The 228,840-nt window shown below is 74.3% G+C and carries 214 protein-coding genes, 4 pseudogenes and 2 riboswitches (1 of these 220 running past the window's edge); of the genes and pseudogenes, 121 read left to right on the top strand and 97 right to left on the bottom strand.

The window, feature by feature from the left end:
• Nucleotides 1–1,202, top strand: partial view of an FAD-dependent oxidoreductase gene (locus ACN260_RS11785; protein WP_422756002.1) — the 3' portion only. It extends 352 nt beyond the left edge of the window; only the last 1,202 of its 1,554 coding nucleotides appear in the window; its start codon lies beyond the left edge, outside the window; it ends in the stop codon at nt 1,200–1,202.
• 377 nt (nt 1,203–1,579) lie between these two features.
• Here the strand turns inward: ACN260_RS11785 and ACN260_RS11790 are convergent, their stop codons facing one another.
• The 3 genes from ACN260_RS11790 to ACN260_RS11800 form a co-directional block, all read right to left on the bottom strand.
• Nucleotides 1,580–2,650: a carboxymuconolactone decarboxylase family protein gene (locus tag ACN260_RS11790; RefSeq protein WP_422756003.1), complete on the bottom strand. Its 1,071-nt coding sequence runs from the start codon at nt 2,648–2,650 to the stop codon at nt 1,580–1,582.
• Between the two features lie 61 nt (nt 2,651–2,711).
• Complete coding sequence (locus ACN260_RS11795; protein ID WP_422756004.1) at nt 2,712–4,349, bottom strand: FAD-dependent oxidoreductase; 1,638 nt, start codon at nt 4,347–4,349, stop codon at nt 2,712–2,714.
• Nucleotides 4,346–4,915, bottom strand: coding sequence for a DUF5987 family protein (locus tag ACN260_RS11800; RefSeq protein ID WP_422756005.1), 570 nt, complete (start codon nt 4,913–4,915; stop codon nt 4,346–4,348). Before ACN260_RS11800 ends, ACN260_RS11795 begins: the two co-directional genes overlap by 4 nt.
• Nucleotides 4,916–5,313: 398 nt before the next feature.
• Between ACN260_RS11800 and ACN260_RS11805 the strand changes: the two genes are divergently transcribed.
• Nucleotides 5,314–6,309: a DUF1702 family protein gene (locus tag ACN260_RS11805; RefSeq protein ID WP_422756006.1), complete on the top strand. Its 996-nt coding sequence runs from the start codon at nt 5,314–5,316 to the stop codon at nt 6,307–6,309.
• A gap of 58 nt (nt 6,310–6,367) precedes the next feature.
• Here the strand turns inward: ACN260_RS11805 and ACN260_RS11810 are convergent, their stop codons facing one another.
• The gene (locus ACN260_RS11810) at nt 6,368–7,114 is read right to left on the bottom strand and encodes a TIGR03084 family metal-binding protein (RefSeq protein WP_422756687.1); all 747 of its coding nucleotides are present in this window, start codon (nt 7,112–7,114) and stop codon (nt 6,368–6,370) included.
• A 465-nt stretch (nt 7,115–7,579) separates the two neighbouring features.
• Between ACN260_RS11810 and ACN260_RS11815 the strand changes: the two genes are divergently transcribed.
• From ACN260_RS11815 to ACN260_RS11855, 9 genes are all read left to right on the top strand, one after another.
• Nucleotides 7,580–8,635 (top strand): carboxymuconolactone decarboxylase family protein, encoded by a 1,056-nt coding sequence (locus ACN260_RS11815; RefSeq protein ID WP_422756007.1) that lies wholly within the window; start codon nt 7,580–7,582, stop codon nt 8,633–8,635.
• 135 nt (nt 8,636–8,770) lie between these two features.
• Nucleotides 8,771–9,745 carry a DUF1702 family protein gene (locus tag ACN260_RS11820; RefSeq protein WP_422756008.1) on the top strand — a complete coding sequence of 325 codons (975 nt, stop codon included), beginning with the start codon at nt 8,771–8,773 and terminating at the stop codon, nt 9,743–9,745.
• A gap of 140 nt (nt 9,746–9,885) precedes the next feature.
• Nucleotides 9,886–15,645, top strand: coding sequence for an SDR family NAD(P)-dependent oxidoreductase (locus tag ACN260_RS11825; RefSeq protein ID WP_422756009.1), 5,760 nt, complete (start codon nt 9,886–9,888; stop codon nt 15,643–15,645).
• Between the two features lie 2 nt (nt 15,646–15,647).
• Nucleotides 15,648–16,091, top strand: a complete 444-nt coding sequence (locus ACN260_RS11830) for an acyl-CoA thioesterase (protein ID WP_091242950.1) — start codon at nt 15,648–15,650, stop codon at nt 16,089–16,091.
• A 22-nt stretch (nt 16,092–16,113) separates the two neighbouring features.
• Nucleotides 16,114–16,644, top strand: a complete 531-nt coding sequence (locus tag ACN260_RS11835; RefSeq protein WP_422756688.1) for a flavin reductase family protein — start codon at nt 16,114–16,116, stop codon at nt 16,642–16,644.
• Nucleotides 16,641–17,999, top strand: a complete 1,359-nt coding sequence (locus ACN260_RS11840) for a cytochrome P450 (RefSeq protein WP_422756010.1) — start codon at nt 16,641–16,643, stop codon at nt 17,997–17,999. The genes ACN260_RS11835 and ACN260_RS11840 overlap by 4 nt, the downstream gene beginning before the upstream one ends.
• Nucleotides 18,000–18,377: 378 nt before the next feature.
• Nucleotides 18,378–19,016 carry a MerR family transcriptional regulator gene (locus tag ACN260_RS11845; protein ID WP_422756011.1) on the top strand — a complete coding sequence of 213 codons (639 nt, stop codon included), beginning with the start codon at nt 18,378–18,380 and terminating at the stop codon, nt 19,014–19,016.
• Between the two features lie 142 nt (nt 19,017–19,158).
• Nucleotides 19,159–19,740, top strand: coding sequence for a hypothetical protein (locus tag ACN260_RS11850; RefSeq protein WP_422756012.1), 582 nt, complete (start codon nt 19,159–19,161; stop codon nt 19,738–19,740).
• Nucleotides 19,737–20,327 carry a copper resistance CopC family protein gene (locus tag ACN260_RS11855; protein WP_422756013.1) on the top strand — a complete coding sequence of 197 codons (591 nt, stop codon included), beginning with the start codon at nt 19,737–19,739 and terminating at the stop codon, nt 20,325–20,327. Before ACN260_RS11850 ends, ACN260_RS11855 begins: the two co-directional genes overlap by 4 nt.
• A gap of 186 nt (nt 20,328–20,513) precedes the next feature.
• Here ACN260_RS11855 and ACN260_RS11860 read toward each other — a convergent pair whose 3' ends face one another.
• Entirely contained in the window at nt 20,514–21,299 is a 786-nt protein-coding gene (locus tag ACN260_RS11860; protein WP_422756014.1) for a helix-turn-helix domain-containing protein, read from the bottom strand.
• A gap of 838 nt (nt 21,300–22,137) precedes the next feature.
• Here ACN260_RS11860 and ACN260_RS11865 point away from each other — a divergent pair.
• Together ACN260_RS11865 and ACN260_RS11870 are read left to right on the top strand one after the other, a co-directional pair.
• Complete coding sequence (locus tag ACN260_RS11865; protein WP_422756015.1) at nt 22,138–24,045, top strand: CRTAC1 family protein; 1,908 nt, start codon at nt 22,138–22,140, stop codon at nt 24,043–24,045.
• The gene (locus tag ACN260_RS11870; protein WP_422756016.1) at nt 24,042–25,079 is read left to right on the top strand and encodes an enediyne biosynthesis protein; all 1,038 of its coding nucleotides are present in this window, start codon (nt 24,042–24,044) and stop codon (nt 25,077–25,079) included. The genes ACN260_RS11865 and ACN260_RS11870 overlap by 4 nt, the downstream gene beginning before the upstream one ends.
• 147 nt (nt 25,080–25,226) lie before the next feature.
• Here the strand turns inward: ACN260_RS11870 and ACN260_RS11875 are convergent, their stop codons facing one another.
• Entirely contained in the window at nt 25,227–25,901 is a 675-nt protein-coding gene (locus ACN260_RS11875; protein WP_422756017.1) for a helix-turn-helix transcriptional regulator, read from the bottom strand.
• A gap of 530 nt (nt 25,902–26,431) precedes the next feature.
• Between ACN260_RS11875 and ACN260_RS11880 the strand changes: the two genes are divergently transcribed.
• Nucleotides 26,432–26,611, top strand: coding sequence for a hypothetical protein (locus ACN260_RS11880; RefSeq protein ID WP_422756018.1), 180 nt, complete (start codon nt 26,432–26,434; stop codon nt 26,609–26,611).
• Between the two features lie 80 nt (nt 26,612–26,691).
• Entirely contained in the window at nt 26,692–27,567 is an 876-nt protein-coding gene (rfbA, locus tag ACN260_RS11885; RefSeq protein ID WP_422756019.1) for a glucose-1-phosphate thymidylyltransferase RfbA, read from the top strand.
• A 61-nt stretch (nt 27,568–27,628) separates the two neighbouring features.
• Here the strand turns inward: rfbA and ACN260_RS11890 are convergent, their stop codons facing one another.
• The 10 genes and pseudogenes from ACN260_RS11890 to ACN260_RS11935 all read right to left on the bottom strand — a co-directional run bounded on the left by ACN260_RS11890 (nt 27,629) and on the right by ACN260_RS11935 (nt 36,113).
• Nucleotides 27,629–28,657, bottom strand: a complete 1,029-nt coding sequence (locus ACN260_RS11890) for a sensor histidine kinase (RefSeq protein WP_422756020.1) — start codon at nt 28,655–28,657, stop codon at nt 27,629–27,631.
• A complete protein-coding gene (locus tag ACN260_RS11895; protein WP_422756021.1) occupies nt 28,650–29,345 on the bottom strand; it encodes a response regulator transcription factor in 696 nt (231 codons plus the stop codon). Before ACN260_RS11895 ends, ACN260_RS11890 begins: the two co-directional genes overlap by 8 nt.
• A 91-nt stretch (nt 29,346–29,436) precedes the next feature.
• Nucleotides 29,437–30,177, bottom strand: coding sequence for a zf-HC2 domain-containing protein (locus tag ACN260_RS11900; RefSeq protein ID WP_422756022.1), 741 nt, complete (start codon nt 30,175–30,177; stop codon nt 29,437–29,439).
• A gap of 14 nt (nt 30,178–30,191) precedes the next feature.
• A complete protein-coding gene (locus tag ACN260_RS11905; protein ID WP_422756023.1) occupies nt 30,192–30,986 on the bottom strand; it encodes a RibD family protein in 795 nt (264 codons plus the stop codon).
• Between the two features lies 1 nt (nt 30,987).
• A complete protein-coding gene (locus tag ACN260_RS11910) occupies nt 30,988–31,644 on the bottom strand; it encodes a GTP cyclohydrolase II (protein ID WP_422756024.1) in 657 nt (218 codons plus the stop codon).
• Nucleotides 31,645–31,758: 114 nt separating this feature from the next.
• Nucleotides 31,759–32,685 (bottom strand): annotated as a pseudogene (locus ACN260_RS11915) (lysylphosphatidylglycerol synthase domain-containing protein); the annotation flags it as partial.
• A 55-nt stretch (nt 32,686–32,740) separates the two neighbouring features.
• Nucleotides 32,741–33,697 (bottom strand): class I SAM-dependent methyltransferase, encoded by a 957-nt coding sequence (locus ACN260_RS11920; protein WP_422756025.1) that lies wholly within the window; start codon nt 33,695–33,697, stop codon nt 32,741–32,743.
• The gene (locus ACN260_RS11925; RefSeq protein ID WP_422756026.1) at nt 33,694–34,728 is read right to left on the bottom strand and encodes a glycosyltransferase family 4 protein; all 1,035 of its coding nucleotides are present in this window, start codon (nt 34,726–34,728) and stop codon (nt 33,694–33,696) included. The genes ACN260_RS11920 and ACN260_RS11925 overlap by 4 nt, the downstream gene beginning before the upstream one ends.
• A gap of 3 nt (nt 34,729–34,731) precedes the next feature.
• Nucleotides 34,732–35,130, bottom strand: coding sequence for a 6-pyruvoyl trahydropterin synthase family protein (locus ACN260_RS11930; protein WP_422756027.1), 399 nt, complete (start codon nt 35,128–35,130; stop codon nt 34,732–34,734).
• The gene (locus ACN260_RS11935) at nt 35,118–36,113 is read right to left on the bottom strand and encodes a zinc-dependent alcohol dehydrogenase (RefSeq protein ID WP_422756028.1); all 996 of its coding nucleotides are present in this window, start codon (nt 36,111–36,113) and stop codon (nt 35,118–35,120) included. Before ACN260_RS11935 ends, ACN260_RS11930 begins: the two co-directional genes overlap by 13 nt.
• A gap of 95 nt (nt 36,114–36,208) precedes the next feature.
• On the opposite strand from ACN260_RS11935, the gene ACN260_RS11940 reads away from it, so the two are divergent.
• Together ACN260_RS11940 and ACN260_RS11945 are read left to right on the top strand one after the other, a co-directional pair.
• On the top strand, nt 36,209–37,042 hold the full coding sequence (locus tag ACN260_RS11940) for a CDP-alcohol phosphatidyltransferase family protein (protein WP_422756029.1): 834 nt from the start codon (nt 36,209–36,211) through the stop codon (nt 37,040–37,042).
• 183 nt (nt 37,043–37,225) lie between these two features.
• A pseudogene (locus ACN260_RS11945) lies at nt 37,226–38,875 on the top strand (sulfatase-like hydrolase/transferase); the annotation flags it as partial.
• A 34-nt stretch (nt 38,876–38,909) separates the two neighbouring features.
• Here ACN260_RS11945 and ACN260_RS11950 read toward each other — a convergent pair.
• From ACN260_RS11950 to ACN260_RS11965, 4 genes are all read right to left on the bottom strand, one after another.
• The gene (locus ACN260_RS11950; protein WP_422756030.1) at nt 38,910–39,197 is read right to left on the bottom strand and encodes a BON domain-containing protein; all 288 of its coding nucleotides are present in this window, start codon (nt 39,195–39,197) and stop codon (nt 38,910–38,912) included.
• A complete protein-coding gene (locus tag ACN260_RS11955; RefSeq protein ID WP_422756031.1) occupies nt 39,191–39,799 on the bottom strand; it encodes an STAS domain-containing protein in 609 nt (202 codons plus the stop codon). Before ACN260_RS11955 ends, ACN260_RS11950 begins: the two co-directional genes overlap by 7 nt.
• A 105-nt stretch (nt 39,800–39,904) precedes the next feature.
• Nucleotides 39,905–40,174 carry a GlsB/YeaQ/YmgE family stress response membrane protein gene (locus ACN260_RS11960; protein ID WP_422756032.1) on the bottom strand — a complete coding sequence of 90 codons (270 nt, stop codon included), beginning with the start codon at nt 40,172–40,174 and terminating at the stop codon, nt 39,905–39,907.
• The gene (locus tag ACN260_RS11965; RefSeq protein ID WP_422756033.1) at nt 40,171–40,569 is read right to left on the bottom strand and encodes an STAS domain-containing protein; all 399 of its coding nucleotides are present in this window, start codon (nt 40,567–40,569) and stop codon (nt 40,171–40,173) included. Before ACN260_RS11965 ends, ACN260_RS11960 begins: the two co-directional genes overlap by 4 nt.
• Before the next feature lie 150 nt (nt 40,570–40,719).
• Here ACN260_RS11965 and ACN260_RS11970 point away from each other — a divergent pair, with 150 nt between their 5' ends.
• From ACN260_RS11970 to ACN260_RS11980, 3 genes are read left to right on the top strand one after another with little or no spacing between them, the layout of a single operon-like run.
• Nucleotides 40,720–41,403, top strand: coding sequence for a response regulator transcription factor (locus ACN260_RS11970; protein WP_422756034.1), 684 nt, complete (start codon nt 40,720–40,722; stop codon nt 41,401–41,403).
• Nucleotides 41,400–42,755 (top strand): sensor histidine kinase, encoded by a 1,356-nt coding sequence (locus ACN260_RS11975; RefSeq protein ID WP_422756035.1) that lies wholly within the window; start codon nt 41,400–41,402, stop codon nt 42,753–42,755. The genes ACN260_RS11970 and ACN260_RS11975 overlap by 4 nt, the downstream gene beginning before the upstream one ends.
• Nucleotides 42,752–43,306, top strand: a complete 555-nt coding sequence (locus ACN260_RS11980) for a GerMN domain-containing protein (RefSeq protein WP_422756036.1) — start codon at nt 42,752–42,754, stop codon at nt 43,304–43,306. Before ACN260_RS11975 ends, ACN260_RS11980 begins: the two co-directional genes overlap by 4 nt.
• On the opposite strand, the gene ACN260_RS11985 is transcribed toward ACN260_RS11980, so the two are convergent.
• The 3 genes from ACN260_RS11985 to ACN260_RS11995 are packed head-to-tail and all read right to left on the bottom strand — an operon-like array spanning nt 43,279 to nt 46,155.
• Nucleotides 43,279–44,067, bottom strand: coding sequence for an ABC transporter ATP-binding protein (locus ACN260_RS11985; protein ID WP_420117209.1), 789 nt, complete (start codon nt 44,065–44,067; stop codon nt 43,279–43,281). The two genes, ACN260_RS11980 and ACN260_RS11985, sit on opposite strands and share 28 nt — an antisense overlap.
• 37 nt (nt 44,068–44,104) lie before the next feature.
• The gene (locus ACN260_RS11990; protein WP_422756689.1) at nt 44,105–45,130 is read right to left on the bottom strand and encodes a FecCD family ABC transporter permease; all 1,026 of its coding nucleotides are present in this window, start codon (nt 45,128–45,130) and stop codon (nt 44,105–44,107) included.
• 35 nt (nt 45,131–45,165) lie between these two features.
• Complete coding sequence (locus tag ACN260_RS11995; protein WP_422756690.1) at nt 45,166–46,155, bottom strand: FecCD family ABC transporter permease; 990 nt, start codon at nt 46,153–46,155, stop codon at nt 45,166–45,168.
• Between the two features lie 156 nt (nt 46,156–46,311).
• Between ACN260_RS11995 and ACN260_RS12000 the strand changes: the two genes are divergently transcribed.
• The gene (locus ACN260_RS12000; RefSeq protein WP_422756037.1) at nt 46,312–47,346 is read left to right on the top strand and encodes an ABC transporter substrate-binding protein; all 1,035 of its coding nucleotides are present in this window, start codon (nt 46,312–46,314) and stop codon (nt 47,344–47,346) included.
• 129 nt (nt 47,347–47,475) lie between these two features.
• Here the strand turns inward: ACN260_RS12000 and ACN260_RS12005 are convergent, their stop codons facing one another.
• Nucleotides 47,476–47,775, bottom strand: coding sequence for a hypothetical protein (locus ACN260_RS12005; RefSeq protein ID WP_422756038.1), 300 nt, complete (start codon nt 47,773–47,775; stop codon nt 47,476–47,478).
• Nucleotides 47,776–47,981: 206 nt separating this feature from the next.
• Between ACN260_RS12005 and ACN260_RS12010 the strand changes: the two genes are divergently transcribed.
• A complete protein-coding gene (locus ACN260_RS12010; protein WP_422756039.1) occupies nt 47,982–48,821 on the top strand; it encodes an ATP-grasp domain-containing protein in 840 nt (279 codons plus the stop codon).
• Here the strand turns inward: ACN260_RS12010 and ACN260_RS12015 are convergent.
• The 4 genes from ACN260_RS12015 to pgi all read right to left on the bottom strand — a co-directional run bounded on the left by ACN260_RS12015 (nt 48,761) and on the right by pgi (nt 52,915).
• On the bottom strand, nt 48,761–49,501 hold the full coding sequence (locus ACN260_RS12015; protein WP_422756040.1) for a lysoplasmalogenase: 741 nt from the start codon (nt 49,499–49,501) through the stop codon (nt 48,761–48,763). The two genes, ACN260_RS12010 and ACN260_RS12015, sit on opposite strands and share 61 nt — an antisense overlap.
• A complete protein-coding gene (locus tag ACN260_RS12020) occupies nt 49,498–50,325 on the bottom strand; it encodes a sterol desaturase family protein (RefSeq protein ID WP_422756041.1) in 828 nt (275 codons plus the stop codon). Before ACN260_RS12020 ends, ACN260_RS12015 begins: the two co-directional genes overlap by 4 nt.
• Before the next feature lie 98 nt (nt 50,326–50,423).
• Nucleotides 50,424–51,125 (bottom strand): FadR/GntR family transcriptional regulator, encoded by a 702-nt coding sequence (locus tag ACN260_RS12025; RefSeq protein ID WP_422756042.1) that lies wholly within the window; start codon nt 51,123–51,125, stop codon nt 50,424–50,426.
• A gap of 152 nt (nt 51,126–51,277) precedes the next feature.
• Nucleotides 51,278–52,915, bottom strand: coding sequence for a glucose-6-phosphate isomerase (gene pgi / locus ACN260_RS12030; RefSeq protein ID WP_422756043.1), 1,638 nt, complete (start codon nt 52,913–52,915; stop codon nt 51,278–51,280).
• 234 nt (nt 52,916–53,149) lie between these two features.
• Here pgi and ACN260_RS12035 point away from each other — a divergent pair, with 234 nt between their 5' ends.
• Together ACN260_RS12035 and ACN260_RS12040 are read left to right on the top strand one after the other, a co-directional pair.
• A complete protein-coding gene (locus tag ACN260_RS12035; protein ID WP_422756044.1) occupies nt 53,150–55,102 on the top strand; it encodes an ABC transporter ATP-binding protein in 1,953 nt (650 codons plus the stop codon).
• 223 nt (nt 55,103–55,325) lie between these two features.
• Entirely contained in the window at nt 55,326–56,699 is a 1,374-nt protein-coding gene (locus tag ACN260_RS12040; protein ID WP_422756045.1) for an endo-1,4-beta-xylanase, read from the top strand.
• Nucleotides 56,700–56,787: 88 nt separating this feature from the next.
• Here the strand turns inward: ACN260_RS12040 and ACN260_RS12045 are convergent, their stop codons facing one another.
• The 6 genes from ACN260_RS12045 to ACN260_RS12070 all read right to left on the bottom strand — a co-directional run bounded on the left by ACN260_RS12045 (nt 56,788) and on the right by ACN260_RS12070 (nt 62,807).
• Nucleotides 56,788–58,053, bottom strand: a complete 1,266-nt coding sequence (locus tag ACN260_RS12045; RefSeq protein ID WP_422756046.1) for a molybdopterin-dependent oxidoreductase — start codon at nt 58,051–58,053, stop codon at nt 56,788–56,790.
• 96 nt (nt 58,054–58,149) lie between these two features.
• A complete protein-coding gene (locus ACN260_RS12050) occupies nt 58,150–58,782 on the bottom strand; it encodes a hypothetical protein (RefSeq protein WP_422756047.1) in 633 nt (210 codons plus the stop codon).
• Nucleotides 58,779–60,197: a selenium-binding family protein gene (locus ACN260_RS12055; RefSeq protein ID WP_422756048.1), complete on the bottom strand. Its 1,419-nt coding sequence runs from the start codon at nt 60,195–60,197 to the stop codon at nt 58,779–58,781. Before ACN260_RS12055 ends, ACN260_RS12050 begins: the two co-directional genes overlap by 4 nt.
• A gap of 14 nt (nt 60,198–60,211) precedes the next feature.
• Nucleotides 60,212–61,033 carry an ABC transporter ATP-binding protein gene (locus ACN260_RS12060; protein ID WP_422756049.1) on the bottom strand — a complete coding sequence of 274 codons (822 nt, stop codon included), beginning with the start codon at nt 61,031–61,033 and terminating at the stop codon, nt 60,212–60,214.
• Nucleotides 61,006–61,839 (bottom strand): ABC transporter permease, encoded by an 834-nt coding sequence (locus tag ACN260_RS12065; RefSeq protein ID WP_422756050.1) that lies wholly within the window; start codon nt 61,837–61,839, stop codon nt 61,006–61,008. The genes ACN260_RS12060 and ACN260_RS12065 overlap by 28 nt, the downstream gene beginning before the upstream one ends.
• Entirely contained in the window at nt 61,836–62,807 is a 972-nt protein-coding gene (locus ACN260_RS12070) for an aliphatic sulfonate ABC transporter substrate-binding protein (protein WP_422756051.1), read from the bottom strand. The genes ACN260_RS12065 and ACN260_RS12070 overlap by 4 nt, the downstream gene beginning before the upstream one ends.
• Before the next feature lie 129 nt (nt 62,808–62,936).
• Between ACN260_RS12070 and ACN260_RS12075 the strand changes: the two genes are divergently transcribed.
• Nucleotides 62,937–64,097, top strand: a complete 1,161-nt coding sequence (locus tag ACN260_RS12075; protein WP_422756052.1) for an LLM class flavin-dependent oxidoreductase — start codon at nt 62,937–62,939, stop codon at nt 64,095–64,097.
• Between the two features lie 65 nt (nt 64,098–64,162).
• Here the strand turns inward: ACN260_RS12075 and ACN260_RS12080 are convergent, their stop codons facing one another.
• The 7 genes from ACN260_RS12080 to ACN260_RS12110 all read right to left on the bottom strand — a co-directional run bounded on the left by ACN260_RS12080 (nt 64,163) and on the right by ACN260_RS12110 (nt 69,356).
• The gene (locus ACN260_RS12080; RefSeq protein ID WP_422756053.1) at nt 64,163–64,672 is read right to left on the bottom strand and encodes an NUDIX domain-containing protein; all 510 of its coding nucleotides are present in this window, start codon (nt 64,670–64,672) and stop codon (nt 64,163–64,165) included.
• A gap of 34 nt (nt 64,673–64,706) precedes the next feature.
• Nucleotides 64,707–65,303: an NADAR family protein gene (locus ACN260_RS12085; RefSeq protein ID WP_422756054.1), complete on the bottom strand. Its 597-nt coding sequence runs from the start codon at nt 65,301–65,303 to the stop codon at nt 64,707–64,709.
• 70 nt (nt 65,304–65,373) lie between these two features.
• Nucleotides 65,374–66,015: an SRPBCC family protein gene (locus ACN260_RS12090; protein ID WP_422756055.1), complete on the bottom strand. Its 642-nt coding sequence runs from the start codon at nt 66,013–66,015 to the stop codon at nt 65,374–65,376.
• Nucleotides 66,012–66,383: an ArsR/SmtB family transcription factor gene (locus tag ACN260_RS12095; RefSeq protein ID WP_204922997.1), complete on the bottom strand. Its 372-nt coding sequence runs from the start codon at nt 66,381–66,383 to the stop codon at nt 66,012–66,014. The genes ACN260_RS12090 and ACN260_RS12095 overlap by 4 nt, the downstream gene beginning before the upstream one ends.
• A 36-nt stretch (nt 66,384–66,419) precedes the next feature.
• Entirely contained in the window at nt 66,420–67,115 is a 696-nt protein-coding gene (locus ACN260_RS12100; RefSeq protein ID WP_422756056.1) for a peptidoglycan recognition protein family protein, read from the bottom strand.
• Nucleotides 67,116–67,148: 33 nt separating this feature from the next.
• Entirely contained in the window at nt 67,149–67,880 is a 732-nt protein-coding gene (locus tag ACN260_RS12105; protein WP_422756057.1) for a lysozyme, read from the bottom strand.
• Nucleotides 67,881–68,036: 156 nt separating this feature from the next.
• A complete protein-coding gene (locus ACN260_RS12110) occupies nt 68,037–69,356 on the bottom strand; it encodes a flavin monoamine oxidase family protein (protein WP_422756058.1) in 1,320 nt (439 codons plus the stop codon).
• A gap of 336 nt (nt 69,357–69,692) precedes the next feature.
• Here ACN260_RS12110 and ACN260_RS12115 point away from each other — a divergent pair, with 336 nt between their 5' ends.
• Nucleotides 69,693–70,655 (top strand): endonuclease domain-containing protein, encoded by a 963-nt coding sequence (locus ACN260_RS12115; protein WP_422756059.1) that lies wholly within the window; start codon nt 69,693–69,695, stop codon nt 70,653–70,655.
• A gap of 290 nt (nt 70,656–70,945) precedes the next feature.
• Here ACN260_RS12115 and ACN260_RS12120 read toward each other — a convergent pair whose 3' ends face one another.
• Nucleotides 70,946–71,329, bottom strand: coding sequence for a MarR family winged helix-turn-helix transcriptional regulator (locus tag ACN260_RS12120; RefSeq protein ID WP_422756691.1), 384 nt, complete (start codon nt 71,327–71,329; stop codon nt 70,946–70,948).
• Between the two features lie 174 nt (nt 71,330–71,503).
• Here ACN260_RS12120 and ACN260_RS12125 point away from each other — a divergent pair, with 174 nt between their 5' ends.
• Nucleotides 71,504–73,306, top strand: a complete 1,803-nt coding sequence (locus ACN260_RS12125) for an ABC transporter ATP-binding protein (RefSeq protein ID WP_422756060.1) — start codon at nt 71,504–71,506, stop codon at nt 73,304–73,306.
• 77 nt (nt 73,307–73,383) lie between these two features.
• Nucleotides 73,384–74,085: a VOC family protein gene (locus ACN260_RS12130; protein ID WP_422756061.1), complete on the top strand. Its 702-nt coding sequence runs from the start codon at nt 73,384–73,386 to the stop codon at nt 74,083–74,085.
• A 42-nt stretch (nt 74,086–74,127) separates the two neighbouring features.
• On the opposite strand, the gene ACN260_RS12135 is transcribed toward ACN260_RS12130, so the two are convergent.
• Nucleotides 74,128–74,526, bottom strand: a complete 399-nt coding sequence (locus ACN260_RS12135) for a hypothetical protein (protein WP_422756062.1) — start codon at nt 74,524–74,526, stop codon at nt 74,128–74,130.
• Nucleotides 74,523–74,801, bottom strand: coding sequence for a DivIVA domain-containing protein (locus ACN260_RS12140; RefSeq protein ID WP_422756063.1), 279 nt, complete (start codon nt 74,799–74,801; stop codon nt 74,523–74,525). Before ACN260_RS12140 ends, ACN260_RS12135 begins: the two co-directional genes overlap by 4 nt.
• A gap of 311 nt (nt 74,802–75,112) precedes the next feature.
• On the opposite strand from ACN260_RS12140, the gene ACN260_RS12145 reads away from it, so the two are divergent.
• From ACN260_RS12145 to ACN260_RS12175, 7 genes are all read left to right on the top strand, one after another.
• Nucleotides 75,113–75,352 (top strand): winged helix-turn-helix domain-containing protein, encoded by a 240-nt coding sequence (locus tag ACN260_RS12145; protein WP_422756064.1) that lies wholly within the window; start codon nt 75,113–75,115, stop codon nt 75,350–75,352.
• Between the two features lie 504 nt (nt 75,353–75,856).
• Entirely contained in the window at nt 75,857–76,711 is an 855-nt protein-coding gene (locus ACN260_RS12150; RefSeq protein WP_422756065.1) for a hypothetical protein, read from the top strand.
• A 130-nt stretch (nt 76,712–76,841) separates the two neighbouring features.
• Nucleotides 76,842–77,774 carry an HNH endonuclease gene (locus tag ACN260_RS12155; RefSeq protein ID WP_422756066.1) on the top strand — a complete coding sequence of 311 codons (933 nt, stop codon included), beginning with the start codon at nt 76,842–76,844 and terminating at the stop codon, nt 77,772–77,774.
• A gap of 55 nt (nt 77,775–77,829) precedes the next feature.
• Entirely contained in the window at nt 77,830–78,243 is a 414-nt protein-coding gene (locus ACN260_RS12160; RefSeq protein WP_422756067.1) for a hypothetical protein, read from the top strand.
• Between the two features lie 163 nt (nt 78,244–78,406).
• A complete protein-coding gene (locus ACN260_RS12165; protein WP_422756068.1) occupies nt 78,407–79,672 on the top strand; it encodes a cellulose-binding domain-containing protein in 1,266 nt (421 codons plus the stop codon).
• 217 nt (nt 79,673–79,889) lie between these two features.
• On the top strand, nt 79,890–80,357 hold the full coding sequence (locus tag ACN260_RS12170; protein ID WP_422756069.1) for a ribonuclease domain-containing protein: 468 nt from the start codon (nt 79,890–79,892) through the stop codon (nt 80,355–80,357).
• Nucleotides 80,358–80,418: 61 nt separating this feature from the next.
• Nucleotides 80,419–80,859, top strand: a complete 441-nt coding sequence (locus ACN260_RS12175) for a barstar family protein (RefSeq protein ID WP_422756070.1) — start codon at nt 80,419–80,421, stop codon at nt 80,857–80,859.
• A 98-nt stretch (nt 80,860–80,957) separates the two neighbouring features.
• Here ACN260_RS12175 and ACN260_RS12180 read toward each other — a convergent pair whose 3' ends face one another.
• From ACN260_RS12180 to ACN260_RS12190, 3 genes are all read right to left on the bottom strand, one after another.
• Nucleotides 80,958–81,674: an HD domain-containing protein gene (locus ACN260_RS12180; protein ID WP_422756071.1), complete on the bottom strand. Its 717-nt coding sequence runs from the start codon at nt 81,672–81,674 to the stop codon at nt 80,958–80,960.
• Nucleotides 81,675–81,734: 60 nt separating this feature from the next.
• Nucleotides 81,735–82,211, bottom strand: a complete 477-nt coding sequence (locus tag ACN260_RS12185; RefSeq protein ID WP_422756072.1) for an ATP-binding protein — start codon at nt 82,209–82,211, stop codon at nt 81,735–81,737.
• Between the two features lie 118 nt (nt 82,212–82,329).
• Nucleotides 82,330–82,620 carry a helix-turn-helix domain-containing protein gene (locus tag ACN260_RS12190; protein ID WP_357930007.1) on the bottom strand — a complete coding sequence of 97 codons (291 nt, stop codon included), beginning with the start codon at nt 82,618–82,620 and terminating at the stop codon, nt 82,330–82,332.
• Between the two features lie 66 nt (nt 82,621–82,686).
• Between ACN260_RS12190 and map the strand changes: the two genes are divergently transcribed.
• Nucleotides 82,687–83,457, top strand: coding sequence for a type I methionyl aminopeptidase (gene map / locus ACN260_RS12195; RefSeq protein WP_422756073.1), 771 nt, complete (start codon nt 82,687–82,689; stop codon nt 83,455–83,457).
• A 45-nt stretch (nt 83,458–83,502) separates the two neighbouring features.
• On the opposite strand, the gene ACN260_RS12200 is transcribed toward map, so the two are convergent.
• The 6 genes from ACN260_RS12200 to ACN260_RS12225 all read right to left on the bottom strand — a co-directional run bounded on the left by ACN260_RS12200 (nt 83,503) and on the right by ACN260_RS12225 (nt 91,787).
• Complete coding sequence (locus ACN260_RS12200; protein ID WP_422756074.1) at nt 83,503–84,858, bottom strand: pectate lyase family protein; 1,356 nt, start codon at nt 84,856–84,858, stop codon at nt 83,503–83,505.
• A gap of 33 nt (nt 84,859–84,891) precedes the next feature.
• Nucleotides 84,892–86,172: a Gfo/Idh/MocA family protein gene (locus ACN260_RS12205; protein ID WP_422756075.1), complete on the bottom strand. Its 1,281-nt coding sequence runs from the start codon at nt 86,170–86,172 to the stop codon at nt 84,892–84,894.
• Nucleotides 86,169–87,659 (bottom strand): mannitol dehydrogenase family protein, encoded by a 1,491-nt coding sequence (locus ACN260_RS12210; protein WP_422756076.1) that lies wholly within the window; start codon nt 87,657–87,659, stop codon nt 86,169–86,171. The genes ACN260_RS12205 and ACN260_RS12210 overlap by 4 nt, the downstream gene beginning before the upstream one ends.
• Nucleotides 87,650–88,954, bottom strand: coding sequence for an enolase C-terminal domain-like protein (locus tag ACN260_RS12215; RefSeq protein WP_422756077.1), 1,305 nt, complete (start codon nt 88,952–88,954; stop codon nt 87,650–87,652). Before ACN260_RS12215 ends, ACN260_RS12210 begins: the two co-directional genes overlap by 10 nt.
• On the bottom strand, nt 88,951–90,375 hold the full coding sequence (gene uxaC, locus ACN260_RS12220) for a glucuronate isomerase (protein ID WP_422756078.1): 1,425 nt from the start codon (nt 90,373–90,375) through the stop codon (nt 88,951–88,953). The genes ACN260_RS12215 and uxaC overlap by 4 nt, the downstream gene beginning before the upstream one ends.
• An 83-nt stretch (nt 90,376–90,458) precedes the next feature.
• Entirely contained in the window at nt 90,459–91,787 is a 1,329-nt protein-coding gene (locus tag ACN260_RS12225) for a Gfo/Idh/MocA family protein (RefSeq protein ID WP_422756079.1), read from the bottom strand.
• 238 nt (nt 91,788–92,025) lie between these two features.
• Between ACN260_RS12225 and ACN260_RS12230 the strand changes: the two genes are divergently transcribed.
• Genes ACN260_RS12230 through ACN260_RS12265 form a run of 8 tightly spaced genes read left to right on the top strand, consistent with a single transcriptional unit; the run spans nt 92,026 to nt 99,601 of the window.
• Nucleotides 92,026–93,144 carry a LacI family DNA-binding transcriptional regulator gene (locus tag ACN260_RS12230; protein ID WP_421482409.1) on the top strand — a complete coding sequence of 373 codons (1,119 nt, stop codon included), beginning with the start codon at nt 92,026–92,028 and terminating at the stop codon, nt 93,142–93,144.
• 16 nt (nt 93,145–93,160) lie between these two features.
• Nucleotides 93,161–94,501, top strand: a complete 1,341-nt coding sequence (locus tag ACN260_RS12235) for an ABC transporter substrate-binding protein (protein WP_422756080.1) — start codon at nt 93,161–93,163, stop codon at nt 94,499–94,501.
• 35 nt (nt 94,502–94,536) lie between these two features.
• Nucleotides 94,537–95,514 carry a carbohydrate ABC transporter permease gene (locus ACN260_RS12240; RefSeq protein ID WP_422756081.1) on the top strand — a complete coding sequence of 326 codons (978 nt, stop codon included), beginning with the start codon at nt 94,537–94,539 and terminating at the stop codon, nt 95,512–95,514.
• The gene (locus ACN260_RS12245) at nt 95,514–96,392 is read left to right on the top strand and encodes a carbohydrate ABC transporter permease (RefSeq protein ID WP_422756082.1); all 879 of its coding nucleotides are present in this window, start codon (nt 95,514–95,516) and stop codon (nt 96,390–96,392) included. Before ACN260_RS12240 ends, ACN260_RS12245 begins: the two co-directional genes overlap by 1 nt.
• On the top strand, nt 96,389–97,021 hold the full coding sequence (locus tag ACN260_RS12250) for a hypothetical protein (RefSeq protein ID WP_422756083.1): 633 nt from the start codon (nt 96,389–96,391) through the stop codon (nt 97,019–97,021). Before ACN260_RS12245 ends, ACN260_RS12250 begins: the two co-directional genes overlap by 4 nt.
• Nucleotides 97,018–97,962: a PmoA family protein gene (locus tag ACN260_RS12255; protein WP_422756084.1), complete on the top strand. Its 945-nt coding sequence runs from the start codon at nt 97,018–97,020 to the stop codon at nt 97,960–97,962. The genes ACN260_RS12250 and ACN260_RS12255 overlap by 4 nt, the downstream gene beginning before the upstream one ends.
• A complete protein-coding gene (locus ACN260_RS12260; protein ID WP_422756085.1) occupies nt 97,959–98,996 on the top strand; it encodes a sugar kinase in 1,038 nt (345 codons plus the stop codon). The genes ACN260_RS12255 and ACN260_RS12260 overlap by 4 nt, the downstream gene beginning before the upstream one ends.
• Nucleotides 98,993–99,601 carry a bifunctional 4-hydroxy-2-oxoglutarate aldolase/2-dehydro-3-deoxy-phosphogluconate aldolase gene (locus tag ACN260_RS12265; protein WP_357930049.1) on the top strand — a complete coding sequence of 203 codons (609 nt, stop codon included), beginning with the start codon at nt 98,993–98,995 and terminating at the stop codon, nt 99,599–99,601. The genes ACN260_RS12260 and ACN260_RS12265 overlap by 4 nt, the downstream gene beginning before the upstream one ends.
• A 55-nt stretch (nt 99,602–99,656) precedes the next feature.
• Here the strand turns inward: ACN260_RS12265 and ACN260_RS12270 are convergent, their stop codons facing one another.
• The gene (locus tag ACN260_RS12270) at nt 99,657–100,673 is read right to left on the bottom strand and encodes a LacI family DNA-binding transcriptional regulator (RefSeq protein ID WP_422756692.1); all 1,017 of its coding nucleotides are present in this window, start codon (nt 100,671–100,673) and stop codon (nt 99,657–99,659) included.
• A 155-nt stretch (nt 100,674–100,828) separates the two neighbouring features.
• On the opposite strand from ACN260_RS12270, the gene ACN260_RS12275 reads away from it, so the two are divergent.
• The 3 genes from ACN260_RS12275 to ACN260_RS12285 all read left to right on the top strand — a co-directional run bounded on the left by ACN260_RS12275 (nt 100,829) and on the right by ACN260_RS12285 (nt 103,994).
• On the top strand, nt 100,829–101,980 hold the full coding sequence (locus ACN260_RS12275) for a Gfo/Idh/MocA family protein (RefSeq protein ID WP_422756086.1): 1,152 nt from the start codon (nt 100,829–100,831) through the stop codon (nt 101,978–101,980).
• Nucleotides 101,977–103,128 (top strand): dihydrodipicolinate synthase family protein, encoded by a 1,152-nt coding sequence (locus ACN260_RS12280; protein WP_422756087.1) that lies wholly within the window; start codon nt 101,977–101,979, stop codon nt 103,126–103,128. Before ACN260_RS12275 ends, ACN260_RS12280 begins: the two co-directional genes overlap by 4 nt.
• Nucleotides 103,129–103,196: 68 nt before the next feature.
• Nucleotides 103,197–103,994 carry a sugar phosphate isomerase/epimerase family protein gene (locus tag ACN260_RS12285; RefSeq protein ID WP_422756693.1) on the top strand — a complete coding sequence of 266 codons (798 nt, stop codon included), beginning with the start codon at nt 103,197–103,199 and terminating at the stop codon, nt 103,992–103,994.
• A 136-nt stretch (nt 103,995–104,130) separates the two neighbouring features.
• Here ACN260_RS12285 and ACN260_RS12290 read toward each other — a convergent pair whose 3' ends face one another.
• The 16 genes from ACN260_RS12290 to ACN260_RS12365 are packed head-to-tail and all read right to left on the bottom strand — an operon-like array spanning nt 104,131 to nt 118,437.
• Nucleotides 104,131–104,889, bottom strand: coding sequence for a hypothetical protein (locus ACN260_RS12290; RefSeq protein ID WP_422756088.1), 759 nt, complete (start codon nt 104,887–104,889; stop codon nt 104,131–104,133).
• A gap of 57 nt (nt 104,890–104,946) precedes the next feature.
• Nucleotides 104,947–105,411, bottom strand: coding sequence for a hypothetical protein (locus tag ACN260_RS12295; protein ID WP_422756089.1), 465 nt, complete (start codon nt 105,409–105,411; stop codon nt 104,947–104,949).
• Nucleotides 105,408–106,340, bottom strand: a complete 933-nt coding sequence (locus tag ACN260_RS12300; RefSeq protein ID WP_422756090.1) for a hypothetical protein — start codon at nt 106,338–106,340, stop codon at nt 105,408–105,410. Before ACN260_RS12300 ends, ACN260_RS12295 begins: the two co-directional genes overlap by 4 nt.
• Complete coding sequence (locus tag ACN260_RS12305) at nt 106,337–106,969, bottom strand: phage tail protein (protein WP_422756091.1); 633 nt, start codon at nt 106,967–106,969, stop codon at nt 106,337–106,339. Before ACN260_RS12305 ends, ACN260_RS12300 begins: the two co-directional genes overlap by 4 nt.
• Nucleotides 106,950–109,619: a putative baseplate assembly protein gene (locus ACN260_RS12310; protein ID WP_422756092.1), complete on the bottom strand. Its 2,670-nt coding sequence runs from the start codon at nt 109,617–109,619 to the stop codon at nt 106,950–106,952. The genes ACN260_RS12305 and ACN260_RS12310 overlap by 20 nt, the downstream gene beginning before the upstream one ends.
• Nucleotides 109,616–110,095: a GPW/gp25 family protein gene (locus ACN260_RS12315; protein ID WP_422756093.1), complete on the bottom strand. Its 480-nt coding sequence runs from the start codon at nt 110,093–110,095 to the stop codon at nt 109,616–109,618. Before ACN260_RS12315 ends, ACN260_RS12310 begins: the two co-directional genes overlap by 4 nt.
• Complete coding sequence (locus ACN260_RS12320) at nt 110,092–110,430, bottom strand: hypothetical protein (RefSeq protein WP_088647668.1); 339 nt, start codon at nt 110,428–110,430, stop codon at nt 110,092–110,094. The genes ACN260_RS12315 and ACN260_RS12320 overlap by 4 nt, the downstream gene beginning before the upstream one ends.
• On the bottom strand, nt 110,430–112,016 hold the full coding sequence (locus tag ACN260_RS12325; protein WP_422756094.1) for a phage baseplate assembly protein V: 1,587 nt from the start codon (nt 112,014–112,016) through the stop codon (nt 110,430–110,432). The genes ACN260_RS12320 and ACN260_RS12325 overlap by 1 nt, the downstream gene beginning before the upstream one ends.
• Complete coding sequence (locus ACN260_RS12330; RefSeq protein WP_422756095.1) at nt 112,013–112,804, bottom strand: hypothetical protein; 792 nt, start codon at nt 112,802–112,804, stop codon at nt 112,013–112,015. The genes ACN260_RS12325 and ACN260_RS12330 overlap by 4 nt, the downstream gene beginning before the upstream one ends.
• Nucleotides 112,804–114,282, bottom strand: a complete 1,479-nt coding sequence (locus ACN260_RS12335) for a hypothetical protein (RefSeq protein WP_422756096.1) — start codon at nt 114,280–114,282, stop codon at nt 112,804–112,806. The genes ACN260_RS12330 and ACN260_RS12335 overlap by 1 nt, the downstream gene beginning before the upstream one ends.
• On the bottom strand, nt 114,257–114,739 hold the full coding sequence (locus ACN260_RS12340) for a phage tail protein (RefSeq protein ID WP_204960571.1): 483 nt from the start codon (nt 114,737–114,739) through the stop codon (nt 114,257–114,259). The genes ACN260_RS12335 and ACN260_RS12340 overlap by 26 nt, the downstream gene beginning before the upstream one ends.
• A 1-nt stretch (nt 114,740) precedes the next feature.
• Nucleotides 114,741–115,973 (bottom strand): phage tail sheath family protein, encoded by a 1,233-nt coding sequence (locus ACN260_RS12345; protein ID WP_422756097.1) that lies wholly within the window; start codon nt 115,971–115,973, stop codon nt 114,741–114,743.
• A gap of 28 nt (nt 115,974–116,001) precedes the next feature.
• Nucleotides 116,002–116,694 carry a carboxypeptidase regulatory-like domain-containing protein gene (locus tag ACN260_RS12350; RefSeq protein ID WP_422756098.1) on the bottom strand — a complete coding sequence of 231 codons (693 nt, stop codon included), beginning with the start codon at nt 116,692–116,694 and terminating at the stop codon, nt 116,002–116,004.
• On the bottom strand, nt 116,691–117,299 hold the full coding sequence (locus ACN260_RS12355) for a glycine zipper family protein (protein WP_422756099.1): 609 nt from the start codon (nt 117,297–117,299) through the stop codon (nt 116,691–116,693). Before ACN260_RS12355 ends, ACN260_RS12350 begins: the two co-directional genes overlap by 4 nt.
• An 11-nt stretch (nt 117,300–117,310) precedes the next feature.
• A complete protein-coding gene (locus tag ACN260_RS12360) occupies nt 117,311–117,655 on the bottom strand; it encodes a hypothetical protein (RefSeq protein ID WP_421482384.1) in 345 nt (114 codons plus the stop codon).
• Nucleotides 117,652–118,437: an LppM family (lipo)protein gene (locus tag ACN260_RS12365; RefSeq protein WP_422756100.1), complete on the bottom strand. Its 786-nt coding sequence runs from the start codon at nt 118,435–118,437 to the stop codon at nt 117,652–117,654. Before ACN260_RS12365 ends, ACN260_RS12360 begins: the two co-directional genes overlap by 4 nt.
• Before the next feature lie 247 nt (nt 118,438–118,684).
• Here ACN260_RS12365 and ACN260_RS12370 point away from each other — a divergent pair, with 247 nt between their 5' ends.
• The 5 genes from ACN260_RS12370 to ACN260_RS12390 all read left to right on the top strand — a co-directional run bounded on the left by ACN260_RS12370 (nt 118,685) and on the right by ACN260_RS12390 (nt 124,302).
• Complete coding sequence (locus tag ACN260_RS12370; RefSeq protein WP_422756101.1) at nt 118,685–119,812, top strand: 3-oxoacyl-ACP synthase III family protein; 1,128 nt, start codon at nt 118,685–118,687, stop codon at nt 119,810–119,812.
• Nucleotides 119,809–121,164 carry an aspartate aminotransferase family protein gene (locus ACN260_RS12375; RefSeq protein WP_422756102.1) on the top strand — a complete coding sequence of 452 codons (1,356 nt, stop codon included), beginning with the start codon at nt 119,809–119,811 and terminating at the stop codon, nt 121,162–121,164. Before ACN260_RS12370 ends, ACN260_RS12375 begins: the two co-directional genes overlap by 4 nt.
• 12 nt (nt 121,165–121,176) lie before the next feature.
• Nucleotides 121,177–122,346 carry an acyl-CoA dehydrogenase family protein gene (locus ACN260_RS12380; RefSeq protein ID WP_422756103.1) on the top strand — a complete coding sequence of 390 codons (1,170 nt, stop codon included), beginning with the start codon at nt 121,177–121,179 and terminating at the stop codon, nt 122,344–122,346.
• Nucleotides 122,343–122,816, top strand: a complete 474-nt coding sequence (locus tag ACN260_RS12385; RefSeq protein ID WP_422756104.1) for a thioesterase family protein — start codon at nt 122,343–122,345, stop codon at nt 122,814–122,816. The genes ACN260_RS12380 and ACN260_RS12385 overlap by 4 nt, the downstream gene beginning before the upstream one ends.
• 274 nt (nt 122,817–123,090) lie before the next feature.
• Entirely contained in the window at nt 123,091–124,302 is a 1,212-nt protein-coding gene (locus ACN260_RS12390) for an MFS transporter (protein WP_422756105.1), read from the top strand.
• Between the two features lie 4 nt (nt 124,303–124,306).
• Here ACN260_RS12390 and ACN260_RS12395 read toward each other — a convergent pair whose 3' ends face one another.
• Nucleotides 124,307–125,110 (bottom strand): AfsR/SARP family transcriptional regulator, encoded by an 804-nt coding sequence (locus tag ACN260_RS12395; protein ID WP_422756106.1) that lies wholly within the window; start codon nt 125,108–125,110, stop codon nt 124,307–124,309.
• 213 nt (nt 125,111–125,323) lie between these two features.
• On the opposite strand from ACN260_RS12395, the gene ACN260_RS12400 reads away from it, so the two are divergent.
• The 15 genes and pseudogenes from ACN260_RS12400 to ACN260_RS12470 all read left to right on the top strand — a co-directional run.
• Nucleotides 125,324–126,565 (top strand): MFS transporter, encoded by a 1,242-nt coding sequence (locus ACN260_RS12400; RefSeq protein ID WP_422756107.1) that lies wholly within the window; start codon nt 125,324–125,326, stop codon nt 126,563–126,565.
• Between the two features lie 73 nt (nt 126,566–126,638).
• On the top strand, nt 126,639–127,538 hold the full coding sequence (locus tag ACN260_RS12405; RefSeq protein ID WP_422756108.1) for an aldo/keto reductase: 900 nt from the start codon (nt 126,639–126,641) through the stop codon (nt 127,536–127,538).
• Nucleotides 127,539–127,628: 90 nt separating this feature from the next.
• Nucleotides 127,629–127,964: a hypothetical protein gene (locus tag ACN260_RS12410; RefSeq protein ID WP_422756109.1), complete on the top strand. Its 336-nt coding sequence runs from the start codon at nt 127,629–127,631 to the stop codon at nt 127,962–127,964.
• 622 nt (nt 127,965–128,586) lie between these two features.
• Nucleotides 128,587–128,716: riboswitch (cobalamin riboswitch) on the top strand.
• Nucleotides 128,717–129,025: 309 nt separating this feature from the next.
• A complete protein-coding gene (cobN, locus tag ACN260_RS12415; protein WP_422756110.1) occupies nt 129,026–132,733 on the top strand; it encodes a cobaltochelatase subunit CobN in 3,708 nt (1,235 codons plus the stop codon).
• Between the two features lie 47 nt (nt 132,734–132,780).
• A complete protein-coding gene (locus ACN260_RS12420) occupies nt 132,781–135,006 on the top strand; it encodes a VWA domain-containing protein (RefSeq protein ID WP_422756694.1) in 2,226 nt (741 codons plus the stop codon).
• Entirely contained in the window at nt 135,006–135,617 is a 612-nt protein-coding gene (gene cobO / locus ACN260_RS12425) for a cob(I)yrinic acid a,c-diamide adenosyltransferase (protein ID WP_357765240.1), read from the top strand. Before ACN260_RS12420 ends, cobO begins: the two co-directional genes overlap by 1 nt.
• Nucleotides 135,618–135,682: 65 nt before the next feature.
• Nucleotides 135,683–137,056 carry a cobyrinate a,c-diamide synthase gene (locus ACN260_RS12430; RefSeq protein WP_422756695.1) on the top strand — a complete coding sequence of 458 codons (1,374 nt, stop codon included), beginning with the start codon at nt 135,683–135,685 and terminating at the stop codon, nt 137,054–137,056.
• Between the two features lie 68 nt (nt 137,057–137,124).
• The gene (cobI, locus tag ACN260_RS12435; protein ID WP_422756696.1) at nt 137,125–137,859 is read left to right on the top strand and encodes a precorrin-2 C(20)-methyltransferase; all 735 of its coding nucleotides are present in this window, start codon (nt 137,125–137,127) and stop codon (nt 137,857–137,859) included.
• Nucleotides 137,856–138,683 (top strand): precorrin-4 C(11)-methyltransferase, encoded by an 828-nt coding sequence (cobM, locus tag ACN260_RS12440; RefSeq protein WP_422756111.1) that lies wholly within the window; start codon nt 137,856–137,858, stop codon nt 138,681–138,683. Before cobI ends, cobM begins: the two co-directional genes overlap by 4 nt.
• A complete protein-coding gene (locus tag ACN260_RS12445; RefSeq protein ID WP_422756112.1) occupies nt 138,680–139,831 on the top strand; it encodes a cobalt-precorrin-5B (C(1))-methyltransferase in 1,152 nt (383 codons plus the stop codon). The genes cobM and ACN260_RS12445 overlap by 4 nt, the downstream gene beginning before the upstream one ends.
• Nucleotides 139,828–141,165, top strand: a complete 1,338-nt coding sequence (gene cbiE / locus ACN260_RS12450) for a precorrin-6y C5,15-methyltransferase (decarboxylating) subunit CbiE (RefSeq protein WP_422756113.1) — start codon at nt 139,828–139,830, stop codon at nt 141,163–141,165. Before ACN260_RS12445 ends, cbiE begins: the two co-directional genes overlap by 4 nt.
• Entirely contained in the window at nt 141,162–142,925 is a 1,764-nt protein-coding gene (cobJ, locus tag ACN260_RS12455) for a precorrin-3B C(17)-methyltransferase (protein ID WP_422756114.1), read from the top strand. The genes cbiE and cobJ overlap by 4 nt, the downstream gene beginning before the upstream one ends.
• Entirely contained in the window at nt 142,922–143,152 is a 231-nt protein-coding gene (locus tag ACN260_RS12460; protein WP_422756115.1) for a 4Fe-4S binding protein, read from the top strand. The genes cobJ and ACN260_RS12460 overlap by 4 nt, the downstream gene beginning before the upstream one ends.
• A 46-nt stretch (nt 143,153–143,198) precedes the next feature.
• Nucleotides 143,199–143,792 carry a precorrin-8X methylmutase gene (locus tag ACN260_RS12465; protein ID WP_422756116.1) on the top strand — a complete coding sequence of 198 codons (594 nt, stop codon included), beginning with the start codon at nt 143,199–143,201 and terminating at the stop codon, nt 143,790–143,792.
• Nucleotides 143,789–144,673, top strand: a pseudogene (locus tag ACN260_RS12470) (sirohydrochlorin chelatase); the annotation flags it as partial. The gene ACN260_RS12465 and the pseudogene ACN260_RS12470, both read left to right, overlap by 4 nt.
• A 126-nt stretch (nt 144,674–144,799) precedes the next feature.
• On the opposite strand, the gene crcB reads toward ACN260_RS12470, so the two are convergent.
• Together crcB and ACN260_RS12480 are read right to left on the bottom strand one after the other, a co-directional pair.
• Nucleotides 144,800–145,162: a fluoride efflux transporter CrcB gene (gene crcB / locus ACN260_RS12475; RefSeq protein WP_422756117.1), complete on the bottom strand. Its 363-nt coding sequence runs from the start codon at nt 145,160–145,162 to the stop codon at nt 144,800–144,802.
• The gene (locus ACN260_RS12480) at nt 145,159–145,713 is read right to left on the bottom strand and encodes a FluC/FEX family fluoride channel (protein ID WP_422756118.1); all 555 of its coding nucleotides are present in this window, start codon (nt 145,711–145,713) and stop codon (nt 145,159–145,161) included. The genes crcB and ACN260_RS12480 overlap by 4 nt, the downstream gene beginning before the upstream one ends.
• Nucleotides 145,714–146,054: 341 nt before the next feature.
• Here ACN260_RS12480 and paaI point away from each other — a divergent pair, with 341 nt between their 5' ends.
• From paaI to ACN260_RS12510, 6 genes and pseudogenes are all read left to right on the top strand, one after another.
• Nucleotides 146,055–146,435 (top strand): hydroxyphenylacetyl-CoA thioesterase PaaI, encoded by a 381-nt coding sequence (gene paaI, locus ACN260_RS12485; RefSeq protein ID WP_422756697.1) that lies wholly within the window; start codon nt 146,055–146,057, stop codon nt 146,433–146,435.
• 206 nt (nt 146,436–146,641) lie between these two features.
• Nucleotides 146,642–148,177, top strand: a complete 1,536-nt coding sequence (locus ACN260_RS12490; RefSeq protein ID WP_422756119.1) for an ABC transporter substrate-binding protein — start codon at nt 146,642–146,644, stop codon at nt 148,175–148,177.
• Nucleotides 148,178–148,186: 9 nt separating this feature from the next.
• Nucleotides 148,187–149,131, top strand: a complete 945-nt coding sequence (locus tag ACN260_RS12495; protein ID WP_422756120.1) for an ABC transporter permease — start codon at nt 148,187–148,189, stop codon at nt 149,129–149,131.
• A 65-nt stretch (nt 149,132–149,196) separates the two neighbouring features.
• Complete coding sequence (locus tag ACN260_RS12500; protein ID WP_422756698.1) at nt 149,197–150,078, top strand: ABC transporter permease; 882 nt, start codon at nt 149,197–149,199, stop codon at nt 150,076–150,078.
• Nucleotides 150,075–151,085 (top strand): annotated as a pseudogene (locus ACN260_RS12505) (ABC transporter ATP-binding protein); the annotation flags it as partial. The gene ACN260_RS12500 and the pseudogene ACN260_RS12505, both read left to right, overlap by 4 nt.
• Before the next feature lie 68 nt (nt 151,086–151,153).
• The gene (locus ACN260_RS12510; protein WP_422756121.1) at nt 151,154–152,173 is read left to right on the top strand and encodes an ABC transporter ATP-binding protein; all 1,020 of its coding nucleotides are present in this window, start codon (nt 151,154–151,156) and stop codon (nt 152,171–152,173) included.
• Nucleotides 152,174–152,182: 9 nt separating this feature from the next.
• Here ACN260_RS12510 and ACN260_RS12515 read toward each other — a convergent pair whose 3' ends face one another.
• A complete protein-coding gene (locus ACN260_RS12515; protein ID WP_422756122.1) occupies nt 152,183–154,549 on the bottom strand; it encodes an AAA family ATPase in 2,367 nt (788 codons plus the stop codon).
• Nucleotides 154,550–154,744: 195 nt separating this feature from the next.
• Here ACN260_RS12515 and ACN260_RS12520 point away from each other — a divergent pair, with 195 nt between their 5' ends.
• The 5 genes from ACN260_RS12520 (at nt 154,745) to ACN260_RS12540 (ending at nt 162,097) form a co-directional block, all read left to right on the top strand.
• Nucleotides 154,745–157,738: a helix-turn-helix transcriptional regulator gene (locus ACN260_RS12520; protein WP_422756123.1), complete on the top strand. Its 2,994-nt coding sequence runs from the start codon at nt 154,745–154,747 to the stop codon at nt 157,736–157,738.
• 116 nt (nt 157,739–157,854) lie between these two features.
• Entirely contained in the window at nt 157,855–158,625 is a 771-nt protein-coding gene (locus ACN260_RS12525) for a DUF5995 family protein (protein WP_204922932.1), read from the top strand.
• Between the two features lie 74 nt (nt 158,626–158,699).
• Nucleotides 158,700–159,449, top strand: coding sequence for an aminoglycoside phosphotransferase family protein (locus tag ACN260_RS12530; protein WP_422756124.1), 750 nt, complete (start codon nt 158,700–158,702; stop codon nt 159,447–159,449).
• A 46-nt stretch (nt 159,450–159,495) separates the two neighbouring features.
• The gene (locus tag ACN260_RS12535) at nt 159,496–159,906 is read left to right on the top strand and encodes a hypothetical protein (RefSeq protein WP_422756125.1); all 411 of its coding nucleotides are present in this window, start codon (nt 159,496–159,498) and stop codon (nt 159,904–159,906) included.
• Between the two features lie 82 nt (nt 159,907–159,988).
• A complete protein-coding gene (locus ACN260_RS12540) occupies nt 159,989–162,097 on the top strand; it encodes an amino acid transporter (protein WP_422756126.1) in 2,109 nt (702 codons plus the stop codon).
• 245 nt (nt 162,098–162,342) lie between these two features.
• Here the strand turns inward: ACN260_RS12540 and ACN260_RS12545 are convergent, their stop codons facing one another.
• From ACN260_RS12545 to ACN260_RS12560, 4 genes are all read right to left on the bottom strand, one after another.
• Nucleotides 162,343–162,549, bottom strand: a complete 207-nt coding sequence (locus tag ACN260_RS12545; protein WP_145919792.1) for a hypothetical protein — start codon at nt 162,547–162,549, stop codon at nt 162,343–162,345.
• 197 nt (nt 162,550–162,746) lie between these two features.
• Complete coding sequence (locus ACN260_RS12550; protein ID WP_422756127.1) at nt 162,747–164,015, bottom strand: hypothetical protein; 1,269 nt, start codon at nt 164,013–164,015, stop codon at nt 162,747–162,749.
• Nucleotides 164,016–164,245: 230 nt separating this feature from the next.
• A complete protein-coding gene (locus tag ACN260_RS12555) occupies nt 164,246–164,593 on the bottom strand; it encodes a TcmI family type II polyketide cyclase (protein ID WP_422756128.1) in 348 nt (115 codons plus the stop codon).
• Nucleotides 164,590–165,474, bottom strand: a complete 885-nt coding sequence (locus tag ACN260_RS12560; protein WP_422756129.1) for an AfsR/SARP family transcriptional regulator — start codon at nt 165,472–165,474, stop codon at nt 164,590–164,592. Before ACN260_RS12560 ends, ACN260_RS12555 begins: the two co-directional genes overlap by 4 nt.
• A 358-nt stretch (nt 165,475–165,832) precedes the next feature.
• Between ACN260_RS12560 and ACN260_RS12565 the strand changes: the two genes are divergently transcribed.
• From ACN260_RS12565 to ACN260_RS12645, 17 genes are all read left to right on the top strand, one after another.
• Nucleotides 165,833–166,540, top strand: a complete 708-nt coding sequence (locus ACN260_RS12565; RefSeq protein ID WP_422756130.1) for an SRPBCC family protein — start codon at nt 165,833–165,835, stop codon at nt 166,538–166,540.
• Nucleotides 166,533–166,937: a cupin domain-containing protein gene (locus ACN260_RS12570; RefSeq protein WP_204922925.1), complete on the top strand. Its 405-nt coding sequence runs from the start codon at nt 166,533–166,535 to the stop codon at nt 166,935–166,937. The genes ACN260_RS12565 and ACN260_RS12570 overlap by 8 nt, the downstream gene beginning before the upstream one ends.
• Nucleotides 166,934–168,202, top strand: coding sequence for a beta-ketoacyl-[acyl-carrier-protein] synthase family protein (locus tag ACN260_RS12575; protein WP_422756131.1), 1,269 nt, complete (start codon nt 166,934–166,936; stop codon nt 168,200–168,202). The genes ACN260_RS12570 and ACN260_RS12575 overlap by 4 nt, the downstream gene beginning before the upstream one ends.
• Nucleotides 168,199–169,488, top strand: a complete 1,290-nt coding sequence (locus tag ACN260_RS12580; protein WP_422756132.1) for a beta-ketoacyl synthase N-terminal-like domain-containing protein — start codon at nt 168,199–168,201, stop codon at nt 169,486–169,488. The genes ACN260_RS12575 and ACN260_RS12580 overlap by 4 nt, the downstream gene beginning before the upstream one ends.
• Nucleotides 169,489–169,869: 381 nt before the next feature.
• Nucleotides 169,870–171,261 (top strand): class I adenylate-forming enzyme family protein, encoded by a 1,392-nt coding sequence (locus ACN260_RS12585; protein WP_422756699.1) that lies wholly within the window; start codon nt 169,870–169,872, stop codon nt 171,259–171,261.
• Nucleotides 171,262–171,422: 161 nt separating this feature from the next.
• Entirely contained in the window at nt 171,423–171,689 is a 267-nt protein-coding gene (locus ACN260_RS12590; RefSeq protein ID WP_088647751.1) for an acyl carrier protein, read from the top strand.
• Nucleotides 171,689–171,934 carry a hypothetical protein gene (locus ACN260_RS12595; RefSeq protein WP_088647750.1) on the top strand — a complete coding sequence of 82 codons (246 nt, stop codon included), beginning with the start codon at nt 171,689–171,691 and terminating at the stop codon, nt 171,932–171,934. Before ACN260_RS12590 ends, ACN260_RS12595 begins: the two co-directional genes overlap by 1 nt.
• Entirely contained in the window at nt 171,927–173,123 is a 1,197-nt protein-coding gene (locus ACN260_RS12600) for a beta-ketoacyl-[acyl-carrier-protein] synthase family protein (RefSeq protein WP_422756133.1), read from the top strand. Before ACN260_RS12595 ends, ACN260_RS12600 begins: the two co-directional genes overlap by 8 nt.
• A 26-nt stretch (nt 173,124–173,149) precedes the next feature.
• Nucleotides 173,150–173,677, top strand: a complete 528-nt coding sequence (locus ACN260_RS12605) for a beta-ketoacyl synthase chain length factor (protein ID WP_422756700.1) — start codon at nt 173,150–173,152, stop codon at nt 173,675–173,677.
• Nucleotides 173,674–175,290, top strand: a complete 1,617-nt coding sequence (locus ACN260_RS12610; protein ID WP_422756134.1) for a class I adenylate-forming enzyme family protein — start codon at nt 173,674–173,676, stop codon at nt 175,288–175,290. The genes ACN260_RS12605 and ACN260_RS12610 overlap by 4 nt, the downstream gene beginning before the upstream one ends.
• On the top strand, nt 175,287–176,546 hold the full coding sequence (locus ACN260_RS12615) for a beta-ketoacyl-[acyl-carrier-protein] synthase family protein (RefSeq protein ID WP_422756135.1): 1,260 nt from the start codon (nt 175,287–175,289) through the stop codon (nt 176,544–176,546). The genes ACN260_RS12610 and ACN260_RS12615 overlap by 4 nt, the downstream gene beginning before the upstream one ends.
• A gap of 70 nt (nt 176,547–176,616) precedes the next feature.
• Nucleotides 176,617–177,726, top strand: a complete 1,110-nt coding sequence (gene hppD / locus ACN260_RS12620) for a 4-hydroxyphenylpyruvate dioxygenase (protein WP_422756136.1) — start codon at nt 176,617–176,619, stop codon at nt 177,724–177,726.
• Nucleotides 177,723–178,646, top strand: a complete 924-nt coding sequence (locus tag ACN260_RS12625; RefSeq protein ID WP_422756137.1) for a phytanoyl-CoA dioxygenase family protein — start codon at nt 177,723–177,725, stop codon at nt 178,644–178,646. Before hppD ends, ACN260_RS12625 begins: the two co-directional genes overlap by 4 nt.
• A gap of 3 nt (nt 178,647–178,649) precedes the next feature.
• Nucleotides 178,650–179,447 (top strand): DUF3050 domain-containing protein, encoded by a 798-nt coding sequence (locus ACN260_RS12630; protein WP_088647713.1) that lies wholly within the window; start codon nt 178,650–178,652, stop codon nt 179,445–179,447.
• Nucleotides 179,444–180,412 carry a thiamine pyrophosphate-dependent dehydrogenase E1 component subunit alpha gene (locus ACN260_RS12635; RefSeq protein WP_422756138.1) on the top strand — a complete coding sequence of 323 codons (969 nt, stop codon included), beginning with the start codon at nt 179,444–179,446 and terminating at the stop codon, nt 180,410–180,412. Before ACN260_RS12630 ends, ACN260_RS12635 begins: the two co-directional genes overlap by 4 nt.
• A 1-nt stretch (nt 180,413) precedes the next feature.
• The gene (locus ACN260_RS12640) at nt 180,414–181,388 is read left to right on the top strand and encodes an alpha-ketoacid dehydrogenase subunit beta (RefSeq protein ID WP_422756139.1); all 975 of its coding nucleotides are present in this window, start codon (nt 180,414–180,416) and stop codon (nt 181,386–181,388) included.
• The gene (locus ACN260_RS12645; RefSeq protein WP_422756140.1) at nt 181,385–182,743 is read left to right on the top strand and encodes a hypothetical protein; all 1,359 of its coding nucleotides are present in this window, start codon (nt 181,385–181,387) and stop codon (nt 182,741–182,743) included. Before ACN260_RS12640 ends, ACN260_RS12645 begins: the two co-directional genes overlap by 4 nt.
• 303 nt (nt 182,744–183,046) lie before the next feature.
• Here ACN260_RS12645 and ACN260_RS12650 read toward each other — a convergent pair whose 3' ends face one another.
• Nucleotides 183,047–183,730 carry an SGNH/GDSL hydrolase family protein gene (locus tag ACN260_RS12650; RefSeq protein WP_422756141.1) on the bottom strand — a complete coding sequence of 228 codons (684 nt, stop codon included), beginning with the start codon at nt 183,728–183,730 and terminating at the stop codon, nt 183,047–183,049.
• 174 nt (nt 183,731–183,904) lie between these two features.
• On the opposite strand from ACN260_RS12650, the gene ACN260_RS12655 reads away from it, so the two are divergent.
• Both ACN260_RS12655 and ACN260_RS12660 read left to right on the top strand, forming a co-directional pair.
• Nucleotides 183,905–184,105: a hypothetical protein gene (locus ACN260_RS12655; RefSeq protein ID WP_422756142.1), complete on the top strand. Its 201-nt coding sequence runs from the start codon at nt 183,905–183,907 to the stop codon at nt 184,103–184,105.
• Nucleotides 184,106–184,125: 20 nt separating this feature from the next.
• Nucleotides 184,126–184,323, top strand: a complete 198-nt coding sequence (locus tag ACN260_RS12660; protein ID WP_422756143.1) for a dihydrofolate reductase family protein — start codon at nt 184,126–184,128, stop codon at nt 184,321–184,323.
• A gap of 144 nt (nt 184,324–184,467) precedes the next feature.
• Here the strand turns inward: ACN260_RS12660 and ACN260_RS12665 are convergent, their stop codons facing one another.
• Both ACN260_RS12665 and ACN260_RS12670 read right to left on the bottom strand, forming a co-directional pair.
• Nucleotides 184,468–185,676 (bottom strand): MFS transporter, encoded by a 1,209-nt coding sequence (locus ACN260_RS12665; RefSeq protein WP_422756701.1) that lies wholly within the window; start codon nt 185,674–185,676, stop codon nt 184,468–184,470.
• 254 nt (nt 185,677–185,930) lie between these two features.
• Complete coding sequence (locus ACN260_RS12670; RefSeq protein ID WP_422756144.1) at nt 185,931–187,484, bottom strand: class I adenylate-forming enzyme family protein; 1,554 nt, start codon at nt 187,482–187,484, stop codon at nt 185,931–185,933.
• A gap of 357 nt (nt 187,485–187,841) precedes the next feature.
• Here ACN260_RS12670 and ACN260_RS12675 point away from each other — a divergent pair, with 357 nt between their 5' ends.
• From ACN260_RS12675 to ACN260_RS12700, 6 genes are all read left to right on the top strand, one after another.
• Entirely contained in the window at nt 187,842–189,128 is a 1,287-nt protein-coding gene (locus ACN260_RS12675) for an SGNH/GDSL hydrolase family protein (protein ID WP_422756702.1), read from the top strand.
• Between the two features lie 61 nt (nt 189,129–189,189).
• On the top strand, nt 189,190–190,410 hold the full coding sequence (locus tag ACN260_RS12680) for a cytochrome P450 (RefSeq protein ID WP_422756703.1): 1,221 nt from the start codon (nt 189,190–189,192) through the stop codon (nt 190,408–190,410).
• Nucleotides 190,411–190,421: 11 nt separating this feature from the next.
• A complete protein-coding gene (locus tag ACN260_RS12685) occupies nt 190,422–191,408 on the top strand; it encodes an alpha/beta hydrolase (protein WP_422756145.1) in 987 nt (328 codons plus the stop codon).
• Nucleotides 191,405–192,508 (top strand): alpha-hydroxy acid oxidase, encoded by a 1,104-nt coding sequence (locus ACN260_RS12690; protein ID WP_422756146.1) that lies wholly within the window; start codon nt 191,405–191,407, stop codon nt 192,506–192,508. Before ACN260_RS12685 ends, ACN260_RS12690 begins: the two co-directional genes overlap by 4 nt.
• 4 nt (nt 192,509–192,512) lie before the next feature.
• Nucleotides 192,513–193,838, top strand: a complete 1,326-nt coding sequence (locus ACN260_RS12695; RefSeq protein ID WP_422756147.1) for a PLP-dependent aminotransferase family protein — start codon at nt 192,513–192,515, stop codon at nt 193,836–193,838.
• Nucleotides 193,839–193,958: 120 nt separating this feature from the next.
• Nucleotides 193,959–194,210: a hypothetical protein gene (locus ACN260_RS12700; protein WP_422756148.1), complete on the top strand. Its 252-nt coding sequence runs from the start codon at nt 193,959–193,961 to the stop codon at nt 194,208–194,210.
• 68 nt (nt 194,211–194,278) lie between these two features.
• Here the strand turns inward: ACN260_RS12700 and ACN260_RS12705 are convergent, their stop codons facing one another.
• Nucleotides 194,279–195,715 carry a glycine hydroxymethyltransferase gene (locus ACN260_RS12705; RefSeq protein WP_204922907.1) on the bottom strand — a complete coding sequence of 479 codons (1,437 nt, stop codon included), beginning with the start codon at nt 195,713–195,715 and terminating at the stop codon, nt 194,279–194,281.
• Between the two features lie 18 nt (nt 195,716–195,733).
• Nucleotides 195,734–195,823: riboswitch (ZMP/ZTP riboswitch) on the bottom strand.
• Between the two features lie 216 nt (nt 195,824–196,039).
• On the opposite strand from ACN260_RS12705, the gene ACN260_RS12710 reads away from it, so the two are divergent.
• Together ACN260_RS12710 and ACN260_RS12715 are read left to right on the top strand one after the other, a co-directional pair.
• A complete protein-coding gene (locus ACN260_RS12710) occupies nt 196,040–196,429 on the top strand; it encodes an SDR family NAD(P)-dependent oxidoreductase (RefSeq protein ID WP_422756149.1) in 390 nt (129 codons plus the stop codon).
• 61 nt (nt 196,430–196,490) lie between these two features.
• Nucleotides 196,491–197,360, top strand: coding sequence for a metallophosphoesterase family protein (locus ACN260_RS12715; RefSeq protein ID WP_422756150.1), 870 nt, complete (start codon nt 196,491–196,493; stop codon nt 197,358–197,360).
• A gap of 9 nt (nt 197,361–197,369) precedes the next feature.
• Here ACN260_RS12715 and ACN260_RS12720 read toward each other — a convergent pair whose 3' ends face one another.
• The 5 genes from ACN260_RS12720 to ACN260_RS12740 all read right to left on the bottom strand — a co-directional run bounded on the left by ACN260_RS12720 (nt 197,370) and on the right by ACN260_RS12740 (nt 200,306).
• Nucleotides 197,370–197,522, bottom strand: a complete 153-nt coding sequence (locus tag ACN260_RS12720) for a hypothetical protein (RefSeq protein ID WP_422756151.1) — start codon at nt 197,520–197,522, stop codon at nt 197,370–197,372.
• Nucleotides 197,486–197,797 (bottom strand): SDR family NAD(P)-dependent oxidoreductase, encoded by a 312-nt coding sequence (locus tag ACN260_RS12725; protein WP_422756152.1) that lies wholly within the window; start codon nt 197,795–197,797, stop codon nt 197,486–197,488. The genes ACN260_RS12720 and ACN260_RS12725 overlap by 37 nt, the downstream gene beginning before the upstream one ends.
• A 334-nt stretch (nt 197,798–198,131) precedes the next feature.
• The gene (locus ACN260_RS12730; RefSeq protein ID WP_422756153.1) at nt 198,132–198,632 is read right to left on the bottom strand and encodes a hemerythrin domain-containing protein; all 501 of its coding nucleotides are present in this window, start codon (nt 198,630–198,632) and stop codon (nt 198,132–198,134) included.
• Between the two features lie 89 nt (nt 198,633–198,721).
• Nucleotides 198,722–199,591 carry an NAD(P)H-hydrate dehydratase gene (locus ACN260_RS12735; RefSeq protein ID WP_422756154.1) on the bottom strand — a complete coding sequence of 290 codons (870 nt, stop codon included), beginning with the start codon at nt 199,589–199,591 and terminating at the stop codon, nt 198,722–198,724.
• Nucleotides 199,575–200,306 (bottom strand): histidine phosphatase family protein, encoded by a 732-nt coding sequence (locus ACN260_RS12740; RefSeq protein ID WP_422756155.1) that lies wholly within the window; start codon nt 200,304–200,306, stop codon nt 199,575–199,577. Before ACN260_RS12740 ends, ACN260_RS12735 begins: the two co-directional genes overlap by 17 nt.
• 223 nt (nt 200,307–200,529) lie before the next feature.
• On the opposite strand from ACN260_RS12740, the gene ACN260_RS12745 reads away from it, so the two are divergent.
• Nucleotides 200,530–201,075 (top strand): hypothetical protein, encoded by a 546-nt coding sequence (locus ACN260_RS12745; protein ID WP_422756156.1) that lies wholly within the window; start codon nt 200,530–200,532, stop codon nt 201,073–201,075.
• Between the two features lie 10 nt (nt 201,076–201,085).
• On the opposite strand, the gene ACN260_RS12750 is transcribed toward ACN260_RS12745, so the two are convergent.
• Nucleotides 201,086–201,706 (bottom strand): L-threonylcarbamoyladenylate synthase, encoded by a 621-nt coding sequence (locus ACN260_RS12750; protein ID WP_422756157.1) that lies wholly within the window; start codon nt 201,704–201,706, stop codon nt 201,086–201,088.
• 10 nt (nt 201,707–201,716) lie between these two features.
• Complete coding sequence (locus ACN260_RS12755; RefSeq protein WP_422756158.1) at nt 201,717–201,911, bottom strand: hypothetical protein; 195 nt, start codon at nt 201,909–201,911, stop codon at nt 201,717–201,719.
• A 162-nt stretch (nt 201,912–202,073) separates the two neighbouring features.
• On the opposite strand from ACN260_RS12755, the gene ACN260_RS12760 reads away from it, so the two are divergent.
• On the top strand, nt 202,074–202,286 hold the full coding sequence (locus tag ACN260_RS12760) for a helix-turn-helix transcriptional regulator (RefSeq protein WP_422756159.1): 213 nt from the start codon (nt 202,074–202,076) through the stop codon (nt 202,284–202,286).
• 39 nt (nt 202,287–202,325) lie between these two features.
• Nucleotides 202,326–203,297 (top strand): DNA polymerase domain-containing protein, encoded by a 972-nt coding sequence (locus tag ACN260_RS12765; RefSeq protein ID WP_422756160.1) that lies wholly within the window; start codon nt 202,326–202,328, stop codon nt 203,295–203,297.
• Between the two features lie 67 nt (nt 203,298–203,364).
• Here ACN260_RS12765 and ACN260_RS12770 read toward each other — a convergent pair whose 3' ends face one another.
• A complete protein-coding gene (locus ACN260_RS12770) occupies nt 203,365–203,871 on the bottom strand; it encodes an Lrp/AsnC family transcriptional regulator (RefSeq protein ID WP_422756161.1) in 507 nt (168 codons plus the stop codon).
• A gap of 72 nt (nt 203,872–203,943) precedes the next feature.
• Between ACN260_RS12770 and pdhA the strand changes: the two genes are divergently transcribed.
• The 6 genes from pdhA (at nt 203,944) to ACN260_RS12800 (ending at nt 211,549) form a co-directional block, all read left to right on the top strand.
• Complete coding sequence (gene pdhA, locus ACN260_RS12775; protein WP_422756704.1) at nt 203,944–205,143, top strand: pyruvate dehydrogenase (acetyl-transferring) E1 component subunit alpha; 1,200 nt, start codon at nt 203,944–203,946, stop codon at nt 205,141–205,143.
• Complete coding sequence (locus ACN260_RS12780) at nt 205,143–206,159, top strand: alpha-ketoacid dehydrogenase subunit beta (protein ID WP_422756162.1); 1,017 nt, start codon at nt 205,143–205,145, stop codon at nt 206,157–206,159. The genes pdhA and ACN260_RS12780 overlap by 1 nt, the downstream gene beginning before the upstream one ends.
• Nucleotides 206,156–207,646: a dihydrolipoamide acetyltransferase family protein gene (locus ACN260_RS12785; protein WP_422756163.1), complete on the top strand. Its 1,491-nt coding sequence runs from the start codon at nt 206,156–206,158 to the stop codon at nt 207,644–207,646. Before ACN260_RS12780 ends, ACN260_RS12785 begins: the two co-directional genes overlap by 4 nt.
• Before the next feature lie 235 nt (nt 207,647–207,881).
• Nucleotides 207,882–209,561, top strand: coding sequence for a right-handed parallel beta-helix repeat-containing protein (locus ACN260_RS12790; RefSeq protein ID WP_422756164.1), 1,680 nt, complete (start codon nt 207,882–207,884; stop codon nt 209,559–209,561).
• A 175-nt stretch (nt 209,562–209,736) separates the two neighbouring features.
• Nucleotides 209,737–211,014 (top strand): Ig-like domain-containing protein, encoded by a 1,278-nt coding sequence (locus ACN260_RS12795; protein ID WP_422756165.1) that lies wholly within the window; start codon nt 209,737–209,739, stop codon nt 211,012–211,014.
• A gap of 166 nt (nt 211,015–211,180) precedes the next feature.
• Nucleotides 211,181–211,549 carry an STAS domain-containing protein gene (locus ACN260_RS12800; RefSeq protein WP_422756166.1) on the top strand — a complete coding sequence of 123 codons (369 nt, stop codon included), beginning with the start codon at nt 211,181–211,183 and terminating at the stop codon, nt 211,547–211,549.
• A gap of 121 nt (nt 211,550–211,670) precedes the next feature.
• Here ACN260_RS12800 and ACN260_RS12805 read toward each other — a convergent pair whose 3' ends face one another.
• Nucleotides 211,671–212,054, bottom strand: a complete 384-nt coding sequence (locus ACN260_RS12805) for an FKBP-type peptidyl-prolyl cis-trans isomerase (protein ID WP_422756167.1) — start codon at nt 212,052–212,054, stop codon at nt 211,671–211,673.
• 223 nt (nt 212,055–212,277) lie between these two features.
• The gene (locus ACN260_RS12810; protein WP_422756168.1) at nt 212,278–212,844 is read right to left on the bottom strand and encodes a hypothetical protein; all 567 of its coding nucleotides are present in this window, start codon (nt 212,842–212,844) and stop codon (nt 212,278–212,280) included.
• A 225-nt stretch (nt 212,845–213,069) separates the two neighbouring features.
• On the opposite strand from ACN260_RS12810, the gene ACN260_RS12815 reads away from it, so the two are divergent.
• Nucleotides 213,070–213,759: a CBS domain-containing protein gene (locus ACN260_RS12815; protein WP_422756169.1), complete on the top strand. Its 690-nt coding sequence runs from the start codon at nt 213,070–213,072 to the stop codon at nt 213,757–213,759.
• A gap of 30 nt (nt 213,760–213,789) precedes the next feature.
• Here the strand turns inward: ACN260_RS12815 and ACN260_RS12820 are convergent, their stop codons facing one another.
• Together ACN260_RS12820 and ACN260_RS12825 are read right to left on the bottom strand one after the other, a co-directional pair.
• Nucleotides 213,790–214,506: a helical backbone metal receptor gene (locus ACN260_RS12820; RefSeq protein ID WP_422756170.1), complete on the bottom strand. Its 717-nt coding sequence runs from the start codon at nt 214,504–214,506 to the stop codon at nt 213,790–213,792.
• Between the two features lie 18 nt (nt 214,507–214,524).
• Nucleotides 214,525–215,634: a DICT sensory domain-containing protein gene (locus ACN260_RS12825; protein WP_422756171.1), complete on the bottom strand. Its 1,110-nt coding sequence runs from the start codon at nt 215,632–215,634 to the stop codon at nt 214,525–214,527.
• Between the two features lie 142 nt (nt 215,635–215,776).
• Between ACN260_RS12825 and ACN260_RS12830 the strand changes: the two genes are divergently transcribed.
• Both ACN260_RS12830 and ACN260_RS12835 read left to right on the top strand, forming a co-directional pair.
• A complete protein-coding gene (locus ACN260_RS12830) occupies nt 215,777–216,649 on the top strand; it encodes a hypothetical protein (protein WP_422756172.1) in 873 nt (290 codons plus the stop codon).
• Between the two features lie 321 nt (nt 216,650–216,970).
• Nucleotides 216,971–218,260, top strand: a complete 1,290-nt coding sequence (locus tag ACN260_RS12835) for a hypothetical protein (RefSeq protein ID WP_422756173.1) — start codon at nt 216,971–216,973, stop codon at nt 218,258–218,260.
• 213 nt (nt 218,261–218,473) lie between these two features.
• Here ACN260_RS12835 and ACN260_RS12840 read toward each other — a convergent pair whose 3' ends face one another.
• Nucleotides 218,474–218,821, bottom strand: coding sequence for a histone-like nucleoid-structuring protein Lsr2 (locus tag ACN260_RS12840; protein WP_422756174.1), 348 nt, complete (start codon nt 218,819–218,821; stop codon nt 218,474–218,476).
• A 243-nt stretch (nt 218,822–219,064) separates the two neighbouring features.
• Between ACN260_RS12840 and lon the strand changes: the two genes are divergently transcribed.
• Nucleotides 219,065–221,401, top strand: a complete 2,337-nt coding sequence (lon, locus tag ACN260_RS12845; RefSeq protein ID WP_422756175.1) for an endopeptidase La — start codon at nt 219,065–219,067, stop codon at nt 221,399–221,401.
• A gap of 233 nt (nt 221,402–221,634) precedes the next feature.
• Here lon and ACN260_RS12850 read toward each other — a convergent pair whose 3' ends face one another.
• The gene (locus ACN260_RS12850) at nt 221,635–223,353 is read right to left on the bottom strand and encodes a DEAD/DEAH box helicase (protein WP_422756176.1); all 1,719 of its coding nucleotides are present in this window, start codon (nt 223,351–223,353) and stop codon (nt 221,635–221,637) included.
• A gap of 98 nt (nt 223,354–223,451) precedes the next feature.
• Between ACN260_RS12850 and ACN260_RS12855 the strand changes: the two genes are divergently transcribed.
• From ACN260_RS12855 to ACN260_RS12865, 3 genes are all read left to right on the top strand, one after another.
• The gene (locus ACN260_RS12855) at nt 223,452–223,979 is read left to right on the top strand and encodes a 2'-5' RNA ligase family protein (RefSeq protein WP_422756177.1); all 528 of its coding nucleotides are present in this window, start codon (nt 223,452–223,454) and stop codon (nt 223,977–223,979) included.
• Between the two features lie 115 nt (nt 223,980–224,094).
• Nucleotides 224,095–226,368 carry a glycoside hydrolase family 9 protein gene (locus ACN260_RS12860; protein WP_422756178.1) on the top strand — a complete coding sequence of 758 codons (2,274 nt, stop codon included), beginning with the start codon at nt 224,095–224,097 and terminating at the stop codon, nt 226,366–226,368.
• A gap of 211 nt (nt 226,369–226,579) precedes the next feature.
• Nucleotides 226,580–227,536 (top strand): hypothetical protein, encoded by a 957-nt coding sequence (locus ACN260_RS12865; RefSeq protein ID WP_422756179.1) that lies wholly within the window; start codon nt 226,580–226,582, stop codon nt 227,534–227,536.
• Nucleotides 227,537–227,552: 16 nt separating this feature from the next.
• Here ACN260_RS12865 and ACN260_RS12870 read toward each other — a convergent pair whose 3' ends face one another.
• Entirely contained in the window at nt 227,553–228,779 is a 1,227-nt protein-coding gene (locus ACN260_RS12870) for an SLC13 family permease (protein ID WP_422756180.1), read from the bottom strand.
• Nucleotides 228,780–228,840 lie beyond the last annotated feature (61 nt).

A 228,840-nucleotide genomic window follows, 5' to 3' on the forward strand; every position in this document is an offset into this window, starting at 1 on the left:
GCGACTTCGGGCTGATGCGCTGGTACTTCAACGCCCGACCGATCGCCCGGACCGAGACCGGGCTGCTCTCCGTCGCCGGCAACCGGCCGGTGCTGGAGAACTACCTGAGGTCCCGGGTGGCCGGGCTGCCCAACGTGACCTACCGCCAGCACACCGACGTGCTGGGGCTGGTGGCCACCGCGGACCGGGACCGGGTCACCGGGGTCCGCATCCAGGAACGCGCGCCGGGCAGCCCCGAGGAGCAGCTCGACGCCGACCTGGTGGTCGACGCCACCGGCCGGGGGTCCCGGCTGCCCGTCTGGCTGGCCGAGCTGGGCTACGAACGGCCGGTCGAGGAGCGGATGACGATCGGGCTGGCGTACACCACCCGCACCTACCGGCGGCGGCCCGGCACCTTCGACGGGCCGGTCGCGATCAACCCGGTGGCCTCGCCCGAGCACCCCCGGGGGGCGTTCTTCGGGCAGACCGCCACCGGCGACTTCCGGCTCTCACTGACCGGCATCCTCGGCGACCACCCGCCGACCGACCCGGAGGGCTTCGAGGACTACGTCCGGACCCTGCCGGTGGCCGACATCCACCAGGCGGTCCGTGACGCGGACCCGACCGGCGACGCGGTGTCGTTCACCTTCCCGGCGAGCGTCTGGCGGCACTACGAGCGGCTGACCCGGTTCCCGGCCGGGCTGGCCGTGCTCGGCGACGCGGTGTGCAGCTTCAACCCGGTCTACGGGCAGGGGATGACCGCCGCGGCGATGCAGGTGACCGCCCTGCGCCGGTTCCTCGACCGGCAACCGGCCGTCGACGGCCGCTCCTACCTGCGGGACGTGGCCCGGCTGATGCGCCACCCGTGGCAGCTGTCCACCCGTACCGACCTGGACTTCCCCGGGGTGGGGCCGAAGTCGCTGCCGATCCGGCTGCACAACGCCTACCTGGTCCGCCTCCAGTACGCGATGACCAAGGACCCCGAGGTCACCCGGGCGTACATGCGGGTCGCCGGGCTGGTCGACCCGCCGCGCACGCTGTGGCGGCTGCCGCTGGTGCTCAGGGTGCTCCGGCTGGCCCGGGACATGCCGGCCACCTCGCCGGTCCCCGCCCCCGGGCCGGTCCCGGGGCCCGCGCCGGAGGCGTCGGAGCGTCCGCCGGCCGCCCGGGCGGGGGAGGAGCCGGCGGGCCCGGTGGACGCCGGGCAGCGGTCCGGGTCCTGACCGGCCGGGCCCGATTCCGGGCCCCGGGGACGGCAGCCGGAGCCGGCGCGGGAACCGGCTCCGGCTGCACCCCCCCCGGGGTCCCCGCCCCACCGCTGCGCGGGCAGGGCTGCCGGCGTGGCGGGGGTCGGCCGGCGGCGCGGCATCGACGCCCGCACCGCGCCCCCGTCGCGGTGCACCGGCCGGACCGGCCGGCGGGGGCGGTGTGCCGCGCAGGGCCCGCTCCGCCGCAGCGGCGACCGCACCCGCCGGGACGGAAAACGACGGCTCCGGGCCGGGGTCGGCGACACCGTGGTGCGGACCGAGGAACCCGCCAACGGCCGCTGTCGGAGTCCGACGCCCACGGACCGCAGGCACGGACGGGAACCGGTGCCGGGTCAGCCGGTCGGCTCCATCGCGTCCGGCACACCGGCCAGGGCGGGGCCGTAACGGCGGGCCGCCGTCAGGGCCGCCCAGGCGGTGACCGTGACCAGGGCGTCGTCGCCGGGATGGTGCGCCCGGAAGTCCGCCACCACGGCGTCGGTCACCTGGTAGGAGGCGAACGCCGTGAGCAGGGCGAGCCGTCCCGCCGGCCGCTCCGCCGGGGGCAGCACGGCGACCGCGTCGTCCACCCAGGGGCGGGCGCTGACACCGGTCGGGCCGTCCTGCGGATCGGCACAGCGGGCGACGACCAGCTCCCGTACCCCGGCGGGCACCACCTGCCGGCCGGCGTCCCCGATCGCGGCGTAGCCGCGCGCCATCGCCTCGGCGAGCACCGTCGGGCCCGCCCAGGCCAGGTCGGCCGGTGACGGGGCCCCGGGCAGCAGCGCCAACGCCGCCCCCGGCGGGCGGGGGCGGCGGGCCAGCGCGCCCATCACCCGGGCCGCCGTGCGGTGCACCACTCCCCGGGCCACCGGTGGGGCGGCGGGCAGCGGCGAGTCCTGGAGGAAGACGTTGACCATCCGGTTGAGATAGTGGAAGACCACCGCCACCCCGACCAGCTCCGGCAGTTGGTCCGGCGGCGTCGGTGGCGGCCCGGCCGGCCCGTGCGGGGAGGGCCGCCGCGCCCACCGCGACAGCGGACCCCACTCGCCGTCGTCGAGCCGGTCCACCGCCGGGCCGGCCCCGTCGAGGGTCGGCAGCAGTCCGACCAGGGCCGCCCCGTGCACGTCGACGCAGTACGGGCAGCGGTTCGCCACGGACACCGCCGCCGCCACCGTCTCCTTCGCCGCCCGCCCCGCCACCCCGGTGGCCACCAGGGTCTCCCGCAGCATCGCCCAGCTCGCGGCCAGCACCTGCGGCGCGGGGGAGTGCAGCGCCACCGGTGGGGCGAGCATGCCGAAGTCCTGCTCCACCTGGGCGTACACCCGGGCGACGAGGCCGTCCGCGCGGTGCGGGGCGACCGGGCTGACGTGCCGTACGTGGGCGAGGACGGTACGCCGGGTGGCGCGGGCCAACAGGGTCCCCACGGTCATCCCCTTCCAGGTCGGGGCGGTCCCCCGGCCGGATGCCGGGGGACCGTGGTCGGGGTCAGCGGGCCTGGAGCACGGCGCGCCGGCCGGCGGTCGCGCCGTCCGGCGCCGGAGCACCGTAGGTGACCGCGACCCCGCGTTCCCGGGCGGCCCGGACGATGCCCGGCACGGCCCGTTCCGCCAGCGCGCTGATCGTCAGGGCCGGGTTGACGGTCAGGGCGCCCGGCACCGCCGACCCGTCGGTGACGAAGATCCCCGGGTGGCCGCGCAGCTCGTGCCGGTCGTCCAGGGCGGAGGTCGCCGGGTCGTCACCGATCCGGCACGACGCCAGCGGGTGCACCGTGTACGCCCCCACCAGGTCGTTGGTCCACGGCATCACCTTCGCCAGGCCGTCGCGCTCGACGATGTCCTTGACGTCGGCGTCGGAGAGGTTCCAGCCCCGCCAGGTGTTCGCCGTGGGCTGGTAGCGCAGCGGGCCGTGCCCCAGCATCTGCTGGGAGAACCGGTGCGCGTTGCCGGTCTCCGGCGGCGGCCCGAACACGCCCTCGTTGTCGTCCTCGCTCATGGTGAAGACGGTCAGCCACGACTTGAAGTGCCGCATCAGCTCCTTCTTCTCCACCCCGAACCAGCTCGGGCCGGTCGCGTCGGGCACCTGGGCGAGGATGGTGCCCAGGCCGGGCGGGAAGTAGAGCTGCTCCAGCGAGTACCGCTCGTACTCGGGCAGGCTGGCGTCGAGCTTGTCCCAGCTGGCCACCGTCGGCCCCCGGCCGATCTGGTACGCCTCGTAGGCGATGCCGTCGCCCCGGTCCAGGCCCAGCACCTCGCGGACCCGGTCCTCGTCGAACACGGCGGTGTTGAGCCGTTCCCCGTTGCCGGAGAAGTAGCGGCCGACCGCCCTCGGCATCGGGCCCAGCGTCGCCTCGGACCGTTGCAGGATGACCGGGGTGGCCCCGGCGCCGGCCGCGACGATGACGATCTTCGCGTCGATGGTGCCCGTGTCGTGCAGGATGCGGTAGTCCTCGTCGTCGACGATGCGGTAGTGCACCCGGTAGCCGCCGTCGTCGGTGCGGGACAGGTGCTGCACCTCGTGCAGCGGCCGGATCGTCGCCCCGTGCGCCAACGCCGCCGGCAGGTAGTTCAGCAGCAGCGACCGCTTGGCGTCGAAGCGGCAGCCCGCCATCATCCAGTTGCAGTTGGTGCACTTGTCCAGGTCGATCGCCGACGGCACCGGGTTGGCCGTCCGGCCGGCATGGGCGCACGCCGCCGCCCACAACCCGCCCGGGTACGGCACCTGCTCCCAGCTCTGGCCGGTGACCGGCAACGCCTCGACCACCCGGTCGTACCACGGGTCCAGGGTGTCCCGGGTGATCGCCGCCGGCCACATCCGGCGGCCGATCGAGCCGTGCCGTTCGAAGACGAACCGGGGCGCCCGCGGCATGGTGGCGAAGTAGACGACGCTGCCGCCGCCCACGCAGTTGCCGCTGAGCACGCTCATCCCGTCCCCGACGACGAAGTCGAACGCCCGGGTGTACGACGATCCCAGCTCGAAGTCGTGGTCGAACTCCTGGCTGGACAGCCACGGGCCGCGTTCCAGGATCACCACCTTCGCGCCGCCGGCGGCCAGGTGGTAGGCGGTGATCGCGCCGCCGAAACCACTGCCGATGATCAGGACGTCGGTGCTCTCGGTGCTGCTCATGCCGGGCTCCCGGTGGGGGTCGTGTCGGGGTGCAGGGGGGCCAGGGGGCGGCCGTAGGAGTAGTTCGGGTAGCGCCACAGCCCGTCGGTGTCCGGCCGGTGGTAGCCGAGGTGCAGCAGGCCGGGATGCCCGTCGGCCAGCGCCGCCACGGTGGGCAGGTGCGCGGCGCTGTCGAAGGCCATGTTGCTGAACAGCGCCAGGCCCACCCACATCTGCTTCTCCGGGTGCTCCGGGTCGGTCAGCCGGCGGACCAGTTCGGTGCGGTGCTCGAACGGCAGGGCCACGAAGGCCGGCAGCGTCGGGTCCAGCGCGACGCCCTGCTCGGCGGCGTACTCCCCGGCGTGCATGTCGAGGGTGACGGCCAGCCCGTCGAGCGAGTCGGCCAGGCCGCCGGCCGGCAGCTCCAGCAGCTTCAGCGCCCCGGCGGCGACCGCGCCGCCACCGGGGGCGGCACCCGCCACGGCCCGGTCGTCCGGGCTTCGCTTCTCGCCCGGGACAATGGTATCGGCGAAGGCCTCGATGGTCATTGTCCGCGCTACGTCTGCGTCGGTGGTATCGGACTGCACGACGCCTCCTGTCCGGTGCGAAATTGTTCCGGGAGAAACTGCGGTAATGCGTTCACCGTGGATCGCGCGAATGTCCGTGCCGCCCGGTGGCGGAGGAATCCGGGCACCGTCGCTGCACGATTCCGTTGCCGCACATCGTGCACGCCCCGGGCCCGCCGAAACACCTTCCGAAGTGCGCTGGGCCCCCGCCGTGACCCCGGTCGCCGCCGGACGGCCGGCGGGGGTGGCCCGGCCGGCCGGCCGGTGGACGCACCTGCGCACGCCCGGAGAAGCGGGACGACCGCCGTGGCCCCGACGATGGGTGGACCCGTGACCGGCGTGCGCCCGCAGGTGCCCCGGCGGGTCCCCCGACCGTTGCCGACGGCACCGACCGTCCGGCGTCCCCCAGGGAGATGGCCATGCCGACCACCCTCGGTTCGCTCCGCAGGCTGCTGCTCACCCCGTCCCTGGCCGAGGTGACCTTCGCCCGGCGCGGTTTCCCCGTCGTCGAGTCGGCGGTGACCCGGCGGCTGGAGGCCATCCCGCAGACGGTGATCTGCGGTTTCGAGTGGGCGATCGACGCCCGCGACCAGTGGGAGGTGGAACGCCGGCTGGAACTGGTCGACGTCGAACTGCGCGGGTTCGCCTACGAGGGGGCCACGATGGCCTTCACGGTCCGCGACGCGATGGCCGGCGGGCGCGGCCACCGGACCCGGGACCTGCTGCGCGGGCGGGCCGAACGGCACACCTTTCTCACCTACATCGGGATCGGCTTCGCGATGGCCCGGCTGCCCCGTCCACTGTGGCGGCGGGTCCTGCCCGACCTGACCGGCATGCGGTACTACCCGACGATGAGCTGGCTGGCCGTCGACGGGTACGGCTTCGACCGGGCCTACTTCGACACCGACCAGTGGGTACGGCGGCAGTACCGCCCCGCCGCGTACCCCTGGCAGGGGCATCCCGACTACTTCGCCCGCGCCTGCGACCAGGGCGTCGGCCGGGCCCTGTGGTTCATCCACGGCGCCCAGCCGGACCAGGTGGCGACCGCCGTGGAGCGGTTCGACCGGTCCCGGCGTCCCGACCTGTGGAGCGGCGTCGGGCTGGCGGCCACCTTCGCCGGTGGCTGCGACGCGGCCGGCCTGGCCACGCTGGCCCGGCTCAGCGGCGTCGACCGCCCGCACCTCGGCCAGGGCGCGGTGTTCGCCGCGAAGGCCCGCGACTACTCGGGTCACATTCCCGGGCACACCGGGGTGGCGTTGCACGCCCTCGCCGGGATGAGCGTGGAGCACGCCTCCGTGCTGGCCGACGACGTCGCGGTGGACACCGCCGCCGGGCCGGACCTGCCGGCGTACGAGCTGTGGCGGGCCCGGGTGCGCGACCGGGTGCCGGCCGTCGACCCGGCGACGCCTGCCTGATCCGGTCTGCGGACAGCCGGCGGCCCCCGTCCCGGACCGGGACGGGGGCCGCCGGCCGTCACGCCGCGATGGTGTCGAACTGGCCGGGGGCACGGCCGGGACCGGCCGGACCCCGGTAGGCCTGCGCCAGGTCCAGCCAGCGGTCGGCCTCCGCCCCGACGGCGGTCAACGCCAGGTCGGCGCGGTGCCGGCGGCGGGTGACCAGCAGGCACAGGTCCGCCGCCGGGCCGGTGATCCGCTCGGTCGCGTCCGCCGGTCCGAACTCCCAGACCTCCCTGCCGGAGGGCGCGGTGATCTCGAACCGCAGCGCGACGTCGGGGGTGTCCAACCCCCGGGCCTGGTAGCCGAAGTCCCAGGTGCGCACGGCGAAGTCGACCAGGTGCCGCAGCCGGTCGGTGCGTTCGGGGCGGATCCCGAGCGTGTCGGCGATGTCCTGGCCGTGGCCGAACAGTTCCATCATGCCGGCGGCGGCCAGCACCGGCGCCGGCAGCGGCCGGACCAGCCAGGGCACCGTCTGCCCGGCCGGCACCGCGGCCAGGGCCTGCTCGGCGGTGGCCCGTTCCTCGCGCCACTTGGCCAGCAGCGCCGGCGGTGGCGCGGACAGGTACGGCGAGAGCGCGGTCCGCACGTTGCGGTTGAAGTCCGGCCCGAACTGCTGGGCGAGCGCGAGGAACCCCGCCGGGTCCGCCGCGGCCAGACCGGCCAGCCGGAAGGTCGCCGCCAGATGGGCGATCTGGTGGGCGATGGTCCACTCCGGCGCGGGGGTGTCCAGCGCCCACTGCGCCTCGTCGAGGCCGGCCACCATCCGGTCGACGGCGTCACCCTCCAGGGTCAGGTCGACGAAGACGTCGTTTCGTGCGCTCACGCGTCTGTCCTCTCGCTCGTCAGCAGGGGCGAGCGTGGCCCGGCGCGTCCGAGGGCGCCGGTTGCCACGCACGACGCCGATCCCGTCGCCGCCTGACGCGCGGGGCGGCCGGTGGCCGGGCCCACGTCGACGGCGTCACGTCAGCACCAGCAGCATGCGGGCCGGGCGCGGGCGCTGTCTTCTCTCGTCATGCGCTGGCGATCCACCGTCCTCGCCGCCGCCACGACGCGGGTAGGCGGCGATTGTGGACGCCCGCCGCCGGGGGCGCATCCGCGCCCATGCGCCGGGTTGCGCACCGTGGAAGAACCACCGGCGGGGCCGGCCGGCGCATGCTGACCACGATGGGCCCGGCCGTCGACGTCCGGCGAACCCCGGCAGGTAGGCGGGCCCGCCAGGGGAGAGGTCATGGTCGCCGCACGGGTCGCGTCCTCGGTGGTACGCCGGCAGGTCAGGTACGTCACGCCGGTGCCGGCCGGGACCGCCCGGGGGCTGGTGGCCGACGTCTACGCCCAGGCGGAGCGGGAGCAGAAGCTGGTGGTGCCGCCGGTGCTGCTGCACTCCCCGGCGCCGTCGGTGCTCGCCGCGTACTGGATGTTGCTGCGGGAGCCGCTCGTGGCGGGGCGGACGGTGGACCGCCGTACCAAGGAGGCGGTGGCCGCCGGGGTCTCGGTGGCGAACACCTGCCCGTACTGCGTGGACATGCACAGCATCAGCCTGTACGACCTGGCCACCGAGGACGACGCGGAGGCCGTCGCGGACGACCGGATCGTCGACCTGCGGGACCCGGCGGTCCGGGCGGTGACCGGCTGGGCCCGGCACGCCCACGCCACCGCGCCGGCCGCACCGTTCCCGGCGGCGCACGCCCCGGAGCTGGTCGGTGTGGTGGTCGCCTTCCACTACCTGGCCCGGGTGGTCAACGTGTTCCTGCCCGACCACCTGTTGCCGGCCGGGCTGACCGGGGCGGCCCGGCGTCGGTTCAAGCGGGCCGTCGGCCGGCTGCTGCGTCCCACCCTGCGCGGCGCGCCCCGGCCGGGACGGTCACTGGCGCTGCTGCCGGCGGCGACGCTGCCCGACGACGCCGGATGGGCCGCCGCCGACCCGGTGATCGCCGGTGCGGTGGCCCGCGCCTACCGGGCGTTCGACGCGGCCGGCGAGGAGGCGGTGCCGGCCCCGGTCCGGGCGCTGCTGCGCGAGCGGCTCGACCGGTGGGACGGGTCGTCACCCGGCCCCGGCCGGGGCTGGTACGACGACGCCTGCGCCGGGCTGCCCGGACCGGACCGGGCGGCGGGCCGGCTGGTGTTGCTGACCGCGTTCGCCTCCTACCGGGTCGACGACGAGGTGGTCGGGGCGTTCCGGCGGAGCGCGCCCACCGACCGGGCGCTGGTGCAGGCGGTCGCCTGGGCGGCGTACGCGGCGGCCCGGGAGGTCGGCCGGCGCTGCCTGCGCCCGGCCGCCCGGTGAACCCGCCGGCCAATTACCGGGCCCGTAGGTAATGCGCCGGTGGCGCACCTTAGAAGTAGACGATCTGTTTCGCCGCTGAAAACATAACTTCAGGAGGCATCCCTCCTGACGTGCGAGAAGATAGGGGGACGCCCGGTGTCGAATCTATTCCTGAGACTGCGGCGACGCATTATCACGCCATCGTCGACGGCGACCAAACTCGACGTTCGCGGTTTCCACCGAAAGAATCCGGCGGCCGTCGAACTGTTGGAAACCGTCGGCGAATCATTTCTGACCGGGTACGCCGCTGCCGCCGAGGCGCGCACCCCCGCCGACGCCGAGCCGGCGCTGGAGGCGGTGCGGCCGCAGTTCCGGGGCTTCGCCTACGAGGGGGCCGCGATGGCCCTCGCCGTGCTGGACGCCCTGCCCGGCGGCCGGTCGGACCGGGTCCGGACGTTCCTCGCCGGCCGGGGCGCCGACCACGTCTACATGGCCTACGTCGGGGTCGGCTGGGCGATGGCCCGGGTGCCCCGGTTCCGCTGGTCGAAGCTGCACGCCCCGGACCCGCTGCTGCGCTGGCTGGTGCTCGACGGCTACGGCTTCCACCAGGCCTACTTCCACACCCGCCGGTACGTGCACGAGCAGTACCGGGAGCCGGACTTCCCGTGGCCGGCCGACGGCCCCCGCTGGTACGCCCAACGCGCCATCGACCAGGGCATCGGCCGGGCGATGTGGTTCGTCGGCGGCACCGACGCCGGGGTGGTCGCCGACCTGATCGACCGGTTCCCGGCCGAGCGTCGCAGCGACCTGTACGGCGGCGCGGGCCTGGCGGCCACGTACGCCGGTGGCGTCGACGCCGACGAACTGCGCCTCTTCCTCGACCGGGCCGGCAACCACCGCGCCGAGGTCGCCCAGGGCAGCGCGTTCGCGGCCACCGCCCGGCTCACCGCCGGCCTGGAGACCCCGCACACCGCCCGGGCCACGGCGGTGCTGGCCGGCATCACCCCGGCGGAAGCGAACCGGATCTGCGACGAGCAGCGGCCGGCCGGCGGCGACAGCCCGCTGGAGCCCGGCTACGAGATCTGGCGTCGGGCCATCGCCGACGAACTCCGGGTACGCGGAAGGCACTGACCGGGACACCCTCCGTCCCCGTCCCCGTCCCGCCCCGCGCCGGTGGTCCCGGCGCAGCCTCCCTCCCCACACCTGCCCACGCCTCGGCAGGCGCCTCGCCACGCCCGTGGCGACCCGAACGGTAAGGAGATCGTGCCCGCATGACCAGGATCGCCATCGTTGGCATGGCGTGCCGATACCCGGACGCCACCTCGCCCCGAGAACTGTGGGAGAACGCCCTCGCCGGTCGCCGGGCCTTCCGCGCGCTGCCCGACGTCCGCATGCGGTTGGCGGACTACTGGGACGCGGAGCCGAGCGCCCCGGACCGGTTCTACGCCCGCACCGCCGCCGTCATCGAGGGGTACGAGTTCGACCGGCTCGCCTACAAGATCGCCGGCAGCACGTACCGCTCCACCGACCTCACCCACTGGCTCGCCCTGGACATGGCCGCCAAGGCGTTGGGCGACGCCGGTTTCCCGGCGGGGGAGGGGCTGCCGCGCGACCGCACCGGCGTGGTCGTGGGCAACACCCTCACCGGTGAGTTCGCCCGCGCCAACGTACTGCGGCTGCGCTGGCCGTTCGTCCGCCGTACGGTCGCCACCGCGCTGCAACAGCAGGGCTGGGAGGACGACCGGCTGGCGACCTTCCTCGACGAGTTGGAGGACCGTTACAAGGCGCCCTTCCCGGAGATCGACGAGGACACCCTCGCCGGTGGCCTGTCCAACACCATCGCCGGCCGGATCTGCAACTACTTCGACCTCAACGGCGGCGGGTACACCGTCGACGGCGCCTGCTCGTCGTCGTTGCTGTCGGTCGCCACCGCCTGCCGGGCCCTGCTCGACGGCGACCTCGACGTCGCGGTGGCCGGTGGGGTGGACCTGTCCATCGACCCGTTCGAGATCGTCGGGTTCGCCAAGACCGGCGCGTTGGCCCGCGACGAGATGCGGGTCTACGACCGGCACTCCAACGGCTTCTGGCCGGGGGAGGGGTGCGGGATGGTGGTGCTGATGCGCGAGGCCGACGCGCTCGCCGCCGGCCACCGCAGCTACGCCACCATCGCCGGCTGGGGCATCTCCTCCGACGGCAAGGGCGGCATCACCCGTCCCGAGGTCAACGGCTACCAGCTTGCCCTGCGCCGGGCGTACGAGCGGGCCGGGTTCGGCATCGAGTCGGTGCCGCTGTTCGAGGGGCACGGCACCGGCACGGCGGTCGGGGACGCCACCGAGCTGACCGCCCTGTCGCAGGCCCGCCGGGAAGCCGACCCGACCGCCCCGCCCGCCGTGATCAGCTCCATCAAGGGCATGATCGGGCACACCAAGGCGGCGGCCGGGGTGGCCGGCCTGATCAAGGCGGCGCTGGCCGTGCACCACCAGGTGCTGCCGCCCGCGCTCGGCTGCGTCGACCCGCACGAGCTGCTCACCCGCGACGACGCGACGTTGCGGGTGCTGCGGACGGCCGAACCGTGGCCGGACGACCAGCCGGTGCGCGCCGGCATCACCGCGATGGGCTTCGGCGGCATCAACACCCACGTGGTGCTGGACCGGGCCGGCACCGCCCGCCGGGTCGCCTTCGACACCCGCACCGCCCGGCTCGCCACCTCGGTGCAGGACGTGGAGCTGTTCCTGGTCGACGGCGCGTCCCGCGACGAGGTGCGCCGCCGGCTCCAGGAACTGCTCGACTACGTGCCGACCCTGGCCCAGGGGCAGCTCGCCGACGTGGCGGCCACCCTGCACGACCAGCTCGCCGACCGGCCGTACCGGGCCGCGGTGGTGGTGTCCTCACCGACCGACGCGCAGCAGCGGCTGCGGCGGCTCTGCGAGCTGCTCGACTCCGGCGAGACCCGGCTGGTCGACGGCGACGGCCGCAGCTTCCTCGGTCACGTCGGCGGCGCCGGCCGGATCGGCTACCTCTTCCCCGGCCAGGGCGCCGGCCGGGGCACCAGCGGCGGGGCGCTGCGCCGCCGGCTCACCGAGGTGGACCAGGTGTTCCGCCGGGCCGACCTGCCCGTCACCGGCGACATGGTGGCCACCGCGCTGGCCCAGCCGCGCATCGTCACCGGCTCCCGGGCCGGTCTGGCGGCCCTGGACCTGCTGGGGCTGGACGCGACCGTCGCGGTCGGGCACAGCCTCGGCGAGCTGTCCGCCCTGCACTGGGCCGGCGCGATGGACGACGACACCCTGCTGCGGGTGACCCGGGCGCGCGGCGCGACGATGACCGAACACAGCTCCTCCGGCGTGATGGCGAGCGTCAACGCCGGACCGGAGCGGGTCTCCGCGCTGCTGGCCGGCGTACCCGTGGTGATCGCCGGCTACAACGGGCCGGAACAGACGGTGGTGGCCGGCACCGAGGAGGCGGTCCGGGCCGCGCTCGACCTGGCCGCCGGGGCGGGTCTCGGCGCGTCCCTGCTGCGGGTCTCGCACGCCTTCCACTCCCCGCTGGTGGCACCCGCGGCGGACGCGTTCGCCGCGCACCTGACCCGGGAGTCCTTCGGTACGGTCCGGCGGCGGGTGGTCTCCACCGTGACCGGCGAGACCCTGCCCGCCGAGACGGACCTGCGGGCCCTGCTGCACCGCCAGATCACCGACCCGGTGCTGTTCGCGCAGGCGGTGGCGTTGGCCGCCAAGGACATCGACCTGTTCGTGGAGGTCGGGCCGGGTCGTATCCTCAGCGGCTTGGCCGGGGCGATCACCGACGTGCCGGCGGTGGCCCTGGACACCGACGACGAGTCGCTGCGCGGGCTGCTGCGGGTGGCCGCCGCCGCGTTCGTGGTGGGTGCCGCGCACGACTATCCGGCGCTGTTCGACGACCGGCTGCGCCGGCCGCTGGACATCGGGGCCGAGCAGCACTTCTTCGCCAGCCCCTGCGAGCAGGCCCCGCCGGTGGACCTGCCGGAGGCGACCCGCGCCGACCGGCCCGCCCCGGCCGACGCCGACGGGCCGGTCGACGGCGAGTCCACGGTGGAGATGCTGCGCCGGCTGGCTGCCGAGCGGGCCGAACTGCCGCTGACCATGGTGCACGGCGAGAGCCGGCTCCTGGACGACCTGCACCTCAGCTCGATCACCGTCGGGCAGATCATCAACGAGGCGTCCCGGCTGGTGAACGTGCCACCGGCGCAGGCCCCGACGAACTTCGCCACCGCCACCGTCGCGGAACTGGCGGTGGCGCTCGACGAGCTGTCCGCGACCGGCCGGGCCGGTGACCACGACCGGACGCCCGCCGTCACCGGCGCGGCGGCCTGGACCCGCGCCTTCGCCGTCGACGCCGAGCCGGCCGGGCCGCCGGTTCCGACCGGCGGTGGTGTCCCCGGCCGGTGGCAGGTCTTCGCCCCCGACGGGCACCCGCTGGCCGCCCCGCTGCGCCACGCCCTCGAACGGGCCGCCGTCGACTCCGGTGTGCTGGTGTGCCTGCCGTCCGAGTGCGCCGAGGAACACCTCGACCTGGCCCTGGCCGGCGCGAAGGAGGCCCTCGCCGGGCCGGCCGGAACCCGGTTCGTGCTGGTCCAGCGGGGCCGGGGCGCGACGGGGGTGGCCAAGACGCTGCGCCTGGAGGCCCCGCAGCTGCGGGTGACGGTGGTGGACACCCCGGCGGGGCCCGGGGCGGTCGACCGGGTCGTCGCCGAGGTCGGCGCGACCACCGGATACCAGGAGAGCCACTACGACGACGCCGGGGCACGGCGGCTGCCGGTGCTGCGGGCCCTGCCGGTACGCGCGGCGCGGACCGGCCCCGCCCTGGACGACACCGACGTACTGCTGGTCACCGGGGGCGGCAAGGGCATCACCGCCGAGTGCGCCTTGGCCGTGGCGCAGCGGACCGGTGCGGCGCTGGGCCTGCTCGGGCGTTCCGATCCGGCCGAGGACACCGAACTGGCGGACAACCTGCGCCGGATGACCGCCCACGGGGTACGGGTGCACTACGCCCGCGCCGACGTCACCGACGCCGCCCAGGTCGCCGACGCGGTCGCCGCGGTCCGGGCGGCGCTGGGCCCGGTGACCGCGGTGCTGCACGGCGCGGGCCGCAACGAGCCGGCCGCGCTGACCGCCCTGGACGCGGCGGCGCTGCGGCGGACCTTCGCCCCGAAGCTGGACGGCCTGCGCGCGGTGCTCGCCGCGGTCGACCCCGGGCAGCTGCGTCTGCTGGTCACCTTCGGCAGCATCATCGGCCGGGCCGGCCTGCGCGGCGAGGCGCACTACGCCACCGCCAACGACTGGCTGGCCGGGCTCACCGAGGAGACCGGCCGCCGGTTCCCGAACTGCCGGGCGCTCTGCCTGGAGTGGTCCGTCTGGTCCGGGGTGGGCATGGGCGAACGGCTGTCGGTGGTGGAGTCGCTGAGCCGGGAGGGGGTCGTCCCGATCAGCCCCGACCAGGGCGTCGACGTGCTGCTGCGGCTGCTCGACGACCCGGACGTGCCGCCGGTGGTGGTGGTCAGCGGTCGGGCCGAGGGGATGGACACCCTGCGCTACGACCGGCCGCCACTGCCGCTGCTGCGCTTCGTGGACAAGCCGCTGGCGTACTACCCGGGGGTGGAGCTGGTCTGTGAGGTGGAGCTGACCGCCGGCGCCGACCGGTACCTCGCCGACCACCTGCTCGACGGCAACCTGCTCTTCCCGGCGGTGTTCGGGATGGAGGCGATGACGCAGGTCGCGGTCGCGGTCACCGGCCGCTCCACGGTGCCGGTGGTCGAGCAGGTGGAGTTCCCCCGACCCATCGTGGTGCCGCCGGACGGCAGCACGGTCATCCGGGTGGCGGCCACCGTCACCGACGACGCCGTCGTCCAGGTGGCGATCCGCAGCGCCGAGACCGGGTACGCCACCGACCACTTCCGGGCCCGGCTGCGGTTCACCGACACCGCCGCCCCCGACGGCCCGCCCGGACGCACCGACCCGGGCCTGCCGCAGGTGCCGTTGGCACCCGAGCGGGACCTGTACGGCGAGTGGCTGTTCCAGGGCGGCCGGTTCCAGCGGCTGCGCCGGTTCCACCGGGCCGCCGCCCGGGACGTCGACGCCGAGGTGGCCGTCGGCGGCGGCGACGCCTGGTTCGCCGGCTTCCTCCCCGCCGACCTGCTGCTCGGCGACCCGGGCACCCGGGACGCGTTCATGCACGGCAACCAGGTCTGCGTACCGGACGCCACCCTGCTGCCGGTGGGCGTGGAGCGGATCTGGCCGGCCGGGGCGCGGATGTCCGGCACCGGCGCGGTGCGCTGCTGCGCCACCGAACGCAGCCGCGACGGCGACACCTACGTCTACGACATCGCGGTGCGCGACGGGTCCGGTGCGGTCGTCGAACGCTGGGAGGGCCTGCGGTTGCAGGCGGTCCGGCACCGGGGCGGGCGCGGACCGTGGCTGCCGGTGCTGCTCGGCTCGCACCTGGAGCGGGGGCTCGGCGACGTGCTCGGCGCGCGGGTCGCGGTCGCCGTGGAACCCGACGGCGCGCCGGACGTGCCGCGCCGGGAGCGGACCGCCGTCGCCGTCGGCCGCGCCCTCGGGGCCCGGCACGAGGTGCGCTACCGCCCGGACGGCCGGCCCGAGGTCGACGGCGACCGGGCCGTTTCGGCGGCGCACGGCGCGGGGGTGACCCTGGCCGTCGCGGCCACCGGGACGGTCGGCTGCGACGTCGAGCCGGTGGCCGAGCGGTCGACGGCGGACTGGGCGGGCCTGCTGGGCGTCCACGCCGGGCTGGCCGCGCTGATCACCGCGGACCGCGACGAGAGCGGGCACACCGCGGCGACCCGGGTGTGGGGCGCGGTGGAGTGCCTGCGCAAGGTCGGCCTGCCGGCGGACTCGCCGCTGACCCTGACGCCCGGCGGTCCCGACGGCTGGGTGGTCCTGGCCTCGGGTCCGCTGCGTGTCGCCACGTTCGCCACGAGCCTGGTGGACATCCCGCAACCGGTGGTGTTCACCGTGCTCACCGACGGGTGGAGTTGAGCATGGACAAGTACTTCGAGTACCCGCACACGGTCGGTTTCGAGGAGACCAACATCGTCGGGAACGTCTACTACGTCAACTACCTGCGCTGGCAGGGGCGCTGCCGGGAGATGTTCCTCAAGCAGCACGCCCCGGACGTGCTGGCCGACCTCCAGGACGACCTGAAGCTGTTCACCCTGAAGGTCGACTGCGAGTTCTTCGCCGAGATCACCGCGTTCGACGAGTTGTCGATCCGGATGCGCCTGGTCGACCTGGTGCAGACCCAGCTGGAGTTCAGCTTCGACTACGTACGCCTCGACCCGGGCGGCGGCGAGACGCTGGTCGCGCGGGGGCGGCAACGGGTGGCCTGCATGCGCGGGCCGAACAACCGGACCGCGCCGACCCGGGTGCCGGAGGCGCTGACCCGGGCGCTGGCGCCCTACACGGCCACTGTCCGGGCCCAGTGACGGCGAGGAGACCACCATGGACATGCCCCTTGGCGACGACGACCCGGCGGTCGACCCGGCAGCGCTGCGGCGGGCCTTCGCCGCCTTCGCCACCGGCGTCACCGTGGTCACCGTCGGGGGTCGTTCCCCGCACGGGATGACCGCGAACGCCTTCACCTCCGTGTCGCTGGACCCGCCGCTGCTGCTGGTCTGCGTGGACCGGGAGGCGGTCATGCACCGGCACCTGGTGGCCGCCGGCAGCTTCGCCGTGTCGGTGCTCGCCGCCGACCAGGAGCACGTGGCGCGGCACTTCGCCGACCGCCGCCGGCCGCTCGGGGCCGCCCAGTTCGACGTCGTCGACTGGCGGCCCGGCCGGTTGACCGGAGCGCCGCTGATCTCCGGAGCGCTGGCCTCCTTCGAGTGCGCCCTGTGGCGTGACTACGAGGGCGGCGACCACACCATCTTCGTCGGCCGGCTGCTGTCGGCCGAGAAACGTCACGAGGAGGACGCGGTGCTGTTCCTGCACGGCCGGTTCCGGCAGATCACCCCGATGCCGAGCGGGGTGGTCCGATGACCACCGTCGCGCCCCGGGTCGTCCCCCGGGGGCCGACCGGGGTGGCGATGCTCGGCACCCTGTGGAAGCTCGGCCGCGACCGGCTCGGGTTGATGCGCTCCGCCGCCGAGACGTACGGCGACGCGGTGCGGCTCGGCCCGGGGCGGGGGCTGCACTTCTTCAACCACCCCGACCACGCCAAGCACGTGCTGGCCGACAACAGCCAGAACTACCACAAGGGCATCGGGCTGATGCACGCCCGCCGGGCCCTCGGGGACGGGCTGCTGACCAGCGAGGGCGAGCTGTGGCGGGAGCAGCGTCGGGTGATCCAGCCGGTGTTCCAGGCCCGCCGCATCGCCGGGCAGGCCGGGATCGTCGCCGAGGAGGCCGGCCGGCTGGTCGACCGGCTGGAGACGTACGCCGGTGGCGAGCCGGTCGACATCCTGCGGGAGATGACCGGACTCACCCTGGGGGTGCTCGGGCGGACCCTGCTCGACGCCGACCTGAGCGGTTTCCGGTCCCTCGGGGCGGCCTTCGAGTCCATGCAGGACCAGGCGATGTTCGAGATGGCGTCGATGAACCTGGTGCCGATGTGGGTGCCGCTGCCGCAGCAGATGCGGTTCCGGCGGGCCCGCCGGGAGCTGGAGGGGATCGTCGACGAGCTGGCCGCCCGGCGGCGCTCCCGGCCGGGCCACGAGGACCACGACGACGCGTTGTCCCGGTTGCTGGCCTCAACCCGCCGGGAGACCGATCCCGCGGTGGGCCGGCGACGGCTGCGCGACGAGCTGACCACCCTGCTGCTGGCCGGGCACGAGACCACCGCCAGCACCCTCGGCTGGACCTTCCACCTGCTCGACCGGCACCCGCAGGTCTGGGACCGGGTGCGGGCCGAGGCGCTGGAGGTGCTGGGTGACCGGTCGCCGACCTACGAGGACCTGCCCCGGTTGACGTACACCTCGATGGTGCTCAGTGAGGCGATGCGCCTCTACCCTCCGGTGTGGATGCTGTCCCGGCGGGCGCAGGAGGCCGACGAGGTCGGCGGGTACGCGGTGCCCGCCGGCACCGACGTGCTGATCTGCCCGTACACCCTGCACCGGCACCGGGCCTACTGGGACGACCCGGACCGGTTCGACCCGGAGCGGTTCTCGCCGTCGGCGTCGGCCGACCGGCCGCGCTACGCGTACGTGCCGTTCGGGGCCGGGCCGCGGTTCTGCGTCGGCAACCATCTCGGGCTGATGGAGGCGGTCTTCGTGGTGGCCATGGTGAGCCGCCGGTTGCGGCTGCACACCCCGGCCGGGCACCGGGTGGTGCCGGAACCCATGCTGTCGCTGCGGATCCGCGGCGGCCTGCCGATGACGGTGCGGGCTCTGACGTGACCCCCGTGCCCCAGTCACGAAGCGCGGTTCAGCAACATCGAATAACCGGTGCGCAGGTCGCACTGGTTACTATTGCGCTGAGCAACTCTCAGGTTGCTCATCGTGCTGGGGGAGGTGCGATGAGTCCCGGATGCGCGGCGACCACCCCGGCCGGTACGGCCCGAGGTGCCCGCCCTGCCCATGGAGCCGCCGTCGTGCCGACGGGCGGTTCCGCCGCCGTCATCGCCGATGCGCCGACGGCCTTCACCCGCCGTGCTGCCCGGCGTCCGCTGTCCACGGCGGTGCCACCGCCGTTACGTTCGGGCCGGCCGCTGCCGGGCGGCGGCGCACCGCCGCGCACGGCGTCCGGCGGTGGCCACCGGGACCCTGGGGGGACGGATGCGCATCTCAGATCTGGCCAGGATCAGTGGTGTTCCACTTCCGACGATCAAGTTCTACATCCGGGAGCGCCTGCTGCCGCCGGGCCGTCCCACCGCACGCAACCAGGCTGAGTACGGCGAGGAACACCTCGCCCGGCTCCGGCTGATCCGGGTGCTGGCCGGCATCGGACGGCTGAGCCTGTCCTCGGTGCGCCGGGTGCTGGCCGCCCTCGACGACAAGGGACTGGCGTTGGGCGCGCAGTGCCGTGCCACGATCTGGGCGCTCTTCCCCGACCAGCCCGAGGACGACGACGCGCCGGACGTCGGGCCGGCCCGGGTCCAGGTCGACGCGTTCATCGACCGGCTCGGCTGGGAGGTCGACGTCGCCTCCCCGGGCCGCGACACCCTCGCCCACGTGCTGACCGCGTTGCAGCGGTTGGACGCCGACTGCGACATCGACGTGTTCAGCGAGCACGCCGAGAGCGCGGAGCGGATCGTGACGCACGAGTTCCAGCACGAGTCGGCGCACTCCGCCACCGCCATGGCGGTCTGGAACGTGCTGTCCGAAGTGGCCTTCGAGGCGATGCGTCGGATGGCCCAGGAGAGCCACCTGGCGCGCTGCTGCGCCGGTCCCGCCGAACGACCGGCGGGGGCCTGAGCGTCCCACCACAGTAGATGTTCGGCACGCTCGAAGACGACAACCACCGCGGCGGGTTCCAGCCTGGAGGGACGGCGTGCTGCCGTCCCCCGGCCCCGCTGTGGTGCCGGTGTCCGTCGACCGATGGGGGAGACCACCCGACATGTCGAACCAAGCCGTATCCCGCCAGCCCCGATCGGGCCCGCTCGGCCTGCTCAACGGCCCCTACCACCGGATGGCGCTGAACCTGTACATGCTCGTCGTGCTGGCGCACTGGGCCGAGCACCTCGCCCAGGCGTTCCAGATCTGGGTGCTGGGCTGGCCGGTGCCGCAGTCGCGCGGCGTGCTGGGGATGGCCGTGCCGTGGCTGGTCACCTCCGAGTGGCTGCACTACGGGTACGCCATCGTGATGCTCGTCGGGTTGGCGCTGCTGCGTCCCGGCTTCGTCGGCCGGGCCCGTACCTGGTGGACGGTGGCCCTGGTGATCCAGTTCTGGCACCACATCGAGCACCTGCTGCTGCTGCTCCAGGCGCAGACCGGGAACTTCCTGTTCGACCGTCCGGCGCCGACCAGCATCCTCCAGCTGCTCGTGCCCCGGGTGGAGCTGCACCTGTTCTACAACACGATCGTCTTCCTGCCGATGGTGGTCGCGATGTACCTGCACCTGCGACCGAACGCCGCCGAGCGGGCCACGATGGCCTGCACCTGCGCTCCCCGTTCGGTCAGGGCGCTCACGCCGGCATGACCACCGCCGGACAGGACGGCCGCCGCCGTGGCTTTCTCGGGCCGCGTACGGCGGCCGTCGTCGTGGTGCTGGTGACCGTGGCGACGGCGCTGTGGCTGCGTACGCCGGGCACCCCCGGGCCGGCCGCGACGGTCGACGCCGTGGTCGTGCCCGCGGACGGCAGCCGCCTGGCCACCGGGCCGACCGAGGTGCGGCTGCGGCTGCCGGGGACGCCGGACCCGGACGAGGCGCACGTGTCGTTGACCCCGGCGCAGGGCCCGCAGGTGGCCACCGGCGCATCCCGGCGCGACGGCTCCGAGCTGGTGGTGTCCGTGCCCGCCCTGCCGCAGGGCAGCTACACGGTCGCCTACCACGTGTGGCTCACCGACGGGCGGCAGAGCAGCGGACGCAGCGTGTTCGCCGTCGGCGCCGCCCCGCTGCTGCCGCCGGCGGACGTCACACCCGAAGCCGGGCACCAGCACGTCGGCACCGACCCCCTGGACGGTCTGCTGCTGGTGCTGGACCTGGGCCTGCTGGTCGCCCTGTCGGTGATCCTGCTGCGCCGCCCCCGGGTCGTCCCCGACCCGGAGGAGTCCCCGGAGCACTGACCCGCCTGGACGTGTTCCGGGCACCGACCCGCCGGCCGGTCCCGCCCGATCCCTCGGGGCGGGACCGGCCGGCCGGTGCGGTGGGCCGGGCCGCCGACCGGTCCGGTCGGGCGGCGGACACGACGATGCGGCGCACCCCACCCGCCGGTGGGATACGCCGCCGTCCACCCCGTGGTGTGAGCCGGGTCAGGCCGCCTCGACCCGGTAGCCGACCTGGTCGAGCGCCATGCGGCGGATGTCGAGCAACGCGAGCAGCACCGGCGGATCGATGGAACGGGCCGGCTTGAGGTGCATGTCGATCGCAGGGACCGCCTGGTCGCGGCGGACGATGATCGGCCCGTGCGAGCCGACGAAGATGTGGTCGGGGTCCAGGTCGTGGGCGTCGGTCGGTGACCCGTCCGGGCGTACCGACTGCACGAGCAGGTACCAGTGGCCCTCCGGCACCGTCTCCAACTCGAACGCGCCGGCGCCGTTGAGCACGGCGCACCGGACCGGACGCCCCTCGGGCAGCGGGTCGGGGAAGAGCCCGACGAAGACGAAACCGAGATCCTGCTGGTCGGGGCCGGCCACGGTGCCCCGCACGGTCGAGGTGCGCCCCCCCGAGGCACCCCGGGTCTCGTCCTGCGGAATGCGTGTGCTGAACCCCCGGTAGCGCCGGTAGGCGGTGGGGGACATGCCGACGCTGCGGGTGAACCGTGAGCTGAACGTGCCGACGCTGTTGTAGCCGACGCGGAGGCTGATGTCGGCGACGTTCAGGCTGGTGGAGACGAGCAGGTGCTTGGCCTCCTGGAGGCGGATGGCGGACAGGAAGCGACCGGGGGAGACGCCGGTGACCCGGCGGAAGATCCTTGAGAAGTGGAACTTGCTGAACATCGCGGCGCGGGCCATGTCGTCGATGGTGATCGGCTCGGCGATGTTGTCCCGCATCGTGACGATGGCTCGCTCCACCGCCCGTTCAATGACGTCTTCCACGGTCTCCCCCAGGGTGCTCGATTCGTCGGCCGTTGGCATCCCCGGGCACGGTTGTGGCGACTGCGTGCGTACGGTGTCTATGCCGGCTGATTGATGGAGCCTTTAGTCTCGATCAATGCATAAACGCGGATGCGGCCGTCGAAATTGCCTCTGGCCGTTGTGGCCGAGTTGATGCTAGCGCGACCAAAGATAGGCGGCAATGGACGGCGGTGGGGGTGACATGGATAGTTGGGCTATCGATCCCGCCCGTATTTGCCAGTGAAGATCCTCGCTATCCGTTGGGCGGCCCCCGGTGTCATCGGTGCAGCGTGCGGCCATTTTCCGGGCCGGGTGACGGTTGGTGACCGGGGTGGTGCGAGAGGATTCGTCCGATCTGGTGGGTCGGTCGGGCGTGCCCGGCTCCGCGGGTAACAAAACAGGCAAAAGGCATTAAGCAGCAGTTATAGCCATGGTCCCTGCCTGCATGAGTGAGGGTTCAGGAGAGCAAAGTCAGAGAACTTTGACGCATCGCGACCGCTGTCGGACGCGCTGTGATGGTGTGATCAATGTGCCGACGGCTGCGCCCGGGTGGTGGGAGAGCAAGCTATGAGAAGACTCCATTCGGCTTCTGGCTGACGATGTTCGTGGCCCCTGAAAGGGCTGCAGTCATCTGATGGGCGGCTTTTCGGTTGGTTATTCACCCCGCCGCGGAGGGTGGTAATCATCAGTATCTCCGCCCCGTTCGATGGCACTTCCGAGTGACCAGTCAACGGGCGAACGACGCGCCCACGAAAACGTAGGGGGACTGTTGCCGTCTCAATCTGCCGGCTTCCTTCGCCGCGCAACTCCCGCAGCCTTTGTGCTCGTTCTGCTGAGCATTCTGTTCGTCGTGGCACAGCGCCCGGAGGCGTCCGCGGCCGAGCGGTCGGAGCTGGCCGCGCGGTTCCAGTTCGCCGAACTACCCATCGCGCTGCCACCAGCACCCGTCACCCGTGCGGTCCGCGAGGTCAACCCGGAGTACGAGCACATCAGGTCCTGGGTCTCCTCGGTCGGCGCGGCGATCGCCCTCAACGACCTGGACGGCAACGGCGTGGCCGACGACCTGTGCCTCGTCGACACCCGCAGCGACACCGCCGTGGTGACCCCGGCGCCCGACAGCGGCGCCCGCTACCAGCCCTTCGTCCTCGATCCCCGGCCGCTGCCCACCGACACCACCATGGCGCCGATGGGCTGCGTGCCCGGCGACTACAACCTCGACGGACGCACCGACCTGCTGGTCTACTACTGGGGTCGGACCCCGGTGCTGTTCCTGCACCGGGCCAGCGCCACCGACCTGCGGCTGGGCAGCTACGCGCCGACCGAGCTGATCCCCACCCAACCCGGTCCGGGCAACCGCTACCAGGGCGCGCTGTGGAACACCAACGCGGTCGCCGTGGCGGATTTCGACGGTGACGGCCGCCCGGACATCGGGGTGTTCAACTACTTCCCCGACACCCAGGTGCTCGACCCGGACGGGCAGCCGAACGTCCAGATGAACGCGTCCATGTCGCACGCGCGCAACGCCGGCGGGGCGCACGTGCTGCGGTGGGACGCGGCCACCGGCGGTGACCAGCCCTCCATCCGGTACGTCGAGCAGAAGGCGGTTCCCGGTCCGGTCTCCACCGGCTGGACCCTCGGCGCGGGCTCCGCCGACATCGACGGCGACCTGCTGCCCGAGCTGTACCTGGCCAACGACTTCGGCCACGACCACCTGCTGCACAACGTCTCGACCCCGGGCCGGATCAGGTTCGCCCAGACCCAGGGCCGGCGGGGCGCGTTCACCCCGAAGTCGATGGTGCTCGGTCAGGACTCGTTCAAGGGCATGTCGATCGACTTCGGTGACCTCGACAACCGGGGCAGGTTCGACATGTTCGTCAGCAACATCACCAGCTCCTGGGGGCTGGAGGAGAGCAACTTCGTCTGGATGAACAACGCCGGCAGCCCGCAGGAGGCGCGGGCCAAGCTCACCCGCGGGGTGGCCCCGTACGACAACAAGGCGTCCAAGCTGAACATGGCCTGGACCGGCTGGGGCTGGGACGCCAAGATGGCCGACTTCGACAACAACGGCTCGCTGGAGGTGGTGCAGGCCGACGGGTTCGTCAAGGGCACCACCAGCCGGTGGGCCTGGCTCCAGGAGTTGGCGATGTCCAACGACCTGATGCTGCGCAACCCGGCGATGTGGCCGAAGGCGGAGCCGGGCGACGACATCGCCGGCAACGACAAGCTGGCGTTCTGGGTGCGGCAGGGCAAGACCTTCGTCAACATCAACGCCGAACTCGGCCTCGACGTGCCCATCCCGACCCGGGGTGTCGCGGTGGCCGACACCAACGCCGACGGGGCGCAGGAGTTCGCGGTCGCCCGTCAGTGGGGCCCGCCGGCCTTCTACCGCAACACCGGCTCGTCCCTGGGTGACTTCCTCGGGTTGCGCCTGCACCGGCCGGCGGTGGCCGGCACGGCCGGTGCCCTCACGCCCGCCTACGGCGCCCAGGTCAAGATCCGTACCGCCGACGGGCTCACCCAGATCGCCCAGCTCGACGGCGGCGGCGGCCACTCCGGCAAGCGCAGCTTCGACGTCTTCTTCGGGCTGGGTTCCGCCGGGGACCGTCCGGTCTCGGCCGAGGTGTGCTGGCGTGACCTGACCGGCGCGACCCACAAGCAGACCCTCTCGCTCACCTCCGGTTGGCACGATCTGATGCTGACCACCGACGCCCAGGAGATCACCCGATGACTGACGTCAGACAGGAAGACGTGACCGACGCCGCGGTGCGTACGGTCCCGGCCGGAGACCGGTCCGTCGACCCGGCGGCCCCGCCCACGGCCCGACCGGCGGTCCCCCGGGTGGACGCGAAGGACCCGCGCTACCTGGCGCTGCGCAACTTCGCGATGTCGATGTCGATCTTCAACATCATCGGCTACACCCTGCTCGGTTTCGAGCAGCCGTGGACCTGGCCGTTCTTCGCGCTGCTGGTGGGCTACACCGCCGAGATCGGGATCGAGATGGTGTCGGCGTGGGCCGGCAAGCGGCGACCCGCGTTCAGCGGCAACGGCGTCTGGGGGATGTACACCTTCCTGCTGCCCACCCACATCACCGCGCTGGCGGCGAACATGCTGCTCTACGCCAACGACCGGTTCTGGCCGGTGGCGTTCGCGGTGGTCGTCGCGATCGGGGCCAAGACCGCGTTGCGGGCACCGGTCAACGGCCGGATGCGGCACTTCATGAACCCCTCGAACTTCGGGATCACGGTGACGCTGTTGGCCTTCTCCTGGGTCAACATCGCGCCGCCCTACCAGTTCACCGAGAACGTGCCGGACGCGATCAGCATCATGGTCCCGCTGGTCATCATCACCGCCGGTACGGTGCTCAACGCCATGCTGACCCGCAAGGTGCTGCTGATCGTCGGCTGGCTCGGCGGGTTCGTCATCCAGGCGGTGGTCCGCGCGCTGGTGCTGGACGTGGCGATCTGGGCGGCGTTGGTGCCGATGACCGGGGTGGCCTTCGTCCTGTTCACCAACTACATGATCACCGACCCGGGCACGACGCCGTCGCGGGGCCGCAACCAGTTCATGTTCGGCTCCGCCGTGGCCGGGGTCTACGGGGTGCTGGTCGCGTTCAACGTGGTCTACACCCTGTTCTTCGCGGTCACCATCGTCTGTGCCGTGCGAGGCCTGATGTGGTGGGGCATCTGGTGGCGCGACCGCGCCCGCGAGCGTCGTCGGGGGTCGGTGCCGGTCAGTCCGGCGGCGCCGGCAATGGCTCGCTGATCCGGTCCGCGACCACGTGGGGCCGTCCCGTCGGGGCGGCCCCACGTCCGTGTCCGACGGATGTCGCGGGCGGGCCGCACCGGCTCCGGTGCCGGTCCCCGGCGCACCGGCGGTCGCCCGTCCCGGGCGCACCGGCACCGTCGCCGGTCAGCCGGTGCGCAGCAGTGACGGCAGACCGGCGGCGTGCACCACCGGCGGGTCGAAGGTGCGCATGGGGCGCAGGGTGAGGTCGGCCCGGACCGACCGGGACGGCACACCGACCGTCACCGGGCCGTGGTGCCCGACCAGCAGCGGGCGGGTGCCGGCGGCAGACCGGCGGCGGTGCACCGCGTGGGCCAGGACGAACCAGGTGCCCGGCGGCACCGGCCCCAGCAGGTACGGCCCGGGGCCGGGCAGCACCGTGGAGCTGACCGGTCTGCCCTGCTGGATGCGCTCCGGGAACAGCCCCACGAAGATCCAGTCGGGCGCCTCGCCGGGAAGCGTCCGGATCTGCCCGCGCACCGTCGGCCCGGTGGCGTCGCCCGGGTCGGGCCTGACCGGGCAGGGCAGCCGGTACGGGTCCTCCCGCCCCGGGCTGCGGCCGAGCCGGCGGAAGGTGGAGGGGGAGAGGCCGACGCTGCTGCTGAACCGGGCGCTGAACGTGCCGACACTGGTGTAGCCGACGTGGTGACTGATGTCGGTGACGCTCCACGAGGTGGCCAGCAACAGATGCTTGGCGCGCTGGAATCGGATCGCCGAGAGGAATCGACCCGGTGACACTCCGGTCACCCTATGGAACACCCGGCAGAAGTGGTACTTGCTCAGCAGGGCGGTTCGCGCCATTTCGTCCACGCTGAATTGCTTCCCCAGATTCTGGTGCATTTCGGCGATGACCCGCCGGACCGCCCTGCTGCTGTGGTCTTCCATCGTGCCCCCGGCGAGCGTAATGGTGGGTGCTGGTCTCCTACGACGTGAATCGCCTGTCTGGGCTGCGACGATGCAGCGTCGTTCCGGCTCCGCGACGTCCCCCGGGGCGGTGCCGACAACTGGTGGTTTGATGGCGTGAAAAGGGCTTTGTCGGTTTTGTCGAATCAGCTGACCTCAATGCTAGGGCACCCTCAATGCATGGTCAACGGCGCACAATCCGAATGGCGCTAACAGATGCCTTTTCCGGATGCGTACCCCTCGTCTAGCCGGTGATGATTGCGGCCATGGCCCGATGCGCCCGGGTCGGGGATTGATGTCGGAAAAGCGATACCCGGCGGTTCACCCGTCGCCGGACGTCGATTCGACCGTTGACCTGGGCAACGAGGAAGGTGCGCCCGGCCCACCGCCGGGGTCACGATGGGAGACGTCCCGGAATGGGGAACACGATGACCGACGACGCCGACGACGAGGCCCGCCCCGGGCCCGGTCGCCCCCGTACCACCCGGTCGGCCGGCACCGACCGTCCGCCGTCCGCCCTGGATGCCTGGGGACGGGCGAACCGGCGCGGGCAGTGCGACTGGTCCGAGCCGGACACCGAGCCGCACCTGATCCGGGGCCTCGACTGAACCGGCCCGAGCGCCACGGCGTCGACTGAACCGGCCCGAGTGCCCGCGGCGGCGTCGACGGTCGGAGGAGGGAAGGGCCCGTGAAGGGAATCGTCCTGGCGGGAGGGTCGGGCACCCGGCTGTACCCGATGACGGTGCCGGTGTCCAAGCAGCTCCTGCCCGTCGGCGACAAACCCATGATCTACTACCCGCTGTCCGTGCTCATGCTGGCCGGCATCCGGGACATCCTGGTCATCGCCAAACCGGCCGACCTGCCGCAGTTCCGGCTGCTGCTCGGCGACGGCTCCCGGCTCGGCCTGGCCTTCTCCTACGCCGCGCAACCCGAGCCGCGCGGCATAGCCGAGGCGTTCCTGATCGGCGCGGACCACGTCGGCGGCCACCCCAGCGCGCTGATCCTGGGCGACAACATCTTCCACGGCACCGCGTTCTCCCGGCTGCTGCGCGAGGAGACCGCGGCGGTCGACGGCTGCACCCTGTTCGGCTACCCGGTCCACGACCCGCAGCGCTACGGCGTCGGCGTCACCGGCCCCGACGGCACCCTGCTCGACATCCAGGAGAAGCCCGCCCAGCCGCACTCCAACCGGGCCGTCACCGGCCTGTACCTCTACGACCACGAGGTCGTCGACATCGTCAAGAACATCCGGCCGTCCCACCGGGGCGAACTGGAGATCACCGACGTCAACCGGGTGTACGTCGACCGGGGCCGGGCCCGCCTGGTCGACCTCGGGCGCGGGTTCGCCTGGATGGACGCCGGGACCCCGGAGTCGCTGCTGCAGGCCGGCGTCTACGTGCAGACCATGCAGGAACGGCAGGGCGTCCGGATCGCCTGCCTGGAGGAGACGGCACTGCGGATGGGTTACATCGATGCGGCGGCCTGCCACCGGCTCGGCGCCGCCATGGCCGGCTCCGACTACGGCCGCTACGTGATGGACATCGCCGAAGAGTTCGGCGCCTGACCCGCCGGACGCCGGCCCGCGCGGTCCGACCGCTCCACCGCGGGCCGGCCGCGCGACGCCCTCAGCCGGTGGCCAGCGGCAGCCGGACGACGAACCGGCAGCCCTCGGCGACGTTGTGCACGTCCACCCGCCCGCCGTGTGCCTCGACCAGCCCGCGCACGATGGCCAGCCCCAACCCGCCGGAGCCGGCCGGCGATCCGTTGCCCGGGTGCGGGGTACGCGCCGGCTCGCCGCGGAACGCCACGTCGAACAGCCGGGGCAGGTCGGCCTCCGGGATGCCGCCGCAGGTGTCGGCCACGGCCAGCCAGGCGACGTCGCCGTCGCGCCCGGCGTTGACCTGTACGGTGCCGTCGGCCGGCGTGTACCGCACCGCGTTGAGCAGCAGGTTGCCCACCACCCGGCTCAGCTCGGGTTCGCTGGCGGTCACCGTGGGCCATCCGGAGGCGGCGGACACCAGCCGGATGCGGCGGGCGGCGGCCAGCGGTGCGGCACCGGCCAGTGCGTCGGAGACCACGTCGCCCAGCGGCACCGCCGACAGCGACAGCCGCAGCGCCCCGGCGTTGATCCGGGACAGCTCGAACAGGTCGTCGACCAGCCGGGTCATCCGGTCGGTCTCCACCCGGATCCGGCGGTGGTACTCGTCGACCGTGTCCGGGTCGGCGACCACCCGGTCCTCCAGCGCCTCGGCCATCGCCCGCAGCCCTGCCAGCGGGGTCCGCAGGTCGTGCGAGACCCAGGCGACCAGGTCCCGCCGGCCCTTCTCGATCCGCCGCTCCCGGGCCCGCGCCTGGTCGGCCCAGACCGCCGCCGAGGCGAGCCGCCGGGCGAACAGCCAGCCGACCGCGAGGCTGACCAGCGCCGCCGCCGAGACGGTGATCAACACCACCTCCAGGTCGTGCGGGGAGAGGAACATCGCCTCGGCGATCACCGCGACCCCGGCCACCACCGCGCCCACCGTCATCGCCAGCAGCACCGTGACGTGCACGGTGATGGACCGGCCGCGCAGCAGCCGCAGCACCCCCGCGCCGAGCAGCCCCACCCCGCCGGCCGCGGCCAGCGCCGCCCCGAAGATCAGCGCCAGGTCAGTCATCGGCCGGCTCGTACCGGTAGCCGACCCCCCAGACCGTGACGATACGGCGCGGGTTGGCCGGATCGTCCTCGATCTTCTCCCGCAGCCGGCGTACGTGCACGGTCACCGTGGACTGGTCGCCGAACCGCCACCCCCAGACCCGTTCCAGCAGCTCGGCGCGGGACAGCGCCCGGGTGGGATGCTGCATCAGGTGGGCGAGCAGGTCGAACTCGCGCAGGGTCAGGGCCAGCTCCCGCCCGTGCAGCCGGGCCACCCGGGGGCCGGTCGCCACGGTCAACCCGCCGTCGTCGAGCACCTGCGCCGCCGCCGTGACCGGTTCACCGCCGGCCCGGCGCAGCACCGAACGGACCCGCAGCACCAGCTCCCGGGGGGAGAACGGCTTGCTGAGGTAGTCGTCCGCGCCCAGTTGCAGGCCGAGGATCCGGTCCGCCTCGTCGCCCCGTGCGGTCAACATCACGATGGGTACGCCGTCCGGCCGCTGCCGCAGCCGCCGGCACACCTCCAACCCGTCGAGCACCGGCAGCATCACGTCCAGGACCACCAGCTGCGGGGGAGCGGCGGCCACGGCGGCGAGCGCGGCGGCCCCGTCCCCGACGTGGTCCACCTGGTAGCCGGCGTGCTCCAGATAGCGGCACACCACGTCGCTGACCGTCCGGTCGTCGTCGACCACCAGCACCCGCTGCGCCACCGGCACCTCCCTCTCGTGCCGGCCAGCGTAGTCCCGCGCACCCCCGCCGCGACCCGCCGGAAACCTTGCCAGGTGCTTACGGTCGTACGGCTCAGGCCGCCCGACGGTCCCGGGCCTGCGCACCGTACGGCTGCGCCGTGACCGGGCGGGGCTCGTCGAGGTCGTCGAGCCGCAACCGCCACCGGGACCGGCCGGTACGCCGTCCCTGTGGCGGTCCGGCCGGACGTGGACCCAGCCGGTACAGCAGCACCGTGATCAGGTAGCCGCCGACCAGGAACCCGTGGCTGACCAGCCGGGGCACCGCCACCTGCGCGGTGACCAGGTCGTTGACCGACAGCAGGACCAGGGTGGCGACGAAGGCGCTGAGCATCGGCAGCAACCCGGCCGGCGGGGTACGCCGCAGCGCGACGAAGAGGAAGCCGGCACCCACCGCCACGTTCCACGCCGCCGACTCGTGCCACAGGTGCTGCCCGGCCGGGTGCAGGTGCTCGGCGCTGACGCCCTGACCCACCTGGGCCAGGCCGAGGGCGAGCTGGACCGCGCCGAGCAGGCCCAGCGCCACCCGCAACGCGGTGACCAGCCCACCTGGCCACCGCAGGCCACGCCGGGGGGTTGGCAGGGGCACGGCGGCGAGGATCGTCTCGGTCAGGTCGGGCGCGGGCGCCGTCACCACCCGGGTCCGGGCCCGCCGGGTCACCATCGCGGCGACCCCGTGCCAGGCGCGGCAGTCCGCGCAGCCGTCGAGGTGCGCCTGCACCGCCACCCGCTCCTCGGCGGTCTCCTCCCCGTCGAGCTGGGCCGACAGGATCTCCCGCCATGCTGCGCACCGCATCGGACGATTGTCGCTCATCCCGGCGCCCCGTCGGCGCAGCGTTCCGACAGGGCGTAGCGCATCAGCACCACGTCGCCGATCTGGCGTACCTCGGCGAGCCGGGCCCGCCGGCCCGGATGCCACGGGAACGCGCCGTCACCGACGAACCGGGGGGCCCGCCGGTCGCCGACGAAGAACGGGGCGACCACCAGGTGCAGCTCGTCGGCGAGGCCGGCGGTGAGGAACTGGGCGTGCACCGACGCGCCGCCCTCCACCATCAACCGCTGCACCCCCCGACCGGCCAGGTCGGCCAGCACCCGGGCCGGGTCCAACGGGTCACCCGCGTCGACCACGGTGGCCAGCCCGGACAGCAGCCCGGTGGTCCTGTCCACCGCCGGCCCGGCACAGTAGACGACCTTCTCGGCGTCCCCCACGGTGAAGAACCGGGCCTGCGGGTCCAGCAGCCCCCGGGCGGTCATCGTCACCTTCACCGGCGACGGCGGCAACCCGGCGGCCTGCCGGGCGGCCCGCAGCCGCGCCGAGCGGACCACCAGCCGGGGATCGTCGGCCCGGATCGTGCCCGCGCCGACCAGGATCGCGTCACAACCGGCCCGGACGGCGTCGATGCGCTCCATGTCCTCGGCGTTGGACAGCAGCAGCCGCTCCCCGGTGGCGTCGTCGATGTAGCCGTCGATCGACGTGGCGCAGCTCAGCAGCACGTACGGCCGTCCCGTCGACGCCGGTACGGCGGTGGACGTTGTCGCCGGCACGGCGGTGGACGTTGTCGCCGGCACGGCGGTGGCCGCCGTCCCGGCCGGTACGACACCCATCTCAGTTCAACGACGGCAGGTCGACGGCCCGGGCGGCGGCCCGGCTGGCCTTCGCCGCCAGGTATTCGGCATTGGCAGGGGAGAGGAACACCCCGGTCGGCACCACCTCGGCGACCGCCACGCCCAGCCGGGTCAACTGCTCGGCCTTGTCCGGGTTGCTGCTCAGCAGCACCAGCTCCGGCACCCCGAGCACCGCCAGCATCTGCGCGGCGGCCCGGTAGTCCCGTTCGTCCTCGTCGTGCCCGAGCGCCACGTTCGCCTCGTAGGTGTCCAACCCGGCGTCCTGCAGGGCGTACGCGTCCAGCTTCGGGTAGAGGCCGATGCCGCGCCCCTCCTGCCGCAGGTAGAGCAGGAAACCCCCGGCGTCGGAGATCCGTTGCACCGCCTCGCGCAGCTGCGGGCCGCAGTCACAGCGCTGGCTGCCGAAGACGTCCCCGGTGAGGCACTCGCTGTGCGGGCGGACCAGCGGCGCCGCCCCGCCCGCCGCGTGCCGGCGCAGCGCGCCCGCCCAGTCGCCCAGCCCGAACGCCAGGTGCTCCCGCCCGTCCACCAGCCCGTCGAAGGAGAAGACCCGGGCCGTCGTGGCGTACCCGTCGGGGAACCGCAGCGGGACCGTGACCTGTGTCCGGACCGTCGCGGCCGGCAGTGCGTCGTACATGTGTCTCCTCTGTCAGGCGCTGCCGGCGAGCCCGGCAGCGGATACCGGTGAGGAACCACCCTGGCTTCCCACCGTACGGTCACCCGGTCGTCCGCGCAGTGCGGACGGGCGACCCCGCAGCACCAGCACGGCGGCGCCCGGCAGGGCCGCCACCAGCACCAGTGCTCCGTACACCAGGGCGGTCGCCACCCCCTCGGCGGCACCCAGGCCGGCCGCCCCGAACGCCCAGGCGGCGACGCCCTCGCGCGGGCCGAAACCCGCCATGTTGGCGGGCAGGCCCATCGCCAACAATGCCAGCAGCGTCAGCGGCACCAGCACCGACAGCGGCGCAGTGACCCCGGCCACCCGGGCCGCGAGCACGAACGTCGCCAGATGGCAGCCGACCACCACCGTCGAGGTCAGCAGCACCCCCGGCCCGGTCCGCCGGCCCAGCAGCCCGGCCCGCACGTCGGCGACGGCGGCGCGCAGCGCGCGGGCCCGCCGCGACGGCCCCGACCGGGGCAGCGCCCGCACCAGCACCACCAGCACCAGACCCACCGCCACCGCCACCACCGTCACCGTCGGCAGGTACGGCCGCACCGGCGACGGCAGCGCCAGCAGCAGCGCCACCGCCAGCACCACCTGGACGAGCTGCCCGGCGGTCCGTTCCCAGACCACCGCGCGTACGGCCCGGCCCAGGTCACCGGCCTCCCGGCCGTGCCGCACCGCCCGGTGCACGTCGCCGAGCACCCCGCCGGGCAGCGTCGCGTTGAGGAACACCGCCCGGTAGCAGTCGGCCACCGCCGTGCCCAGCGGCAGCCGGATGCCGAGGGCCTCGGCGACCAGCCGCCACCGCCACCCGCAGCCGAGGGCCGCCAGCGCGCCCAGGGCCAGCGCGCCCAGCACCGCCGGAGCGTCGATCCGGCGCAGCCCGGCCAGGGCCGGACCGGTGCCCAGCCACCACAGCAGCGCGCCGACCAGGGCCACCCCGCCCAGGTTGCTCACCCAGGCCCAGGCCGTGCGGGCGCGGGCGGGTGACGTGCCGGTGGCGTCTGATGACACGCGGTTCCTCCTCCGGAGATCCTGTCCCTTCTCACGTACCGGCCGGGGAACCGGTTCATTCCACCCCGGCGAGCAGGTCGTCGTGGCCGACGGTGACGGTGAGCCGACCGGCCGCCGCCTCGGCCCGCCGCCACCGGGCGTACCCGGCCGTCCGGTCGGCCAGGTCGGGACGCTGGGCGACGGCCGCCTCCAGCCAGCCGTCGAACCACTCCACGATCAGCTCCGCCTGCCGCGGCCCCAGCCGCCACGGGGTCGACCGCACGGTCACCGGCATCCCGTGCCGGGCGAACTCGGCGACGGTCACCCCGGCGGCGTCCGGGCCGAGCAGCACCCGGCCGTCGACGGTACGCCGCTGGTGGGCGTCGAAGGCGGCGGCTACCTCCGCGTCGAGCGGATCGGCGGGGTCGAACCGGACCCGACCGACCACCGAGAGCACGAACAGGCTCGGGCAGCCGACGCCCGCGCAGGCGGCCACGATCCGGGCGATCTCGTCGGCGGTGAGCATGTCCAGCAGCGCCGACGCGGTGACCAGGTCCGCGTCGGCCAGGTCGGCTGGGGTCAGCCGGGTGATGTCGCCCTGGCGGGTGAGCACCCGCACCGGGCTGCCGTCGGCGGCCACCGGCACCGCCACGCCCGCCCGCTCCAGCAGCCCCGGGTCCCGGTCGTGCAGCACCCAGCGCTGCGGGCCGGGCAGCAGCGGAGCCAGCCAGCGCAGCATCGACCCGGTGCCGCTGCCCAGGTCGTGCACCACCCACGGCCGGTCCCCGCGCAGCGACGTGACCGACCCGACGCCGGCCACCAGCATCCCGGGCCCGCCCTCACCGGCCGGCGACACGGCCGGCGCACCGGCGACTGCGGCCGGCCCGCCGACCCCACCGGCGTCGGCGGTCGGCCCGGTGCCGGTGAGCCGGGCGCGGAGCAGGTCGACCAGCTCCCCGCTGCGGGCGTCGGCGTCGGCGGGTTCCCGCAGCCGCAGCCAGTCGGCGAACGGTCCGGTGGCGTACGCGGTCATGTCCTCACTCCGTCCAGCACCTGGGAGATGATCGTCACGGTGGCCGGCCACCCGGGCAGGTCGGCCCGCCGGCCCCGGGCCGCGTGGCGCAGCCGGTCCCGCAGGTCGGCCGAGTGCAGCCAGCGGCGCAGGGCGCCGGCCAGCGCCACCGGGTCGCCCGGCGGCACCAGCACCCCGGGTGCGGCGCCGTCGCCGGCCCGGCCCAGCGCCTCCGGCACCCCGCCGACCGTGCTACCCAGCACCGGGATCCCCCGGGCCAGGGCCTCGACCACCACCATCCCGTAGGTTTCGGCCCGCGACGGCAGGACCAGCAGATCCGCCCCCGCGTACGCCGCGTCCAGTGCCGGCCCGGTCACCGGTCCGTGCCAGCGCACCCGCCCGGCCAGCCCGTCCCGCCCGACCCGCTGCCGCAGCCCGGCCACGAAGGCCGGATCACGGTCCAGCGCGCCCACGCAGTCCAGCGTCCACGGCCGGTCGACCAGCCCGGTCAACGCGTCGACCAGCACGTCGTGCCCCTTGACCGGGGTGACCGCCGCGACGCAGAGCAGCCCGGTGCCGGCAGCCGTGCCGGGGGCCACGTCGGCCGGGTCGACCCCCGGGGTGGCCACCGTCACCCGCCCCGGATCGATCCGGTGCCGGGCCAGCAGCAGCTCCCGGGTCCAGCCACTGGTGGTGACGAGCGCGTCGGCCAGCGGCAGGGCACGGGCCTCGGCGTCGTCACCGAGCGGCATGTGCACCAGCACCACCTGGCGCAGCCGGCCGGCCTGCGCCGCCAGCAGTTCCGGCACGGTCGAGGCGACCAGCCCGTCGTAGAGCACCGCAACCCCGTCCGGCAGGGCCGCGAGCAGCCCGGCCAGCCGCGCCCGCGCCGCGTCGTCGGGGTGCGGCCAGTCCCCGGGTACGCCGTGCTCGCGCACCGTCCAGCCGGCCGCCACGAGGCCGGCGCAGACCCGCCTGTCGTACGCGTTGCCGCCGCTGGGGGTGGCCGGGTCGTCGATGTCGCCGGGCAGGACGACGTGCACCGCCCGCACGGGCTACAACGACCGCTCGTAGCTGGCCCAGGCGATGTGCGACTCGTGCAGGGTGACCGTGATCCCGGCCAGTTCCCGGGCGCCCGCGCCCAGCCCACCGGCGTGCACCCGGTCGGCGAGCCGGTCGGCGACGGTCCGGCACAGCACCTCGGTGGTGGTGTTCTGCCCGGCGAACGCCGGCTCGTCGTCGAGGTTGCGGTACGTCAGGTCGGCCAGCACCGCCTTCAGCTCGTCGGTCGCCCGGCCGATGTCCACCACGATGCCGTCGTCGTCGAGTTCGGTGCGGCGGAAGGTGGCGTCGACGACGAAGGTCGCCCCGTGCAGCTTCTGCGCCGGCCCGAACACCTCCCCCCGGAAGCTGTGGGCGATCATGATGTGGTCCCGTACGGTCACGCTGAACACGGCGTCTCCTCGTCGTAGGTGATCAGATGGCACAGCGCGGGGAGGTCCCCCGAGGCCAGCCGGGCGAGCACGGCGGGCAGCTCCGCGAAGCGGGACCGCCCGGTCAGCAGCGCGTCGAACACCGGGTCGGCGAGCAGTTCCAGGGCGAGCGTCAGCCGGTCGGCGAAGGTCCGCCGGGACGCCCGCGCCGGGGAGACCGTGCCGACCTGGCTGCTGCGCACCGTCAACCGGCCGGCGTGGAACGCCCCGCCCAGCGACAGCTCCACCGGCCGGTCGCCGTACCAGCTCAACTCGACCACCGTGCCCTCCGGGGCGAGCAGGTCCAGGCTGCGCTGCAACCCGGCGGCGGTGGCGCTGGCGTGCACCACCAGGTCCCGGCCCCCGGTCGCCGCCTGCGGCGGGGCGAAGTCGACCCCCAGCGCCGCGGCGACCGCCGCCCGCGCCGGATCGGCGTCGACCAGCTCCACCCGCACCCCCGGGAAGCGGGCAAGCAGGGCCGCCACGCTGCACCCGACCATCCCGCCGCCGACCACGCTGACCCGGTCACCGACCAGCGGCGCGGCGTCCCACAGCGCGTTGACCGCCGTCTCCACCGTGCCGGCGAGCACCGCACGGGCCGCCGGCACGTCGTCCGGCACCGGGGTCACCGCCGACGCCGGCACCACGTACGCGCTCTGGTGCGGGTGCAGGCAGAACACCGTCCGTCCGCGCAGCGCCGCCGGCCCGGCCTCGACCACCCCGACGCTGAGGTAGCCGTACTTGACCGGGGCGGGGAAGTCGCCCTCCTGGAACGGGGCGCGCATCGCCGTGTACTGGCCCGGTGGCACACTGCCGGTGAACACCAGGGTCTCGGTGCCGCGGCTCACCCCGGAGTAGCGGCTGCGCACCAGCACCTCGTCGGGGCCGGGCGTGGGCAGGGTCACCGGCCGCAGCTCACCGACGCCGGGGGAGCGGAGCCAGAAGGCCCGGGCATCGTGGATCACGCGGGTTTTCTCCTCTTCTGCCGGCGGAACCGAACGAAACGGCCGCGTCCTGCGTACCCACTGCCGAGGTCGTCGATCATAAACACGGAGGCAGGGTGTCCAGGGTTCGAACCGGTCCGGTGCTCGGCCTGACCGCACAGAGCGTCCTGCTGGCCGGGCTGGCCGCGACCGTCGGGCTCGACGTCGCCGGCTGGCTGGCCGGCCTCGGGTACGGCGTGGTCACCTGCGTCGCGTTGCAGCGCGGCCTGCGCCGCCGGGGTGTCGACCGGCTCGGGCCGGCCGACCGGGTGACGCTGACCCGGGGGGTGCTGGTCGGCGGGGTGACCGCCCTGGTCGTCACCGGGTTCTCCGGCCCGACCCCGCTTTCGGTGCTGGTGCCGATGACGGCGGTGGCGCTGGCCCTGGACGCGGTGGACGGCTGGGTGGCCCGGCGCACCGGCACCGCCAGCACGCTCGGCGCGCGTTTCGACATGGAGGTCGACGCGTTCCTCATCCTGGTGCTCAGCGTCCAGGTGGCGCCGGTGGTGGGGCCGTGGGTGCTGGCCATCGGCGGCCTGCGGTACGCCTTCGTCGCCGCCGGCTGGCTGCTGCCCTGGATGCGGGGGACCCTGCCGCCGCGCTTCTGGCGCAAGGTGGTCGCCGCCACCCAGGGGGTGCTGCTGCTCGTCGTCGCCGCCGACGTGCTGGCCCGGCCGGTGACCGCCGTGCTGGCCGCGGTGGCGTTGGCGCTGCTGGTCGAGTCGTTCGGCCACGACGTCGGCTGGCTGTGGTGGCACCGGTCGTTCCGGCCCGCCCGGGCGGTCGCCCCGACGACCGCCACGTCGGCGCCGCTGGTGCCGGCGGTCGTGGCGCTGCCGTCCGTATCGTCGGTGCGGCCCCGGGCCGACCCGGTCACCGACCGGCAGTTCGTCGCCCACCAGCCGGTCTGAGCCGCACCCGCCGACCCGGCCGCGCGCCGGGACCCTCCCCAGGAAGGACCATCCGGAGTGTCGTTGTTGTCACGCCTGCGTCGCCCGAGCACGGCAGCCGAGGAGGTCGGGCCCGCCGGACCCGACGGGCCTTCCGGTGCCGTCGAGCCGTCCGGGGCGGCCGGTCCGGACGCCGCCGATCCGTCGCCCACGGACCGGACGGGCCGGGGACGGTGGCGTACCGTCGCCGGGCGGGTGACCACCGTGCTGGCCGGACTGCTGGTCCTGGCGGTGCTGACCGCGCCGGGCCGGTTCGACCAGCTCACCCCGATGGCGTTCCTGCGGGTGCCGGTGGAGGCGCTGGTCGCCGCCGCCCTGCTGCTGGCGCTGCCCGGCCGGGCCCGGCGACCGGTCGCGGTGGCGGTCGGGGTGGCGCTGGGGCTGGTGGCCGTCGTCAAGGTGCTCGACCTGGGCATGTCGGCCAACTTCGCCCGCCCGTTCGACCTGGTCCTCGACTGGGTGCTGCTGGACGACGGCTACGCCTTCGTCACCGACTCGGTGGGCACCGGCGGTGCGGTCGCCGCCGCCGTCGCCCTGGTCGCCCTGGTGCTCGCCCTGCTGGTGCTCACCACCCGGTCGGTGCTTCGGCTGACCCGGCTGACGACCGGGCACCGTCGCACCGCCGTCCGGGTGGTGGCCGGCCTGACCGCCGTCTGGGTGGCCGCCGCGACGCTCGGGGTGCCGGTCGCCGACTCCGGCACGGCGACCCTGGTCGGGCAGCACGTCGGCCAGGCCGGTGCGGGCCTGCGCGACCGGCGGGAGTTCGCCGACCAGGTGGCCCGGGACCCCTACCGGGACACCCCGGGCGACCAGCTGCTCACCGCGCTGCGCGGCAAGGACGTGGTGCTGGCCTTCGTGGAGAGCTACGGCCGCGACGCCGTCGAGGACCCGGAGTTCGCCGGCAGCGTCGGCGCGGTGCTCGACGGGGGCACGAAGCGACTGGCCGCCGCCGGGTTCACCGCCCGTAGCGGCTTCCTCACCTCGCCCACCTTCGGCGGGGGGAGCTGGCTGGCCCACGACACGCTGCTGTCCGGGCTGTGGATCGACAACCAGCAGCGGCACGACAGCCTGCTGGCCAGCGACCGGCTGACCCTCAACAAGGCGTTCCAGCGGGCCGGCTGGCAGACCGTCGGGGTGATGCCGGCGGCCACCTCACCCTGGCCGGAGGGGGCGTTCTTCGGCTACGACCGCTACCACGACGCGGCGGGGCTGGACTACCGGGGCCCGCAGTTCAGCTACGCCCCGATGCCCGACCAGTACACCCTGGCGGCCTTCCAGCGTCGGGAGCGGACCCCCGGCCACGCCCCGGTCATGGCGCAGATCCCGCTGGTCTCCAGCCACTCCCCGTGGGCGGCGATCCCCCGGATGCTCGACTGGGAGCACGTCGGGGACGGCTCGATCTACCGCCGGCCGACGTCGGTGGCGTTCAACCCGAAGGACGTGGTGGGGCGCAGCACCACCGAGGTGCGCACCGGCTACCGGCGGGCCGTCGAGTACTCGCTGAACAGCCTGATCTCCTACGTCGAGACGTACGGCGACGACGACACGGTGCTGGTCTTCCTCGGTGACCACCAGCCGTCCCCGCTGGTCACCGGCCCGAACGCGAGCCGGGACGTGCCGATCACCGTGCTCGCCCGCGACCCGGCGGTGCTGGCCCGGGTCTCCGGCTGGGGCTGGCACGAGGGGCTGCGCCCCGGACCGGACGCCCCGGTGTGGCCGATGGACACCTTCCGCGACCGCTTTCTCGCCGCGTTCGGCCCGCAGCCACCCGCCCACGTCGCCGCGCCGCGCTGAGGTCCCGCGCCGGCCGTCCGGTGCCGCCGGACGGTCAGCGTTTCGCGGCCACCCTGACCGCGTTGCACACGTCGACCACGCCGGGCACCTGCCAGGCGACCTGGCCGGCGAGCTGCCGGGCGTCGACGTCGGGGGCGATCCCGCCGAGGATCGCCACCCGGTTCTGCACGGTGACGGTGATCCGCCGGGCCCGCAGGCCGACCCCACCGACGATCCGGTACGCCACCTCGGCGGCCAGCCGGACGTCCTCCCCGGGTGGGCCGGGCGGGTCGGGTTCGGGACGGAACCAGCTGTCGTCGGGCAGCGGCCACGGCATCACCATGCCGTGCTCCTCTCCCGGGGCTGCCCGGTCGCGGCGGACCGGGACCAGTCCACCGCCGCCCGGCGGGTGTCGAAGACCGGGAACACCCGGTCCAGCCGCATGGTGTGCAGCACGGTACGGACGAACCGGGACGGCCCGGCGAGGCTGAGTTGCCGGTCCCGCTGGCGGGCGTCCTGCCGGGCCCGGACCAGCTCCCCGAGCGCGGTGGAGTCGATCAGGTGCACCCGGGCCAGGTCCACCACCACGTGCCGGTCGGCCCCGACGGCCTCCGCCAGCGCGCCGTGCAGGACGTCACCGGTGGCGAGGTCCAGGTCACCGGCGGCGGTGACGACCGCGACCTCGTCGAGGTGCTCGACGCCCAGCACGCCGAGCGGGTCGGCGCGGCGCGGGGCACGCGTGGGCGCCGGATCCGGCTCGGGGGCCAGTTCGCAGCGGGGGCAACGGTGCGGCCCGGTGGCGAACGGCGACCCGGTCCAGCCCTGCTCGGCGACGAACGTCCAGACCACCTCGGCGTCGGGCAGGACGCAGGCCGGGCCGCTCGCCACCGCCCCGCAGCTGTCACAGATCAGCGTCATCAGCGGTTCGTCCGGTACGACGGTCATCGGATCTCCTCCTCGAGGACGGCCGTGGCTCTCCGGTGGTCGTGGCCCGGCGCGCGGTGGTCGACCGGAGACCCCGCGCACCGGACCACGACCGGTTCCGGTGGGTCAGGGCTCGGTCCGGCCGCCGGCGGTGCCGACGACCAGTGCCACGGCGACCCCGGCCAGGCCGACCTGCACGATCAGCTGCCGTAGCGTGAAACCGTCGCTGTCGATGCCGACCAGCCGGCTGACGATGGTGCCGAGCAGCGCGGCGACCAGGCCGACGGCCAGGGTGAGCCAGAGCGGGACCTGCGTACGGCCGCCGCCGACGAGCCGTCCCAACGCGCCGATGACGAGCCCGACGAGGACGGCGGCGACGATCCCGGGCACGCTCACCGGCTGTGCTCCCGGACCAGCTCCCGGGCGGGCTGCCGGTGGGCGGCGGACGGGACCTGCCCGCCGTCCACCCGCAGGGCCCGTGGGGTGGTGACCATCGGCAGCACCCGGGACACCCGGGCGGCGCTCAGCACGCGCAACGCCCGGGCGCTCGGGTCCCGCAGGGTCAGCACGCCTCCGTGGCGGGCCAGCTCGCGGTGCACGTCGAGCAGCAACCCGATCGCGGCGGCGTCGAGATGCCGGCACTCGGACAGGTCCACCACCACGTGGGCCGGGCGCAGCGCGACGAGCCGGTCGAAGACCTGCCGGGACCGGGCCAGCGAGGCCAGGTCCAGGTCGTCGGTGACGCACACCTCCACCAGCGGTACGGTGCACTCCGGGCGGGACGCTCCCACGACTCGGCCTCCTTCCACGCTCGCTGTCCGGCCCCAGCCTCCGGGGTGAGGTTGGCGACCGCCGCGCGGACGTATGTCAGTTGCGTGACAAATCCCGCGTTCGCCGTGCCCGGTTCGTCATCGTCGCCGCCCACCGGGCACGATTTCCCGATGGCGGGCGTACTGGTGATCGAGGACGACGACCGGATCCGTCTGGCGCTGCTGCTGGCCCTGGAGGACGAGGGCTACCTGGCGCGCGGGGCGGCCACGGCCGAGGAGGGGTTGCGGGCGCAGCGGCAGGACACCGCCGACTACGTCCTGGTCGACCTGATGCTGCCCGGTCTGGACGGTTTCGAGTGCATCAGGCAGTTGCGCCGCGACGACGACGTGCCGATCGTGGTGGTCAGCGCCCGCGACGACACCCACGACATCGTCGCCGCGTTGGAGGCGGGCGCGGACGACTACCTGGTCAAGCCGGTCGCCATCAAGGAACTCTCGGCCCGGCTGCGGGCGCTGCGCCGCCGGGGGCGGACCGCCGTCGCACCGTCGGCGGCGGTTCCGGTGCTGGTCTTCGGCGCGTTGGAGATCAGTCCGGAGGCCGGTGAGGTGCGCCGGTCGGGGCGGCCGGTGCCGGTGACCCGCACCGAGTTCCGGTTGCTCTGCGAGCTGGCCGAGCACGCCGGCCGGGTGCTGTCCCGCCAGCAGCTGCTCAGCCGGGTGTGGGGCTACGAGACGGGCGACGAGCGGCTGGTCGACGTGCACGTGGGCCGGTTGCGGCAGAAGATCGAGGCCGATCCGGCGAACCCCCGGCACCTGGTCACCCTGCGGGGCCTCGGCTACAAGCTGCAACGATGAGGCGGCTCGGCCTGCGGGCCCGGGTCACCGCCGCGTTCGCGATCGGGGCGCTGCTGCTGTCGGCGCTGATGGCGCTGATCTCGTACGAGCTGGTGCGCCGCTCGCTGCTCGACGAGCGGGAGCGAACGGCGTTGCGGGCGGCGTACTTCGACGCGGCGGTGGTCCGGGCCGGCCTGGACACCGACACCCCGGACGTCTACGAGGTGCTGCGCACCCTGGACACCGGGGGTAGCCGCCGGGCCCTGGTGCACCGCGACGGCCGCTGGTACGCCCGCACCGCCGACGAGGGCCCCTCGGGCGCGGTGCCGGCTGGGCTGATGGCGATGGTCGCCGGCGGTGAACCGGCGGTGCAGCGGGTCCGGGTCGACGGGCAGCCGGCGCTGCTGGTCGGGGTGCCGCTGGCCGACTCGACCGGCTACTACGAGATCACCTCGCTGCGGGAGCTGGAGCAGACCTTCCAGGTGCTGGCCCTGGCGTTGACCGTGGTGGCGGTCACCGTGGCCGGCTCCGGCGCGGCACTGGGCTGGTACGCCACCCGGCACGGGCTGCGGCCGTTGACGGCGGTGGCCGACGCGGCCGAGAAGATCGCGGCGGGGGACGTGACGGCCCGGCTCGCCCCCGGCACCGACCCGGACCTGGCCCGGCTGTCCACCTCGTTCAACCGGATGGCCGACCAGGTGGCGGTCCGTATCGAGCGGGACCGGCGGTTCGCCGCCGACGTCGCCCACGAGCTGCGCTCGCCGTTGCAGACGCTGTCGGCGGCGGCGAGCGTGCTGTCCCGTAGGCGGGACCGGTTGGACGACCGGACGGCCATGGCCGCCGGCCTGGTCAGCGAGGAGATCACCCGGTTCCAGCAGTTGGTCAACGACCTGATCGAGTTGGCCCGCAGCGACCGGCCGGCGCAGCGGGAGGAGGTCGACGTGGTGGCGCTGGCCCGGGACGTGTGCCGGGGGCGGGGCCTGCCCGGGTCGCTGGTGGAGGCCGGCCCGCCCGCGCCGGGACGCTGGTCGGTCGACCCCCGACGGCTGGAGCAGTTGCTGGTCAACCTGTTGGACAACGCGGTGCGCTACGGCGGCGGCCCGGTCGCGGTGCGGCTGTGGCTCTCCGACGGCACGGGGGTGGTCGAGGTCGACGACGCCGGCCCGGGGGTGCCGGTGGCCGACCGGGAGGTGGTCTTCGACCGGTTCGTCCGGGGGCGGGCCGCGCACGACCGGGCCGGCGGCGACGGGACCGGCCTGGGCCTGGCGCTGGTCGCCCAGCACGCCGCCGCCCACGGTGGACGGGCCGGCGTGTCCGACCGGCCCGGCGGCGGCGCCCGCTTCCGGGTGGAGCTGCCGGGGAGCCGACCGTGACCCGCCGGGTGGCGTCGACACTGCTGGTGGCACTGCTGCTGGCCGGCTGCGGGGTGCCGGCCGATGAGCGGCCCCGGGCGGTCCAACCGCCGTTCGGTCCGCCCGCCGCCCCGGCCGCGAGCAGTGCCCCGGGCCGGGTGGAGCAGGCGTTCTGCCTGGTCCGTGGCGGTCAACTGGTGCGTACGGTCCGGCAGGTCGACGCGGCCGGCGGGGTGGACGGGCACCTGCGCCGCCTGCTGGAAGGCCCCACCCGGGCCGAACGGGCGGTCGGCCTCGGTACCGCCCTGCCCGGCGCGGTGCACGTGCTCGGCGTCCGGCTGGTCGACGGGCGGGCCCAGGTGGAGGTGGAGCCGCCGGGGGAGGAGTCCGGTCGCAGCGACGAGGTGCTCGCCTACGGTCAGATCGTCTGCACCCTGGACAGCCGCTCCGACGTCGCCGGGGTGTCGTTCCTGCTGCGCGGCCGGCCGCTGGAGGTGCCCCGCGCCGACGGCTCGCTGTCGACCGGGCCGCTGACCGCCGCCGACTACCCGGCGCTGACCGGCCCGGACTGACGCCCGCGCCGGGCCCGGGGCACGACCAGCGGGGTGCCCGTCTCCGGGTCCTCGACGATCCGGCAGGGCAGCCCGAACACCTCCTCGACGAGGGCGGCGGTGACCACCTCGCGCGGGTCGCCCTGGGCCACCACCCGACCGTCGCGCATGGCGATCAGGTGGGTGGCCCAGCGGGCGGCGTGGTGCAGGTCGTGCAGCACCGCGACCAGGGTGCGGCCCTGCTCCTCGTGCAGCCGGGCGCACAGGTCGAGCACCTCGATCTGGTGCGCGACGTCCAGGTAGGTGGTGGGTTCGTCGAGCAGCAGCAGGGAGGTCTGCTGGGCCAGTGCCATCGCGATCCAGACCCGCTGCCGCTGCCCGCCGGAGAGTTCGTCGACGGGCCGTGCGGCCAGCTCGGTGACGCCGGTGGCGGCCATCGACTCGGCCACCACCCGCTCGTCCTCGGCCGACCACTGCCGCAGCAGTCCCTGGTGCGGGTAGCGGCCCCGGGCGACCAGGTCGGCCACGGTGATGCCCTCCGGCGCGACCGACGACTGCGGCAGCAGGCCGAGGGTGCGGGCCACCTCCCGGGACCGCATCGTGTGGATGTCCCGGCCGTCGAGCAGCACGGTGCCGGCGGTCGGCCGCAGCGTCCGCGCCAGGGCCCGCAGCAGGGTGGACTTGCCGCAGGCGTTGGGGCCGATCACCACCGTGAACGACCGGTCGGGCACGGCCACCGTGAGATCCCGGGCCACCACCCGCCGTTCGTAGGCCAGGGTCATCCCGACCCCGCCGAGTCGACTCGTCACCGCGTCCTCCTCAGATCCGTGCCGCGCGACGGCGCGTGGCGAGCAGCCACACCAGGTATGCCCCGCCGATCAGCCCGGTGACCACCCCGACGGGGAGTTGGTGGCCCTCGATGGTCCGCTGGGCGGCCAGGTCGGCGGTGAGCAGCAGCACCGCCCCGGTGGCGGTTGCGGCGGCCAGGTTCGGCCCGGGTGCCCGGGTGAGCCGGCGGGCCAGGTGCGGCGCGACCAGGGCCACGAAGGACACCGGCCCGGCGGCGGCCGCCGCCCCGGCGGCGAGCAGCACCGCCGCGCCGAGCAGCAGTTGCCGCACCAGCGACACCGGCACGCCGAGCGCGGTGGCGGTGTCGTCGCCCAGCTCGATCAGGGACAGCGCGCGGGCGGTGCCGGCCACCACCGGCGTCAGCAGCGCCAGCAGGCCGAGCAGCGGGACGGCCTGCGCCCAGTCCCGCCCGTCGAGGCTGCCGGTGAGCCAGAGCACGGCGCGCGCCGCGTCCATCAGCGGGGCACGGGTGAGCAGCCACCCGTTGACGCCGGTGAGGATCGCCGTGGTGCCGATACCGACCAGCACCAGCCGGTAGCCGTGCACGCCGTGCCGGCCGGCCACCGTCCACAGCAGCAGGCCGGTGGCGAGGCCGCCGAGCAGCGCCGCGCCGGACAGCAGCAGGGTGCCGCCACCGGCCACCACCACGATCAGCGCGCCGGTCGACGCGCCCTGGGTGACGCCGAGCACGTCGGGGCTGCCCAACGGGTTGCGGACCAGCGACTGGAGGATCGCGCCGGACAGCGCCAGGGCGGCCCCGACACCGAGCGCGGTCACCAACCGGGGCAGCCGCAGTTCGCCGACGATGAAGTTCTCGGCGACGCTGCCGCCGCCGGTCAGCGTGCGCAGCACGTCGGCGGTGCTCATCGGATAGTCGCCGCCACCGATGGCGAGCACCCCGAGGACGACGCTCAGGGCGGCGGCCACCAGCCCGACGGTCACGCTCCGGCCGCGCCAGCGTACCGAGCGGGTGCCGATGCGGACCGCCCGTGCCAGCGGCCGGGGCGGTGGGGCGGCGGATCGGGTGCGGCTCACCGGCGGGCCACCAGACGCAGGAACAGCGGGCCGCCGAGCACGGCGGTGACCAGGCCGACCTGGAGTTCCCCGGGTCGGCCGAGGACCCGGCCGAGCACGTCGGCGCCGAGCAGCAGCACCGGGGCGAGCACCGCCGCGTACGGCAGCAGCCAGCGCAGGTCCGGGCCGGTCAGCGCGCGCACCAGGTGGGGGACGAGCAGGCCGACGAAGACGATCGGGCCGCAGGCGGCGGTGGCCGCGCCGCACAGCAGGGTGACGGCGGTGACCGTACCGGCCCGGACCAGGGCGGGGCTGGCGCCCAGCGCGCGGGCCGCGTCGTCGCCCAGGGCCAGGGCGTTGAGCGGGCGGGCCCCGGCCAGCCCGACCAGCAGGCCGGCCAGGATGAACGGGGCCACCGTGGCGACGGTGGTGAAGTCGGCGGTGGCCAGCGAACCGACCGTCCAGAACCGCAGCCGGTCCAGCGAGGCCGCGTCGAGCAGCATCACCGCGCTGACGAACGAGTAGAGCACCGCGTTGAGGGCGGCCCCGGCCAGCGCGAGCCGTTCCGGCGTGGCCTGTCGGCCGCCGCCGACGGCGTGCACCGCCACCGTGACGACCACCGCTCCGAGCAGGGCGAACCAGATCCACCCCCGGACCGTGGCGACGCCGAACAGGGCGGTGGCGGTGGCCACGGCGGCGGACGCGCCGGCGTTGATGCCGAGCAGACCCGGGTCGGCCAGCGGGTTGCGGGTGAGCGCCTGCATCAGGGCGCCGGCCACGCCGAGGGCCGCGCCGGCGAGCAGCCCGAGCAGGGTCCGGGGCAGCCGCATCTGCTGCACCACCGCATGGTCGGGGGAGCCGGGGGAGAGCAGGCCGTGCCAGACCTCGACGAGGGTGAGCTGCTTCGCGCCGACGGCGATGCTGAGCACCGTCACGACCACGAGCAGCAGCAGGCCCGCGCCGAGCCCGGCGGTCCGGACGCCGACGCGCCGGCGGCCCGGTGCCACGCCCGGTGTGGCGGTGGGTGGGGAGAGGGTGGCGGACAGTGTCGGCTCCAGGAGGAGTATGAGCGGCGCGCGCCGGGTTGACAGCAATTTAGGTTAGGTTAGCCTAACCCTGCTGTCGCGGATCGTCACGGTCCGGGCCTTACCGAAAGACGTCGCATGTTGCCTTCCTCGTCCTCCCCCCGCCTGTCCCGCCGGGGACTGCTCGCCGCCGGTGGCGGCGCGGCCCTGACCGCCCTCCTCGCCGCCTGCGGCGGGGGTGACGACCCGGCCAAGCCCGCCGGTAACGGCCCGGCCGGTCCGTGGAGTTTCACCGACGACCGTCAGCGCAAGGTCGAGGCGGCCAGCGCGCCGACCCGGGTGGTCGCCTTCACCGGGGTGGCCGCCGCGCTTGTCGACTTCGGACTCGACTCCGCGCTCGTCGGGGTGTTCGGCGAGACCACCCGCACCGACGGCTCCCGCGAGCCGCAGGCCGGTGATCTCGACGTCGACAAGGTCACCGTGCTGGGCAACGTCTGGGGCGAGTTCAACGTGGAGAAGTACGCCGCGCTGCGCCCCGAGCTGCTGGTCACCCACATGTACGACCCGGACGCCCTCTGGTACGTCCCGGACGAGAGCCGCGACAAGATCCTCCAGCTCGCGCCGAGCGTGGCGATCTCCACCGCGCGGACCCCGATGACCCGCCCGATCGAACGCTACGCCGAACTGGCCCGCTCGCTCGGCGCGGACCTGTCCGCCGCGAAGGTCACCGCGGCCAAGACCCGCTTCGAGGCCGCCGCCGAGCAGGTCCGGGCGGCGGTCAAGGCCAACCCGGGCATCCGGGTGATGGCCTCCTCGGGCAGCCCCGACCTGTTCTACGTCTCCAACCCGAAGGTCAGCACCGACCTGATGTACTTCGCCGAGCTGGGCGTGGACATCGTGGTGCCCACCAAGCTGGAGGCCGGCGACTACTTCGAGGCGCTGAGCTGGGAGAACGCCAACAAGTTCCCGGCCGACCTGATTTTGCTCGACAACCGCTCCACCGCGTTGCAGCCCAAGGACCTCGCGGCCAAGCCCACCTGGGCGCAGCTGCCGGCGGTCCGGGCCAACCAGGTGACCCCGTGGGACGCGGTGCCCCGCTTCTCGTACGCGGGGGCGGCCCCGCTGCTGGAGAACCTGGCCGCCGCGATCCGCTCCGCCAAGCGCCTCGGCTGACCGGCGGGTCAGGTCTTCGGCAGCCCGCCGGCGCGGTCCGGGGGGTGAGACAGGGAGAAGACAGGTCGCGTCCCCCTCACCGGCCCGGTGCGCCAGCCGCCGGGGGCGAGGGGGACGGCGATCGACGGGTCAGGCCGCCTCGACGGTACGCGTGCGCCGCGCGGGCCGACCGGGCTGCTCCCGTACGGTGCGTCGGTCGTCGACGACGCCGGGCGTCACGTCGCCGGCCATGGTCAGCGCCCGGTGGGCGTTGCGTGCGGCGTCGCAGGGCCACTCCTGGCGTTCGCAGAGCAGGTTGTCGCAACGCCCGGCCTGGTCGGGATGGTGCGCGTCGATCACATCGAGGGCCATCCGCCACAGGAGCGGATCGGTGACCCCGGCGGGAACGGCGGCTCGGGTATGTCGCTGCGGGCGGTCGGTGTCGGGCACGGTCTCCCCCTTTGTCGGTACCGAAGAAGAGTCTCCACCCCGCGCGCAAGCGAAACCAACCGCCCCGGGTGGGGATGACCACCGCCACGCTGCGGATCTGTCCGACAGCGTGACCGTTCGTGCCCCCATTCCGGGTAAGTCCGTGCGTTGCGTTCGCGGGAAAAAGACGGTGGTTGCGGGCGGGCCGACCGGGGGAGGATGCCGGCATGCTGTTGATCGTCCCGGCCGACCCGCTGCGTCCCCGCCGCCCGGACCCGCACTTCGCGCCGGAGGCGCAGGCGGCCCGGGAGGCCGGGCACCCGGTCGCCGTCGTCGACCACGACGCCCTCGCGGCGGGGCGGGACGTCACCCGGGCGGTCGCCGGGGTGCCCGCCACCGACGACGCCGTCTACCGGGGCTGGATGCTCTCCTCCGCCCGGTACGCCGGCTTCGCCGAGGCGCTGGGCGCCCGGCAGGTCACCCTGCGCACCGACCCCGACCGGTACCGCCGCGCCCACGAACTGCCCGGGTGGTACGCCACGGCGGCGGCGCTCACCCCGCGGTCCCGCTGGACGGTCGGCGTCGACCGGGCCGACTTCGACCGCGCCCGTACCGCGCTGGGCGGCGGTCCGGCGGTGCTGCGGGACTGGACCAAATCCGCCAAGCACCACTGGCACGAGGCGTGTTTCGTGCCGGAGTTGGCCGACGGTGACGCCGCCTGGCGGGTCGCGACCCGGCTGCGCGAACTGCGGCACGACGACTTCGCCCGTGGTTTCGTGCTGCGTCGCTTCGAGCCCCTCGCCGGCGTCGAGATCCGCACCTGGTGGGTGGGCGGACGCTGTGTGCTCACCGGCCCGCACCCGGACACCCCGACGGACCTGCCCGACGTGCCGGCGGACCTCGGGCCGCTGGCCGCCGTGGTGACGGCGCTCGACCTGCCCTTCGTCACCGCCGACCTGGCGTGGCGGGCCGACGGCCGGTGGCGGCTGGTGGAGATCGGCGACGGTCAGGTCAGCGACCGCCCGTCCACGATGATCCCGGAGGCACTGGTCGCCGCCCTCGGCTGAGTCGGGTCGGCGCGCGGCGGCCCGCCCCTGCGGCCCGCCCAGCCGGTGGTGATCAGCAGCAGGGCGGCGAGGTAGGTGGTCATCACCCACAGCCCGTGGCCGGGCAGCCGGACGCCCGTCGCCTCGACCCCGATCAGCAGGTCGGACAGGAGGAACAGCGCGCCCCCGGCAGCCACCCGTCGGGACACCCCCCAGCCGGCGGCGGCCATCAGGGCCAACGCCAGGCTGTAGCCGAGCACCGGCAGCCGCAGGTCACCCAGCCGGCCCCCGAGCAGCGCGTTGCCCGCCGCCCACAGGGCCAGGTAGCCGGCCACTGCCGGCCCGGGTGGTCGCCGGTGCCGCAGGAACGCGGTCAGGAACGCCAGTTGGGTGCCGAGGAAGCACCCCATCCCGAGCAGGAACGCGGTGCTGCCGGGCACCAGCAGCGCCACGTCACCGGCGGCCGCGCAGACCAGCCCGGTCGCCACCGGGTCCCACCGCCGGCGTACGGCGAGCAGCCAGCCGAGCAGCAGCGGGGCGAGCAGCGGCTTGGCCGCCCACTGCACGGCCGGCGCGTCGAGGGCGACCCCGGTCAGCTCGACGGCGGCGGCCAGCCCGAACGCCACCAGCCACCACCGGCCGGCCACACCGGACGCCGGCCGGCCCGGCTCGGGTCGCCGGGCGGCACGGGCGTCGCTCATCGGGCGGGCTGCCAGCCGGGACGGCCGAGGACGTGCCCGAGCCGGTGCCGCCACGAGCCGGCCCGCCGGACGTCGGCCCAGATCGCGGCGTACTCGTGGGTGGCCACCCGCAGCGGGTTGTAGGTGCCGATGTTCGTGGTCAGCCCGTACCGGACGGGGGTGTCCTCCGGGGCGAAGCTGCCGAAGAGCCGGTCCCAGACGATCAGGATGCCGCCGTAGTTGCGGTCCAGGTACTCGCGGTTCGCGCCGTGGTGCACCCGGTGGTGCGACGGGGTGTTGAAGAGCCACTCGACCGGCCGGGGCAGCCGGTCGACCCGCTCGGTGTGCAGGAAGAACTGGTACAGCAGGCTGACCGACTGCTGGAGGAAGATCATCCAGGGTGGGATGCCGAGCAGCGCCAGCGGCAGCCAGAACGGCAGCGAGGTCATCGGCGTCCAGCTCTGCCGCAGCGCGGTGGACAGGTTGAAGTGGGTGCTGGAGTGGTGCACCACGTGGCTGGCCCAGAACAGCCGTACCTCGTGGTGGGTGCGGTGGAACCAGTAGTAGGCCAGGTCGTCGACGACGACCAGCAGCACCCAGGTCCAGACGCTGGTGGGGGAGAGCTGCACCGGCGCGACGGTCCACAGCGCGACGTAGAGGCCGACGGTGAGCAGTTTCCACGGGAAGCCGATCAGTTGGCTGCCGGCGCCCATGGTGAGGCTGGTGGTGGTGTCCCGCAGCTCGTAGCCGCGTTCGTCGTCGTCCGGGGCGAACCGGTACGACAGCGCTTCGACGGCGATGAGCAGCAGGAACGCCGGTACGGCGTAGAGCACGGCGGGGATCATGGGCGACGTTCCCTTCCGGGGGACGGGCGACGGGGGTGGACGCCCGGGACGGGTCGGCGGGTGGTGGTGGGGTCGACCGGCGGGGGGATGCCGGACGGTCAGCCGGTCGGGCTGGTGAGGGACGCGGTGAGCAGGGTGTGTGCCTCGGTGGCGGCGTCGTCGCCCCGGCCGTCGGCGATCGCGGCGGCCAGCCGGCGGTGCCCGGCGACGTCCAGCAGTTCGGCCGCGCGTCGGGCCGGTGGCACCTCGCCGACGGCCAGCGCCCCGGCCACCAGGCTGTTGAAGGAGAGCAGGTAGGCGGTGTTGCCGCTGCCGGTGACGATGTGCCGCCACAGGATGATGTTCGCCTCGGCCATCGCGGACAGGTCGGGGGCGAGGGCGGCGAACCCCTCCACGGTGTCGACCACGCCCCGGCGTACCGCCCCGGTGGCCCGCACCGCGCAGCACCGGGCCGCGTCGACCCCGACGCAGGCGCGCATCTCCAGCATGTCCCGGACCAGGTTCTCCACCGGCAGCACGTCGCCGGACTGGGCGAGGGACAAGGCCAGGTCGAGGCCGGCGTGCACCCGCCAGTCCAGCACCCGGGTGACGCCGCCCTGGCTGACCCGCAGCAGCCCGAGCTGCTGGAGCCGACGCAGCGCCTCCCGGACGGCGTGCCGGTTGACCGCGAACGCGGCGGCGAGTTCGCGTTCCCCGGGCAGCGGGTCGCCCGGGGCGTGCCGCCCGCTGACGATGGCGTCGCGGAGCTGGCCGAAGACGTGGTCGGAGACGGAGCTGCGGGGCACCGGGACGAAGGTCACGGCAGCAGTCTGGCGGCGTACCGGTCAACTCGTCAACTGGTTGGACCAGTCGTACCGAAAGAAACGGCGGCCGGGTCGGGTGACCCGGCCGCCGTCCCGGCGGACCTCACCGGTGGTCGTCGCCGGGGTGCCCGGCAACGGCCACGCCGACCTCAGTCCCGGCCGCGTTCCCGGCGGTAGCGACGGATCAGCGCGGCGGTGGAGGAGTCCACGTCGGCCAGGTCCGGCGCGTCCCCGGTCAGCTTCGGGGCGAGCTGGTTGGCCATCACCTTGCCCAGCTCCACCCCCCACTGGTCGAACGGGTTGATGTCCCAGACCGCGCCGCAGGTGAACACGATGTGCTCGTAGAGCGCGATGAGCTGGCCCAGCGTCGACGGGGTGAGCTTCGGCGCGATGATCGAGGTGGTCGGGTGGTTGCCCGGCATCACCCGGTGCGGCACCACCTCGGCGGGCGTGCCCTCCGCCTCGACCTGCTCCTTCGTCCGGCCGAAGGCCAGGGCGGCGGTCTGCGCGAAGAAGTTCGACATGAACAGGTCGTGCATCTCGCCCAGGTCGTGGTTGGGCTGGCTGAACGCGATGAAGTCCGCCGGGATCAGCACGGTGCCCTGGTGGATGAGCTGGTAGAAGGCGTGCTGGCCGTTGGTGCCCGGCTCGCCCCAGAAGATCTCCCCGGTCGGGTGGTCCACCGGCGTGCCGTCCAGGGTCACCGACTTGCCGTTGCTCTCCATGGTGAGCTGTTGCAGGTACGCCGGGAACCGGTGCAGGTACTGCGAGTACGGCAGCACCGCGTGGGTCTGCGCGCCGAGGAAGTCGACGTACCACACGTTGAGCAGCCCCAGCAGCGCCGGCAGGTTCCGCTCCACCGGCGCGGTGCGGAAGTGCTCGTCGACGGCGTGGTAGCCGGCCAGCAGCTCGCGGAACCGGTCCGGCCCGACCGACAGCATCACCGACAGCCCGACCGCCGACGGCAGCGAGTACCGGCCACCCACCCAGTCCCAGAAGCCGAACATGTTCTCCGGGTCGATGCCGAAGTCGGCCACCCGGCCCGCGTTGGTGCTCACCGCCACGAAGTGCTTCGCGATCGCCGCGTCGTCGTCGGCGTCCAGGCCCGACAGCAGCCACGTCTTGGCCTGTTCGGCGTTGGCCAGCGTCTCCTGCGTGGAGAAGGTCTTCGACACCACCACGAACAGGGTGGTCGCCGGGTCCAGGTCGTGGGTCTTGTCGTGGATGTCGGTCGGGTCGATGTTGGAGACGAACCGGCAGGCGATCCCGCCGTCCCGGTACGCCTTGAGCGCCTCGTACGCCATCACCGGGCCGAGGTCGGAGCCGCCGATGCCGATGTTGACCACCGTGCTGATCCGCTCGCCGGTGTGCCCGCGCCACTGCCCGGAGCGGACCCGCTCGCTGAACGCGGCCATCCGGTCCAGCACCCGGTGCACGTCGGACACCACGTCCTGACCGTCCACGGTCAGCGCGGCGTCGCGCGGCAACCGCAGCGCGGTGTGCAGCACCGCCCGGTCCTCGGTCGAGTTGATGTGCTCCCCGGCGAACATGGCGGCGATCCGGTCGGTCAGCCCGACCCGCCCGGCCAGCGCGGTGAGCAGCCCGATCGTCTCGTCGGTGACGAGGTTCTTGCTGTAGTCGACGTGCAGGTCGGCGACCTCGCCGGTGAGCCGCTCACCCCGTTGCCGGTCGGCCGCGAACAGCTCCCGCAGGTGGGCGCCGCGCATCGTCTCGGCGTGCTTGCGCAGCGCCTGCCATTCGTCGGTGGTGGTCACACTCGCAGCCATCGGGTCGATCTTCTCCTTCACGACGGTCGTCGGCGCGTGGTGCCGCCGACGGTTCGCGTCCCAGCCTGCCACCCGGGGCCCGGCCACGCGACGCGACCCGGCGCAGCGGGCGGCGCGGCGTGCCCCGCGACACGCCAATGCGACAGGTGTACGACACGCCGCCACGGCGAGACAGCCCCTCGTCGCTGACAGTAGGCTCGCCCGTGCCCCGCCCCCTTCGGCCCGGGAGGAACCATGGCGACGGTGACCGGTCCCCGCCGCGCGGCCGGCGCGGACGAGCCCGCCGAGCCCGACGCCGTCGGTGCCGTCGACGCCGGGCTCGACCTGCCGGAGTTGGCCGACGGCGCCTGGATGCACCACGCCACCGCGTTCGCGCACACCAGCTTCCGCGCGGTGGCCCGCCGGCTGCCCCGGCTGGTGCGCGAGGCCGTGGCGTTGGCCTGGGCCACCAGCCGGCGCGACACCCTCGCCGCGATCGGGCTGAACCTGGCCGCCGGGGTGATGACCACCCTCGGTCTGCTCGCCACCACCGGCGTCCTGCGTGAGTTGTTCGCCGCCGGCCCGACGCCGGACCGGGTCCGGGCCGCGTTGCCCGCGCTGGTGCTGGCCGCGGCGGCGGTGGCCGCCAAGGGCACCCTGACCGTCACCGCCGGCTGGGCGCAGGCCCGGCTGATCCCGCAGATCACCTACGCGGTGGAGCTGCGGCTGTTCGAGACCACCACGGCGGTCGAGCTGGCCGCCTTCGACGACGCCGGCTTCGCCGAGGAGATGGACCGGGTCCGCGACCGGGGCACGGCCGAGGCGGCGTCCATCGTCGACCACACGGTCAACCTGATCACCGGAGTCGTGGGCGTGCTGGCCACCGCCGCCGCGGTGACCGTGATCCAGCCGTTGCTGCTGCCGTGCCTGCTGCTCGCCGCGGTGCCCGAGGCGGTCACCGCGGTCAGGATGGCCCGCCGGCAGTACCTGGACATGCTGGCCAGGATCAACAGGCGCCGCCGGATGTGGATGCTGGCCAACCTGATGGCCAACCGGCACACCGCCGCCGAGGTGCGGGCCTACCAGATGCGCGACTTCCTGCTCACCGAGTTCCGCCGGATGATGAGCGCCGAGACGGCCGCGCTGCTGCGGTTGGCCCGCGCGCAGAGCCGGACCCGGGCCGTCGGGATGTCCATCGGCGGGATCGCCGCCTTCGCGGTCTACGCCGTGCTCGGCGGGCTGCTGCTCGCCGGCCTGGTCGCGCTGGCCGCGGCGGCGACCGCCCTGCTCGCCCTCCAGTCGGCCCGCAGCAGCCTCGCCCTCGCCGTCTTCGCCACCAACAACCTCTACGAGGACGCCCTCTACTACCAGGACTACCGGGACTTCCTCGACCGCGCCGAGGGCCGCACCGCCCCCGGGCAGGGGCGACCCACCGCCGGGTTCGACACCATCGAGCTGGACCGGGTGAGCCTGCGCTACCCGGACACCGACGCCCCGGCCGTCGACGAGGTCAGCCTCACCGTCCGGCGGGGCGAGGTGGTCGCGCTGGTCGGGGAGAACGGTTCCGGCAAGACCACCCTGGCCAAGCTGATCGCCGGGCTCTACCGTCCCACCGGCGGGGCGATCCGGTGGGACGGCGTCGACGTCGCCGAGCTGGACCCGGCGTCGACCGCCGCCCAGGTGGCGGTGATGACCCAGGAGTGGTGGAAGTTCCCGTTCACCGCCGCGCAGAACATCCGCATCGGCCGGTACGACCGGGCCCCGGACGCCGCCGGGCCCACCGTCGAGGACGCCGCCCGGTCGGCCGCCGCGCACGACATGATCGCCGGGCTGCCGTTCGGCTACGACACCCTGCTGGCGCGGGAGTTCAAGAACGGCCACGACCTCTCCGGCGGGCAGTGGCAGCGGCTGGTGGCTGCGCGGGGCCTCTACCGGGACGCCCGGCTGCTGATCTGCGACGAGCCGTCGGCCGCCCTCGACGCCCGCGCCGAACACGCGCTCTTCGAGCAGTTGCGGCGGCGGCCCGACCGGACGGTCGTGCTGATCACCCACCGGCTGGCCAACGTCCGGCACGCCGACCAGATCTTCGTGATGGACCGTGGCCGACTGGTGCAGCAGGGCGACCACGACACGTTGATGGCCGCCGACGGGCCCTACCGGGAGCTGTTCGAGTTGCAGGCGAGCGGCTACCTCGCCGCCTCCGAGTAGCGGCGGCTCCGGCGTCGACACGGCTGAGGCATCGACGTTCGTTGAACTCCCGGAGATGTTTCGATAGCGTCACCCTGGCAACCCCTCGACCTCGGCGGTGGCGGCTGAGCGATGACGCGGGCGGGTGTGGCCTCCGGGCGACCACACCGCCTCCCCGGCCGGCCACCGCACCCGGGCGAAAGGTCGGGACGGTGCACCCCCACCGTCGTGAAAGGCATCCGCCATGACCCATGTGTCCGCCCGCGACAGCGGGCGTCGGGCTACACCACTGCGGCTGCGTGCCGCCCTGGTCCCGATCGCCACCGGCCTGGTCACCGTCGCCACCACCGTCGCCCTCGCCGCCAGCGCCAGCGCCGGCACCACCCTCGGTGCCGCCGCCGCCCAGACGGGCCGCTACTTCGGCACCGCGGTGGCGGTGAACAGGCTCTCCGACTCCGCCTACGTCGGCATCCTGAACCGTGAGTTCACCTCCGTGACCGCCGAGAACGAGATGAAGTGGGACGCCACCGAGCCCAGCCCGAACCAGTTCACCTACGCCAGCGGCGACCGGCTGGTCAGCCACGCCGAGGCCAACGGGATGCGGGTCCGCGGTCACACGCTGGCCTGGCACCAGCAGCAACCGCGCTGGACGGCCGTCCTGTCCGGTACCGCCCTGCGCAACGCCATGCTCAACCACGTCACCCAGGTCGCCACCCACTACCGGGGCAGGATCGACGCGTGGAACGTGGTGAACGAGGCGTTCGCCGACGGTGGCAGCGGTGGGCGTCGTGACTCCAACCTGCAGCGCACCGGTGACGACTGGATCGAGGCGGCGTTCCGGGCCGCCCGCGCCGCCGACCCGGGCGCGAAGCTCTGCTACAACGACTACAACACCGACGGGCAGAACCCGAAGAGCAACGGCGTGTACGCCATGGTCCAGGACTTCAAAGCCCGGGGCGTGCCGATCGACTGCGTCGGCTTCCAGTCCCACTTCACCGCCCGGTCGCCGGTGCCGTCGGACTACCAGGCCAACCTCCAGCGTTTCGTCGACCTCGGCGTCGAGGTGCAGATCACCGAGCTGGACGTCGAGGGCTCCGGCAGCGCCCAGGCCGACAGCTACGCCCGCGCGGTCAGGGCCTGCCTGGCGGTCTCCCGCTGCACCGGCATCACCGTCTCCGGCATCCGGGACACCGACTCGTGGCGGTCCAGCGCCACGCCGCTGCTCTTCGACGGCAACGGCACCAAGAAGCCCGCGTACACCGCCACGCTGGACGCGCTCAACGCGGGCGGCACCACCGTCCCGCCGACGACCCCGCCGGCCGGTGACGGTGACTGTGCCGCGTCGGTGTCGGTGAACTCCTGGTCCGGCGGCTTCGTGGCCACCGTCACGGTCACCGCCGGCCCGGCCGGGCTCAACGGGTGGGTGGTCAACCTGACCCTGCCCTCGGGTGCCACCGTCACCAACGTGTGGAGCGCGCAGAACACCGGCACCTCCGGCGACGTCAGCTTCCGCAACGTCAGCTACAACAGCTCCGTCGGCGCGGGGGCCGGCACCGAGTTCGGTTTCCAGGGCACCGGCAACGGTCCCACCGGCACGGCGACCTGCGCCCGCGCCTGACCGGACACCGACCCCACCCCGGCGCGGCGGCGACCGTCGCGCCGGGGTGGTCCGGCCGCCCGTCGCACCCGGGCGGCCGACACCCCGGTCAGACCGCCGTCACCGGATGCCGGACCACCCCGTCGAAGAGGTACCCGAGGTCGTTGACCCCGGCCCGGTCCGGCTGACCGCGGCCGGTCACGTCCACCGCGCGGGCCCGCAGGGTCCACGGGCCGGCGGTCGGCGGACACCACCGCGTCGACCACCGCTGCCAGGGCCCACCCCGGTCCGCCCCGACCAGGGTGGTCGGTCGCCACCCGTCGCCCGTGTCGACCTCGACCCGGTCGATCGGGCCGGCCCCGGACCAGGACCGGCCGGTCAGCGTGGTCTCGACGCCGGCCGGCAGCCGGGCGTCCCAGGGCAGCTCGAACGCGCTCTTGACCGACTGGGTGTCGGCCGGCCCGCCGTCGGCCGGCCGGCCCGGGCCGAACATCCGGTAGAGGCTGGTGTTCCACGGGGAGAACAGCGGGGTGGTGGAGACCTCGATCGCGCCCACCCACTTGATCGAGGAGATCCCGATCCAGCCGGGCACCACCACCCGGACCGGGAAGCCGTGGTCCGCCGGCAGCGGCGCCCCGTTCATCTCGTACGCGAGCAGCACGTCGTCGAGGGCCTTGCCGATCGGCAGCGGACGGCGTACCCGGCCGAGGTCGACACCCCCGGTGACGTACGGCGGGTCCAGGCCCTCCGGCATCACGTCCACCGCGTCGGCGGTCAACCCGGCGTGCCGCAGCACGGAGGCCAGCGGCACCCCGCGCCAGCGGGCCACCCCGACGCCCCCGAGCCGCCACTGCACCCCGGCGGCCGGGGTGTCCTGCTGGCTGGCGAAGAAGTGCCGCCCGTTGCCGGCGCACTCGACCAGGGCGGGCAGCTCGACGGCGGGCAGGGCGCGCAGGCCGGCGTAGTCGAACTCGACCGGGGCGTCCCGGGTCGGGGCGTCCCGCAGGCCGTCGCCGTACAGCCGCAGCCGCCAGGTGCCGGCGTCGATGCGCGGGGTGTGGGTGTGGTTGCGCACGAAGAACCTGTCGTTCGGCACCACGTACCCCTGGCCGGCCATCGCCTCCCACCGCATCTCGGCGTTGCCGTCGCGGGGCGTGAGCAGCGCGGGGTCGAGCGGCTTGACGATGCCCGGGTCCACCCCGACCGCCCCGGCGGCGGGCGCGGACTGCTGCGGCGCGGCGAGGGCGGTCATCGCCGTGCCCAGGGCGACCAGGTCGGCGCGGGACACCCCGTCGGCGCGGGCCTGGCCGGCCAGCCACTGCCGGGTCCGGCGGGCGTCGTGGTCGGCCTCGTCGTACGACAGAACGGTGGACACCGGGGCTCCCTCGGCTCGGCGGTTGCAACTCCTATTGAATCAGTAGGAGTTGCGGCCGGGGAGAGCCACTGGCCGACCCGGGCCGGGGCCATTCGGTCAGATCGCCGCAGCCAGCGTCACCACCCCCGCCGCGACCAGCACCCCGGCCCAGAGCCGGTCCACGTTGAACCAGGCCCGGCGCAGCACCCCGACCCCCAGCACCTCGTACACCAGCAGCGCGACGGTCGACGCGACGGCCAGCATCGCCACGGTGTGCGCCCCGGCGGCGGCCAGCCCGGTCAGCGTGCCGGCCGGTGCCGCCGCCAGGTGCCCGGCGTGCCCGCCGGCCGACGGGTCGGCCAGCAGCACCGGCAGCAGCATCAGCCCGGCACCGTGCGCCGACGACATCAGGAACGACCACCCGGCCACCTGCGCCGCCGACAGCCGCATCCCGGCCCAGCGGAAGTGCCGCTGCGACAACAGCCGCCACAGCCCGAACCCGACCAGCACCGTCCCGCCGGTCACCGTCAGCGCGGTGCTGGCGGTGACCGAGCGGGTGGCGCAGACCAGCGCGGCGACCACCGCCACCGAGGCCAGGTGACCCGCCGCGACCGGGGGCAGCGCGGCCAGCAGCGCCGCCCGGCGACGCTCCTGCAACCCCCGGGCCACGGCGAAGAGCCAGCCCATCGCCGGGTTCAGCCCGTGGAACGCGCCGAGCGCCGCCACCGCCAGCAGGGTCCGCCCGGTCACGGGAAGCAGTACGAGTCGGAACTGGCGTCGCCGCCCTGCAACCGGGTCTGGTGCACCCGCAGCCCCCGGAACTGCTCGCCGTGCGGGAAGAACCGCTCGTCGGCTGTGAGCCCGCCGCGTTCCGGGTCGACGTCCAGCTTGGCCAGCCAGGCGCCCACCCCGTCGGGATAGAACTGGTCGTCCCAGGAGCCGTAGAGCGAGTTGCTGACGTAGACCCGCCGGCCGTCCCGGCTGACCTCCACCATCTGCGGGCCACCGGCGAGCGGCTCATCCGGCGCGGCCGGGTGGGCCGTGCGGGCCACGATGCCGCCGAGCCGCACCGAGCCGACCAGTACCGGGTGGAACGGGTCGCTGACGTCGTACTGACGCAGTTCCCCGGTGCCCCAGCAGGAGACGTAGAGAAACCTGTCGTCCACCGACAGGTCGATGTCGGTGACCAGCGGGGGGACCGCGCCGAACGGCTTGAGCAGGTCGGGTAGACCGGCCGGGTCGGCGGGCTCGGCGGGGATGTCGATCACCCGGGTCACCGCCCACGGCGCGTCCGCGCGGTCGCCGTCGCGGTGCCACAACCAGACCGACGCCGACAGGTCCTCGACGCTGATCACCACCCCGACGAAGCCGTACGACCGGGTCGGGTCGTGCGCGGGGCGCAGCTCCAGCGCCATCTGGTACTGGTCGCCGAGGTCGACCCGCTGCACGTGCCGGCGCTTGGCGAGGTCCCAGAAGTGGATCGCGTGCCCGTATCTCCGCCCCAGCAGCAGCTCGCCGACGATGCCGTCCTCGATCATCGACGGGGTGCCCCACTCGCTGGTGACCAGCACGTCCTGGGTCAGGTGCCACCACACGTCGTACGCCAGGAACTGCGGGCCCCGGTCGGCCTCCCACGCCCCACGGACGGCGAAGGTGGTGTGGTCGAGCACGGCGATTCCGCCCGGACCCTCGGCACCGTCGACGCCGCCGAGCGCCGACAGGTAGATGCCGTCCGGGCCACAGTGCACGGTGTGCGGGCGGGAGTAGCCGGACCTCTCGGCCAGCTCCTGCGCGCCGATCACCTTCACCAGCTGCGGGGCGCGGGGGTCCGGTCGGGTGTCGAACACGTGGATGCGCGACGACCGCAGCCCCGGCACGATCAGGTAGCGCCGCTCGACGTGCGGGTGCGGGGCGGTCGGGCAGAGCGCGCTGCTGCACGCGTTCCAGCCGAAGTGGTGCAGCTCGTCGCCGGTGTACGGCAGGTCCGTCCAGCCGACCACCCGGCCGTAGTCGGCGGATTCCGGATCGGTGTCGAGCACGACGATCGCGTCCGGCCGCTGCGCCGTACGGTCGAACGCCGCGACGTAGGCCAGCTTCTCGACGGGCGCGGTGGCCGCCTCGCGGGGGGAGGGGTAGAAACTCGGGTCGGGTGTCCAGCGGGTCATCGTCATCTCCGTGATCAGACGGCGGGTACGCCGAGGCGGTCGAGCAGCCGGCGACGCAACGCGCCGAAGGCGGGCTGGTCGGGGGAGCGGGCAGGGCGGTCGGCGGTGTGCCCGGCGGGGCCGAGATCGACGGTGATCTCCTCGGCGATGACGCCCCCGTCGAGCAGCAGGATGCGGTCGGCGAGCAGCACCGCCTCCTCGACGTCGTGGGTGACCAGCAGGGCGGCGAAGCCGTGCTCGGCGCGCAGCCGCCGCAGCAGGGACTGCATCCGCAGCCGGGTCAGCGCGTCGAGCGCCCCGAACGGCTCGTCGAGCAGCAGCAGGTCCGGCTCGCGGACGAGCGCGCGGGCCACCGCGACCCGTTGCGCCTGACCGCCGGAGAGTTCCGCCGGCCAGGCCCGGCGGCGGTCGGCCAGCCCCACCTCGGTCAGCGCCCGGTCCACCCGGGCCCGCACGTCGGGGCCGGTCAGCCCCAGCGCCACGTTGTCGCCGACCCGCTTCCAGGGCAGCAGTCGGTGTTCCTGGAAGACCACGGCGGCGGTGCCCCGCAACCGGGTCCCGCCGGTGGCGTCGGCGTCCAGGCCGGCGAGGATCCGCAGCAGGGTGCTCTTGCCGGAGCCGCTGCCGCCGAGCAGCGCCACCACCTCACCGGCGGCGATGGCCAGGTCGACCCCGGCGAGCACCGACCGGCCGTCGAAGGCCCGCCGCACCGCGCGGGCGGTGAGCACCGCCGCCGCGCCGGTCACGGCGTCGTCCGCAGCGGTCACCGCGTCGGTCGCCCGGCGCGCGGCCCCGCCCACTCCGCCGGTCAGGTCGCCCGTAGTCCGCGTCGCCATGTCAGGGTCCTCCTCTCCAGGATCCGCAGGGCGAGGTCGGACAGCAGCCCGAGCAGCGCGTAGATGACCAGACCGAGCACCACCACGTCGGTCTGGCTGAACTCCCGGGCCTCCATCATCAGGAAACCGACGCCGGTCTGGGCGTTGACCTGCTCGCCGACGACGAGGCTGAGCCAGGCCGCCCCGATCGCCAGCCGCAGCCCGAGGAACAGCGACGGCAACGCTCCGGGCAGCACCACGTGCCGCAGCCGCGCGGCCGGTCCCAGGCCGCAGGTGCGGGCCGCTTCGACGAGCCGCTCGTCGATGTCCCGGATGCCGGCGTAGGTGTTGAAGTAGATCGGGAAGAACACCCCGAGCGCGACCAGGGTGATCTTCAACGACTCGCCGATCCCCACCCAGATGATCAGCAGTGGGACGAGCCCCAGGTGGGGCAGCATCCGGGCCATCTGCACCGGCGGGTCGACCAGGTCGTCACCGAGCCGGAGCAGGCCGGCGGCGGCACCGAGCACCAGCGCCAGCACCCCGCCGAGCAGCAGCCCGATGCCGGCCCGGGTGAGCGAGTCGAGCAGGTGGACGCCGAGGGTCCCGTCGCCGGCCAGCCGTACGCCGGTGGTGAGCACCCGGCTCGGTGCGGGCAGCTTGTCCGGGGCGATCAGCCCGGCGCGGGCGGCGGCCTCCCACCCGGTGACGAGCAGGACCGGACTGACCAGTCGCCACCAGCGCCGCCCGGCCCGACGTCGCGGGCCGGCGTCGGGTGGGGCCGGGACGGCGGCCGGTGGCGCGGTGACCACCACGGTGGTGCTCACCGGAACACCGCGCTGAACCGGTCGTCCACCCGACCGGCGATGTCGACCGGGCCGGGGACGAGGTCGAGGGTGGTGAAGCCGTCCGCGATGGCCTGGAGTTCGACGCCGACGGCGGGGGTGACCGGGGCCAGTGGGCGGGCGCTGCGGGCCAGCGCCCGGGTGGTGACGTCCAACGGGATCTTCAGCTCGGGGGCGAGCACCGTGGCGCGTTCGGCCGGGTTGGCGATGCCCCAGTCGGTGACCTTCCGGTACGCGGTGAGGAAGGCGCGGACGTCGTCGGTGCGGTCCCGGACCACCTCGGGGGAGGCCAGCACGTACTCCCGGTTGCTGGCCAGGCCGGTGGCGTCGGCGAGCACCCGCACCCCGGGCTGCTCGGCGAGGGCGAAGTAGGGGTCCCAGATGATCCAGGCGTCGACCTGACCGTTGTCGAACGCGGGCCGTCCCTCGGCCGGCTTGAGGTACTTGACGTTGATGTCCTTCAGCGTCATGTTGTTCGCCGCCAGCAGCCGGACCAGCAGCCAGTGCACGTTGCTGCCCTTGTTCAGCGCGACCGTCCGGCCGCGCAGGTCGGCGAAGGTCTTCAGGCCGCTGCTCTGCTTGACCAGCACCGCCTCGCCCTGCGGGATCGGGGCAGAGGTGCCGATCACCGAGAAGGGGATCTTCGCGGCGGCGGCGAAGACCGGGGGCGCCTCGCCGACCTGCCCGATGTCGATCGCGCCGGCCTTGAGCGCCTCGGTCAGGGCCGGGCCGCTCTCGAACAGCGACCACTGCGCGTCGGGTGCGGCGTTGCGGGCCTTGACCAGGCTCAGCCCGCCGAAGCGTTGGTAGCCGATACGCAGCGGGCCCTTGCCGGACCGCGCGTCGGCGGCGTCGTCGGCGCAGCCGGTGACCCCGCCGACGGCGACCAGGGACAGGGCGGTGAACAGGGCGGTGGCCAGCCGGCGCAGGCTCCTCGGCGGGGTGGGCATGTCGGCTCCTCGGGAATGGACGGTGTGCTCGCGACGCCGGAGGTCGGCGGCGCGCAGTAACCTACCAAGCCGATAGGATTTATGGGTAGTCTGTCGTGGTCGTCGTCCCATCCCTCAGGAGGACCCCCGATGTCGCTGACCTTCCACTGGTTCCTGCCCACCTACGGCGACAGCCGCGACATCGTCGGCGGCGGCCACGGCATCGCGGTCGGCACCGCCGGTGGGGCCCGCCCCGCCACCGTCGCCTACCTCGGGCAGATCGCCCGCAGCGCCGAGCAGCTCGGCTTCGTCGGCGCGCTCACCCCGACCGGGGCGTGGTGCGAGGACGCCTGGCTGGCCACCGCCATGCTGGCCGAGGTCACCGAACGGCTGAAATTCCTGGTCGCGTTCCGCCCCGGGCTGCTCTCACCCACCCTCGCCGCCCAGATGGCCGCCACCTTCCAGCGGCTTTCCGGCGGCCGGCTGCTGCTCAACGTGGTCACCGGCGGGGAGTCCGCCGAGCAGCGCGCCTACGGCGACTTCCTCGACAAGGACGCCCGGTACGCCCGCACCGACGAGTTCCTGCACGTCGTGCGGTCGCTGTGGCGGGGGGAGACCGTCGACCACGTCGGGGAGCACCTGCGGGTCGAGGGCGCCCGGCTGGCCCGGCTGCCCGACCCGGTGCCGCCGGTCTACTTCGGTGGCTCGTCCACCGCCGCCGGCCCGGTCGCCGCCCGGCACAGTGACGTCTACCTGACCTGGGGCGAGCCGCCCGCCCAGGTGGCCGGAAAGCTCGACCGGGTCCGCGCCCTCGCCGCCGACGCCGGCCGGTCGCCGCGCTTCGGCATCCGGCTGCACGTCATCGCCCGGGACACCGCCGAGGCGGCGTGGGCGCAGGCCGGCCGGCTGCTCGACGGTATCGACGAGGCTGACATCCGGGCCGCCCAGGAGGGGCTGCGGCGCAGCGAGTCCGAGGGGCAGCGCCGGATGCTCGCCCTGCACGGCGGCAGCCGCGACGGGCTGGAGGTCGCCCCGAACCTCTGGGCCGGAGTGGGGCTGGTCCGGGGCGGAGCCGGCACCGCCCTGGTGGGCAGCCACACCGAGGTCGCCGACCGGATCGCCGAGTACCACGCGCTCGGCATCGACGAGTTCATCCTCTCCGGTCACCCGCACCTGGAGGAGGCGTACTGGTTCGGTGAGGGGGTGCTGCCGATCCTGCGGGCCCGGGGGCTGTGGCGGCACCCCGCCGGTGAGCCGGCCCCCGACCCGACGCCGAGCGTCCCGTTCGCCCCGCAACCCGCCCGGGTCTGACCGGGCACCGGCGGGCCCGGCGCTTCCGGCGGGCCCGGCGGGTCCGCGCCGGCCGGGCGCCGGGGTCAGTGCCGGCCGGCGAGGAAGTCGGCCAGCACCCGGGTGTGGGTGGAGAAGGCCAGCTCGACCGGCTCGGTGAGGACCAGCCACTCGGTGGCCTCCTCGGTCGGCGTCGACGGGGGGAGCTGCGCGGCCGGTCGCTCCGGCAGCGCCCCGAAGATCATCATGGTGCCGCCGTGCGGGGCGCCGTGCACCGCGAACAGCCGGGCCCGCTGTGCCTCGTCGACCAGCCCCGTCTCCTCACACAGCTCCCGCACCAGCGCCTCGGACCACTCCTCGCCGTACTCGACGAAGCCACCGGGCAGGGCGAGCTGGCCCCGGGCCGGCTCGATGTCCCGGCGTACCACCACCAGGCCGAGCCCGGCGTCGGTCCGGACCGGCAGCAGCGCCACCGCGACCGGGGTGGGGTTGCGCCACACCGTCTGGCCGCAGGCCACGCAGAGCCGGGGCCAGCCGGCGTCCGGCGGGTAGGCCGCCCCGCAGTAGTGACAGTGCGCGTACGGCAGGACGGTCATGCCGCCGCACGTTACCGCCCCGGGGCCGCCCGGCTCAGGGCAGGTCCGCCGCCTGCCCTGAGGCCGGGTCGGTCGGCCGGTCGTCGCGCAGGATCCCGCGGGCCTCCATCAGGGCGAAACCGAGCAGGTTGAGCCCACGCCAGCGGGCCGGGTCCTCGGCACGCGGGTCGTCGGGGGCCAGCCCGACCCCCCACACCCGGTCGACCGGGCTGGCCTCCACCAGCACCCGGTCCCCGGTGCCCAGCAGGTACGCCCGCAGGTCGGCGTGCTGGCCGAACTTGGCCAGGCTGCCGGCCAGCACGACGGCGTACCGCTCGGCCTCCCACACCGCCTGGTCTAACCCGCGGACCTGGCGGCCGACCGCCTTGGCCTGCTGCGGGTGGCCGGCGGCGAGCACCCGCTCGCCGGCCTCGACGTCGTCGAACAGCAGCGCCTTGCGCCACATCATCCAGTGCTCGGCGGTGGGGAAGCGCCGCCCGTCGACGGTGAACGACGCCGGCCACCACTGGCTCAGGCAGCCGCGGCCGACGGTGCCGTCCCGCTGCGGCCGGTGCCCCCAGAAGCAGAGGTAGCGCACCCGCTGCCCGGCGCGGTGCAGGGCGAGGACGTCTTCGGCGCGGCGCATCGACATGCCGCACAGTCTGACCGCCGGCACCGACAGCACGCACCCGGGTTTGGCCGACCCGGCGCGACCCGTACCGTCAGGCCGGTGGCGCGCCGGTGTACGCGGCGATGGTGCGGGCGGCGGCGGCCCGGGCGGCCTGCGGGTCGGTGCCGCCGGCGATGTCGGCCTCGGCCCACGCCTCGCCGCTGAGCGTCATGAAGCGTCGCCCGTCCTCGGAGCCGATCCACGCGGCGGCCTGGTCGGGGGTGACGCCCCCACCGTCGGCGTCGAGGTGGCTGGCCAGGCCGAGCAGGCCCGAGTCCCAGCCGACGCCGACCGCGCCGGGGCCGTACTCGGTCCACCGGACGTCGTCGACGTGGGCGACGTGTTCCAGGGTGAACCGGGTCCGCTCGTCGCCCTCCGGGGTGAGCTGCACCTCGATCCAGCTGATCTCGTCGCCCATCTCCCAGGTGGCGGCGAAGCTCTTCGGCGGGTCGCAGCGTTGCACCACGCCACCGGCGTTGCCCTCGAACTGGTAGCGGCCGTGCAGCCGCAGGTCGCCTGAGATCGGTAGGAACCAGCGCGGGATGCGCTCGGCGTTGGTGCAGGCGTCCCAGAGGTCGTCAAGCGTCGTCGGGTACGTCTGGCTGATGGTCAGCACACGTGCCTCACCCGCTTCGAGGGCGCGGCTGCCCACGGTGCGTCGTACGGCGCTGATCTGCTGGCTGGTCTCGATCATGAGGTGCTCCGGTGCTCGGTCGGATCGTCCGTCGTGGTGTGCGCCCGCCGTTCGCGCCGACCCCGGGCGATCTCGGTGGCCAGGGCGTCCAGGGCCGGCGTCCAGAACCGGCGGAACCCCTCCAACCACCTGTCGACCTCCCGCAGCGGGGCGGGATCGACCGCGTAGAGCCGCCGGGCGCCCTGCGGGCGGACCGTGGCGAACCCGTTGTCCCGCAGCACCTTGAGGTGCTGCGAGACGGCGGGCTGGGTGATCCCGAACTCCTCCTGGATCACCGCGCAGACCCCACCGGCGCTCCGCTCGCCCTGCGCGAGCAGTTCGAGGATGCGCCGGCGCACCGGGTCGCCGAGGACGTCGAAGGCGTGCACGGTCCCCTTTGTATCAGGCATCGCTTATATAAGCAATCAACCCAGTCGAGCGGCGACGGCCGACCGCAGCTCGGGCAGCCGGTCGTGCAGCAGCCCCGGGCACTGGGTGCTGGCGAAGTCCCTGTGGCCGTAGATCTGGCTGGCCGGGATGCCGTACTGCTGGCAGGTGAACGCGCAGAACACCACCAGGCTGTCCCAGAGCGCCTGCGGCGGCTGCACGTCGACGTAGATCCCGTCGTTCTCGATGCCGATGGCCTGGCTGTTCTGCCCCACGCAGTGCGCGCCCTGCACCATCGTCTGGCCGTGCAGCAGCGCGTACAGGCTGCCGTGCCGGCCCTCGGTGAGCTGTCCGCCCCGGCTGTTGGTGAAGTGCTGCCCGGAGTCCAGCCAGCCGTTGCCGTCCATGTGCAGGTCCTGGATCTCCCGCGAGTTGGCGTACGCGTGGGCCAGGCTGTAGTCGGTCGAGTTCGGGAACGCGGTGTGGTGCACGATGATCTTGTTGGGTCGGCTCGCGACCACGCTCACCGGCGACGACGGCGGCCGGGCTCCCCAGGTGGCGCAGTTGGCGATCACCGGCTGGTCGACGCGGCCGAGCGCGGCCGGGGTGCCGCCGGTGGCGGGTGGGGCGGCGACGGCGGCGGGGCCGCCGGACAGGGCCGGCGCGAGCGCCCCGGCGGTGCCGAGCAGGACCGCGCCGCGCAGCACGCTGCGCCGGGACACGGGTACGTTCATGGCGGGCTCCTCGCGGGTGTCGGGGCGGTCGGGTCAGCAGGGGCCGTTGCAGGCCAGCACCCGGAGCCGGTCGAGGCTGCCGTTCCAGACGTTCTGGTCGCCCGGGAAGGTGCCCGACGACGCCCACTGCCAGAAGGAGTACGTGGCCCAGCCGGCCGGTAGCGTGCCCACCGTGCCGGCGTAGCGGGCGAGCCACAACGGGTTGGTGGCGGCGAAGCCGCTGTAGTTGCCGGTGCAGGTCGTCCACCAGTCGGTGGTGGTGTAGATCGTCGCCCAGCGTCCGGTGCGGGCGTAGTACTGGTTGACGAAGGAGGCGATCCAGCTGCGCATCGCGCTCTGGCTCAGCCCGTAGCAGGTCGCGCCGTACGGGTTGTACTCGATGTCGAGCGCGCCGGGCAGCGTCCGGCCGTCCTTCGACCAGCCGCCGCCGTGGTCGACGAAGTAGTTGGCCTGGGTCGCGCCGGTCGTGGTGTCCGGCCGGGCGAAGTGGTAGGAACCCCGGATCATCCCGACGGAGTACGACCCGTTGTACTGCTGGGCGAAGTACGGGTTGGTGTAGTAGGTGCCCTCGGTGGCCTTGACGTAGGCGAACCGGGCGCCGTTGTTCCAGGCCGCGGACCAGTTGACGTTGCCCTGGTAGCTGGAGACGTCCATCCCGGGCAGGCCGGCCGGGGCGGCGGCGGCCGGGGTGACGACGCCGAGGGTGGCGGCGACCATGGTGGCGGTCGCCAGCAGGGTGCCCGTGAGTGCACGGAGACGGTTCATCTTTCCTCCCTGGGGGATGCCGCGTGGTTGCGGCGGGAGCGACGAAAGGAACTGTCAGGTATTAGGTCACGGCCGGAGATAGCTTTCAATAGATAGAATCAAGATTATCTATAGGTGCTGGTGCTGGTGCTGGTGCTGGTGCTGGGTTCGGTGTCGTCAGGCGGCGGGGCGGGCGAGGACCTCGGCCGCCGCCCGCTCGCCGGCCAGCACCGCGCCCTCCAGGTAACCGGCCCACCGGGTCGCCGTCTCGGTGCCCGCCCAGTGCACCCGCCCCACCGGCCGGCGCAGCTCGGGACCGTGGTCCCGCCACGAACCGGGGGTCAGCGCCCCGCAGAAGCAGCCCCGGGTCCACTCGTCGGCCGACCAGTCGTGCCCGACGAGGTCGTCGACCCCGGTGGCGGCCGGACCGAACAGCCCCACCAGCGCGGCCAGCACCTCGGCCCGCCGCCGCTGCGGCGACAGCCGGCGCAGATCCCGGGCCTGCCGGCCGTAGCTGAACGCGGTCAGCACCCCGCGGGTCGAACCCGGCGTCGAGTTGTCCACCGTCTCGGTCAGCGGCCCATCGGCCGACGTGGTCACCCCGGACCACCCGTCGGCCCGCCAGAACGGCGTCGGGTAGACCGCGTGCAGTTTCAACGCCGACCCCATCGGCATCCGCTGGGTCAGCGCGTCACGCAGGGCCGGCAGCGCCGGTGCGTACGCGATCCGGCCCGCCAGCGCCGGGGCCACCGCCACCACCACGGCCTCCGCCCGGTGCACCCCCTCGTCGGTGTACGCCACCACCCCGTGACCGTCCTGGTGGACCGCCCGCACCGGAGCCCCGGACCGTACCGTCCCCGGGGGCAGCGCCGCCGCCATCCGCTCCGCCAGCAGGGCCGGCCCACCCACCAGTCGATCCTGCTGGGCGCTCCCGGCCATCCCCAGCAGCAACCTGCTCCCGCCGCCGCTGCGCAGGTAGAACAGCACCTGCAACAGCGACACCTCGTCCGGGTCGACCGCCAGCAACCCGCCGGCGATCAGCCGCCCCACGTACCGGGCGGTCACCGGATCGGGCGTGGTGGTGTCCAACCAGCCGCCGAGGGTGAGCCGGTCCCACTCGTCGGCCCGCGCCGCCCGCCACGGGGCCGCCGGGTCCACCCCGGCGGCGAGGTCGTCCAGCAGATCCACCGTCCGCCGGACCGACTCCGGCGGTGCCTCCCGCAGCCGCCCGTCCCAGCGCACCGCCGGCCGCCCGTGCGCGGCCGACGGGAACGTGGCCAGCCCGTGCTCGGCCACCAGGGCGGCCATCCGGTCCTGGGTCGGGCCGATCCACTGCGCGCCCAGGTCCAGCGCGGTGCCGTCGGCCAACCGCCGGGTCGCCACCCGCCCACCGACCCGTTCCCGGGCCTCCAGCACCCGCACCCGCGCCCCACCCCGGCACAACGCCGCCGCCGCGGCGAGCCCCGAGAACCCCGCACCGACCACCACCACCCGCACCCACCGCGCATACCCCGCCCCCGCCCCCCTAAGCCCAGCCCAGCCCAGCCCAGCCCAGCCCAGCCCAGCCCAGCCCAGCCCAGCCCAGCCCAGCCCAGCCCAGCCCAGCCCAGCCCAGCCCAGCCCAGCCCAGCCCAGCCCAGCCCAGCCCAGCCCATGATCAAATTGCCGAAATGCAGACGACACGCCGGGGAGAGTGCAACAAATCGCGATACGATCTTGGGGCTCCATAGCAGGGTTCCGGTGGACCTGGGGGTTGTCCACAAGGGGGGTCGGCGTCCACAGGGGGAGGGTGGACGGTGGAGGCGGTGCGGGTCGGGCGGGCAGCCTCTGGACATGAACCCGGTCCTGCGATCCCTCGTCGAGCAGGGCGGTGGCGTGCTGACCCGACGAGCGGCGGTGCAGGTGGTTCCACCCTGGGTGCTCGCCCACGCTGATCGCGTCGGCCAGATCCGACGGGTCCTACCCGGCGTCTACGTCGACGCCGCCGTCGTTCCCGCCGCTGCCCACCCGGCTGGGGGCTCGACCTTTCCACTGCTCGACGCGGCCCATCGCATCCGTGCGGCGCTCGCCTGGGCGCAGGGGCGCGCGGCGCTGGGTAGCCTCACCGCCCTGGCCGCGTGGGGTGTACGCGGCCAGCCGGCCGAGGAACCGGTGTGCCTGAACGTGGTCGCCGGCTCCGGGCTCCGCCCCCGGGCACACCTGAAGATCCACCACCGAGAGGGTTTCGCCCTGGAACCACCCCAGGTGCTGAGCCGGGATGGTTGTCCGGTGGTGCGGTTGGAGCGGGCGTTGGTCGACGCCTGGCCGCTGCTGCCCGTGCCGGACCGCCCCGCTCCGGTGATCAGGGCCGTCAACGACCGGCTCACCACCCCGGCGAGGATCGCGTCGACTCTCGCCGCCTCACCGAGGCTGGGCGGCCGGGCGCAGTTGTGCACGCTGCTCGACCGGCTCGCCGCAGGATGTCGCAGCCCCCTGGAGATCTGGGGACACGACCACGTCTTCACCGGCCCGGGGATGCCCGCGTTCCGTAGGCAGGCCCGGATCGTCGTCGGCCGCCGCACCATGTACCTCGACGTGTACGCCGAGCGGGAGCGCGTCGACTTTGAACTCGACGGCGCGACGACCCACGGTGACCCCCGCCAACGCGAGATCGACCTGCGTCGGGACGCTCTGCTCGCCACCGTCGGCATCATCGTGGTGCGCTTCGCCCGCCACCGCCTGGTCCACGAGCCCGACGCGGTCCGCCACGAGGTACGCGAAATTCTCGCCACCCGCCGCGATGCGGCTGGTGCGTGACCGGCGCACCGGCTCGCGCGTCGCCGGGCCAGCCCTCGCCGCCGCTGGTCGACGCACCGGCCTCGACTCCCTGGCCCGCGGGCTCCCGGATCGCGGGCCTCCCCCAGCATCCGACATGCGGGGAACCCGGTCGAACTGCCGGCCGAGTAGCGGCCGAAGCGCGAGTCGGGCAGGGCTGGGCCAGGCAGGGCGGGGTCGGCCGCTACTCGGGCTGGGCTGGGCTGGGTGGGCCGGGTCGAGCCGGGCAGGGCTGAGTCGGGGTCGGGCGGAGCGGGTGACGCGGGGCGCAGTCAGTCGCGCAGGGTGCGCAGGATGCGGGTCAGGTCGGCGTGGTCGGTGGGGGAGAGGTGACCGAAGAAGCGGTCCGCCTCGGTGGTGCGGGCCGCCCGGATGGCCGCGCCGACCCGCGTACCCTCGTCGGTCGGCTCGACCAGGGTCGCCCGCCGGTCGGCCGGGTCGGGACGGCGCGCGACGAGCCCGCGTTCCTCCAGGCCGTCGACGACCTCGGTGGTGGACCGGGGTGCGATGTGCAGGTGCTCGGCGAGGGCGCTGAGCCGCATCGCCCCGTGCCGGGTGAGCACCGTCAGGGCGCGGGCGTGTCCGGGGTTGACGTCCCAGGGCTCGAGGGTACGTCGGGACTGGTGGCGCAGCCGTCGGGCCACCGCCCAGAACAGCTCGGCGAGGCTCTCCTCGGCCGGGTCGGTCGGCGGCCCGGCACAGCGTACGGACGGATCGGCTGGCGGGTCGGATGGCGCACCGGTCACCGGAATACGGTAGCAGGATTCGCTGTTGCTCCCTCATGATGAGGTAACCTCAGCAAATATCCCCCGAACGGAAGAAGGACCCCCTTGGAAACCAGCCCAACCCACCGGGAGGGCCGCGGCGGCGCCCCCCGGACCGTCAGTGCCGCCGAGAAGTCCCAGGCCCGTGCCGTCTCGCTGCGCCGCATCGGCCGGCTGTTCACCGCGTACCGTGGCCAGTTGGCCGTGGTCACCGCGATCATCGTGGTGTCGTCGATCGTCGCGATGGCCTCGCCGTTCCTGCTGCGGGCGGTGATCGACCGGGCGTTGCCGGAACGCGACCTGACCCTGCTGGTCTGGCTGGTCGCCGGCATGATCGCCGTCGCGGCGGTGACCGCCGTGCTCGGCGTGGCGCAGACCTGGATCTCCACCCGGGTCGGGCAGCTGGTGATGCACCGGCTGCGCACGGACGTCTTCGCCCACCTGCACCGGCAGTCGATCGCGTTCTTCACCCGCACCCGCACCGGCGAGGTGCAGTCGCGGATCACCAACGACATCGGCGGCATGCAGACCGTCGTCACCTCCACCGCCACCTCGATCGCGTCCAACCTGACCACCGTGGTGGCCACCCTGGTCGCCATGGTGGCGCTGTCCTGGCGGCTCACCCTCGTCTCGCTGGTGGTGCTGCCGCCGGCCATCTGGCTAACCCGCCGGGTCGCCGCGATGCGCCGCGAGATCACCGCCCAGCGCCAGCGGGAGCTGGCCGACCTCAACGTCACCATCGAGGAGGGGCTGTCGATCAGCGGCGTACAGCTCAGCAAGACCCTCGGCGCGGGCGGCGCGCTGATCGACCGGTTCACCGCCAGCTCGGCCCGGCTGGTCGACCTGGAGCTGCGCTCGGAGTTGGCCGGCCGGTGGCGGATGGCCACCATGACGATCATCTTCGCCGCCATCCCGGCGGTGATCTACCTGGGTGCGGGCCTGCCCGGCACCGCCGGCACCCTCAGCATCGGCACCCTGGTCGCCTTCACCGCCCTCCAGGGTGGGCTGTTCCGGCCGCTGATGGGGCTGCTCAACGTGGGCGTCACCCTGACCGCCTCGCTGGCGCTGTTCGCCCGGATCTTCGAGTACCTCGACCTGCCGGTGGAGGTGGACGACCCGGCCCGGCCGGTGACCATCGACCCGGCCCGGGTGCGCGGGCACCTGCGCGTCGAGGACGTCACCTTCAGCTACCCGGGCAGCGACACCGCCGCCGTCGCCGGCATCAGCCTCGACGTGCCGGCCGGCAGCACCCTCGCCCTGGTCGGCGAGACCGGCTCCGGCAAGAGCACCCTCGCCGCCCTGGTCAGCCGGCTGCACGACCCGGACGCCGGCCGGATCACCATCGACGGCGTCGACCTGCGTGACCTGCGGCTGACCGACCTGGCCGCCGTCGTGGGCGTGGTCAGCCAGGAGACCTACCTGCTGCACACCACCATCCGGGAGAACCTGCGGTACGCGCGACCCGACGCTACCGACGCCCAGTTGGAGGACGCCGCCCGCGCCGCGCAGATCCACGACCTGATCGCCGCCCTGCCCGACGGCTACGACACGGTCGTCGGCTCCCGGGGCCACCGCTTCTCCGGCGGCGAGAAGCAGCGCCTGGCCATCGCCCGTACGCTGCTGCGCGACCCCCGGGTGCTGGTGCTCGACGAGGCGACCAGCGCGCTGGACACCGAGACCGAACGGGCCGTGCAGCGGGCCTTCGACACCCTCGCCGAGGGGCGTACGGTGATCACCATCGCGCACCGGCTCTCCACGGTGCGCCACGCCGACCAGATCGCGGTGCTCGACCACGGCCGGATCGTCGAAGCAGGCACCCACGAGACGCTGCTGGCCCGCGCCGGCCGGTACGCCACCCTGGCCGGCTGACCTGGAGTGACCCGGCAGGTGGAAAAACCCGATCTGCGAGACGTGAGTCGCCGATCAGCGGTGGCTAGAGTGACGCCGTGCAAAGTGGTGTGCGGGCCCAGGTGCCGGTGCTGTACGTGGCGGACGCCGACGCGGCCCGGCGGTTCTACGAGAACTTCGGCTACACCGAGATCCGGGCCGGCGGCGACGGCGGATCACACTGGTCGTACCTGCGGTGCGGGGAGTTGACGCTGCTGCTGGCGGCGGTCACCCCGCGCCTGGTAACCGTCGAGCTGCCCCTGCTCGTCTACCTCTACGTCGACGACCTGACGGCGACCGCCGAGCGGCTCGCCGCCGCCGGGCACCCCGTGCAGAAGGCCGGCTACCCGGAGCATGCGCCGGGTGGGGAGTGCCGGGTCACCGACCCCGACGGCAACGTGGTCGCCTTCGGGCAGCGGCAGGCCGTACTGCAGCAGGAGCGTGACCCGCACGCGGGCGACGAGGTGCGGTTCTCGCTGATCCGGGAGGCCGCCGAGGCGGTCGGTCGGCGCGGCGGCGCACCCGCCCGCTGCCAGATCGGCGGCCGGCGCGGCGAGCCCTGCCCCGAACCGGCCGAGGTCAAGCTCGCCGACTCATGGGGTGACACGGTGTGGGGCTGCATGGCGCACGCCGACGAGACCCTGTTGACCGCACGCGGCGCGTTCCTGGCCACCGAGGACGGGATGGGCCTGGGCCCGTTCCTGCGCGCCCGCCAGGGTCAGCCGGAACGGCATCCTGCCGAGGCCGCGGCCGACGCCTGACAGGCGGGTGCCGCCCGGGGAGCGCCCGCCGGAGACCCGCCCTCACCGACGGGCCCCGTCGGGCCCGGCCGCCTGGCGGTCGGCGCGCCTGCCGACGCCCGGTGGGCCGGCGGTGTGTCGAGCGGAGTGGGTCTGTGGTGCCACAGCGCGTCGCCCCACCCCGGTCACCGATGGGGGTGAGCCAGTGGTGCGTCGACCGCCCCGGGGTGATGATGTCGTGGCGGCGGGGCGCAGGCCGGCGAGCCGGACGAAGACCTCCCGCTTGGCGGTGGCCTCGCCGCGCCGGTCGAGCACGTAGCCGGTGAGCCAGACCCATCCGTCGTAGGTCGGCCGGTCGGACACCGACACCACCCGCAGCCGCAGGGCACGCTCCCCGGTGAACTGCACCGAGGCGGCCCGGTCGACGATCAGCAGGTCGCCGGGGCGGGGGCGTTCGTTCACCAGTGCCCGCCGTTCGTGGGCGGGCAGTCTCGCGCGTGCCGGGCCTGCCAGTCGCGCAGGGCCCGCTTGAGCCGGTCGTTCTCCCGGGCGAGGGCGCGGATCTCCTGGTGCAGGGCGGCCAGTTCGTCGGCCAGCCGGGACTGGAACCGGCGTACCTCGGCGGGGTCGACGCCGCGTCGACGGGGCGGGAACTCGTGGGTGCGTACCTCGTGGGGGGTCAGTAGGGCCGGGTGACCGGTCCCGTAGGGCTGGCCACCGCGATACACCTGGGCCACGGGGGTCCTTTCCGGTGCTGGGGGAGGGCGGAGGGGTCCTTTCGGTGGTGCTGGAGGGCGGGTCGTCCGCCGCCGGCTGAGGACGACCCGCCGGCTCGGCGGTCGCAGCCCACTTCGGCGGTACGACGGCAGAGCAGCCGGACGGGGTCGGGACGGGCACACACACCCGCCCCGACCAGGGGAAACCCCTCTCTCGTTGCCACGCGAGGAGCGGTTCTCGTTCAACATAACCAGTGAACATAGGGAAGTCAAAGGACATTGTTCAAGCATCTAGGTTGTGATCAAATTCGGGTTGCCACGCGAGGAGTGACATGCCCGAATCAGCCGAATACCTACGCATCGCCGACGAGGTTGTAGCCGACGTCAGGACTGGCAAGCTGAAGCCAGGTGACCGGCTGCCCTCGGTGGCGGAGACTCGTGCGGCCTATGGCGTCAGCTACGGGACCGTCCAGCTCGCATATGTCCGGCTCGAAGCGCTGCGGATCATTCGACGGCAACAGGGCAAGGGCGTCTTCGTCAACGACCCGAAGCTCTGGATGCGCGAACCCTGACCCGCCTCTCTGACCCGCCGCCCTGCTCCGCTCCGCCCGATTCGACCTGCCCGGGTGATCAAGAAGTTTGTGTCAAGTTTGATCTTCCTGATGACGCGAACCTCTTGATCACCGGGCGCATGGCGGGTTCGCGCCATGTAAGTCGTCCATGCCTCACTTTCACCTGGCGGCGCTTGCCCGCCTCGGTCGGGCGGCGTGCCCGGTGATCAGGAAACGTGCGTCGTTCGGGAGGTCGAGCTTGATCGCACGGCCGCCACGTGTCGCCCCCGTGGACGCCACCCCCTTTGTGGGCGGGCCCCCGCGTGCTCCAAGGCTCTGCCACGAAGCACCAAGATCGTATTGCGATTTGTCGCACCCTGCTCGGCGTGTCGTCTGCATTTCGGCAACTTGATCATGAGCGGGGCTGGTTGAGCTGGGCAGGGCGTCTTGATCAGCGGGGTGGAGGCGGAAAGGAGTCGGAAAAATGGGGGGAGCCGTGGGGGGTCTGGGTGCGTCGAAGGGGGTATGACGAGTTTTCGAGGTGTGTGGGCGGCGGTCGCGCCGGTGCTTCTGCTCACTGCTGCCTGTGCGGGGCAGGACGGGGCGGGCGTCGCGCCCGATGCGGCCCCGACTTCTCTTCCCGCCAACGTGCCGGTGCTGCGGATCGACTACACGGGCGGCTTCGTGCGGCCGGAGACGAATGTGACCCGGCTGCCGGCCGTCAGCGTCTACGCCGACGGCCGGGTGATCACGCAGGGGCCGACCGTCCTCAGTTATCCGGGGCCGGCGCTGCCCAACATCCAGGTCCGCACGATCAGCGCGGCTGAGGTGGCGAAGTGGGTCGAGCAGGCCCGCGCCGCCGGGGTGGGCAGTGCGGTCGACGTGGGCACGCCGAAGATCACCGACGTGGCCACCACCCGGTTCACCATCCGGGGGCCGGTGGGCACCGAGCAGTTGGAGGTCTACGCGCTGGGGGAGGCGACCGGCCCCGAGGCCGGCCTGACCGCCGCCCAGCAGGCCGCCCGCGAGAAGCTCCGGGCGTTCGCCGACAAGGTGACCGACCCGGCGGGCGCGGCGACGCAGCCGTACCAGCCGACCGCGATCGCGGCGGTGGCCGGGCCGTGGGTCGCCACGCCGGAGACGGCGAAGCAGCCCAGGATGGAATGGCCCGGCCCGGCGCTGCCCGGTGCCAGCCTCGGCGAGGGCCTCGACCTGGGCTGTGTGACGGTCACCGGCACCGCCGTGCAGCAGGTGATCGCCGCCGCCGGCAGGGCCAACGAGTCGACGCCGTGGACCTCCGGCGGGAAGCGTTGGGCGGTCACCTTCCGCCCGCTACTGCCCGACGAGACCGACTGCGCCAGCTTCACCGCCGGCCGCTGAGCTGTACCCGGCCGGTCGGTCTGATCGTGTCGACCGGCCGGGGTGGTTCTCGGGAGTTGTGGACTGTCAATTCCCGAGATGGCCGTTCGGTTGGTGGTGGCGAGATCATCTTCGGTGAATCCTCTTCGGTGTGAAGGCATTCGTCGGGGTGACGGACGAGAAGTGGTATCGCTACCTGGCCGCGCGTCCGGGCCTGACCGAAGTCAACTTCTGGCGGCCGTCGGGCGGGGGGTTTCGGGCGTTGACCGCAGGTGAGCCGTTCTTCTTCAAGGCTCACCACCCGCTCAACCGGGTGGTCGGCGGAGGCTTCTTCAGCGGATTCACGCAGTTGCGGATCTCGGAGGCATGGGACCTGTTCGGCGAGGCCAATGGGGCCGCCAGTCTTGACGACATGCGTCGCAGCGTCGGACGTTACCGACGGCAGCCGATCGGCCCCGACGAAGACCCTGTCATCGGCGGCATCTTCGTCCGGGACGTGGTCTTCTTTCCCGACGACTCGACCGTCGACCCGCCCCCCGGCTTCGCCTCCAGCGTGGTGCAGGGCAAGACGTACGACCTGGCCGACGCCTCGGTCGCCGGATACTTCGAACTGTTGATCCACCGCCTCATCGGCACCACCGTCGAACTCGACCTGGCGGCACCGTGGCACCGGCCTGGCCCGGTATACGGCGACCCCCGCCTGGTGCCGCAGCGTCTGGGTCAGCAGTCGTTCAAGGCGGTGGTGCTCGGTGCCTACGAACGACGGTGCGCGATCACCGGCAACCGGGTGCGCCCGGTCCTGCAGGCGGCGCACATCCGGCCTCTGCCGGTGGGCGGGGAGCATCGCGTCGACAACGGGTTGTTGCTCAAGTCCGATGTCCACATCCTGTTCGACAGGGGTTACCTCGGCGTGGATCCGAAATACCGACTGCTGGTCAGCCCTCGGCTGCGCAGCGAATTCGGCAACGGCGACCAGTTCTACGCCAAGGCGGGCACGCAGATCGGTGTACCCGGACGGCGCGGTGACCGACCCCGCGCCGAGTTCCTGGAGTGGCACCTCGACACGGTCTTCAAAGCCGCCTGACCTGCCGGCGGAGAGTGGAGAATGTGGGCAACTCGCAGCAGGTGACGGAGGCAGCGTGATTTCTTCGGTGACGGTGTGCAGCAGTTCGAAGTTCTACGACCTGGCACAGCGCGCTGTCGATGCACTGCAGGCGACGGGACTCACCGTCCACACCCCGCGATTCGACTACAACGAGGAGCACGTCGTGGTCGGGGAGGCGGACAAGTTCCGGCTGACCCATGAGTTCCTCGCCAAGGTCGCCAGGTCCGATGCGGTCTACGTGATCGCGAGTGGTGGCTATACCGGGGTCAGTGTCTGCATCGAGGTGGGCTACGCGCATGCCCTGGGCAAGGCGGTGCTCTGCTCGGAGCAACCGACCGAGTTCGCCGTGCGCGCTCTCGTGGATGCCGTCGTACCCGTCGACGAGATCAGCGAGAGGGTCCGGTTGATCGGCCATCGTCGCACCTCGACGACGCACTTGTTTCCATAGGCAACCATCACTACATTGGGTCCGGGGCGCCGCCGAGTTGCCGGGCGGCTGTTTGGCCTGAGCCGGGCTGTTGTCCACGTGCCGACACGGCGCGTCGACGCGCGAGCGACGTCACTGCTCCCGCGCCGTCGGTCCACACCGACGGCCAGCCGGAAGGACCCCTGTGAGGATCTCCCGTACCCGTATCACCGCCGTCGTGGCCGCCACCGTCACGGTGGCCGCGGCCGTCACCACCGTGCTCGCCGGCACCGCCTCGGCGGCCCAGGGCTGCCGGATCGACTACCAGCCCAACGAGTGGACCGGCGGCTTCACCGCCAACGTCCGGGTCTCCCCGGGCGACACCGCCCTGAGCGGTTGGACGGTCACCTGGTCCTACCCGGGCGGGCAGCGGATCACCGGCGGCTGGAACGCCACGGTCAGCCAGTCCGGTACGACGGTCACCGCCCGCAACGCCGCCTGGAACGGCAGCGTCCCGGCCGGCGGTTCCACCGAGTTCGGCGTCCAGGGCACCAGCACCTCAGGTTCCGCCGCGCCGACCGGGTTCACGCTCAACGGCGTACCGTGCAACGGCGCTCCGCCGCCGACCACCACGCCGCCGCCCACGACCACGCCGCCGCCGACCACCCCGCCCCCGACGACCCCGCCGCCCACCACCCCGCCGCCCACCACCCCGCCGCCCACCACCCCGCCGCCCACCACCCCGCCCCCCACGACGCCGCCGCCCACCACGCCGCCGCCGGCCGGGTGTGCCGGGGCGGTGCTCTGCGACGGCTTCGAGAACCAGACCGGCAGCACGCCGGCCGGCGACTGGAGCGTGGTCAACCCGGACTGCTCCGGGACGGGCCGGGCCTCGGTGGACACGGCGACCACGCACAGCGGCAGCCGCTCGCTGCGCATCGACGGCGCGCAGGGCTACTGCAACCACGTCTTCGTGCGCTCCACCAGGGATCTCAGCGCGGTGGGCAGCGTCCGGTACGGCCGGATCTGGCTGCGCCACACCACCGCCCTGCCGACCCAGCACATCACCATGATGGCCATGACCGACGCCGCCGACGGCAACAAGGACCTGCGGATGGGCGGCCAGAACGGCGCGTTGCAGTGGAACCGGGCCTCCGACGACGCGACCCTGCCCGAGCAGAGCCCGGCCGGGGTGGCGTTGAGCGTGCCGCTGCCCACCGGGCGCTGGACGTGCCTGGAGTTCATGGTCGACGGCAACCAGGGGCAGTTGCGTACCTGGCTCGACGGCACCGCCGTCACCGGGCTGACCGCCGACGGGGTGCCCACCCACGACATCGACAGCCAGTGGCTCAACCGCACCTGGCGGCCCCGGCTGACCGACCTGAAGTTGGGTTGGGAGAGCTACGGCGAGGGCGCGGACACCCTCTGGTACGACGACGTCGCCCTGGGCACCAGCCGGATCGGCTGCTGACCCCGACCGGGACCGGGCGGCCGACGGGGCTGCCCGGTCCCGGTCTGCCTCCACCGGGCATTTCAGCCGACGGTGGCGTGCCGATCATGGTGCGTTCACCCACGGTTGCCAGGCTGGCCTCTGGTCGGCGGGGTTCGCCTCCCGCCAGAATGTGGCTGATCGGGATAACCATCCTGATCGATGCATTCCTGTCGGCCCCCGCGACCCGGAGGACCCGTTGAGCACTCCCGCGAACCCCGTCACCCCCGCCACCGCCCCGACCCCGCGCACCCGGGCCCGCCGGGTGCCGGGCATCCTCGCGCTGCTGACCGCCCTGGTCGCCGCACTGCTCGTCGGACCGTCCGTGGTGACCCCGAGGCTGACCGATCCCGCGTCGGCGGCGGTCTACGGCTCCTGCACGATGTCCCGCTGCGCGGACGCCCGTACCGCCCGCTCCGGCTGGTCGGCCAAGGGATTCCCGACCAGCCGGGGCTGGTACAGCTGGAGCGGTGGCCTGTCGAACTTCGCCGGCGGACAGTTCCACAACTACGAGGGGCAGCTTCCCGCCGGTGCCACCTACTACGAGTACGACGTCTACCCGCGGGTCTCCGGCGCGGCGCGCGACGCGTACCGCATCGTGGTGAACAGGAGCAGCGGGGCGACCTGGTTCTCTCCCGACCACTACGCGAACTTCTACCGGATCTGACCGAGGACCACCCGGGGCGGGCCGGTCCGCCGGTCCGCCCCGTCGAGCAGGAGGATGCACCATGACCGGACAGCGCCAGCCGGGCTGGCTACGGGTGACCGACGAGGCCCGCCCGGCGGGGCACCCGACGCCGTCGGTCACCGTGGCCGGGGCGGCGGCCCGGACCCGCCCCGCGCTGTTCGACGCCCTCACCGACGCCCTCGGCCTGCCCGGCCACTTCGGCCGCAACTGGGACGCCCTCGCCGACGTGCTGGCCGACCGGCTCGACGCCGGCCCGCTCACCCTCGAGGTGACCGACGCGGGCCTGCTGCTGGCCGACGAGCCGCCCGGGCAGCTCGGCACGCTGCTCGACGTGGTGGGCGGGGTGGCAGCCGGCGCCCGGGAGCCGGTCTGCCTGCTGCTGCGCGACACCCCGCAGCGGCTGCCCGACCTGCGGCACCGGCTGCACGCCGTCCTCGGCGGCGGCGGGGTGGCCGTCCCGCCCGGCGGCGCGCTGCGCTGAGCGTCCGCGCCGCCACCCGGCCCGCCGTCGCGCCCACCCGCCGTAGCGGCCCTGCCCCCGGCCCGGCGTCACCGGTCCGCCGTCGCGGCGGGGCGGGGTCAGTTGGGGTGGTCGAGGATCGCGCTGAACCGCTCCTCGGCCAGGTCGAGCTGGGCGAAGATGTGCCGCTTCACCGGTGCCGACAGCGGGGTGTCCGGCCGGGCGATCAGCTCCCGGTAGACCGGCACCAGCGGCCGGTACTTCGCCGCCGAGCGGGCGACCTTCGGCCCGACGGCGTAGACCACACCCACCCCGTTGTCGGTGAAGTCGGAGACCTTGATGACCCGGGCCCAGGGCTCCCGGTCCAGGCTGGCCGCGACGTGCTCGCGGTACTGCACGTGCGGGTCGCGCTCCGGGTCGTACACCGGGTTGGTGACCGCGGCGACCAGCCGGGCCACCCGGTCGCCGAACCGGTCGGCCAGCGCGGCCAGCGCCGCAGCCGTCGGGTCGGCCGTCCCCGCGCCGGCCAGCTCGCCCGGATGGTCCTCCACCGCGTCGTGCAGCAGCCCGGCGACGATCACGTCGGGGTCGCGCACCTGGTAGTGGTGCATCATCCGGATCGCCACCCGCAGCAGGTGGTTGAGGTACGGCTCGCGGGACCGCCGGTCGTCACGGTGCAGCTCGGCGGCCAGGTCGAGGGCTTCGGCCAGCCGGTCCCGGTCGGCCGTGGCGAAGGCCGGCAACTCCAGCCGGAACCGGGCGAGCAGGCCCGGTTCGCCGTGCAGCTCGGTGATCGCGTGCATCGGCATGGTGGCGAGGTACGGCGGGAACTCCATCGCCTACTTATAGCCGATCTTCACTGTCGGTCCGACCCCCTCGTCGGGCATGTGACCACGTCATTCCCGGCCGGAAAGGTACTTGACCAGGCGAACCGTCGTCCCGCCGGGAGTGCCGTCGAGCTGCGACTCGTCCATCAACCGGGCCATGATCAGTCGTCCCCGGCCCCGGTCGCCGCCCTGCGACGGGCCCGGTCGCCAGCCGCCGGTGTCACGGATCTCGACCTCCAGCCGCCCGGCGCGCAGCCGGGCCGAGACGGTGACACTCGCCCCGGGCGCGAACCGGTAGCCGTGCTCGATGGCGTTGGCGCACGCCTCCCCGACGGCGATCAGCACCACCTCGATGTCCGCCTCGTCGACGCCGGCCGCGGTGAGCCATGCCCGCAGTGCCTCCCGGGCGGGGGAGAGCTGGGCCGGATCGGCGGCCAGCGCCGTCCGGAACGCCGACGGCAGTGCCGTGCCGGTCGGGTCGTCCGCCGGACGGGGGGCGGCCGCCGGCTCGGGCCGGTCCGCGTCGACGTCGCGCCCACCGGCCACCCGGGTCCACCTCCCGCTGATCGTCGTCGTCCGGGGTCGGCAGCCCGACCACCCGGTCATTCTCCCTGTCCCGGCCCGCCGCCGGGCACCACCCCTGGGCAGGGGCCTCCCGGGAGGGCTACGAGGCCAGCCGCTCGCCGGGGTCGGGCACGGCGATCCCGCCGTCGGACTGGTTGATCTCCGACCAGACCGCGTCGAGGGAGAGGCCGAGGACGTCGGCGAGCACCGCGATGGTCGGGAACGCCGGGGTGGCCACCCGACCGGACTCGATCTTCCGCAGGGTCTCCGGGGACAGCCCGGCGGCCAGCGCGGTGCCGAGCATCGACCGGTGCCCCCGGGCGCGGCGCAGCAGGGCGCCGAGGCGTCGTCCGCGGGCGACCTCGGCGGGGGTGAGCGGCAGCCTGACCATGGCTGCGATTCTAGTACCGGGATAACATGGCCGGGATACTTATTGGTGGTCCACGGAAGGCGCCGCATGATCGAGATCCTGAACCCCACCGACGTGCGGCGCGCACGGGACACCGGCGCGCTGGTCGCCGAGATCCTCCAGACGCTCAAGGGCCGCAGCGCGGTCGGCACCAATCTGCTGGAGATCGACGCCTGGGCGCAGCAGATGATCGTCGACGCCGGGGCGACGTCCTGCTACGTCGACTACGCGCCGTCCTTCGGTCGGGGACCGTTCGGGCACTACATCTGCACCTCGGTCAACGACGCGGTGCTGCACGGACTGCCGTACGACTACCACCTGGCCGACGGCGACCTGCTCTCCCTCGACCTCGCCGTCTCCCTCGGCGGCGTGGTCGCCGACTCGGCGATCAGCTTCCTGGTGGGCGACACCCGCCCCCCGGAGAGCGTCGCGCTGATCGAGGCGACCGAACGTGCGCTGGCCGCGGGGATCGCCGCCGCCGGCCCCGGCGCACGCGTCGGTGACCTCTCGCACGCCATCGGCACGGTCCTGCACGCGGCGGGATACCCGGTCAACACCGAGTTCGGCGGGCACGGCGTCGGGTCCACCATGCACCAGGACCCGCACGTGTCCAACACCGGCCGGCCCGGTCGCGGGTACCGGCTGCGGCCCGGCCTGCTGCTGGCCCTGGAACCCTGGGTGATGGCCGACACCGCCTCCCTCGTCACCGACGCCGACGGCTGGACGCTGCGCAGCGCCACCGGCTGCCGCACGGCACACAGCGAACACACCGTCGCCATCACGCCCGAGGGCGCGGAGGTGCTCACCCTGCCGCGGTGACCCCGCGGTCGGGCCGCGCCGACGGACGGCGCGGCCCGACCAGGCTCACAGCGGCAGCCGACCGGCCCCGGCGAACGGCCCCACCACCAGCGGCACCAGCGGCGCGGGCACCGCCTGCGGCGTGCGCAGGGTCGGCGTCCACCCGGCGTCGCCGCCCAGGTCCGGGTCGTGGGTCGCGTTGTACGCGGCCACCAGGTCGACCGGGCGGGGCAGCGCGCCGTGTGCGTCCACCCAGTTGCCCCGGGTGGTGACGGCGGTGCCACCCCAGTCGTACAGCAGGTCACCGGCGGCGATCCCGGCACCGAGGGTGAAGAAGTTGTTCTCCACGTACGCGGCGGACTGCACGCCCACCCCGATCGCGTACGCGAAGTCGTCGCCGGCCAGCCGGTACCAGTTGTTGTAGACGTCGACCTGGCCGAACCGGACCCGGGGCAGCCGCTGGAGCACCCGGTCGAACAGGTTGTGGTGCAGCGTCACCTTCAACCGGCCGACGTCCGGCCCGACCGTGTTGGACGAGCCGATCAGCATCAGCTTGTCCCTGCCGACGAACCGGTTGTAGGAGGCGGTCACCAGGCTGGCCGTGTGCGTGATGTCCAGCGACCCGTCGTGGACCTGGTAGAGCCGGCCGAAGTACACCGGCTGCCCGCTGTCCGGGTTGTCGCCGTCGGTGAAGGTGTTGTGGTCGACCCAGACGTGCTCGCTGCGGCGCACCGAGACCTGGTCGTACTGGGAGTTCCAGTTGCCGGTCGCGCCGTCGGTGGGCGACCAGGCCGGGAAGCAGTCCCGGGCGTCGTCGAAGGTCAGGTTGCGGACGATGACGTTGCTGGCCCCGTCGATCATCAGGGTCAGCCCGGTGAGGACCGCCCCGCGCCGCCCGACGATGGTGGTGTTCGGGCCGACGTTGATCTGCGTCTGCCGGGTCTGGTTGGCCACCGACCGCACCCGGGCGGCCTCCAGCGCCCCGGTCGGCGGCACCATGCCCCACACCGCCGGGTCGTACGCGGCCAGGTAGGCCGCCAGGCTGTACTCCGGGTCGGCCAGGTCGGCGCAGCCGAGCAGGCGGCCGTCGTCGGCGGCGAACCCGTCGACGGTGCCGTCCACGACGATCACCTTCGGGGTGGCGTTGCTCCGGTTGGTGGCGTTGTCGCCGCCCAGCGCCCGGACCAGGTCGGCCCGGCTGCGGACCAGGTGGACCTGGTCCGGGCCGGCCGCCGCGCCGCCGGTGGTGCCGGGGCCCTCGGACGCCCAACCGTCGCCGGCCGGCAGGGTCTGCCGGGCCAGCCGTTCGACCGCCCGGGGCACCCCGTCGGCGGTCCGGCCGGGTGCGGCGTGGGCCGCCGTGCCCGGGGTGAGCAGGAGGGACAGGGCGACCAGGGCCGCCCCGGTGGTTCGTGGACGCATGGGAATCTCCGCAGGGTGGTGGTGGATGGTGCGTCAGTCGTCCAGCGCCGCCAGGGGGATCCGCACCGGCGGCACCGCCCACGGCACGGCCAGCTCCGACAGCAGCGCGCCCTGTTCGGCGGCCCGGCGTAGCGCGGCGTTGATCCCGGGTACCGTCACCACCCGTTCCGGCCCGCTGCCGGTGGCCGTGACCAGGTCGCCGCCGAGCAGGGTCGGTTCGGGGGCGCGCTGCACCTGTTCCAGCACGGCGGTGAACGGCGCGGTGCGGGACAGCGGGGCGATCAGCGGGGTGCCGGCCGGGTCGGCCCGGTGGGCGAGCAGGTTCTCCAGCAGCCCCCGCCGCCCCGGCACCTCCCGGGGCTGCGGGTCGCCGGGCAGCAGCAACCGGTCGGTGGGGTACTCCAGCACCGCCCGCCCGGCGGTGCCGGTCACGATCACCTCCCCGGCGACGAAGTCCTCCCCGGCCAGCGTCACCGCCGCCACGATCGGCGGCCCGCCCGGGGTGACGACGCGCAGGGTGGCGGTGTCGTCCACCTCGATCGGGCGGACCCGGTAGCGCTCCAGCTCGATCCGCGCCGGCCGCACCGGCCCGCCGGTCACCGTCTGGGCGACCGCCAGGCACTGCATCACCGCGTGCGCCAGCGGGTTGGCCAGCGCGCCGTCGAGCACCGGCCGGCCGTGCAGGCTGCGTCGGCCGGCCCACGGCGACCGCGCGTAGTAGCCGTCGGGGCGTTGCCAGCAGGCGACCGTCCCGATGCCGGTGACGGTGCCCAGCCGGCCCTGCCCGAGGGCGGCCGACAGTTGCGCCAGCGCCATCGAGCCGAGCGCCTGGAAACCGACCTGACAGGCCCGGCCGGTCGCGGCCAGCGCCCCGGCCAGCGTCCGGTGCTCGGCGGTGGACAGCACCGGTGGCTTCTCCAGCAGCAGGTCGGCACCGGCGGCGAGGACGTCCAGGGCGATCGGCAGGTGGGTGTGCGGCGGGGTGCAGACGATCACCACGTCCGGGCGGGTGGCGGCGAGCATCTCCCGGTGGTCGGTGTGCACGCTGACCCCGGGCGGCACCGGCGCGGCCGGCTCGTCCTCGATCGGCCGCACGTCGACCAGCGCCACCAGCCGCAGCCGTCCCGCCGCGTGCAGCCCGGCGACGCTGCGCCGGTGCCAGCGGCCGTGCCCGTTCGCGCCGACGATCGCCACCCGGGGCACGGCCGTCGCGGCGGCCCCGGCCGGGGCGCGCGACGGCGTCGCGGCGGGGGCCGCCGGGGCGCCCCGGGCGGCGGGCCCACCGGCGGCGGTCGGCGGCACCGGGCCCGTCACGCCGCACCGGCCAGGACCGCCGCCACCGGGTGGCTCCGCAGCGCGTCCAGCCAGCCGGCCACGTCGGCGCGGAACCCGTCGTCCTCGGCGAGCGCGGCCGGGAACACCTCGGACAGGGCGAACACCGCCGCGACCGTGCCGGCGGCGGTGCCGTCGGCGGCGGCGAGCGCGGTGGTGATCCGGTCGGCCAGCGGGTCGTCGAGCGGCAGCGCCGTGCCGTCGTCGGCCCGCCCGTCGAGGAACCGCAGCCAGGCCGCCACGACCAGCGCCGACCAGTACGCCGGACGGCCCTGGGCGCGCAGGTCGGCGGCGGTGTGCAGGACCCGCTGCGGCAGCTTCTGCGACCCGTCCATGGCCACCTGGAGGGTGCGGTGCCGGATCGCCGGGTTGGCGAACCGGACCAGCACCTCGTCGCCGTACCCGACGACGGTCGTCCCCTCGGGTGGGGTGAAGCTTTCGGCCACGTCGTCGGCGACGAACCGGCGTAGCACGTCGGTCAGGCCGGGCAGCGCCAGCGCGTCCGCGATCGTCTCGCGGCCGGCCACCGCCCCCAGGTAGGCCACCGCCGAGTGCACGCCGTTGAGGCCGCGCAGTTTCAGCCGCTCCCACGGGCCGGCGTCGGTGGTGAGCACCGCGCCGGCCTGCTCCCACCGGGGCCGCCCGCCGGGGAAGTCGTCCTCGATCACCCACTGGAGGTACGGCTCGGCGGCCACCGCCGCCAGGTCGGTGACCCCCAGCGCGGCGCGGGCGTCCGCCAGCGTCGCGGCGGTGCTGGCCGGGACGATCCGGTCCACCATCGTGCCGGGGAAGCTGACCTGCCCGGCGAGGGCATCCTGGACGGCGTCCGGCACCCCGGCCAGCGCCAGCGACTGCTGCACCAGGCCGCGCAGCCGCCGCCCGTTCGACGGCAGGTTGTCGCAGCTGACCAGCGCGATCGGCCCCGCCTGCGCGGCGGCGCGGGCGAGCAGTCCGCGCACCAGCAGGCCGGGCACGGTGACCGGGGGCCGGTCGGTGGTCAGGTCGAGGGTCAGCTCGTCGTCGGCCCGCAACGCCCCGGAGACCGGGTCGAGCCGGTACGCCTTCTCGGTCACCGTCAGCGTCACCACCCGGATCGCCGGGTCGGCGAGCAACGCGACCACCGCCGCCGGGTCGCTGGCCGCGTGCCGGACCCCGGCCAGCGCGCCGACCACCCGGGTGGCCGACCGGTCGGCGGCCAGCGTGGTGACGCTGAACAGGGCGTCCTGCGCGGCGAGCGCCTCGACCAGCGTGGTGCTGCGCGGGGCGACGCCGACGATGCCCCAGTCACCGCCGGCCGCGTCGATCGCCGCCTCGGTGCAGACCGCCTGGTGGGCCCGGTGGAACGCGCCCAGTCCGAGGTGGACGATGCCGGCCGGTACGGTGCCCGGCCGGACCAGCGGTCGGCTCTGCTCGGGCAGCCGGTGCAGGGTGGCCAGGCCCAGCCGGTCGGTGCCGACGTTCACCGCCACACCGGGCCGTCCGGGAAGCGGAACCGCGCGACCGACTCGGGGCGCATGGTGGCGCTGTAGCCGGGGGCGGTGGGCAGCAGGTACCTGCCGCCCCGGGTGCGGACCGGGTCGACGAAGTGCTCGTGCAGGTGGTCGACGTACTCGACCATCCGTCCGTCCAGGCTGGTGCCGACCCGCAGGTAGTCGAAGATCGCCAGGTGCTGCACGTACTCGCAGAGGCCGACGCCGCCGGCGTGCGGGCAGACCGGCACCCCGAACTTCGCCGCCAGCAGGATCTCGGCCAGCACCTCGTTGACCCCGGCGACCCGGCAGGCGTCGATCTGCATCACGCCGATCGCCTCGGCCTGGAGCAGCTGCTTGAAAATCACCCGGTTGGCGGCCACCTCGCCGGTGGCGACCCGGCACCGGCCGTCGGTCAGCCCGGTCACCGCGCGGGCGATCCGGGCGTGGCCGAGGATGTCGTCGGCGTGCGTCGGCTCCTCAATCCAGTACGGGTCGACCTCGGCCAGCGCGGTCATGTTGGTGATCGCCTCGTCGACGTCCCAGACCTGGTTGGCGTCCATCATCAGCAGCGCGTCCGGGCCGATCTCGGCCCGGATGATCCTCGCCCGGCGCAGGTCGTCGGCGGGCGGGCCGCCGACCTTCATCTTCATCGCCCGCCACCCCTGCGCGTACGCCTCGCGGGTCAGCGCCCGCACCTTGTCGTCCGGGTACCCCAACCACCCGACCGACGTGGTGTACGACGGGAAACCGTCCTGCTCCAGCACGGCGAGCCGGTCCGCCGCGCCGACCAGCCCCTTGTCCAGGATGGTGGCGGCCTCGTCGGGGGTGAGCGCGTCGGTGATGTGGTGGAAGTCGACGTTGGCGACCAGCTCGTCGGTGGACAGCTCGGCGAGGTAGCGCCACATCGGCTTGCCGGCCAGCTTGGCCCGCAGGTCCCAGACCGCGTTGACCAGCGCGCCGGCGGCCATGTGGATGACCCCCTTCTCCGGCCCCAGCCAGCGCAGCTGCACGTCGGCGGTGAGCGAGCGCCAGAACGCGACCGGCTCGGCGGCGATCTCGGCGACGGTGCGCCCGCGCACGTGGTGGGCGAGGGCCTCGATCGCGGCGCAGGTGATCTCGTTGCCCCGGCCGTTGGTGAAGGTGAACCCGGCGCCCGTCGGGCCGCCGTCGGTGCGCAGCTCGACGTAGCTGGCCGAGTAGTCCCCCCGGTTGATCGCGTCCGAGCCGTCGCCGGCCGCCGCGGTGGGGAACCGGACGTCGTGCACGTCGACGTCGGTGATCCTGGTGCTCATGCGGACCCTCCGAACCTGAAGACCTTCTTGGGCAGCCGGTACGCCAGGTCGACGACCGTCTCGGCGGCCTCGTCCTCGCTGAGCCGGTGCTCGGCGACGAGGCGGGCCAGGAAACCGGCGTCGATGCGGCGGGCCACGTCGTGGCGGACCGGGATGGAGCAGAACGCGCGGGTGTCGTCGACGAACCCGGCGGTGTTGTAGAACCCGGCGGACTCGGTGACCGCCTCCCGGAACCGGCGCAGCACCTCCGGGGAGTCCAGGAACCACCAGGGCGCGCCGAGGTAGAGCGCGGCGTAGCCGCCGGCCAGCGGGGCCAGCTCCCGGGTGAACGTGTACTCGTCGAGGGTGTAGAGCACCACCCGCAGCCGTGGGTCGTTGCCGTACGCGTCGAGCAGCGGGGCCAGCGCGTGCACGTACTCGGTGGCGTGCGGGACGTCCCCGCCGACGTCGCGGCCGTGGGTGGCGTAGAGCTTGCGGTTGTGGTTGCGCACGGCGCCGGGGTGCAGTTGCAGCACCAGCCCGTCGTCGAGCGACATCCGGGCGAACTCCACCAGCATGTGCGCCCGGAACGCCTCGGCGTCGGCGGCGTCGGCCAGCCCGCGCCGGCCCCGGTCGTAGAGCCGCGCCGCCTCGTCGGCGTCGAGCAGCAGCGTCCGGGCGGTGGGGTGGCCGTGGTCGGAGCAGGTCGCGCCGGCCGCGACGAACGCCGCCCGGCGGGTCCGCAGCGCGTCCAGGTAGCCGGCGTAGGTGCCGGTGTCGACGCCGGCCACCTCGCCGAGCCGGGCCACGTTGTCGGCCCAGCCGTCGAACTCCATGTCCACGACGTTGTCCGGGCGGAACGTGGTGACCACCCGGCCGCCCGGCCCGCCCCAGCCGTCGGCGGCGAGCTTGGCGTGCGCGGCGAGGTCGTCCAGCGGCGACTCGGTGGTGGCGAGCACCTCGATGCGGAACCGGGTGAACAGTGCCCGGGGCCGGAACTCCGGCTCGGCGAGCCGGGCGGCCACCTCGTCGTAGACGGCGTCGGCGGTGGCCGGGGTGAGCGCGGTGTCCACCCCGAACACCTCGCTGAAGGTACGTTCCAGCCACAGCCGCGACGGGGTGCCCCGGAACAGGTACCAGTGGTCGGCGAAGCGCCGCCAGATGGTCCGGCCGTCGGTCTCCACCGGGCTGCCGTCGACGCTGGGCACCCCCAGTTCGGCCGGCGGCACACCCTGGCTGAGCAGCATCCGGGTGAGGTAGTGGTCGGGCACGATCAGCAGCCGGGCCGGGTCCGGGAAGGGCCGGTCCTCGGCCAGCAGCGCCGGGTCGACGTGCCCGTGCGGCGAGATGATCGGCTGCGGGCCGGCGAGGGCGTACAGCTCGCGGGCGATGGCCCGGACGCCCGGGTCGGTCGGCAGGAGCAGGTCGGGGGAGGTCGGCACGTCGGAGGACTCCTCGGGTACGGGCGGAGGGCCGGCGGTTCGGGGCGGGGTCGGCGGTGCCGGGCGTGCGGGGCCCGGCCCGGTCAGGGCAGGGTGAGCAGGTCGGCGACGCGGACCGGTTCGCCGGTGTCGAAGGAGCGGTTGGCGGCCAGCCCGGTGAGCAGGGCCAGTGCCCCGTCGCGTGCGGTGGCGGCCCGGCCCAGCGGGTCCGGCTCGCCGCCGAAGATCACCCGGGTCATCCGGACGTCCGCGCCGCCGTGGCCCTGCCGGGTGTAGCCCGGCACCGGTATCCGGGTGGGTGGGGCCCAGAACGGACGCAGGGTGAGGGTGGCCGCGCCGTGTTCGGCGGCGGCCTCGTCGCCGTGCAGGGCGGCCCCCTTGAGCGCCCCGGCGGCGGCCGGGCTGACGAAGTCGCTCTCGGTCACCTCCAGTTCCAGCCGGCCCCGGCTGCCGTTGACCATCACCCGGTAGCCCTCCCAGGGGGCGTAGGCGGTGAGGTGGTAGGTCATCGTCGCGCCGGTGGAGTAGCGGGCCAGCACCGCCATGTCGTCCTCGATGCTCACCCCGGGGGCGAAGACGTTGCGGTCGCGCTGGTAGCCGTCCTCGGCCTCGGCGTCGAGGTACAGCTCGCGCAGCCGGGGGTGCTGGGCCAGCCGCAGGGCGAACGGGTCGTCGGCGGCGGCGGGGGAGTCGTGCGCCCGGTCGTAGTCGCGGGCGTAGCCGTGCCGGCGGCCCCCCTCGCCGTAGAAGAACAGCCGGCCGGCGGCGTACACCTCGACCGGGGTGGCGTCGAGCCACCAGTTCACCAGGTCGAAGTGGTGGCTGGCCTTGTGCACCATCAGCCCGCCGGAGCTGGCCTTGTCCCGGTGCCAGCGGCGGAAGTAGTCCGCGCCGTGCCGTACGTCGAGCAGCCACTCGAAGTGCACCGAGCCGATCTCGCCGACCGCGCCGTCGGCGAGCAGCGTTCTGACCTGTTCGTGCAACGGGTTGTAGCGGTAGTTGAAGGCGACGGTGACCTGCCGGCCGGTCTCGGCGACCGCGTCGAGGATGCGCCGGCAGCGGGTCGCGTCGACGGTCATCGGTTTCTCGGTGATCACGTCGCAGCCGGCGTGCAGGGCCGCCACGATGTACTCGTCGTGGGTGACGTCGACGCTGGTCACCAGCACCACGTCGACGCGTTCCCTGGCGAGCATGGTGGTGAAGTCGGCGGCCGGGTACGTCGGCACGGCCGGATGGCCCAGCTCGGTCAGCCACCGGTTGTGGGCGTCCATCCGGGTCTGGTTGACGTCGGCGAAGGCGACCAGCTCGGCGGTGTCGGCGTGCCCGGTGACCAGGGCCCGGACGAACATCTCCGCCCGCGCCCCGGTGCCGACGAGGGCGTGCCGTCGACGTGGCGTGGCTGGTGGTGGCATCCGTGGACCTCCCGGTGGCTGCAAAGGTTTGCAGTGAAGAAACCACGCCGGTGAAGAGCACGTCAACGATCGATGCCAATCCCGTGGCATAGATCCCGGTTCATGTGCTTAAGGGGGCATGGTAGGAGCGCCTCCGCAATCGACCTGTAACAATCGCCCGTTGACAGTGGAGCAACCGTTTGCATTAATTGGCGGCACCCACGTGACCCCGACCACACCATCGACGAGAGGGCCGCCCGTGCCAGCCACCATCCGCGACGTCGCGCGGGCCTCGGGCGTGCACATCTCCACGGTGTCCCGCACCTTCTCGGCGCCGCACCTGGTCAACCCGGAGACCCGGGGCCGGGTGCTGGCCTGCGCCGAGGACCTCGGCTACCGGCCCAACCGGGCCGCCCGCGCCCTGATCACCGGGCGGACGCACAACATCGGCCTGATCATCGCCGACATCGCCAACCCGTTCTTCCCGCCACTGATCAAGGCGGCCGAGGGGCAGGCCCGGCACCGCGACTACCACGTCTTCGTGGCCGACACCAACGAGGACCCGGCCGCCGAGGAGGAACTGGTCCACGCGCTGGCCAAGCAGGTCGACGGGGTGCTGCTGTGCAGCCCCCGGATGAGCAACGGCCTGATCGAGCAGGTCAGCCGGGAGGTCCCGGTGGTGGTGATAAACCGGCAGGTCACCGGCCTGCCCTGCGTGATGATGGACGTCGGCCAGGGGGCGCGCGCCGCGATCGAGCACCTGCTCGGCCTCGGCCACCGGCGGATCGCCCTGCTCGGCGGCCCGCGCGGCTCCTGGACCCACCAGCAGATGCGTCGGGCGGCCGGCGCCGCCGCCCGCTCCGGCGGGGCCGAGCTGACCGTGCTCGGGCCCAACCCGCCCACCGAGACCGGCGGCGGTGAGCTGGCCGCCCGGGTACGCGACAGCGGCGTCACCGCCGTGCTCGCCTACAACGACCTGATGGCGATCGGGCTGATCGAGGGGCTCGACCAGCTCGGCATCCGGGTACCGCAGGACGTCAGCGTGGTCGGCGTCGACGACATCGCGCTGAGCCGACTCACCCGCCCCAAGTTGACGACGGTGGCCACGCCAACCGCGGCCGCCGGCCGGACGGCCGTCGACATGCTGCTGCAACACGACTCCGACCCACGCCCGCGCGGCGGGGGACGGGCAGCGGCCGTCGGCGACCGTCGTACCACCGCACAGGTAATGCTCCAGACCGAACTGGTCATTCGCGACTCGACCGGACCCGTACCCGGTCGATCCCGTCCCGGTTCCGATCCGGATGGCCCGGGTCCGCATCGCCTTGCGGACCCGGGCGGCCCGACCGTGACCACCGGTGGCGTCGTCGCCTCCTAACCCGAGGAGTGAGCGCATGCACCCCGCAACGTCCCCCACCGCCGGCACGCCGGCCGAACCGCACCACCGTACCCCCGTGCCCCGTCGTCGATTCCTGCGCGGCGTGGTCGCCACCGCCGTCGCCGTACCGCTGATGTTCGGCGCGGCGGCGTGCGGCGACGACTCCGCCGGTGACGACGGCCAGGTCAAGCTCTCCGTCTTCTGGTGGGGCGGTGAGGCGCGGGCCAAGCTCACCGAGGATGCCCTCGCCCTCTACACCAAGAAGCACCCGAACGTGACGTTCGAGAAGACCTGGCAGGCCAACCAGGGCTACTTCGACAAGCTGGCCACCCTCACCGCCGGTGGCAACCCGCCGGACCTGTTCCAGATCGACGACAACTACCTGGCCGAGTACGCCGGCCGCAGCACCGTGCTCGACCTCAAGAGCTACCAGGACTCCGGCAAGCTCGACGTGTCGAAGTTCCCCAAGAGCCTGCTGGAGTACGGCGTCGTCGACGGCAAGCTGGCCGGGGTGGCCGCCGGGGAGAACACCCAGGGGCTGGTCTACAACAAGACCCTGCTGACCAGGAACGGCCTTCCGGAGCCGACCACCGGCCAGAGCTGGGAGGAGCACATCGCCTGGGCCGAGCAGGTGGCGAAGAAGGCCAAGATCCCCGGCACCCAGGACCCGAGCGCCGACTACAAGGCGTTCTGGGTCTGGCTGCGCCAGCAGGGCAAGGACCTCTACAACGGCAACGACCTCGGGTTCACCGCCGAGGACGTGACGAAGTGGTTCACCCTGTGGAAGGGCGCCCGGGACCGGGGCGCCACCCCCACCGCCGACGTGATCCACGAGGGCAACGCCAGCGACGTGACCAAGCAGCTCGTGGTCACCGGCAAGGCCGCGACCTCCTGGGTCTGGGTCAACCAGATGCCGGACCTGAAGAAGAACACCAAGGACGAGCTGGGGGTGGTGGCCTACCCGGGTGACCCGAGCGCCCAGTGGGCCCGTGCCTCGATGTACTGGTCGGTGTTCAAGGGCAGCAAGCACCGGGACACCGCCGTCGATGTGATCAACTTCCTGGCCAACGACCCGGAGGCGGTGGCGTTGCTCGGCACCGACCGCGGCCTGCCGTCGAACATGGACCTGCGAGCCACGGTCAGCCAGACGGTGACCGACCCGGCGATGAAGCAGTCCATCCAGGTCGAGACCGAACTGGCGCAGAAGTTCGGCACGTCGCCGCAGGTGCCGATCAAGGGACACAGCAAGGTCAAGTCCGAGCTGGTCAAGGCCGCCGAGAACGTCCAGTACCAGCGGGCCACCCCGGAACAGGCCGCCGAGCAGTTCCTCGCCGCCTGCAAGTCCGCGATCGCCTGACCGGCGCACCACGGACGACGAAAGGAGCCGGACCCGTGGCCCTCACCACGGCGCCCGGCCGGACCGGACGCACCGGTCCCGCCCGCCCCCACGCCAAGCGGCGTCGGGGCGGGCGGGACCGGCACGCCGAAGGACTGGCGGGGTACGTATTCCTCTCGCCCTGGCTCATCGGACTGATGGGCGTCACGGCGATCCCCATGCTGCTCTCGCTCTGGCTGAGCTTCACCAACTACGACATCCTCACCCCGCTGTCCGAGGTGCAGTGGGTGGGGCTGGCCAACTACGAGCGGATGTTCACCGCCGACCCGTCGTACTGGCACGCGGTGCGGGTGACGGTGACCTTCGCCCTGGTGGCCGTACCGCTGAAGCTGGCCGCCGCCCTCGGGGTGGCGCTGCTGCTCAACCGGGCGTGGCGGGGGGTGGGCCTGTTCCGGGCGCTGTTCTACCTGCCGTCGCTGCTCGGCGGCAGCGTCGCGCTGGCCATCGTCTGGGTCAACATGTTCAACCGGGACGGCGCGTTCAACTCGTTCCTCGCGCTGTTCGGCATCGAGGGGCTGCCCTGGGTCAGCGACCCGGACTGGGCGTTGCAGACCCTGATGGTGCTGGCGATCTGGCAGTTCGGCGCCCCCATGGTGATCTTCCTGGCCGGGTTGAAGCAGGTCCCCACCGAGCTGTACGAGGCCGCCTCCGTCGACGGCGCCGGCCGGTTCCGCCAGTTCTGGCACGTCACCCTGCCGATGCTCTCCCCGGTCATCTTCTTCAACCTGGTGCTGGAGACCATCAACGGGTTCCAGGGCTTCACCGCCGCCTTCGTGCTCAGCAACGGCACCGGCGGCCCGGTCGACTCCACCCTGATGTACACCCTGAAGCTCTACATCGCAGGCTTCACCGACCTGGAGATGGGCTACGCCTCCGCGATGGCCTGGGTGTTCCTGCTCGCGATCGGCCTGATCACCGTGGTCTTCTTCAGCACCGGGCGGTTCTGGGTGCACTACTCCGACGGGGAGAAGTGATGGTGGCGGTGACCTCGACGGCGCGGCGGCCGGGCCGGCGGCAGGGCGGCCGGCAGGCCGTACGACTGCTGGTGCTGATCGTGATCGTGGCGGTGGTGCTCTACCCGCTGCTGTGGATGGTGGGTACCTCGGTCAAGTCGCCGGAAGAGATCGTCAACAACGTCGGCCTGCTGCCCGAGCGGTTCACCCCGGGCAACTACACCGCCGGCTGGGGCAACTTCGACCTCAGCTTCGGCACGTTCTTCCTCAACAGCGCCATGGTCAGCCTGTTGACCGTGGTCGGCAACGCGGTCTCCTGCCTGCTCGCCGCGTACGCCCTGGCCCGGTTGCGGTTCCGGCTGCGGGGCGTCTGGTTCGCCGTCATGATCGGCACCCTGCTGCTCCCCGGCCACGTGCTGATCGTGCCGCAGTACATCCTGTTCCGCAGCCTCGGCCTGGTCGGCGGGGACTGGCCCTACCTGCCGCTGCTCATCCCGCAGTTCCTGGCCACCGAGGCGTTCTTCGTGTTCCTCATGGTGCAGTTCATGCGGGGCATCCCGCGCGAACTCGACGAGGCCGCCAAGATCGACGGGGCCAGCCCGTACGGCATCTTCCGGCACGTCATCCTGCCGCTGAGCCGCCCGGCGCTGGTCACCACCGCGATCTTCTCGTTCATCTGGACCTGGAACGACTTCTTCCGGCAACTGGTCTTCCTGTCCAGCCTGGACGACTACACCGTGCCGGTGGCGCTGACCCTGTTCATCGACTCCACCAGCCAGAGCGCGGTCGGCCCGATGTTCGCCATGTCGGTGCTGTCGCTGCTGCCGGTCTTCCTGTTCTTCCTGGCCTTCCAACGGATGCTGGTCGAGGGCATCAACACCAGCGGGCTGAAGGGATGACCGCCGTACCGGTGGCGCAGGAGGACGAGACACCCCTGCGCCGGGACTGGCGCGACACCCTGCGCGACGCCACCGACCTGGCGCTGCTCGGGTTCGCCGTGACGCTGGCCGCGCTGCCGGTGCTCACCCTCGCCCCGGCTCTGGCCACCGCCAGCGCCGCCGTGCACGACCGGCTCACCCTCGGCGGCTGGCCGGACCTGCGCACCACGCTGTCCCGGTTCGGCCGGGCGCTGCCCGCCGGCCTGGTGGCCAGCGCCGTCGGACTGGCCGTCGCCGTCGCGCTCGGCGTCGACCTGGTCGCCCTGGCCACCGGCCGGGTGCCCGGCGGCGGACCCGTGCTGGCCGGCACCGCCGTGGTCACCGCCGCCCTGGCCGGGTACGCCGGGCTGACCGTGGTGGCGATCGGCCGTACCGGCGGGCGGGGCTGGCGGGGTGCGGCCCGGGTCGCCGCCCGTACCGGCCTGGCCCGGCCCGGGACCTGGGCGGCGGCCGGCGGGGTCTGCGCGGTGGCCGGGGTGTTGGGGATACTGGTCACCCCGGTGGCGGTGCCGATCCTGGCCGGCTACGCGTTGGCCGCCCTGCACGCGGTCGCCGCCCGCCGGCCCACCGCCCGGATGGAGGCACCGTGACCGGTCACCCCCGCCCCGCCCCGGCCCTGACCCGTGCCGACCCGGCCCCGACCGGGGCGGCCCCCGGCCCGCTGCGGTCCGCCCCGGACCCCGGCGACGACGATCCCCGGCTGCACGTCGGCGACGTCGAGGTGGCCCGGTACGTGCTGTGTCCCGACCTGGACCCCCGGCACGGCCCCCGGCCCTACCTGCACCCGGTCCGGACCCTGGCCGGCACCCCGGTCACCGACGCCCTGCCCGCCGACCACGTCTGGCACCTCGGGGCGTCGCTGGCCGTACAGGACGTCGACGGCACCAACCTGTGGGGCGGTCGGACGTACGTCCGGGGCACCGGCTACACCTGGCGCGACGACCACGGCGTGATCGCGCACACGCACTGGCGGGAGCGCGCGCCGGACCGGCTGGCACACGCGTTGCAGTGGCGTGACCGGGCCGGCGGGGTGCTGCTCACCGAGCACCGCCGGCTCGCCGCGACCCCGGTGACCCCGGACGCCTGGGCGCTCGACGTCGACTACACCCTCACCGCCCCGGCCGGGCGCGACGTCCACCTGGGCAGCCCCGCCACCAACGGGCGGCCCGGCGGGGCCGGCTACGGCGGCTTCTTCTGGCGGGCCGTCGCCGACGGCGAGCCGGTCACGTTCACCGCCGACGCCGACGGCGAGCAGGCCGCCAACGGCAGCGCCGCCCGCTGGGTCGCGCTCACCGGGGTCGCGCCGGGCGGTGGGGCGTACACCCTGGTCTTCACCGGGCTGGGGCTCGGCGACCGGTGGTTCGTGCGGACGGCGATGTACCCGGGCGTCTGTGTGGCCTTCGCCTTCGACCGGCCGGCCGTGGTGCCCGCCGGTGGCCGGCGCACCGGCCGGCACCGGGTGCTGGTCGCCGACGGGGTACGCGACCGGGCCGGCGTCGCCGCCCTGCTCGCCGCCGCGGAACCGCAGTGACCGCCGCCGACCCGACCGGCGGGGCCGGGCCCGGCCCGGAGGTGGTCACCGTCGGCGAGTCGATGGTGGTGCTCGGCCCCGACCCGACCGGTCCGCTGGACCGGGCCGACCGGCTGGGCGTCTCGGTCGGCGGCGCGGAGTCCAACGTGGCGTGCGCGCTCGCCGCGCTCGGCCACCGCACCGCCTGGGTCAGCCGGGTCGGCGACGACCCGTTCGGCCGGCGGGTCCGGCGGCACGTCGCCGCCACCGGCGTGGACACCAGCCTGGTCACCGTCGACCCGACCGCCCCGACCGGCGTCTACCTCAAGGACCCGACGCCCGACGGCACCGCCGTGCACTACTACCGGTCCGGGTCGGCCGCCTCCCGGCTGCACCCGGGGGTGCTGGACGAGCCGGCGCTGGCCGGGGCGCGCCTGCTGCACCTGTCCGGGGTGACCGCCGCCCTCTCGCCGTCCTGCGCGGACCTGGTCCGCCGGGCGGTCACCGACCGGCCGCTGCCCGCCGCCCGGGTCACCTTCGACGTCAACCACCGGGCCCGGCTCTGGCCGGCGGCGACCGCCGCGCCGGTGCTGCGCGGGCTCGCCGACGCCGCCGACGTGGTCCTGGTCGGCCTCGACGAGGCGCACACCCTGTGGGGGGTCACCGGGCCGACCGCCGTGCGCGACCTGCTGCCCGGCCCGGAACTGGTGGTGGTCAAGGACGCCGCCGTCGGGGCGACCGCGCTGCCCAGGGACGCTGCGGCCGTCTTCGTGCCGGCGCTGCGGGTGCCGGTGCACGAGCCGGTCGGAGCCGGCGACGCCTTCGCCGCCGGCCTGCTGTCGGGGCTGCTGCGCGGCCTCGACCTGGACCGCTGCCTGCGGCTCGGGCACCTCTGCGCGGCCCCCGCCCTGACCGTCGCCGGGGACACCGCCCCGCCGCCGCGGCGGGCGCTGGCCGACCGGCTCCTCGCGTTGCCGGCGCAGGACTGGGCGAGCCTGGACCTGGTCGACGCCGGCCTGCTCCCCACCCCCGTCACCGGAAGGAACGGTCGATGACCGCGCACGACTTCGCACCCCTGTTCGGCACCGCACGGGTGATGGTGATCCTGCGGGACCTGCCGCCGACGGAGACCGTCCGGCTCGCCGAACGGGCCTGGAACCTCGGCATCGACGTGGTCGAGGTGCCGATCCGTACCCCGGACGCCACGCTGTCCCTGCGGGCGGCGGTGGAGGCGGGCAAGGACCGGGGCCGCCGGGTCGGTGCCGGCACGGTGCGCACCCCCGCCCAGGTACGGCAGGCCGCCAGCGCCGGCGCGGCGTTCACCGTCGCCCCCGGGCTGGACCTGGCGGTGGCCGACGCGGCGGTCAGCTACGGCATCCCGCACCTGCCCGGGGTGGCCACCCCCACCGAGGCGCAGCTCGCGCTCGACCACGGGCTGATCTGGCTCAAGGCGTTCCCGGCGGCCAGCCTCGGCCCCCAGTGGTTCAAGGCGATGGCCGGCCCGCTGCCGGAGCTGCGGTTCGTGGCGACCGGGGGGATCGACGCGGGCAACGCTGCCGACTTCCTCGCCGCCGGGGTACGGGTGGTGGCGGTGGGTTCGGCGCTGTCCGACCCCCGGCAGATCGACCGGCTCGCCGAGCTGGCGACGACCCCCGCCTGATCCGGTGCCGACCCCGCCCGCCCACCCGCCGTGCTGCCGGCCCGGTGCGGGCGGGTCAGGCCGGGGCGGGGCCGAGGCTGTCCCGGACGACCAGGGTGGCCGGCAGCACCTCGACCCGGGACCGGTCGGCGGCCGGGCCCAGCGCCAGGGTCATCGCCCGCGCGCCCAGCTCCACCAGGGGCAGCCGGACGGTGGTCAGCGCCGGGGTGACGTCGGCGGCGACCGGCATGTCGTCGAAGCCGACCACCGACACCTGCCCGGGGACCGGCACGCCCCGGGCGCGCAGCAGGGTCAGCGCGCCGACCGCCATCGAGTCGTTCAACGCCACCAGCGCGGTCAGTTTGGGGAAGGCGTCGAGCAGTTCACCGGCGGCGCGGGCACCCCCGTCGCGGTCGAAGTCGGCGTACCGGACGCGTTCGGCGGGCAGCGGGTGGCCGCCCTCGGCGAGCGCGGCACGCAGCCCGTCGAGCCGGTCGGTGATGGTGGTCAGCACCTGCGGGCCGGCGACCACCCCGATCCGGGTGTGCCCCCGGCGCAGCAGTTCCGCGCCGAGCAGCCGGCCGCCGTCGGCGTTGGCCGGCATCACCGCGTCGCCGGGGTGTTCGTGCCGGCCGACGACCGCCACCCGGCCGCCGGTCGCCTCGTAGGCGGCCAGTTTCTCGGCGAGCCGGGCGGTGAAGGTGGCGTCGTGGTAGCCGGAGCCGGCCAGCACGATCGCGGCGACCTGCTGGGCGCGCAGCAGCTCCACGTACTCCAGCTCGCGTTCCGGGTCGCGGTAGCTGTTGCAGATGATGACCAGCCGGCCGTGGTCGGTGGCGACCCGTTGCAGTCCCCGGGTCAGCTCGGCGAAGTACGGGTCGGACACGTCGTGCACCACCACGCCGACCACGCTGCGCTGCGGCCGGGCCAGCAGCTGGGCGTGCGCGTTGGGCACGTACCGCAGGTCGGCGACGGCCCGCAGCACCCGTTCGCGCAGCTCGTCGGCGACCGGTTTGCTGCTGCCGTTGATCACCCGGGAGGCGGTGGCGGGGGAGACCCCGGCGCGGCGGGCGACATCGGCCAGCGTCGCCATGGGCACCCCCGAAAGTGTCCGGGCCCGGTCGGGGCCGCGCGATAGCGGACAGGTTACCGCAACGGTCGGCGGTGGCCTCTTGCCCGTGGTGGGGCGGCCACCTAGGCTGCTAGGAAAGCGCTTACCTATGTGATGTGCAAAGGGGAAGGACGACCATGACCCGAAGGTCGATCGGCATCATCGTCAACGGCGTCACCGGTCGGATGGGCTACCGCCAGCACCTGGTCCGCTCCCTACTCGCCCTGCGCGAACAGGGGGGCCTGGCGCTGGACGACGGCACCCGGATCTGGCCCGAGCCGATCCTGGTGGGCCGGGACGAGACCCGGCTGCGGGCGGTCGCGGAACGGCACGGCCTCACCGACTGGACCACCGACCTCGCCGCCGCCCTCGCCCGCGACGACGCGGAGATCTACTTCGACGCCCAGGTGACCCAGCAGCGGGAGAAGGCCATCCGGCAGGCCATCGACGCCGGCAAGCACATCTACACCGAGAAGCCGCTCGCCGAGTCCAGCGCCGCCGCGTGGGAGCTGGTCCGCGCCGCCGACGCCGCCGGCATCCGCACCGGCGTCGTGCAGGACAAACTCTTCCTCCCCGGGCTGCGCAAGCTCAAGCGGCTCATCGACGGCGGGTTCTTCGGCCGCATCCTGTCCGTCCGCGGCGAGTTCGGCTACTGGGTCTTCGAGGGCGACTGGCAGCCCGCCCAGCGTCCGTCCTGGAACTACCGCGCCGAGGACGGCGGCGGCATCGTGATGGACATGTTCCCGCACTGGCAGTACGTGCTGGAGGAGCTGTTCGCCCCCGTCCGTGCGGTCACCTGCGTCGCCGCCACCCACGTACCGCAGCGCGTCGACGAGGCCGGCCGGCCCTACCCGGCCACCGCCGACGACGCCGCGTACGGCATCTTCGAACTCGACGGCGGGATCATCGCCGCGCTCAACTCGTCCTGGACCACCCGGGTGCACCGCGACGAACTGGTCGAGTTCCACGTCGACGGCACCGAGGGCAGCGCCGTCGCCGGGTTGCGCCGCTGCCGGGTCCAGCACCGGGCGGTCACCCCCAAACCGGTGTGGAACCCCGACCTGCCCGCCACCGAGGACTTCCGGGCCCAGTGGACCGAGGTGCCCGACAACGAGGAGTTCGACAACGGCTTCAAGGTGCAGTGGGAGGCGTTCCTGCGGCACGTCGTCACCGGCTCCCCGTTCACCTGGGACTTCCTGGCCGGCGCGCGCGGCGTGCAACTGGCCGAGCTGGGCCTGCGCTCCGCCCGGGAGGGCCGCCGGGTCGAGGTGCCGGAGCTGTCCCGGTGACCGCCGTCGTCCGGCTGCCCGACGGCGGCACCCACCGGCTGCGCGGGGGCGCCGGCCACGGGCGCCCCGCCGGCCCGTCGACCACCCGGACGGCGTACGCGGCGGCGCACGTCGTCGCCGACCCGCGCGGGGAGAACGTCCCGGGCGCCCCGGCCGCCGTCGACTGGGACACCACCCTCGCCTTCCGCCGGCACCTCTGGTCGTACGGGCTGGGGGTGGCCGAGGCGATGGACACCGCCCAGCGCGGCGCGGGACTGGACTACCCGGCCACCCGGGAACTGGTCCGGCGCAGCGCCGCCGAGGCCCGTGCGGTCGGCGGGCGGATCGTCGCCGGGGTCGCCACCGACCAGCTCCCACCCGGCCCGGCCACCATGGACCGGGTGACCCGGGCGTACGCCGAGCAGCTCGCCGACGTCACCGCCGCCGGCGCCCGCCCGGTGCTGATGTGCAGCCGCCACCTGGCCGCCGCCGCCACCGGCCCCGACGACTACCTGCGGGTGTACGACGACCTGCTCACCGCCGCCGACGAACCGGTGGTGCTGCACTGGCTCGGTGACATGTTCGACCCGGCGCTGGCCGGCTACTGGGGCTCGACCGACCTCGACGAGGCCACCGGGACGGTGCTGCACCTGATCAAACAGCACCAGCGGAGGATCGACGGGATCAAGGTGTCCCTGCTCGACGCCGACCGGGAGGTCGCGTTACGTCGCCGCCTGCCCGCCGGGGTACGCCTCTACACCGGCGACGACTTCCACTACCCGGAGCTGATCCGGGGCGACGAGCAGGGCCACTCCGACGCCCTGCTCGGTGTCTTCGCGGCCATCGCGCCGGCCGCCGCCGCCGCGCTCGCCGCCCTCGACGCAGGTGACCTGGACCGCTACGACGCGGTGTTCGCCCCGACCCTGCCGTTGGCCCGGCACCTGTTCGCCGCGCCCACCTGGTTCTACAAGACCGGCATCGTGTTCCTCGCCTGGCTGGCCGGGCACCAGGAGCACTTCACGATGCTGGCCGGGCAGCAGTCCGGCCGCTCCCCGGCGCACCTGGCCCGGCTGCTCGTCCTCGCCGACACCGCCGGGCTGCTGCCCGACGCGGACCTGGCCGCCGCGCGGGCCCGGGCGTACCTCACCGTGGCCGGGGTGCCCCAGTGACCGCCCCCGCGCCGTCCGGCGACGGCCCGGTCCACCCCGACGGCGCGGCCCCGGTGGCGGCACCCGGGCTGGAACGGTTCTCGTTCAACCAGGCCACCGCCCAGCACTGGCCGCTTCAGGCGGCCGTCGCCGGCTGTGCCGCGGCCGGGGTGCCCGGCATCGGCCTGTGGCGCGAACCCGTCCAGGAGTTCGGGCTCGACCGGGCGGCCCGGCTGGTCCGTGCCGCCGGGCTGACCGTCACCTCACTGTGCCGGGGCGGGTTCTTCACCACCCCCGACTGGTGGGACGAGAACCGGCGGGCCATCGAGGAGGCGGCCACCCTCGGCACCCGGGAACTGGTGCTGGTCTCCGGTGGTCTGCCCCCGGGCAGCCGCGACGTCGACGGGGCCCGCCGGCAGGTCGCCGACGCCGTCGCCGCGCTCGCCGACGAGGCCGCCGCTGCCGGGGTACGCCTCGCCATCGAACCGCTGCACCCGATGTTCAGCGCCGACCGGTGCGTGATCTCCACCCTCGGCCAGGCGCTCGACATCGCCGAACGGTTCGACCCCGCCGTGGTCGGCGTGGTGGTGGACACCTACCACGTCTGGTGGGACGACACGGTATACGCGCAGATCGCCCGCGCCGGCGACCGGATCGCCGCGTTCCAGGCGGCGGACTGGGTGACCCCGCTGCCGGAGGGGGTGCTGCTGGGCCGGGCGCTGCCCGGTGAGGGCTGTGTGGAGCTGCGCCGGCTGCGTGAGGCGGTCGACGCCGCCGGGTACACCGGGCCGGTCGAGGTCGAGGTGTTCCAGGCGGCGCTCTGGTCCCGCCCCGGCCCGGACATCCTCGCCGCCACCATCGACGCCTACCGGAGGCACGTGTCCTGACCGGGCCCCCGGGTAGACCCTGAGCGGGCCCGCCGCGGGTTCCGTCGGCCCGTAGGCGCAGGAAGGCGATACCGCGGTGGACTGATATGACTGTCCGTCATGTTTATGACGGACAGTCATATCAGTCGGTGGCACATCATGTCCCACCCCGCCGCACCCCGGTGGCGCGGACGGCCTTGACGATGGCGGGAACGGAACCCACCAGCAGGACCAGCCCCCACACGAGGGCCACGACGGCGAAGACCAGCGCGCCCACGTCGTCGAGGATGCTGACCAGGATCACCGGGACCAGCCGGTGCAGCAACTCCAGCACCACCGTGCAGACCAGGGTGGTCAGCGCCAGCAGGACGAGTCCCTTGTTCTGGAGGAAGCGGGGCTGGGCGAGCAGCAGCAGCCCGGCCCAGACCAGCTTCAACGTCAGCACCAGGCCGAGCAGCAGGCTGGCCTCGCCGACCGGGAAGAAACCCCACAGCGCCAGGTAGGCAAGCGTGCCGAACGGCACGGCCAGGAAGAGCGACACCATCACCGTCAGCTCGACGAAGACGGTCACCAGCAGCACCAGCGACGCCAGGATCAGCAGGACCGCGAAGACCAGGGTGGCCACCCCCTGCACCCGGCCCTGCACCCGCTCGGTGAGCAGCAGGCTCAGGCAGAACAGGCCGGTGGTCCAGAGCGCCACGACGTCGATGAGGGCCAGGTAGCCGGTGCCCCGGCCGGACGGCTCACTGATCCGTCCCACCTCGCCGACGTCCACGCCCAGGTCCCGGGCACCGGCCAGCAGCGCCCCGCCCGCGTCGCCGCCGCCGGTCAGCAGCGACGAGCCCAGCTCCAGCGCCACCACCAGCGCCACCGCCAGCAGCGCCAGGAGCAGGAACGGTTTACGCAGCCCACCCATGCCGGGTCACCTCCCGGACCGGGGTCACCGCGACCCGGGGCACCGGCCGGCGGCGGGTCACGAGCTGGCGATGGTGACGGTGCACGTCACACCTCCCGGGCAGCCCAGGCCGACCTCGGTGGCCCGGTCGACGGCGATCGTCGCGACGGCGTCGCCCCCGTCGCCCCCGTCGCCGGGCGTGACGTCGTCGCGTACGGTCAGGTCGGCGTCGCCGGGCGCGGGGGCGGTGACCGCGAAGGCCGCCCGGCTGCGCAGCACCAGGGTGCGCAGCCCGCCGGGGTCGTCCACCCGCAGCGCGCAGCCGCCGACGAAGGAGAGCACGTCCCCGGTACGGTCGCAGTCGGCCCGTACCGTCGCCGGGTCCACGGCGGTGCCGTCCCCACCGAGCCGGCCCAGCCAGCCCAGGGCCCCGGCGTCGGTCGGATCACCGCGACCGGCCCGGCCCACCCCGAGCGCGCCGACGAACGCGGCGACCAGCAGCACGGCGACCGCCACCAGCAGCAGCTTCCGCCGGCCGCTCACGGCCGGCCCGTCGAGGCGGGCAGCTCGGTGAACCGGACCAGGTCCACCCCGGCGAAGTACCGCTCGGTGCCCTGGGTCCGGCCGACCGTGACCAGGGTGAGGGTGTGCGCGCCCCGACCGAGCCGGACCGTGCCGACGTCCTCGACGGCACGCAGCGTCGGCTGCTTCGAGAAGCCGAGGAAGGTGCCGCCCACCTGTACCCCGTCGACCTGCCAGATGGTGTTGGCGTAGTCCGGCGCGGTGGTGCGGGACGCGGCGAACGACCAGGTGGCGTCCGCCGGCAGGGTGACGGTGAGACTGACCCGGTCACCCACCGCCAGCCCCTGGAAGAACAGTTGCCGACCACCCGACCAGGTGAGCCCGCAGCAGTCCGGCTGCTCCACCACCTTCACCGCGGCACCCGCCGGTGACTCCGTCGCAGCCCCGGCGATCAGGGTTTCCGCCTCCACCATGACCACCCGGGCGGTGGGCGGGGGTGCGGTGGCATCCGGGCGGCTGAGCAGGTAACCGACCACCGCGCCGACCAGCACCACCAGCGCCACCGCCGCCGCGATCCACGGCCACGGGGCCCGCCGGGGCGGGGCGACCGCGGTGACCTCGTACGTCACCCGGCCGCTGGCGCGGGAACTCTCCTCCGGCGCGGTGTTCGCCGAGTAGGCGAAGCCGGTCATGTCGTACCGCCGGGGTGGGGTGCCGGCCGGCACCGCCAGCCGGACCAGGAACGACACCGAGTTCTGCCCCGGCACCACCCGTCGCGGCTCGGCCACCGTGAACCAGGCCCGTTGGCTGCCCTCGCCCGGCGCGACGTCGAAGACCACGGTGTCCGGCGCGACCCCCGGATTGGAGACGGTGAAGGTCAGCTCGCCCCGGTTGGCCGGGTCGAGGGTGAACTGCTCGGCGGCGGCGACGACGGCCCATTCGGTGGTCATGGCGGCTCCTCAGGCGACGGTCCGGGCGGGGGAGGGGAGCCCGGGGCGGGCACGGTGGCGCGGCCGACCGCCGGCCCGTACGGCACCGGCCCACCGTCGGCGGGCCGGTCCCCGGCGGGTGGGGCGTCGGCGAGGACGACCTCGGCGGTCACCGCCGCCGGCTTCTCCGCCGCGACGATCCGGGCCACCACGGTCAGCAGCCCGGCCGCCTCCTGCGGCACCCGGACGACCAGGTGGAACGGCCGGTCGGCCGGCTCGTCGAGGACGAACCCGGTGACCCCGGTGGCCAGTTCCAGCGCGGTCCGCATCCCGTACGGGGTGCCCCGCCAGCGGGCCAGCAGCGCGCCGTGCGCGACCAGGTCCCGCAGCCGGCCCACGGGCAGCGGCGGCGGGACGTCCGGCCGGGGCGGGCCGAGCACGTGGTCCATCGCCACCCAGCGGGTCAGGTAGCCGGCGAACCCGGCCGGCGTGCGGTACGGGTCGAACAGCACGTCCACGTCGGCGAGCAGCGCCTCGTCCGGGGCGTGCAGCGTCTCCATCACGTCCAGCAGGGCGGCCAGGACGCTGCCCGGCCCGGCGGCCCGCTGGTAGGCCGCCGGCAGCAGCCGTTCAATCGCGGCCCGGCGCATCGTGGCCCACCACCTCGATGTCGTGCTCGCCGGAGCAGAGCAGCCAGGTGTCGGGGACGGTCACCACGTCGGCGGTGGCCTGGTTGGCGCTGGCCACCCAGTCGACGGCGTCGCCGCTGCGGAACACCCCGCGTTCGCCGCCGGCCAGGATCAGCCGGCCGTTCCCGCCCGTTGCCGTGGCGCTGCCGGCGATCGCGTCCACCGGCACGAACCGGGTCCGGTCGCGCAGTGGCAGCCCGCAGTTGACCACCACCGGCTGCCACTGCGGCTGGGTGGCCAGGGTGTCCAGGCGCAGCACCCCGCCGCTCTGCGTGGCGGCCACCGCCATGGTGCCGACGAAGGCGAGGTCCCGGCAGGTGCCGCCGACCCAGCCGGCCTGCACCTGTTGCCACTGCACGTCGGATTCGAACAGCCGGGTGCGGTGGCAGCCCTGCCCCGGCTTCTTGGGGTCCGGCTCGCCCGCGCCCGCCCAGAGCAGGGTGGCCGGGCCGTCGTACTGCACGGTGAGGACCCGGTTGTCCACGTTGGCCAGGCCGACGTGGGTGAAGCTGCCGGGGCGGCCACCGGCGGTGGACAGGTACACCCCGAAACCCGCCTGCGCCGCGACCGCCACGCCCGGCGCACCGCGCTCCGAGACGAACGCCCGGACGGCGTAGAAGCCCCGGTCGGCGTCGGCCGGGTCGACCAGGATCTGCAACGGCACCGCCCCGGGCAGCAGCGAGACCTCGTACAGGCCGGTGTCGGTGGCCAGCAGCAGCGCGCCCGCGCCGTCCCGGTCGATCCAGGCCAGGTCGGTGATCCGGGAGTCCAGGCCGGTCAACGCCGACCAGGTCTCGCCGAGGTCGGTGCTCAGGTGCACCCGGGAACCGCCCGCCGCCCGGGTGGTCACCACCGCCACCGCGCCGGGGCGGGCCAGCACGCCGGGACGGACCGGGGCCGGGGCGGGGGCGACCCGCACCACCGTCTCGTCGTCGTCGAACCGGCCCGCCGGCTCCCAGCCCACCCCCGCGTTGGACGAGCGGAACAGCACCGGGCCCCGGCCGGCGTACCAGGTGCCGGGCTGGTACTGGTCGACGGCGACGGCGCGGACCTGCGCGTCGGGTGCCTCGTCCACCACGAACCGGACCGACTCGACGTAGCGCACCCCCGGCTCGGCGTGCTCCAGCATCCGGTACACGTTGGAGGCGCGCAGCGGCTCACCGAACGCCCAGCCGGTCGGGTTCAACGCGGTGGGCAGCGGGCTGAGCGTCCGGTGCAGCCGGTCGTGGATGCGTCGGCGGACCGCCTCCACGTCCTCCTCCGGTCGGACCACCACCCGGGCCCGGATAGACACCGCCTTGTACCGGGCCCAGCCGGCCCGGCAGCTCGTGCCCAACGCCCGCCGCCGGTCCAGGTCCGCCTCCACCCGGCGGCGGGACTCCTCCACCTCGTGGGCGCGCAGCACCGCCACCGGCAACCGGCCACCCGGCCGGGCCTCGTCCGGCACGTACGGCACCAGCACCACCTCGACCTCGCCGGGGCGGGCGAAGCTGTAGACGGCGGCCCGGGTGAACGCCCGCGCCCGGGACACCCCGCCGGAGCCGGCGGCGAGGATCTCGAAGTCCCGGGCGGTGACCGCGCGTTGCTGGGCGAAGAACTCGTACGGGCCCCGCACCAGCGCCGATTCGAGGCTCTCCAGCTCCCGCCCGCCACCTGCCGGTTCCGGGTTGTCCGCCCGTACCCCGGGCAGCGGGTCCCGCAGGGTGGTCAGGGTGCCGGCGGCGACGTTGCCGGCCCGGCCACCGCCGGCCCGGTACCACAGCCGCACCCGCGCCCCGGCCGGCGGCACCGCCGCGACGGTGACCGGCCCACCGCCCGCCCGTGCGCCGGCCGGCCCCGGGACGCCCGGTCCCACGTCGGCCGGTGCCGGGCCGGGCGGGTCGGCGTCGGACGGGCGCAGGTCCAGCGCCGGGGCGAAGGTGACCAGCCCCGAGCAGCGGTCCACCAGGTAGACCTTGGCCTGCGGGCCGACCCCGGCGAAGCTGTCCACCGGCCGCCACACCTCGTACGTGGCCCCTTCGTGCTCGCGGGCCACCGCGCCCAGCTCCACCGAGCCGGCCGGCACCTCCACCCCGAGCAGCAGGTCCCGCGCCTCGGCGGTACGCGCGAGCGGCGCCCGGGCGGCCCGCAGCGCCTGCCCCGGCTGGCCGGTGCCGACGCCCAGCAGCTCCGCCTCGACCGGTTCACAGTGGTGCATCCGTACGGTCACCTCGTCGGCGTCCGCCGGCAGCAGCGCCGGCTCGGTGGTGACGAAGACGACGGGCCTCGGGTCGATGCCCCGGGCCGCCGCGACTCGGGTGCCCGCCGGGATCCGCACCGCCGCCCGGTCACCGCCGGTCCGGACGAACCGCACGTCGGCCCAGGCCGCCGTCGGCGCGTGCCGGGTGACCCCGAGCAGGTTCAGGAACTGCACGTACGCCTTCTCCGGCAACTGGTTCAGCCGGAAGATCATCACCTCGGTGAGGTGCGCGAACGCCTCCACCAGGGCGATACCCGGATCGTGCGCGGACAGGTCGGTCCAGCCGGGGCAGGACTGCCGGATGCGCTCCCGGGCCTCGGTGACCAGATCGAGGAAGGTGCGGTCGTCCAGGTGCGGCACGGGCAGCGTCATGACCCGTCCCCCTCGGCCCGGCCCCCGGCCGCCGGCTGACCAGCGGCCCGGTGCGCGGGCGGGTCGGCGTCGGCGGGCAGCAGGTCGACGGAGAAGACGAGCTGGCCGGGGGAGAGGCTGGCCCGCACCCGGTAGTCCAGCCGGACCACCAGCCGCCACGGGTCGTCCGGGTCGGGGCCGGCGTCGACGTCGATCACCTCGATCCGGGGCTCCCACCGGCGGATCGCCTGCCGCACGTAGTGGATGGCCAGCCCGGCGGTGGTGTCGTCGTTCGGCGCGAACACCAGCCGGTGCAGCCGGGAGCCGTACCCGGGGCGCATCAGCCGCTCGCCCGGCGTGGTGGACAGCAGCAGGTACAACGCCTGGCGTACCGTCTCGTCGCCGTCGGTCACGGCGAGCCCGCCGGTCGCGGTCGTCGCCAGGCCCCCGGCGCGGCCGGCGTCGAAGCCGGCCCCGACGAACCGCAACGCCCTCACCGGTCGGCCCCCACCAGACGCTGCCGGGCGTCGTGCACCGTGTGCCGGACCAGGTTCGGCGGGGTGCCGTCGGTGAACCCGGCCAGGTGCGACAACACGATCCGGTGCCCGTCGACCCGCAGCCAGTCGCTGTAGCCGACCCGCACCGCGAGGGTCTTCGCGCACGGCTTGACCGTCGGCCCGTAGTTGGGGCAGGCCACGATGTCCCGCCCTACCGGGTCGTCGTCGACCAGCACCGGCGTCCCGGCGACGGTCAGCCAGCCCTGCGACGCCCGGTTCGTGACCCGGCCGTCGTGGTCGCAGGCGATCAGCGAGTCGAGGGTGATCCAGCGCATCAGGCACCTCCGGAGTGGGCGCGGGCGAGCGTGCCGGCCTGTTGCCGGGCGGTCGCCGCGTCCTCGGTCGCGTCGGCGTGCAGGAAGTCGACGCTGCGGGCCCGCACCACCAGCGCCCGACCCGGTGCGGAGAGCACCAGGTCGGTCGCGGCGTGCAGGGTGGTCAGCTCGGGGGTCAGCTCCAGGAAGCTGCCGGCGTCGGTGGCCAGCCGCAGCGTCCGCGCCGCGTCGTCGACCACGATGGTCTGACCGCTGCCGGTCCGCACCGACCAGCGGCCCGCGCGCCCGTCGGCCACCCCCGCGTCGTACGGGGTGACGGTGCCGAACAGGGAGCCCAGCACCACCCCGGCGACCGGGTCACCGCCCGGCAGGGCCAGCAGCACCGTGTCGTCCGGGTCGGGCAGCGCCACGATGCCCTTGTCCCGTCCGGCCCCCGGGCAGAGCACGGCCAGCCAGCCGGCGTCCAGGTCGCCGTACCCGGGCAGCCGCACCCGTACCCGGCCGAGCCGCTCCGGGTCGTCGACGGCGGTGACCACCCCGAGGGTGACCACCGCCCCGCCGGCCGCGACGCGCGACGGGGAGGGCGGCGGGGCGGTGGCGAACCGGGTGAGGTGGCCGCTGCCGTCGACGGTGTGCACCACCTCGGTGAGGACGTACACCCCGGCCAGGTCGTCGGCCACCCCGGCCAGCGCGACCCGACGGCCGGGCCGCAACGCCGGGTCACCCTCGGCGACGCCCTCGGCGGTGACCAGCGCGGCCATCCGGTCGTCCAGGCCGGCCTGGGCGAGCGCGGCCAACTCGTCGTCGCCGCGGACCGGCTGGTCCACCACGGTCCGCACGCCGTCCGCGCCGACCGCCGCCGGGTCCGGACGCAACGGCACCCGCCGGCCGCTGCGCGCGGCGTCCACCCGGTGCCCGAGCGGCTCGGCCCGCTGCGGGTGCCAGCCCAGCGCGGCGCTGCCCCCGGCGGCCCGGTCGAGGTTGGCGGCCAACCGCACCGAGTTCAGCGTCCGGCCCAGGGTCAGCGGCACCGGCTCGCCGTGACCGTCCAACGTGACCAGCCGTACCCGGTCACCCTCGACGGCCAGGTGCAGGCCGGCCCGGCCGGTCACCTCCCGCAGCAGCTCCAGGTCGCTGTGCCGGTGCTGGAGCAGCCGGTCCAGCCGGGGCCCGTCGACCTCGGCGTCGACGTCGAGGCCGACCGCGCCGCACAACTCCCGGGCCAGGTCGGCGGCGGTCACCGCCTCGAAGACCCGTAGCTGCTGCCGCTTGCGCAGCCGGTGCAGCAGGTCGTAGCCGCGCCAGCGGGACAGGGCGGTGCCGTCGGCGGCGTACTCCACCTCGACGCAGGTGACCTCCCCGGTGAACAGCAGATCGTCGCCGAGGCGGACGGCCAGCGTCGCGCCGGTCGGCACCGCCGGGCCGGGACCCGGACCCCGGGCGGCCGGGCCCGGGTCGGCTTCGTACACCACCTCGCACTGGGTGGGCTGGTCGAGGCGGGCGGCCACCCGCACCGACCGGATACGGCGGTCCGCCACGCCGCCCAGCGGCACGCCGTCGAGGAACACCGACGGGCGGGCGCTCACCGCGGACCCCTGTCGGCCTGCTCCGGGCCGGTCCCGCCCGCGCCCCCCACCGGCGACGCCGTGGCGGGTTCCGGCGCGGCGGGCAGGGGCACCGCGAGGGCGGTGCCGGCCGGCACGGCGAACGGGTCGGTGATCCGGTTGTGCTCGGCGAGCAGCCGCCAGCGCAGCGGCGAGCCGAGCGCGTCGTGGGCGAGCAGGTCGAACCGGACCCCGGAGTAGCCGGGCGTGGCCGCACCGTCCCCGGCCGCCACCACCGCCTGCCCCGGGGGCGTCCCGGGCGGGGTGGCGGCGGCCAGTTCCTCGGCGAAGCCCTGCTGCGCCTCGTCGGCCGACTCGGCCACCCGCAGCAGCTTCATCCGCAGCCACGAGCGGCGGGGCGAGCCGGTACGGGTGAACACGTCGAACCGTTCGGCGACGGCCACCACCACCCCGGGCACGTTCCACGTCTTGCCCCAGACCAGCCGGACCAGCGGCGGACGTTGCCAGCCGTGCACCACGGCGGAGTTCTCGGCCAGCATCCACAGCGGCCGGGTGAGGGTCCGTACGTCCCCGGGCCGGGTCGGCCCCTCCACCAGGTCGGTGTCGAAGAGCAGGTCCAGCACCAGTTCGGTACGCCCGCCACCGGTGAAGGCCAGCGGGTCGTCGGCCAGCCCGATCCCGGTGAGCCGCCCCTGCGCGCTGCCCCGCGACCGTACCCCGGCGACCCGGGTGACCTGCACGGTCTGCGGATTGAGCAGGCAGTCGATCCGTACGCCGGACTCGTCGACCAGGAAGGCGACGCGTTCCATCAGGACCCCCGCTGTTCGGCGTCGAGCCGGGCGGACCGGGCGTCGTCGCTGGTGGTGCCCGTCGGCCACCGCCACCCACCGTCGTCGGGCAGCGCCGGCCACGGGTACGTCACCACCGGCTCCGACCCGTGCGCTCCGGGGTCACCCGGCCCGGTCGGGCCGACGTCGGGCAGCGTCGGCCACGGGTCACCGGCCGGGGCCGGGTCGTCCTGCGGCCACCGGGTCGCGGCGATCCGCCGGGTGACGGCCCCGCGCGCCCGTGCTCCGCCGTCGGAGCCCGGGTGGGTTCCGCCGCCGCGCCGACCGCCCGTGACCGGGCCGCCCGCCGGGCCGAAACCGGTGCCGTCCCCGCCGGCCGGGCCGCCGGTTGCCATGCCGGTGCCGTCCGCCGACGCCGCGTCGGACCCCGTCCACCCGGTCCGTGGTCCGCCGTCCGGCCGTCGCCCGGCGTTGGCCCCGGTGTCCGTCGCACGCTCCGGTCGACCCTGGCCGGCGCGGTCCGGCCACCCCGGCGGGGCGATGCCCGACGGGCCGGTGACCGGCGGCGGTACGTCGGACGTCGGCTGGCGCGCGCCGGCCGACGGGTGCGTGCCCAGGTCCCCGGCGTCGGACGCCTCCGCCGCCCACGGGCCGGCCTGCGTCCGGGGCCCCGGGTCGGGTTTCGTTCCCGGCTCCGGGTCGGCTTCCGTCGTCGGTGGGTGGGGCGGGATGATCCGTCGCAGGCCGGGTCGGAGCAGCCACCCGAGCCCGGCACGGACCGTCCACCCCGGACCGGGACGCGCTGCCGCCGGGCCGGGTCGGTCAGCCGTTGCCGGGTCCGGGCGGTCAGCCGTTGCCGGGTCCGGGCCGTCGGCCGTTGCCGGGTCCGGGTCGTGGGGCGGGCGCGCACGGTCAGCCGGGGGCGGGTGCGTCGGTGCCCGGTCCGGGCCGGGTGCCGGCGTCGGGTGCGCGCGGTGACCCGCCGACGCGGCGGTCGGGGTGACCGCCGCCGGGCCGGCTGGTCGGGGGCGGTGGGTGCCGGTCACCGGGCCCGGCACCGGCGACGACCCCCACGGCCCGGTCGGCGGGCTGGGGGCGGGCGGCGGCACCTCGACGGGCGGGTGTGCGGGGTGCCGGTCGGCGGTGGGGGCACCGGTCCGGGGCGGGTACGCCGGGGGCTCGGCGGACGCCGGGGCGGACTGTCCGCGTACCCCCGGGTGGGGTGCGGGCCACGGGCCGGTGCTCGGCGGCGGACCCGGCGGGTCGGCGGCGGCCGGCCCGACCAGGTCGTGCAGCAGGCCGGGGGCGTGCGCGGCGACCGTCCGCAGCCAGTGCTCCGGCGGTTGCCCCGGCCCGCGCGATGCCGGGACCGGTCCGGCCCACCGGGCGCCGGGGACGGTGGACGGCGTGGCCGGGTCGGCCGGAGCGGGGGCCACCGCGTCGGCGGCGGCCCGCAGCCGGGTGGCCAGCCAGTCACGCGGTCGTGGACGCCGCGGCACTGCCGTCCTCCAACTCCAGCCCCTCGTAGGCGAGGGTCAGCGCCACGATGGCGATCTCCTGGGACAGGGTGTGCAGGTGCGCGCCGCGCCACCGCATCGGCCACGCGTTTATCAGGTTCCAGCGCAGCACCTCGGCGGTGCCGGCGGCGTCCAGCAGCACCACCGACACGTTGCGGCGGCTCACCGTCCCGGTCGCCGCGCCGTGCACCCAGTCCCACAGCTCCCGCGACGGGGTGAGGCCGAAGTGCAGGGTCACCGGCGCGTAGTCGACCTGCCCCGGGACCGACCGCACCCGGTCGTTGCCGGCCTCCCGGTAGGACAGCCGGCCGATCGTCATCTCCAGGCCGCTGACCTCGGTGAAGTGTCCGTTGGTGATGCCGTTGATGAGCAGCTTGAAGTGGTACGCCCGGTACGGGTCGACCGGTGCGCCCGGTTGCGGGGTGGCCGGGGTCGGCATGTCAGCCTCCGATCGTCTCGGTGTCGGTGCCGCCGGCCCACTGGCTCAGCTTGAACACCACGAACTCCGCCGGCTTGACCACCGCGATGCCGATGTGCGCGACCACCATCCCGGCGTCGCGGACGTCGACCGGGTTGGTCTCCTCGTCGCACTTGACGAAGAACGCCTCCTCGGGGGTGCGCCCCAGCAGCGCCCCGTCGCGCCACACCCTGGTCAGGAACGCGCCGATGTCGCGGCGGATGGAGCGCCACAGCGAGTAGTCGTTGGGTTCGAACACCATCCACCGGGTGCCGCCCGCGATGGCCTGCTCGATGGAGATCGACAGCCGGCGGACGTTGAGGTACCGCCACTCGCTGGCCTCGGCGGCCAGGGTCCGGGCCCCCCACACCCGGATGCCCTCCCCGGCGAAGTACCTGATGACGTTGACCCCCCTGGGGTTGAGCACGTCGTGTTCCGAGCGGGTGACCAGGTACTCCAGGTCGACCGCGCCGCGTACCGGCTCGTTGGCGGGGGCCTTGTGCACCCCGCGCAGCGCGTCGGTACGCGCCCAGATGCCGGCCATGTGCCCGCTCGGCGGGGTGAGCACCAGCTCGCCGGTGAGCGGGTCACGCACCCGCAGCCAGGGGAAGTAGTAGGTGCCGTAGTCGGACTGCCGGGCCCGGTGGGCGGTGCCGGTGTCGGCGTCGGCCGGCTCGCCGGCCTTGCCGTCGGCCGGTTTTCCGTCGCCGGGCTTGCCGGCGCGCGCGGGGGTGGCCACCCGGGTCAGCGTCGAGATGTCCTCGATGCCGGGCGGCGGGTCGCAGATCGCCACCATGGTGCGCAGCCGCTCGGCCATGCTCAACAGCGCCTCGTGCGACACCGGGTCGTGGAAGCCGGGCGCGGCGAGGATGGCCACCTCGTCGATCGCCTCCACCAGTTGCAGCCCGGTGCGTCGCTGCCCGGTGCCGGTGAGCTGCCCGCCGGCGCCGACGTTGACCACCCAGCAGCGGCTGCCGCCGTTGTCGAGGAAGCCGAAGACCGCCCGGGCCAGCGGGGTGCTCTCCAGGTCGTCACCGTCGGCGTACAGCCGCAGGAACTCCGACCAGCTGGTGACGGCCAGCGCCCGGTCGACGTGGGCGGTGCGGTTCGGCGCGACCCCGACGAACGCGGCGACGGCCATCCCGACCGGCCCGATGGGTCGGGCGGCGCTGGGCACCTCCTCGACGTAGATGCCGGGGGAGAAGTAGTGGGGCATCGGTCCTCCTGTACGGCCGGTCCCCGGCTCAGCGGGCCGGGGGTTCGCAGACGATGACGATGTCCGCGTCGGCCGGGTCGACCTCGGCGGTGAGGGTGCGGCCCCGGCCGACCAGGCGCAGCCGGACCGGCTGGTCGGGGTGGTCCGGGTCGTGCGGGACACCGGCGAGCCGGAACCGTCCGCCCGCGTCGGTGTGGGTGGCGTACGGGGTGCCGACCAGTTCCACCCGCAGCGCCGCCAGGGGTTGCTGCTGCGGGCCGACCACCCGGCCGACGAGGTCGCGCAGGTCCAGCCGGCGCAGCCGCAGCGGATGCAGCACGGGCGGCGCGACCGGCGGCGTGGACGTCACCTGGGCCGGCACGTCGACCAGCAGCGCCGGCCGGGGGGCGACGCCCAGCGTCACCCACAGCGCCGGGTCACCGGCCTCCAGCACCAGTTCCGGTTCGCCGGCCGTGGCGGCGGCGGTCAGCACCCGGTCCAGCCCGGCCAGCGCGGCCGGCCCGGCGGCGGCGACCAGGTAGCGGATCGTGAACCGGTACGGCGTGGGCGTCCCGGTGCCCCGGGTCTGCCGGGCCGGCCGCAGGGCCAGCGGCCACAGGGTCAGCCCGACGCCCCCGTCGGCGGGCGGGCCGACCGGTACGTCCTCGCCGGCCGCCCCGGCCAGCCAGGCGGCCAGCTCGGCGGTGGCCGCCTCGACCGGTCCCGGCCCGTCGCCGGTCATCGCGGCGGCGTCCCCTGGATGCGGTACGCGATGGCCTCGTTCCACACGTGCGGGTAGACGCCGATCTCGAAGTACCGGGTGAACCGGTTGATCGGTGCGTTGGCGTGGTCGTGCCAGAGCAGCCACACCGGGGCGATGGTGAACAGCACGTAGTTGAGCGCCACCAGCGGCAGGTAGAGCGGGCCGAGCAGCCGGGCCTGGAGGATGTGCACGTCCTCGTGGCGTTGGATGCCGGGGCCGGCGCCGGCGCAGACCGTGCCGATGGTGGTGGCGTAGCGCGGGGACACCCCCTCGACCAGGCTGACCCGGCAGCTGTGCTGCGAGGTGGGCCGGTCCAGCGAGTGGCCGGCGACCAGGTGCAGGGCGAGGTAGAGCGCCCCGGCGGCGGTGTTCGGCAGGCTCCAGGTGTGGTCGACGACGAACAGGGCCACCCCACGGGCGTCCGGGCCGTACACCCGGGCGGCGGCGACCGACCAGCCGAACGGGACCCCGACGAGCAGGCCGACGACCGTGCCGACCAGCAGGCCGACCGGGCCACCGGTGGTCACCCCGAGCGCCGCCCCGCACAGGACGTGGACGGCGGCGCTGACGATTCCGTAGACCATGACACGCCTCCTCAGACCCAGGAGCGGACGAAGCGGGGCTCCCGCCCCTGGGCGAGCTGGCCGGGGGTGGCCCGGGTGGGCTGCCGGTTGCCGGACGGTAGCTGGTTGACGCCCAGCGCGGCGGAGAAGATGACCAGCCCGTTGAAGAACGCGATCAGCCACTTCTCGCCGCCCGCGTCGGTGGCGAACGCCGCGGTGGCGTACGACAGGAGCAGCGCCACGCCCAGGGCGATCCACTTGCGGGCCCTGTCGCTGTCCGGGCCGAGCAGGCCACCGATGACGTTGGCGGTGAGCAGGGTGGCGGCGCTGGCACCGGCCACGGTGCCGAGGGCGGCCCAGGTGAAGAGATCGTTCACGGCGATCCCCCTTCGGATGGTGCGGGACGGGCGGGGGCGGCCGGGGTGGCGGCGGTGCCGCCCCGACGGCGCAGCAGGACGGCGGTGACCCCGCCGGCCAGCAGGAGGAGCACGAGGGCCGCCACGGTCACCGGCAGCCATCCGAAGCCGCCCGGGTCGTCGGTGCCGGCCGCGGCGGCCGGGCTGGCCGACGGGGTGGGTCGCGGCGGGGCCTCGGCGATCGCCCGCAGCTCGGCCGGTTTGGGCTCGCTGGCGACGACCTTCCAGGTGACCGAGCGCCCGGTGAGCGTGCCGTTGGAATCGATCACCCGGCCGGGAAAGGTCACCGAGATCTCGAACGACATGAGATGCAGGAACCGCTGTTGGTTCTGGGGATCCTGTTCGGCCACCTTCCCGCCGTATTTCTTGGGGTCGAGCGGCAGGCTGAACCGGTAGAGATCACCGTCGCGGACGAGCTTCACGCTCTCGCTGGTGAAGTTCTTCAGCGGGGTGTGCCGATAAGTGATCTGCGCGCCGTAGAAACGCTCGTCCTCGTAGACGGTTTCCTCGCCGGCGGGCAGGGCGGGGATGTTCTCCCGCAGTTCGGCGTAGGCGACCGCGAGGTTCTTGTTGCGGCTGCTGAGCACCGACTTCTCCGCGGTGAGCAGGAGTTGCCCGTCGACGGTGTCGTCGGCGTTGACGGTCAGCCCCAGGTTGAGCTGCATGCATCCGGCCAGCAGGGTCAGCAGGGCCAGACACACCGTGAGCCGTGCCAACCTGCCGCGTCCGCGTCCGGTATTCATGGGCACATTGTGTGTGATCCACTTCACACCGGGCAGTCGGCGATCGGTCAGATGGCTGTCTCCGATCTTACCGATCCGCTTATCGGTCCAGCCGTCACGGAAATGGTCCGCCGGTCGATATCCTGAAGGGTCGGCATCGATTACCGGCCATTGTGGATGATCGCCGCGCCCCATTTCGGCGTCCGCTAGATCTGCGTTAAATCTCGGCGGCGACGGGTGCTGAACACGCCGGCCGCAGCCTGGGGACATGCATGCCGACGCCGAACAGGCAAGCCCGACCGAACGCAGCCGCCACGACCCACGACGGCCCGCTGCCCGCCCCGCCCGACCCCGCACCCCCACCCCGGGTGCGACGCCGGGCATCCTCGCCACCGGCGCCTGCCTCCCCGAGCAGGTGGTGACCAACGCTTCGCTGGCCGCGGCGCTCGGCGTCACGGCCGACTGGATCGTCGACCGGACCGGGGTCCACGAACGCCGGGCCGCCGCGCCCGGCGAGGCCACCTCCGACCTGGCCACCCACGCCGCCCGGCAGGCCCTCGACCGGGCCGGCGTCGACCCCGCCGACGTCGGCCTGATCATCCTGGGCACCTCGACCCCGGACCTGCCGCTGCCCGCCACCGCCTGCCGGGTGCAGGCCAACCTCGGTGCGTGGGGCGCGTACGCGATGGACCTGGACGCCGTCTGCACCGGCTTCGTCTACGCCCTGGACGTCGCCCACAAGATCATGCGGTGCGACCCGGCCATCAGGTACGCCGTGGTGATCGGCGCGGACACCTACTCGCGCATCCTCGACTACACCGACCGGCGCACCTCGGTGCTCTTCGGCGACGGCGCGGGCGCGGTGGTGCTGGGCCGCTCCGCCGACGCCGCCGGCATCGCCTACACCCGGCTGGGCAGCGACGGCCGCCAGCACGACCTGGTGCGGATCCCCGCTGGTGGCAGCCGCGCCCCGGCCAGCACCGCCACCGTCGCCCACGGCGGGCACCACTTCACGATGGACGGCCGGGCGGTACGCGCGTTCGCCGAACGCAAGCTGCCGGAACTCGTCGCCGACGCCACCGCCGCCTGCGGGCTGACCGTCGCCGACCTCGACCTGCTCGTCCCGCACCAGGCCAACGTGCGGCTGCTGCGCGAGGTGACCAAGGAGATCGGCTTCGTCGCCGACCAGGTGGCGATCAGCGGCACCCACTACGGCAACACCGGCGCGGCGTCCGTGCCGGTCACCCTCGACGCGGCGATCGACGCCGGCCGGGTCCGCCCCGGGGCCCGGGTCCTGCTCGCCGCCTTCGGCGGGGGGATGACCTGGGGAAGCGCCCTGATCACCTGGCCCGGTGGCACGGCCGGCCAGCCGACCCACGAGGAGCCACCGGCATGAGCATCCTGTCCGACTACGCCAAGCGCACCCCCGGCTCGAAGGAACACTTCGCCCGGGTCGGCGCGATGATCCCGGCCGGCGCGACCCGCAGCCTCAACTCCTGGCCGCCGTACCCGGTCTACCTGGAACGGGGGGCCGGCGGCACGGTCTGGGACGTCGACGGCAACGCCTACCGCGACTTCCTGGCCAACTACACCGGCCTGCCGCTGGGCTACGCCGACCCGGACGTCACCGCCGCCATCCGGGAGCAGTTGCCGCACGGTACCTCCCACTCGTTCTCCCGCACGTTGGAGGCCGAGCTGGCGGGGCTGCTGGTGGCACGGGTGCCGAGCCTGGAGCGGGTCCGGTTCACCGGCTCCGGCACCGAGGCGGTGATGTTCGCGTTGCGCCTGGCGCGGGCCCACACCGGTCGCCCGCTGGTCGCCAAGGCCGAGGGCGGCTACCACGGCACCACCGACGACGTCATGATCAGCGTACGGCCGCCGGCCGACCTCGCCGGTGACGTCCGGTCGCCCGCCTCCGTGCCGGAGATGCGGGGCATCCCCGCCTCGCGTACCCGGGAAACCGTGGTGGTGCCGTTCAACGACGTCGCCGCGTCGCAGGAGATCCTGCGCACCCACGCCGACCGGCTGGCGGCGCTGGTGCTCGAACCGGTGCTCGGCGTCGGCGGGATGATCCCGGCCACCGCCGAGTACCTGACCGCGATGCGGGCCACCTGCGACGAACTGGGCATCCTGCTGGTCTTCGACGAGGTGATCACGCTGCGGCTGGCGTACGGCGGCGCGCAGCAGGCGTACGGCGTCACCCCCGACCTGACCACCATGGGCAAGATCATCGGCGGTGGGCTGCCGATCGGCGCGTACGGCGGCCGGGCCGACATCATGGGACTGCTCGAACCCCGGGGCGGCACCGACGTCTACGACTCCCGCTCCGGCGGCCCCGCGCTCTACCAGGGCGGCACGTTCACCGGCAACGCGCTGAGCGTCGCCGCCGGCATCGTCACCCTCGGCAAGCTCGACGCGGCCACCATCGACGCGCTCAACCGCACCGGTGACCTGCTGCGCCGCGAGCTGACCGGGGTGTTCGCCGACGCGTCGGTCGACGCCGTCGTCACCGGTGTCGGATCGCTGTTCAACATCCACATCGGCCCGCGCCGGGTCGAGGTGTTCCGCGACGTCCGCGCCGTCGACGCCGCCCGCCAGCAGGCCTTCTTCCTGGGCCTGCTCAACCACGGCGTGATCGTCGCCCCCCGGGGCATGGGCTGCGTCACCACCTGCACCACCCCGGATGACGTCGCGGCCTTCACCGCCGCCGTCCGGCTCACCCTGCACGACATCACCGAGGCCGGCTGAGAGGGCACGACGATGCAGATCACCTGGACGCAGGAGCAACACGCCCGCCGGGAACGGTTCCGCCGCTTCGCCGCGACGACCGTCGCCCCCGGCACCGCCGAGCGCGACCGCGCCGGCGTCTTCGACACCAAGTCCTGGCAGGCGCTGGCCGACGAGGGCTTCTGGACCGCCCACCTGCCCCGCGAGCACGGCGGCGACGGCGGCACCCTGTGGGACTTCCTGGCCGGGCTGGAAGGGCTCGCCCAGGGCGCGGACGACTCCGGTTTCGTGCTGTCCGCCGTCGCCCACGCCGGCCTGCTGCACGTATTGTGCGAACACGGCACCCCCGAACAGCGTCGTCGGCTGCTCCCGGCGCTGGCCGGCGGCGCGGTGGGCGCCACCGCCGCCACCGAACCGGCCGGCGGCTCCCACGTCGCCGCCGTCGGCACCCGGGCCAGCGTGCACGGCGTCGACGACTGGCGGCTCACCGGGCACAAGGCACACATCACCAACGCGCCCGTCGCCGACCACCTGCTGATCGTCGGCCGGCTCGACGGCATCGGCGCCCGGGACATCACCCTGTTCGTGCTGGACCGCGACCGCCCCGGCGTCGACACCGGCGTCGCCGAGGACCTGCTGGGCCAGCGGACCAGCCCCACCGGGCCGATCATCCTGGACGGGGTGCCGGTCGGCCCGGCCGACGTGGTCGGGCCACCCGGTGACGGGCTCGCCACCCTCTACTCGTTCCTGGCCTTCGACCGGCTCATGTACGGCGTCGTGGTCGCCGCCCAACTGGAGGCGCTGCTGCCCGTGGTGCTGCGCCGCTGCGCCGAACGGCGGGCGTTCGGCGTACCCATCGGCGAGCACGAGTTCATCCAGGACAAGGTCGTCGGCATCCGGACCACCATCGAGTCGGCCCGGCACCTCGCCTACGCCGCCGCCGACGCGCTGGTCCGGGGCGACGACACGTACAGCGCGCTCGCCTCCTGCGCCAAGCTGGCCGCCTCCGAGGGCGCGGTCCGGTCCACCGTCGAACTGGTCCAGATCTTCGGGCACGCCGGCTACGACCGTACCGGCGGCATCGAGCGGCACCTGCGCGACGCCGTCGCCATCCGGATCGCCGGTGGCACCACCGAGATGCAGAAGAAGAACATCTACAAGGACGTGGTTCGCCGCTACGCCGTCCCGGGGGTGCCGGCGTGACCGCCCCGACCGGCTCCGGCCGGGTGACCGCACCCGTCGTCGGGTCCGCTCCGGCCGTCGGCGGGGTGGGCGGTGCCGGTGTGGGCCAGGGGCGTCGGGTCGAGGGGGAGCGGACCCGGGTGGTCCGCGAGGACGACTGCGCGACCCGGTGGGGCAACGAGGGCCTGATGGTCCTGTCCACCCCGGCCATGCTGGGCCTGATGGAACAGACCTGCGTTGAGGTGCTCGCCCCGGTGCTGACAGCCGGCGAGATGACCGTCGGCGTCGGCGTGACGCTGACCCACGCGGCGGCGGCCGGTCGCGGCGAGCCGGTCACCTACCGGGTCGCGCTCACCGTCGTGGGCCGTGACGTCGACGTCGACTTCACCGTGGTCGGCCCGACCGGGACGGTGCTCGGTCACGGCTCCCACCGGCGTCGGGTCGTCGACCGGGCCGCCTTCCTCCGCCGACTGGCACCCCCGGCCGGCTAGCCCACCGCACCGGGCCCCGGCCGGCACCCCCGGCCGGGGCCCCGGGACACCCGCGCCCTCGGCCCGTGCCCCCGGCCCGCGCCCTCGTGCGGTGATCAAGAGGTTCGCGTCACCGGCCACGGCATTTCCTGACGCAAACCTCTTGATCACGCGGGCGGGAGTGGGCCGGGGGGTGGGCGGGAGCGGGGTGGGGTGTGGGTGGGTGGTGGGGTGCCGGGGGTGTCGGGGTGACTACTGTTCGTCCCTGGTGGACAGGGTCGGAAGGGCGGGTCGGGTGGCTACGTCGCAGGTGGACCGCTCGGGTCGGGCCGGCACGCCCCTGCGGGCGGTCCTGCGGTCGCCCGGCTGGGTGGGCTGGGCGGTCGCCACCTTCGGGGCCCGGCTGCCGGTGGCGATGGCCCCGCTGGCACTGGTCTTCGCCGGCCGGGCGCTCAGCGACGGCTACCTGCTCAGCGGCCTGCTGGTCGGCGCGCACACCATCGGCGAGGCGGCCGCGGCACCGGCCGCCGGGGCGCTGATCGACAGGTGGAACCCGCGTCGCGTGCTGGCCGGATGCCTGGTGGCCGAGGCGCTGCTGTTCCTGGCCGCCGCCGTGGTGGTCGGCACCGGTGGCGGCACGGCGCTGCTGGTCGTCCTGGTCACGTTGGCCGGTGCGGTGCCGGCCGGCGCGCCGGGCGGCCTGCGGTCGATGCTCACCCACCTGGTCGACGCGGCCGTGCTGCCCCGGGCGCTGTCCCTGGACACGGTGCTCAACCAGGTCTGCTGGGGGCTCGGACCGGTGCTGGTCGGGGTGACGGTCGCCGCCGTCTCGCCCGCCGCCGGTGTGGGCCTGATCGCGCTGCCGGCGGCGGTCGCCGCCGGGGCGGCCCTGCGCCTGCCCGACGCGGCGTCGGCGCGGCCCGCCGCCGGCCGCAGCCGGGTGCTGCCGGTGCTGCGCCTGCTGGCCCGCACCCTGGCGTTGACCGCCGCGCTGCGGGTCCTGCTCGGGGTGCTGACGGTCGCGGCGGTGCCGCTGTTCACCGGCAGCGGGCAGCCGTCGCTGGCCGGGCTGGCCCTCGCCGCGTACGCGGTCGGGACCGGCCTCGGCAGCGTCCTGTACAGCATGCGGAGCTGGCCGGGCGGCCACCAGCGGCAGGCCGACGTCGCCCTGCTGGTGCTCGGCCTGGTGGTCGCGTTCGCGGTGGTCGCGCGACCGCACGCCGTCGCGCTGCTGACGCTGTACGCCGTCGCCGGGTTCTGCGAGGGGCCGACCGTGCTGGCCCGGTCGCTGCACCTGGAACGGATCCTGCCGCCCGACCGCCGGGCCACCGGCTTCTCCCTCCAGTACGCGGCGATCGGCTGGGGGTTCGCCGTGGGCAGCATGGTGCTGGCGCCCCTGTTGACCCGCTGGGGCGCGGCCCCGGTGGTCGCCGGGGCGGGGCTGGCGGTGGCGGCGCTCGCCCTCGCGGCGGCCCTGCTGCCGTCGCGGGCCGAACAGGGCCGGTGACCCGTCACCGGTACGCCGACCCGGACCATCCGGCCGCTGCTGACCGACGGGCGTCCGACTGCTCGCTGAGCGCCGGGTCGCCGTCGAGCACCTGCCGGTGCAGCCGCTGCAACGCCGGCCCCGGCTCGATGCCCACCCCGTCGGCAAGCGTCTGGCGGAGGTCGCGGTACACCGCGAGGGCGTCGGCCCGGCGGCCCACCTGGCACAGCGCCCGCATCTGCATGTCGCGCAGCCGTTCCCGCTCGGGGTGGAGGGTGACCAGCGCGGCCAGTTCCTCGACGGCCTCGTCGTACCAGCCGAGGCGCAGGTAGGCGTCGGCGCGCATCTCGATGGCGAGCAGCCGCCGCTCACCGAGCCGCCGGCTCTCGGCCAGGATCGAGGGGGACGGGTCGACGTCGGCGAGCGGATCCCCCCGCCAGGCGGCCAGCGCCTCGGACAGGGCCCGGACCGCGTCGTCGAGCCGGCCCGCCGCGAAGGCGGCGCGACCCCGTAGCACGTTGGCGTCGAAGAGGTGGCTGTCGACGTCGCCGCGTGCCAACCGCAGTTTGTAGCCACCCGGGCCGGTGATGATGGCCCGCCCCACCGACGGGGGCAGACTGCGCCGGAGGCGGAAGACGTACTGCCGGATCAGGTTGCCGGCGGAGGCGGGTGGTTCGTCGGGCCACACCTCGTGGGCCAGGCGTTCCACCGGGATGAGCACATTTCCGTTGACCGTCAGGACCGCCATCAGTTTGCGTTGTTTGGGAGCGTTGATGCAGTAGTTCTGCCCGGGAAGTATCACATATGTGCCGAGTATGCCGAACTTCACGAATCCCCCACGATGCGCGTGCCCCCGTACCGTCAGTGCCCACCACTGATTGAAGCCAGTCGATCAATAATGACGGTGTCGCGCCATCTCCGTTCGGCTGTGCCGCTGCGGTAAGGAGCAGATCTCGCTTGTGGCCGTGACGAAAGCGGTGTGAGATCGGCGGTGGGACGTCGGGCCCGGACGGGCCACACCAGGGGAAGAGGACCGCGCGCCGTGAACACCGCCACCGAGAACCGAACCGTCCCGCCCCCGGTGGTCCGGGCCGCCCGTACCGGTGTCGCGGTGGTCTTCGCCCTCAACGGCCTCGCCGTCGCCACCTGGTTCTCCCGGGTCCCGGCGGTCCGCGACGCCCTCGGCCTCAGCGCCGGCCGGCTCGGACTGCTGCTGCTGGCCATGTCCGGGGGTGCGGTGCTGGCGCTGACCAGCGCCGGCCTGGTGACCCAGCGGCTCGGCCCGGCCCGCACCGTCGTCGCCTCGACCGTGCTGGTGGCGGTCGGCCTGGTCGGGGTGGGCGTCGCCACCCCGCTCGGCTCGCTGCCCGGCGTCGCGGTCGGCCTGTTCGCCCTCGGCTACGGCTCCGGCACCTGCGACGTGGGCATGAACGTCGAGGGCGCGGCGGTGGAGAAACGGCTCGGCCGCACCATCCTGCCCCGCTTCCACGCCGCCTGGAGCCTCGGCTCGGTGGCCGGCGCCGGGCTCGGCGCGGGCGCGGCCCGGCTCGGTGTGCCGATCACCGTGCACCTGGCGGTGCTGGCGGCGGTGGTGCTCGGCGGCACCCTGCTCGGGGCGCGCAACTTCCTGCCCGCCCTGCCCGCCTCCACCGCCGACGGTGCCGCCTCGGCCCGCCGGGGTGGCCTGCTCGCGGCCTGGCGGGAGCCGCGCACCCTGCTCATCGGGGCGCTGGTGCTGGTGATGGCGTTCACCGAGGGCAGCGCCAACGACTGGCTGGCGGTCGCCTTCGTCGACGGCTACGGGGTCAGCGAGGCCGCCGGGGCCGCCGTCTTCGGGGTCTTCGTCGCCGGCATGACCATCGGCCGGACCGTCGGCACCGTGGCCATCGACCGGTGGGGCCGGGTACCGGTGCTGATCGGCACGATCCTGCTGGCCGCCGCCGGCTCCCTGCTGGCGGTGCTGGCCGGCTCCGGTCCGCTGGCCGTCGTCGGGGTGGTCCTCTGGGGGCTCGGCGCGTCGCTCGGCTTCCCGGTCGGGATGAGCGCCGCCGCCGACGACGAGGAGCGCGCCCCCGCCCGGGTCAGCGTCGTCGCGGTGCTCGGCTACACGTCGTTCCTGGCCAGCCCGCCGCTGCTCGGTCTGCTCGGCGACCACGTCGGCATCCTGCACGCCCTGCTGGTGGTGCCGGTGCTGCTGATCCCCACCCTGGCACTGGTGCCGGCGACCCGTCCGCCGGCCGGAACCGCGCCGCAGACACCCGCCGGCCCGGTACAGAAAAACTAACAGTCGTCGGTCCCGGCCGGTATCGGGTGCGCGGCCGTTACGCCGGGTCACCGCCGCTGGCTAGGGTCGCCGGATGCCAACCGAGATCACCGCCGCAGCGGCGGGCCGCTGGACCCTGGGCGACCGCACCGTGCACCGGATGGGCTTCGGCTCGATGCGGCTCACCGCCCACCCCGACCGGGACCGGGCGCTGCGCGTCCTGCGCCGGGCCGTCGAACTGGGGGTCGACCACATCGACACCGCCGCCTTCTACGTCTCACCGGGCGGCACCCTGAAGGTCGGCACCGGCCCCGCCCGGTACGCCACCGAACTGATCCGCGCCGCGCTCGCCCCGTACCCGGAAGAACTGGTCGTCGCCACCAAGGTCGGCTTCCGGGCCGACCCGACGACCGGCCTGCACGAGGAGACCGGCCCGGCACAGCTGCGCGCCCAGGTGGAGGAGAACCTGCGCAGGCTCGGCCGCGACCACCTCGACCTGGTCAACCTGCGGATCGTCAAGCGGCCCGCGCCGGACTCCGTGGCGGAACGCTTCGGCGCGCTGGCCGACCTGCGCGACGCCGGCCTGATCCGGCACCTGGGCCTGTCCAACGTCCGCCTCGACCACCTCGACGAGGCGCAGCGCATTGCCCCGGTGGTCTGCGTGCAGAACAACTACGCCCTGGACAACCGCGGCGACCAGGACGCCCTGGTCCGCGAGTGCGGTGCCCGGGGGATCGCCTACGTGCCGTTCTTCGCGCTGGCCGGGGCCAACCGGGAGGGCGGGGCCCGCACCGACCACGACGCGGCCGTACGCGCCGTCGCCCGTGCCCACGACGCCACCCCGCAGCAGGTCCGCCTCGCCTGGACGCTGCACCAGGGCCCGCACGTGCTGGCCATCCCCGGCACCGGCGACCCGGCCCACCTGGTCGAGAACGTCGCCGCCGGGGCGCTGCGACTCACCCCCGACGAGCTGGCCGCCCTCGACCGGTCGTGAACGGGCCGCTCAGCCGGCTGTCACCGGGTTCGCAGCGTCCTTGCAGGTGGGGGTGCTCCACTGGAGGGACGCCGAGGAGAGGACGGGCAGATGGGCTGGTTCAGCCGACGGACCCGGGCTGACGAGGGCCTCCCCACCAAGCTCGACCGGGAGGCCAACCGGGACGACCTGACCGCGTTGGCGGACTTCGTGGCCGCCCACCGGGGGGTGGAGTTCTATCTCGAACCCGAAACCACCGCCACCGACACCACAGTGGTGGCGATCGCGCACGACGGGGAGTGGATCCGCCGCCGCACCGGCTCCCCGCGTACGGCTGCGAAGCTGGCCCACCGGCACGCGGTGCCCCTCTACGAGGCGGCGAAGACCGGTTACCCGGAGCGGATGCGGGCCTGGAACCGGGCCCACCCCGAGCGCCGCCTGCGCTGATCCCCGGTCGCGCGGGGTGGGGGTGACCTGTCGGGTGCGGCCGCCGGCCGTCCCGGCGGCTGCGGGGCAGGGGTGTGGGTAGTCCTCGCGGGTCCTTTCGAGCTGATGACGATGACGGATCGGCCCGCCGGGTGGGGCGACCCATACCACCGGGCCAGGGGCGACCGCAACTGCCCGGCTGGCGCGGCTCTACCGCGCCGGACGGATGGCTCTGCGGCACCGGATAGGCGCGGTGCTGCCGGCACCGGATGGGCGTGGCGTTGCCGGCACCGGATGGGTGACGCCGGTGGCATCGGATGGGCGCGACCCTGGGGCACCGGACGGGCGTGGACCTGCGTCAGCGGCGTGGGCCGCCCCGGGGCGGCGGGTGGGGTGGCCCGCGCTGTCCGGCCGACCACCGTCCGGTCAGGCCGGACCGGGGCGGGCCCCGAATCGTTGACGTCATCAGCTCGACAGCATGCGGAAGAGGTATCCCGTCCTCCCCGGGACCGTCCTCCCCGGGACCGTCCGCGCGGGGACGGCCTGCCTCGTCACGGGGGTCGATCGGTGCCGTCGCGGGGCCGGTGGCCGCCGTTGACCTCGGGGTGAGGAGTGTGGCAGCATTCGCGGCCTGACGGCAGTGAAGGAAGTCGGTGCGATTCCGACGCGGTCCCGCCACTGTCACCGGGGAGCGATCCCCCCTCGTGGGTCACGACCGTGCGTGCACGGTTGGAAGGCCGGGGGTGAGCGTCGATCCGGGAGCCAGGATACTTCGGCCGTCGGAGAACCCCAGGGCGTGGACACCCGAGGAGGACCCGATGACGCACCGCGTCACTGCCGACCCGACTACGGTCGGTGATTTCCGCATCACCGTAGAGCCCGCGCCGCCGCGTGCTTCTTTCTCTGCCACCGTCGCCGGCCGTCGCCGGGGCGGTCTGCCTGCCACGTACCGCTGACGGCCGGTCCGGGTGCCCCGCCGCAGGCGGGGTGCGTCGTACCTCCGCCGCCGCTGACCGGCGTCCCTCCCGCCCCGTCCAGCCCGGCCCCGCGGTCGAGTCGGACGTCACTCTCCGGAGCCGAACGTGCGCATCCTGCTGCTGTCCACCGCCGACACCGATCTGCTCGCCGCCCGCGCCAGCGCCGCCGACTACCGCCTCGCCAACCCCACCCGGGTCGACGTGGCCGCCGTGCCGGCCCTGCTCGACGGGGTCGACCTGGCCGTCGTACGGCTGCTCGGCGGGCGGCAGGCGTGGCCGGACGGCCTCGCGGCGGTGCTCGGCTCCGGCATCCCCACGATCGTGCTCGGCGGTGAGGCGGTGCCCGACGCGGAGCTGATGGCGGCCTCCACGGTGGCCTCCGGGGTCGCCACGGAAGCGCTGTCCTACCTGGTGGAGGGGGGTGCGGAGAACCTCGCCCAGCTCGCCCGGTTCCTCTCCGACACCGTCCTGCTCACCGGTGAGGGCTTCGACCCACCCACCCCCACCCCGCCGTACGGCATCCTCGACCACCGTCCGACGGACCCGGACGACCGGCCGGACCCGGCGGACGGACGGCCGGGCGGCGGGCGGCCCACGGTGGGGATCGTGTTCTACCGGGCGCACGCGCTGGCCGGCAACACCGGTTTCGTGCGGACCCTGGCCGACGCGGTCGACGCGGCCGGCGGCGAACCGCTGCCGATCTTCTGCGGGTCGCTGCGCGGGCTCACCCCCGGCGACGGGCCGCTGGACCTCTTCGCCCGCTGCGACGCGCTCGTCGTCACCGTCCTCGCCGCCGGGGGGACGGTCGCCGCCGACGCCTCCGGCGGGGGCGACGAGGACGCCTGGGACGTCGGCGCGCTCGCCGCCCTCGACATGCCGGTGATCCAGGCGCTCTGCCTGACCAGCACCCGGGAACAGTGGGCGGCCAGCGACGCAGGGCTGTCCCCGCTGGACGCGGCCATGCAGGTGGCCATCCCCGAGTTCGACGGTCGGATCGTCACCGTGCCGTTCTCGTTCAAACGGATCGACGCCGACGGGCTGTCGGTCTACGCCGCCGACGCCGAGCGGGCCGCCCGGGTCGCCGGGATCGCCGTCCGGCAGGCCCGGCTGCGCCACCTGCCCAACGCCACGAAGCGGGTGGCGGTCGTGCTCAGCTCCTACCCGACGAAGCACTCCCGGGTCGGCAACGCCGTCGGCCTGGACACCCCCGCCTCGGCGGTCCGGCTGCTCGCCGCCCTCGCAGACGCCGGATACCACCTCGGCGACGCGCCACCGCCCACCGACGGGGACGCGCTGATCCACGCCCTGATCGCCGCCGGGGGGCACGACGTCGAGTGGCTCACCCCGCAACAGTTGGCCGCCGCCGAGGCCCGGGTGCCGGGGGAGACCTACCGGCGCTGGTTCGACCAGGTGCCGGTCGACCTGCGGGACCGGATGCGGGAACACTGGGGTGAGCCACCCGGCCAGCTCTACACCGACGACGGGGACATCGTCCTGGCCGGGCTGCGGTTCGGCAACGTCACCCTGCTGATCCAGCCGCCGCGCGGCTTCGGCGAGAACCCGATCGCCATCTACCACGACCCGGACCTGCCGCCCAGCCACCACTACCTGGCCGCGTACCGGTGGCTGGCCACGTCGGTCGACGACGGCGGCTTCGGTGCCGACGCGGTGGTGCACCTCGGCAAGCACGGCACCCTGGAATGGTTGCCCGGCAAGGGCCTCGGCCTGGCCGCCGACTGCGCCCCCGACGCCGTCCTCGGTGATCTGCCGCTGGTCTACCCGTTCATCGTCAACGACCCCGGCGAGGGCACCCAGGCCAAGCGGCGGGCCCACGCCGTCGTGGTCGACCACCTGGTGCCCCCGATGGCCCGCGCCGAGACCTACGGCGAACTGGCGAAACTCGAACAGCTGCTGGACGAGTACGCCACCGTGCAGGCCCTCGACCCGGCGAAGGTGCCGGTGGTCCGGGGGCAGATCTGGGAGCTGGTGCGCGCCGCCGAACTCCACCACGACCTGCACACCGAGGCGATGCCCGCCGCCGACGACTTCGACGACTTCGTGCTGCACCTCGACGGCTACCTGTGCGAGGTCAAGGACGTGCAGATCCGCGACGGGCTGCACGTGCTGGCCGGGGTGCCCACCGGGGAGGCCCGGGTCAACCTCGTCCTGGCCGTGCTGCGCGCCCCGCAGGTGTGGGGCGGCAGCCGGGCCCGACCCGGCCTGCGGCAGGCCCTCGCCGCCCGCTACGGCCTCGACGAGCAGACGCTGCTCGCCGAGCCCGGGGCCCAGGTGGCGGTGCCGACGGCGTTGACCGACGTCGTCGACGGGCCGGCGGTCACCGCCGCCGACGCGGTGGACCTGATCGAGGGGCTGGCCCGGCGGCTTGTCCTCGGCATGGAGACCCTCGGCTGGGACGCCGACCGGGCCGACCCGGTGGTCGCCGAGGTGACCGGCGGATCCTGCCCCGACGTCGCCGAGGTGCTGCGGTTCGCCGCCCGCGAGGTGGTGCCCCGGCTGGACCGCACCACCGACGAGATCACCCACACCCTCGGCGCGCTCGCCGGCCGGTTCGTGCCACCCGGACCGTCCGGGTCACCCACCAGGGGGCTGGTCAACGTGCTGCCCACCGGCCGCAACTTCTACTCCGTCGACCCGAAGGCGATCCCCAGCCGCAACGCCTGGGACGTCGGGGTCGCGCTGGCCGACTCGCTGCTCGCCCGCCACCTCGCCGACACCGGGGAGTATCCGCGGTCGGTCGGGCTGACCGTGTGGGGCACCAGCGCCATGCGTACCCAGGGCGACGACATCGCCGAGGTGCTGGCCCTGCTCGGCTGCCGGCCGGTGTGGGACGACCGGTCGCGGCGGGTCACCGGCGTCGAGGTGGTGCCGCCGGCGGAACTGGGCCGGCCCCGCGTCGACGTCACGGTCCGCATCTCCGGCTTCTTCCGCGACGCGTTCCCGCACGTCGTCGCCCTCCTCGACGACGCGGTACGGCTGGTCGCCGCCCTCGACGAGCCGGCCGGGGACAACTACCTGCGCGCGCACGTGGCCGCCGACCTCGCCACCCACGGCGACGAGCGGCGGGCCACCGCCCGGATCTTCGGCTCCAAACCCGGGGCGTACGGGGCGGGACTGCTGCCGCTGATCGACGCCCGGAACTGGCGCACCGACGCCGACCTGGCCGAGGTGTACGCCGTCTGGGGCGGCTACGCCTACGGCCGGGGCCTGGACGGGCGGGAGGCGCGGGCCGACATGGAACGGTCCTTCGCCCGGATCGCGGTGGCGGCGAAGAACCAGGACACCCGCGAGCACGACATCGTCGACTCCGACGACTACTTCCAGTACCACGGGGGGATGGTGGCGATGGTGCGCCACCTGACCGGGGTCGCGCCGGCCGCGTACGTGGGCGACTCGGCGATGCCGCACGACGTGCGCACCCGCACCCTCGGCGAGGAGACCCGGCGGGTGTTCCGGGCCCGGGTGGTCAACCCGAAGTGGATCGCGGCGATGCGCCGGCACGGCTACAAGGGCGCGTTCGAGCTGGCGGCCACAGTGGACTACCTGTTCGGCTACGACGCCACCGCCGGGGTCGTCGACGACTGGATGTACGAGCGCCTCGCCGAGGCGTACCTGTTCGACGGGCAGACCCGCGAGTTCCTGGAGCGGTCCAACCCGTGGGCGCTGCGCGGCATCACCGAACGGCTCCTGGAGGCCGCCGAACGCGGCCTGTGGGCGGCCCCCGACCCCATCACCCTGGACCGCCTGCGGGAGACGTACCTGGCCACCGAGGGCGACCTGGAGGAACGACAGTGACACCTCCGACCACAGTGAGCGGGTTCCCCTTCTCGGCCGTGCTCGGCATGGACGACATGCGGCTGGCGCTGCTGCTCAACGCGGTCAGCCCGGCCATCGGCGGGGTGCTGGTGCGGGGTGAGAAGGGCACCGCCAAGTCCACCGCCGTGCGGGCCCTGGCGGCCCTGCTCCCACCGGTGGACCGGGTCGCCGGGTGCCGGTTCGGCTGTGACCCGGCCGCCCCCGACCCGACCTGCCCGGACGGCCCCCACCCGACAGCCGGGCACGACGACCCGGCCGCCGGGCCGGTGGAGCGCCGTCCGGCCCGGCTGGTGGAGCTGCCGGTCGGCGCCGCCGAGGACCGGGTGGTCGGCTCGCTCGACCTGGAGAAGGCCCTCGCCGAGGGGGTACGCGCCTTCGAGCCGGGCCTGCTCGCCGCCGCCCACCGGGGGGTGCTCTACGTCGACGAGGTGAACCTGCTCCACGACCACCTGGTCGACCTGCTCCTGGACGCCGCCGCGATGGGCCGCTGCCACGTCGAACGGGAAGGTGTCTCGGTCAGTCACGCCGCCCGGTTCCTGCTGGTCGGCACGATGAACCCGGAGGAGGGTGAGCTGCGTCCGCAGCTGCTCGACCGGTTCGGGCTCACCGTCGAGGTGGCCGCCAGCCGCGATCCGGTCGTCCGGGTGGAGGTGGTGCGCCGCCGGCTCGCCGCCGACGCCGACCCGGCCGGGTTCGCCGCCCGGTGGGCCGCCGCCGACGCCGAGGTGGCCGCCCGGGTGGCCGCCGCCCGGGACCGGCTCGACCGGGTGCTGCTGCCCGACGGCGCGTTGCGGCAGATCGCCGAGGTGTGCGCCGCGTTCGACGTGGACGGGATGCGCGCCGACATCGTCACCGCCCGGACCGCCGTCGCGCACGCCGCCTGGCAGGGCCGGGACCGGGTGACCGCCGACGACGTCCGGGTCGCCGCCCGGCTGGCCCTGCCGCACCGCCGTCGCCGCGACCCGTTCGACACCCCGGGCCTGGACGAGAAGCGCCTCGACGAGGCGTTGCAGCGGGCCCGCGACGAGCACCCCGACGACGATCCGCCGGACACCGGCCCGAGCGGTCCGGGTGACCCGGGCGGCCCGGACGGTGCCGGTGGGCCGGGCGGCCCCACGGCGGGCGGCCCCGACGGCGGGTCGGGTGCGCGGCCGTCGGACGGTGGGCCACCCGATGCCGCCGGTGGACCGCAGGACGCCGCCGCCGGATCGCCGGGCCACGACCACGAACCGCGCGCCCGGACCGGCCCGACCTCCCCGCCGGCCGTGCACGACAGGTGGCCGGACCGCGCCGTCGACGGCGGACCGGACGCGGGTGACCGGTCGGGACGCCCCGACGACGGGTCGGCCGACCACGCCGGTGCCCGTCCGGGGCGACCCGGCCAGGGCGGCACCGCGAACCCGGGTGACCCGGCTGGCACCGGCTCGGTGGCCGTACCGCAGCGGGGGTTGACCGCCCGGTTGTTCACCGCGCCGGGGGTCGGTGACGGGGTGCCCGGCCGGCGCTCGCGGGCCCGGACCGGGCGCGGGCGCACCACCGGGGCCCGGGTGCCCGCCGGCCGGCCGGCCGCGGTGCACCTGCCGGCGACCCTGCGCGCCGCCGCCCCGCACCAGGCCCGGCGGGGCCGGTGCGGCGGCCGGCTGCTGCTGCGCCCCGACGACCTGCGGGAGGCGGTCCGGGAGGGCCGCGAGGGCAACCTGGTGCTGTTCGTCGTCGACGCCAGCGGGTCGATGGGCGCGCGGCAGCGGATGTCGGCGGTCAAGGGCGCGGTGCTGGCCCTGCTCACCGACGCCTACCAGCGGCGGGACACGGTGGCGGTGGTCGCCTTCCGGGGTGCCGGCGCGCAGGTGCTGCTGCCGGCGACGTCCTCGGTGCTGGCCGCGTCGGCGCGGCTGGCCGAGCTGCCCACCGGTGGGCGTACCCCGCTGGCGGAGGGGCTGCTCGCCGCCGCCGACCTGCTGCGGGTGCAGCGGCTGCGGGACCCGCGACGGCGTCCGCTGGTGCTGGTCGTCACCGACGGCCGGGCCACCGCCGGGCACCGGCCGCTGGAGCGTTCGGCGCGCGCGGCGGCCGTGCTCGCCGCCACCGGCGCGCCCTGCGTCGTGGTGGACTGTGAATCCGGCCCGGTGCGGCTGCACCTGGCCCACCGGCTGGCCGGTCAGCTCGGCGCGGCCCACCACCGGCTGGACACGGTCACCGCCGACCCGCTGGCCGGGCTCGCCACCGTCGGAGCGAATCGGAGCGTGCGCTGATGCCGCAGGGAAAACCGGAACACGTGCCCGCCGACGGGTTGACCACCCGGCAGCGGCGGCACCGCCCGTTGACCATCGTGCACACCGGGCAGATGAAGGGGAAGTCGACGGCGGCGTTCGGACTGGCACTGCGGGCCTGGACGGCCGGGCTGCCGATCGGGGTGTTCCAGTTCGTCAAGAGCGCCAAGTGGCGGGTGGGCGAGGAGAACGCCTTCCGCGCCCTGGGCCAGGTGCACGCCGACACCGGGCAGGGCGCGCCGGTGGCCTGGCACAAGATGGGCGAGGGCTGGTCGTGGATCCAGCGCGGCGGCGACGCCGACCACGCCGCCGACGCCCTGGAGGGCTGGCGGCAGATCCAGCGTGACCTGGCCGCGCAGCGCTACGGCCTGTACGTCCTCGACGAGTTCACCTACCCGATGAAGTGGGGCTGGGTGGACGTCGACGAGGTGGTCGACACCCTCACCCACCGGCCCGGTTTCCAGCACGTGGTGATCACCGGCCGGGACGCCGACCCGCGGCTGGTCGCCGCCGCCGACCTGGTCGCCGAACTGACCAAGGTCAAGCACCCGATGGACGCCGGCCAGAAGGGCCAGAAGGGCATCGAGTGGTGACCGGACCGACCCGCCGCACCGACCAGCGCCGCCCGCCGGGCAACGCGCCGGCCGGCCACCCGGGCGTGCCGCCGTCCGGCGCGCCGACCGGCCCGTGGGCGCTGTCCCGGCTGGTGGTCGCCGCACCGGCCAGCGGACACGGCAAGACCACGGTCGCCACCGGGCTGCTCGCCGCGCTGCGCCGCCGGGGCCTCACGGTCAGCCCGCACAAGGTCGGCCCCGACTACATCGACCCCGGCTACCACGCGCTCGCCGCCGGCCGGCCCGGTCGCAACCTCGACCCGTGGCTGGTCGGCGAGGACCTGGTCGCCCCGCTGCTGCGGCACGGCGCGAGCGTCCCCACCCCCGCCGACGTCGCCGTGGTCGAGGGGGTGATGGGGCTGCACGACGGCGCGGTCGGCCGGGGCGGCTTCGCCTCCACCGCGCACGTCGCCACGCTGGTCGACGCGCCGGTGCTGCTGGTGCTGGACACCACCGCGCAGGGCCGCTCGGCCGCCGCGCTGGTGCTCGGCATGCGCGCCTTCGACCCGGCCGTACGCGTCGGCGGGGTGATCCTCAACCGGGTCGGCTCGCCCCGGCACGAGACCCTGCTGCGCGACGCGCTCGCCGAGGTGGGCGTACCGGTGCTGGGGGCGGTGACCCGGGCCGTCGAGGTGGCCGCGCCGGCCCGCCACCTGGGGCTGGTGCCGGTCGCCGAACGGGCACCGGAGTCACTGGCCGTCGTCGACGCGCTCGCCGGGCTGGTCGAGGCCACCGTCGACCTCGACGCCGTGCTCGACCTGGCGCGCAGCGCCCCGCCGTTGACCGTGGACGCCTGGGATCCGGGCACCGCCGTCGGGGGCCCGGCCGGCGGGGACCGGCCGGTCGTCGCGGTCGCCGCCGGTGCCGCCTTCACCTTCTCGTACGCCGAGACGGCCGAACTGCTCACCGCCGCCGGCGCGACCGTGGCCCCGTTCGACCCGCTGCGTGACCCGGCCCTGCCCACCGGCACCCGGGCCGTGGTCATCGGCGGCGGATTCCCCGAGGTGCACGTCGAGGCGTTGAGCGACAACACCGGGCTCCGCGCCGAGCTGGCCGGCTTCGCCGGGCCGGTGGTCGCCGAGTGCGCCGGGCTGCTCTACCTCGGCCGTTCCCTGGACGGGGCGCCGATGTGCGGGCGGCTCGACCACCACGCCCGGATGTCCGGCCGGCTCACCCTCGGCTACCGCGACGCGGTCGCCGCCACCGACTCCCCGGTCCACGCCACCGGTGAGCGGGTACGCGGCCACGAGTTCCACCGCACCGTCACCGACCCCGGCCACGGCGACCGGCCCGCCTGGCGGTGGGACGGTGCCGACCACGGTTTCGTCACCGGTCAGGTGCACGCCTCCTACCTGCACACCCACTGGGCGGGTCACCCCCGGGCCGCCCGCCGGCTGGTCGAGGCGGCGGCCCGGTGACCGGCACCGGGGCGGACCACCCGCCCGACGCCGACGCCGGCCGGGCCACGCCGACGGAACCCCCGACGCTGACCGGGGTGGGGGTCGGGCCGGGGGACCCGGAACTGCTCACCCTCAGGGCGGTGCGGGTGCTGGTCGAGGCCGACCTGGTGGTCGTACCGGTGCTGGACCGGCTGGCGGCGGACCCGGCGACGCCCCCCGGCCGGGCCGAGACGACGGTCCGCGCGCACGTGCCGGCGGACCGGCTGCGCCGGCTGCCGTTCGCCCTCGAGGACCGGGGCGGGGTGACCGCGCGCCGGGAAGCCGCCTGGGACGCCGCCGCCCGCGCCGTCGTCGACGCCTTCGACGCCGGGGCCCGCTCGGTCGCGTTCGCCACCATCGGCGACCCCAACGTCTACTCCACCTTCACCTACCTGGCCGACGGGGTCCGCGCGCTGCGGCCGGCGGTACGGCTGCGCACCGTGCCCGGCGTCACCGCCATGCAGGAGCTGGCCGCCCGCAGCGGCGTCCCGCTGTGCCAGGGGCGGGAGCCGCTGACCCTGCTGCCGGCCACCGCCGGCCCGACGCCGGTCGCCGACGCCCTCGCCGGGCCCGGCACCGTGGTGGTCTACAAGGGCTGGCGGCGGCACCGGGAACTCGTCGACGAGCTGCGCCGCCACGACCGGCTCGACGACGCGGTGCTCGGCTGCGGCCTCGGCCTGCCCGACGAACGGATCGGGCCGGTCGGCCCGGACGACGAGCTGCCCTACCTGTCGACGCTGCTGGTCCCGGCCCGTCGGGACCGGCGGGGAGGAAAACTGTGACGTCCACCGGAAAGGTGTGGTTCGTGGGGGCCGGTCCCGGTGCCGCCGACCTGCTCACCCTGCGTGCCGCCCGGGTGATCGCCGACGCCGACGTGGTGATCTGGGCGGCCAGCCTGGTGCACGCGGACGTGCTGGCCCACGCCCGGCCCGACGCCGCGATCGTCGACTCGTCGCAGCTGCCCATCGAGGGGGTGCTGCCGCTGTACCGGCGGGCCGCCGCCGACGGGCTCACCGTGGCCCGCATCCACTCCGGCGACCCGGCGCTGTGGGGTGCCGTGCAGGAGCAGCTCGACCTGTGCCGGGCCCTCGACCTGGCCGTGGAGATCGTCCCCGGGGTGTCCTCGTTCACCGCCGTCGCCGCCATAGTCGGCCGGGAACTGACCATCCCCGAGGTGGCCCAGTCGGTGATCCTCACCCGGCTGGAGGGCGGCAAGACGCCGATGCCGGCGGGGGAGCGGGTCCGCGAATTCGCCCGGCACGGCACCACCATGGCGCTGTTCCTGTCCGCCGCCCGCGCCGGGCAGGCCCAGACCGAACTGCTCGCCGGCGGCTACCCGGCCGACACGCCGGTGGTGGTGGCCTACCAGGCGACCTGGCCGGACGAACTGGTGGTGCGGTGCGCCCTCGGCGAGCTGGCGGCCACCGTCAGGGAACACCGGCTGTGGAAGCACACCCTGTTCCTGGTCGGGCCGGCGCTCGCCGCCACCGGCACCCGGTCGCACCTCTACCACCCCGGGCACTTCCACACCTTCCGGCGGGCCGAGCCGGCCGCCCGCGCCGAGCTGCGCCGGTCCCGGGCCGCCGTGGAGGACGTTACCCCGTGACGTACGCCGAGCCGCCGCTGCGCGAGCCGGACCTGCCGCGTACCGCGAAGGTCCGGCCGGTGGCGTTGCGTACCGGCTGGACCACCGGCGCGTGCGCGACGGCGGCGGCGAAGGCGGCGGTGACCGCCCTGGTCACCGGCGTACCCCCGGGGGAGGTGGAGATCGGGCTGCCCGCCGGGCGGCGGGTGACCTTCCCGGTGGCCCGCTGCGACCTGACCGCCCGGCCCGAACCGACGGCCGAGGCGGTGGTGGTCAAGGACGCCGGGGACGACCCGGACGTCACCCACGGCGCGCACCTCACCGCGACCGTCGGTTGGCGGCCGGTCCCCGGCCTGGAACTCGCCGGTGGGGTCGGCGTCGGCACCGTCACCCGCCCCGGGCTCGGCCTCGCCGTCGGCGGACCGGCCATCAACGACACCCCCCGCCGGATGATCGGCCAGGCCGTCGCCGAGGTGGTCGACCTGACCGAGGTGGGGGTGCGGGTGGTGATCAGCGTGCCGGGTGGCGAGGTGATGGCCCGCAAGACCACCAACCGGCGGCTCGGCATCGTCGGCGGCATCTCCATCCTCGGCACCACCGGCGTCGTCCGGCCGTTCTCCACCGCCTCCTGGCGGGCCAGCGTGGTGCAGGCGGTGCACGTGATGGCCGCCCAGGGGCAGCGGACCGTGGTGCTGTGCACCGGCGGGCGCACCGAGAAGGCCGCCCGCGCGTTGCTGCCGGAGCTGCCGGAGGTGTGTTTCGTCGAGGTCGGCGACTTCACCGGCGCGGCCGTCACCGCCGCCGTCGGCGACGCGATGACCGGGGTGGTCTTCGTCGGGATGGCCGGCAAGCTGGCGAAACTCGCCGCCGGCATCCTGATGACCCACTACACCCGGTCGAAGGTGGACCTGTCGCTGCTCGGTGCGGTGACCGCCGAGGCCGGTGGCGACGCCGACCTGGTGGCGGCGGTGACGGCGGCCAACACCGGCCGGCACGCCTACGAGCTGTGGGAGGCGGCCGGGTTGCTGCGTCCCGCCGGTGACCTGCTCTGCGACCGGGTCCGCCAGGTGCTGCGCCGCTTCGCCGGGCCGACGCTCACGGTCGACGTGGCGATGGTCGACTTCACCGGCGACCACCTGGTCGCCTCCTCGGGCCGGTGGCCGGCGTGACGCGACCGGAGCCGCTCCCCGGCCCGGCCCCGGTCGTCGGGGTGCCGGATCCGGTCGTGGTGCTGGGGATGGACGCGGCCGGCCGGCCGCTGCCGCCACCGGCGCTCGCCGTCCTGGCCGGGGCCGGGCTGGTCGTCGGGGCGGCCCGGCACCTGGCCGCCGTGCCGGTGCCGGCCGGCGTCGACACCGTCACCCTCGGCCCGCTCGCCCCGGCGCTGGACCGGCTCGCCGCCGCGCACGCCGCCGGGGTTGCGGCCGTGGTGCTGGCCAGCGGCGACCCCGGCCTGTTCGGCGTGGTACGCCGGCTGCGCGCCGCCGCGCTGCCGGTGCGGGTGCTGCCGGCGGTGTCCAGCGTGGCCGCCGCGTTCGCCCGCGCCGGACTCGACTGGGACGGTGCGGTGGTGGTGACCGCCCACGGCCGGCAGGTGGGCCCCGCGCTGAATGCCTGCCGGGCACTGCCCGCCGTCGCCGTGCTGACCGCGCCGGACGCCGGGGCCGCCGAGCTCGGGGTCGGGCTGGCCGGCTGGTCCCGCCACCTGCTGGTGGCCGAGCACCTCGGTACCCCCGCCGAGCGGGTCACCCGGGTCACCCCGGAGCAGGCCGCCGGCCGCCGCTGGGCCGACCCGCACGTCGTGCTCAGCCTCGCCGCTGCGGCCGACGACGCCGGTACGACGCCTGCCGGTGCGGCCGACGATCCCGGTGCGACGCCCGCCGGTGCGGGTGGTGCGGCCGGGTGCGGTGGCACTGTCGGGCCGGTGCGCCGCGACAACCAGCCGGCCGCCGCGCCCGCCGGGGGCTGGGCGCTGCCCGAGTCCGCGTACCGGCACCGGGACTCGATGATCACCAAGGCCGAGGTGCGGGCGCTGGCCGTCGCCCGGTTGCGGCCCCGGCTCGGTCGGCTGGTCTGGGACGTCGGCGCGGGCAGCGGATCGGTGGGCATCGAGTGTGCGCTGCTCGGCGCGGCGGTGATCGCCGTGGAACGGGACCCGACGGCACCGGTGGCCGGCAACGCCGCCCGGCACGGCGTCGACGTCCGGGTGGTGACCGGTGCCGCGCCGGCCGCCCTGGCCGGGCTGCCCGATCCGGACGCCGTCTTCGTCGGCGGTGGCGGGACCGACGTGCTGGCCGCCGTCGCCGACCGCCGTCCCGACCGGGTGGTGGTCACCCTCGCCGCCCTGGACCGGGTGGCCCCGGCCGTGCACCTGCTGCGCGCCGCCGGCTACACGGTGACCGGCAGCCAACTCGCCGCCGCCCGCCTCGCCGATCTGCCCGGCGGGTCCGTCCGACTCGCGGCCACCAACCCGGTGGTCGTCCTCACCGGGGAGCGTCCGTGACCAGCACCGCACCACACCGGCACCGGGACACGCCCGACACCGGCCCGCACCGGGTCGGGCTCGTCGCGGCCACCGCCGCCGGCCGCCGGCACGCCCGGACCCTGGCCGCCGCCTGGCCGCACGCCCGGCTGGTCGAGGCCGACGGGGTCGCCGACGCGCTGCGGACCGCGTGGACGACGTGCGACGCGGTGGTGGCGTTCCTGGCCACCGGTGCGGTGGTCCGGGTGGTGGCGCCGCTGCTCGGCGACAAGCGCACCGATCCGGCGGTGGTGGTGGTCGACGAGGCCGCCCGGCACGCCGTGGCCCTGCTCGGCGGGCACGCGGGGGGCGCGAACACGCTCGCCGCCGAGGTGGCCGCGCTGCTCGACGCCCGGCCGGTGGTCACCACCGCCACCGACGCGGTCGACCTGCCCGGCCTGGACACCCTCGGCTGGCCGGTCGAGGGTGCGGTGGCCGCGGTGTCCCGGGCGATCCTCGACGGTGAACCGGTCCGGCTGGTCGCCGACGCGGTGTGGCCGCTGCCCGCCCTGCCGCCCAACGTCCACCGTGAACCGCCCACCGGGGGACACCCGCCCGCCGGGTCCGACCCGGACGGTGGGTACCGGGTGCTGGTCACCGACCGGGTGGTGCCGGTCGACGACCGGACCGTCGTGCTGCGACCCCCGTCCCTGGTCGCCGGGGTCGGCTCCAGCCGGGGGGTGCCCGCCGCCGAGGTCGACGCGCTACTGCGTCGGGCGCTCGCCGACGCCGGGTTGAGCCCGGCCAGCCTGCGCTGCCTGGCCAGCGTCGACGTGAAGGCCGACGAGGAGGGCATCCGGGCCACCGCCGACGCGCTCGGCGTACCGCTGCGGACCTGGCCGGCGGCGGAGCTTTCGGCGGTGGACGTGCCGCACCCCAGCGAGGTGGTCCGGGCCGCCGTCGGCACGCCCAGCGTCGCCGAGGCGGCGGCGTTGCGCGACGGCGGCACCCTGCTGGTGCCCAAGACCGCCTCGGCGATGGCCACCGTCGCGGTCGCCCGGCACGCCCCGCGCGGCCGGCTGGCGATCGTCGGCCTGGGTCCCGGCGCGGCCGACCTGCGTACCCCGCGCGCCGTGGCCGAGTTGCGCCGGGCCGCCGTGGTCGTCGGCCTCGACCAGTACGTCGACCAGGTCCGTGACCTGCTGCGACCGGGCACCCGGGTGCTCGCCAGCGGGCTCGGCGCGGAGGAGGAACGGGCCCGTAGCGCCGTCGCCGAAGCCACCGCCGGGCATGCCGTCGCGCTGGTCGGTTCCGGCGACGCCGGGGTGTACGCGATGGCCAGCCCCGCCCTGGAGTACGCCGACGAGCGGATCGACGTGGTCGGGGTGCCCGGGGTGACCGCCGCGCTGGCCGCTGCCGCCCTGCTCGGTGCGCCGATCGGCCACGACCACGTCTACCTGAGCCTGTCCGACCTGCACACCCCGTGGGCGGTGATCGAACGGCGGGTCGCCGCCGCCGCCGAGGCGGACCTGGTGGCGCTGCTCTACAACCCGCGTAGCCGGGCCCGGGACTGGCAGCTCGGCGCGGTGCTGGCGACGTTCGCCGCGCACCGCCCGCCGCAGACCCCGGTCGGGGTGGTCCGCAACGCCAGCCGTCCCGACGAGCAGGTCCACCTGGCCACCCTGGCCACCTTCGACCCGACCGTGGTCGACATGTACGGGCTGGTGGTGGTGGGCAGCTCGCAGACCCGGCTGGTCGGTGGCCGGATGGTCACCCCCCGGGGCTACCGGTGGCGCGGATGACGCCCGCCGTGCCGGTGCCCACCCCGGTCGGGGTGCCGCCGCCGGTGGTGATCGACGCCTGCCAGGGCTGCGGAGCCTGCCTGCTGACCTGCCCCACCCACGCGATCCGCCCGGTGCCCGGCGGCCTGACCGTCCGCGTCGACCGCTGCACCGGCTGCCTGGAGTGCCTGGAGATCTGCCCGGTGGACGCGATCCGGGTCACCACCGACCGTCGAGGAGCACCATGACCAGCATCCACCCGGCCCGCCGCCGGCCCACCCCGGGAGGTGGGCGGTGAGCCGGGTCGTCCACCCCATCGAACAGGAGTCGTACCGGATCCTGCGGGACCGGGTCGACCTGGGCGGCCTGCCGCCGCTGACCCGGGCGGTCGTCGAGCGGGTGGTGCACGCCAGCGCCGACCTCGACTACGTCACCGACCTGGTCTGCGACGAGGCGGCGTTGGCCGGCGGGTCGGCCGCGCTGCGCGCCGGGGCACCGATCGTGACCGACGTGGCGATGGTGGCCGCCGGGATCACCGGCGCCGGGCGGGAGATCGTCTGCCCGGTCGCCGACCCGGCCGCCGCCGCGCTGGCCCGACAGACCGGCCTGACCCGGTCGGCGGCGGCCGTGCGGATCGCCGCCGACCGGGTCGGCCCGGGGGCGGTCTGGGTGGTCGGCTGCGCGCCGACCGCGCTCGTCGAACTGATCGGGCTGGAAGCCGACCCGGCGTTGGTGGTCGGGTTGCCGGTGGGCTTCGTCGGGGCCGCCGAGTCCAAGGCGGCGTTGCGGGCCAGTGGCCTGCCCGCCGTGTCCAACATCGGCGAGAAGGGTGGCTCGGCGGTCGCCGCCGCCGCCCTCAACGCCCTGCTCTACCTGGAGGAAACATGACCGCACTGGTCATCGTCGGGCACGGCACGCGCAGCGCGGCCGGGGTCGACCAGTTCGCCGCGCTCGTCGACCGGGTGCGGGACCGGGCGGGGGCCGCCGTCGGCGACGTCGAGGGCGGGTTCATCGAGCTGTCCCGCCCGCCGCTGACCGACGCGGTGACCGCGCTGGTCGCGAAGGGTCACCGGGCGCTCGTCGCGTTGCCGCTGGTGCTCACGGCCGCCGGTCACGGCAAGGGGGACATCCCGGCCGCGATGGCCCGCGAGCAGGAGCGCCACGCCGGTCTGACCTACCGGTACGGGCGACCGCTCGGCCCGCATCCGCTGCTGCACAGCGTGCTGGAGGAACGGATCGACGCGGCGTTGGCCGGGGTCGACCGGGCCGGCACCTGGGTGGCGCTGATCGGGCGGGGCGCGACCGACCCGGACGCCAACGCCGAGGTGGCGAAGGTGGCCCGGCTGCTGTGGGAGGGGCGCGGCTACGCCGGGGTCGAACCGGGGTTCATCTCGCTGGCCGAGCCCTCGGTGCCGGCGGTGCTCGACCGGTTGCGCCTGCTCGGCGCCCGGCGGATCGTGGTCGCCCCGTACTTCCTGTTCGCCGGGGTGCTGCCGGACCGGATCGTGGCGCAGTCGCAGGCGTTCGCCGCCGCCCATCCCGACCTGGACGTCCGGGTCGCGGACCTGATCGGCGACTGTGACGCCCTGGCCGATCTGGTGCTGGAGCGGTACACCGAGGCGCTGCGCGGGGACATCCGGATGAACTGCGACACCTGCGCCTACCGGGTGCTGATGCCGGGCTTCGCCGACAAGGTGGGCCGCCCGCAGACCCCGCACGACCACCCCGACGACCCGGTCGACGGGCACGGCCACCACCATCACCAGCACGGGCACGACCACCACCAGCACGGGCACGACCACCACCAGCACGGGCACGACCACCACCAGCACGGGCACGACCACGCGCACGGTCCGGGGCAGGCGGCGACCCCGGTCGGCTGAGCGGGCCGGCGGTCAGCCGGCCAGCGCGCGGGCCAGCGCGAAGCCGAGCGCCGCCGCGCCCAGCCCGGCGACCACGCTGATCAACACGTTGACCAGCGCGGGGAGCCGGTCACCGGCCCGCGCCAGCCGGACCGTCTCGTAGCCGAAGGTGGACCAGGTGGTCAGCGCGCCGCAGAAGCCGGTGCCGACCAGCGCGGTCACCGCCGGCCCGGCGGGCACCCCGGTCACCACGCCGAGCAGCAGCGACCCGGCGACGTTGACGGTCAGCGTCCCCCACGGGAACCGGGAGCGGTGGCGGGCCTGCACGGCCCGGTCGGTGAGGTAGCGCAGCGGCGCGCCCAGGGCCGCACCGAGCGCGATCAGCAGCACGCTCACCGGGCCTCCCGCCGGCCGGTCCACCCCGCCGCCGGGCCGGACCGGCCGGGCCCGCGCCCGCCCCGGCCGGCGGCGGGCCGGTGGCGGTCGGTGCGGTCCAGCAGCAGGCCGGCCAGGGCGTCACCGGCGGCGACGGCCGCGAGCCCACCGACCAGGGTGGCGACCAGGTAGGCCAGCGCCGTCCCGGCGGCCCCGGCGGCCAGCGCCCGGTGGACGTCCATCGCGTACGTGGAGAAGGTGGTGAACCCGCCGAGCACGCCCACCCCGAGCAGCGGCCGGACCAGCGGGCCGGCCCGTCGTCGGCCGAGCACCGCCATCAGCGCCCCGATCAGCAGGCACCCGGTGACGTTGACCGTGAAGGTGGACCAGGGGAAGCCGGTCGGGGGGTGTGGCAGGGCGGCCTGCACCCCGGCGCGGGCGAGCGCCCCGAGCGCCCCACCGGCGGCGACCACGCCCAGCACGGCGGCCGGGTGCGCGGCCAGTTCGCCCCGGTCGGCCGGGACCCGCAGGTCGACGTCGGGATCGACGCGCCGCGACGACGGTGACGTCATCGGGACCTCCCCACCAGTATCGCCGGGCACTGGCAGGGACCGTTGGCGCGTCCGCGCGGTTCTCCCGGTCGGGCCGGGACGGCGGGCCCCACCGCCGACTCGTCCGTGAGCATAGCCCGGCCCGGGTGCCGTGGCCGGTCACCATCGGCAGCGTACGGTCGGCGGTGCGGCCGGCCGGGTGCCGGTCGTCGCGCCACGACCGTCAGTGCGCCCCGACCGTCGGCGTGCCCCGACCGTCAGGAGGAACAGTGCCGGACCGCAGCCCGTACCCCCGCGAAGCGGACCCCGCCGGGCGGGCCGACGGCGCTGCGGTGCCGCCGCCCCGGACCGCGGCCCACGAGATGTTCGACGCCGATGTGGCGTCGAGGGGGCTCGGCATCGAGCTGGTGCACGCCGGCGGCGGTACGGCGGTGGCGCGGATGCGGGTGACCGCCGGGATGGTCAACGGCCACCGCATCGGCCACGGCGGGTTCGTCTTCCTGCTCGCCGACACCGCCTTCGCGCTGGCCTGCAACACGCACGGCCCGGCCACCGTCGCGGCCGGCGGCGAGATCAGCTTCCTGCGTCCGGTCCGCGAGGGTGATCTGCTGACCGCGTCCGCCACCGAACGCGTCAGGTACGGCCGCAGCGGCATCTACGACGTCACCGTCACCCGCGACGGCGAGGTGGTGGCCGAGTTCCGGGGACGCAGCCGCACCCTCACCCGCCCCGCCGACGACTGACCCCGGCCCGGGTTTCGACAGGCCTCGGACGGGAAACAGAGCCGGTACGGGAGCGGTCCGCTGTGCACCCTCCACCCGCGACGGTCGTCGATTGCACTGATTTCCAGGATTTAACACCACTTTGGTCGGGTTTTGTTGACATCGCCCCGCCCGGCGGAGAAGACTCGCCATTCTGATCTGCCAGGCGACGAAGGGTGACCGAGTCCATGACCAGATCGAAGATCGTCGCAGCGGCGCTCGCCGTCGCCCTGACCGCGCTGGCCGGGTGCAGCGCCGGAGAGAGCGTCGACGTCAACGGCGGGTCCACCGCCGGGGGATCGACCGGCGGCACGCTCACCGCCGCCATCGGTGGCGAACCCGACCAGCTCGACCCGCACAAGACGTCGGCCTACCACAGCTTCCAGGTGCTGGAGAACGTCTACGACACCCTGGTCGAGCCGGACGCCGACCTGAAGATGGGGCCCGCGCTGGCCACGAAGTGGACCACCAGCAGCGACCAGCTCACCTGGACCTTCACCCTCCGCGAGGGGGCCCGGTTCTCCGACGGGTCGCCGCTGACCGCACAGGACGTCGTCTACTCCTACCAGCGGATCATCGACGAGAAGCTGAACGCGGCGTACAAGTTCGCCACCGTCAAGACGGTGACCGCGCCCGACCCGGCCACGGTGGTGGTCACGCTGACCGCGCCCACCCCCAACCTGCTGGCCAACCTCGGCGGCTTCAAGGGCGTCGCGATCGTCCAGAAGGCCAACGTCGAGTCGGGCGCGATCAAGACCCGGCCGGTGGGCAGCGGCCCGTTCACCGTCGCCTCCTACACCTCCGGCGACACCATCAAACTGACCCGCAACGACGCCTACTGGGGGCCGAAACCGAAGCTCGACGGGGTCACCTTCACCTTCGTCAAGGACCCGACGGTGGCGTGGCAGAACCTGCGCGGCGGCGAGGTGCAGTGGACCGACAACCTGCCACCCCAGCAGGTGCCGACCCTCAAGGAGGACGGCGCGCTGACCGTCGCCACCACCCCCTCCACCGACTACTGGTACCTCGCCCTCAACGAGGCACGCAAGCCGTACGACGACGTCAACGTGCGCCGGGCCGTCGCGTTCGCCCTGGACCGGGAGGCGATCACCAAGGCCGCCAAGTTCGGCCAGGCCACCGCCAACCAGACCGCCATCCCCAGGGGCAGTTCCTGGTACTACGACTACGCGCCGTACCGGCACGACCCGGAGCAGGCCCGGCAACTGCTCGGCCAGGCCGGCGTCAGCGGCCGCACCATGGACCTGATGGTCACCAGCGAGTACCCGGAGACGGTCACCGCCGCCCAGGTGATCGCCGCCCAGTTGAAGGACGTCGGGATCACCGTGAAGATCCGCACCCTGGACTTCGCCCAGTGGCTCGACGAGCAGGGCAAGGGGAACTTCGACGCCTTCCTGCTCGGCTGGCTGGGCAACATCGACCCGGACGAGTTCTACTACGCCCAGCACCACACCGGCGGCACGTTCAACTTCCACAGGTACAGCAACCCCGCCGTCGACACCCTGCTCGACCAGGCCCGCACCCAGACCGACGAGGGCGTCCGCAAACAGACGTACGAGCGGGCCGCGAAGCAGATCGTCGACGACGCCAGCTACATCTACCTCTACAACCCGGACGTGGTCCAGGGCTGGTCGGCGAAGGTCACCGGCTACCAGGTCCGCTCCGACCGGGCGATCCGGTTCCGCGACGTCGCCCTGAACCGCTGAGGGGGCGGGGTGGGACGCTTCGTCCTGCGGCGGCTGCTCCAGTCGGTCGTCGTCCTGTTCGGGGTGACCCTGGTGGTCTTCCTGCTGCTGCAACTGGTCCCCGGCGACCCGGTCCGGGTCTCCCTGGGCACCCGCTTCGACCAGCAGACCTACGACGCGCTGCGGGAACGCTCCGGGCTGGACCGTCCGCTGGTCGTGCAGTACCTCAGCTACGTCGGCAACGCGCTCACCGGTGACCTCGGGGTCAGCTTCCGCAGCGGCCAGCCGGTCACCACGATCGTGCTGCAACGGCTGCCCGCCACCCTGTCCCTGGCGGTGACCGCCGTGCTGCTCGCCCTGCTCGTCGCCTTCCCGCTCGGGGTGCTCTCCGCGGTGCGCAGCGGATCGTTCGTCGACCACGCCGCCCGGGTGTTCAGCCAGTTCGGCGTCTCCGTCCCCGACTTCTGGACGGGCATCATGGGCATCCTGCTCTTCGCCGGGGTGCTCGGCTGGCTTCCCCCGTCGGGGTACGTGGCGCTCACCGACGACCCGGTGGGCTGGGCGTCGCACGTGGTGTTGCCCGCCGCCGCCGTCGGCCTGGTCACCGCCTCCATCCTCACCCGGTTCATCCGCTCCTCGGTGCTGGAGGTGCTCGCCGAGGACTACGTCCGCACCGCCGAGGCCAAGGGGCTGCGCCCCCGGGTGGTGGTCGTGCGACACGTGCTGCGCAACGCGCTGATCCCGGTGGTCACCGTGGTCGGGGTGCAACTGGCCAGCCTGGTCGGCGGGGTGATCGTGATCGAGGTGCTGTTCGCCTGGCCGGGCGTCGGCCGGCTCACCTACGACGCCGTCCAGGCCCGCGACTATCCGGTGCTGCAGGGCGCGGTGCTCTTCGTGGCCACCCTGTTCCTGCTGATGAACCTGCTGGTGGACGTCCTCTACGCCCGCCTCGACCCGAGGATCACGCTGCGATGAGCGCCGGGGACCGGGCGACGCCCCCCGCCGCCCCGCCGGTCGACCCGGTCGACGACCGTCCGCCGGTGGCGGCCGGCGGGGCGGGCACCCTGCGCCGGGTGCTGACCGCGCTGTGGCACGACCCGCCGGCCGTCGCCGGCACGGTGGTGCTGCTGGTCCTGCTGGTCGTCGGGCTGGCCGGGCAGTGGCTCGCCCCGGCCGGGACCAACGACGTGGACGTCGAGGAGATGCTGCGCCCGCCCAGCGGCGCGCACCCGTTCGGCACCGACGAGTTGGGCCGCGACGTGCTCAGCCGGGTCCTGGTGGCGGCCCGGGTGTCGTTGCAGGTGGGCCTGGTCAGCGTCGGCATCGCCCTGGCCGTCGGGGTCACCGTCGGCCTGCTCGCCGGCTGGTACGGCGGCTGGACGGACAACGTCCTCATGCGCGGCATGGACGTGCTGTTCGCGTTCCCGGTGCTGCTGCTCGCCGTGGCGATCGTCGCGGTCCTCGGCCCGGGGCTGGTCACCGCCACGACCGCCATCGGGGTGGTCTACACCCCGATCTTCGCGCGGGTGACCCGGGCCGGTGTGCTCGCCGTACGGGAGCAGGTCTTCGTCCGGGCCGCCGTCTCCATCGGCACCTCCGACCTGCGCATCCTGCGCCGGCACGTGCTGCCCAACATCGCCGCCCCGCTGATCGTGCAGACCTCCCTGTCGTTGGCCTTCGCGATCCTCTCCGAGGCGGCGCTGTCCTTCCTCGGGCTGGGCGTGCAGCCCCCCGCGCCGGCCTGGGGCCGGATGCTCTACGACGGGCGCGGTTTCGTCACCGACGCCTGGTGGCTGGGGTTCTTCCCCGGCGCGGCGATCTTCCTGACCGTGCTCGCGTTCAACCTGGTCGGTGACGCCCTGCGCGACGTGCTCGACCCCCGTCAGCTCACCGTCAGCGAAGCCCGCAGGAGCACCCGATGAGCGGAGCCGCCGTACCGTCGCCCCGGGTCGCCGGGGACACGCCGGTGCTGGAGATCAGCGACCTGACGGTCACCCTGGGCACCCGCAACGGCCCGGCCCGCGCGGTCGCCGGGGTCGACTGGTCGGTGGCCCCCGGCGAGACCCTCGCCCTGGTCGGGGAGTCCGGCAGCGGCAAGAGCATGACGGTGCTCGCCGCCACCGGGCTGGCCCCGCGCTCCGCGACCGTCACCGGCCGGGTCCGGCTGCTGGGCCGGGACCTGACCGACATGTCCGGGTCGGACCGTCGCCGGTGGCGGGGCCGGCACGTCGGCTTCGTCTTCCAGGACCCGATGACCACCCTCAACCCGGTGCTCACCGTCGGCCGGCAGGTCGCCGAGGCGTGCGAGGAACACCTCGGGATGAGCCGGCGGCAGGCCCGCTCCCGCGCCGTCGAGCTGCTCGACCTGGTCGGCATCCCGGCGCCCGGCCGGCGGGTGGACGCCCACCCGCACGAGTTCTCCGGCGGGATGCGGCAACGGGTCGTCATCGCGATGGCCCTGGCCTGCGAACCGGCCCTGCTCATCGCCGACGAGCCGACCACCGCGCTGGACGTCACCACCCAGGCGCAGATCGTCGAACTCGTCGCCGACCTGCGCCGCCGGCTCGGCACCGCGGTCGTCTGGATCACCCACGACCTCGGCGTGGTGGCCGGGATCGCCGACACCGTCGCGGTGATGTACGGGGGACGGATCGTCGAGCAGGGCCCGGTCGACGCGGTCCTCGTCGCGCCGGGACACCCGTACACCCGGGCCCTGCTGGCGGCCCGGCCCCGGCCCGGCGTTCCGGGGGAGGACCTGGCGGCGATCCCCGGCGCGCCGCCCAGCCCGCTCGACCTGCCGCCCGGGTGCGCGTTCTGGCCCCGCTGCCCGGTGCGCGGGGACGCCCGCTGCGCCCACGAGCTGCCGCCGCTGGTCCCGATCGCCCCCGCCCACCGGGTCCGTACCTTCTACCCCGCCACCGCTGCCGGGTCCCGGGCCGACGCGGCCGCGACCCGGCCCGCCGCCGCCGACCCGGGCCCGTCCACCCCGGAGGACCGATGAGTACGGGAACGATCGCCGAACTCGACGACCTCACCGTCTGGTTCCCCAGCCCCGGTGGCCCACCGGTGCGGGCGGTGGACGGGGTGTCGCTGGCCGTACGGTCGGGCGAGACCCTGGGCCTGGTGGGGGAGTCCGGCAGCGGCAAGTCCACCACCGGCCTGGCGCTGCTGCGGCTGGTGGCCCCGACCGGCGGCCGGATCGTCGTCGGCGGGCAGGACGTCACCGGCTGGTCGCGTCGCCGGCTGCGCGGGCTGCGCCGCCGGGTGGCCATGGTGTTCCAGGACCCGCAGGCGTCGCTGGACCCGCGCCGCACCGTGGGCGCGAGCATCGCCGAACCGCTTGTCGTGCACCGGCTGGCGCGCTCGGCCGACGCCCGCCGGCACCGGGTCGCCGAGCTGCTCGACCTGGTGGGCCTGCGGCCGGAGACGGCCGGCCGGCACCCGCACGAGCTGTCCGGCGGCCAACGCCAGCGGGTCGGCATCGCCCGCGCGTTGGCCGGGGAACCCGACCTGATCGTCCTCGACGAGCCGATCGCGTCGCTCGACCTGAGCGTGCAGGCGCAGATCATGAACCTGCTGCGCCGGCTGCAACGCGACCTCGGACTCACCTACCTGTTCATCGCGCACGACCTGGCCGCGGTGGAACATCTCAGCGACCGGATCGCGGTGATGTACCTGGGCCGGATCGTGGAGACCGGCACCCCGGCGCAGCTCTGGCGGGAACCGGCGCACCCCTACACGGCGGCGTTGCTGTCGGCGGTTCCGGTGGCGGACCCGCGGGTGGAACGGCACCGGCGGCGGATCATCCTCACCGGTGAGCTGCCCAGCCCGACCGATCCGCCGAGCGGCTGCCGGTTCCGTACCCGTTGCCCGCAGGCCCGTCCCGCCTGCGCCGACAGCGACCCGCCACCGGTCGAGGTGGGTCCCGGTCACCGGGCCGCGTGCCTGTTCGCCGGGGAGGCGGTCCGCGCCATGCGCGCCGACCTGCCCACCCCGGTCACCGACGGACCCCGGTAGGGCGGCGGGTCAGGCGGCGCGCGCCGGTAACGGTACGGCGGGAGGCGGCAACCCCTCCCCACGTCGTCGCCGGCCGGTCGTCGGCCCCTGGGCAGCGGCGACACCGGATGGTCGGAACGGCAGCGGCACGACGGCGGCCAGCCGCCTGCCGTTCCGGCCGGGCCGGTCCGCCAGCGCCGACGGACGTCCGGTCACGGCCGCCGCCCACCCGGGCCGCCCGCCGTCGGTGCCGCCGGACGCCCGGCGTGGCTCGTGGGGCCGGGCGGCCCAGGGGAGGACCGCCGGCTGCCGACCCGCCCCGGGCCACTGACCGGCGGACCTCGCCCGGTGAGTTCCTGCGTCCTGCCCGGCGGAACCCGCGCGGTGGGCCGGTCCGCCCCGGCCGGCGGACCCGGCGCGGTGGACCGGTTCCGCCGCCCGGGTGGCCCCGGTCCGCCGGCCCGGTGCGGCCCGGTGCACGGGTGCCACCCGCCCCGAGACCCCGGCCCGGTGGGGCACCCCGAGCGGGCGGCGGGCCCCGGCCCGCCCGGTCACGCCGGTCGGCCGGACTGCCCCGGCCCGCGTGGCGACTGCCCCGGCCGGATCGGTGGCCCCGGCCTGTTCGGTCGCCCCGGCCAGCCCGGCGGATGCGGCCCGGCGGGCGAAGTCGGCGCGGACCGGGCGGGGCAGCCGGTCGGACGCGCAGCGGCGCACGGCCGGGTCGGCCACCACCAGGCCACCCCGGGCCGACGGCTCCAGCAGCCCCACGTCGGTGAGCCGGCGCAGCGCCCCGGCCACCCGATCCGGGGCCCAGCCGAGCAGCACCGCCACGGCCGGGGCGGTGACCGGGACGTCGAGGGTCGCGGCGGCCATCAGCACCGCCCGGTGTACCCCGTCGCACCGGTCCAGCCGGGCGGCGGCGCGGCGGCGCAGCGCCTCGGGCAGCGCAGGCTCCACCGCCGGACCGGCGAGAGGATCACCGCCCGTGCCCGGGCGGGGCACCGCCTCGACGTAGGCGGCGGCGTGGCCGGGCCGACCGGCGACCAGCGGCACCAGCCGGGTGGCCGCCCCGACCGGCCGGCCGGACCCGGCGAGCAGCCGGCGCAGCAACCGGCCGGTGTGGAGGGTACCCAGCGGGGCCAGTTCGACCCGGTGCCGGCCGGCGGGCGCGGGCAGCGGGTCCGTCCGGTCCGGCCGGTGGGTGGCCAGCACCGCCAGCGGCAGACCCCGGTCGGTCGCGGCGGCGAACAGCGCGTGCAGGAACCGTCCCAGCTCCGGGGCGGCCCGGTCCAGGTCGTCCACGCCGACCACCACCGGCCGGCGGGCGGCCAGGGCGAGCAGGACCCGGCGTACCGCCGCGGCCCCGGCCACCGCCGACCGGTCCGGGGTGTCCAGCAGCGCGGCGAGCGCCGCCACGGTCGGACCGACCTGACCCGCCGGGACCAGCCCGTCGACCAGGGCGGCCAGCCGGGGGCCGACCGTGTCCGTCGGGTCGCCGACGGGCAGCCCCGCCAGGTCCCGCAGCAGCTCCGCGACCGGCCCGAACACCTGCTCCGGGTACGGTGGGCAGTGCGCCACCGCCCAGCGCACCGCCCGGCCGTCGACCTCGGGCAGCCGGTGGCGCAGCTCGGCCAGCATCCGGCTGCGGCCGATCCCGTCCGGGCCGGTGAGGGCCACCCACCGTGGACGATGCTCCCGGACCGCCCCGGTCAGCTGGTCAAGGACGGTGGCGACCTCCCGGCGTCGACCGATGAGCGGGCCGTCGTGGCGGGCCGGCCGGTGGCGGGTCGGGCGGGTGACCCGCCAGACGTCGACCGGCAGCGCCTTGCCGGTGAGGCTGGCCGGGGCGAGGGCGTGCTGGTCGACCAGGCCGGCGGTGGCCCGGTGGGTGGCCGCGCAGACGACCACGCCACCCGCCGGGGCGTACCCCTGGATGCGGGCGGCGGTGGTGAGGACCGCGCCGGAGGCCATGCCGTGCCCGCCGTCGCGGGCGGCCGCCAGGTCGACCACGGCCTCGCCGGTGGCGACACCCACCCGGACCCGCAACGTCACCCCGCCGGGCAGCGTCCGCCGGTCCAGCGCGGCCTGGATCTCCAGGGCCGCCCGCACCGCCCGGTAGCCGTCCAAACCGTCGGAGGTACGCGCCCCGAACAGCGCCATCACCGCGTCGCCGACGTACTTCTCCACCGTCCCCTGCCAGCGGCGCAGCACCCCGGCGACGGTGTCGAAGTAGGCGAACTGCACCGCCCGGACATCCTCCGGGTCGAGCCGTTCGGTCACCGCGGTCGACCCGACGATGTCGGCGAAGAGCACGGTCAGCGTGCGTCGTTCCTGCGGCACCGGCCAGGGCGTCGTGGTGGCGTCTTCCCGACCGGTACCGACCGTGGACAGTGGCATCCCACCCACCCCTCTCCTGCGCGGTGCTGCTGTTGTCGACGACGATCGGAGACTGTCACCACCGGGCTGACGGGGGATCTGCCGAACGACGTATGTCGGTCGGTCGCCACCTTTAGTCGCAATATCGACGCGAGAGGTACCAATGCCGGATCCAGCCCGTAGAACGGTGCGGGGACCTGTGACTAGGCTGCGGACATGGCCAGCGATGTGGACAGCGCACCGCTCGTCGGCCGCGCCGACCAGCTGGCGGTGCTGCGCGCCGCGCTCCACGACGAGATCGGCCCCGGGCAGACCGCCGCCGTCTTCGTCACCGGTGAGAGCGGGGTGGGCAAGACCCGGTTGCTCACCGAGGCCGCGGCGCGGCTGCGGGACGCGGGAGCGGTGGTGCTCACCGGCTCCTGCCTGGACATCGGCGACGCCTCCCCGCTGCATCCGGTGCTCCAGGCGTTACGCCGCTTCGACGCCGACCTCACCGCCGGCCAGGCCCGCACCTCCTCGGCGGTGCGGGGTCTGCTGCGGACGTTCGCCGAGGACAGCGGCGGCGCGGACAGCGCCGGGGCGCTGCTGGAACGGGTCTCCCGGGGGCTGAGCCTAATCGCCGAGGGGCGTCCGCTGGTGCTCGTCCTCGACGACCTGCAGTGGGTGGACCGGACCACCCGGCAACTCCTGCTCTACCTGCTCGCCGGCCTGGGCGACCTGCAACTGTCGGTGCTGGCGGCGGTGCGGGCCGATTCGTTGCAGGGGGCCCACCCGCTGCGCCGGGTGCTCACCGAGCTGCGCCGGCTGCGGTCGGTGCGGGTGCTCGACCTGGGCCCCCTCGACCGCACCAGCACCGACCTGCTGGCCGCCGAGATCGTCGGCGCGCCGCTCGCCCCGGAGGCCGCCGACCAGGTCTGGCAGCGCAGTGGCGGCAACCCGTTCGTGGTCGAGGAACTGGCCCGTGACCTGCGCGACGGCCGCGACGGGCTGTCCGACACGCTGCGCGAGATCTTCCTGTCCCGGGTGGACGCGCTGCCCCGGCACGCGCACGCCGCGGTGCACGCGGTGGCGGCGGGCGTCGAACCGGTCGAGCACTGGCTGCTGGCCGAGGTGCTCGGCCTGCCCGAGGCGGAACTCATCGAGGCGCTGCGCGAGGCGGTCGCCCACCGGTTGCTCGTCGGCGCGGACGACGGCTACCGGCTGCGGCACCGGCTGGTCGCCGAGGTGCTCGCCCACGAGCTGCTCCCGGCGGAACGCGCCGGCCTGCACCGCCGCTACGCCGAGGCGCTCACCCGGGTCCCGGCGGAACTGCACCAGGCCCGGCTGGCCCACCACTGGCGGCTGGCCGGGGAGCCCGGCCGGGCCCTGCCGGCGGCGATGGCCGCCGCCCGGGAGGCCGAACGGCTGCACGGTTTCGCCGAGGCGCACCGGCACTGGACGGCGGCGTTGCAGCTGGCCGCGACGCCGGTCACCGGGCCGGTGGACGCCCCACCCGAGGTGGACCGGGCGGTGCTGCTGGGGCGGGCCGCCGAGGCCGCCCACAAGAGCGGCGAGCACGCCCGCGCGTTGTCCCTGCTGGCCGAGTTGACCGGGGGCGAGCCGCTCGACCCGTCCTGCGCGGTGCGCATCCAACGGGCCCGCTACCTGGCCGCCGCCGGCCGGTCCGCCCCCGCCGAGGCGGAGTACCGCAGCGTGCTGGAGGCCGCCGCGTGCACCGCCCGGGAACGGGCCACCGCCGCCGCCCGGCTGGCCGAGCTGCTGCTGCACCTGGGCCGGTACGCCGACGCCGGGCAACGCGCGCGGGAGGCCCTGGAACTGGCCGCGTCGGTCGACGGCAGCACCACGGAGGTGGTGCTGGCCAGCTCCGCGCTGGGCTTCAGCGAGGCGTTCCTGGAGGACCCGGACGCCGGGCTGGCCGTGGTGCGCCGGGCCCTGGAGACCGCCGAACGCTCCGGCGGTCCGGAGGACGTGGCCTGCGCGTACCTGCACCTGGCGGAGCTGCTGACCGGGCCGCTGAACATCCTGGAGGAGGGGGTGGTGGTGGCCCGCCGGGGTGCCGAGCGGGTCGCCGAGCTGGGCCTGGGCCGCACCTACGAGACCCGGTTGCTGGCGATCGCCACCAACGGGCTGTTCCGGGTCGGCCAGTGGGCCGAGGCGGAGAAGGTGGTCGCGGCGGCGCTGCGGCACCGCCCGTCCGGGGCCGACGCGGTCGAGTTGCTGCTGGCCCGCTGCCGGCTCTCCGTCGGGTACGGCGACGTCGAGGCCTCCGACCGGGACCTGGAGGCGGTGGCGACGATGCTCGCCGGCGGTGGCGCGCCCCGGCACGTCCTGCCGATGCTGATCCTGCGGGCCGGGCTGGCCATGTGGCAGGGCCGGCACGACGTGGCCCGGCAGGCCGTGCAGCGGGGGCTGACCGAGAGCCGCTCCGACGACGTGGTGCTGCTGGGCACGCTGGCCTGGCACGGGCTGCGCGCGGAGGCGGAGGCACACGCGAGCCGTACGGTGGCCGTGGACGAGACGGCGGTCCGCCGGCTGCGCGACGCGGTCGACCGGGTGGCGGCCAAGAGCGCGACGGCCGCCGGGCCGGTACGGGTCAACGCCGACGGATTCCTGGCGTTGTGTACGGCCGAGCTGAGCCGCCTCGACGGCCGGGGCGACCCGGACGCCTGGGCCCGGTCGGCGGCCGAGTGGGACAAGCGGAACCACCCCTACCCGGCGGCCTACTCCCGGCTGCGGCAGGCCGAGGCGCTGCTGGCCAGGCGCAGCCGCAGCAGCACGGCGACCACCCTGCTGCGGCAGGCGCACGAGATGGCGTCGAGCCTGGGTGCGGTGCCGTTGACCAGCGAGATCCGGACGCTGGCCGGCCGGGCCAGGGTGGAGCTGACCGGGCGGGCCCAGCCCGGGGCGGGGCGGATCCCGGCGGCCCGCACGGGCGGTTCCCGGTCGTCGGGCACGGGTCGCGGCCGCGCCGTCGCGGCGGCGGAGACCGCGGCCACCCCGTCGGGGGCCGACGAGCTGGCCCTGCTGACCGCGCGGGAGCGGGAGGTGCTCGCCGCTGTCGCCGAAGGGCTGACCAACAGGGAGATCGGTCAGCGGCTGTTCATCAGCGAACGCACCATCGGTGTGCACGTGTCGCACATCTTCGACAAGCTCCAGGTGCGGACCAGGGTCCAGGCCAGCGCCATCCACCTGCGTAACCGGGGCGGGTGAGCGTAGGTCCGGCGCGGGCGAATACGTCGTTCTACTGATCCCCGGCGCGGCCGGCGCTGACAGGCTGTGCATCGGAAACGACGGCGCGGCGCTGCCCCGACCACTGTGGAGGAGACATGACGGAACCGGTCTGGGGGCCCGTCCACGCGGACATCGTCGATCTCCTCGCCGACCACCCGGAGGACGTCCCGGCGGTGGTCGACCACCTCACCAAGCTCCAGGACCTGCTGGTGCGGCTGCCACCGCTGGAGCGCAGCTGCCCGCTCGCCGACTTCAACCGGCTCTACCTGACCATCACCAGCCGGGTGCTGGAGGGGCTCTACGACGACTACTTCGCCGACCCGGTGTTCCTGTCCCGGCTGGACGTGGAGTTCGCCGCCCGCTACTTCGACGCGTTGCGGCTGTGGACCGAGTCCAGCCCGACCACCCCGCGCGCCTGGTCGTGCCTGTTCAAGCGGATGCGCGGCCCGGACGCCCGGCCGTTGCCGTCGGCGGCGGCGGGGGTGAACGCGCACATCAACTTCGACCTGCCGTTCGCCCTGGTGACCACGTTCGACCACCTGGAGTCCGAGCCGGTGGACGGCACCGAGCAGCACCGCGACTACCTCAAGATCAACGACATCTTCGCCGACAAGATCCCGACGCTGCGGCGGGGGTACCTGGAGCGGTGGCAGCTGCTCCTGGACATGCTCAACGGCGACATCGACGACTGGTACCAGGGCGAACTGGTCGAGTACACCAGGGACGTGGCCTGGCGCAACGCGCAGAAGATCTGGCGTTGCCGGCACGACCCGCAGGCCCGAGACTGCGAGCGCACCCGGCTGGACGACAATGCCGCGGCGCTCGGCCGGCTGCTGCTGTCACCGCTGGGGGCGTTCCTGCAGTAGCAGCCGGGACGGGGGGTCCCCGCGCCCCGGGAAACCGGGGCGCGGGGACGCGTCCGTTGCACCAGGATGACCGGATGAGTCCGATCGAGGAGCCGCTGCCCGGCAACGTCACCACCGGCGTGGTGCGGGTCGGTGACACCGTCCGCCGGCCGGTCGGCCCGTGGACCGACGCCGTCGACGCCCTGCTGACCCACCTGCACGCCGTCGGCTTCGACGGCGCGCCCCGGCCGCTGGGCCGCGACGGGCAGGGCCGGCAGGTGCTGGAGTACGTGCCGGGGGAGCTGGGCCACCCCTCGGGCCTGTACCCGACCGCGGAGCTGCCCTCGATCGGCCGGCTGCTGGCCGACCTGCACCGCGCCACCGCCGGTTTCGTGCCCCCCGAACCGGCCCACTGGCAGGTGCCGATCCGCCCCGACGGCACGGACCTGCTCTGCCACCACGACCCGGCGCCGTGGAACCTGGTCCGCGCCCCGCGCGGCTGGGTGCTGATCGACTGGGACGGCGTCGGCCCCGGCACCCGCCGCTGGGAACTGGCGTACGCCGCGCAGGCCATGGCCGGGATGCGCCCCGACCGGCCGGTGCCCGACTCGGCCCGCCGGCTGCGCGCCCTGGTCGACGGGTACGACCTGCCGGCGGCGGACCGGCCCGCGCTCGCCGCGACCCTCGGCCCCCGGGCGCGGGCCATGTACGACCTGCTGCGCGACGGCGCCCGGCGCGGCATCCAGCCCTGGGCCCGGATCCACGCCGGGGACGGCCCCTACTGGCGGGCCGTCGCCGCCCACCTGTCGGCGCACGTCGACGACTGGACCCGCGCCCTGGCATGACCCGGCGGCGGGGTGTCGGACGGCCCGGCCGGGGTACCCGTCGGTCATGCCCGCACACCGGTTCGCGTTCCGCTTCGACCCGGCCTTCCGGGTGCCGTTGGCGCTGCTCGGCATCCGACCGCAGACCTGCACCGTGCTGCTCGACGACGCGGAACTGGTGATCCGGTTCGGCCGCTTCCGGCTGCGGACCGACCGGGCGAACGTGGTCGACGCCCAGCTCGGCGGACCGTACCGCTGGTGGCGGGCCGTCGGGCCGCACCTGTCCCTGGCCGACCGGGGGGTCACCTTCGGCACCGGCACCACGGCCGGGGTGTGCCTGCGGTTCGGTACGCCGGTGCCGGGGCTGGCCCCCGGCCGGTGGCTGCGCCACCCGGCGGCCACCGTGACGGTGACCGACCCGGACGCCCTGCTGGCGGCGCTGGGCCGTACCCCGGCCGGTCGGCACCGTCCCGCCTGACGTCCGGCTTCCCCGGTTCCGGCCGGCCGGACCGCTCCCAACGCCTACCGTCGGGGACAGGGGACACGAGGGCGGTCGGCGGATGGCGGACGGGCGGGACGGGACGCGGGGACGGCGCACCCGGGAACGACGGGGGAGCGCGTCACCGCCGGGGCACGGGCGGGCGCTGCGCGAGGCCCGGGACGCCGGCCAGGGTGAGCGCACCCGACCCGGGCCGGTGGGCCTGCCGGAGTGCGTGAACAGTCACGCCCGGCCGGCCCGGCCCGGTGGCGCGCTGCGCCGGTGGCTGTTCGCGTACCGGGTGCAGCCGGTCGGCCCGGAGAGCGAGGAGGGCAGCCAGCGCCGGCACCCCTGGTGGCAGGTGATGTGCCTGACCGGGGTCGACTACTTCTCGACGCTGTCCTACCTGCCGGGCATCGCGGCGTTGGCCGCCGGGGCGCTCTCCCCGCTGGCCACCCTGCTGATCGTGGCGCTGACCCTGCTCGGGATGCTGCCGATGTACCGGCGGGTCGCCCGGGAGAGCCCGCACGGGCAGGGGTCGGTGGCGATGCTGGAGCGGCTGCTGCCGTTCTGGCGGGGCAAGATCTTCGTCCTGGTGCTGCTCGGCTTCGTCGCCACCTCGTGGATCGTCACGATCACGCTGTCCGCCGCCGACGCCACGGTGCACCTGCTGGAGAACCCGTACCTGCCGTCGTCGGCGCCGCACGGCGAGGGGGTGGCCGTGCTGGTGACGGTGGCGCTGCTGCTCGTCCTCGGCGGGGTGTTCCTGCTCGGGTTCAGCGAGGCGGTGCTGGTGGCCGTACCCCTGGTGGTGGTCTTCCTCGGTCTCAACGCGGTGATCGTGGCCGACGGCCTGGCCGGGATCGCCGCCGACCCGGGCGTCGTGCGGAACTGGACGGCTACCCTGACCGCCGGGGGTTCCGGGGCGGGTGACCTGCTCGGCCCGGCGGTGCTGGCCTTCCCGCTGCTGGTGCTGGGCCTGTCCGGCTTCGAGACCGGGGTGAGCATGATGCCCCTGGTACGCGGGGCGGGCGAGGACCGTGGGCAGCGGTTGGCCGCGCGGATCCGCAACACCCGCCGGCTGCTCACCGCCGCCGCGCTGATCATGTCGGTGTACCTGCTGACCACCACGTTCGTCACCACCGTGCTGATCCCGCCCCGGGAGTTCCAGCCGGGCGGCGCGGCGAACGGTCGGGCGTTGGCCTGGCTGGCCCACGCCCGGCTGGGGGAGGGGTTCGGCACGCTCTACGACGTCAGCAGCGTGTTGATCCTCTGGTTCGCCGGGGCGTCGGCGATGGCCGGCCTGATCAACATCGTGCCGCGTTACCTGCCGTCGTACGGGATGGCACCGGAGTGGGGCCGGGCGGTCCGGCCGGTGGTGCTGGTCTACACCCTGATCAGCATCGTCCTCACCGTCGCCTTCCGGGCCGACGTCAACGCCCAGGCCGGTGCGTACGCCACCGGCATCCTGGCGATGATGGTCTCCGGCGCGGTGGCGGTGACCATCGCGACCGTCCGGGCCCGGCACCGGTTCGCCACGTCCGGCTTCGCGGTGCTCACCGCCGTGCTGCTCTACGCGCTGGTCGAGAACGTCATCGAGAAGCCCGACGGGCTCGCCATCTCCGGCATGTTCATCGCCGGCATCGTGGTGGTGTCGCTGGTCTCCCGGATCACCCGGACCACCGAGCTGCGCACCGAGCGGATCGAGTTCGACGAGCCGGCCCGGCGGTTCGTCGCCGAGTCGCTGGCCCACGACGGCCGGCTGCACCTGATCGCCCACAAGCGCGACAGCGGCGCGCTCAAGGAGTACCGGGTCAAGGAGCGGGCGCAGCGCAGCATGAACCCGGTGCCGGGCGCCTCCGACGTGCTCTTTCTGGAGATCGACGTGGTGGACCCGTCGGAGTTCAGCCAGGTGCTGTGGGTGCACGGGGTCGAGGTCGGCGGCTTCCGGGTGCTGCGGGCCAGCAGCCCGGCGGTGCCGAACGCGATCGCCGCCATCCTGTTGGCGCTGCGCGACGGTACGGGGGTCCGCCCGCACGCCCACTTCGAGTGGTCCGAGGGCAACCCCATCGCCCACCTGCTGCGCTACCTGATCCTCGGTCGGGGCGACACCCCGCCCGTGGTCCGCGAGATCATCCGCAAGAGCGAACCCGACCCCTCCCGCCGCCCCGGCATCCACGTAGGCGCCTGACCCCCACCCCCTCCCTCCCCTTTTATCCCGCGTGATCAAGAGGTTTGCGTCACCGGAGCGCGGATTTTCTGTCCACAATCTCTTGATCACCGCGCGGCGACCGTCGATGGGTGGGGCGGGGAGGGGCTACGGGATGGGTTCCTAGGATGGTTAGGGGGTGTGCTGCGGGCCGGGGATGGGTGATCTGGAGCGGACATGATGCGGCCCGCGCCCCGAGGGGTGGGCGCGGGCCGGGCAGGCGCGGCTTACTTGGACGGCTCGGGGAGCTTGCAGTCGATCTTCGGGTTGGCGCCGATGTAGTTCAGCGGCCCGGCCACGATCGTCACCAGGATGGTGCCGGCCTCGGCACAGTTGGTGTCGTCATTCCCGTAGTAACCGCGCTGACCAGCGGCGATGGCGCCGATGACCAGCCAGATGACGACGATGACTCCGAGGATCGACGAACCGCGCATGGGGGTGCCTCCCGGCTTGTGTGATGTTCGAGGTGACGCCCATGTACCCAACGGCCGGGACCGGGTAAACGGTATTCCGGAACGGTCAGCACGATGAATGCCCCATTCACCGACGGAGGGCCACCGCGCACCGGGGACGACGGGGGCCGGCGGCCACGCCTCGCACGTGTCCACCGGTCCCCGTCGGCACGGCACATTCAGTCCTGACTGTCGCCGCCGGTCGGCGTCGGCAGCACCCGCTCGGCCTCGGCACCCGCACCGGCCAGCACCTGCGCCTGCTGCGGCCAGGTGGCCAGGCTCGCGGTGGCACGCAGCCCGGCGGCACGGATCGTCTCCCGCAGGCTCGTCTCGTCCAGCGCGGCGAGCTGCCGGTAGCTGCGGATGCCGGCGGCCTGGAGGGCGGCGGCCATCTTCGGGCCGACCCCCTGGATACGCCGGAAATCGTCCACCGGCTCGTCCTGCGCCGCCGCGACCTCGGCGACGACGGCGTCCGGCGAAGCCGGGGCACTGTCCGCGACCGGGGCACTGTCCGCAGGAGCGCCATCCGAAACCGGGGTGCTGTCCGGGACCGGGGTGTTGTCGGCGTCGGGGGTGCGTTGCGTCGGGATCACCGGCTCGGCGGCGACCGGGACGTCGTCCACGTCGGCCACCGGCGGGGAGGTGTGCCCGGGCGCGCCGGCCGGCTCGGCCTCCGCGACGCCGGCCGGTTCCGGCTCAGCGACGCCGGCCGGCGAACCGACGACGTCGACCGGAGCCGGGTCGTCGACCGGGTTCGACACGTCGACCGGGTTCGGCTCACCGGCCGGGTTCGGCTCGTCAGCCGGGGTCGACCCGGGAGCCGGAGCCGGCTCGGCGGCCGGGGTCGCCTCCGAGGCCGTGACCGGGGCCGTGGCGGCCGGCTCCGGGTCCGCCGGGGTCGGGTCCGGCAGGTCGGCTGCCGCGCTGTCCGGGGTGTCCTCGACGGTGGCCCGGGGCGCGGGGACCGGTGCGGCGGTCTCCTCGGTGACGCCGCCCGTGGGCGCGTCGCCCGGGGTGACGCGGCCGGTCAGGTCGAGGGTGGTGGGTTCGTCCGCGAGGTCCGGCAGTGGGGCGGTCCGGTCGGCGGCGACCGTGCTGGACGTGCCGTTGACGGCGACGTCCTCGCCGGCGGAGGCCGTCGGGTCGGCGGAAGCGGCCGACCCGGTGGTGGCCGGGGTGAGCTGGTCGGGGTCCGGCGCGACGTGCGGGGTGGGTTCGTCGACGACGGCGGTGGGTGCCGGGGAGTCGTCGACCGTGGCGGCCGGGCGCGGGGCGTCGATCGTGGCCGCGGCCTTCTCCTCGGGGGTGAGCCCGACGACCGGGTCACCCTCCACGATGGGCGCGACGGCGGCGGTCGGCTTCTGCCGTCCCCACAGCGCCCAGCCTCCGGCCAGGCCCACCAGCAGGGCCAGGATCACGACGAGCCACTGCCCGACAGTCGACGGCACGGCTACCTCCCTATTGCGTATGTCGTTGAAGTCGCGAGGAAAACGCGAAAACCCGCCGCAGCTTTGCACACGCGAATGTCGGACGACAGGGAGGACCACACCTCGTTGCGCAGGTGGAATGCCCGGTGTCGGGCGGTATCGACGTCACGACAGGGTGTCGTCGGACGTCGGCGGCTGCGCTGCGACCCGGGAGCGGGCCGGCTGCGACGTCCGCCGGCCCGGCCGGCGGTTCAGCGCAGCGACTCGGGACTGGGCGCGTCGGAGACGTCCCAGCTGTAGAAGCAGCCGGCCGGCGCGTCCCGGGGTGACCGCCAGGTGGGCAGGTACGCCGACGTGTGGGCGGACAACCGTTCGTTGGTCCGCTGGTACAGCGGGTGCTGGCGGGCGGTGACCAGGGTGTCGACGTCCACCTCGGTGGTCTCCATCAGATGTACGCACAGGTCGTGCAGGCGGTACAGGGAGCGGTGGCGCAGCCCGGTGAGTCCGGGTAGTTCGGTCGCGTCGGCTTCGGCGAAGATCTGGGCGACCCGCCCCTCCGCGCCGGGAATGATCCTGCTGACGATCACCAGACGGCTCATCGGACCCCTCTCGCCGGTGGCGCGCCCCGATCGGTCCAGGGCTCACGGTGGGTCCACCCTGGCGGTGGGGCTGTCACCTGGTCGTCACGCCGTCCGGCCGGCTCGTGACGGCGGGCGGCCGGGGTGCGGCGGCTGGCCTGCCGGATCGGGGCGAGGGTCTCGTCGACCAGGGCGCACATCGCGGGGGAGGGTTCCAGGCGCAGTTCCCGCATGAGCAGGTCCCGGTAGACGTAGAAGGCGTGCACCGCCTCGAACGCGTTGCCCTCGGCGAGGTGGATGCGCACCACCAGGCGGTGCGGGGTCTCCCGCAGCGGTTCGGCGGCCATCGCCTCCAGGGCGGCCTGCAACGCCTCGCCGTGCCGGCCGGCGTCGAGGTGGTCGGCGGCGAGCTGTTCGAGCATGTGCAGCCGGAGCTGGCGCAGCCGTTCCCGGTCCAGCAGCACCCAGTCGTCGTACCAGCCGGGGAGCAGGTCGCGGCTGCCGGCGGCGAGCGCGTCGGCGGCGGCGCGCGGGTCGCCCCCGTCGCGGATCCGGGCGGCGGTGGCGACCAGGTCGTCCACGTCGAGCCGGACCGCCGGGTCGAGGCGGACGGTGTCCCCGCTGACCAGCAGTGGGCAGCAGGGGTCCTGGCGCAGCCGCCACAGGGCGGTCCGCAGGGACGACAGCGCCCGTTCCTCGGGTACCTCGGGCCAGAGCAGGCCGGCGAGGTTGCTGCGGGTGGCGCCGGGGCGCAGCCCGATCAGGGCGATGACGCGTTGCAGCCCCCGGGGGACGACCACGGGGGTGTCGCCGTGCAGCAGCCGGAAACCGCCGAGCAGGTGCAGGTGTACCGGCGGGTCGGCCGGGACGTCGCTGGTCGGCGTGCTGGCATGACCGGTCACGGGCGCACCCCCCCTGCACGGAAACCTGGGTCCAGATCGTCCGGTGTCCCGACGCGGTCCCCCGCGACGCCGTGGCCGGTTCACTGCGCGGCCGAGCCCGGCCGGCCGGCACGAACACTACCAATATGATTACTCTCGGTCAACGAAAGTGTAGTCATGGTGACCGGGCCCGAATTGCCTCTGATCTGCGAACCTACATCATGATGGACAGCTCGCGCATAGCCGGTACACAGTCTGCGTCAACGCAACGTCACCATCATGCGGGGGTGTTGCGGGCTGGGGTGTGACGCCCGGGTGACGGGTCCGGCCGGAGGGTGGCGGCTACCGGGGTGAGTCGCCCGGTGGAGGAGGACCCGAGATGACCGTCACCCACGGCCGACCGCTGACCAGCGAGATCACCGAGATCCTGGTGACCCGCTGCGGTCTCGACGCCGACGCCGCTGCCCGCGCGCCCGCCGCCAGCCTGGAGGAACTGGGCATGGACTCGCTGGCGCTGCTGGAACTGTCCGCCGTGGTCGCCGACCGCTGGCGGGTACGCATCCCCGAACAGGCCGGGCAGCTCAGCATCGCCGGTGTCGCCGACCTGGTGGCCAACGCCGGCCCGGCCGGGCACACCGAGAACAGCATCCTCATCGCCGCCCCGCTGGCGCTGGTCTGGGAGATCACCAACGACGTGGCGCGCTGGACGGACCTGTTCACCGAGTACGCGGTGGTGGAGATCCTGCACCGGGAGGGGGACACGGTGCGGTTCCGGCTGACCATGCACCCCGACGAGAACGGCGTGGCGTGGAGCTGGGTCAGCGAACGTACCGCCGACCCGGCGACCTGGCAGGTGCGGGCCCGCCGGGTGGAGACCGGCCCGTTCGAGTACATGCGCATCCACTGGTACTACGACACGGAACCCGAGGGCACCCGGATGACCTGGGTGCAGGACTTCGCGATGAAGCCGACCGCCCCGGTGGACGACCTGGCGATGACCGAGCGGATCAACACCAACAGCCGGGTGCAACTGGCCGTGATCAAGGAGCGGATCGAACGGGCGTACGCGGGAGGCGGCGATGAGTGAGGTCACCACCGGTCTGGTCGCCGCCCGGGACGTACCGGCCGACCGGCGGCGCGGCGGGGAACTGCGGGTGCTGCTCGGCCCCCGTACCGTCGGCAGCACCTCGGGGTTCATGGGGGTGGTGACGGTGGCCCCCGGTGACCGGGTGGCCGAGCACTACCACCCGTACAGCGAGGAGTTCCTCTACCTGGTGCGCGGCGCGATCACCGTCGACCTGGACGACGAGCCGGTGCCGCTGGCCGCCGGGGAGGCGCTGTTCGTGCCGCGTAACGTGCGGCACCGGCTGCGCAACACCGGCGACGTGGCCGCCGAGGTGGTCTTCCACCTCGGCCCGCTCGCCCCCCGCCCGGAACTGGGCCACGTGGACACCGAGCTGGTCGAGCAGCGGGGCCCGTCGTGACCGGCCGGCGGGTGGTGGTGACCGGTGTCGGGGTGGTCGCCCCGGGCGGGGTCACCCGGGACCGGTTCTGGAAGACCCTCACCGAGGGGCGGACGGCCACCCGGCGGATCAGCTTCTTCGACCCGTCGCCGTACCGGTCGCAGATCGCCGCCGAGTGCGACTTCGACCCGGACGCCGCCGGGCTCACCCCGGCGCAGCGGCAACGCTCCGACCGGTACGTGCAGTTCGCGTTGGCGTGCGCGGCGGAGGCGCTGGCCGACAGCGGTCTGGAGCTGACCGACGCCGAGCGGGACGTCGCCGGGGTGGTGCTGGGCACCGCCGTCGGCGGCACCACCGCGCTGGAACAGGAGTACGTCCGGGTCAGCGACGCAGGCAGGCACTGGCTGGTCGACCACGCCCTCGGCGGGCCGTACCTGTACCAGGCGCTGGTGCCGAGCAGCCTGGCCGCCGACGTGGCCTGCCGGCACGGGCTGCGTGGCCCGGCGCAGGTGGTCTCCACCGGCTGCACCTCCGGCATCGACGCCATCGGCTACGCCCACCAGCTCGTCCTCGACGGGGAGGCGGACGTCGTGCTGGCCGGCGCGGCCGACTCGCCGATCTCCCCGGTCACCGTGGCCTCGTTCGACGCGATCCGGGCGACCAGCCCGGACAACGACGACCCGGCGCACGCCAGCCGCCCGTTCGACGCGCACCGGCAGGGTTTCGTGCTCGCCGAAGGGGCGGCGGTGCTGGTGCTTGAGGAGTGGGAGCACGCCCGGCGGCGCGGTGCGCACGTCTACTGCGAGGTCGCCGGCTACGCGGGCCGCAGCAACGGTTTCCACATGACCGGGCTGCGGCCCGACGGGGTGGAGATGGGGTTGGCGATCGCGGCGGCGCTGCGCGAGGCCCGGCTGGACCCGTCGGCGGTGTCCTACGTCAGCGCGCACGGCTCCGGCACCCGGCAGAACGACAGGCACGAGACGGCGGCGTTCAAGCGGTCGCTGGGCCCCACCGCGTACCGGGTGCCGGTGAGTTCGATCAAGTCGATGGTCGGGCACTCGTTGGGCGCGATCGGCGCCATCGAGATGGCCGCCTGCGCCCTGGCCATCGAGTACGGCGTGGTGCCGCCGACGGCCAACTGGACCACCCGGGACCCGGAGTGCGACCTGGACTACGTGCCGAACGTGGCCCGGGAGACCCCGGTGGACGTGGCGCTGTCGGTGGGCAGCGGGTTCGGGGGGTTCCAGTCCGCGATGCTGTTCCGCCGGCTGGCGGTGACGCGGTGACGCTCCCCGCCCCCGCCGTCACCCCCGCCCGGGGTGAGCGGGCGCGGGCGGTGGTGACCGGGATCGGGGTGGTCGCGCCCAGCGGCATCGGCGTCGACGCGCACTGGCGGACGGTGACCGGAGGAATCCGGCGGACCGGGCCGATCACCCTGTTCGACCCGACCGGCTACCCCACCAGGGTCGGTGGCGAGGTCCCCGGCTTCCACCCGGCGGCCTACGTGGACACTCGGCAGCTCGTGCAGACCGACCGCTGGACGCAGCTCGGTTTCGCCGCGACCGCGTTGGCGCTCGCCGACGCCGGCCTGCCCGCCCGCGCCCCGGACCCGTACGCCTGGGCGGTCACCCTGGCCAGTTCGTCGGGGGGGAACCTGTTCGGGCAGCGGGAGCTGCAACGGCTCTGGGGCGGGCCGAGCCGCACCGTCGGGGCGTACCAGTCGATCGCCTGGTTCTACGCGGCAAGCGTCGGGCAGTTGTCCATCCACCACCAGTTCAAGGGGCCGTCGGGGGTGCTGGTCGCCGAGGCCGCCGGTGGGCTGGACAGCCTGGCGCACGCGGTGCGCACCATCCGGCGGGGCACGTCGGTGGTGGTCGCCGGGGCGACCGAGTGCCCGCTGAGCCCGTACGCGCTGGCCTGTCAGCTCCGCTCCGGGCTGCTCAGCGCCGTCGACGAGCCGGCGGCGGCGTACCGGCCGTTCGACCGGGCGGCCGGCGGGTACGTGCCCGCCGAGGGGGGCGCGGTCTTCGTGGTGGAGGAGCGGGAGCACGCCCTGGCCCGGGGTGCCCGGATCTACGGGGAGGTGACCGGCTGGGCGGCCACCCACGACGCGGTGCACACCGGCCCGGACACGGCCGGTGACCCGGCGACGTACGCGCGGGCGATGCGGCTGGCGCTGGACCGCGCCGGCTGCACGCCCGACGAGGTGGACCTGGTCGTGCCCGACGCGCTCGGGGTGCCGCGCTACGACCGCAGCGAGGCGACGGCGCTGCGGACGGTCTTCGGTGACCGGCCGCCGCCGGTGAGCACCCACAAGTCGTTGACCGGCCGGGCCTACCAGGGTGGGTCGGCCCTGGACGTGGCGACCGCGCTGCTCGCCTTCCACCACGACTCGCTGCCTGCGTCGGCCGGCCCGGTCGACCCGGCCCCCGGCTGCGAGTTGGGCTTCCTGCGTGCCCCGCGCCGGCCCGAGCACCGGGTGGCGCTGGTCTGCGCGCGTGGCTTCGACGGCTTCAACAGTGCCCTGGTGCTCCGGGGTGCCGTCCCGACACCGAGGAGCGCCACCGACTGATCACTGTGCGTGACACCCGGGGGTGTGCCCGGCAGGCGGACGTCCGCCCGCCGGGCACACTTCTGCCCGCACCCGCCGGTGCCGCCGCCCATCGTCCATGGTGACCGGTGCTGACCTGGTCGGAGGCCCGCCGGGCGGCCTGTGTCCCCAGCGGAGCGTCGGGCACGGCGAAGCCGCCGGCGGTGTCGCGGGCCGGCGTACGCGCCCGATCCTGCCCGGCCGATCGAGCGGCGGCAATCCGGCCGGCCGCCTTTTATGATCTAGCCATTCGCATCTAGTAATGGTCTTCCGGGCTGTCGTAGGGTGCCGTGAGCACGCCAAGAGACAACATTTATGGGCGCATTCGCCCGATTCTATGCTGGACGGTGGCCGGCGGTGACCATGTATCGCCCGACGGAAGATCCTGCGGCGCAAGACCCCGGTTGGGTGGACGACGTGTTGTTCGCCGGCCCGCCGACCGACGTTTGTCTCCGGCTGCCCGAGCCGGTCGACCGGGGCACCCTGCACCGCCTGGTCGTCGCGGCACAGGGCCGGCTGCGCGACGCGGGACTGCGCCCCGGCGGGGCCGTCGCACTGCGCCTGCCGCCCTCGGTGTCCTATGTGGTCAACCTGCTGGCGACCTGGCGCAGCGGCGGTCAGGCCGTGCTGCTCGACCACCGGCTCACCGACCACGAGGTCGACCGGGCGCTGCGCCGGCTCACCCCGCAGGTGGTCGTCGCCCCGGCCCGCACCGGTGGCGGCGCGCTGAAGGTCTTCCTCGACGTCACCGAGAGCGTCACCGGGTACGCCGACCGTCCGGCGGTCAGCGGGCACGCCGTGATCCAACTCAGCTCCGGCTCCACCGGACCGTCCAAGGTGATCGGACGCACCGCCGCCGACCTGGTCGCCGAGGTGCACCGATACACCCGCATCGACGGGGTTGCGCTGCCCGGTGAGCGGATCATCCTGCTGCCGTCCATGGTGCACGTGCTCGGCCTCGTCGGCGGCCTGCTCTACGGCCTGCACGCCCACGTCGAACTGGTCCCGCCGCAGCGGCTCGGCGGCGACGCCGTGCTGGCCGCGATCGCCGCCCAGGACACCCCAGCCACCGTGCTCGGCGTGCCGTTCCACATCGGCCTGCTCGCCTTCACCCGCCCCGACCGGCCGCTGCCCCAGTTCAAGCGGATGACCACCGGCGGGGAACTGGTCCCGCCGGCCGTCGTGCAGGCGTTCACCGACCGGCACGGCGTACCCCTGGGCAACATGTACGGGATGACCGAGGTCGGCGTCATCGGCACCGACCTGTACGGGCGGCACCGGCCCGCCATCACGCCCGCCCCCGGCATCGAGGTCCGCGAGTCCGACGGTGAGCTGCTGATCAGCTGCCCCGCGTCGCCGTACGTCGGGCTCAGCGACCCCACCCGCTGGGCCGACGGTTGGCTGCGCACCCGCGACGCCGGCACCGTCGATGCGGACACCGGCCTGGTCACCGTCCGGGGCCGGCTCGACTCGCAGGTCTCCGTCGGCGGCCTCAAGGTCGACCTCACCGAGGTCGAGGCCACCCTCACCGGCCTGCCCGGGGTGGCCGCCGCCGTGGTCGCCTACGACGACGGGATCACCGCGTACGTGCAGCCCGACGGGCCGCTGTCCGAGGAGGAACTGGACAAGCTCCTCGCGGAGCGGCTGGCCGGCTACAAGCGGCCCCGCACCCTGCACCTGGTGGCGCAACTGCCGCGTACCACCACCGGCAAACTGGTCCGCTCGCTGGACGTGCTGCGGACGGCGGTGCCATGACCGGTCCGCTCCACCCCGCCCCCCGGCCGGTCCCCGTCGACCGCCGCCGGGGCGCCACCACCGCGTCGCCACCGGCCGACCGTCGGCGGTACGCCCGAACCACCCCCGCACGGTGCCCCGACCGGGCACCGGCGATCCGCCCATCGAGAGAGGTAACCGTCATGCGAGACGAGGTCCGCACCTTCGTCATCGACCAGCTCCGGGACATGAACTACGACGTCGACGGGATCGACGACGACACCACCCTCGGCCCGTCCGGGGTGGACCTGGAGTCGCTCGCCCTGTCCGACCTGTCCGTCCGGGTGGAGGACCGCTACGGGCTGCGGTTCGCCGACGACGAGTCGGAGAAGCTGGCCCTGATGACGGTGGGGGAGTTCACCACCATGGTCGCCGACCGGGTCGCCGGGGCGACCACCGACAACCGCTGATGTCCGGTCAGCCCGACCTGGGGCGAGCTGACCTGGTGAGCATGCTCGCCGAACTGACCGGCAAACCCGTCGACCAGGTCCCGCACCGGGTCGGCTCGATGGAACTGGCCTGGCTGGTGCACCTCGTCGAACAGCGCTACGACACCCGGATGGACCTCACCGACGACCAGCTCGCCGGCATCCGCACCCTCGACGACGCCCTGGCCGTGTTCCACACCTGCCTCACCGCCTCCGCTGATGGTTGAGCGGAGCACCGTCACGATCTCCGGCACCTATGCGGTCAGCGCCTTCGGGCGGGGCGTGGACGCCCTGCTGGCCGGGGTCCTGTCCGGGGTGCCGGCGTTCCGACCGGTCCGCCGGTTCGACACCACCGGCCGCCGGGTGACCGTCGCGGCCACCCGCCCCGACGTGGCGACCCTGCCGCAGGAACTGGCCGACGCGGTCGACGCCGCCTGCCACGCGGCCGGGCTCGACCAGGCGCAGCGCCGGGCGTCCGCGCTGCTGCTGGCCACCCACGGCGGGCCGGCCACCCTGCCCGGCCCGTACACCGACGACCGGCCGGTCACCGACACCGCCGACCCGTGGTGGGCCGGTGGCGAACGCGACGACGCCGGCCCGGCCTGGCCGGAGCTGCCCGCCCTGGCCGACCGGCTGGCCCGGCGGTGCGGGCTCGGCGGCCCGACCCGGGTCTACACCACCGCCTGCGTCTCGGCCAGCAACGCGGTCGCCGACGCCGCCGCCATGATCCGCCGGGGGGACACCGACCGGGTCGTGGTGGCCGCCGGCTACCTGGTGGAACCGGACCAGTACGCGCTCTTCGACGCCGGCCGGGCACTCGCCGCCGACGGGGCGGTCCGCCCGTTCAGCGCCGGACGGCAGGGCCTGCTGCTCGGCGACGGGGTGGCCGCGGTGGTGCTGGAGTCCGCCGCCGCGCTGCACGGCCGGGGCGGTGCGCCGGTGGCGACGCTGGCCGGCTGGGGCCGGGCCGGCGACGCCCACCACCCCTGCCAACCCGATCCGCAGGGGGGCGGGCTGGCCCGGGCGATCGGCGCGGCGCTGGGCCGCGCCGGCCTGCCCGCCGGGGCGGTCGGCTACGTCAACGCCAACGCCACCGGCACCGGGTTCAGCGACGCCTCCGAGGCGGCGGCGCTGCGGCTGGCCCTGGGCGAGTGGGCCGGGCAGGTGCCGGTCAGCTCCACCAAGGCGCTGCACGGGCACGCGCTGGAGGCGTCCGGCCTGCTCGAACTGGTGGTCACCGTGGCGGCGCTGGGGCACGGGAAGCTGCCGGTCAACGCCGGCTGGCTCGGCCCCGACCCGGCCTGTCCGCTGGACGTGGTCACCACCGCGCCCCGCCCGGTGACCAGCCGGTACGCCCTCAGCCTCAACGCCGCCTTCGGCGGCGCGAACACCGCCCTGCTGGTGGGTGCGCCGTGACCGGCACGCGCGGCCCGGGACCCGGGATCGTCCCGGGCCGTCCGGCCGGTCACGGCGCACCCCGGGTGCTGGCACAGGCGCGCTGGCCGGAACCGGGCGACGGGCCGCCACCGCCGCTGCCCGGGTTCCTGCACTCGCCGTTCGCGCCGCTGGTCGCGGCGGTGGCCGGACGCTGCCTGGACCGCCGGCCCGGTGGTCCGCCGCCGGTCGGCACCCGGTGCGCGGTGGTGCTGGTCAGCGCCGCCGGTGACCGGCCCAGCGCCACGCACGTCCGGTCGACCGTCGCCGCCGGGGGGCGGGTCGGTCCACTGTTCTTCTTCCAGTCGGTGCCCAACAGCGTCGCCGGGCAGGTCGCCGCCCGGTGGGGGCTGACCGGGCCGGTGGTGTGCCTGAGCCCGACGGGTGACCCCCGGGCCGACGCCGTCGCCGAAGGGGAACTGCTGCTGTACGACGGCGACGCCGACGAGGCGTTGCTGGTCCTGATCGACGAGGCACCCGACGCGACGCCCACCGGCGCGGTCGCGGTGCTGCTGGGGGGAGGAGACAGTCAATGAGGACGAAGGGACTGCGGGGGGTGCTCGCCGCCGATCCGCAGCTCGGCGCGGGGAACGTGCTGGCCCGGGTGCTGGCCCACGGCGCTGACCCGCAGGGGCCGGGGCTGACCTTCGACACCCCGGTCGACGGGCACCCCGCCGGGCAGCCGCTCACCCTGGGGCAGCTCGACGAGCGGGTCGCCGCACGGGCGGCCTGGCTGCACGCCCGGGGGGTGCAGCCCCGCGACCCGGTCGCCGTGTGGGCCACCGCCGCCGCCGACATGGTGCTGAGCTACCTGGCGCTGACCCGGCTCGGCGCGATCCCCGCGCTGATGAACGGCAAGCTACGCCCCGAGATCGCCGCCGAGTACATCCGCCGGCTGCGCGGTGTCGGGGTGCTCGCCGACGCCGCGCACACCGAACTGCTGGCCGGGCACGACCTGGGCGTACCCCTGCTCGGCACCCCGGCGGAGGCCGGTGCCGGCGATCCGGCCCGGTCGCCCGCGCACTACCGGCACCACCCCGACGACCCGATCGTCATCACCCACACCTCCGGCACCACCGGGGTGCCCAAGGCGGTGCTGCACTCGCACGCCAGCCTCTTCGCCGCCACCCGGCACCTGCTGTCCATGCCGCAGGCGCAGGGCACCCGCCGCATCCTCAACGCGCTGCCCGCCCCGCACACCGCGACGGTGCTGATGGTCAACCAGGCGCTGGGCAACCGGGCGGAGATGTTCCTGCTCTCCGAGCAGGGCGGCGAACGGGTCCTCGACGCCATCCAGCGGTGGCGGCCCGACGGGGTCTTCGGCTTCTCGATGACCTGGGCCGAGCTGGCCCGCTTCGACCTCGGCGGGTACGACCTGGACTCGGTGCGGTTGTGGTTCAACACCGGCGACTGCTCGCACGAGCCGCACGTGCGCCGGCTCGTCGCGGTCGGCTCGCGGGACGTGGTCACCCGTCAGGGCGTCACCCGGGTCCCCGGTTCCGTCTTCATCGACGGACTCGGCTCCAGCGAGATGGGGCACTCGATGTTCCACATCACGCACACCACCGACACCGACCGGTACGGCCGCTGCGTGGGCCGGCCCTACGGGTTCGCCAAGGTGGCCGTCCTCGACGCCGAGGGCAACGAGCTGCCCCCCGGCCAGGTGGGTTTCCTCGGCATCGACTCGCCGTCGCTGTTCCGGGGCTACTGGAACGACTCGGTGACCAGCTACCGGTTCCGGCTGCGCGGCTGGTACCTCACCGGCGACCTGGTCCACGCCGACGCCGACGGCCGCTACTACCACCTGGACCGGGCCGTCGACTCGGTGACGCTGCCCGACGGGCGGCGCTACTTCACCGCACTGTCCGAGGAACGTGTCCTCGCCGCCTGCCCCGACGTCACCGACTGCACCGTCCTGATCGTCGCCGACGGCGACACGGTCACCACCGACGTGCTGCTGGAACTGGCCGCCGGGGCCGATCCGACGCTCGACCGCACCGACACGATCCGGGCCGCCCTCGGGGCGGACGTGGGAGCCACGCTGCGCCGGGTGGTGCCGGTGAGCGCCGACGACATCCCGGTCACCGTCACCGGCAAGGTCCGCAAGGTGGCGCTGCGGGAACGCTACCTCGCCGAGTCGTCGTCATGACCGTCGTCATCACCGGCATGGGCCTGTTCAGCCCCGTCGGGCGGGGCGTGGACGCGACCTTCACCGCGTTGACCACCGGCCGGTCCGGGTTGAGCCGACCGCCCGAGGGACACCCGGCCCGGGAGTCGCTGGAGGTCGCCGGGGTGCTCCCGCCGATCGACCCGCGTACGGTCGCCACCGGCCCGGAGACCAAGGTGCTCGACCGGGTGGTGCTGTTCGCGCTGCTCACCGCCGCCGACGCGCTCGCCGACGCCGGCATCGAGGTCGGCCGGGACGTCGATCCGACCCGCATCGGCGTCGTGGTCGGCGGGGTCGGCGGCATGTCCACCCTGGAACAGCAGGTGATCGCCCGCACCGAACGCGGCCGGGCGGCGGTCAGCCCGTACCTGCTGACCGGCATCCTGCCGAACATGGCCTCGGCGCGGATCGCCATCGCCCACGGCATCCGCGGCTACAGTTCCTCGGTCGGCACCGCCTGCGCCTCCGGGGCCCAGGCGGTCGCCGACGCGGCCCGGCTGATTCGGGCCGGCGAGGCCGACGTGGTGCTCTGCGGGGCCAGCGAGGCGCCGCTCTTCCCGACCTTCGCCGACACCTTCGGCAACGCCCGCGCGCTGGCCCGGGGCTGGGCCGACCCGACCGAGGCGAGCCGTCCCTTCGACCGGCGACGCAACGGGTTCGTGCTCGCCGAGGGGGCCGCCCTGCTGGTGCTGGAACGCGCCGGACACGCCGCCGCCCGGGGCGCCCGCACCTACGCCGAGGTGGCCGGCTACGGCAGCACCACCGACGCGCACCACCCGACGATGCCCCGGCCCGACGGGGAGGGGGCGGCCGACTGCATGCGCGCCGCCCTGGCCCGGGCCGACGTACCGCCGGCCGAGGTCGGCTACGTCAATGCCCACGGCACCGGCACCAAGCTCGGCGACATCGCCGAGAGCGCCGCGCTGGGCAAGGTCTTCGGGGTCGGCGGGGTGCCGGTCAGCTCCACCAAGGCGCTCACCGGGCACCTGCTCGGCGCGTCCGGCGTGGTGGAGGCGGCGGCCTGCGCGTTGGCACTGCGTGCCGGTCTGCTGCCGCCGACGTACCACCTGGACGACCCGGACCCGGAATGCCCGGCGGACCACGTCCGCGACGTGCCCCGGGCGAGCCGGGCCGAATTCGCGCTCACCAACTCCTTCGGATTCGGCGGGCAGAACGTGAGCCTGCTGCTGCGGCGCACCACCGGGGCTGGCGCCCGGCCCGCCGAGCCGGGGAGGTGATCGACGCTGCGACCCGGGCCGCACGTGCCCGGACGGCAGTCACGGGGGGACATGGGGAAGGGCTGGAGAGATGGATATTCGTGGAATAGACCACATTGAACTGTACGTGGGGGACGCCCGGCAGGCGGCCTTCTACTTCGGCACCGCCGTCGGTTTCACCCTGCTCGGGCAGGGCGGGCCGGAGACCGGGCTGGTCGGGCAGCGGTCCCTGCTGCTGGGGCAGGCCGACATCCGGATGGTGCTGACCACCGGCCTCACCGCCGAGCACCCGGCCTCGGGTTACGTGGCCCGGCACGGTGACGGGATCGCGGTCGTGGCGGTGGAGGTCGGCGACGCCGCCGGGGCGTACGCGGAGCTGGTGGCCCGGGGTGCGACGCCGGTGACCCCGCCACGCACCTGGACCGGCGCGGACGCCGAGGTGGTGACCGCCGAGGTGGGCGGCTTCGGTGACGTGCTGCACCGGCTGGTGGAACGCCGGGGCGACCGGGCCGACTTCCTGCCCGGCGCGATCGAGGCGACCCCGGCCGGCGGGACCGACGACCGGCTGCTCGCCGAGATCGACCACCTGGCGGTCTGCGTGCCGCCCGGTCAGCTCGACGACACCGTCGCGCACTACGAGCGGGTCTTCGGCTTCGCGCAGATCTTCGAGGAGCACATCGAGGTCGCCGGTCAGGCGATGAACTCCAAGGTGGTGCAGGACGCCTCCGGGCGGGTCACCCTGGTGCTGCTGGAACCGGACGCCGGTCGGCGTCCCGGCCAGATCGACGCGTTCCTCACCGAACACCACGGGGCCGGGGTGCAGCACCTGGGGCTGCGCACCGACGACATCGTCGGCGCGGTCGGCGCGCTCGGCGCCCGCGGGGTGCGCTTCGCCGGCACCCCGGCGGCCTACTACGACGACCTGGAGCAGCGGGTCGGCAAGATCGACGCGCCGCTGGAACGGCTGCGGGATCTCAGCATCCTGGTCGACGCCGACCACGGCGGGCAGCTGCTGCAGATCTTCACCGAGTCGATGCACGTGCGCCGCACCCTCTTCCTCGAACTCATCGAGCGGCGCGGGGCACGCACCTTCGGCAGCGGCAACATCAAGGCGCTCTACGAGGCCAAGGAACGGGAGCTGGCCGTGGCGGGGGTGACCCCCGCCGTCGCGGCCGGCACGGCACAAGGGGTTGGGGCATGACCACGACACATCCGACGCTGACCGCCGAGGAGGAGGCGCTGCTCCCGTCCGACGAGGACGTGCGCCACTACGCCGAGCACGGCTGGTACCTGTCGAAGAAGCTGCTCACCGACGACGAGGTGGACGCGTTGACCGCGGCCACCGACCGCTACTACGACGGCGAGCGGGACCGCACCCTGCCGGTGCGCCCGCCGAAGCTCGCCTACTGGGACCCGTCGAAGGGGCCGGTGCAGCGGCACAACGACTACGTCCACGTCGAGCACGACGGGATCGCCGCGATCCTGCGCAAGCCGCTGATCGGCGCGGTCGCCGCCCGGCTGGCCCGGGCCGACGAGATCCGGATCTTCCAGTCCACGCTGATCTACAAGCCGCCGATCTCCGGTGAACGGTCGAACATCGTGCCCTGGCACTTCGACAAGCACTACTGGTCGTCCTCGTCGTCGGAGCGGATGCTGACCGCGTTCATCCCGTTCCACGACTGCGGGGAGGAGATGGGCACCATCACCATGGTCGACGGCTCCCACCGGTGGTCGGAGACCGGCGCGGACGACACCGTCGTGCGGCACTTCGCCGAGCGCGACCGCGACCAGCTCGAGGAGATGCTGGCCGAGAACGCGGCGCACAACGGCGCGCAGATCCGCAAGATCCCCATGGTGATCCCCAAGGGACACATGAGTTTCCACCACTGCCGCACCTACCACGGCAGCGGTGCCAACGTCAGCGGACGCCCGCGCCGGGCGATCTCGCTGCACCTGCAGGACGGCGACAACGCCTACCGGGAGTTCCCGCTCTCCGACGGCACCCTCGCCGCGTACAACCACGACGTGCTGGTCCGCCGTACCCCCGAGGGTCGGCCGGACTACGCGGACCCCGACTACTGCCCGGTCATCTGGCGCGACCGCGCCCAGCAGGGAGGCTAGAACATGTCACGGTACGACTGGGGAAAGACACACCCGGGCATCGAGCGGCTGGAGCAGGCGGTGACCGACCGCCGCGACGTGGTGGTCAAGCACCCGCTCTACGCCAACCTGGACACCCACGAGGCGCTGGTCACCTTCATGGAACACCACGTCTTCGCGGTCTGGGACTTCATGTCCCTGCTGAAGTCGTTGCAGCGGCAGCTCACCTGCGTGACGGTGCCGTGGATCCCCACCGGGCCGACCGGCAGCCGCCGGCTGATCAACGACATCGTGATGGTGGAGGAGAGTGACGAGCTGGGCGAGGGCTACATCAGCCACTTCGAGCTCTACGTGCGGGGGATGGGTGAGGCGGGCGCGGACACCACCGCCGTCGACCGGCTGGTCGACCTGCTGCGCGGCGGCACGTCGGTGACCGACGCGCTGGTCGAGGCGGGTGTGCCCGAGGCGTCGCGGGCCTTCGCCGCCACCACCTGGAAGATCATCGAGTCGACGCCGGTGCACTGCCAGGCCGCCGCGTTCGCGTTCGGCCGGGAGGACCTGATCCCCGACATGTTCACCCAGGTCGTCGCGGTCAACGAGCGCAGCAACCGGCTGCACACCTTCGTCGACTACCTGGAGCGGCACATCGAGGTCGACGGCGAGCAGCACACCCCGATGGCCATGCAGATGCTCGCCGACCTGTGCGGCGACGACGACGTCAAGTGGCAGGAGTGCGCCGACACGGTCAACCTGGCGCTGACCGCCCGCGCCCAGCTCTGGGACGACATCCTCGCCGCCGTCAAGGAGGGCCGCGACCGGTGACCGACGCCGACCCGGCCCGGCTCTACCGCACCGTACGGCTGATCCGCCGGTTCGAGGAGCGGGCCATTGCCCTGGTCCGCTCCGGGCACATCGTCGGCGGCATCCACCCCTACCTCGGTCAGGAGGGGATCGCCGCCGGCGTGTGCGCCGCGCTCGGTGCGGGGGACCTGGTCACCGGCACCCACCGGGGGCACGGCCACGTGCTCGCCAAGGGTGCCGACCCGGCCCGGATGATGGCCGAACTGTGCGGCCGGGAAACCGGACTGAACCGGGGCCGGGGCGGCTCGATGCACGCGGCGGACCTCTCCCTCGGGGTGCTCGGCGCCAACGCGATCGTCGGGGCGTCCCCGGCGATCCTCACCGGCGCGGTGTGGGCCCACCGGCAGCGCGGGAACGCCGTGCTGGGGGCGAGTTTCTTCGGTGACGGCGCGGTCAACGAGGGGATGCTGCTGGAGGCGTTCAACCTGGCCGCGCTCTGGCGGGTGCCGGTGCTGCTGGTCTGCGAGAACAACGGCTACGCCACCACCATGCCGGTGGCCGGCGCGGTCGCCGGCACCATCACCGGACGGGCCGAGGCGTTCGGCATCCGGGCCACCGTCGTCGACGGGCAGGACCCGGAGGCGGTCCGGCAGGTCACCGCCGCCGCCGTCGCGCGGATGCGCGACGGCGGCGGGCCGGAGCTGGTCGAGGCCCGCACCTACCGGTTCGACGCCCACCACACCTTCGAACACGCGGTACGCCTGGAGTACCGCACGCCGCAGGAGGTGGCCGACGGCCGGTCCCGGGACCCGGTGGAGATCCAGGGTGCCCGGCTGTCCCCGGCCGACCGGGAGGCCGTCGACGCCGAGGTGGAGGCGACCCTCGACGCGGCCGTCGCGTTCGCCCTGGCCGGCCCCGAACCGGACCCGGCCGGTGCGCTGGACCACCTGTACGCCAGTGGGCTGACCGCCCGGGGAGGCTCCTGAGATGCCACGGCTGTCGTACCGCAAGGCGCTGACCCGGGCGCTGACCGACGAGATGACCCGGGACGGGTCGGTGTTCCTGCTCGGCGAGGACATCCGGGTGGGCGCCTCCAACGTCACCCCGGGCCTGCTCAAGCGGTTCGGGCCGGACCGGGTGCTGGACACCCCGCTGTCGGAGCAGGCGTTCACCAGCTTCGCCACCGGGGCGGCGCTGGCCGGGATGCGGCCGGTGGTGGAGTTCCAGATCCCGTCCCTGCTGTTCCTGGTCTTCGAGCAGATCGTCAACCACGCGCACAAGTTCCCGATGATGACCGGGGGGCAGTGCTCGGTGCCGGTCACCTACCTGGTGCCCGGCTCCGGTTCCCGTACCGGCTGGGCGGGGCAGCACTCCGACCACCCGTACCCGCTGTTCGCGCACGTCGGGATCGTCACCGTGGTGCCGGCCACCCCGGCCGACGCGTACGGGCTGCTGGCCTCGGCGATCCGGCACGACGACCCGGTGGTGGTCTTCGCCCCGGCCGCCGCGCTGGAGGTCCGTGAGGACGTCGACTTCGCCACCCTGGCTCCGGTGCCGCTGGGGCGCGGGGTGGTCCGCCGGGCCGGCGACGACGTCACCGTGGTCGCCGTCGGGCACCTGGTGCACGACGCGCTGGCCGTCGCCGAGGAGTTGGCCGACCAGGTGTCGGTGGAGGTGTTCGACCCGCGCACGATCTACCCGTTCGACCTCGACGGCCTGCTCGACTCGGTGTCCCGTACCGGCCGGCTGGTGGTCGTCGACGACTCCAACCGGTCCTGCGGCATCGCCGCCGAGATCATCACCTCGGTGCTGGAGCGGGTACCGCTGGCCGCGCCGCCGCGCCGGGTCACCCGGCCGGACGGCGCGGTGCTGCCCTTCGCGCCGGTGCTCGACCGGGCCGTGCAGCCGGGCCGCGAGCAACTCACCGCCGCCATCCAACTGACCATGAAGGACAGATCATGACCGATCCGAACTACCCCTGGCCCGAGCCCGGTCAGGCGTGGCGCGAGCTGCCGGAGACGGCCCGTACGGCGATGGTGGCCGGCGGGGCCGCTGCCTGGCGGGAGATCTTCTACGGCTGTGCGACGTACAACAAGCAGTGGCGGCTGGCTCGGCCCCCGGTCATGCCGGCGGACGCGTTCCGCGAGCTGAACGAGGTCTGCGACCGGATCGCCCAGCTCATCCTGGACGCCTGCCGGCGGCGGGCCCGCACCGCCGGGGAACTGCGCGAGCTGCTCGGGGTGCCCGAGGGGGCGACCCGGCTGCTCGACGAGTCCGAGGAACTGTCCGAGGAGCTGCTCGCCGCCTACCGGCCCGACGTGCTGATCTCCGGTGGGGTGCCGAGGATCGTCGAGTACAACATCGACAGCAGCCTGGGCGGCGGTTTCGACGCCGACACGGTGATCCGCCGGTACGCGGCGCTCTACCGGGAGCAGGGCATCCTCGACGGGCTGCCGGTGCGGCCGGCCCCGTCCCTGTTGGACCAGCGGTTCGTGGCGATCCGCGACGGGCTGTCCCTGCCCGACGGGGCCCGGGTGGCGCTGCTGCTCGACTTCGACGCCGACTACCCGGGCCTGGAGACCCCTGACGACTTCATCAAGATCCTCTCTCCGCTGGTCGACCAGGCCCGCCGGTTCGGCATCGACCTGGTGATCGCCCCGGTCAGCACGGCCACCCTGGACGACGCGAAGCGGCTGGTCGTCGGCGGCGCACCGGTCGACGCGCTGTTCCGCCTCTTCGTGCCCAACCGGGTCACCCCGAGCAGCGGCCTGGACGCGGTGGCCGGGGCGCTGCACGCCGGCACCCTGCCGATGTTCGTCAGCACCGCCGCCTGGCTGCTCGGCAACAAAATCAACTTCGCCTGGCTCTACGAGGACCTGGATCTGCTCTGCGCCGACGACCAGGCCCTGATCCGCCGGTACGTGCCGCACACCGTGGCGTTCACCGCCGCCGAACTGGACCGGGCCCTGGCCGACCGGGAGAACCTGGTGGTCAAGCCGGCCGACGGCTCGGCCGGCCACGGGGTGCTCATCGGCCGGGAGATGGGCGACGCGGAGTGGGCCGAGGGCCTGCGCGCCGCCCTCGACCGGGGCGGCGACATCCTCCAGCGCTACTGGCCCGCCGACCGGGTCGAGATGGACTTCGTCCAGATCGAGACCGGCGAGACGGTCACCGCCGAGGTGCCCTACAGCATCGCCCCGTACCTGTTCGGCCGTACCGGCTCGGGGGCCCTGGCCCGGGTCGGCTTCCCCGGCTGCGACGAGGTCCTCAACCTGGCCCGGGGCGTCCTGCTCACCGGCATCCTCCTCACCGACTGACCCACCCCCCGCTCCGCCCCGCCCCTGCCGCGCCCCCCGCCCCGCCGCGCCCCTGCGCCCCCGCCCCTGCCCCCCTCGCCCCCGTGATCAAGAGGTTTGCGTCAACATTCTGCGAGCGGATGACACAAACCTCTTGATCACCCGGCTCCGGCCGGGCCGGGGTGCGGTGATCAAGAGGTTTGGGCGGGGTCAGCCGCTTCGGATGACGCAAACCTCTTGATCGACCCCGCCGGGGGTGGTGGAGCGGGTGGGTACCCCGCCGGGCCGGTGGGGTGGGGGCCGGGGCGGCCGGTGGGGTGGGGGTCAGGGGTGGTTGCCGAGGTGGGCGCCGAGGCGGCGGATCGTCTCGGCAGCGGCGATGGCGTCGCTGCGGGCGCTGCCGTGGCGACCGTCGCTGCTGTACATCGACGGATCGGTGCCGGCCGGATGATCGGTCAGGTGCACGTGCAACGCCCCCAACCGGTCGGCCAGCCGGCCGGTCCGCGAGGAGAGCAGCCGCATCCGGGCACCCAGTCCGGGCCGCAGCGCCGCCGGGACCGCCGGGCTGTGCGACACGTCGAACATGCCCACCGTGATCACGTCGGCCCCGGCGTCGCGTAGCGCCCCGACGATCGCGGTCAACTCGGTGTCGACGGCGTCCGGGTCGAAGGCCGTCCGGAAGGCGTCGTTGCCGCCGCAGACCACCAGCGCCAGGTCGGGGGAGAAGGCCAACGCCCGGTCGAGCTGCCCGGCCCTGACCTGTTGCGCCCGCAGCCCGCGCCGGCCCAGGTTCAGGTACGCCAACCCGGGCCGTACCGCCGACAGTTCGGCGGCGACCCGGTCGGCCCACTGCACGTCCGGGTACCCCTCGACCGGCTCGCACATGCCCTCGGCGACGCTGTCGCCGAGCACCACGAACCGGTGCCACGGATGGTCGCGCAGCAGCGCGGCGCTCTCCCCCTCGCGCAGGCAGTACGGATCGGTGGCCTCGGTCAACATCGATGACATGGCCGGCAATCTAGCCGACCACGCGGGTGCCGTCGATCACACCGACCGCACGGATCGCCTGATGGTCGTCCGCGCGCGCCGAGCCGTCCCCGTCACCGATTCTGTCCGCCCCGCCGGTAGGTTGCCGGCACCGGGCCACGTGGACCGGTCGGGACACGGCGAACGGAGTGCGCGGTGCGCTTCCTCGCCGGGCGGCGCAGCCACGAGCTGATGTCCGGTTTCTGGCCGACCGCCGACGCCGATCCGGACAACCCCGCCCCGATCCGGGAGTTCGCCGGTATCTGGCGGCGGATGCCCAAGGTCGTCTACTCCCGTACCCTCGCCCGTGCCGACTGGGGTGCCACCGTCGTGCGGGACGCGAGGTCAACGCCCTGAAGGCGCAGCCGGGCGGTGACATGATCGTCGGTGGCGCGGAGATCGTCGCCGTCTTCCGCCGCCTCGACCTGATCGACGAGTACCGGATCTTCGTCCATCCGGTGCTGCTCGGTCAGGGCAACCTGCTGTTCGGCCCGACCGAGCGGCACGACGACCTACGACTGGTCGAGACCCGGGCGTTCGGCAACGGCGTGGTGATGCTGCGCCACCAGCGCTGACCCCTCGCCGGCGGGCCGGTCGGCCGACCGGCGGGCCGCTCCGGCGAGCCAGCCGCCGCTGCCAGGGCCGGGTCGCCGTGCTGTCCGGTCGTGCGCGGCCCGGGAGCAGAGGGCGTACCGACGGGCGTGCCGCCGACGACCCGGTCAGGCCACCGTGGTCGTCGGTGGTGGGGGCGCGGGACGCCCCATCCGCAGGGGCCCGGCGACCAGCGGCGTCACGGTCAGCACCGCGCACACCACCGCCATCACCAGCAGCGCCGGCCGCAGCCCGAGGGCCGCCACCGACCAGCCGCCGACCAACGCCCCCACCGGCAGCCCGACGAACGCCAGTGAACCGGAGATCCCCAGCACGCGGGTCTGCAACGCGTCCGGTACCCGTTCGTAGAGGGCCGCACCGAGCAGCGGGTTGACCGCCGCGATGCCGATCCCGGACAGGAACGTCACCACCAGCACCACCACCAGATGGTCGGTCAGCGCCAACACCAGCAGCCGGGGCGCACCGCTCAGCGCCGCCCCGGCCGCGAAGACCAGGGTCCGGGGCAGCCGGGGGCCGAGCATCGTGAAGACCAGGTTGCCGAGCAGCGCGCCACCGCCGAACACCCCGAGCACCAGCCCGAAGCCGGCCGGGTCGCCGAACTCGTCGCGGACCCACAGCGGCACCCAGACGGCCGTGTTGGCGGCGGCGAACATGTTCAACGCGGAGACCACCACCAGCATGGTCAGCAGCACCCGGTCGGTACGCAGGTAGCCGAAGCCGGTGCGCAACGCCTGGAAGTAGCCCTCCCGGGGCGCGGCGGGCGCGTCGCTCGCGGGCGGGCGCACCAGCAACCCCACCAGCAGCGCGCAGACCGCGAAGGTGCCCGCGTCGATCCAGATCGCCCGGGTCACCCCGACCCAGTCGATGAGCAGACCGCCGATGACCGTGCCGAACAGCGCCACCCCGCGCGCCAACCCGTCATAGGCGGAGGTGAGCCGGATCAGCTCCACGCCGGCGCGCTGCGCGGCCGGCCGGAACATGACGTGCTTGACCCGGTCGCCGATGCCGCGCAGCCCGCCGGCCACCGCGACGAGGGCGACGAGAGCACCGAAACCGAGCCACGGGGCCAGCGCCACCACCGCGATCACGGCCGCGCTCGCCGCGTCCACCGTGATCGAGGTACGCCGCACGCCGAACCGGTCCGCCCACGGCGTCGCCAACGAGCTGGACAGCATGTACGGCAGGAACTCGGCCGCCGCGACGATGCCCATCTTGGCCGGGCTGCCGGTGGTGGTGAGCACCAGCCAGGGGATCGCGATCACCGAGATCCGGCTGCCCAGGTTGGAGATCAGGTCGGCGGCGACCAGGGTGACCAGTTCCCGCCGGGCGGCCCGCCGCGCGGGACCCGGCGGCGCGGCGGGCGACCCGGCGTCGCCCTTACCGGTGCTGCCTGCCCCGGCACCACCTGCCCCGGCGTCAGCCTGACCGGTGGCCGGCCCGGCACCGGGCGGGCCGTCGGCCGGCCGCAGGCCGGACGCCCCGCCGGGAGCCCCGGTCGCGGCGTCGGGGCCGTCGGCCGGCCACCCGTCGGCGTCGGTGGCCGTACGGGGGCCGGTGTCGGCGTCGGCGGTCACGACGGGCTGCCGACCGGATCGGCGGCCGCGCCGGCGGCGTACCGTTCGCGCAGCGCCCGCTTGTCCACCTTCGCCGACCGGTTCAGCGGCAGCGCGTCGAGGAACTCCACCGCACCCGGCGCCCAGGTGTCGCTCAGTTCGGTGGTGACCAGGTCGATCAGCTCCGCCCCGGTCACCGTCGCCCCCGGCGTCGGCACCACGTACGCGTACGGCAGCTCCCCGGCGACCGGGTCGGGCACCCCGATCACCGCCGCCGCGCGGACCTGCGGATGCCCGGCGAGGACGTCCTCGATCGGCCGGGAGTAGATCGGCCAGCTGCGCTGCCGGGTGAGGATGCGGTCCTGCAACCGGTCGACCAGGTAGAGGAACCCGTCATCGTCGAGGTGGCCGATGTCGCGGGTACGTACCCAGCCGTCGACGAGCGTCTCGGCGGTCAGCTCGGGCTGACCGTGGTAGCCGTGGAAGCTGAGTTTCGTCCGCACCCACACCTCGCCGTCGGTGCCGGCCGGCAGCACCCGCCCGTCGGCGTCGCGGATCTCCACCGTCACGTCCCCGTACGGCCGGCCGCAGGAACCCAGCCGTTCCGGGTGCGCCGGGTCCTCGGTGAGGCCGGGCTGGGCGCAGATCACCACCGCCTCGCTGAGGCCGTACACGATGCGCAGGCACGGGCCGAACCGGGCGATGGCCTGGCGCAGCCGGGCGGGCGCGGCCGGCCCGGCGCCCACGTTGAACATGAACATGGCGGAGAAGTCCGCGCCGTCCAGGGCCGGGTGGTCGAGCACCTCGTAGAGCATCGGCGGGGTGACGAAGGTGGAGGTGAGCCGCTCGGCGTCCACGGTGGCGATGAACGCGGCCGGGTCCCACTGCTGACGCAGGAAGAGCACCCCGCCGGTGAACAGGTTGAACAGGGTGGTGATCTGGCCGCTGGCCAGCCACATCGGGGAGTGCGACAGGTGCCGCAGCAGCGGGAACCCGGCGGCGCGGAAATCCGCCGCCAGGGCGAGCACCTGCCGGTAGAAGCTCTCCCGGTGGTGCACCAGCTTGGGGGTGCCGGTGGTGCCGCTGGTCTGCAGGAACGACTCCGGCACCGGCACCTGCGCGGGCAGTTCGACCGGCGGGGCGTCGGCGGTCAGCTCGACGCCCAGCCGCAGCACCGGCACCCCGGGCAGCGAGGCGGCGATCTGGCCGCCCAGCCCGTCCGGGGCGTACGCGTGGTGCACGAACACCTCGGGGCGGGCCAGCCGGACGAACTCGTCGATCTCCCGCCGGGAGGTGACCGGGGCGATCCACATGCTGCGGCAGCCGAGCAGGTGCAGGGCGAGCTGGAGCAGCGGGCCCTCGACCGCGTTGCCGAGCATCACCAGTACCGCCGCGCCGGGGCGTACCCCGTGGCCGGTCAGGGCGTACGCCAGTCCGCGTACCTCGGCGGCGACCTGCGGGTAGGTCAGCCGGCGGCCGTCGCCGACCAGCGCCTCCCGGTCGCCGAACCCGGCGAACAGTTCCAGCGCGTCGTGCACGTAGGTGGTGGATCGGTCGGCCCCGTCGGTCATCGCACAGCCCCCAGCTCGATGCGGCGGGTCGCCGGCGGCCCGGTGGGACCGGCCGTGGCGACCGGCCGGGTTGGCGTCCGAGCAGGTCACAGCCCGGCCCGCGACGGGGGTGCGCGCCATGGGCGACCGCACCGCCGCCGCTAGCGAGCCTAGGCCGGCGGCCTCGCCCGGGGACAGAGCCGAACGGCGAGGGGCCGCCCACCATGGACATTTGATCATGTCTATCGGGTTGATTGACGCCTGTCAGACGTCGCGGCTAGGTTTCTGGACCATCGTCCGGGCGGTGCCGTCAATGGGCGCCGGCCTCGGGCGGCCCAACATGGAGGTTCAATGTCGACCCCGAAGAGATGGCAGGTCATAGCGTCTGCGGCCGTGTTGCTGGTCGTGGGTGCCCCGGCGGTGGTGGCCAGCGCCGGTCCGTCCGACTCCGACCGTGGCGGGGCAGCCGCCCGGGCGCAGTGGGCGGGTACGTGGGCCGCGGCGGTCACCCGCGGCAACACCGTCGGGCTGACGAACACCGGCCTGAACAACCAGAGCATCCGGATGACCGTGCGCACCACCGTGGGTGGGGAGCGGCTGCGGGTCCGGCTGAGCAACCTCTACGGCGAGCAGGCCGTGCAGGTGGGACACGCCACCGTCGCCCGCCCGAACACCGCCACCCTGACCGACCGGTCGGACATCCTGCCCGGCAGCCTGCGGGAGCTGAAGTTCGGCGGTTCCACCTCGGCGACCATGAACAAGGGCGCCGAACTGCTCAGCGACCCGCTGACCTACGCGGTCGGCGAGCAGGAGGACCTGGTCGTCACCCTGCACTTCCCGGTGCTCACCGGGCCGGTCACGTTTCACGGTCAGTCCAAGGTCACCACCTTCATCGGGGCGAACGACCTGACCACCGCCGCCGACGGTGCCGGCTTCACCATCCGCCCGGACTGCTGCTGGATGTTCCTGTCCGGCATCGACGTGCTGCGCCCGAAGAGCCCCGGCGCGGTGGTGGTGCTCAGCGACTCGATCGGTGACGGCAACGGCAGCACCGTCAACGCCAACAAGCGCTGGCCGGAACTGCTCGCCGGGCGGCTGGTCGCCGCCCGTCCCGAGGTGCACACCCCCGGGGTGCTCAACCTGAGCCTGGCCGGCAACCGGCTCAACCACGAGGGCACCGAGCCCGGTGCGGGCGGCTTCCCCGGCTACTACGAGCTGGGTCCGAACGCGCTGGCCCGGCTCAACGAGGACGTCTTCCCGCAGACCGGCGTGAAGACCCTGGTGACCCACCTCGGCATCAACGACATCTGGATGTCCGACGACTCCGCCGACCGGATCATCACCTCGCTGCGGCAGATCAACCAGCAGGCCAAGGCGCGCGGCCTGCGCAGTCTCGCGGTCACCCTGACCCCGTACGAGGGGCACGGCAACCCGGGGGTGTGGACGCCCGAGAAGGAGACCACCCGGCAGGCGGTGAACACCTGGCTGCGCGGCCCAGGGGCGGCCGAGTTCGACGGGCTGCTCGACTTCGACGCGGTGCTGCGCGACCCGGCCCAGCCGAGCCGGCTGCTGCCCGCGTACGACGCCGGTGACCACATCCACCCGAACGACGCCGGCAACCAGGCGTTGGCGGACGCCGTACCACTTCGACTGCTCGGTCTGTGACACCGGTGGGGCGACGGGCGTGACCCGTCGCCCCCCGGTCATTTCCTGGGGAGGAAGCACCATCGTGGACGTCGACGAGATCCTGTCCGGTCTCTACAGCGAGGCCGGCCGGCAGGACCCCTATCCGTGGTACGCGGCCCTGCACGAACACGGGCCGATCAGCGTCATCCCGAACCGTCCGGAGCACAGCACGGTGACCGCCGTGGCCGTCGGCTACGACCTGGTCGACCAGGTGCTGCGTGACCCGGAGTGGTACAAGCAGCCCCCGCCGGGCTGGGAGGAGCAGGAGATCCTGCGCACCTTCCAGTCCTCGATGATGTTCGTCAACCCGCCCGACCACGGCCGGATGCGCGGCGTGTTCTCCCGTACCTTCACCCCGCGCCGGCTCGGCGCGCTGGAACCGGTGATCGTCCGGGTGGTCGACACCCTGCTGGACCGGATGGCCGACGCCGGTGCCGACGGCTCCGAGATCGACTTCGTCGCGGACTTCGCCTACCCGGTGCCGGCGCTGGTGATGGCCGAGTTCATCGGCCTGCCCGAGAGCGAGCTGGCCTGGTACCGGCAGCGGGTCGACTGGATCGACGAGTTTCTCGACGTGGCCGGCAAGACCCCGCAACGGCTGGCGCTGGCCAACCAGGCCGCCGAGGAGCTGCGGGCGCTCTACCGGGACCTGATCGGGCACCGTCGCCGTCAGCCGGGTGAGGACCTGATCTCGGGGCTGGTCGAGGCGCTGGACTCCGGCGAGGTCGACCTGACCGAGGAGGAGTTGATCAGCAACCTGATCGTGCTGTTCAACGCCAGCTTCGTCACCACCGTCTACATGTTCAGCAACGGCCTGCCGGTGCTGCTGGGCCACCCCGACACAGTGGCCGCGCTGCCCGGCGACGAGATCCTGGCCCAGGGCTGCGTCGACGAGGTGCTGCGGCTGCAGAGTCCGGTGCACTTCCTGGCCCGCGCCGCGCCCCGGGACACCGTGCTGGGCGGCGTGCCGGTCGCCCGGGACGAGAACGTCCTGCTGATCATCGCCGGAGCCAACCGGGACCCGCGCCGGTTCCCCGGGCCGGACCGGTTCGACCCGCGCCGCGACGGTCCCCCGTCATTGGCCTTCGGCGTCGGCCCGCACTTCTGTCTCGGCGCGGCGGTGTCCCGCCTGGAGGGTCGGCTCGGCCTGCCCCGGCTCTTCGCGCGGTTCCCCCGGCTCGCGGTCAGCCAGCCGGCCGACTACAGCGGGAGCCTGTTCCTGCGCGGCATCGACAAGCTCTTCGTCACCACCGGCGGATAGGAGCCGATCCCATGTCCCTCGACCCCCAGGTGGTGGCCTACCGGGCCGCGCGGGCCGCCGCCGGCACCCCACCGCTGTACACCCAGACCCTCGCCGAGGCCCGCGCCGCCGACCTCGCCGCGATCCGGGCCGGCGGCGGCGACGTCGAGCCGGTCCACGAGGTACGCGACACGACCGTCCCCGGCCCCGACGGGGACCTGCGGGTCCGGGTGTACCGGCCGGCCGGTGACGGGCCGCTGCCCACCCTGGTCTACTTCTTCGGCGGCGGCTGGACGCTGGGCAGTGTGGAGACAGCCGACGGGATCTGCCGCCGGCTGGCCAACGCCACCGGCTGCCAGGTGGTGACGGTCGGCTACCGGCTCGCCCCGGAGCACCCGTTCCCGGCGGCCGTGCTGGACTGTCACGCCGCCACCCGGTGGCTGGCCGAACACGCAGCCGAGCTGGGCGTGGACCCGGACCGGCTGGTGGTGGGCGGGGACAGCGCGGGCGGCAACCTGGCGGCGGCGGTGACCCTGCTGGCCCGCGCCGAGGGCGGTCCCCGGCTGGCCGGGCAGCTGCTGGTCTACCCGAACACCGACCAGCGGGCCGCCCCCCGACCCGCCGACGACCAGGATCCGTTGCTGTTCAATCGGCACTCCGTGGACTGGTACCGGGGTCACTACCTGGCCGACCCGGCGGACGCCGCCGATCCGCTGGCCTCGCCGCTGCTCGCCGACGACCTGTCCGGCCTGCCGCCGGCACTGGTGGTCACCGCCGAGCACGACCCGCTGCGCGACGAGGGACAGCGGTACGCGCAGCGGCTGCGGGAGGCCGGCGTGCCGGTGCGGGCCACCTGCTATCCCGGCATGATCCACGGGTTCTTCGCCATGCCCGGGGTCTTCGACGCCGGCCGGCGTGCCCAGGACGAGGCCGCCGCCTTCCTGCGGGAGGTCTTCGGGCTGCCCACCCCGCCGGCCGACACCCCGGTCTCCGCCACCACGGTGGGGAACGAGCGGTGACCGTCGGGGAGGTCGCCCGGCCGCCGGTCAGCCTGGCCGACTTCGCCGAGCTGGCCAGGCGGGCGCTCCCGGCCGGGGTCTGGGACTTCGTCGGCGGGGGCAGCGGGGTGGAGACCACGCTGGCCGCCAACCGGGCCGCCCTCGACCGGGTCGCGGTGCTGCCCCGGGTGCTGACCGGGGTGGAACGTCCCCGCACCGACGCACCGCTGCTCGGCCGGGAGCAGGCGATGCCGGTGGCGGTCGCGCCGATGGCGTACCAACGGTTGCTGCACCCGGACGGTGAGCCGGCGCTGGCGGCGGCGGCCGGCGCGGCCGGGGTGCCCTACGTGCTGAGCACGTTGAGCAGCACCCCGGTCGAGGAGGTCACCGCCGCCACCGCCGGGCCGGTCTGGTTCCAGCTCTACTGGCTGCGGGACCGGGGGCTGGTCGCCGACCTGCTCGACCGGGCGCACAGCGCCGGCTGTGCGGCGTTGATGGTCACCGTCGACGTGCCGGTGCTCGGCCGGCGGCTGCGCGACGTGCGCAACGGGTTCGCGTTGCCGCCGGAGGTGACCGCCGCCAATCTGCCGGCCGGCCGGGACGACCTGGCCCACGCCGGCACCCCCGGTGTGTCGGCCATCGCCGCGCACACCGAGGCCGCCTTCGCGCCCGCCCTGACCTGGGCGGATCTGGCCTGGCTGCGGGAGCGTACCGGGCTGCCGCTGCTGGTCAAGGGGGTCCTCGACCCGCGTGACGCGGTCCGTGCCGCCGACGTCGGGGTGGACGCCGTGGTGGTCTCCAACCACGGCGGCCGGCAGCTCGACGGTGCGCCGGCCACCGCCACCATGCTGCCGGAGGTGGTCGCGGCCGTCGGTGAGCGGATCGAGGTGCTGCTGGACAGCGGGGTACGGTCCGGCACGGACGTGCTGCGCGCGCTCGCCCTCGGCGCGTCCGGGGTGCTGCTGGGCCGCCCGATGCTGTGGGCGCTGGCGGCCGGCGGGCGGGCCGGCGCGCAGGCCGCCCTCGACCTGCTCGCCGTCGAGTTGCGCGACGCGTTGACCCTGACCGGCTGCGCCGACCCGACGCAGGCCCGGCGGCTGCGTACCCTGACCGGAGGCTGACCCGTTGGAGCATCTGGTGGACCTGGACCTGGACCTGGCGACCCTGCACCCGGCGGTCGACGACCCGGCGCTGAACTCGATGAACTTCCTCAACGAGGTGTCCCAGCACTGGCCCGACGCGGTGTCGCTGGCGGCCGGGCGGCCGTACGAGGAGTTCTTCGCCGACGACGCGCCGGGGCGCTGGCTGGACCGGTTCCGCCGGCACCTCGCCGACGACCTCGGGCAGACACCCGAACAGGTCCGTCGCACCCTGTTCCAGTACGGCCGGACCAAGGGGATCATCCACCACCTGATCGCCCGCAACCTCGCCGTCGACGAGGACGTCCACGTCGACGACGAGGCGGTGGTGGTGACCGTCGGCTGCCAGGAGGCGATGCTGCTGGTGCTGCGGGCGTTGCGGGCCGGCCCCGCCGACGTGCTGCTCGCCGTCGCCCCGACGTACGTCGGGTTGACCGGGGCGGCCCGGCTGGTGGACCTGCCGGTGCGGCCGGTGGCCGGTGGCCCGGCCGGGGTGGACCTGGCCGACCTGCGGGCGCAGGTGCACCGGGCCCGGGCGGAGGGTCTGCGGCCCCGGGCGTGCTACGTGATGCCCGACTTCGCCAACCCCTCCGGCACCAGCATCGGCCTGGCCGACCGGCAACGACTGCTGGACCTGGCCGCCGAGGAGGACCTGCTGCTGATCGAGGACAACCCGTACGGGCTGTTCCCGGCCGGGGACGCCGACCGGGTGCCGACGCTCAAGGCGTTGGACACCCGACGGCGGGTGGTCTATCTGGGCTCGTTCGCCAAGACGGTGCTGCCCGGGGCGCGGATCGGCTACCTGGTGGCCGACCAGCGCGTCGGCGGGGCCGACGGCGCGGTGGGGTTGTTCGCCGACCAGCTGGCCAAGATCAAGAGCATGGTCTCGGTGAACACGTCGCCGCTGGCCCAGGCCGTGATCGGCGGGGCGCTGCTGGAGCACGGCTGCTCGCTGGTCGCCGCGAACCGGCGGGAACGGGCGGCGTACACCCGCAACCGGGACCATCTGCTCGCCGGCCTGCGGCGGCGTTTCCCGGCCGGCTCGCCGGTGCGCTGGAACACCCCGGCCGGCGGCTTCTTCGTCGTGGTCACCGTCCCCTTCCCGGTGGACGACGCGCTGCTGCGCCGCTCCGCCGAACGGTACGGGGTGCTCTGGACCCCGATGGCGCACTTCTACGACGACGGCCGTCCGGTCGACGCGTTGCGGCTGTCGGTCAGCGCCGTCACCCCGACGCAGATCGACCTCGGCCTGGACCGGCTGGCCGCGCTGATCGCCGACGAGTTGACCCGCGCCGCGATCCCGGCCGGCTGAGCGTCGCTTCCGCGGCCGGCCGGTGCCGGCCGCCGTCCGGCGGAACCGACCCCACCCGGTGTCGTCGAACCGCCACCCCCCGTGCTGCGCGGGGGTCGGGCAAGCGGCCATAATGGACGCATGGTCGCTTGGGAGTACGCCCTGTTGGTCCGCCGCTACCAGGGACAGGGACGCCAGTTCCACGTCTCGTTCGTCTGGTACGGCCCGGACGGCTCACGTACCGACGTCACGGCGTACGGCGACACCGCGATCGCCCACCTCAACCGGGTCGGCCGGGAAGGCTGGGAGCTGGTCTCCGCCGCCGAGGACGTCAACAACATCCAGGGCAGCACCGAGGTCCACCGCTACCACCTCAAGCGCCCCATCACCTGATCCCGGCTCCCCGTCGGTCAGGAGGTTCCGCCACCGGAACCTCCTGACCGCACGTGGGGCGGGCCGGGTCAGCCCAGGTCGACGGTGGGGTAGAGGGGGAAGCCGGCGAGCAGGTCGGTGGCCTGCTTGCCGACCGAGTCGGCGACCGCCGGGTCGAGCACGTACTTGGCCTTCGACGGGGTGCCGTCGGCGTTGGCGCCCGGCGTGGTCTGGCTGAGCACGGTGTGGATCAGCTCGGCGGTGGCGTCCATCTCGGCGGTGCCGAGGCCCCGGGTGGTCAGCGCCGGGGTGCCGATCCGGATGCCGGAGGTGTACCAGGCGCCGTTGCGGTCCTGCGGGACGGCATTGCGGTTGGTGACGATGCCCGAGTCGAGCAGCGCCTGCTCGGCCTGCCGGCCGGTCAGGCCGTAGCCGGAGACGTCGAGCAGCACCAGGTGGTTGTCGGTGCCGCCGGTGACCAGGGTGGTGCCCCGGCGCAGCAGCCCCTCGGCGAGGGCCTGCGCGTTGTCGACGATCCGCTGCGCGTAGTCGGCGAAGTCGGGTCGCCGCGCCTCGGCCAGCGCGACCGCCTTGGCCGCCATCACGTGCGGCAGCGGACCGCCGAGCACCATCGGGCAGCCCCGGTCGACCTGGTCGGCCAGCTCCGGGCCGCAGAGCACCATGCCGCCGCGCGGGCCGCGCAGCGACTTGTGGGTGGTGGTGGTGACGATGTGCGCGTGCGGCACCGGGTCGAAGTCGCCGGTGAAGACCTTCCCGGCGACCAGGCCGGCGAAGTGCGCCATGTCGACCATGAAGGTCGCGCCGACCGAGTCGGCGATCTCCCGCATGATCCGGAAGTTCACCTTCCGGGGGTACGCCGAGTAGCCGGCGACCAGGATCAGCGGCTTGAACTCCCGGGCGGCCTCGGCGACCCGGTCGTAGTCGATCAGGCCGGTGGCCGGGTCGGTGCCGTAGCTGCGCTGGTCGAACATCTTGCCCGAGATGTTCGGCCGGAAACCGTGGGTGAGGTGGCCGCCGGCGTCCAGCGACATGCCCAGCATCCGCTGGTTGCCCAGCTCGCGGCGCAGCGCGAACCAGTCCGCCTCGGTCAGGTCGTTGACCTGGCGTACCTGGGCCTTCTGCAGGGCGGGGGACTCGACCCGGTCGGCCAGGATCGCCCAGAAGGCGACCAGGTTCGCATCGATGCCCGAGTGCGGCTGCACGTAGGCGTGGCTGGCCCCGAACAGCTCCTTGGCGTGCTCGGCGGCGAGGGCCTCGACCGTGTCGACGTTCTGGCAGCCGGCGTAGAAACGGCGGCCGACGGTGCCCTCGGCGTACTTGTCGCTGAACCAGTTGCCCATGGTCAGCAGGGTCGCCGGGGAGGCGTAGTTCTCGCTGGCGATCAGCTTCAGCGACTCACGCTGGTCGGTCAGCTCCGCGCCGATGGCGTCGGCCACCCGGGGTTCGACCGCCCGGATCACCTCGAGTGCGCTGCGGAAGGCGGTGGACTCGGCGTTGGGCGACATGCGACCTCCAGGTGACGTGCGGAAGGCCCAGGCGCTCGGCGTGCGTCCTCATGACGGGGCCGCTTCCCGATGGTGCTCCATCCCCACGCGCCAGTCACGGCCCGCCGACGATCCTACCGGGTGGCGGGTGGGCCCTCCGGGGCACCTCCGGCGGGCCGCCGGCCGGAGGGTTGACCGGCCCGATCCGGGGCAATGCAGACGTAGGGGACATCCGGACGGCGGACCCGACCGAGGAGAGGACCACCTGCGCCGCGACGGCCGGGCCGAGATCCGGCCCGTCCAGGTCGACCTGGCCACCTACGACGGGGTGACGGCGTCGGCCGGGTGCTGATCACCTCGTCGATCGCGGCCACCATCCCCGGCCCCTACCAGGCGGTCTACAACGCCTCCGAGTCCTTTGTGCAGTCCTTCGCCGAGGCGCTGCGCAACGAGCTGAAGGACACCGGCGTGACGGTGACCACCCTGATGCCCGGCCCGACCGGGACGAAGTTCTTCGATCGTGCCGAGATGGGCGACATCAAGGTCGGCACGCAGGACAAGGACGACCCGGCGACGGTGGCCGCGCAGGGCTTCGCGGCGATGATGAAGGGCGAGGAGAAGGTGGTCGCCGGTTCGCTGAAGAACAAGGTCCAGGCGGTGGCCGCCCGGCTCACGCCGGACCGGCTGATGGCCGGGCAGCACCGGCGGGTGGCCGAGCCCGGCTCCGCCGACTGACCCCGGCCCGGGGTGTTCCCGCATGCCGCACGCCGGGGACCCTTCTGCGTACGATCGGCGGATGCTGGGGGAGGACACCGAGGGCAGTCTGGTCGCGATCAGCGACCTGCACGTCGGGTACGCGGAGAATCGTGCCCTGGTCGAGGCGCTACGGCCTGCCTCGCCACGGGACTGGCTGATCGTCGCCGGTGACGTGGCGGACACGGTCGCCGACATCGAGTGGGCGCTCGGCACGCTCGCCGGGCGTTTCGACACCGTCATCTGGGCACCGGGCAACCACGAACTGTGGACCCCGCCGGCCGACCCGGTGACCCTGCGCGGGGTGGACCGCTACGAACTGCTGGTGCGGCGGTGCCGGGACCTGGGCGTGGTCACCCCCGAGGACGACTACCGGGTGTGGCGGGGGCCGGGCGGACCGGCGCTGGTGGCACCCCTGTTCCTGCTCTACGACTACAGCTGGCGACCGCCGGGGTTCGACACCCGGGAGGCGGCGCTGGCCGAGGCGTACCGGACCGGGATCGTCTGCACCGACGAGTTCATGCTGCACCCCGACCCGTATTCGAGCCGGCAGGAGTGGTGTGCGGCCCGGTTGGCGGAAACCGCCCGCCGGTTGGAGGCCCGCGACCCGGAGCTGCCCACCGTGCTGGTCAACCACTGGCCGCTGGACCGCCACCCGACCGAGGTGCTGCGCTACCCGATCTTCGCGCAGTGGTGCGGGACGGAGGCGACCGCCGACTGGCACCGCCGGTTCGCCGCCACCACCGTGGTCTACGGGCACCTGCACATCCCCCGTACGACCTGGAAGGACGGGGTGCGGTTCGAGGAGGTCTCGGTGGGCTACCCCCGGGAGTGGCGCCAGCGCAGCGTGCCCCCCGGGCGGGTGCGGCAGATCCTGCCCGCGCCCACCGGCGCGCCGGTGCCGCTGTGGTGAGCCGCCGGCTCAGCCGGCGTGCAGGCGGGTGAGCAGCGCCTCGGTCACCGTGCCGAGGCGACGCGCGGCGGCCGGATCGAGCGTCGTGGTCGACAGCGGAACGGGTCTGCCCCGGTCGCTGGCGGTCAGCGCGTCCGCCGGTGGATCGTCGATCCATGCCACGACGGGACGGATCGGGGCGAGGGCCGGTTGGCGAACAGGGCCAGTGCGTCCACCCTCGGCCATCGACCCCTGATGGTGTCGACGGCCCGGCGGGTCTGCGCCACCGAGCGCAGATCGGCCTGGAGGAAGTGCACCCGGCCGGAGAGCGCCCGCACGGCCCGCCCCTTCGCCGGGTTGCTGCCGATGGCGACGACCTCGTCGCCACGGCGGATCCGGGCTTCCAGTGTCGCCCGGCCCATGCCGTCGGTGCCGCCGCTGATGACGATGACCCGCATGCCACCCCTTCCCGACGTCCGGTGGCCCCCGATCGGCACCGGACGTCGACCTCGTTCCTGTGACCGGCACAATCCTCTGCGGAGGCCGGCGACAGCGGAAGAAGGCAGTGTCATGTCCGTACCGAACACGGAGGTTCGTTCCCTGGTGGCGGCGTCTCTGCCGACGCCCGTCCCGGCCGACGAGTACGACGGCTGCCCGGTCACCCCCGCGACGTCGTCCGGACCGCGCTGACCTGTCCCACGCGGGGCGCAACCGTAGGCACCCCCGCGCGTGTCCGAGGGGCCCGACCGGATGGTCGGGCCCCTCGGACACGGTGCGGGTCGAACCTGCGGGTCAGGCGGCGGTGGCGTGCCGGGCGCTCCTGACCGCCTTCGGGTCGCCGGGGGAGCGGGGGGCATCGGGGCGCTGCGCGATCATGCGCTCGCCGATCTCCTGGAGCGGGTTGCGACCGAGCGCCTCCCGCACCTTCGGGAACCACTCCTGCTCCTCCTCCTCGATGTGGTGCTCGACGTTCTCGATCAGCACCGTGGTCTTGGCGACGAAGTGGTCGTCGGAGGCGTCCATCGCGGCCAGTTCGGCGCAGAGCACATCCGCGACGTGGTGCTCCTCGTACGACTCCAGGATGTCGTCCTCCAGGTCCGGCAGGAGCTTACGGACCTCCGGGTACATCACCTCGTTCTCGAGGTAGGTGTGGGTGGTCAGGGCGGCCACGATCTCGTCGACCAGCTTCCGGCGACGGCTGGCCGGCCCCTCCTGTGCCTTCTCGAACTCGCGGAAGAGGCGGCGCATCTCCTTGTGGTCCTCTTTGAGCAGGACGATGGCGTCGGTGGACACCGGCAGACCTCCTTGATCGGCTGACGGCAATCCCGGTACCCCGGGACGAACTGCGCAAACGGATCGCGGCCGGTGAACGCCCGACCCGCTCAGACGGTGGCGATGGTGTGCGGGATCTCGTCGAGCAGTTCCCGGGCCAGGAACCCGATCCGGCCGAACCGGGGCACCAGCCGTTGCCCGCTCACCGCGTGCACCCAGGCCGCCCAGCAGGCCGCCTGGGCCGGCTCCGCACCCCGGGAGAGCAGCCCGGCGAGCAGCCCCGCCCGCACGTCACCGCTGCCCGAGGTGCCCAGCCCGGCGTCGCCGCTCTCCTCCCGCCAGCCCTGGCCGTCTCCGGTGGCGATGTGGCCGTACAGGGAGACCACCGCCTCGTACCGGCAGGCCAGCTCGCGGGAGTCGGCGTCCAGGTCGTCGCCGGGGTCGCGGCCGAGCAGGTGCCGGGCCTCGGTGAGGTTCGGGGTCAGCACCACCTTCCGGTCCGCGCCGACCAGCAGGTCCGGTTCGTGGCTGAGCGCGCCCAGCGCGTACGCGTCGAAGACCAGCGCGGTGCGCGGCCCGGCCGCCGACAGCACCAGGCGCAGCAGGGCGCGGGTCTGGTCGATGTCGTTGAGGCCCGGCCCGACGGTCACCACGTCGGCCCGCTCCACCAGGTCACCGAGCCGGTCACCGGGCTCACCGGCGACCGCGCCGTCGGCGGTCTCCGGCAGGCCGACCACCATCGCCTCGGGCACCTGGATGCTCAGCGCGGCGGCGGTGGACTCGGCGGCGGCCAGTTGCAGCACGCCCGCCCCGGCGCGCAGCGCGGCCACCCCGGCCAGCAGCACCGCCCCCGGGGTGAACCGGGAGCCGCCGACGACCAGGACGGTGCCCCGGTTGTCCTTGCCGCCCGTCGGCACCGGCAGCGCCCAGTCCCGCAGCAGCCCCGGGGTGATGACCCGCGTCTCAGACCGGTTCGGCATGGATCTCGTCCTCCGTGGTGGGTGGTGCGCCCTGCGCGTGCAGGTGGGTGACGTCGTTGAAGGTCTGCGGGACGAGCCGGCCGGTGGCGTCGGCCGACCAGCCGGTCACCGAGCAGTTGGCGATCACGTGCTTCCGGGTCAACCCCATCAGCTCCGCCTCGGAAAGCCCTTCCACCAGGTAGCGGAGCAGGAACACCAGGGCGTCGTGCCCGAACAGCAGCACCCGCCGCCCCGGGTGGTCGCGGCGCAGGTCACCGAGGAGGGTACGCAGCCGCAGCGCCACGTCGGTCCAGGATTCGCCGCCCGGCGGCCGGTAGTAGAACTTGCCCAGCCGTTGCCGCCGGGCCGCCTCGTCGGGGAACCGGCGGGCCACCCCGTGCCCGGTCAACCCGTCGAGGATGCCCAGCTCGCGGTCGCGCAGCCGTTCGTCGACACTGGCCGGGATTCCGGTGCCGGCCAGGGCCAGTTCCGCCGTCCGCACCGCCCGCAGGTACGGCGAGACGACCGCCACGTCGGGACGCTGCCCGGCCGGTAGACCGGCCAGCCACCGGGCGGTCGCCCGCGCCTGCTCCTCACCGGTGTCCGACAGCGGCACGTCGGCGTCGCGGTGGGTCAGGTCGATCAGCTCGGCGCCGGCCGCCTCAGCCGTCGACGCGGCGACGTTCGCCGTGCTCTCCCCGTGCCGGACGATCCACAGCGCCCCCAGTTCCGCCATGTCCCCATGCCTACCCCCACCCCACCCCCGGTAACCCCGCCCCGCGCCACCTACCGTGCCCCGCGCCTCCTGCCCACCCCGGCCGCGCCCGGCCGGCCTGTGTCAGCGAAGTAGCGGCATCCACGCTCCGGGATGCCGCTGTTGCGGCGATGTGGAGTCGATCATGTGGGGTGATCGTCGGTCCGGGGAGGGATCGTCGCCGGGGGATGGGTACCCTGCCCGGGTGGACGGTGGGGCGGACGGCGAACGGCTCGCGGCATCGCTCACCGGACGGCTGGCCCGGCTGGAGTTCACCGACCTGGGCACCGACGAGGTGACCGCGCGGATCATCGACGCCGTCCTGGCCTGGGCCACCGAGCAGGGCTGGCGGTCCTACCGTCGGGCGGCGAGCGTGCTGCCGCTGCCCCCGCCGATGACCGACCGCCACTCGGTGCTGGACGTCGCGTGTGCCCGCCGGGACGGGCCGCCCGTGGTGATCGAGGTCGACCACACCGACCGGCGGCGCACCTGGGAGAAGCTCACGGCGGAGGCGGCAGCCGGCCGGATCGCCCTCTGGGTGCGCTGGGGTCCGGGGCGGTTCGCCGTGCCGCCGGCCCCGATCCACCTGGTCACCTGCGAGGTGTCCCGGCACTCCGGGCCGCCGGGCGCGGGCCGCCGGCACAGCCGGACGACGGCTCCCGCCCGGCCGGCACCCGTGCACTCCGCCCGTGACGTCGACCCGGTCGTTGCGCCGCTGCCGCTTCCGTCGGCGGACCCCGGTACGTCCTGACCGGACGTGACTACTCGAAGCGGGTCGGGTCGCCCGCGCCGTAGCGGACGATCTCCGGCTCGTCGGCGGAGAAGTCGATCACGGTGGTGGGCTGCGTGCCGCACTCGCCGGAATCGACCACCGCGTCGATCGCGTGGTCGAGTCGTTCCTTGATCTCCCACCCCTGGGTCATCGGTTCGGACTCACCGGGCAGCAGCAGGGTGCTGGACACCAACGGCTCGCCCAGCGCCGCCAGCAGCGCCTGCGCGACCGGGTGGTCGGGGATGCGTACGCCGACGGTCTTCTTCCTGGGGTGCAGCAGCCGGCGCGGCACCTCCTTGGTGGCGGGCAGGATGAAGGTGTAGCTGCCCGGGGTGGCCGCCTTCAGCGACCGGAACACCGCGTTGTTGATCTGCACGAACTGGCCGAGCTGTGCGAAGTCCCGGCACACGAGGGTGAAGTGGTGCCTGCTGTCCAGGTGTCGGATCTCCCTGATCCGGTCGAGGCCGTCCCGGTTGCCGAGCTGGCAGCCGAGCGCGAAGCACGAGTCCGTCGGGTAGGCGACCAGGCCGTCGCCGCGCAGCAGGTCGACCACCCGGGCGATCGTCCGGGGCTGCGGGTTCTCCGGGTGTACGTCGAGATAGATCGCCATGGCGGCGAGCCTAGTGGGGGAGTGGTGGCGGTCGCCGGTGGGCCCGGAGCACGTCGCGCGCCCAGGTCAGCATGGGGCAGCCGCCGTCGCGGCACTGGAAGCACCGGCGCAGGGGCGGCGGCCCGTCCGGTGCCTCGTGGTGCTGCGCCAGCACCCGCTGCGCGGTCCAGATGACCAGGGCGGGCGTGACGGGTCCGTCGTCCATCGGCATGGGACCCCTCCCGGGTACGGGCAGATCCGGGCACCGATCCCCGATCAGGTACCCGGACCGCCAGCGGATGTGCCCCATCAGCATCACCTGCAACGTGCACACCGTCAAGGTTGCAAGTGGCAACGTGTGCACGGGGCACGTACATACGGTCAAGGCGTGAGACTCGTGGCCCTCTCCGACATCGCGGACATGCTCGGCGGTGTGTCGCGGACCAGGGCCACCGAGATCACCAACCGTCCGACCTTCCCGGCACCTATCGACACGGTGGCCAGCGGCAAGGTCCGCGTCTGGGACCGGGCGGCGGTCGACGCGTGGATCAGGCAGTACCGGCCGAACCAACCGCGCGGCGCGGACGACGACGAACGCTGAACGGCTCCGGGTGTCGGGGGTGGCCGTTACCGTGTGAGCGTGGCGACGGCGGCCGAGGAGATCCAGGTGGGGGAGCGGCTGGTCCGCGTCTCCAGCCCCGACAAGCCCTACTTCCCTGAGCGCGGCCTGACCAAGCGGGACGTGGTCGGCTACTTCCTGGCCGTCGGCGACGGCATCCTGCGCGCCCTGCGGGACCGCCCGACGATGCTGGAGCGCTGGCCGCGTGGCGTGTTCGCCGGCGCGAAGATCGGCACCCGGCAGGACAACCGGGGTGACGCCTTCTACCAGAAGCGGCTGCCGGCCGGCGCTCCCGACTGGGTGCGCACCGCACACCTCACCTTCCCCAGTGGCCGTACCGCCGACGAGGTCGCTCCGGGCGAGCTGGCGGTGGTGATCTGGGCGGCCAACCTCGGCACCCTGCGGTTCCACCCGTGGCCGGTGACGGCGGCCGACGTGGAGCGCCCCGACCAGCTCCGGATCGACCTGGACCCGATGCCGGGTGTCGGCTTCGAGCAGGTGGTGCCGGTGGCCCACGAGGTCCGGGCGTTCCTCGCCGAGCTGGGCATGGTCGGCTACCCCAAGACCACCGGCGGGCGTGGCCTGCACGTCTACCTGTCCATCGAGCCCCGGTGGAGCTTCGGGGAGTGCCGGCGGGCCGTGCTCGCCCTCGGCCACGAGCTGGCGCGGCGGCTGCCCGACCTGGTCACCACCACCTGGTGGCGGGATCAGCGGGACCGGCCGGTCTTCATCGACTACAACCAGATGGCCCGCGACCACACGGTGACCTCGGCGTACTCGATCCGGCCCACCCCGGCGGCGCTGGTGTCGGCCCCGCTGGACTGGGCGGAGCTGGACGACGCCCGCCCGGAGGACTTCGACGTGCTGAGCATGCCGGCCCGGTTCGCCGAGCGCGGCGACCCGCACGCCGGCCTGGACGGCGACCGCTACTCGCTGGAGCCGCTGCTGGCGCTGGCCGACCGCGCCGGCCTGGCCGCCCCACCGGAACGCTGACCGCCCGCGCGACCGCCCCACCGCAGGGCCGACCGCGCCGCGCCGGCCGGTCGCGCGGGCGGGCCGCTCAGGCCCAGGGGCTGCCGGCGCCGTCGAACTCGTCGAAGACCAGCCACGTGCGGGTGGACAGCACCCCGGCGATGCCCTGCACCCGGCTGAGCACCACGTCCCGCAGGGTGGCGTTGTCGGGCGCGCGGACCAGCGCCAACACGTCGTGTTCCCCGCTGAGCAGCGCCACGTGCTCGATGTAGCGCACCCGGGCCAGCTCCGCCGACACCTCCCGCCAGGTGTTCTGCTGGATGGTCAACGAGATGTACGCCGAGGTGCCCAGCCCGGCCGGCTCCGGCGCGACCAGTGCCCGGAAGCCGGTCACCACCCCGTCGCGCAGCAGCCGTTCCAGCCGGGCGTACGCGTTGGTGCGCGACACGTGTACCCGTTCGGCGAGGGTGCGCACCGACATCCGGCCGTCGCGGACCAGCTCGGCGAGGATCCGCCGGTCCACCTCGTCCAGCGGCGTGGCCGAACGTCCCGTTCCGCCCGGCCCGGCCCCGGCTGTAGTGGTCTCTTGGCCCATCAGCAGCTCCCCGAAATGCCAATCGTCCCGCGTTGGGCCGGCATGTTGAGTCAATCATCCGACGGCAGGAGCATAGGGCCACCACACGTCCAGGAGGTCCCCGCCGTGACGACCACACCCCAGGCGGTCCGCAGGGCATCCCCGCGTACCCGTCGACCGGCCACCCCGGTCGCCCCCGACCCCACCGCCGGCCTGCTGCCGCAGACCGAGCCGGTCCGGCTGCTCGCCCCCGACGGCACGCCGCTGCCACGCCGCGCCGACCTGCCCGAACCGCCGGTCGAGGCGCTGCGCGAGATGTACCGCCGGATGGTCGTCGGCCGACGCTTCGACGCGCAGTCCACCGCCCTGACCAAGCAGGGCCGGCTCGCCGTCTACCCGTCCTCGCGCGGCCAGGAGGCGTGCCAGGTCGGCGCGGTGCTGGCACTGCGCGACGACGACTGGGTGTTCCCCACCTACCGGGAGTCGATGGCGCTGACCGCCCGGGGCATCGACCCGGTCGAGGTGCTCACCCTGCTGCGCGGCGACTGGCACTGCGGGTACGACCCGACCGTGGTCCGCACCGCGCCGCAGTGCACCCCGCTGGCGACCCAGTGCGTGCACGCCGCCGGTCTGGCCTACGGCGAGTCCTACCAGGGGCGGGACACCGTCGCGCTGGCCTTCATCGGCGACGGCGCGACAAGTGAGGGTGACTTCCACGAGGGGCTCAACTTCGCCGCCGTGTTCAAGGCCCCGGTCGTCTACTTCGTACAGAACAACAAGTACGCGATCAGCGTCCCGCTGTCCCGGCAGACCGCCGCGCCGAGCCTGGCCTACAAGGGCGTCGGCTACGGGGTGCCCAGCGAGCAGGTCGACGGCAACGACCCGGTGGCCGTCCTGGCGGTGCTCACCCGGGCGGTGGCGCACGCCCGCGCCGGACACGGGCCGTACCTGGTCGAGGCGCACACCTACCGGATGGAGGCGCACACCAACGCCGACGACGCCACCCGCTACCGGGACCCCGACGAGGTCGAGGCGTGGCGGGACCGCGACCCGATCGCCCGGCTGGAGGCGTACCTGCGTAGCCGGGGCGAGCTGGACGACGCGGCGGTGGCACAGGTCGCCGCCGAGGCCGAGGCGTACGCCGCCGACCTGCGGGAGCGGATGCACGCCCAACCGGCCGTCGACCCGCTGAGCCTGTTCGAGCACGTCTACGCCGAGCCGACCCCGCAACTGGTCGAGCAGCGCGAGATGGTCCGGGCCGAGCTGGCCGCCGACGCGGAGGGGGACGCCTGATGGCCACCATGACCATGGCGAAGGCGCTCAACGCCGCGCTCGCCGACGCGATGCTCGACGACGAGCGGGTGCTCGTCTTCGGCGAGGACGTCGGGCAGCTCGGCGGGGTCTTCCGGATCACCGACGGGTTGCAGGCCCGGTTCGGTGACAAGCGCTGCTTCGACACCCCGCTCGCCGAGGCCGGCATCGTCGGGTTCGCCGTCGGACTGGCCATGTCCGGGCTGCGGCCGGTGGTGGAGATGCAGTTCGACGCGTTCGCCTACCCGGCGTTCGAGCAGATCGCCTCGCACGTGGCGAAGCTGCGCAACCGCACCCGGGGCGCACTGAGCGTGCCGATGGTCATCCGGGTGCCGTACGCGGGCGGCATCGGCGGGGTCGAGCACCACTGCGACTCGTCCGAGGCGTACTACGCGCACACCCCCGGGTTGAAGGTGGTCACCCCGGCCACCGTGGACGACGCGTACTCGCTGCTGCGGGAGGCGATCGCCGACCCGGACCCGGTGGTGTTCCTGGAGCCGAAGAAGCTCTACTTCGCCAGCGGCGAGGCTGAACTGCCCGCCCGTACCGCCCCGTTCGGCCGGGCCGTGGTGCGCCGTCCCGGCACCGACGCCACCCTGGTCGCGTACGGCCCGTCGGTGCCGGTGGCGCTGGAGGCCGCCGAGGCCGCCCGCGAGGACGGCTGGGACCTGGAGGTCGTCGACGTACGCACCATCGTGCCGTTCGACGACGCCACCGTCACCGCCTCGGTCCGCCGTACCGGCAGGTGCGTCGTGATCACCGAGGCGCAGGGCTTCGCCGGGGTCGGCGCGGAGATCGCCGCCCGGGTGCAGGAGCGCTGCTTCCACGCCCTGCACGCCCCGGTGCTGCGGGTCGCCGGGCTGGACATCCCCTACCCGGCGCCGATGCTGGAGCACACCCACCTGCCCGGGGTGGACCGGGTCCTCGACACCGTGGCCCGCCTCCAGTGGGACGACCGGCCCGACCCGCGCTGGCTGGTGCAGGGGAGCGCGGCATGAGCGCCCGCACCGCCACCGGCACCCGGGTGTTCCTCCTGCCCGACCTGGGCGAGGGGTTGAGCGAGGCCGAGATCGTCGAGTGGAAGGTCGCCGTCGGTGACGTGGTCACCGTGGACCAGAGCGTGGTGGAGGTGGAGACCGCCAAGGCCGTGGTCGACGTGCCCTGCCCGTACGCCGGGCGGGTGGTCGCCCTGCACGGCGCGGCCGGCGAGACGCGTCCGGTCGGCCAGCCGCTGATCACCATCGCGCCGGCCGACGGCGGCGACGAGCCCGCCGGGTACGCCACCTACCGTGAGGAGGAGCGGGCCGGCTCCGGCAACGTCCTGATCGGGTACGGCACCGGCCACGGCGGCACCCGGCGGCGGCGACGCCCCCGGCTGTCCCTGGCCGCGGAGCCGGCCGCCGGGCCCGTCGCGGAGCCGGCCGTCGGGCCCGTCCCCGTTGGCACCGTCGGCCCGTCGTCCGCGCCGAGGGTCCCGGCCGGCGCGGGGACGGACACCACGGCCACCGGGGTGTCCACCGACGGCGTCGTCCCGCCGGCCGGGGACGGCACCGCGCCGGCCGGCGGGACGGCCCCCCTGGTCATCTCGCCGATCGTGCGCCGGCTCGCCCGCGAGCACGGGGTCGACCTGGCCGGGCTGCGGGGCACCGGCCCCGGCGGCGTGATCCGCCGCGGCGACGTGGAGGCCGCCCTGGCCACCGCGCCGCAGCGGCATACCGGTGACCCGGGGCGGCCCGCCGTCGTCGCGGACCCGGCCCCGGCGGCGCACGTCGGGCTGGCCCCGACCGACGCGTCCGACGTGGTCATTGCGCTGACCGGCATCCGCCGGGTGATCGCCGACAAGCTCTCCCGCAGCCGTCGGGAGATCCCCGAGGTCACCATCTGGGTGGACGCGGACGCGACCGCGTTGCTGGCCACCCGGGCGGCGATCAACGCGGCCACCCCGGACGCCCCGGTCAGCGTGCTGGCCCTGCTGGCCCGGATCTGCCTCAGCGGCCTGCGGCGGTTCCCGCAGCTCAACGCGCACGTCGACACCGAGGGGCAGCGCATCGTCCAGTCGGCCGGGGTGCACCTGGGCATCGCCGCGCAGACCGACCGGGGCCTGCTCGTGCCGGTGCTGCGCGACGCCCAGCGGCTGACCACCCGGGAGTTGGCCGCCGCTCTGGCGCAGACCACCGCCGACGCCCGCGCCGGCACCCTGCCGCCGGCCCGGCTCACGGGCGGCACCTTCACCCTCAACAACTACGGCGTGTTCGGGGTGGACGGTTCCACCCCGATCATCAACCACCCGGAGGCGGCGCTGCTCGGGGTGGGGCGGATCGTGGACAAGCCGTGGGTGGTCGACGGGCAGTTGGCGGTCCGCAAGGTGACCCAGCTCAGCCTCACCTTCGACCACCGGGTCTGCGACGGCGGGGTGGCCGGCGGGTTCCTGCGGCACGTCGCCGACTGCGTCGAACAGCCGGCGCTGCTGGTGGCGAACGTCTGAGCGGTACGCCCGGAGCCGGTCACCCTGGGCGGGGTGGCCGGCTCCGTCGTGCCGCCCGGTGTTCGTCCGGTTCAGGCGGGACGACCGGTCGGCTGGTGTTTTCCGGTCGGCGGGCCGGGAATCCGGCGCGGGTCACGGACGCGCCGCACCTCCGGTGGGCGCGCGCCGCACTGCGCACGCCCCGGTCGCGGCCCTGCCGTGTCGGTCGTGGACGCACCGCCGAGAGGAGCCACCCGTGCCGTACCAGGGTCTGCCCGTCGCCGTGCGGGACCGCCGTCCCCCCGTCGCCGGGGCGCCGCTGTGGTGCAACGCCCACGACTACGGGTTGACCGGCGACGGGGTGACCAACGACCAACCCGCGCTGGCGGCCCTGGTGGACCGGCTCGGCGCCGGCTACGCGGCCGACGGCCGGGCCCGGGTGATCTGGTGCCCGCCGGGCATCTACTCCATCCGCGACGCCGGCACGGTGTGGCGCAGCGGGGTGTCGCTGATCGGCGCCGGCCCGGCGGCCACAAGGTTCCTGCTCAGCAACGAGGGCAACCGCAGCGACCCGACGCCGTTGGCGTTCTGGACGGTGCTTCAGCACGGCGCGGACCGGGACCGGCACATCGCCGACTGCACCTTCGCCGACTTCGAGATCGACGGCTCCGGGGTGGCCATGGCCGAGTACAACTACCTGGCCAAGGGCCTCGGGTTGCAGTACGTGGTGCGCGGGGTGTTCCGCAACCTCTACATCCACCACACGGCCGCCAGCGGCCTGGGCTGCGACTTCCTCCAGGACACCCTGGTCGACGGGGTGGTGGTGGTCGGCTGCGGCCGGCTGGACAACGGCGAGCAGATGGGCGGCGCGGGCATCGGGATCGGCATCGGCGGCTGGGGCGACATGGAACGGCTCACCATCGCCAACTGCACCGCCCTGGCCAACGGCACCAACGGCATCTTCCTGGAACTCCAGAAGGACTACTGGACGCCCCCGCGCGGCTACCGGATCGTCGGCTGCCACAGCCAGGGCAACCGGTTCGGCATTTCGGACTGGGGTGCCGACGGGCTGATCGTCACCGGCTGCACGATGACCGGCAACCTGGAGGCCGGCTACGACGTGTCGGGCAACGGCACCTCGGGCGTCGCCGGCCGGGGTGGCCTGCTCACCGACTGCGTCATCGACGGCAACGTGGGCGACGGGATCAGCATGGGCAACACCCCGGGCCCGTACACGGTGCGGGGCAACCGGATCAGCGGCAACGGCGGCTACGGCTACCATCAGCACGACCTGGGCCGGGGCTTCCCGCATCCGGCGCAGGACGTGGTGGTGGAGAGCAACGAGTTCTGGGGCAACGGCCTGGACGCGATCCGGGTGGACCGCCCGATGACCGACGCGATGCTGCTCGACAACCGCATCCGCAACAACGGCCGGCAGTGCGCGGAGGCGTCCCACGGCGGCGGCGAGTCGGTCCGGTACACCGAGCGGTCCCTGGTCGACCGCTCGGCGACCTGGGCGCAGGACAGCCACCGGGGCAAGGTGCTGCGGGTCGGCCGGCGGGTCGCGGTGGTCGCCACCAACACCGCCACCGAACTGCACCTCGCCCCGGTACGCCCCGACGCCTACAGCGGGTGGAGCGGGGACACCCCGCTGCCGGGCACCGCGTACGAGTTGCCGGCCGCGCCGCCGACCCGGGCCGGCATCGCGATCAACGCGGCGTTCGACTCGGCGACGGTGCGCGGCAACCGGATCTGGGACAACCACGACGAGCGCACCCAGACCCACGGCATGTGGATCACTGCCCGGGGCAGTTGCGTCGGCTGCCGGGTCGAGGACAACGACCTGGCCGGCAACGCGGTGGCGGCCCTGCGGCTGGACACCCCGCCGGTCGGCGGGCGGTGGCACCGTAACCACGGTGACCAGGACTGGGACTGACCGCCCGGGGCGTGCGGGCACGGCCGATCCCGGACATCGGCGGCACCGTGGCCGCCTGCCGCCCGCCGGGGTCGATAAGCCCGGCCCCGCCCGCCCGGTTCCCCGGAAAGCCCGACCCGGCCCGAGAAACGCTGTACAGAATGTGGCCAAGGGGACTGGAAATGGGGGACGGAATATGGACGTGAGGCGGCGATTGACGCTAATGGCGGTGACCATCGCAGCCACACCGTTGGTCCTCGGCGGGTGCACCGTCGAGCGGAGGCCGGCGGCCGGGGCGGCGCCCGGCGCGGCGGCGGCCCCCACGGTGACGGTGACCCCCGCCGACCGGGCGAAGGACGTCCCGATCAGCGCGGAGGTCGGCGCCACCGTGAGCAACGGCCGGGTGACCAGCGTCAAGCTCACCGACGACAAGGGCAGGTCCGTCGCCGGGGAGCCGCGGGAGGACGGGTCGAGCTGGGTGCCGGCGGCCCCGCTGGGCAGCGGCCGGACCTACACCGCCGAGGTCACCGCGACCGGCGACGCGGGCCGGACCACCGTCGGGCGCACCACGTTCACCACGGCCCCGACGAATACGAACCGGCAGGCGCTGACCAGCGTGCTCTATTTCGCCGGAAACCAGACGTACGGCACCGCGATGCCGGTGACGGTGGCGTTCGAACCGGCAATTCCCAAAGAGGCCAGGGCGGCCGTGCAGCGACGATTGTTCGTGAAGACCGATCCGCCTCAGCCCGGCACCTGGTCGTGGCTGGAGGACGGCAGCCAGGTCTACTACCGGGCCCCCGACTTCTGGCGTCCCGGGACGACGATCAGCGTCCGGTCCGCGCTTGAGGGGCTGCCCGTCGGCAAGGAGTACGTCGGTGACGCCGACCGGCGGTCTACCTCGAAGATCGGCCGGCAGGTCGCCCTGGACATCGACAACGCCACCAAGCAGATGTCGGTCTTCCAGGACGGCAGGCTGGTCCGCCGGATCCCGGTCAGCCTCGGCAAGCCGAGCACCCCGAGTTCCAGCGGCAAGATGGTGATCATGGAGAAGCACCAGCAGACCCGCTTCGACACCCGGGGCGAGCCCGACGGCGGCTACGTGGTCGACGTCGAGGACGCCCAGCGCCTCACCTGGGGCGGCGAGTTCATCCATGCCGCCCCCTGGTCGGAGGGGGACCAGGGCTACACCAACGTCTCGCACGGCTGCGCCAACGTATCCTCGGCCGCCGCCGACTGGCTGATGGGCATCACCCAGGTCGGTGACCTGGTGACCGTGAAGGGCACCGAGGTGCCGCTGCGGCCGGGCAACGGCTGGACCGCCTGGAACACGAGTTGGGCCGAGTTCGCCCGGGGCAGCGCGCTACCCGTACCGCCGGGGTTGAAGCCGGCCCCCGCCACGAGCGCGCCGCACCCGGGGGCCGTGGCCGGCGGCTCGTCACCGGCCCCCGCGCCGTCGGCCAGCGGCGGCTGACCGAATCCGGGCGAGGAGGCACGACCGGTCGCCGGGACGGCCGGTCGTGCCCGGCCGGCTCCACCCTGAGGAGGACTCGGGGTGGGCTCCGGGGCGACCCTGGGACTACCCCGAAACCCGACCCGGGCAGGGCGGAAACGTCGCAGGTGGGGGCTAGATTCGGGGCATGACGCAGGCAGAGGACCGGTTTCACGTGCGGCTGCGGGTGGCCGACGATGTGGTCGAGGTGCGCGCGGTCGGTGAGATCGACATCGCCACCGTGGGCGCGTTCCGGGCCGCCCTCTGGGCCGCACCGGCCCGCCCGCTGCTCCGGCTCGACCTGTCCGGGGTCCAGGTGCTCTCCGCGGCCGGGGTGCGGGCGCTGGTCGCCGCCCACCTCAGAGTCCGGGCCCGGGGTGGCGAGCTGGTGGTGGTCGATCCCGATCCGGTGGTCGCCCGGGTGCTGCGGGTCGGCGGCCTGCACCGCGTCATCGCCGTCCGGCACGGCGACGTCCCGGTCGGGGCCGTGTCCCGCCCGCTGGCCGCCTGCGCCTGACCACAGGCCCGGTAGCGCCGGAGCGTCCGGTGGCCGGGCAGCGCCGGGAGCCGGCGACCGGGCCGTGCCACGGGGTGCCGGCGGTGGGGCCGCCGGGCGGTGCCGGCGACCCCGACCGACGTCAGCGCACGCCGAGCAGGTCGACGACGAAGACCAGGGTCTCGTTCGGCTTGATCACGCCGCCGGCACCCCGGCTGCCGTAGCCCAGGTGCGGCGGAATGGTGAGCCGACGGCGGCCGCCGACCTTCATCCCCACCACGCCCTGGTCCCAGCCGGCGATGACCTGACCGCCGCCGAGCGGGAACTCGAACGCCTCGCCCCGGTTCCAGGACGCGTCGAACTCGCGGCCGGTGGAGTGGGACACCCCCACGTAGTGCACGTTGGCGAGCTGGCCGGGACGCGCCTCCGGGCCCTCCCCGACGGTGATGTCCTCGATCACCAGCTCGGCCGGGGCCGCACCCTCGATCGGGCCGATCTCCGGCTTGCCTGCCTGGGGCGTGTTCATCTGCTGTTCTCCTCTGTCGTCACCCGATCGTCCGGACGGTGTCGATCCTGCCCGATCGCGGCACCCCGGCTGCCGCGGACCCCGCCGACCCGCGTCGCGCGTCGGGTGATCCGACCGGAACCCTGCGGGGACCGACCCGCACGCTGCGCGCAGACGCGGCAGGGGCGCCACCGTGGCGGTGGCGCCCCTGCCGGTCGGTCGACCACCCGGGCGGGTGGGACCGTCACCTGAGCCAGCCGAACCGGCGGACCAGCGGGAGGGTGGCCCAGACCCGGCCGAGGCCGAGGGTGTTCCCCGCGCCGACCAGGGCGAGGCCGGCCAGCACCGCGGCGTAGATCAGGTGGTCGTCCATGAAGGGGTTGTTCTCCGGAGGCAGGACGGCGGTCCACATCAGCACCATGAGCAGGCCACCGGTGACGGCGGCGATCCGCATCCCGATGCCGAGCAGCAGGGCCACCCCGATCCCGGCCAGGCCGATCATGAACAGCCAGTCGGCCCAGGCGGCTCCGGCGATGTCCTGGTAGATCCCCTGGAACGGGCCCTTCGCGCCGAAGGCGAGGAAACCCTTGGTCGGGCTGCCGCCGTTGATCCAGGCGTTCTTCGCCGGGGTCTCGTGGCCGAGGCCGAACAGCTTGTCCAGGAACGCCCAGAGGAAGATCCAGCCGAGGGCCAGCCGGGTTCCGGCCCAGACGTAGCGGGCGGCCCGCTGGCGGGTGGTCTCGGTTCCGGCCACCGGTGCGATGGTCCTGGCGGTGGTGTTCCGCTCGATCGTCGCGGTCATGGTCTCCACGTCCCTTCTCTGCCTGGCACCGCACTTCCCGGTGGCAGTTACATTCCACGCCGGTCGGCGCGGTCCCGGCAGGGCCGACCGGTCCGTGCCGGCGCGGGACCTAAGTCCCCTGGTACGGGCGTCCGGACGGGACCTTCGGCCTCGGGGCGACCGGTCCACCCGCCCCTGCCCGGCCGGTCGGCGCGGCCCTAGCGTCGGACGGGAGAACCGGGCGAGGAGGTCGTGATGAGGACGTGGCAGGTGGACGACGTGATGACCCGGGAGGTCGCCACGGTGGGGGAGGAGACCCCGTACCGGGTGATCGTCGACATGCTGATCCGCCGGGGCGTCAGCGCGGTGCCGGTGGTGGACGACTTCCGACGGGTGCTGGGGGTGGTGTCCGAGGCGGACCTGTTGCACAAGGTGGAGCACTCCGGGGCGCAGGATGAGCGTCGGGTCTTCACCGGGCGGCGGCGTCGGGTGTCCCGGGAGAAGGCCGGGGCGCTGCTGGCGAAGGATCTGATGACCGCGCCGGCCGTCACCACCTTCCCGGAGGCGTCGCTGCCGGCGGCGGCCCGGCTGATGGACCGGGAGGCGGTCAAGCGGCTGCCCGTCCTGGACGACCTGGGCCGGCTGGTCGGCATCGTCACCCGCAGCGACCTGCTGCGGGTGCACCTGCGCACCGACGCCGAGATCCGCGAGGACGTGGTGCAGGAGGTGCTGCGGCGGGTGCTGGCCGTGCGGGACGGGCTGGTCACCGTGCAGGTCCGCGACGGCGCGGTGCGCCTGGACGGCCGGCTGGACCGGCGGAGCGCCGCCGAGCTGGCGGAGAAACTCGCCGGTCAGGTCAGCGGGGTGGTCCAGGTCACCAGCACCATCGGGTACGACGTGGACGACGCCGGCCTGGTCGAGCGGGGGATCACCCCGGTGGCCTGACCATCCCGGTCTGACCGTCGGGGCGGACGGTCAGACCGGGGTGGCCAGTTGGGCGGCGAGCAGGGCCGGCGCCTCGGCCAGCGACGGGCCGTACCAGGTGAGGTGGCGGCCGGAGACCAGCGCACAGGGGACGCCGGGGAAGGCGTCCGGCCCGTCGTCGGCGGTGAACGCGTACGGCTCGTCGGGGAGGACCACCAGGTCGGGCCGGCGGGCCCGCAGCGCGTCGAGGTCGGGACGCGGATAACGGTCCGGGTCGTCGTCGTACACGTTGACCACGCCGAGGCGGCGCAGCACGTCCCCGGCGAAGGTGTCCCCGCCGAGCACCACCCACGGTCGCCGCCACACCGGCACCACGGCCCGCCGCACGGGGCCCGTGCCGGTGGGGGCGGCCCAGGCCCGGCGGGCGTCGAGCAGCCAGCCGGGCTCCCCGGTCACCCCCAGCGCGGCGAGCATCCCGGCCAGCTCGTCGAGGGCCTGCGGCACGGTCCGGGGGTAGGTGACCAGCACCGGAATCCCGGCGGCGGTGAGCGCGTCCGCGTCGGCACGGCGGTTCTCCTCCACGTTGAGCAGCACCAGGTCCGGCCGCAGTGCCCGGACCCGGTCCAGGTCGGGGTACTTGCTGCCGCCGACCCGGGCCACGTCCAACCCCGCCGGGTGCACGCACCAGTCGGTCGCGCCGACCAGCAGCTCCGGCGCGGTCACCGCCACCGCCTCGGTCAGCGACGGCACCAACGAGACCACCCGCACGTCGTCGTCCTCCCGTCCTCAGTGGGCGGCGCTGGCGACGGTCTCCCGGGCCACCGTCGCCACCGGGACACCCTCCCGGGCCGCCCACCCGACGGCGTGCCGCACCTCGGCCACCGGCAACGGCCGCCGGTCGGTCACGGTCACCGCCGTGTGCACCGCGAAGGACACGAACGGGTACGACCGGGCCAGCCCGGCCACGCAGTCGTGCACCTGACCGGCCACCGCCAACGCCTCCTCGCGGGTCAACGCCGGCAGCACCAGCAGGTACTCGTCGGCGGTGAGGCGGACGGCCCGGTCGACCGGGCGCAGCGGGGCGGTCAGCGCGGCGATCACGGCCTGAGCCTCGCGGGCGGCGCTGCGTCGCCCGAACCGTTCCGGGGCACCGGCCGGCTCACCGACGCGTACCCCGATCAGGGCCACCGGCAGGGTGCCGGCGGCGGTCACCCCGTCCATCCCGGTCCAGTGGCGCAGTGTCGGCTCGTCCACCAGCCCCGGCGGGCCGTCCCCCGGCTCGGCGTGCCGGCCCGGCCCGGCCCGGTGGGCGCGTTCGACCCGGTCGGCCATCAGCCGCAACGCCGCCTCGGCCCGGCTCTCCCCGGGGGTGGCCGGCAGGTCCCGGACCCGGTGCAGCACCTGGTCGATCGCGGTCAGCGCGACCGGGGGGAGCCGGTCGCCGAGCTGGGTGCGCAGCCGGATCACCTCGTGCAGCGCCTCGTCGCGGCGGAACCCCCAGCGGCCGGCGAAGAGCCGCCCCTGTTCGAGGGTGTCGGCCGGCACCGCCTCCCGGCGGTCCCGGGCCACCAGGCTCGCCCCGAACCGGGGGGTCAGCGCCACCACACTCCATTCGCGGGCCAGTTCCTCGGTGTCGTCGAGCGTCACCGGGTACGCCCCGGCGGGCAGCTCCGGCGGTGTCTGCCCGACCGACCCGACCACGGTGACCGTCGCGCCGGCCGCGATCCGGGCGTAGCGTTCCCGCTCCCGCAGGAAGTACGGCATCCGCTGGAACAGGGCGATCACCACCAGCGGGCCGTCCTCGGCGGTGGCCAGCGCCGACCGCTCGATGGCGTGGGAGACCGTGACGAGACTCCGCTTGGTCAACAGTTCCGGGGCCGGTCCGTCGTGCAGCACCCCGTGAGCGTAGAGATCGAGCCCGGGGCGCACCAACCGCCTGGTGCCGCGTCCGTGGCCCGAACCGGCGGGGCGGAGATCGCGGTCGACGTCCTAGACTCGGCCGGTCACTTTCGCCTGCCCCGGACGGACCGACCCGACGATGACGCGTACCGCCACCGACGACGACGCCCGGCTGCGGCCGGTCCCGTCCGGTGCCGCGCCGCTGTTCGTCCGGGCCGGCCAGGCCGTGTACGCCGCCCGTCGGCTCGGTGACCTGGTGTCGCGGCGGCCGGCCGGGGTCACCGGGCACCAGTGGAGTTCCGCCCTGCGCGAGGAGTTCGACCACGTCGTCTGCGCGGTCGACACCGGTGTGCCGCTGTTCGCCCTGACCGTCGGCCCGACCGCGCCCCCGGGCTCGGCCGGGCAGCGGGCCGGGCGGATGGCCGCCGCGGTGTGCGCCGCCGTGGGCCTGCCGGTGCTGCGGATCGGCTCGCCGACGCTGCGGGCCGCCGGGCACGGCCGGCGCATCGTCACGTACGTCATCGACGCGCGCGCCTACGCCGCCGGGGCCGCCCCGGACGGGTCGGACGACGCCCCGGTGGGTTTCCGGGACATCGTCGGCCGGCTGCCGGACGGGCGTACCGGGCCGGTCAACGATCTCGGCGCGTTGTCCCGGGTGGCTGCCGTCGAGGCGTACGTGTCGCGGCGGCTCAGCGATCCGATCGTGCGCGGGTTGCACGTGCGCTGGCGCGACGGGACGGCCGAGGGGTGGAGCTGGGTCGAGGTGCGTCCCGGCCGGTGCCTGGTGGAGCGGGTCACGGTGCTCGAGGCGCGGCTGCACTGCGGGGTGGACCCGGGCCGGCTGGCCGAGGATCTCGCGGCGGTGGCGGTGGGCGAACGGCTCACCGGGGCGGACAACGCGGAACCGGTCCTGCTCGACCGGGACGAGCTGCGCCGGCAGATCCGCGCCCTGCGGGACCGGCGCGACGAGTTGGGTGCCCCGTTCGCGTTCGAGCACCTCTGCGTGGACTGACCGCCGCCGAAACGGCCGGCCACCGAACGACCCGCCGTCATTTTCCGGCGACGGTTGGTGACATTGCGGCCCGCCCGGAAATCGGTCCGGGATTCCTCGATCCGCGTTGAACCTTCGCCGGTGCCGGCCCGTACCTAAGCGGGAATGGACAGGATCTTCCCAGCCGCGCCACCCGACGCGGCGGACGGTGCGGAAAGGCATCGTCGGCCATCGACGTGCGACCGGAACGTCGCAGCGTCTCCGGCGGGGGTGACCGACCCGGAAAGGGTCGCCTCGTCGGGGGCGCGAGTCAGGTACCGGATCGAGAAGGAGAGCAATTCGATGCGCAGGTCCACAGGGGCACGCCGGTCTTCCGGTAACGCGCGGAGCAAGCGGCTGCTGGCGGCGGTCGGTGCGCTCGTCGTCTTCGGCGGTATCGCCGCCGTCACCCAGATCTCCTCGGCCGGGGACAAGCCGAGGCAGCAGACCCGCAACGTCTCGTCGGCCTGCGTCGCACCGAGCCCCGGTGCCACCTCGCCGAGCGGGCGCGGCAGCACCACCCAGACGTGGCAGAACGGCAGATGGGTCCGCAACCACTGGGGTGACGGTCAGATGTCCGTCGCCGAGTGCCAGGCCGTCAAGGCGGGCAACGCGCCGGTGACCACGCTGGCCTCGACGGTGGCCTGCCCGGAGGTCACCCCCCGGCTGCCGCAGATCCCGGCCCAGGCCAAGGCCGAGGTGGACAAGGAACTCGCCCTGCTCAAGACCCAGATCGACGACGCCAACAAGCGGTTGGCGGCCGAGGGGCGCAACGGCAAGGCGTTCATCGACAACGCCATCCTCGGCCCGCTGGCCGACAAGCGCCGGTCGGCGCTGAACCGGATCGCCACCGCGATCGGCCGCTTCGCCCAGCGCCCGCAGGGCCTGGAGCAGCTCGCCGGCTGCCAGGTGGCGGCCAACAACGGCGGCAACAACGGTGGTCAGAACGGCAACAACGGCGGCCAGAACGGCAACAACGGGAACAACGGCGGCCAGAACGGCAACAACGGCGGCCAGAACAACAACGGCGGCAACAACGGCAACGCGCTGGGCGTGCTGGCGAAGGACTGCGCCAACAGCCGGCTGCAGGCGCACGACGGCTTCCAGAACGGCAACCGGTGCGTCAGCACCGCGTTCGGTGAGGTGGGCGCGGCGGCCAACAACCCGTCGCTGCTGATCACGCAGTTCCCCAACCAGGTCCAGCGCAACCAGGCCTTCACCCTGAAGGTCTCCACCCGCAACCTGGTCCGTGACCGGTTCCTGGCGGCCGGCCAGGGCGGCTACTATCTGGAGAGTTCGGTGCTCAACGGTCAGGGCTTGACCCGCGGTCACTTCCACACCGCCTGCCGGATGCTCCAGAACACCAACCAGGCGCCCTCGAACCCGCAGGACGTGCCGGCGTTCTTCGTCGCCACCGAGGACGGCAAGGGCGGCAACCAGGCCGACGACGTGACCATCCAGATCCCGGGCCTGCCGCAGTCGGGTACGGCGCAGTGCGCGGTCTGGGCCGGTGACGGCTCGCACCGGGTGCCGATGATGGAGCGGGCCAACCAGACCCCCGCCTTCGACGTGGTGCGCATCCGGGTCAACTGACCCGACCGGCAACGACTGCGGGCCACCCCGGGAACCCCGGGGTGGCCCGCAGTCGTTGCGTGCCCGCGGGTGCGTGCGGCGGGCGGACAGCGTACCGGCGGATGTTTTCGGTGCGGGGTCGTCGGATGGAAATTGTGGACACGGCAAAAACGCCGGGGTCACGCTGATATCCCAGCGTGACCCCGGCGTGCCCGTTCGTGATCCGGCCCGCTGTCAGCGGTTCTTCCACGCCTCCACGACCGAGACCGGGATGCGCCCGCGCTCGGAGATTTCGTGTCCGTTCTTGGTCGCCCATTCCCGGATGGCGCGGTTCTGCTCGCGATCCATTCCCGAGACGCCGGGCCGGGCCGGGCGCCGGGCCGGGCGACCGGACTCGACGGCGCCTCGACCCATTCGACGGCCAGCGGTGATGTAGGCGTCGAGCGCCTTGCGCAGCACCCCCGCGTTCTCGTCGGAGAGGTCGATGGTGTACGCCGCCCCATCCAGGCTGAACTCGACGGTCCGATCGGCCTTTCCGCCGTCGAGGTCGTCGGTCAGAACGGTGATTACTTTCCTTGCCATCGCCATTACTCCCTGTGGTGATCGGGGTGTGCTAAGAGTTTGACGTATCTGACGGCAAATCCGCAACAATATGCCTCCCTTTCATTTGGCGGGTCGCGTCAATCCTGGGAAATCCGGGTGCGGCCAATGCTGGCCGGCGGTGGCGGTGCTGCTGGGATGTGTCCTGAGTCACACGTCGGAACACGGGGCACGGTTTGTGACTTGAGTGAGACACGCTCAACCTCAAGTGATGGCAGGTGTCCGATGGCAACCCTTCCGGTACTTCCCCTGACCGACGTCGTCCTGCTGCCCGGCATGGTCATCCCGGTGACCCTCGACCCGACCACCCAGGCCGCCGTCGACGCCGCCCGGGCCAGCGGCGACAAGACCCTGCTCGCCGTTCCCCGCATCGACGGCGAGTACGGCCCCGTCGGCACGATCGCCACCATCGAGAAGGTGGGCCGCCTCCCCGACGGTGAGCCCGCCGCCGTGGTGCGCGGCCTCGCCCGCGCCCGGATCGGCTCCGGCGTCCCCGGACCCGGTGCGGCGCTGTGGGTGGAGGCCACCCGGCTCGACGAACCCGCCCCCGCCGGTCGCGCCCGTGACCTGGCCCGTGAGTACCGCGCCCTGATGACCTCCGTGCTCCAGCAGCGGGGCGCCTGGCAGGTCATCGACGCGATGGAGCGGATGACCGACCTGTCCGAACTGGCCGACGCGGCCGGCTACGCGCCGTGGCTCAGCCTGGCGCAGAAGACCGAACTGCTCGCCGCGCCCGACGTCACCGCCCGGCTGGACCTGCTCGTCGGCTGGGTGAAGGACCACCTGGCCGAGCAGGAGGTCACCGAGCAGATCACCAGCGACGTACGGGAGGGCCTGGAGAAGTCCCAACGGGAGTTCCTGCTCCGCCAGCAGCTCGCCGCGATCCGCAAGGAACTCGGCGAGGACGAGCCGGACGGTGCCGCCGACTACCGCTCCCGGGTGGAGTCAGCCGACCTGCCGGACAAGGTCCGCGAGGCGGCACTGCGCGAGGTCGGCAAGCTGGAGCGGGCCAGCGACGCCTCACCCGAGGCGGGCTGGATCAGGACCTGGCTGGACACGGTCCTGGAAATGCCGTGGAACACGCGAACCGACGACAACACCGACCTGACGGCGGCGCGGGCGGTGCTCGACGCCGACCACGCCGGCCTGGCCGACGTCAAGGACCGCATCCTGGAGTACCTCGCGGTGCGCAACCGGCGCGCCGAGCGCAACCTCGGGGTGGTCGGTGGACGCGGCTCCGGCGCGGTGCTCGCCCTCGCCGGCCCGCCCGGTGTCGGCAAGACCAGCCTCGGCGAGTCGGTGGCCCGGGCACTGGGCCGTAACTTCGTGCGGGTCTCCCTCGGCGGCGTCCGCGACGAAGCCGAGATCCGTGGGCACCGGCGTACCTACGTCGGCGCGCTGCCCGGTCGGATCGTCCGCGCGCTGCGCGAGGCCGGCTCGATGAACCCGGTGGTGCTCCTCGACGAGGTCGACAAGCTCGCCGTCGGGTACGCCGGGGATCCCGCCGCCGCCCTGCTGGAGGTGCTCGACCCGGCCCAGAACCACACCTTCCGCGACCACTACCTCGAAGTCGACCTCGACCTGTCCGACGTGCTCTTCCTGGCCACCGCCAACGTGGTGGAGACCATCCCCGGCCCGCTGCTGGACCGGATGGAACTGGTCACCCTGGACGGGTACACCGAGGACGAGAAGGTCGCCATCGCCCGCGACCACCTGCTGCCCCGGCAACTCCAGCGGGCCGGCCTGACCGCCGACGAGGTGACCGTCACCGACGGGGTGCTGGCGCTGATCGCCGGTGAGTACACCCGGGAGGCGGGCGTCCGGCAGCTCGAACGGGCCCTGGCGAAGATCCTGCGCAAGGTCGCCGTGGCCCTGGCCACCGACCCGACCCCGGTCCGGGTCGACACCGACACCCTGGCCCGCTACCTGGGCCGGCCGAAGTTCACCCCGGAATCGGCCGAGCGGACGGCGGTGCCCGGCGTGGCCACCGGCCTGGCCGTCACCGGCGCCGGCGGCGACGTGCTCTTCATCGAGGCCACCAGCATGGACGGTGAGCCGGGGCTGACCCTCACCGGGCAGCTCGGTGACGTGATGAAGGAGTCCGCCCACATCGCGCTGTCGTACCTGCGCGCCAACGGGCGGCGCTACGGCCTGGACCCGAACGTCCTGGCCGGACGCCGGATCCACCTGCACGTACCGGCGGGTGCGGTGCCCAAGGACGGTCCGAGCGCCGGCATCACCATGGTCACGGCGCTGGCGTCCCTGGTGACCGGCCGACCGGTACGGCCCGAGTTCGGGATGACCGGCGAGGTGACACTGTCCGGGCGGGTGCTGCCCATCGGCGGGGTGAAGCAGAAGCTGCTCGCCGCGCACCGGGCCGGCCTGACCGAGGTGATCATCCCGGCCCGCAACGAGCCGGACCTCGACGACCTGCCCGCCGAGGTGCGCGAGGCGTTGACCGTGCACACCCTGGCCGACGTGGCCGACGTGCTCGCCCTGGCGTTGCGCCCGGCCGAGATCGACGCGGACACGCTCGGCGGTCGACCGGTCGGCGCCGCCTGAGGCGGAACCCACCCACGGCCCTCGGCGTCGCGCCCGGCGTCGGGGGCCGTGGGTGGGGGCCGGCGCGGTCGTGGTGCACGCCCGCGCCAGGTAACACCCCGCCACCGTGTTGACCGTGGTGTTGCTGGTCCTGGCGGCGCTCGTCGCCTGGGGGCGGTTCGGGCCGTACCCGCTCTGACGAACGCGACCGGCCCGCGCCCCGTTCAGGGGTGCGGGCCGGTGTCGCGTCCGGGTCAGCGCCCGTCGACGCCGCGGTCGCGGCGTACGGTCGCCTTGCGTCCCTTGATGGTGCTGTTGCGCAGCCCGGCGATCACCTCGTCGGCGACACCCTGCGGCACCTCCACCAGCGAGAACCGGTCGGCGATCTCGATCGAGCCGATGTCCCGGCCGCTGACCCGGGTCTCCCCGGTGATCGCGCCGACCAGGTCCTGCGGGCGGACCCCCGCCCGGCGGCCCAGACCGATGAAGACCTGCGCGGTGCCACCCGTGCGGGGCCGGCCGCCGCCGCGCCGGTCCCCACCCCGGCCGTCGTACCCGGCCCGGGGCTCCCGGGGCGGACGGACCGACACCTGCGGGATCTCCTCCTCGTCGTCGGAGCCCGGCAGGGCCGCCTCGTGGGCCAGCTTGACCGCCGCCAGCGCCACCTCCATCAGGTCGAACTCGTCCGACAGCGACTCGACGATCACCCGGAACGGGTCCAGGTCGTCCTCCAGCAGGCTCTCCCGCAGCGCCGCCTGGGTCAGCGCCAGCCGCCGGGTGCGCAGGTCGGCCACCGTCGGGATCTTGTCGATGGTGATCCGCTGGCCGGTGACCCGCTCGATGGTCTTGAGCATCCGGTGCTCCCGGGGCTCGGCCAGGGTGATCGCCACCCCCTCCCGGCCGGCCCGACCCACCCGGCCGATGCGGTGCACGTACGACTCCGGCGCGGACGGCACGTCGTAGTTGACCACGTGGGTGAGCTGCTCGACGTCCAGCCCCCGGGCCGCCACGTCGGTGGCCACCAACAGGTCGGCGGTGCCGGCACGCAGCCGCCCCATCACCCGGTCGCGCTGCTCCTGGCTCATCCCGCCGTGCAACGCCTCGGCCCGGTAGCCGCGCCCGTTCATCGTCTCGGTGAGCCGGTCCACCTCCTCCCGGCTGCGGCAGAAGACGATCGCCGCGGTCGGGGACTCCACGTCCAGCACCCGACCCAGCAGCGCCGGCTTGTGCGCCCGGCTGACGATGTAGGCGCTCTGCCGTACCCGGGGGGCCTCGCCGGCGACCGGCTGCTCCCGCCCGATCTGGATGCGCTCCGGGTCGGTCAGGTGCTGGCGGGCCAACCCGTCGATCCGGGCCGGCATGGTGGCCGAGAAGAGCACCGTCTGCCGCTGCGCGGGCGCGTGCTCCAGGATCGCCTCGATGTCCTCGGCGAAGCCCATGTCGAGCATCTCGTCGGCCTCGTCCAGCACCACCGTGGCCAGCGACCCCAACCGCAGGGTGCCCCGGGCGATGTGGTCCAGCGCCCGGCCCGGGGTCGCCACCACCACGTCCACGCCCAGGTCCAGGGCGCGCAGCTGGCGGCCGATCGGCTGGCCGCCGTAGATCGGCAGCACCCGGGCGCCCAGGTCCTTGCCGTAGCGGTGGAACGCCTCGGAGACCTGCACGGCCAGTTCCCGGGTGGGCACCAGCACCAGCGACACCGGGTCACCGCCCTGACGGTCCTGCGGCATCCGCTGCAACAGGGGCAGGGCGAACGCGGCGGTCTTGCCCGTACCGGTGGCCGCCTGCCCGAGCAGGTCCCGTCCCGACAGCAGCAGGGGGATCGCCTCCCGCTGGATCGGGGTCGGCTCCTCGTAGCCGAGCGCGGCGAGAGCGCCCAGCAGCTCGGCGCGCAGCCCGAGATCCACGAAGGCGGGCCCGCCGTCGGAGTCGTCGGGCGCGGAGAGGTCGGTCGGTGTGGGTGTGGAACTCATGACCAAAGTTTTCCATCACCCCGGTCGGGCCGTGCCGCCGACCGGCCCCACCGTGCCGACCGGCACAGCCACGCCGCCCGCCGGCTAGCCTGACGGACGTGCGTACGGTGGAACTGCTCTGCTGCCCGGCGCTGGAGCGCACGGTGCGGGCCGCCTGGGAGCGGCTGGCCGCGGCGGGGCTGCCCAGCCTGGCCCGGCACGGCCACCCGACGAACCGGCCGCACCTGACGCTGGCCGCCGTCGAGGCGTTCCCGCCCGGCGCGGCCGACCGGCTCGCCGCCCTCTTCGCCACCGCGCTGCCGCTGCCGGTCACCCTGGAGCGGGTGACGGTGCTCGACGGCAGCGCCCCGCTGGTGTGGCTGGTCCGGCCCGGCCCGGCGCTGACCGCCCTGCACGCAGCCGTCTGGGCGGCGCTGGACGGCGCGGACGGGCAGCGGCCCTGGCACGCCCCGGGGAACTGGGTGCCGCACCTGAGCCTCGCGCTGCGCTTCCGCGACCACGACCGGCGGCTGGCCCGCGCCCTGGTCGGCGGGGAGCGGCCGGCGGGCACCCTCGTGGCGGCGCGCAGCTACGACGGCGACACCCGGACCGTCCAGCCGCTGGGCGGTGACTTCCCGGCGGACTGACGGTGGTCTATGGTGGGCGGAGCGCTCCCGTCGACGGTCCATCCGACCGCCCGGCGGATCACTGCTGCGCCGGCCTGGTCGGGTGGTCACTGCCATCCCCACCGGAAGAGGCCCCATGCCCCAGCATCCCCGACGGCGTCCGGTCGCGCTCGCGGCTGCCGCCCTGCTCGCCCTCGGCGGGCTCGCGGCCGTGCCGCAGCTCGCCTCCGCCGCCCCCGACCCCGGCTCACCGGTCAAGGTCAACCAGGTCGCCTACGTGCCAGGGCTGCCCAAGCAGGCCACCGTCGTGAACTCCGCGAACTCCCCGCTGGGCTGGACGCTGCGCAACGCCGGCGGCGCCACGGTCGCCTCCGGGCAGACCACGGTACGGGGTACCGACACGCTCTCCGGCGACCCGGTGCACATCGCGGACTTCTCGGCCTACGACACCCCGGGCACCGGTTACGTGCTGTCGGTCGGCGGGAGCAACAGCTACCCGTTCGACATCTCCGCCGACCCGGTCCGTCGGCTGCGCGGCGACTCGCTGGCGTTCTTCTACCACCAGCGCAGCGGCACCCCGATCGACGCCCAGTACGTCGGTTCCCGCTACGCCCGCCCGGCCGGGCACGTCAACGTCGCCCCCAACCGGGGGGACAACAACGTGCCGTGCCGCACCTCCTGCGGTTACACCCTGGACGTGCGCGGTGGTTGGTACGACGCCGGTGACCAGGGCAAGTACGTGGTCAACGGCGGCCTGTCCACCTGGCAGCTGCAGAACATCTACGAGCGCACGCTGTACGTGAACGGGGCGGACCGCTCCGCCGTCGCCGACGGCACGCTGGCCATCCCCGAGCGCTCCAACGGGGTGCCGGACGTGCTCGACGAGGCCCGCTGGGAGTTGGAGTTCCTGCTCAAGATGCAGGTGCCGGACGGCCGGACCAACGCCGGCATGGTCCACCACAAGATCCACGACCAGAACTGGACCGCCCTGCCCACCCGTCCCGAGCTGGACAGCGAGCCCCGGCTGCTCTCCCCGGTGAGCACCGCCGCCACCCTCAACATGGCGGCGACGGCCGCCCAGGCGTCCCGGCTGTGGAAGCCGTTCGACGCCGCCTTCGCCTCCCGCGCCCTGGCCGCCGCCGAGAAGGCGTACGCTGCGGCGAAGGCGAACCCGAACCGGCTCGCCCCGGCCACCGACAACACCGGCGGCGGCGCGTACGAGGACAACACCGTCACCGACGAGTTCTACTGGGCGGCCGCGGAGCTGTACGCCACCACCGGCGCGACCGGCTACCGCAACGACCTGAGCTCCTCCCCGCACGCCCGGGGCGCGGGCTTCACCCGGGGCGCGTACGACTGGAGCTGGACGGCCGGGCTGGGCGACACCACCCTGGTGCTGGTGCCGACCGGCCTGCCCAGCGGCGACGTGAGTGCGATCCGCTCGGCGATCGTCGGCTTCGCCGACCGGATGCTCACCCAGATCGGCAACCAGGGCTACCCGGCCCCGGGCAGCGGCAACGGCACGTACTACTGGGGTTCCAACGGCGCGGTCGCCAACAACGCCAACGTGCTAGCCCTGGCCTACGACCTGACCCGCACGGCGCGGTACCGCAACGGGGCCTTCGCCGCCTACGACTACCTGCTCGGTCGCAACCCGCTCAACCAGTCCTACGTGGCCGGGTACGGCGACAAGCCGGTGCGTAACCTGCACCACCGGTTCTGGGCCAACCAGAACGACGGCTCGCTGCCCACCGCGCCGCCCGGCTCGCTCTCCGGCGGCCCGAACAGCGAGTTGCAGGACCCGGTCGTGCAGGCCCAGCTCGGTGGCTGCAAGCCGCAGAAGTGCTTCATCGACGACATCGGGGCGTACTCGGTCAACGAGGTGGCGATCAACTGGAACGCGGCGCTGGCCTGGCTGGTGCACTGGGCGTCCGAGCAGGCCGGCACCGGCAGCGGCCCGGACCCGACGCCGACGCCGACGGTGACGCCGCCGCCGACCACCACGCCGCCCCCGCCGACCACCACGCCGCCGCCCACCACCACGCCGCCGCCGACCACCACGCCGCCGCCGACCACCACGCCGCCGCCGGCCGGCGGGTGCGCGGTGACGTACTCGGCGAACAGTTGGAGTACCGGCTTCACCGGCAGCGTCACGCTGGCCAACACCAGCGCGGCGGCCTGGTCGTCGTGGCGGTTGACCTTCCGGTTCACCGGTAACCAGCAGATCAGCCAGGGCTGGTCGGGCCGGTTCAGCCAGAGCGGCAGCGAGGTCACGGTGACCAACGAGAGCTACAACGGCGCGGTCGCGCCGAACGGCTCGGTCAACCTCGGCTTCAACGCCACCTACAGCGGCACCAACGCGACCCCGACCGGGTTCGCCGTGAACGGGACGGCCTGTACCCTGCGCTGACCGACGCCCGCCCCGGGCCGCCCGTCGCACCCCGACGGGCGGCCCGGTCACGGTCCCGCACCGGCCCCGGCCGCTGCGGGACCGGGCGACGCCGCTCGCCGCGTGTCGCCCTTCGGGGGGTGTGGGAGGAATGCTAGGTCTCCACCGGTTCACCACGGTTACGGTGCTCTCAGGTTCATCCGCACCGTGTCGCACCGGGAGAGGACCGACCATGCGCGTGCCCAGCCGAAGCCCCGGCCCCCGACCCGGCGTCACCCCGCCCGCCCCGGCCCGGCGGACGCCCGCCCCGACCCGTCCCGTCCGGTCGGCCGCCCCCGACCTCGACGCCTACCGGCAGGCGGTCGCCGAGCTGCTGGTCGAGGTCGGCGCGCTCGCCGGGACCGCCGGCACCGCCGCCCGTCAGGTGCTGCTCGACCAGCGGCTGCGCGAGCCGGCGATCGCCGACGTGCTCGACGCCACCGGGCAGGGGGTGCTGGGCGCCCGGGAGACCCTGCTGCTGGAACTGGCGCGTCACCAACCCGACCGGCCCGCCCCGGGCCCCGACCTGACCGCCCTGGTCCGGATCTACCTGCTGTCCCGCATCGACCTGATGTGGTGGCGGGACACGACGGCACTGGCGACCGACGAGCAGGCCGACACGCACCCCGACCTGATCGACCTGGAATGGCTGCGCCGCCGTGGTCTGCTCGGCTTCCGCTATCGGGAACAGCCGGCCGGCGTCCTGCGCCGGGGGGTGCGCGCCGTCCGGGGCCGGCTGCTGCCGGAGACCGCCCCGCCCACCGCCGGGGTACCGTTGCGCCGGACCCGCCGGGAGGTCGTCGCGCTCCTCAACGACCTGGCCCGGGAGTTCGCCCGGTCCGCCCCGCCCGGGACCCCGCCGCTGTGGGTGACCAACCTGGCCAACAGCGCCGAACACCGCTACCGGCTGCGCCGGCTCGGCCAGCCGGCCATGCTGCCCAGCGGCCACTGCCTCGGCTGGGCGGTGGACGTGGAACTGGCCTGGTACGCCCGGTTCGGCGCGCGGGACGTGCTGGCCGAGATCCTGCTGGCCCGGCAGGCCGCCGGTGAACTGAACGTCATCGACGAGGGGCCTGACTGGCACGTCTGCCTGGCTCCGGCCGCCCGCGCCCGGCTGCGCTCGGCGTACGAGGCCGAGATGGGGATCTGACGGCCCCGCCGTCGGGTCAGCCGGCGACCAGCAGGGCGAGCACCGCGGCGAGGGTGCCGAGCACCGCGACCACGGCGCTGGTCGCCACGAACCGGCGCAGCGGCACGGTCACCCCGGCGGCCCGGCACCGCTCGAACCACAGCAGGGTCGCCAGGGACGCCCACGGCACCGCCAACGGCCCCACGTTGGTGCCGATCAGCAGCGCCAGCAGCCGGGTCTCGTCACCGGGTGGGAGCACCGCCTCGCCGGCCAGGTAGGCGGGCAGGTTGTTGACCAGGTTGGCCAGCAGCGCCCCGGTGCCCCCGGCGCGCAGCGCCCCCGCCGTGCCACCGGCCTCCCCGAGCAGCACGGACACCAGATCGTCGAGCCCGTGCCGGCCGAGGGTCTGCACCACCAGGAACAGGCCGGTCACGAAGACCAGCAGCCGCCAGGGCAGCAGCGCCGGGCGCAGGGTCCGCCGGGACCGGACCGCGAAGCCGGCCACCACCAGCCCGGCGGCGACGGCGGCGGCCACCCCGATCTCCACCCCGACCAGGATGCCCGCGACGAACAGCAGGCAGCCGGCGGCCGCCGTGCCGAACAGCAGGCGGTCGGGCGGCCGGTGCGGCGGGGGAGGGGTGAACCGGTCGACGTCGCGCCGCCCCCGCCGCCAGTACCACAACCACAACCCCGCCATGGTCACCCCGATCGTCGCGAGCTGCGGCAACGCCATCCGGGCCGCGTACGCCGCCGGGGCCAGCGCGATCCGGTCGGCGGCGAGCAGGTTGGTCAGGTTCGACACGGGCAGCAGCAGGCTCGCGGTGTTGGCCAGCCAGACGGTGGTCATCGCCAACGGTCCCGGGGTGACGTCCAGCTTGCGGGCCAGCGCGATCATCACCGGGGTGAGCAGGACCGCGGTGGTGTCCAGGTTGAGGGTGATGGTGGTGAGCGAGGCGAACCCGACGCAGAGCAGGAACAGGCCGGCGAAGCTACCCCGGGCGGTGATCGCCAGCCGGGTGGCCAGCACGTCGAACACCCCGGCGACGGCGGTCAGTTCGGCGAGCACCACCACCGCGCCGAGGAAGAGCAGCAGCGGCAGGATGCGGTGCAGGGTGGCCTCGGCGTCGGCCCGGGGGAGCAGGCCGGTGACCACCGCGCCGAGCCCCAGCAGGGCCAGCCCGATCGCCACCTGATCCAGCGGGTGCAGCCGCAACCTGCGGGGCCGCTCGGTCGGTACGGGCGGGGTCCCGCCGGCAGGTGTCACGGCGGATGATCCTCGCACAGCCGGCCCGGCTGCGACGCCGGTTGGCCGCAACTGCCCGCCA

The organism is Micromonospora sp. WMMD708, from assembly GCF_049315245.1.
In the GTDB taxonomy this organism is placed as follows: Bacteria; Actinomycetota; Actinomycetes; order Mycobacteriales; family Micromonosporaceae; genus Micromonospora; species Micromonospora wenchangensis.

Coding starts and splice junctions, on each gene's coding strand:
- ACN260_RS11795 (WP_422756004.1), bottom strand. CDS start 4,349: ATGAGCAGCACCGAGAGCACCGACGTCCTGATCATCGGCAGTGGTTTC.
- ACN260_RS11805 (WP_422756006.1), top strand. CDS start 5,314: ATGCCGACCACCCTCGGTTCGCTCCGCAGGCTGCTGCTCACCCCGTCC.
- ACN260_RS11810 (WP_422756687.1), bottom strand. CDS start 7,114: ATGGTGGCCGGCCTCGACGAGGCGCAGTGGGCGCTGGACACCCCCGCG.
- ACN260_RS11815 (WP_422756007.1), top strand. CDS start 7,580: ATGGTCGCCGCACGGGTCGCGTCCTCGGTGGTACGCCGGCAGGTCAGG.
- ACN260_RS11825 (WP_422756009.1), top strand. CDS start 9,886: ATGACCAGGATCGCCATCGTTGGCATGGCGTGCCGATACCCGGACGCC.
- ACN260_RS11830 (WP_091242950.1), top strand. CDS start 15,648: ATGGACAAGTACTTCGAGTACCCGCACACGGTCGGTTTCGAGGAGACC.
- ACN260_RS11835 (WP_422756688.1), top strand. CDS start 16,114: ATGCCCCTTGGCGACGACGACCCGGCGGTCGACCCGGCAGCGCTGCGG.
- ACN260_RS11840 (WP_422756010.1), top strand. CDS start 16,641: ATGACCACCGTCGCGCCCCGGGTCGTCCCCCGGGGGCCGACCGGGGTG.
- ACN260_RS11845 (WP_422756011.1), top strand. CDS start 18,378: ATGCGCATCTCAGATCTGGCCAGGATCAGTGGTGTTCCACTTCCGACG.
- ACN260_RS11850 (WP_422756012.1), top strand. CDS start 19,159: ATGTCGAACCAAGCCGTATCCCGCCAGCCCCGATCGGGCCCGCTCGGC.
- ACN260_RS11855 (WP_422756013.1), top strand. CDS start 19,737: ATGACCACCGCCGGACAGGACGGCCGCCGCCGTGGCTTTCTCGGGCCG.
- ACN260_RS11870 (WP_422756016.1), top strand. CDS start 24,042: ATGACTGACGTCAGACAGGAAGACGTGACCGACGCCGCGGTGCGTACG.
- ACN260_RS11875 (WP_422756017.1), bottom strand. CDS start 25,901: ATGGCGCGAACCGCCCTGCTGAGCAAGTACCACTTCTGCCGGGTGTTC.
- ACN260_RS11880 (WP_422756018.1), top strand. CDS start 26,432: ATGACCGACGACGCCGACGACGAGGCCCGCCCCGGGCCCGGTCGCCCC.
- ACN260_RS11890 (WP_422756020.1), bottom strand. CDS start 28,657: ATGACTGACCTGGCGCTGATCTTCGGGGCGGCGCTGGCCGCGGCCGGC.
- ACN260_RS11900 (WP_422756022.1), bottom strand. CDS start 30,177: ATGCGGTGCGCAGCATGGCGGGAGATCCTGTCGGCCCAGCTCGACGGG.
- ACN260_RS11905 (WP_422756023.1), bottom strand. CDS start 30,986: ATGGGTGTCGTACCGGCCGGGACGGCGGCCACCGCCGTGCCGGCGACA.
- ACN260_RS11910 (WP_422756024.1), bottom strand. CDS start 31,644: ATGTACGACGCACTGCCGGCCGCGACGGTCCGGACACAGGTCACGGTC.
- ACN260_RS11920 (WP_422756025.1), bottom strand. CDS start 33,697: ATGACCGCGTACGCCACCGGACCGTTCGCCGACTGGCTGCGGCTGCGG.
- ACN260_RS11950 (WP_422756030.1), bottom strand. CDS start 39,197: ATGGTGATGCCGTGGCCGCTGCCCGACGACAGCTGGTTCCGTCCCGAA.
- ACN260_RS11955 (WP_422756031.1), bottom strand. CDS start 39,799: ATGACCGTCGTACCGGACGAACCGCTGATGACGCTGATCTGTGACAGC.
- ACN260_RS11970 (WP_422756034.1), top strand. CDS start 40,720: ATGGCGGGCGTACTGGTGATCGAGGACGACGACCGGATCCGTCTGGCG.
- ACN260_RS11975 (WP_422756035.1), top strand. CDS start 41,400: ATGAGGCGGCTCGGCCTGCGGGCCCGGGTCACCGCCGCGTTCGCGATC.
- ACN260_RS11985 (WP_420117209.1), bottom strand. CDS start 44,067: ATGACCCTGGCCTACGAACGGCGGGTGGTGGCCCGGGATCTCACGGTG.
- ACN260_RS12000 (WP_422756037.1), top strand. CDS start 46,312: ATGTTGCCTTCCTCGTCCTCCCCCCGCCTGTCCCGCCGGGGACTGCTC.
- ACN260_RS12010 (WP_422756039.1), top strand. CDS start 47,982: ATGCTGTTGATCGTCCCGGCCGACCCGCTGCGTCCCCGCCGCCCGGAC.
- ACN260_RS12015 (WP_422756040.1), bottom strand. CDS start 49,501: ATGAGCGACGCCCGTGCCGCCCGGCGACCCGAGCCGGGCCGGCCGGCG.
- ACN260_RS12020 (WP_422756041.1), bottom strand. CDS start 50,325: ATGATCCCCGCCGTGCTCTACGCCGTACCGGCGTTCCTGCTGCTCATC.
- pgi (WP_422756043.1), bottom strand. CDS start 52,915: ATGGCTGCGAGTGTGACCACCACCGACGAATGGCAGGCGCTGCGCAAG.
- ACN260_RS12035 (WP_422756044.1), top strand. CDS start 53,150: ATGGCGACGGTGACCGGTCCCCGCCGCGCGGCCGGCGCGGACGAGCCC.
- ACN260_RS12040 (WP_422756045.1), top strand. CDS start 55,326: ATGACCCATGTGTCCGCCCGCGACAGCGGGCGTCGGGCTACACCACTG.
- ACN260_RS12055 (WP_422756048.1), bottom strand. CDS start 60,197: ATGACCCGCTGGACACCCGACCCGAGTTTCTACCCCTCCCCCCGCGAG.
- ACN260_RS12060 (WP_422756049.1), bottom strand. CDS start 61,033: ATGGCGACGCGGACTACGGGCGACCTGACCGGCGGAGTGGGCGGGGCC.
- ACN260_RS12070 (WP_422756051.1), bottom strand. CDS start 62,807: ATGCCCACCCCGCCGAGGAGCCTGCGCCGGCTGGCCACCGCCCTGTTC.
- ACN260_RS12075 (WP_422756052.1), top strand. CDS start 62,937: ATGTCGCTGACCTTCCACTGGTTCCTGCCCACCTACGGCGACAGCCGC.
- ACN260_RS12080 (WP_422756053.1), bottom strand. CDS start 64,672: ATGACCGTCCTGCCGTACGCGCACTGTCACTACTGCGGGGCGGCCTAC.
- ACN260_RS12085 (WP_422756054.1), bottom strand. CDS start 65,303: ATGTCGATGCGCCGCGCCGAAGACGTCCTCGCCCTGCACCGCGCCGGG.
- ACN260_RS12090 (WP_422756055.1), bottom strand. CDS start 66,015: ATGATCGAGACCAGCCAGCAGATCAGCGCCGTACGACGCACCGTGGGC.
- ACN260_RS12100 (WP_422756056.1), bottom strand. CDS start 67,115: ATGAACGTACCCGTGTCCCGGCGCAGCGTGCTGCGCGGCGCGGTCCTG.
- ACN260_RS12105 (WP_422756057.1), bottom strand. CDS start 67,880: ATGAACCGTCTCCGTGCACTCACGGGCACCCTGCTGGCGACCGCCACC.
- ACN260_RS12115 (WP_422756059.1), top strand. CDS start 69,693: ATGAACCCGGTCCTGCGATCCCTCGTCGAGCAGGGCGGTGGCGTGCTG.
- ACN260_RS12145 (WP_422756064.1), top strand. CDS start 75,113: ATGCCCGAATCAGCCGAATACCTACGCATCGCCGACGAGGTTGTAGCC.
- ACN260_RS12150 (WP_422756065.1), top strand. CDS start 75,857: ATGACGAGTTTTCGAGGTGTGTGGGCGGCGGTCGCGCCGGTGCTTCTG.
- ACN260_RS12175 (WP_422756070.1), top strand. CDS start 80,419: ATGACCGGACAGCGCCAGCCGGGCTGGCTACGGGTGACCGACGAGGCC.
- ACN260_RS12180 (WP_422756071.1), bottom strand. CDS start 81,674: ATGGAGTTCCCGCCGTACCTCGCCACCATGCCGATGCACGCGATCACC.
- ACN260_RS12190 (WP_357930007.1), bottom strand. CDS start 82,620: ATGGTCAGGCTGCCGCTCACCCCCGCCGAGGTCGCCCGCGGACGACGC.
- map (WP_422756073.1), top strand. CDS start 82,687: ATGATCGAGATCCTGAACCCCACCGACGTGCGGCGCGCACGGGACACC.
- ACN260_RS12200 (WP_422756074.1), bottom strand. CDS start 84,858: ATGCGTCCACGAACCACCGGGGCGGCCCTGGTCGCCCTGTCCCTCCTG.
- ACN260_RS12215 (WP_422756077.1), bottom strand. CDS start 88,954: ATGAGCACCAGGATCACCGACGTCGACGTGCACGACGTCCGGTTCCCC.
- ACN260_RS12225 (WP_422756079.1), bottom strand. CDS start 91,787: ATGCCACCACCAGCCACGCCACGTCGACGGCACGCCCTCGTCGGCACC.
- ACN260_RS12235 (WP_422756080.1), top strand. CDS start 93,161: ATGCACCCCGCAACGTCCCCCACCGCCGGCACGCCGGCCGAACCGCAC.
- ACN260_RS12245 (WP_422756082.1), top strand. CDS start 95,514: ATGGTGGCGGTGACCTCGACGGCGCGGCGGCCGGGCCGGCGGCAGGGC.
- ACN260_RS12250 (WP_422756083.1), top strand. CDS start 96,389: ATGACCGCCGTACCGGTGGCGCAGGAGGACGAGACACCCCTGCGCCGG.
- ACN260_RS12265 (WP_357930049.1), top strand. CDS start 98,993: ATGACCGCGCACGACTTCGCACCCCTGTTCGGCACCGCACGGGTGATG.
- ACN260_RS12270 (WP_422756692.1), bottom strand. CDS start 100,673: ATGGCGACGCTGGCCGATGTCGCCCGCCGCGCCGGGGTCTCCCCCGCC.
- ACN260_RS12275 (WP_422756086.1), top strand. CDS start 100,829: ATGACCCGAAGGTCGATCGGCATCATCGTCAACGGCGTCACCGGTCGG.
- ACN260_RS12290 (WP_422756088.1), bottom strand. CDS start 104,889: ATGGGTGGGCTGCGTAAACCGTTCCTGCTCCTGGCGCTGCTGGCGGTG.
- ACN260_RS12300 (WP_422756090.1), bottom strand. CDS start 106,340: ATGACCACCGAATGGGCCGTCGTCGCCGCCGCCGAGCAGTTCACCCTC.
- ACN260_RS12305 (WP_422756091.1), bottom strand. CDS start 106,969: ATGCGCCGGGCCGCGATTGAACGGCTGCTGCCGGCGGCCTACCAGCGG.
- ACN260_RS12310 (WP_422756092.1), bottom strand. CDS start 109,619: ATGACGCTGCCCGTGCCGCACCTGGACGACCGCACCTTCCTCGATCTG.
- ACN260_RS12320 (WP_088647668.1), bottom strand. CDS start 110,430: ATGCGCTGGATCACCCTCGACTCGCTGATCGCCTGCGACCACGACGGC.
- ACN260_RS12330 (WP_422756095.1), bottom strand. CDS start 112,804: ATGGAACGCGTCGCCTTCCTGGTCGACGAGTCCGGCGTACGGATCGAC.
- ACN260_RS12340 (WP_204960571.1), bottom strand. CDS start 114,739: ATGCCGACCCCGGCCACCCCGCAACCGGGCGCACCGGTCGACCCGTAC.
- ACN260_RS12345 (WP_422756097.1), bottom strand. CDS start 115,973: ATGCCCCACTACTTCTCCCCCGGCATCTACGTCGAGGAGGTGCCCAGC.
- ACN260_RS12350 (WP_422756098.1), bottom strand. CDS start 116,694: ATGACCGGCGACGGGCCGGGACCGGTCGAGGCGGCCACCGCCGAGCTG.
- ACN260_RS12355 (WP_422756099.1), bottom strand. CDS start 117,299: ATGGTCTACGGAATCGTCAGCGCCGCCGTCCACGTCCTGTGCGGGGCG.
- ACN260_RS12365 (WP_422756100.1), bottom strand. CDS start 118,437: ATGAATACCGGACGCGGACGCGGCAGGTTGGCACGGCTCACGGTGTGT.
- ACN260_RS12370 (WP_422756101.1), top strand. CDS start 118,685: ATGCATGCCGACGCCGAACAGGCAAGCCCGACCGAACGCAGCCGCCAC.
- ACN260_RS12375 (WP_422756102.1), top strand. CDS start 119,809: ATGAGCATCCTGTCCGACTACGCCAAGCGCACCCCCGGCTCGAAGGAA.
- ACN260_RS12380 (WP_422756103.1), top strand. CDS start 121,177: ATGCAGATCACCTGGACGCAGGAGCAACACGCCCGCCGGGAACGGTTC.
- ACN260_RS12405 (WP_422756108.1), top strand. CDS start 126,639: ATGCCAACCGAGATCACCGCCGCAGCGGCGGGCCGCTGGACCCTGGGC.
- ACN260_RS12410 (WP_422756109.1), top strand. CDS start 127,629: ATGGGCTGGTTCAGCCGACGGACCCGGGCTGACGAGGGCCTCCCCACC.
- ACN260_RS12420 (WP_422756694.1), top strand. CDS start 132,781: ATGGACGACATGCGGCTGGCGCTGCTGCTCAACGCGGTCAGCCCGGCC.
- cobO (WP_357765240.1), top strand. CDS start 135,006: ATGCCGCAGGGAAAACCGGAACACGTGCCCGCCGACGGGTTGACCACC.
- ACN260_RS12460 (WP_422756115.1), top strand. CDS start 142,922: ATGACGCCCGCCGTGCCGGTGCCCACCCCGGTCGGGGTGCCGCCGCCG.
- ACN260_RS12480 (WP_422756118.1), bottom strand. CDS start 145,713: ATGACGTCACCGTCGTCGCGGCGCGTCGATCCCGACGTCGACCTGCGG.
- paaI (WP_422756697.1), top strand. CDS start 146,055: ATGTTCGACGCCGATGTGGCGTCGAGGGGGCTCGGCATCGAGCTGGTG.
- ACN260_RS12490 (WP_422756119.1), top strand. CDS start 146,642: ATGACCAGATCGAAGATCGTCGCAGCGGCGCTCGCCGTCGCCCTGACC.
- ACN260_RS12510 (WP_422756121.1), top strand. CDS start 151,154: ATGAGTACGGGAACGATCGCCGAACTCGACGACCTCACCGTCTGGTTC.
- ACN260_RS12515 (WP_422756122.1), bottom strand. CDS start 154,549: ATGCCACTGTCCACGGTCGGTACCGGTCGGGAAGACGCCACCACGACG.
- ACN260_RS12520 (WP_422756123.1), top strand. CDS start 154,745: ATGGCCAGCGATGTGGACAGCGCACCGCTCGTCGGCCGCGCCGACCAG.
- ACN260_RS12525 (WP_204922932.1), top strand. CDS start 157,855: ATGACGGAACCGGTCTGGGGGCCCGTCCACGCGGACATCGTCGATCTC.
- ACN260_RS12530 (WP_422756124.1), top strand. CDS start 158,700: ATGAGTCCGATCGAGGAGCCGCTGCCCGGCAACGTCACCACCGGCGTG.
- ACN260_RS12535 (WP_422756125.1), top strand. CDS start 159,496: ATGCCCGCACACCGGTTCGCGTTCCGCTTCGACCCGGCCTTCCGGGTG.
- ACN260_RS12540 (WP_422756126.1), top strand. CDS start 159,989: ATGGCGGACGGGCGGGACGGGACGCGGGGACGGCGCACCCGGGAACGA.
- ACN260_RS12545 (WP_145919792.1), bottom strand. CDS start 162,549: ATGCGCGGTTCGTCGATCCTCGGAGTCATCGTCGTCATCTGGCTGGTC.
- ACN260_RS12555 (WP_422756128.1), bottom strand. CDS start 164,593: ATGAGCCGTCTGGTGATCGTCAGCAGGATCATTCCCGGCGCGGAGGGG.
- ACN260_RS12565 (WP_422756130.1), top strand. CDS start 165,833: ATGACCGTCACCCACGGCCGACCGCTGACCAGCGAGATCACCGAGATC.
- ACN260_RS12570 (WP_204922925.1), top strand. CDS start 166,533: ATGAGTGAGGTCACCACCGGTCTGGTCGCCGCCCGGGACGTACCGGCC.
- ACN260_RS12585 (WP_422756699.1), top strand. CDS start 169,870: ATGTATCGCCCGACGGAAGATCCTGCGGCGCAAGACCCCGGTTGGGTG.
- ACN260_RS12590 (WP_088647751.1), top strand. CDS start 171,423: ATGCGAGACGAGGTCCGCACCTTCGTCATCGACCAGCTCCGGGACATG.
- ACN260_RS12595 (WP_088647750.1), top strand. CDS start 171,689: ATGTCCGGTCAGCCCGACCTGGGGCGAGCTGACCTGGTGAGCATGCTC.
- ACN260_RS12600 (WP_422756133.1), top strand. CDS start 171,927: ATGGTTGAGCGGAGCACCGTCACGATCTCCGGCACCTATGCGGTCAGC.
- ACN260_RS12610 (WP_422756134.1), top strand. CDS start 173,674: ATGAGGACGAAGGGACTGCGGGGGGTGCTCGCCGCCGATCCGCAGCTC.
- ACN260_RS12615 (WP_422756135.1), top strand. CDS start 175,287: ATGACCGTCGTCATCACCGGCATGGGCCTGTTCAGCCCCGTCGGGCGG.
- hppD (WP_422756136.1), top strand. CDS start 176,617: ATGGATATTCGTGGAATAGACCACATTGAACTGTACGTGGGGGACGCC.
- ACN260_RS12625 (WP_422756137.1), top strand. CDS start 177,723: ATGACCACGACACATCCGACGCTGACCGCCGAGGAGGAGGCGCTGCTC.
- ACN260_RS12630 (WP_088647713.1), top strand. CDS start 178,650: ATGTCACGGTACGACTGGGGAAAGACACACCCGGGCATCGAGCGGCTG.
- ACN260_RS12640 (WP_422756139.1), top strand. CDS start 180,414: ATGCCACGGCTGTCGTACCGCAAGGCGCTGACCCGGGCGCTGACCGAC.
- ACN260_RS12645 (WP_422756140.1), top strand. CDS start 181,385: ATGACCGATCCGAACTACCCCTGGCCCGAGCCCGGTCAGGCGTGGCGC.
- ACN260_RS12650 (WP_422756141.1), bottom strand. CDS start 183,730: ATGTCATCGATGTTGACCGAGGCCACCGATCCGTACTGCCTGCGCGAG.
- ACN260_RS12660 (WP_422756143.1), top strand. CDS start 184,126: ATGATCGTCGGTGGCGCGGAGATCGTCGCCGTCTTCCGCCGCCTCGAC.
- ACN260_RS12670 (WP_422756144.1), bottom strand. CDS start 187,484: ATGACCGACGGGGCCGACCGATCCACCACCTACGTGCACGACGCGCTG.
- ACN260_RS12685 (WP_422756145.1), top strand. CDS start 190,422: ATGTCCCTCGACCCCCAGGTGGTGGCCTACCGGGCCGCGCGGGCCGCC.
- ACN260_RS12700 (WP_422756148.1), top strand. CDS start 193,959: ATGGTCGCTTGGGAGTACGCCCTGTTGGTCCGCCGCTACCAGGGACAG.
- ACN260_RS12705 (WP_204922907.1), bottom strand. CDS start 195,715: ATGTCGCCCAACGCCGAGTCCACCGCCTTCCGCAGCGCACTCGAGGTG.
- ACN260_RS12715 (WP_422756150.1), top strand. CDS start 196,491: ATGCTGGGGGAGGACACCGAGGGCAGTCTGGTCGCGATCAGCGACCTG.
- ACN260_RS12725 (WP_422756152.1), bottom strand. CDS start 197,797: ATGCGGGTCATCGTCATCAGCGGCGGCACCGACGGCATGGGCCGGGCG.
- ACN260_RS12735 (WP_422756154.1), bottom strand. CDS start 199,591: ATGCCGAACCGGTCTGAGACGCGGGTCATCACCCCGGGGCTGCTGCGG.
- ACN260_RS12740 (WP_422756155.1), bottom strand. CDS start 200,306: ATGGCGGAACTGGGGGCGCTGTGGATCGTCCGGCACGGGGAGAGCACG.
- ACN260_RS12750 (WP_422756157.1), bottom strand. CDS start 201,706: ATGGCGATCTATCTCGACGTACACCCGGAGAACCCGCAGCCCCGGACG.
- ACN260_RS12755 (WP_422756158.1), bottom strand. CDS start 201,911: ATGGACGACGGACCCGTCACGCCCGCCCTGGTCATCTGGACCGCGCAG.
- ACN260_RS12770 (WP_422756161.1), bottom strand. CDS start 203,871: ATGGGCCAAGAGACCACTACAGCCGGGGCCGGGCCGGGCGGAACGGGA.
- ACN260_RS12780 (WP_422756162.1), top strand. CDS start 205,143: ATGGCCACCATGACCATGGCGAAGGCGCTCAACGCCGCGCTCGCCGAC.
- ACN260_RS12785 (WP_422756163.1), top strand. CDS start 206,156: ATGAGCGCCCGCACCGCCACCGGCACCCGGGTGTTCCTCCTGCCCGAC.
- ACN260_RS12795 (WP_422756165.1), top strand. CDS start 209,737: ATGGACGTGAGGCGGCGATTGACGCTAATGGCGGTGACCATCGCAGCC.
- ACN260_RS12800 (WP_422756166.1), top strand. CDS start 211,181: ATGACGCAGGCAGAGGACCGGTTTCACGTGCGGCTGCGGGTGGCCGAC.
- ACN260_RS12805 (WP_422756167.1), bottom strand. CDS start 212,054: ATGAACACGCCCCAGGCAGGCAAGCCGGAGATCGGCCCGATCGAGGGT.
- ACN260_RS12815 (WP_422756169.1), top strand. CDS start 213,070: ATGAGGACGTGGCAGGTGGACGACGTGATGACCCGGGAGGTCGCCACG.
- ACN260_RS12830 (WP_422756172.1), top strand. CDS start 215,777: ATGACGCGTACCGCCACCGACGACGACGCCCGGCTGCGGCCGGTCCCG.
- ACN260_RS12835 (WP_422756173.1), top strand. CDS start 216,971: ATGCGCAGGTCCACAGGGGCACGCCGGTCTTCCGGTAACGCGCGGAGC.
- ACN260_RS12840 (WP_422756174.1), bottom strand. CDS start 218,821: ATGGCAAGGAAAGTAATCACCGTTCTGACCGACGACCTCGACGGCGGA.
- lon (WP_422756175.1), top strand. CDS start 219,065: ATGGCAACCCTTCCGGTACTTCCCCTGACCGACGTCGTCCTGCTGCCC.
- ACN260_RS12850 (WP_422756176.1), bottom strand. CDS start 223,353: ATGAGTTCCACACCCACACCGACCGACCTCTCCGCGCCCGACGACTCC.
- ACN260_RS12860 (WP_422756178.1), top strand. CDS start 224,095: ATGCCCCAGCATCCCCGACGGCGTCCGGTCGCGCTCGCGGCTGCCGCC.
- ACN260_RS12865 (WP_422756179.1), top strand. CDS start 226,580: ATGCGCGTGCCCAGCCGAAGCCCCGGCCCCCGACCCGGCGTCACCCCG.